169 protein-coding genes (1 of these 169 cut by a window edge) are annotated in these 198,898 nt (G+C 38.5%); 79 read left to right on the top strand and 90 right to left on the bottom strand.

Annotated elements, in window-relative coordinates; translation table 11 throughout:
* From B1C82_RS06260 to B1C82_RS06270, 3 genes are all read left to right on the top strand, one after another.
* Positions 1–927: the 3' portion of a hypothetical protein gene (locus B1C82_RS06260; protein WP_086446734.1), read on the top strand. Its footprint begins 348 nt before the window's first position; only the last 927 of its 1,275 coding nucleotides appear in the window; its start codon lies off the left edge, out of view; the stop codon is at positions 925–927.
* 96 nt (positions 928–1,023) lie between these two features.
* Positions 1,024–1,704, top strand: coding sequence for a hypothetical protein (locus B1C82_RS06265; RefSeq protein ID WP_086446735.1), 681 nt, complete (start codon positions 1,024–1,026; stop codon positions 1,702–1,704).
* Positions 1,705–1,709: 5 nt separating this feature from the next.
* Positions 1,710–3,314: a HEAT repeat domain-containing protein gene (locus tag B1C82_RS06270; protein ID WP_411550353.1), complete on the top strand. Its 1,605-nt coding sequence runs from the start codon at positions 1,710–1,712 to the stop codon at positions 3,312–3,314.
* 82 nt (positions 3,315–3,396) lie between these two features.
* Here B1C82_RS06270 and B1C82_RS06275 read toward each other — a convergent pair whose 3' ends face one another.
* Positions 3,397–3,786: a DUF1304 domain-containing protein gene (locus tag B1C82_RS06275; RefSeq protein ID WP_086446737.1), complete on the bottom strand. Its 390-nt coding sequence runs from the start codon at positions 3,784–3,786 to the stop codon at positions 3,397–3,399.
* A gap of 320 nt (positions 3,787–4,106) precedes the next feature.
* Here B1C82_RS06275 and B1C82_RS06280 point away from each other — a divergent pair, with 320 nt between their 5' ends.
* From B1C82_RS06280 to B1C82_RS06290, 3 genes are all read left to right on the top strand, one after another.
* Positions 4,107–5,375, top strand: a complete 1,269-nt coding sequence (locus B1C82_RS06280) for an ATP-binding response regulator (RefSeq protein ID WP_086446738.1) — start codon at positions 4,107–4,109, stop codon at positions 5,373–5,375.
* Positions 5,375–6,427 (top strand): helix-turn-helix domain-containing protein, encoded by a 1,053-nt coding sequence (locus B1C82_RS06285; protein WP_086446739.1) that lies wholly within the window; start codon positions 5,375–5,377, stop codon positions 6,425–6,427. Before B1C82_RS06280 ends, B1C82_RS06285 begins: the two co-directional genes overlap by 1 nt.
* Before the next feature lie 108 nt (positions 6,428–6,535).
* A complete protein-coding gene (locus tag B1C82_RS06290; protein ID WP_086446740.1) occupies positions 6,536–7,354 on the top strand; it encodes a sterol desaturase family protein in 819 nt (272 codons plus the stop codon).
* A gap of 104 nt (positions 7,355–7,458) precedes the next feature.
* Here the strand turns inward: B1C82_RS06290 and B1C82_RS06295 are convergent, their stop codons facing one another.
* From B1C82_RS06295 to B1C82_RS06315, 5 genes are all read right to left on the bottom strand, one after another.
* The gene (locus B1C82_RS06295) at positions 7,459–8,721 is read right to left on the bottom strand and encodes a circularly permuted ATPgrasp domain protein (protein ID WP_086446741.1); all 1,263 of its coding nucleotides are present in this window, start codon (positions 8,719–8,721) and stop codon (positions 7,459–7,461) included.
* 485 nt (positions 8,722–9,206) lie between these two features.
* The gene (locus B1C82_RS06300) at positions 9,207–9,659 is read right to left on the bottom strand and encodes a hypothetical protein (protein ID WP_086446742.1); all 453 of its coding nucleotides are present in this window, start codon (positions 9,657–9,659) and stop codon (positions 9,207–9,209) included.
* Complete coding sequence (locus B1C82_RS06305) at positions 9,659–10,828, bottom strand: SH3 domain-containing protein (protein WP_086446743.1); 1,170 nt, start codon at positions 10,826–10,828, stop codon at positions 9,659–9,661. Before B1C82_RS06305 ends, B1C82_RS06300 begins: the two co-directional genes overlap by 1 nt.
* A 49-nt stretch (positions 10,829–10,877) precedes the next feature.
* Positions 10,878–11,399, bottom strand: a complete 522-nt coding sequence (locus B1C82_RS06310; RefSeq protein ID WP_086446744.1) for a hypothetical protein — start codon at positions 11,397–11,399, stop codon at positions 10,878–10,880.
* Between the two features lie 74 nt (positions 11,400–11,473).
* The gene (locus B1C82_RS06315; RefSeq protein WP_234008494.1) at positions 11,474–12,760 is read right to left on the bottom strand and encodes a hypothetical protein; all 1,287 of its coding nucleotides are present in this window, start codon (positions 12,758–12,760) and stop codon (positions 11,474–11,476) included.
* Positions 12,761–12,865: 105 nt separating this feature from the next.
* Here B1C82_RS06315 and B1C82_RS20870 point away from each other — a divergent pair, with 105 nt between their 5' ends.
* Positions 12,866–12,991, top strand: coding sequence for a hypothetical protein (locus tag B1C82_RS20870; protein ID WP_267890336.1), 126 nt, complete (start codon positions 12,866–12,868; stop codon positions 12,989–12,991).
* A gap of 304 nt (positions 12,992–13,295) precedes the next feature.
* Here the strand turns inward: B1C82_RS20870 and B1C82_RS06320 are convergent, their stop codons facing one another.
* The 7 genes from B1C82_RS06320 to B1C82_RS06350 form a co-directional block, all read right to left on the bottom strand.
* Positions 13,296–13,919: a hypothetical protein gene (locus tag B1C82_RS06320; protein ID WP_086446745.1), complete on the bottom strand. Its 624-nt coding sequence runs from the start codon at positions 13,917–13,919 to the stop codon at positions 13,296–13,298.
* Complete coding sequence (locus B1C82_RS06325; protein ID WP_086446746.1) at positions 13,916–14,587, bottom strand: hypothetical protein; 672 nt, start codon at positions 14,585–14,587, stop codon at positions 13,916–13,918. The genes B1C82_RS06320 and B1C82_RS06325 overlap by 4 nt, the downstream gene beginning before the upstream one ends.
* 18 nt (positions 14,588–14,605) lie before the next feature.
* Positions 14,606–15,601, bottom strand: coding sequence for a cytochrome c peroxidase (locus B1C82_RS06330; protein ID WP_157894098.1), 996 nt, complete (start codon positions 15,599–15,601; stop codon positions 14,606–14,608).
* A gap of 10 nt (positions 15,602–15,611) precedes the next feature.
* Positions 15,612–16,283: a tetratricopeptide repeat protein gene (locus B1C82_RS06335; RefSeq protein WP_086446748.1), complete on the bottom strand. Its 672-nt coding sequence runs from the start codon at positions 16,281–16,283 to the stop codon at positions 15,612–15,614.
* A gap of 46 nt (positions 16,284–16,329) precedes the next feature.
* Positions 16,330–17,733 (bottom strand): Kelch repeat-containing protein, encoded by a 1,404-nt coding sequence (locus B1C82_RS06340; RefSeq protein WP_086446749.1) that lies wholly within the window; start codon positions 17,731–17,733, stop codon positions 16,330–16,332.
* Positions 17,730–18,602: an LA_3334 family protein gene (locus tag B1C82_RS06345; protein ID WP_086446750.1), complete on the bottom strand. Its 873-nt coding sequence runs from the start codon at positions 18,600–18,602 to the stop codon at positions 17,730–17,732. Before B1C82_RS06345 ends, B1C82_RS06340 begins: the two co-directional genes overlap by 4 nt.
* Positions 18,603–18,683: 81 nt before the next feature.
* Positions 18,684–25,733, bottom strand: a complete 7,050-nt coding sequence (locus tag B1C82_RS06350; protein ID WP_086446751.1) for an RHS repeat-associated core domain-containing protein — start codon at positions 25,731–25,733, stop codon at positions 18,684–18,686.
* A gap of 231 nt (positions 25,734–25,964) precedes the next feature.
* On the opposite strand from B1C82_RS06350, the gene B1C82_RS06355 reads away from it, so the two are divergent.
* Complete coding sequence (locus B1C82_RS06355; RefSeq protein WP_157894099.1) at positions 25,965–26,717, top strand: hypothetical protein; 753 nt, start codon at positions 25,965–25,967, stop codon at positions 26,715–26,717.
* A 31-nt stretch (positions 26,718–26,748) separates the two neighbouring features.
* Here the strand turns inward: B1C82_RS06355 and B1C82_RS06360 are convergent, their stop codons facing one another.
* The 4 genes from B1C82_RS06360 to B1C82_RS06375 all read right to left on the bottom strand — a co-directional run bounded on the left by B1C82_RS06360 (position 26,749) and on the right by B1C82_RS06375 (position 31,448).
* Positions 26,749–29,748, bottom strand: coding sequence for a tetratricopeptide repeat protein (locus B1C82_RS06360; RefSeq protein ID WP_086446753.1), 3,000 nt, complete (start codon positions 29,746–29,748; stop codon positions 26,749–26,751).
* Between the two features lie 8 nt (positions 29,749–29,756).
* Positions 29,757–30,545 carry an SIR2 family protein gene (locus B1C82_RS06365; protein ID WP_086446754.1) on the bottom strand — a complete coding sequence of 263 codons (789 nt, stop codon included), beginning with the start codon at positions 30,543–30,545 and terminating at the stop codon, positions 29,757–29,759.
* Between the two features lie 124 nt (positions 30,546–30,669).
* Positions 30,670–31,020, bottom strand: a complete 351-nt coding sequence (locus tag B1C82_RS06370; protein WP_167373749.1) for a cell division protein SepF — start codon at positions 31,018–31,020, stop codon at positions 30,670–30,672.
* Positions 31,021–31,046: 26 nt separating this feature from the next.
* On the bottom strand, positions 31,047–31,448 hold the full coding sequence (locus B1C82_RS06375) for a hypothetical protein (protein ID WP_086446755.1): 402 nt from the start codon (positions 31,446–31,448) through the stop codon (positions 31,047–31,049).
* A gap of 123 nt (positions 31,449–31,571) precedes the next feature.
* Between B1C82_RS06375 and B1C82_RS06380 the strand changes: the two genes are divergently transcribed.
* Together B1C82_RS06380 and B1C82_RS06385 are read left to right on the top strand one after the other, a co-directional pair.
* Complete coding sequence (locus B1C82_RS06380; protein WP_086446756.1) at positions 31,572–32,231, top strand: tyrosine-type recombinase/integrase; 660 nt, start codon at positions 31,572–31,574, stop codon at positions 32,229–32,231.
* 6 nt (positions 32,232–32,237) lie between these two features.
* Complete coding sequence (locus B1C82_RS06385; protein ID WP_086446757.1) at positions 32,238–32,639, top strand: DUF6573 family protein; 402 nt, start codon at positions 32,238–32,240, stop codon at positions 32,637–32,639.
* Between the two features lie 211 nt (positions 32,640–32,850).
* Here B1C82_RS06385 and B1C82_RS06390 read toward each other — a convergent pair whose 3' ends face one another.
* Positions 32,851–33,096 carry a hypothetical protein gene (locus B1C82_RS06390; RefSeq protein ID WP_086446758.1) on the bottom strand — a complete coding sequence of 82 codons (246 nt, stop codon included), beginning with the start codon at positions 33,094–33,096 and terminating at the stop codon, positions 32,851–32,853.
* A 199-nt stretch (positions 33,097–33,295) separates the two neighbouring features.
* Here B1C82_RS06390 and B1C82_RS06395 point away from each other — a divergent pair, with 199 nt between their 5' ends.
* The 4 genes from B1C82_RS06395 to B1C82_RS06410 are packed head-to-tail and all read left to right on the top strand — an operon-like array spanning position 33,296 to position 37,010.
* Positions 33,296–33,853 carry a hypothetical protein gene (locus B1C82_RS06395; RefSeq protein WP_086446759.1) on the top strand — a complete coding sequence of 186 codons (558 nt, stop codon included), beginning with the start codon at positions 33,296–33,298 and terminating at the stop codon, positions 33,851–33,853.
* The gene (locus B1C82_RS06400) at positions 33,822–34,106 is read left to right on the top strand and encodes a DUF8156 family protein (protein ID WP_086446760.1); all 285 of its coding nucleotides are present in this window, start codon (positions 33,822–33,824) and stop codon (positions 34,104–34,106) included. The genes B1C82_RS06395 and B1C82_RS06400 overlap by 32 nt, the downstream gene beginning before the upstream one ends.
* Positions 34,090–36,417, top strand: a complete 2,328-nt coding sequence (locus B1C82_RS06405; RefSeq protein WP_086446761.1) for a DNA polymerase domain-containing protein — start codon at positions 34,090–34,092, stop codon at positions 36,415–36,417. The genes B1C82_RS06400 and B1C82_RS06405 overlap by 17 nt, the downstream gene beginning before the upstream one ends.
* On the top strand, positions 36,375–37,010 hold the full coding sequence (locus B1C82_RS06410) for an SOS response-associated peptidase (RefSeq protein WP_086446762.1): 636 nt from the start codon (positions 36,375–36,377) through the stop codon (positions 37,008–37,010). The genes B1C82_RS06405 and B1C82_RS06410 overlap by 43 nt, the downstream gene beginning before the upstream one ends.
* Before the next feature lie 243 nt (positions 37,011–37,253).
* Here B1C82_RS06410 and B1C82_RS06420 read toward each other — a convergent pair whose 3' ends face one another.
* From B1C82_RS06420 to B1C82_RS06465, 10 genes are all read right to left on the bottom strand, one after another.
* Positions 37,254–37,829, bottom strand: coding sequence for a hypothetical protein (locus B1C82_RS06420; protein WP_086446764.1), 576 nt, complete (start codon positions 37,827–37,829; stop codon positions 37,254–37,256).
* Complete coding sequence (locus tag B1C82_RS06425) at positions 37,826–38,272, bottom strand: hypothetical protein (protein ID WP_086446765.1); 447 nt, start codon at positions 38,270–38,272, stop codon at positions 37,826–37,828. Before B1C82_RS06425 ends, B1C82_RS06420 begins: the two co-directional genes overlap by 4 nt.
* Positions 38,273–38,389: 117 nt before the next feature.
* A complete protein-coding gene (locus B1C82_RS06430; protein ID WP_086446766.1) occupies positions 38,390–39,385 on the bottom strand; it encodes a DnaB-like helicase C-terminal domain-containing protein in 996 nt (331 codons plus the stop codon).
* Positions 39,382–41,037: a hypothetical protein gene (locus B1C82_RS06435; RefSeq protein ID WP_086446767.1), complete on the bottom strand. Its 1,656-nt coding sequence runs from the start codon at positions 41,035–41,037 to the stop codon at positions 39,382–39,384. The genes B1C82_RS06430 and B1C82_RS06435 overlap by 4 nt, the downstream gene beginning before the upstream one ends.
* Positions 41,038–42,145: 1,108 nt before the next feature.
* Positions 42,146–42,610 (bottom strand): hypothetical protein, encoded by a 465-nt coding sequence (locus B1C82_RS06440; RefSeq protein ID WP_086446768.1) that lies wholly within the window; start codon positions 42,608–42,610, stop codon positions 42,146–42,148.
* A gap of 22 nt (positions 42,611–42,632) precedes the next feature.
* Positions 42,633–43,190 (bottom strand): hypothetical protein, encoded by a 558-nt coding sequence (locus tag B1C82_RS06445; protein ID WP_157894100.1) that lies wholly within the window; start codon positions 43,188–43,190, stop codon positions 42,633–42,635.
* 62 nt (positions 43,191–43,252) lie between these two features.
* On the bottom strand, positions 43,253–43,693 hold the full coding sequence (locus B1C82_RS06450) for a hypothetical protein (RefSeq protein ID WP_086446770.1): 441 nt from the start codon (positions 43,691–43,693) through the stop codon (positions 43,253–43,255).
* The gene (locus B1C82_RS06455) at positions 43,693–44,076 is read right to left on the bottom strand and encodes a hypothetical protein (RefSeq protein ID WP_157894101.1); all 384 of its coding nucleotides are present in this window, start codon (positions 44,074–44,076) and stop codon (positions 43,693–43,695) included. The genes B1C82_RS06450 and B1C82_RS06455 overlap by 1 nt, the downstream gene beginning before the upstream one ends.
* Positions 44,077–44,104: 28 nt before the next feature.
* The gene (locus B1C82_RS06460) at positions 44,105–44,797 is read right to left on the bottom strand and encodes a hypothetical protein (RefSeq protein WP_086446772.1); all 693 of its coding nucleotides are present in this window, start codon (positions 44,795–44,797) and stop codon (positions 44,105–44,107) included.
* A gap of 41 nt (positions 44,798–44,838) precedes the next feature.
* Positions 44,839–45,849, bottom strand: coding sequence for a hypothetical protein (locus B1C82_RS06465; RefSeq protein WP_086446773.1), 1,011 nt, complete (start codon positions 45,847–45,849; stop codon positions 44,839–44,841).
* A gap of 154 nt (positions 45,850–46,003) precedes the next feature.
* On the opposite strand from B1C82_RS06465, the gene B1C82_RS20555 reads away from it, so the two are divergent.
* Positions 46,004–46,435, top strand: a complete 432-nt coding sequence (locus B1C82_RS20555) for a helix-turn-helix domain-containing protein (protein ID WP_157894102.1) — start codon at positions 46,004–46,006, stop codon at positions 46,433–46,435.
* 3 nt (positions 46,436–46,438) lie between these two features.
* Here B1C82_RS20555 and B1C82_RS06475 read toward each other — a convergent pair whose 3' ends face one another.
* The 11 genes from B1C82_RS06475 to B1C82_RS06525 all read right to left on the bottom strand — a co-directional run bounded on the left by B1C82_RS06475 (position 46,439) and on the right by B1C82_RS06525 (position 55,973).
* Entirely contained in the window at positions 46,439–47,512 is a 1,074-nt protein-coding gene (locus B1C82_RS06475) for a hypothetical protein (protein WP_086446775.1), read from the bottom strand.
* Positions 47,513–47,672: 160 nt separating this feature from the next.
* A complete protein-coding gene (locus tag B1C82_RS06480) occupies positions 47,673–48,848 on the bottom strand; it encodes a hypothetical protein (RefSeq protein WP_086446776.1) in 1,176 nt (391 codons plus the stop codon).
* A 21-nt stretch (positions 48,849–48,869) separates the two neighbouring features.
* Positions 48,870–49,640, bottom strand: coding sequence for a hypothetical protein (locus B1C82_RS06485; protein WP_086446777.1), 771 nt, complete (start codon positions 49,638–49,640; stop codon positions 48,870–48,872).
* 204 nt (positions 49,641–49,844) lie between these two features.
* Positions 49,845–50,471, bottom strand: coding sequence for a hypothetical protein (locus B1C82_RS06490; protein ID WP_086446778.1), 627 nt, complete (start codon positions 50,469–50,471; stop codon positions 49,845–49,847).
* Positions 50,446–50,715 carry a hypothetical protein gene (locus B1C82_RS06495; RefSeq protein WP_157894103.1) on the bottom strand — a complete coding sequence of 90 codons (270 nt, stop codon included), beginning with the start codon at positions 50,713–50,715 and terminating at the stop codon, positions 50,446–50,448. The genes B1C82_RS06490 and B1C82_RS06495 overlap by 26 nt, the downstream gene beginning before the upstream one ends.
* Before the next feature lie 25 nt (positions 50,716–50,740).
* The gene (locus B1C82_RS06500) at positions 50,741–52,648 is read right to left on the bottom strand and encodes a hypothetical protein (protein ID WP_235848622.1); all 1,908 of its coding nucleotides are present in this window, start codon (positions 52,646–52,648) and stop codon (positions 50,741–50,743) included.
* Complete coding sequence (locus tag B1C82_RS06505; protein WP_086446780.1) at positions 52,632–53,093, bottom strand: hypothetical protein; 462 nt, start codon at positions 53,091–53,093, stop codon at positions 52,632–52,634. The genes B1C82_RS06500 and B1C82_RS06505 overlap by 17 nt, the downstream gene beginning before the upstream one ends.
* Positions 53,093–54,067, bottom strand: a complete 975-nt coding sequence (locus B1C82_RS06510; protein WP_086446781.1) for a PdxA family dehydrogenase — start codon at positions 54,065–54,067, stop codon at positions 53,093–53,095. Before B1C82_RS06510 ends, B1C82_RS06505 begins: the two co-directional genes overlap by 1 nt.
* Positions 54,068–54,085: 18 nt before the next feature.
* Positions 54,086–54,529 carry a bactofilin family protein gene (locus tag B1C82_RS06515; RefSeq protein ID WP_086446782.1) on the bottom strand — a complete coding sequence of 148 codons (444 nt, stop codon included), beginning with the start codon at positions 54,527–54,529 and terminating at the stop codon, positions 54,086–54,088.
* A gap of 165 nt (positions 54,530–54,694) precedes the next feature.
* Positions 54,695–55,156: a GNAT family N-acetyltransferase gene (locus tag B1C82_RS06520; RefSeq protein ID WP_086446783.1), complete on the bottom strand. Its 462-nt coding sequence runs from the start codon at positions 55,154–55,156 to the stop codon at positions 54,695–54,697.
* A 46-nt stretch (positions 55,157–55,202) separates the two neighbouring features.
* The gene (locus tag B1C82_RS06525) at positions 55,203–55,973 is read right to left on the bottom strand and encodes a hypothetical protein (protein WP_086446784.1); all 771 of its coding nucleotides are present in this window, start codon (positions 55,971–55,973) and stop codon (positions 55,203–55,205) included.
* Positions 55,974–56,256: 283 nt separating this feature from the next.
* On the opposite strand from B1C82_RS06525, the gene B1C82_RS06530 reads away from it, so the two are divergent.
* A complete protein-coding gene (locus tag B1C82_RS06530; protein WP_086446785.1) occupies positions 56,257–57,627 on the top strand; it encodes an SBBP repeat-containing protein in 1,371 nt (456 codons plus the stop codon).
* Here the strand turns inward: B1C82_RS06530 and B1C82_RS06535 are convergent.
* Positions 57,624–58,904 carry a hypothetical protein gene (locus B1C82_RS06535; RefSeq protein WP_086446786.1) on the bottom strand — a complete coding sequence of 427 codons (1,281 nt, stop codon included), beginning with the start codon at positions 58,902–58,904 and terminating at the stop codon, positions 57,624–57,626. The two genes, B1C82_RS06530 and B1C82_RS06535, sit on opposite strands and share 4 nt — an antisense overlap.
* A 58-nt stretch (positions 58,905–58,962) precedes the next feature.
* Between B1C82_RS06535 and B1C82_RS06540 the strand changes: the two genes are divergently transcribed.
* The 9 genes from B1C82_RS06540 (at position 58,963) to B1C82_RS06580 (ending at position 68,697) form a co-directional block, all read left to right on the top strand.
* The gene (locus B1C82_RS06540; protein ID WP_086446787.1) at positions 58,963–61,218 is read left to right on the top strand and encodes a lytic transglycosylase domain-containing protein; all 2,256 of its coding nucleotides are present in this window, start codon (positions 58,963–58,965) and stop codon (positions 61,216–61,218) included.
* 155 nt (positions 61,219–61,373) lie between these two features.
* On the top strand, positions 61,374–62,660 hold the full coding sequence (locus B1C82_RS06545; RefSeq protein ID WP_086446788.1) for a citrate synthase: 1,287 nt from the start codon (positions 61,374–61,376) through the stop codon (positions 62,658–62,660).
* Between the two features lie 202 nt (positions 62,661–62,862).
* Entirely contained in the window at positions 62,863–63,450 is a 588-nt protein-coding gene (locus B1C82_RS06550) for a hypothetical protein (protein WP_086446789.1), read from the top strand.
* A 106-nt stretch (positions 63,451–63,556) separates the two neighbouring features.
* Positions 63,557–64,048 (top strand): hypothetical protein, encoded by a 492-nt coding sequence (locus B1C82_RS06555; RefSeq protein WP_157894104.1) that lies wholly within the window; start codon positions 63,557–63,559, stop codon positions 64,046–64,048.
* 5 nt (positions 64,049–64,053) lie between these two features.
* A complete protein-coding gene (locus B1C82_RS06560; RefSeq protein WP_086446791.1) occupies positions 64,054–65,307 on the top strand; it encodes a class I SAM-dependent rRNA methyltransferase in 1,254 nt (417 codons plus the stop codon).
* A 4-nt stretch (positions 65,308–65,311) separates the two neighbouring features.
* Positions 65,312–66,190, top strand: a complete 879-nt coding sequence (locus B1C82_RS06565; protein ID WP_086446792.1) for a class I SAM-dependent methyltransferase — start codon at positions 65,312–65,314, stop codon at positions 66,188–66,190.
* Positions 66,187–66,987 (top strand): TrmH family RNA methyltransferase, encoded by an 801-nt coding sequence (locus B1C82_RS06570; protein ID WP_086446793.1) that lies wholly within the window; start codon positions 66,187–66,189, stop codon positions 66,985–66,987. The genes B1C82_RS06565 and B1C82_RS06570 overlap by 4 nt, the downstream gene beginning before the upstream one ends.
* Positions 66,987–68,102, top strand: coding sequence for a glycosyltransferase family protein (locus B1C82_RS06575; protein ID WP_086446794.1), 1,116 nt, complete (start codon positions 66,987–66,989; stop codon positions 68,100–68,102). The genes B1C82_RS06570 and B1C82_RS06575 overlap by 1 nt, the downstream gene beginning before the upstream one ends.
* Before the next feature lie 226 nt (positions 68,103–68,328).
* On the top strand, positions 68,329–68,697 hold the full coding sequence (locus B1C82_RS06580) for a nuclear transport factor 2-like protein (RefSeq protein ID WP_086446795.1): 369 nt from the start codon (positions 68,329–68,331) through the stop codon (positions 68,695–68,697).
* Between the two features lie 24 nt (positions 68,698–68,721).
* On the opposite strand, the gene mdoH is transcribed toward B1C82_RS06580, so the two are convergent.
* The 4 genes from mdoH to gltB all read right to left on the bottom strand — a co-directional run bounded on the left by mdoH (position 68,722) and on the right by gltB (position 77,526).
* On the bottom strand, positions 68,722–70,896 hold the full coding sequence (gene mdoH, locus B1C82_RS06585; RefSeq protein WP_086446796.1) for a glucans biosynthesis glucosyltransferase MdoH: 2,175 nt from the start codon (positions 70,894–70,896) through the stop codon (positions 68,722–68,724).
* Positions 70,893–71,303 (bottom strand): hypothetical protein, encoded by a 411-nt coding sequence (locus B1C82_RS06590; protein WP_086446797.1) that lies wholly within the window; start codon positions 71,301–71,303, stop codon positions 70,893–70,895. The genes mdoH and B1C82_RS06590 overlap by 4 nt, the downstream gene beginning before the upstream one ends.
* Positions 71,290–72,894, bottom strand: a complete 1,605-nt coding sequence (locus tag B1C82_RS06595) for an OpgD/OpgG family glucan biosynthesis protein (protein ID WP_086446798.1) — start codon at positions 72,892–72,894, stop codon at positions 71,290–71,292. Before B1C82_RS06595 ends, B1C82_RS06590 begins: the two co-directional genes overlap by 14 nt.
* Positions 72,895–73,038: 144 nt before the next feature.
* Positions 73,039–77,526, bottom strand: a complete 4,488-nt coding sequence (gltB, locus tag B1C82_RS06600) for a glutamate synthase large subunit (RefSeq protein WP_086446799.1) — start codon at positions 77,524–77,526, stop codon at positions 73,039–73,041.
* 296 nt (positions 77,527–77,822) lie between these two features.
* Between gltB and mdtD the strand changes: the two genes are divergently transcribed.
* The gene (mdtD, locus tag B1C82_RS06605) at positions 77,823–79,232 is read left to right on the top strand and encodes a multidrug transporter subunit MdtD (RefSeq protein WP_086446800.1); all 1,410 of its coding nucleotides are present in this window, start codon (positions 77,823–77,825) and stop codon (positions 79,230–79,232) included.
* Positions 79,233–79,273: 41 nt separating this feature from the next.
* Here the strand turns inward: mdtD and B1C82_RS06610 are convergent, their stop codons facing one another.
* From B1C82_RS06610 to B1C82_RS06635, 6 genes are all read right to left on the bottom strand, one after another.
* Positions 79,274–80,542 carry a hypothetical protein gene (locus tag B1C82_RS06610; RefSeq protein ID WP_086446801.1) on the bottom strand — a complete coding sequence of 423 codons (1,269 nt, stop codon included), beginning with the start codon at positions 80,540–80,542 and terminating at the stop codon, positions 79,274–79,276.
* Between the two features lie 69 nt (positions 80,543–80,611).
* Positions 80,612–80,929, bottom strand: coding sequence for a hypothetical protein (locus tag B1C82_RS06615; protein WP_008592154.1), 318 nt, complete (start codon positions 80,927–80,929; stop codon positions 80,612–80,614).
* Positions 80,930–81,202: 273 nt separating this feature from the next.
* Positions 81,203–83,284: an NHL repeat-containing protein gene (locus B1C82_RS06620; RefSeq protein ID WP_086446802.1), complete on the bottom strand. Its 2,082-nt coding sequence runs from the start codon at positions 83,282–83,284 to the stop codon at positions 81,203–81,205.
* A gap of 49 nt (positions 83,285–83,333) precedes the next feature.
* Positions 83,334–84,230, bottom strand: coding sequence for a hypothetical protein (locus B1C82_RS06625; protein ID WP_086446917.1), 897 nt, complete (start codon positions 84,228–84,230; stop codon positions 83,334–83,336).
* 349 nt (positions 84,231–84,579) lie between these two features.
* The gene (locus tag B1C82_RS06630) at positions 84,580–85,488 is read right to left on the bottom strand and encodes a hypothetical protein (protein ID WP_086446918.1); all 909 of its coding nucleotides are present in this window, start codon (positions 85,486–85,488) and stop codon (positions 84,580–84,582) included.
* A gap of 241 nt (positions 85,489–85,729) precedes the next feature.
* Positions 85,730–86,356, bottom strand: a complete 627-nt coding sequence (locus B1C82_RS06635) for a hypothetical protein (protein WP_086446803.1) — start codon at positions 86,354–86,356, stop codon at positions 85,730–85,732.
* 191 nt (positions 86,357–86,547) lie between these two features.
* On the opposite strand from B1C82_RS06635, the gene ispG reads away from it, so the two are divergent.
* Both ispG and B1C82_RS06645 read left to right on the top strand, forming a co-directional pair.
* A complete protein-coding gene (gene ispG, locus B1C82_RS06640) occupies positions 86,548–88,554 on the top strand; it encodes a (E)-4-hydroxy-3-methylbut-2-enyl-diphosphate synthase (RefSeq protein ID WP_086446804.1) in 2,007 nt (668 codons plus the stop codon).
* Positions 88,555–88,729: 175 nt separating this feature from the next.
* Entirely contained in the window at positions 88,730–89,794 is a 1,065-nt protein-coding gene (locus B1C82_RS06645) for an Lcl C-terminal domain-containing protein (protein ID WP_086446805.1), read from the top strand.
* Positions 89,795–89,950: 156 nt separating this feature from the next.
* Here the strand turns inward: B1C82_RS06645 and B1C82_RS06650 are convergent, their stop codons facing one another.
* Complete coding sequence (locus B1C82_RS06650; protein WP_199775843.1) at positions 89,951–91,705, bottom strand: C45 family autoproteolytic acyltransferase/hydrolase; 1,755 nt, start codon at positions 91,703–91,705, stop codon at positions 89,951–89,953.
* A gap of 303 nt (positions 91,706–92,008) precedes the next feature.
* Here B1C82_RS06650 and B1C82_RS06655 point away from each other — a divergent pair, with 303 nt between their 5' ends.
* The 3 genes from B1C82_RS06655 (at position 92,009) to B1C82_RS06670 (ending at position 95,467) form a co-directional block, all read left to right on the top strand.
* Positions 92,009–93,106, top strand: coding sequence for an AraC family transcriptional regulator (locus B1C82_RS06655; RefSeq protein WP_086446807.1), 1,098 nt, complete (start codon positions 92,009–92,011; stop codon positions 93,104–93,106).
* Positions 93,107–93,816: 710 nt separating this feature from the next.
* Positions 93,817–94,818, top strand: coding sequence for an SDR family NAD(P)-dependent oxidoreductase (locus B1C82_RS06665; protein ID WP_086446809.1), 1,002 nt, complete (start codon positions 93,817–93,819; stop codon positions 94,816–94,818).
* Positions 94,819–94,828: 10 nt separating this feature from the next.
* Positions 94,829–95,467 (top strand): TetR/AcrR family transcriptional regulator, encoded by a 639-nt coding sequence (locus B1C82_RS06670; protein ID WP_086446810.1) that lies wholly within the window; start codon positions 94,829–94,831, stop codon positions 95,465–95,467.
* A gap of 113 nt (positions 95,468–95,580) precedes the next feature.
* Here B1C82_RS06670 and B1C82_RS20805 read toward each other — a convergent pair whose 3' ends face one another.
* The 16 genes from B1C82_RS20805 to B1C82_RS06750 all read right to left on the bottom strand — a co-directional run bounded on the left by B1C82_RS20805 (position 95,581) and on the right by B1C82_RS06750 (position 112,778).
* On the bottom strand, positions 95,581–96,024 hold the full coding sequence (locus tag B1C82_RS20805; protein WP_234008497.1) for a hypothetical protein: 444 nt from the start codon (positions 96,022–96,024) through the stop codon (positions 95,581–95,583).
* Positions 96,025–96,156: 132 nt separating this feature from the next.
* A complete protein-coding gene (locus B1C82_RS06680; protein WP_234008498.1) occupies positions 96,157–98,028 on the bottom strand; it encodes an esterase/lipase family protein in 1,872 nt (623 codons plus the stop codon).
* A 64-nt stretch (positions 98,029–98,092) separates the two neighbouring features.
* On the bottom strand, positions 98,093–99,178 hold the full coding sequence (locus B1C82_RS06685) for a WG repeat-containing protein (protein ID WP_086446811.1): 1,086 nt from the start codon (positions 99,176–99,178) through the stop codon (positions 98,093–98,095).
* 127 nt (positions 99,179–99,305) lie between these two features.
* Positions 99,306–99,623, bottom strand: a complete 318-nt coding sequence (locus B1C82_RS06690) for a hypothetical protein (protein ID WP_086446812.1) — start codon at positions 99,621–99,623, stop codon at positions 99,306–99,308.
* A gap of 108 nt (positions 99,624–99,731) precedes the next feature.
* Positions 99,732–99,923: a hypothetical protein gene (locus B1C82_RS06695; protein ID WP_086446813.1), complete on the bottom strand. Its 192-nt coding sequence runs from the start codon at positions 99,921–99,923 to the stop codon at positions 99,732–99,734.
* A complete protein-coding gene (locus tag B1C82_RS06700) occupies positions 99,910–100,704 on the bottom strand; it encodes a pentapeptide repeat-containing protein (protein ID WP_086446814.1) in 795 nt (264 codons plus the stop codon). Before B1C82_RS06700 ends, B1C82_RS06695 begins: the two co-directional genes overlap by 14 nt.
* 199 nt (positions 100,705–100,903) lie before the next feature.
* The gene (rpmE, locus tag B1C82_RS06705) at positions 100,904–101,104 is read right to left on the bottom strand and encodes a 50S ribosomal protein L31 (RefSeq protein WP_008592280.1); all 201 of its coding nucleotides are present in this window, start codon (positions 101,102–101,104) and stop codon (positions 100,904–100,906) included.
* Positions 101,105–101,126: 22 nt separating this feature from the next.
* Positions 101,127–102,551 (bottom strand): transcription termination factor Rho, encoded by a 1,425-nt coding sequence (gene rho, locus B1C82_RS06710; protein WP_086446815.1) that lies wholly within the window; start codon positions 102,549–102,551, stop codon positions 101,127–101,129.
* 288 nt (positions 102,552–102,839) lie between these two features.
* Positions 102,840–103,961 carry a PAS domain-containing protein gene (locus B1C82_RS06715; protein ID WP_086446816.1) on the bottom strand — a complete coding sequence of 374 codons (1,122 nt, stop codon included), beginning with the start codon at positions 103,959–103,961 and terminating at the stop codon, positions 102,840–102,842.
* A gap of 84 nt (positions 103,962–104,045) precedes the next feature.
* Entirely contained in the window at positions 104,046–104,705 is a 660-nt protein-coding gene (locus tag B1C82_RS06720; protein WP_086446817.1) for a PROCN domain protein, read from the bottom strand.
* The gene (locus tag B1C82_RS06725) at positions 104,705–105,724 is read right to left on the bottom strand and encodes an adhesin OmpL37 family surface protein (protein WP_086446818.1); all 1,020 of its coding nucleotides are present in this window, start codon (positions 105,722–105,724) and stop codon (positions 104,705–104,707) included. Before B1C82_RS06725 ends, B1C82_RS06720 begins: the two co-directional genes overlap by 1 nt.
* Before the next feature lie 224 nt (positions 105,725–105,948).
* Positions 105,949–107,175 (bottom strand): LL-diaminopimelate aminotransferase, encoded by a 1,227-nt coding sequence (locus tag B1C82_RS06730; RefSeq protein WP_086446819.1) that lies wholly within the window; start codon positions 107,173–107,175, stop codon positions 105,949–105,951.
* A gap of 4 nt (positions 107,176–107,179) precedes the next feature.
* Entirely contained in the window at positions 107,180–107,539 is a 360-nt protein-coding gene (locus B1C82_RS06735) for a DUF2203 domain-containing protein (RefSeq protein ID WP_086446820.1), read from the bottom strand.
* A 10-nt stretch (positions 107,540–107,549) separates the two neighbouring features.
* Positions 107,550–108,476: an aspartate carbamoyltransferase gene (gene pyrB, locus B1C82_RS06740; RefSeq protein ID WP_086446821.1), complete on the bottom strand. Its 927-nt coding sequence runs from the start codon at positions 108,474–108,476 to the stop codon at positions 107,550–107,552.
* A 225-nt stretch (positions 108,477–108,701) separates the two neighbouring features.
* Complete coding sequence (locus B1C82_RS06745; RefSeq protein WP_086446822.1) at positions 108,702–111,827, bottom strand: efflux RND transporter permease subunit; 3,126 nt, start codon at positions 111,825–111,827, stop codon at positions 108,702–108,704.
* Between the two features lie 9 nt (positions 111,828–111,836).
* The gene (locus B1C82_RS06750) at positions 111,837–112,778 is read right to left on the bottom strand and encodes a fatty acid desaturase family protein (RefSeq protein ID WP_086446823.1); all 942 of its coding nucleotides are present in this window, start codon (positions 112,776–112,778) and stop codon (positions 111,837–111,839) included.
* 193 nt (positions 112,779–112,971) lie between these two features.
* On the opposite strand from B1C82_RS06750, the gene B1C82_RS06755 reads away from it, so the two are divergent.
* The 3 genes from B1C82_RS06755 to ruvA all read left to right on the top strand — a co-directional run bounded on the left by B1C82_RS06755 (position 112,972) and on the right by ruvA (position 115,802).
* Positions 112,972–114,078: an MBL fold metallo-hydrolase gene (locus B1C82_RS06755; protein WP_234008499.1), complete on the top strand. Its 1,107-nt coding sequence runs from the start codon at positions 112,972–112,974 to the stop codon at positions 114,076–114,078.
* 94 nt (positions 114,079–114,172) lie between these two features.
* Positions 114,173–115,156 carry a hypothetical protein gene (locus B1C82_RS06760; protein ID WP_086446824.1) on the top strand — a complete coding sequence of 328 codons (984 nt, stop codon included), beginning with the start codon at positions 114,173–114,175 and terminating at the stop codon, positions 115,154–115,156.
* Between the two features lie 10 nt (positions 115,157–115,166).
* The gene (gene ruvA, locus B1C82_RS06765; protein ID WP_162494905.1) at positions 115,167–115,802 is read left to right on the top strand and encodes a Holliday junction branch migration protein RuvA; all 636 of its coding nucleotides are present in this window, start codon (positions 115,167–115,169) and stop codon (positions 115,800–115,802) included.
* A 191-nt stretch (positions 115,803–115,993) separates the two neighbouring features.
* On the opposite strand, the gene B1C82_RS06770 is transcribed toward ruvA, so the two are convergent.
* Both B1C82_RS06770 and B1C82_RS06775 read right to left on the bottom strand, forming a co-directional pair.
* Positions 115,994–117,361 (bottom strand): adenylate/guanylate cyclase domain-containing protein, encoded by a 1,368-nt coding sequence (locus B1C82_RS06770; RefSeq protein ID WP_086446826.1) that lies wholly within the window; start codon positions 117,359–117,361, stop codon positions 115,994–115,996.
* Between the two features lie 144 nt (positions 117,362–117,505).
* The gene (locus B1C82_RS06775) at positions 117,506–118,648 is read right to left on the bottom strand and encodes a DUF819 family protein (protein WP_086446827.1); all 1,143 of its coding nucleotides are present in this window, start codon (positions 118,646–118,648) and stop codon (positions 117,506–117,508) included.
* Positions 118,649–119,005: 357 nt separating this feature from the next.
* On the opposite strand from B1C82_RS06775, the gene B1C82_RS06780 reads away from it, so the two are divergent.
* A complete protein-coding gene (locus tag B1C82_RS06780; protein WP_086446828.1) occupies positions 119,006–119,452 on the top strand; it encodes a DoxX family protein in 447 nt (148 codons plus the stop codon).
* Between the two features lie 100 nt (positions 119,453–119,552).
* Here B1C82_RS06780 and B1C82_RS06785 read toward each other — a convergent pair whose 3' ends face one another.
* The gene (locus tag B1C82_RS06785) at positions 119,553–121,037 is read right to left on the bottom strand and encodes a sulfurtransferase (RefSeq protein ID WP_086446829.1); all 1,485 of its coding nucleotides are present in this window, start codon (positions 121,035–121,037) and stop codon (positions 119,553–119,555) included.
* A gap of 454 nt (positions 121,038–121,491) precedes the next feature.
* Here B1C82_RS06785 and sucC point away from each other — a divergent pair, with 454 nt between their 5' ends.
* The 7 genes from sucC to lpxB are packed head-to-tail and all read left to right on the top strand — an operon-like array spanning position 121,492 to position 129,010.
* Positions 121,492–122,664, top strand: coding sequence for an ADP-forming succinate--CoA ligase subunit beta (gene sucC, locus B1C82_RS06795; protein WP_086446831.1), 1,173 nt, complete (start codon positions 121,492–121,494; stop codon positions 122,662–122,664).
* Between the two features lie 26 nt (positions 122,665–122,690).
* A complete protein-coding gene (gene sucD / locus B1C82_RS06800) occupies positions 122,691–123,575 on the top strand; it encodes a succinate--CoA ligase subunit alpha (protein ID WP_086446832.1) in 885 nt (294 codons plus the stop codon).
* A gap of 28 nt (positions 123,576–123,603) precedes the next feature.
* Positions 123,604–125,202 carry a TolC family protein gene (locus tag B1C82_RS06805; protein ID WP_086446833.1) on the top strand — a complete coding sequence of 533 codons (1,599 nt, stop codon included), beginning with the start codon at positions 123,604–123,606 and terminating at the stop codon, positions 125,200–125,202.
* A gap of 18 nt (positions 125,203–125,220) precedes the next feature.
* Positions 125,221–126,654 (top strand): SH3 domain-containing protein, encoded by a 1,434-nt coding sequence (locus B1C82_RS06810; protein ID WP_086446834.1) that lies wholly within the window; start codon positions 125,221–125,223, stop codon positions 126,652–126,654.
* 25 nt (positions 126,655–126,679) lie between these two features.
* Positions 126,680–126,928: an FmdB family zinc ribbon protein gene (locus B1C82_RS06815; protein ID WP_086446835.1), complete on the top strand. Its 249-nt coding sequence runs from the start codon at positions 126,680–126,682 to the stop codon at positions 126,926–126,928.
* A 2-nt stretch (positions 126,929–126,930) separates the two neighbouring features.
* Entirely contained in the window at positions 126,931–127,785 is an 855-nt protein-coding gene (locus tag B1C82_RS06820) for an LpxI family protein (RefSeq protein ID WP_086446836.1), read from the top strand.
* Positions 127,733–129,010 (top strand): lipid-A-disaccharide synthase, encoded by a 1,278-nt coding sequence (gene lpxB, locus B1C82_RS06825; protein ID WP_086446837.1) that lies wholly within the window; start codon positions 127,733–127,735, stop codon positions 129,008–129,010. Before B1C82_RS06820 ends, lpxB begins: the two co-directional genes overlap by 53 nt.
* A gap of 6 nt (positions 129,011–129,016) precedes the next feature.
* On the opposite strand, the gene B1C82_RS06830 is transcribed toward lpxB, so the two are convergent.
* The 3 genes from B1C82_RS06830 to B1C82_RS06840 are packed head-to-tail and all read right to left on the bottom strand — an operon-like array spanning position 129,017 to position 134,473.
* The gene (locus B1C82_RS06830; RefSeq protein ID WP_234008500.1) at positions 129,017–131,377 is read right to left on the bottom strand and encodes an LIC_12586 family protein; all 2,361 of its coding nucleotides are present in this window, start codon (positions 131,375–131,377) and stop codon (positions 129,017–129,019) included.
* Positions 131,281–131,925, bottom strand: a complete 645-nt coding sequence (locus tag B1C82_RS06835; protein ID WP_086446838.1) for a tetratricopeptide repeat protein — start codon at positions 131,923–131,925, stop codon at positions 131,281–131,283. Before B1C82_RS06835 ends, B1C82_RS06830 begins: the two co-directional genes overlap by 97 nt.
* A 4-nt stretch (positions 131,926–131,929) precedes the next feature.
* Positions 131,930–134,473, bottom strand: coding sequence for an ATP-dependent helicase (locus B1C82_RS06840; RefSeq protein ID WP_086446839.1), 2,544 nt, complete (start codon positions 134,471–134,473; stop codon positions 131,930–131,932).
* Between the two features lie 162 nt (positions 134,474–134,635).
* Between B1C82_RS06840 and B1C82_RS06845 the strand changes: the two genes are divergently transcribed.
* The 3 genes from B1C82_RS06845 to pepN are packed head-to-tail and all read left to right on the top strand — an operon-like array spanning position 134,636 to position 139,013.
* Positions 134,636–135,220, top strand: a complete 585-nt coding sequence (locus tag B1C82_RS06845; protein ID WP_086446840.1) for an NUDIX hydrolase — start codon at positions 134,636–134,638, stop codon at positions 135,218–135,220.
* A gap of 9 nt (positions 135,221–135,229) precedes the next feature.
* The gene (locus B1C82_RS06850) at positions 135,230–136,489 is read left to right on the top strand and encodes an MFS transporter (RefSeq protein WP_086446841.1); all 1,260 of its coding nucleotides are present in this window, start codon (positions 135,230–135,232) and stop codon (positions 136,487–136,489) included.
* Between the two features lies 1 nt (position 136,490).
* A complete protein-coding gene (gene pepN, locus B1C82_RS06855) occupies positions 136,491–139,013 on the top strand; it encodes an aminopeptidase N (RefSeq protein WP_086446842.1) in 2,523 nt (840 codons plus the stop codon).
* 86 nt (positions 139,014–139,099) lie between these two features.
* Here the strand turns inward: pepN and B1C82_RS06860 are convergent, their stop codons facing one another.
* On the bottom strand, positions 139,100–140,221 hold the full coding sequence (locus B1C82_RS06860) for an alkane 1-monooxygenase (protein ID WP_086446843.1): 1,122 nt from the start codon (positions 140,219–140,221) through the stop codon (positions 139,100–139,102).
* Positions 140,222–140,758: 537 nt separating this feature from the next.
* Here B1C82_RS06860 and B1C82_RS06865 point away from each other — a divergent pair.
* From B1C82_RS06865 to B1C82_RS06980, 24 genes are all read left to right on the top strand, one after another.
* Entirely contained in the window at positions 140,759–142,447 is a 1,689-nt protein-coding gene (locus B1C82_RS06865; protein WP_086446844.1) for a putative bifunctional diguanylate cyclase/phosphodiesterase, read from the top strand.
* Between the two features lie 169 nt (positions 142,448–142,616).
* Entirely contained in the window at positions 142,617–142,925 is a 309-nt protein-coding gene (locus tag B1C82_RS06870) for an LIMLP_04285 family protein (protein WP_086446845.1), read from the top strand.
* Positions 142,926–143,040: 115 nt separating this feature from the next.
* The gene (locus B1C82_RS06875) at positions 143,041–144,993 is read left to right on the top strand and encodes a hypothetical protein (RefSeq protein ID WP_086446846.1); all 1,953 of its coding nucleotides are present in this window, start codon (positions 143,041–143,043) and stop codon (positions 144,991–144,993) included.
* Between the two features lie 95 nt (positions 144,994–145,088).
* A complete protein-coding gene (locus tag B1C82_RS06880) occupies positions 145,089–145,667 on the top strand; it encodes a hypothetical protein (RefSeq protein WP_086446847.1) in 579 nt (192 codons plus the stop codon).
* A gap of 26 nt (positions 145,668–145,693) precedes the next feature.
* Complete coding sequence (locus B1C82_RS06885) at positions 145,694–148,645, top strand: TonB-dependent receptor domain-containing protein (RefSeq protein ID WP_086446923.1); 2,952 nt, start codon at positions 145,694–145,696, stop codon at positions 148,643–148,645.
* A 225-nt stretch (positions 148,646–148,870) separates the two neighbouring features.
* Positions 148,871–149,683 (top strand): MotA/TolQ/ExbB proton channel family protein, encoded by an 813-nt coding sequence (locus B1C82_RS06890; RefSeq protein WP_086446848.1) that lies wholly within the window; start codon positions 148,871–148,873, stop codon positions 149,681–149,683.
* 32 nt (positions 149,684–149,715) lie between these two features.
* A complete protein-coding gene (locus B1C82_RS06895; protein ID WP_086446849.1) occupies positions 149,716–150,135 on the top strand; it encodes an ExbD/TolR family protein in 420 nt (139 codons plus the stop codon).
* A 3-nt stretch (positions 150,136–150,138) separates the two neighbouring features.
* Positions 150,139–150,558 (top strand): ExbD/TolR family protein, encoded by a 420-nt coding sequence (locus tag B1C82_RS06900; RefSeq protein ID WP_086446850.1) that lies wholly within the window; start codon positions 150,139–150,141, stop codon positions 150,556–150,558.
* Positions 150,555–151,145, top strand: coding sequence for an energy transducer TonB (locus tag B1C82_RS06905; protein WP_086446851.1), 591 nt, complete (start codon positions 150,555–150,557; stop codon positions 151,143–151,145). Before B1C82_RS06900 ends, B1C82_RS06905 begins: the two co-directional genes overlap by 4 nt.
* 173 nt (positions 151,146–151,318) lie before the next feature.
* Entirely contained in the window at positions 151,319–152,644 is a 1,326-nt protein-coding gene (locus B1C82_RS06910) for a spinster family MFS transporter (protein WP_086446852.1), read from the top strand.
* A gap of 209 nt (positions 152,645–152,853) precedes the next feature.
* A complete protein-coding gene (locus B1C82_RS06915) occupies positions 152,854–154,530 on the top strand; it encodes a hypothetical protein (RefSeq protein WP_086446853.1) in 1,677 nt (558 codons plus the stop codon).
* Positions 154,531–154,549: 19 nt separating this feature from the next.
* On the top strand, positions 154,550–155,005 hold the full coding sequence (locus B1C82_RS06920) for an LA_3150 family lipoprotein (RefSeq protein WP_086446854.1): 456 nt from the start codon (positions 154,550–154,552) through the stop codon (positions 155,003–155,005).
* A gap of 174 nt (positions 155,006–155,179) precedes the next feature.
* Positions 155,180–156,019, top strand: coding sequence for a phosphate ABC transporter substrate-binding protein (locus B1C82_RS06925; protein ID WP_086446855.1), 840 nt, complete (start codon positions 155,180–155,182; stop codon positions 156,017–156,019).
* A 60-nt stretch (positions 156,020–156,079) separates the two neighbouring features.
* Positions 156,080–157,162, top strand: a complete 1,083-nt coding sequence (gene pstC, locus B1C82_RS06930; protein ID WP_086446856.1) for a phosphate ABC transporter permease subunit PstC — start codon at positions 156,080–156,082, stop codon at positions 157,160–157,162.
* Positions 157,163–157,186: 24 nt separating this feature from the next.
* A complete protein-coding gene (gene pstA, locus B1C82_RS06935) occupies positions 157,187–158,131 on the top strand; it encodes a phosphate ABC transporter permease PstA (protein WP_086446857.1) in 945 nt (314 codons plus the stop codon).
* A 34-nt stretch (positions 158,132–158,165) separates the two neighbouring features.
* Entirely contained in the window at positions 158,166–158,930 is a 765-nt protein-coding gene (pstB, locus tag B1C82_RS06940; protein ID WP_086446858.1) for a phosphate ABC transporter ATP-binding protein PstB, read from the top strand.
* Positions 158,931–159,027: 97 nt separating this feature from the next.
* On the top strand, positions 159,028–159,573 hold the full coding sequence (locus B1C82_RS06945; protein ID WP_086446924.1) for a hypothetical protein: 546 nt from the start codon (positions 159,028–159,030) through the stop codon (positions 159,571–159,573).
* Positions 159,573–160,649, top strand: coding sequence for an ATP-grasp domain-containing protein (locus B1C82_RS06950; RefSeq protein ID WP_086446859.1), 1,077 nt, complete (start codon positions 159,573–159,575; stop codon positions 160,647–160,649). The genes B1C82_RS06945 and B1C82_RS06950 overlap by 1 nt, the downstream gene beginning before the upstream one ends.
* 78 nt (positions 160,650–160,727) lie before the next feature.
* A complete protein-coding gene (locus B1C82_RS06955; protein WP_086446860.1) occupies positions 160,728–161,942 on the top strand; it encodes an adenylate/guanylate cyclase domain-containing protein in 1,215 nt (404 codons plus the stop codon).
* Between the two features lie 58 nt (positions 161,943–162,000).
* Entirely contained in the window at positions 162,001–163,410 is a 1,410-nt protein-coding gene (locus tag B1C82_RS06960) for an MBOAT family O-acyltransferase (RefSeq protein ID WP_086446861.1), read from the top strand.
* Between the two features lie 128 nt (positions 163,411–163,538).
* On the top strand, positions 163,539–164,285 hold the full coding sequence (locus tag B1C82_RS06965) for a hypothetical protein (protein ID WP_234008501.1): 747 nt from the start codon (positions 163,539–163,541) through the stop codon (positions 164,283–164,285).
* 156 nt (positions 164,286–164,441) lie between these two features.
* Entirely contained in the window at positions 164,442–165,269 is an 828-nt protein-coding gene (locus tag B1C82_RS06970) for a MetQ/NlpA family ABC transporter substrate-binding protein (RefSeq protein WP_086446863.1), read from the top strand.
* Positions 165,248–166,288 carry a methionine ABC transporter ATP-binding protein gene (locus tag B1C82_RS06975; RefSeq protein WP_086446864.1) on the top strand — a complete coding sequence of 347 codons (1,041 nt, stop codon included), beginning with the start codon at positions 165,248–165,250 and terminating at the stop codon, positions 166,286–166,288. Before B1C82_RS06970 ends, B1C82_RS06975 begins: the two co-directional genes overlap by 22 nt.
* Positions 166,285–166,959 (top strand): methionine ABC transporter permease, encoded by a 675-nt coding sequence (locus B1C82_RS06980; RefSeq protein WP_086446865.1) that lies wholly within the window; start codon positions 166,285–166,287, stop codon positions 166,957–166,959. The genes B1C82_RS06975 and B1C82_RS06980 overlap by 4 nt, the downstream gene beginning before the upstream one ends.
* A 100-nt stretch (positions 166,960–167,059) precedes the next feature.
* Here B1C82_RS06980 and B1C82_RS06985 read toward each other — a convergent pair whose 3' ends face one another.
* Positions 167,060–168,058 carry a hypothetical protein gene (locus tag B1C82_RS06985; protein ID WP_086446866.1) on the bottom strand — a complete coding sequence of 333 codons (999 nt, stop codon included), beginning with the start codon at positions 168,056–168,058 and terminating at the stop codon, positions 167,060–167,062.
* Between the two features lie 231 nt (positions 168,059–168,289).
* On the opposite strand from B1C82_RS06985, the gene B1C82_RS06990 reads away from it, so the two are divergent.
* Complete coding sequence (locus B1C82_RS06990) at positions 168,290–168,937, top strand: beta-class carbonic anhydrase (RefSeq protein WP_234008502.1); 648 nt, start codon at positions 168,290–168,292, stop codon at positions 168,935–168,937.
* A 70-nt stretch (positions 168,938–169,007) separates the two neighbouring features.
* Here B1C82_RS06990 and B1C82_RS06995 read toward each other — a convergent pair whose 3' ends face one another.
* The gene (locus B1C82_RS06995; protein ID WP_086446868.1) at positions 169,008–170,357 is read right to left on the bottom strand and encodes a hypothetical protein; all 1,350 of its coding nucleotides are present in this window, start codon (positions 170,355–170,357) and stop codon (positions 169,008–169,010) included.
* 164 nt (positions 170,358–170,521) lie between these two features.
* Here B1C82_RS06995 and B1C82_RS07000 point away from each other — a divergent pair, with 164 nt between their 5' ends.
* A complete protein-coding gene (locus B1C82_RS07000) occupies positions 170,522–170,866 on the top strand; it encodes an ArsR/SmtB family transcription factor (protein WP_086446869.1) in 345 nt (114 codons plus the stop codon).
* Positions 170,867–170,874: 8 nt separating this feature from the next.
* Here B1C82_RS07000 and B1C82_RS07005 read toward each other — a convergent pair whose 3' ends face one another.
* On the bottom strand, positions 170,875–171,831 hold the full coding sequence (locus tag B1C82_RS07005) for an NAD-dependent epimerase/dehydratase family protein (RefSeq protein WP_086446870.1): 957 nt from the start codon (positions 171,829–171,831) through the stop codon (positions 170,875–170,877).
* Positions 171,832–171,955: 124 nt separating this feature from the next.
* On the opposite strand from B1C82_RS07005, the gene B1C82_RS07010 reads away from it, so the two are divergent.
* Positions 171,956–172,897 carry an LA_2444/LA_4059 family outer membrane protein gene (locus B1C82_RS07010; protein ID WP_086446871.1) on the top strand — a complete coding sequence of 314 codons (942 nt, stop codon included), beginning with the start codon at positions 171,956–171,958 and terminating at the stop codon, positions 172,895–172,897.
* Between the two features lie 66 nt (positions 172,898–172,963).
* On the top strand, positions 172,964–174,940 hold the full coding sequence (locus tag B1C82_RS07015; RefSeq protein ID WP_086446872.1) for a sensor histidine kinase: 1,977 nt from the start codon (positions 172,964–172,966) through the stop codon (positions 174,938–174,940).
* Here the strand turns inward: B1C82_RS07015 and B1C82_RS07020 are convergent.
* Entirely contained in the window at positions 174,937–176,376 is a 1,440-nt protein-coding gene (locus B1C82_RS07020) for a RecQ family ATP-dependent DNA helicase (protein WP_086446873.1), read from the bottom strand. The genes B1C82_RS07015 and B1C82_RS07020 overlap by 4 nt on opposite strands.
* A 152-nt stretch (positions 176,377–176,528) precedes the next feature.
* Here B1C82_RS07020 and B1C82_RS07025 point away from each other — a divergent pair, with 152 nt between their 5' ends.
* From B1C82_RS07025 to B1C82_RS07035, 3 genes are all read left to right on the top strand, one after another.
* Positions 176,529–176,852 (top strand): DUF2834 domain-containing protein, encoded by a 324-nt coding sequence (locus B1C82_RS07025; RefSeq protein ID WP_086446874.1) that lies wholly within the window; start codon positions 176,529–176,531, stop codon positions 176,850–176,852.
* Between the two features lie 173 nt (positions 176,853–177,025).
* Entirely contained in the window at positions 177,026–177,961 is a 936-nt protein-coding gene (locus B1C82_RS07030) for an ABC transporter ATP-binding protein (protein ID WP_086446875.1), read from the top strand.
* Entirely contained in the window at positions 177,958–178,719 is a 762-nt protein-coding gene (locus B1C82_RS07035; RefSeq protein WP_086446876.1) for an ABC transporter permease, read from the top strand. Before B1C82_RS07030 ends, B1C82_RS07035 begins: the two co-directional genes overlap by 4 nt.
* 20 nt (positions 178,720–178,739) lie before the next feature.
* On the opposite strand, the gene B1C82_RS07040 is transcribed toward B1C82_RS07035, so the two are convergent.
* The 4 genes from B1C82_RS07040 to B1C82_RS07055 all read right to left on the bottom strand — a co-directional run bounded on the left by B1C82_RS07040 (position 178,740) and on the right by B1C82_RS07055 (position 187,024).
* Positions 178,740–181,919: a SpoIIE family protein phosphatase gene (locus tag B1C82_RS07040; RefSeq protein WP_086446877.1), complete on the bottom strand. Its 3,180-nt coding sequence runs from the start codon at positions 181,917–181,919 to the stop codon at positions 178,740–178,742.
* 152 nt (positions 181,920–182,071) lie between these two features.
* Positions 182,072–184,678, bottom strand: coding sequence for a polynucleotide kinase-phosphatase (locus B1C82_RS07045; RefSeq protein ID WP_086446878.1), 2,607 nt, complete (start codon positions 184,676–184,678; stop codon positions 182,072–182,074).
* A complete protein-coding gene (locus B1C82_RS07050; protein ID WP_086446879.1) occupies positions 184,635–186,026 on the bottom strand; it encodes a 3' terminal RNA ribose 2'-O-methyltransferase Hen1 in 1,392 nt (463 codons plus the stop codon). Before B1C82_RS07050 ends, B1C82_RS07045 begins: the two co-directional genes overlap by 44 nt.
* Before the next feature lie 92 nt (positions 186,027–186,118).
* Positions 186,119–187,024 carry an AraC family transcriptional regulator gene (locus B1C82_RS07055; RefSeq protein WP_086446880.1) on the bottom strand — a complete coding sequence of 302 codons (906 nt, stop codon included), beginning with the start codon at positions 187,022–187,024 and terminating at the stop codon, positions 186,119–186,121.
* A gap of 129 nt (positions 187,025–187,153) precedes the next feature.
* Between B1C82_RS07055 and B1C82_RS07060 the strand changes: the two genes are divergently transcribed.
* Both B1C82_RS07060 and B1C82_RS07065 read left to right on the top strand, forming a co-directional pair.
* The gene (locus B1C82_RS07060; protein WP_086446881.1) at positions 187,154–188,005 is read left to right on the top strand and encodes an NmrA family NAD(P)-binding protein; all 852 of its coding nucleotides are present in this window, start codon (positions 187,154–187,156) and stop codon (positions 188,003–188,005) included.
* A gap of 292 nt (positions 188,006–188,297) precedes the next feature.
* The gene (locus B1C82_RS07065) at positions 188,298–191,276 is read left to right on the top strand and encodes a SpoIIE family protein phosphatase (protein ID WP_086446882.1); all 2,979 of its coding nucleotides are present in this window, start codon (positions 188,298–188,300) and stop codon (positions 191,274–191,276) included.
* Positions 191,277–191,288: 12 nt separating this feature from the next.
* On the opposite strand, the gene B1C82_RS07070 is transcribed toward B1C82_RS07065, so the two are convergent.
* The 8 genes from B1C82_RS07070 to B1C82_RS07105 all read right to left on the bottom strand — a co-directional run bounded on the left by B1C82_RS07070 (position 191,289) and on the right by B1C82_RS07105 (position 197,087).
* Entirely contained in the window at positions 191,289–192,044 is a 756-nt protein-coding gene (locus B1C82_RS07070; protein ID WP_086446883.1) for a phosphatidate cytidylyltransferase, read from the bottom strand.
* Positions 192,031–192,909 carry a diacylglycerol/lipid kinase family protein gene (locus B1C82_RS07075; RefSeq protein WP_086446884.1) on the bottom strand — a complete coding sequence of 293 codons (879 nt, stop codon included), beginning with the start codon at positions 192,907–192,909 and terminating at the stop codon, positions 192,031–192,033. The genes B1C82_RS07070 and B1C82_RS07075 overlap by 14 nt, the downstream gene beginning before the upstream one ends.
* Entirely contained in the window at positions 192,910–193,485 is a 576-nt protein-coding gene (locus tag B1C82_RS07080) for a CDP-alcohol phosphatidyltransferase family protein (RefSeq protein ID WP_086446885.1), read from the bottom strand.
* Positions 193,482–194,366, bottom strand: a complete 885-nt coding sequence (locus B1C82_RS07085) for a fatty acid desaturase family protein (RefSeq protein WP_086446886.1) — start codon at positions 194,364–194,366, stop codon at positions 193,482–193,484. The genes B1C82_RS07080 and B1C82_RS07085 overlap by 4 nt, the downstream gene beginning before the upstream one ends.
* 473 nt (positions 194,367–194,839) lie before the next feature.
* Positions 194,840–195,310, bottom strand: coding sequence for an ankyrin repeat domain-containing protein (locus tag B1C82_RS07090; protein ID WP_086446887.1), 471 nt, complete (start codon positions 195,308–195,310; stop codon positions 194,840–194,842).
* Between the two features lie 60 nt (positions 195,311–195,370).
* Positions 195,371–196,261 carry an alpha/beta fold hydrolase gene (locus tag B1C82_RS07095; RefSeq protein WP_086446888.1) on the bottom strand — a complete coding sequence of 297 codons (891 nt, stop codon included), beginning with the start codon at positions 196,259–196,261 and terminating at the stop codon, positions 195,371–195,373.
* An 11-nt stretch (positions 196,262–196,272) separates the two neighbouring features.
* Positions 196,273–196,749 (bottom strand): SRPBCC domain-containing protein, encoded by a 477-nt coding sequence (locus B1C82_RS07100; RefSeq protein WP_086446889.1) that lies wholly within the window; start codon positions 196,747–196,749, stop codon positions 196,273–196,275.
* Positions 196,750–196,751: 2 nt separating this feature from the next.
* On the bottom strand, positions 196,752–197,087 hold the full coding sequence (locus B1C82_RS07105; RefSeq protein WP_086446925.1) for an ArsR/SmtB family transcription factor: 336 nt from the start codon (positions 197,085–197,087) through the stop codon (positions 196,752–196,754).
* Positions 197,088–197,322: 235 nt separating this feature from the next.
* Here B1C82_RS07105 and B1C82_RS07110 point away from each other — a divergent pair, with 235 nt between their 5' ends.
* Positions 197,323–198,744, top strand: a complete 1,422-nt coding sequence (locus tag B1C82_RS07110; RefSeq protein WP_086446926.1) for a Kelch repeat-containing protein — start codon at positions 197,323–197,325, stop codon at positions 198,742–198,744.
* The last annotated feature ends 154 nt before the right edge of the window (positions 198,745–198,898 follow it).

A 198,898-nucleotide genomic window follows, 5' to 3' on the forward strand; every position in this document is an offset into this window, starting at 1 on the left:
ACCGGAGCTGATTACACTACGGTTCTTCAAACTTCCGGCCAGTGTGAAAATATTAATGCAACTACCTGGGCTAAACAATGGTATTGGGAAACTTGGTATTGGTATACTTATCGCTGGGTGCAAGTTCCAGATTGTCAATCTCCGGATAAATTCCATCAATTCGGTTTGAGAAGCTCCGGAACCCAAATGCAAGTAATGCAAGCAGTAAAACCTAGCTTCTTATTTGGAACTGCGGCAGCAAATCATGTTCTCTGTACTGCTCTGAGTACTTCTACAGATTGTTTAGACCAAGCAAGATTTTTGAGAGATATCCGTTCTACCATGTCTAAAATGGCTGCTATCGGATCTATCAAAGGTGGAGTTCTATTCACTGTTCCTAATGTGACTTCGATCGCATTTTTGGAGAATTATAACGATCCTCAAGGAAGAGTAAATTATTCCGGTCTAAAAGCATTTTTCCGTTCTTCAGTCTCAGATCCTTCTCAAGTTCTGGATAAGAATGAAGTAGCAACAATTAGCAACTTCTTAACTTCTATAAATAATGAAGTGAAGGCTCAGGCAGTGGCTATGGGATTTGCATTAGCGGATCTTAAAGTTCTTTTCGACGACTTAAAAGAAAATGGTCGTTTGATCAAAAGCCCTTCCGGCTATAGTCCAGGTTATGCAAAAGCAAACTGGCCCCTTCCTGGCCAACCTGGTATTTTCGGATTGGACGGTGTGCATCCGAATATGTATGGTCACTCAGTTTTTGCAAACGAGCTAATCAAAGCGATCAATTCCAAATACGGGTATTCTATTCCGCAAGTGAGCGAATACACTGCTTGGTATTATGATTCTTTAAATCGTAATCCGGTTGACTTGAAAAAATTCCTGACAGACACTTTGTTCGGTCAGTTTATATCTTGGGTCATCGGAATTTTCGTTTAAGAGCTGACGGCTCGAAACCCGAAACAAAATTTCCCGCTCGTAAAGGGCGGGAAATAGTCTGTCAATTTTCCTAATTCAAATTTCCTATTTATCATAATGCAATTTTTTCGTTCTTATTGGCCCTGGATCTCTGGCGCAGTTATTTTTATCATTTGTATCTTATTTATATTTTGGCCCGAAAGAAAAACGAATTCTCCTAGTCTAGGAGAAGAAGCTTCTGAAATAGTAGATCGAAAATATGGAAACAGTAGCTTAGAATTCCCGGATGCTCCCCACCCTTTCGAAGAAGATCCTGACCTAGAAGGCCCTGCTAAAAGACTTTGGCCAGCAGCCTTTAAAGAAAAGAAATCAGAAGAAGAAAGAGAAAAAATCCGAGAAGAATGGATCGATTTTGCCGCAAGATACCCTAAAAATATTTATATCCCAAGTGAATTCCGCCCTCAGCTTACCTCTGAAGAGGAGAAAAAAGCAAGAGAGCAATTGGATAAGGTTACTTCCGCTGAATCAAAGTTTGCTTTGTCGAGAAATGAAGGTAGATATGCTCAACCAGGATCCGTTCCCACTCGGCCTAGTGATCCAAATGTAAGTCCGGAAGAACAAAAGGCTTACTTCTCCTATAAAATTTCAGAATTAGAATCAAGGATACAGTTAGTTCAATACGCGATCCAACAAGGCAGAATGGAAACATCTCAGATCCCTCAAGCAAATTCCGATATTGCGGCTTGGCAGAAGGAACTGTTACAATTAAAACAAGCTTCTGAATCGGTGCCTAGATAATGTTTATGAAACTCAAAGTATATTCTATTTTCATGATATTCCTCAGATCGCTTATGCTCGGAGCGGTAGTTTTTAGTTTGAATTTTGGATGTTTTGGTCCCCCTCGTCCGGACCTTCTCCCCGAAGTTCAGGAAGAAGAAATCCCAAGCCTAGAACAAATTGTATCTGATCTAAAAAGCCAGAATCCAAGAACGAGGGCCCAGGCAATTTTAGAATTGGCCTCCAGAAATGAGAGAAAATACATCCCTACTGCTCGAGAATGGATGAGATCTTCTGAAAAGATTACAATAGGCCCAGCAATCTTAGCATTAGGCATTTGGAAAGATAGATCCTCACTTCCTGAAATATTAAACTTTTTAGATCCTAAATCGGGTGTCGATATAGGAACAGTTTTAGAATCAATTGCAAGAATGGAAGACTCTCAGGCAGGAAACCGTGTTTCTACTCTTTTAAACCATGAAGATGCAAGCATCCGATTATTGGCAGTGGATACTTTGGTTCGAATCAATGCTAAACAATCCGGAAAAATTATCCTAGCCTCCGCTAAAGTAAATAAAGATCCGGACAAGGCCAAAACGTTTGCAATGGCTTTAGGAAAGCTGAATATTTTTGAAGCGGAAGACTATCTTATAAATCTTGCTTCTCATTCCGAACCTGGACCCACCTTAGCAGCAACCTACTTAGCTCTTGGAAAAATCAGAAGTATAAAGTCTATTCCACTTTTAGTAAAAGCAATACAATCAAACTTCGATAAGGGAAGAGAAAATTCTTCTATTGCACTTATAGAGATTAAAGATCATAAAATTCTACCTTTGGTCCTCCCTATTTTAGAAAACCAAGATAGAGAAATCCGGTATAGAGCCGCAGATGTTCTAATTGGAATTCCAGATCCTGAGTTTTCTCCCCGTATTTTAGAAGTTTTGATCAAGGGTACAAATATAGCGAAGGCGCCAGCTTCTCATACTTTAGGTCGTATTAAATTTTTAAAAGCTAGAGCTGAGATAGAAAGAACATTATTAGACCCTAATATTCCAGATAGAGAGATTATTGCTCAGTCCTTAGGATATTTGGGCGATAAAAAAAGTATTCCAGTGCTTATAAAAATCCTAAAAGAAGATCAAACAGAAGCAAAATATGGAGCAGTCTGGGCATTAGGAGCCATAGGCTCAGAAGAAGGTCTTCCATATGTGGAAGAAGCTTGCAAATCTAAGGATCAAAAATTGGCCAAAATCGCATCCGAAAGTTTAGGCATGATCGCTTCTCCTAAATCTCTGACACTCTTGGATAAGAAGACAGAAGATTTTCCTGATCTAGCCCCAATCACTCTCGCAGCGATCACCTCTATTCCTGGAGAGGATTCTCGCAAAATTTTAGAAAAATATGCAGAAAGCGAGAATATTAATCTTCACCAAGTAGCGGTTTCTCAATTAGGAGCTAAGAAAGATCCTGCAAGTGTTCCTGTCTTAATTAAATTACTTCAAGAGGATTCCACATCTCGAAATAGGAAATTGCTTATTTCTGCGTTGAAATCTGTTACGGGATTGAAGTTCATTTCAAAGAACGAATGGATCAATTGGTATACTTTAAATTTTTCTAAAAAACATCCGTAAGTTTTATAAAAGTAAGTAATTTCGTCCGAAAACTTCTTAGCTAAAAATCCAAGACTTTTCGGACGAATAGAGAAAATAAAAATTACCCGTTGCAAGAAGACATGAAATACAAGATGACCGCAATTAAAGGAGGAAGTCCTTGGATGATCGCTGCCCTTGCCATCGCTGGCCTAGAAACTAATAATACAAGTCCTGCGCCAAAAACGGAGAGGCAAGAGAATGCCAAGATAGCAGGAGCATAACCGGGATGAATTTCGAAAAAGATCGCTCCGTATAGTGCACCGGCCGCAAGAAATAAATTATAAAATCCTTGGTTTAAAAAGACACCTTTCATCGCTTCTGCTAATTTTGTGTCCGTTACTCCGAATCTTCTGTGAATACGAGGACGCATCCATAATACACTTTCCATAATGAAGATCCAAACATGTAATAAGCCGACGATGGCTGCTAAAATCCTTGCTGCTAATATCATTCCAATCTCTCCCAGGATATAAATCCTTGGGAGTTTTAATTCAGTATTCTTTTTTGTAAAGAGGAATCTTTGTTAAATCTTTCACAAGTAATCCTGATAATTTCAGAAAAACCAACCGCCTTTATTAAATAGGGAGAATAACACAATTTCAAAGATATTTCCTATTAATTATCTATAGTTTAATAGAAATTGTTTTACATTTTCATCTTTACAAAGTTATCCAAATTTAATGCAATTGGTTCGGTATAATGAAAATTTAAAGTTTTTACTTTATAATATTTCTATATGCAAAATATTTAAAACACGCTCTTTTTACACCAATGGCATTCAGACTAAACCTACATAATCCAATTTTAATCGTCGAAGATCAGGTAGAAAATAGAGATCTTATCGCAAGATTAGCCAAAAGTTTCGGCGTAGATGCAGATACTGCTCCAGACGGAAAGATAGGCTGCGAGATGGCGGAGTCAAAGGAATATTCTCTGTATTTGGTTGATCTCGAAATGCCAGTTATGAACGGATTTGATTTTATCAATAAAATAAAAGAAAAGAAACCTGACTCCCTATTTATCGTTATTTCCGGGAATGAAATTCCTGAAATTATCATCAAGGTGATGAAATTGGGCATATTCGATTATCTCATTAAACCAATCGACAGAGAAAGATTATACCAAGTGCTGGATAGGATTTCGGAATTTGTACGTTTAAAAGAAAGCGAAAGGATTCTGATACAGGAAAACGAAGAACGTCTAAAGGCTCAACTAAATTGGATCTTATACAAACAATCATGGCTTACCGATTTGGAAAAAAATATAGATCTTTCCAAGAGCACACTCAATAATCTAAAACAAAGTTTTTTTAGCGGAGGAGGTTTCGGAGCAATAGTAAGCATAGTAGAAATGCTTCAAGCAAGTGCCAAAAAAGAAGAATCATCTTATATTTTTTCTTCCGACATAGTAGAATTACTTTTTGAGAATATATATTATACCAAAAAAGGGCTTCATTCTCTCGAAAAAAGTTTAGAGATACTCAACAAAAACTTTCAAGACTCTCTCCAAAAAACAAATAGCGAGCAGATCCACGGATTATTAGAAAAATCCAGATTAAAGTTAGAAAACTCTAATCTAAAATATAAGAAAAAGAAGAATGTACTAATTCCTCAGATTTCACTTCCCACAAATGGATATTATATAGATGCGGATACGGATTCGCTCAGCAGGATATTTACAGAACTATTAATTAATGCTTTTAAATATTCTTCTAAAAATTCGGTCATAAACATATATATCTCCGCTTCAGGAGGATATTTGAATATCAGCATGAAAAACGAATTTGATCCACAATCAATTCCAGGGATTCCGAAAAATAAAGAGCTACTAGTCAAACAACCATTCTATCGACTCGCCGGTTTTGTGGATGAAAATCTGGAAGGAGAAGAATATTTTACCGGTTTAGGATTGACGATTGTGGACTTTGTAATAAAAAAACATGGCGGGATTTTCTCTATACATAATGTTATCGATCATTCTCTTGGAGAAAAACCTGTCGAAGTGGTACTTGCCACAGTTTCATTGCCTATCGTAGATTGATGTTCGAAACCACAAATCTGATCCAGTATCTAAAAGCCGCTACTATCGCTCAGCTGGGCTTTCTAATCTTAAACTTTTTGGTCCGAGTAAAGCTCAGCACTCGAAGCATTCTTGGAAGTTTATTCATTTCTTCTTTGATCGCTTATTTCATTTGTCCTTGGTTAGATCATTCTTCACACATATTCGTTCTGATACTTGTCCACACAGGGTGCTTTTCAGTTTCTATTCTATTTTATCTATTTGTATCCAGCTTATTCGAAGACGGTTTCAGGCTGAAAATTTGGCACGGAGTATTATTTCTTGCTCTGAATATATTTTGTTTTTATGTTTTTATAATTTCGAACATCAGAAACCAAGAATCCATCTTCGCTAAAGTTCTATTTAGTATGCCTCAGGTATTTTATCTTGGACTTATCTTACTTACCTTAGGAAGAGTTTTAAAGGATAAGAATATAGATTTATTAGAGTCCAGAAGAGAATTTAGGGTCGTCTTCTCCTGGGTTACGGGGCTTTACAGTATGTCTGTCGTATTGATGGAAGTAATCACCAAGGACGCTGGGTATTCCGCACAATTAGATCTGATCAATTCTTCTTTCATATTTGTTTTGGTATTTTTTATCTCATTTAGAATCTTTCAATTTAGGGAGAATGTATTTCCGAATGAAGAAATACAAAAGGAAGAAGTAGCTGAAGATCCTTTAGATGAAGGTCTTCTCGAAAAATTAGATTCTCTCTTAAAAGACCAAAAGATATTTCTAAAAGAAAATCTAACTATATTAGCTTTGGCCAAACAGTTAAACGTTCCAGAAAAAAAAGTCCGTAGGCTAATCAATAAGGGACTGGGATACAGAAACTTCAATGAATTCCTAAATCATTACCGAATACAGGAAGCAAAGTTTATACTCTCGAATCCTGACAAAAACGATTTCCAAGTGCTTAGGGTTGCAATGGATTTAGGCTATGGTTCCTTAGCACCTTTCAATCGAGCTTTCAAAGAAATAGTTGGAATGACCCCAAGCGATTTCAGAAAACAAAGTAATACTGTAAAATAGCCGATCGAATCCGGAATCGATCAGATATTGTCCGAAATCCATCGGATTCAAATCGGAAAAAATGTTTAAATGATCCATCAAATCCTACACAGGAGCAAAGGATCAAACATGTGCTTTCACAAACAATTATTTCAATACATGATGGATTTGGTTCCCCAAATCCCAATCATATTCTTAATAGATTTTCTAAGATATTTTCTATTCGCCGGATTGGCTTTTTTAGTGTTTTATATTTGGAAACATCCGTTTCAATCTAGAAAAATCCAAGAGAAGAATGCAAAACCATCTCAATTTAAAAAAGAATTTTTATATTCTGTTTCTTCCGTAATCGTTTACACATCGGTAACTCTGATCGTATTCTTATTTAGGAAATACGGTTACTTCAAATTCTACGAACGTATAGAAGACCATGGCTGGGGATATCTGATCTTAAGCACAATATTGATCTTAGGAATCCAAGATTTCTACTTCTATTGGACACATAGATTAATGCACACTCGTTTATTTTATAAAAGAGTGCATAAAGTGCATCATGATTCAGTTACTCCTTCTCCCTGGACGGCATATTCTTTCAGTCCTTGGGAGGCATTGATCCACTCTTTGATCATGCCAATTGTGGCGTTAATATTTCCAATCCATCCTCTGGCTTTGATGATCTTTATGACCTTTCAAATTATTCGAAACGTCTTAGGTCATAGCGGTTATGAAATATTTCCGAGCTGGATGGGGACGAATAAGTTACTAAAACTAGTGAACTCAAATACCAACCATGATATGCACCACCAAAGTTTCCGTTATAATTACGGACTTTATACAACTGTTTGGGACTATTTATTCGGAACAGTACATCCGGATTACGAGAAAACTTTCGCAGAATTAACTTCTAAAAAACCCGAAGAAAGGAAATTACAAGAGAGTATAAGCTAATACTAATAACCAGAAATCGATCCGCGTCCGAAGCCAGGCGCGGATCATCCAATATATGTTTACTTCTTCCCATCATGGAAATCCTAAAAATATTTTATCTGGATCTATACAATTTCAGGCAACGAATATAGAGGAGAGAATCCTCCACCAGGAGTTCTGAAATTAGTAGTCTGACCTTGGTATAAACGACTAGCTAAAAGCAAAACTTTGTCATCGTAGATATACGCCCTTATATCCATTTTCAATTCTCTTTCTTCTCCAGAAATGGAAGTAACCCTTACAGAAGGCGGCACGAATTCCTGACTTATATATTCTCCATTCAAAATCTCGGAAAATTTAGTTTTAGTAAGTTTTCCACCGTAATAGGCGGCCTTACTTCCAAAACCTTCCTTAGGCTTAAAAAATATACGTTTTCTATTTTCCCAAAGTTTATCTGCATTTTCTAAATTTACTATGTTGGTAGAAGGGATAGACTTACTTAGAATTTCCGAATCTTTTTTATCGAGTCCTGCTTTTATAAGAAAATCTTGATCCGACAAAAGAGACAAATTTGATTTTCGGGCATAAAGTTCGTAGTCAAAAGGACTTGGAGTTAGTATTACATTTCCGTTTTCCCATGATTGACGGATTTTCAAATTCGGATCTCCCGAAAGATGAAAGTCGGTTAATCTATTATAGATTAGATCAATCTTACTCCCTTCAAAGAAGAGATCATTTCCGACTAAGATGATCTGACTAGGATCCAAAATTTCTGAGCGAATCCCTTTGGACCTAAACAAATCACGAAACAACAAGAATTCAGGATATAAAAACTGTTCGGATGGATTTTCATCTACGATTGCGATAAAGTTCGGTTGCCCCTCACGATTGTTTGCCATCCACTCTTGAATAAATATAGAATAGAATTTTTCTTCAAGATCCAGTAAGGCTTTTGCATTTGGCATCGCAATATCTACTGCCTTACAACATCTGATCTGTGCTTCCAAAAGTTTTAATTGTAAATAAGCTCCACCAGCATTCGTATTTACCTCTATAAGCTTAGGGCCTTCTTTTGTCTGATGGAAATCCAAACTTAAAAATACCCCACCAGTAATGTTCCTTGTACGATTTTCGCCGTTATAATTATTCAGGATCTTTTCTCGAACATTAGGTAATTTCAATGCTTTTCGAATGGAATATAGTATTTCCTGAATTGCTTCCTTATCCTTTTCATCGATAAACGAAGGAGTTTCGGAATAGAAATGTTCGATCCCTTTGGTTTTTATTTCAGAAACCGGAAATTTATGTATTTCTTCCTCCAAATACTCTTTGTTCAAAGTAGAGCAAGAGCATTTTTCGTTCAATATTTCCGCCAGGGTAGTTTCCATCTAAAATCCGCCTTACTACATTAGACATTAGTCAGCGCAAAAGGATCGGATTAGCCTGATTTTTTACACACTTAATAAATGGAAATTCCCAATCTAAATACTTGTTTAATCATTTGAAGAATTGGAATTTGATCATTCTATGTTTATCGTGTTGAGACCTATCAGCTGATTACAAAATTTCAATTAGATCAATAGATTCTTATTCGGGGACTTTAGAATAGTTTGCTGTCCAGGTAGCCTCACGGAAATTTACTTCCTAAGAAAGACCGTGCAAACTATATATTTCAAAGATACGAATGAAAAACCCAAATGTTATTCCGAAGGCGATTCAATTAAGATAAAACAATTTAGAGATATAGGTATTCCCACTAAGTATGTAGAAAGTTGGAAGGGTGCAATTTCAATCGGGCAATAAAAATTTTAAATATAGAATTTCTTAAATAAGGAAATGATTTATAGTGCCCATCATCCTGAAGAAATCAGTCTTATTCAAGAGGTCGATACTGAAATGGCTTATTTTCCATATCTTGTGAAAACCTAGCTCCATTATCTATAATGTCTCTTACTTCAGATTTATCCTTAGAAGAAATTTTCACAACTATATCCTTTGATACTATGTTAAAGTTCATCAATATTTTTCCCGAAGAGAGAACCATTCTGCAATTGCTACCTTTAGCACATATCAAAGAAACGTCTCCCTGCTCGACTGCATAATCAGCAAAATTAAAATAAATATTATATTTTGAATCAGATCTTTTCGTAAGAATTAAGTACATTGTAGAATCACCATACTCATTCTTATCGATTCTAAAATATAAACCGGAGAGGTCTGAATTATTTACATGAGTTACCGAAGTTGGCCGCTTTGCTTGAGTCGAATTAGGAACTGATATTATTAAAAAGATCAGTATAATTATTCTCTGAATAGGTAGATTCATCAGCAACCGCCACCCGCACCTCTGAATACTGAAATCACTCTATCCTGCTCTAAACTATAGATACTGTACCACCACCATTCGTAGCCAGAAGTTACAGTAAATATTTCCAAAATTCCATTATTATCTAAATCAGTGATAGCAAAGACAGTCTCGCGATCAGGAACATCCCTCTTTCCGCCCATAGAGTCGGTATAATAAAGGTTTTCGATTCTATTCTCTATAATTTTATCTATCCGAAATATTTGTAAATGACCGCTTTTATCTGGGTACTCAACCGTTTGTGTGGATATTGCATATTCAAAACCATTATGTTTAATACTTTTATATATACATTTATCACCCGAAACGCAGACAAAATTTCTTCCTGTGAATTCGCTCGGATTCTTCTCTTTAATTTTCGAAGAAGATAGTTCCTTTATGGCTTTAATTATAGATTGATTAGTTATATCTGTTACTTCAAATGAAGGCTTTGATATATCATCTATCCCAAGGAGAATTAAATCTTTCGAAGTTGGTTTTACTCCGTCGTAAATCCCCGAGAAATAATGCCCCTCCCAACATCCTGGCTCAGGTTCTTTAGTATAATCTGTCGCGAATTTTGCCCCCTTTATTTCACCTAAGCGACTCTGATTCGAAGAGATCACTAGTCCAGAATCAACTGGCATTTTTTTGGGGACTCTACTGATAACCTTTGACTTGATATAGTCATAGGTAGACGGTTCTCTTGGTACTCCATCTTGTAAAATGGATAAGACGGTTGCATTTAACTTTCCTTTTTCCAATTGTTCTGCGATACCAATTAATCCCGACTTCTTCTGGCCAAACAATAAACTTACATACTGACGAGAAACATATCCAATATTTCCATTTTCTGTTTTTACTTTGTACCAATAAATCGGCACTAATACATCTATATTCGGATATTTTTCTCTCGTTGTCATCATAGAAGAATCAAGAATCTCGAGACCAAGTCCGTTATTCATCACTTCTATAATAGGTTGATTTATCCCAGGATTGGCTCTAAGATTTACATCCGAACCGGATACTGCGTAAACGTATTGAAAGGGTTTCTTAACCAATTTTGTCGTTTTATCACAATGTAATATGCTTATCACCGAAAAAGCGAAGAGCATTAAGAGTATCAAATGGCTATTTTTAGAAAATCTCATAATTGATGGAGTTATTTAAGTGTAAAGAAAAGAGTATTGGAAAAATGAACTAATCCATACTAAACCTAATCTCTTTACCAGTATTATTACGAATATATACGGTTTTACTTTGTATATGCAATCTTCTATTTTCTTTGATTTCATGATCAACAATTTCCTGAAAATGTTCCGGGAAGTTACTAAATCTATAAAATTCACTACCTCCAGTTTCAAACGTAGTCAAGTCTTCAAAATCATAACTATTTTTTCTTTCTTTAAAATTACCGAGTCCAAGTAATTTCATACTCCCTTTATTCAGTATGACAAGCTTCTCTTCTAATTTTAAGCCAGGAGTATTAGCTTCGCATTTATTTTTGATTTTATTCAAGTCGCCGCCCTCCAATTGAAGAAATTTATAAAAATAGATATATAAAAGATCCTCACTCCAAAGATATTCGCCAATCAGAGCTCTTTCTTTTTTTATACAAACTGCTGGATCAATAATATAAATGGCAGTGCCATTTTTAGAAAACGCAAATGTATCTCCAGATCTGAGATCATTTACTCCAATTTTTTTCCAAACTCCAACCATTTCCACTGGGTAACGGGGAGCATCGTAATTAATTTCTTTCTTTTTATAACAAAATAAAGAAAGAAACGAAAAGATTATAATGAAAAGTTTATTAAGTTCATTTGGTATCTATCCCCTACATTCCCCAATTTGGCTACCTTTTTACTAGTAAGACAATCAAAGCCATAGACTTTAATACCTTTAAGAGCAGCATATTCATTCAGATATAAAATAGAGTTTTGAGGTTGAATATAAGAGTAACTAGCTATGAAGGAATATTTCAAACTCCTTTGTACGGCTTCTGCAACTTGATTGTTTACGGAATCCTTGGACCATCTATTTCTAGCCCAAACATTTCTTTTATTATCAACAGCCCTAGCTGAGTGGTTTATACTTTTTGAATTCGGGAAATATCTTTCTAAGTAAGGAAAACCACTATCACTAAAAATCGCTGTCTCCTTAGGTAAATAATCAAAGAAAGGTAATATAGTTTTACCTTGTTGATCTGGAACAGAGTTAAAGATTACTGCACCACCCTTTAGAGCCTGTGTCAAAATCAAAGAGCCTATTTGATATTTCCCCTTAGCTTCTGCTACTGAATCAGAAAGATATATACTTGAAGTCTGCCCTGAATGCTTGAACCTTTTACGAAAACCATTAGCTCTTTGAGAAGCAGAGAATAAAGCTAAAGTATCTGTGTGTAATACTGGTTTATCTTTTATAAAAGGTCCTAAATCGCCTGTTTCTGGCAGAATTTTACCTTTCCAAGCCTTCTTAATCTCTTTAACCATTTCTCCTTTAATAGAAGGAATAAGATCACTTAAGAATATCTGTAATCTTCTCTTTAGAAGCAAACTAGTATTCTTTGATACCCCTAACCTCCTTTGTATCTCTGAAGAAGATAAACCTAATGGAGATCTATATAATGCTTCTATAAATATATAGGAAAAGGTCCATAATGGAATCTTTAAGTGTTCTAAAGGTGTATTTTTAGTTAAAGATACCTGACAGTTACATTGGGAGCATCTAAGTACATTTTCTCTAGTAGAAACACCTTTAGTTAGAGGAATTTTACAAGTAGGACATTGTTTAGGATAACATTTAGTTAGGAGGTTTCTAGTAAGTTCAGTGTAATAGGTAAGATTTAGATTAGGAAAGCGATTGTTGAAGTGGTCTTTAGCAGTAAGAGGTTTTTCTCTAGTGGGTTTACTAGTTGGTAGGTGGTGACGGCGGGGTAATTCTGTGTTTCTTGGAACACTGGGCAAAACTTCGGAACCGAGAACTTTCCATAGGAAGGGTGAGGTTTCGAATGTTTGTGAGTTTTGCCCGTTGTGGAAAGAAGACTCAGAATATGGACTTTTAGAAACCTTCATTTCAGGCATTTTAATGTACTAATCATATTTTTGCTACTTTTTTATGTGGTACATTTGATTTTTAAGATAAGGAATATCAGGAATTAAATCACATTCTTACTTATATCCGAAGTCATGTTAAACAAAGAAGAGCAAGAAGGAAAACTTGGAAATATGAAAACATTTGTGACCCCAGCTTCTGCACAAGAGGATAGCATCACTTCTGCAAGACAAGTTTTCAGTGAATCAGAATCTAAATAAGCATACCTATTGTCACAACTCCTAAGCTCTCGAAACTCATTGTAGTTACTGGAATAGAGATCATCAGATTGGCATTCGTCTCGCAAAAGGGTTGTTTGTCCCTTTAACAGGATATCATTTCTATATTTGGGACCGCAGGATATAGCCTTTACCAGAACTGCATTCTGGTATTCAGAAAGCGCACGGCTTCTTGGGATTTTATAACTAGTTAATTCATCTCTCGCTTTCCAGAGTGGATCTATAATGCAACCATACAATAGGAGAGAGATTCCGATTAAAACAAATTTCATTTATTTAAACGTGATTACTTCTTTGACGAAGAAACATTATATTTAACATCTGCCGCTTGATAATCCCCACCTATTGCGAATGGAGTTAGAGCGGTTATTATTGCTAACCCATCAATATACGAATCATCTAAGACTCGAAATGATATACGATGAATTTCCTTGCTACGAAAAACAAGTCCTCGGCAATTGTATCGAATAAAACTGACACTCCCTTCCAATGCGATGCCTTTTAGCTTACAATTTTCTTTATCTAAGGTTTTATTATATTCATTAGAAAAATACGCTACTGCCCAGGAGCTACGATCATAAGCAGGTCCTTTTGCCCAGAAAATCATTTTACCATAGGAATATCCTCCCTCTGGAAGAACCAAACGCATCGGTTCATTAGTCTTAATTGGATAATAACGAACTACGGGATCAACTTCACAATTTTCTTCTAAGTTCTGCTCATTCCTGCCTAGACAAAACTTAATTAGATTCATTTCATCGTATTCAGGCATTAACGAATTATCTAAACTAATTTCCAGAACGACTTCCCTGCCAGGTGTAATTGAAGGCATTTGTTTTATGTAGGGATCTCTATTACAGGACCAAAATATGAAAAATATCACGATAAAGGATTTCTCGAAGGTCCTCATTTCATACTCCTCTCAATAGCTTCTTTCAAAGGAACTACTGCAAACCCTACGCGGTCGTTGCCTCGATAAATCAATACTTCCATTTCTTCTGGAGAGCCGAATGCTTTATTTATAGAAGGCAGTGATACATTAGTTGTCTTAGATGCCATCGGAGAATTAACATACTCGATATCATTTATTCTAAGAATTAGCGTCAACCCATTGATATCGGTGTCTTTTAGTTTGCTCTGACTTATAACTATTTCTCGATTATAGATCTCATCAAAACTTGGGTTCCATGTCCGAAAGGGAATTGTAAATATGCATTCAAAAAATGCCCCCACGTAAAACCCTAAGCTTAACGAAGCCCTCCCATAACCACGCCCGGTGTATCGTTTAAAAATTTCAGAATATTCAACCTTATAAATCTTTTTAACAGTTTCCTTTTCTAAAACTTTGTCTAAGTTTTCTTCAACTATCCCGCCATCAAAAGACAAATGTAGCATCTTATCTTTAAATTCATACGTGATTTTATACTGCTCTGATGATCTCGTAAACTTTTCAGATTTTAAAATCTCTTTTCTTAATATTTTCTTTCCGGATTCGCTTACGGTCAAGCAACCACTCAATGCGGAAATGATAATGAAGATTCTACCAAGAGCCAAAATTAAAGAAGAAGCTCGAATCATTTTATAACCACATTTCTTTTAATTTTGGAGATCGGGAGAGTCGGAAAGAGCTTTTAGAAATGTGACCAAAGACTCCACTTCGCTTACTGAAAAGTTTTTTCCTAACTGATAATAACCCATTAGTCGGACTGCATCTTCTAAAGTTTGAACACTCCCATCATGAAAGTAGGGTCCAGTCAGTGAAATATTTCTCAAGGATGGAACTTTAAAATAATATTGGTCCTGTGGTCTTTTGGTTACATTATAACGTCCCTTATCAGAGCCTTTATTGTAAGGATGAGCAGTTCCAATTTTTCTAAATGAATTACCGCCGAGAAGGGGACCATTATGACATGTAATACATCCTTGCGAGAGAAAGAGAGATAAGCCGTCCTGCTCCTGTTCTGTCAGAACTTTTCTATTCCCACTTAAATATTCATCAAATCGGCTTCCCTTCGTGACCAATGTCCTTAGATAAGCAGACAGAGCAACTGTGACCGTTGAAATGCTTATCTTTCTTTTTTCTCTCGGAAACAGTCTTTCGAAATCCAAAGTGTATTCTTTATCATAAGAAATTCGAGACTCTAACTCTTTCTCAGAAGACAGTTTCATTTCTCCGCTATTGAATAAATGGTCCTTAATCAATTCATTGTAATTATTAAATTTTCCATCACGATAAAGAGCAAATTGGAACGCAGAATTAATGATTGAAGGAGTATTTCTTTGAGTCCGCTTGCCTTTTACGCCGATAGACAAAGCAGTATTATCTGCTCCTGCCTTATCATTTGTAACAGGGTGGCAAGAGTTGCATGATATCGAACCATCCAAAGACAGGCGATTGTCGTTATAAAGCCTCTGCCCCAACGAAATAAGCTCGGGAGTATCCGAGTTACTACCTGGAACTTTATTCGGAATTGTTCGAAATATCTTCGTAGCATCTTCCCAAATTCTATCACTCTTTTTAGAGGAGTTACATGAAAGAAGTAAAACTGAAATGATTAGAAAACTGGAAGTCAAAGAATAATTATAAAGCAAGACGATATCCTTATTTAGCTTTTTTCTCAAATTTAAAATATAGCTTAGTAATAATGAACAGAATGATGAGATTAACAAAAGTTAATAACCCCTGCAAAGAAAGCGACCAAGACAAATAGTTAGAGGTTATGCTACCAAATGAATTCTCAGTTGTTCTTTCTTTTGGAACACTTATTTCATTATTTCGAAAGGTATTTGAAACTTCTGATAATAAATTAGAAATAGAATTTGCTTCAGGAGATCCTGAAACTATAAAATAAAAGTTATTTTGACCCTTACTTGTTTCTCCCGACTTAACAGCAGATTCTACTTTCGGTGGTTTAAGAGAATTTTTTGACTGCAAATCCTTTAAATCTTTACCGCTTAATTCCGCCAATCTCTTCCTAACGATTGGATGACTAGGCCAGCTAATGGAAGCCAACGAATAGTATTCGTGAGCAGTTCTATATTTTTGATCTCCATACGCTTCGTTAGCAAGGGCAATCCAGATTTCCGTTTGGTATAAGGCTAATGTCGGATCATCTGGATGATCCTCGGAAAGATTCTTAATTTGTTCTTGAGCTTCCTTATAGTTTCCTTTTGAAATTAACGCTTTAATTTCTGGAAAATTATTTTGTTCAGAAAATAAAGAAACGCTGCATACCGTTATAAAGAACAGAAGCGTCCATTTACTAAATTTCATTTTCATATTTCCTTTTTTCCAAAGCCATTTTGGCGATGGAAGAATACTATCGACTTAGAATTACAGACCGATGACCATACCGAGCGACTGGCATTGAATTCCTAGCTGTCCAAGTCCCGGTAGTACTCCCCATCGAGATAGAGTATACTAGATCCAGTGGGACATACACAGTCTTAGATCCACCAAATACATACACACTTCTTGTATCGTAAGAAAATTCAACCGAAGGAGCATATACAGGATTTGGCATTACGCTCCCGGTAGTAATGGATTTATTTGATCCGATTGTATAGATTTCGAATTCGGTGGACGGAAGAATAGCATTTGGAGGCTCGTTCACATTGTTTAATGTGCTACCTCCGACAGTGACTACTGCTGGAAAATCCGATGGATTCAGATCTGAAGGAAGCGGTCTATAGCAGGCGGAACCTGCTCCAAACTTGCTAAGGTTAAACGCTGATTCTGCCCCAGTTGTAGTATTTGAGGAAGGAATATACGCATCTCCAGTATTCTGAACATTACCGGAATAATTCCTTCCTGTGCTATAAAAGATGATTCCATCAATCGAACAAGCATTCATATCAGATCTTGCGAGTATCGGAGATGACGAACTGATCATTTGCCAAGTACCTGAAGCCCCAATCCCCGGAGTAAATTTGTAAACTTTATTTGCCGGAGGAGCAGACATCGCCACTCCGATTGTTCCGCCCAATAAGTAGATACTTGATCCGACACTAGCTATAGAAGAACCGACCAATGCTTGTGGCATAGAGGAGAGAGTTTTCCAGCTATTAGCAAATGGATCATACTCTTCAACTGTGGTTAGAAGTGTCGTTAAGGAAGTATCCATTCCACCGATCACATATATTTTATTGTTTAGAGAAACGATATTTGCGTAGGCTCGTGGAGTCGGAATGTTCGTGATCTTTTCATACCATAAATCGGTTACCGGATCATATAAGTCGATTTGCGCTACTGCCGCTAAACTATCTCCTAACCCACCGACAACTATAATTCCTCTTTTTAATATCTGTGACAAATCCGGTTGCGATTCAAAGGATTGCATTCCAGACATAGCCATTCCGGTATCGTGCTCGCAAACTACTTGAAACTTAATATTTGTGTTTCCGGAAAGATTTTTTAATTCTACTAAATGTTTCCTTCCATCTACTAAGCTTACTGCTATATTTTCAGTTCCTGTAGAAGGACCGTAACTTACAAAGCCTTTAGCTATAGTAGAGCAGCTCCAACTTAGGGTCGCTGAATTAGAAGTCAGATTACTAATCGCCCAACCCTGAACTTTAAGCGATGACAATTCAGATCCGGATTCGAGTGGAGTTTGATCACATGAGAGGAAGGAGCAGAACAAAAACGAAAAGAAGAAGATTTCAGTAAGTTTTCTTTCAATTACTTTGATAATTGAATAGGAAGTATTTTCTTTTAAATTCATATACGGAAACCCGCCATAATCTGTAGTCCAGTCATATCAAAGGAATAATGCCGCTCTTGAATATGTGTCGTATACCATCCTACTCTTAACTGAAAATTATCATATTTTAATCCCTGCCAGCCTGCTTCAAAATTTAATGCTGGATTAACACCTGCTCTGGTAACGCCCTTTCCGGTAAACTGGTCATAAGACAAACCACCGCCGACAATCGCATAGAAATCCAAAATTTCCGATTTCTTATAATCATACTTAGCGTATAAAAAATTATTAAAGAAAGAATAATTAGAGTCTGGACGATTTGATATCAGATATTCCCCTCGATATCCTACGAGCCAGCGAGTGTTTAATTTAAACGAATGCGGCTCGGCTGCCCATGATCCTCCAAACGAATAAGGGTTTTTTCCACCGATAGACTCGCCATTAACTAAAGCTAAAGCTCCAATTCCGATGAAAGACTTATTTGCGGTAGCATCTGTCTGTAAATAATTAGCATCAAATTTTATTTCTTCACCGGCTGGCTCAGAGGATGATATTTTCGATTTTTCTAAAGTAAGAAATCCAATATCTGTTTTTACAGTGTACGTATTTGCATCTTCTTCCGCGATCAATCCGCGAATTGTGCTGTTATCCTTCATTTTGAAATTTCTATATTTGAAGGAGATATGCTTTCCAGAGATTTTGAGATTTACGGACTGGATTTCTGATTTTGGAACTACATACCTATCATTTTTCCACTGCAAAGTTAGATCCTTTTCAGTTTCAGAAATGTAATCGCAAATAAAGACCTCACCTGTTTTTAATATAAGCTCCATTGAACTAAGGAAACTTAATGGAATAAAAATTGTTACAATTATGATTAATCTTTTCATTTATTATAGACTAGCTTAAATAATATCGACCAGAAGCTAGGAAAGCTAGACTTCTGGTTCGCAACCTTCCTCAGCGTTTACCTATTCCCCCTCTTTTTCTGGAAAAAGTTCTTCTTTAAATTTATCGAATGAAACATTGTTCTCTAGAATTTTAGCAGGACCAATGCCCGAAAAAGCACTGAAGAGAATTGGCAAGGAATGTGGAATTGGCTTTTCGATCAAAGTAGTGTGAAACTCAGTTGGGTCACGTAAAGTATCATCAGTAATCCCACCATCTTCGTCCGGAGATGCTTCAAACTCGAATAATTCTCGCATATCTCTGAAAATAGAATAAGCAGTAGCTGAATATTCTCCAATTTTCTGTCCTCTTTCAGCTCCTTTCTTATCCCATTTATTCAATCCGTGATCATATCCTCCAATTAATCTTCCTGCTCCAGAAGCGAGCATTTGTAATTGGAAATTATATATAACTGCATCCCGAACTTCATCTTGAACTACATTTAGCATCCCATATTCTAAAGACTCGAAAATCCTCTCGCTAACAAACTCAAGACGTTCCATAACAGTAGCGGCTTCACTCAACTCTGTAAAAGCTGCAATTCCAATCGCATAACCTGCAACTCCAATCTGGACGGCTAAAACAATAGCTTCGATCGTTTGCATTCTTTGAAGCTCTCTTCTTGCTGCTTTTTCAGCCTGCTTCCTCTGCCATTGTAAGAACATTAAAGTTAATATCGGGTTCTCTTCATATGCCGCTTCGATGATCGCCTCTTGCATGGATTTTGATATTCTGTCCATGAGCTGGCTTCCTGATAAGTGACCACCGATATCTGTATGGCTCATCGGATTCCCATTTACATACATGTATTGGTCGCTTCCCATAGGAGCACCTGTGATCCTGTCGTCAGGTGTTATGAACCGACCTGTAAAGGAATCGTAGTATCTGAAACCGAAATAATATAAACCGGATTCGGAATCGTCTTCTTGCTCCGTATATTTGAATCGGAACATATCCGGACCAGTCGAGTTACTAGCATCTATTTTGCCGTAAGCATCATAGACAATATTCACTTTCCCGCTTAGATCGCCTCCATTAGCTGCGTTACCGTTCGAATCCGTAACCATAACTACGTTACCCAAGTGGTCAGGGTGAAACCAGTAGATCCCTTGTACAGGGCTACCACTTGCACCAGAAGGATCAGGAGGAGTATCACCTCCTCCGTGGTTTCCGAGACCCGGAGTTTGCCCGTTAATCCCGATAGCGATGTCTGCCCAAGGTGGATCACCGCTTTTATTAGGAACAAGAACTCCACATCCTCCGAAGCCAAAAACAGATAAGAAAACAAAAGAAACTATTAAGATTGGATTTATAGTATAAACCGTTAAGCCGAAGCCACTTAGACGCTTTCTTATGAAAAGCCGATTTGTTTTGTACTGATAAAGAGAAAACGATAGGATCGCTAATAGTATTACAGTAAATAGACTTACTTGAAGTCGTGTGGAAATCCTATTTCCTTCTAATAAGAACTGAAGCGATGCCCAGCTTATTCCGCTTCCCAAAAACTTTGCCTTTTCCAATACGAAGGCATTCAAGAATCGAGTTAAAAACCCAACTCCCGACTTACTAATAACTTCACTCAAAGATACCCTTTGCAAATCATTTGCGCCGGTTGTATCAGCACTCGCAACAGGTAATAAAACTGCATTTGAACGAGAAAACTGAGAGACTAATTCGTCTTTATAGCCTCTTACATAAATTGTATGTTGATCGGGCTGAGAAGGTCTTTGAAGAATTTCATATGCCTTATCAAATTCGTATACTTTACTTCCGTCAGGAAGAATCTTTTTGGCTCTGGTTCCTGAAGATCTATAAATATACTTACTAGTTGTTCCACCAACCGCATCAATCTCGGAGAGTCTTCCCAAACTATCATAAAGGAAAGTGTCCCCATTTCTATTGATCATGTTTCCGGATGCATCGTAAGAATAATTATAAGTATTCGTTACTCCATTTTCAGTAACAGTGGCACTGGTCACTGCACTATAATGCTGCCCGTCCGTATAAGAAAGAGAAACTCCGGCATTTTGAGTCATCCTTCCAGTATCATCATACTGATAGTTGTTAATCTGACCGTCTAAGAGGCGATAGGAACTTACTAACCGATCCAACCCATCGTAGGTGAACGATCGACTATATACAGGAGTAACTCCGTCAACGATGCTCGTAACATTTCCATTACCGTCGTAGCCAAGTGAAATATTCTGCTCTACTCCTGTTCCAGTACCATTAGTCGTATAGTTTGTCACTCGTTGGAAAATAGGATCAACGTATATTTGAGTTTGGACATTATTCCCAGTAGTTCGAGTAAATGCATACTGATTAGATCCTACAGCAAGTCCATAAGTTACTAACGGATAATTTGTACTTTGTTTATCAAAGCTATCCATTGTAATCTCACCAAGATAACCCGCGTTAGAGTAGAAAGCATGAGTTTGGGTTCCGTCAGGATAGGTAAGATGTTTCAAACGCTTTAAAGCATCAAAATCATATTGAAATTTGACCGCCATAGAAGCATCACCCGAATTGATTCCCGTTTGATCTGGGTAATATATTTTCTCAGAAATATTTCCTCTTTGATCATACTTAACTGCAACGGCTCCGGAGTCGTCCCAAGAACTTGTTAGCTGATTCGCAAACCCACCTTGGTCATAGTAGAATTCAATATCTTTCTCACCATCAGGTCTTGCTATTTTAATAATCCTTCCTAATGAATCTGCGAAGTATTGAACTGTTTTCCCTCGACTATCAGTTTGTGACCAAGACTGATTAACATCATCATAATTAAAAACTATTGTCCCAGAATTCTGGCTTGTTTGACTCAATTTCCGACCGAGCAAATCATAAGTATACCCGGTAGTTAAAGTACTTGCCCCACCTGCAATGGTGTTCTTTACTTTCCCACTCGGGAAATAAGTATATTGTGTCGTGTTCGTGACGGCAGCACCGTCTCCTCCATTTCCAGTTACTATGTAACTGATGGTCCTTCCACGACCATCCTTAGTCTCTATGTATGTCTTAGTTGTGCCAGAAACCGATTGACCGCTATTCGGGTCCGCACTGGTTGTACTAACTTCTTTAGTAGCAGAAGAGCCATTATAGGAAATCTGAGCTGAACTTTGTTGAGCCAAGTCATTGATAGTTGTAGTACTTCCATCAACATCATAAGAAAATAACGTTGTATCCTTATCCATGTTGGAGAAATAAGAATTAGTCCGAGAAACCAACTGGTCTAAGGCATTATATTTGCTTTCTTGCGTTAGATTTTGATTAGCGAATCCTGCCGAGACGTTTTTCCAATTTCTTCCCATCGGATCGATAAATGTCGTTGTAAATGTTGAATCACTTGAAGATCCGGATGCAGACAGAGTCTTCGTCACCGATTGTTGAGTAGGATCGCCAATATTATCATAGGAATATACTTCATTCGGATTCGTTTCACCTGGATAATAAACTTTCGAAACTCTATAGTAATAATCGTAATCTGTGATAGTATATGGGATTGCTCCATATGCAGCAGAAGAACTTCCATTCAAAGGAATACTTTTCTTTTTAATCTTCCCAATGATTGGATCAAATTCTTGGATCACATAAGACCCATTTGGTTGCTGAATTAAAATTGGGTCATTGTGTACAGCGGCATCGTAAGTTAGCTGCGTTACATTATTATTGTTATCGACTATGTTTTGTGGATTCCCGAAGGTATCGAAATTTTGATAATAGGTCGAAATAAAAGAAGAGGAGGTTGAATATACATCCTTTTGAATTAAATGTTCCGAACTATCATATTTTAGTACTGCTTTAGAAATGAGGTTTCCATTTGAATCGCTCGAAGACGCAGTTACAATTCGGTCATATACTCCATCTGCGGGAACACTTTCGTAAACAATAGCTTTCGTAATCTTATCGGTTACAGTTCCGTCCGGTGAATAGGCTGTTGCTATATCCTGAACAGTTTGATAATTTCCTTCATTAGTGTAATTGCTGTAATTTAATGTCGTCGTACTAATATGATTGGAACCATCATTATTATATAAATCTGTAACCGTAGAATCCAGACGAACCCAAGTAGTTCCGGCAATTCCTGCTGTAATCACTTCAGAAAGCGTATTTGCCGTTGTAGAAATCAAGCTTCCGTTTGCATTCTTAACTTCCAGTAAATTTACCTTTCCGGACATCTGCGGACTGCTTTGATTTAAAGTATAAGTTCGAGTTACACCATTTGGATCTGAAATATCTTTTACTTTAAAAGAGCTAGGCCCTAAAACTCCTCTTTGAGAAGCATTTCCATTGTAATAAAGGCTGATTCCGTAGTCGTATGTATAACTTCTGACGTAGTTTGGATCTGTTCCGCCTGCGTAATCTGTTATGGTACTAGCAACCATATACTCCGGTGAAGCATTTATCGTTATCGGATAAGATAGAGTATTAAAAGTCGAATAGTCTTTAGGGATATCAGACTTTAATTTATATGAAATTGTGGAACTTTGAGCGGATGACTTTCCAGTGTCCCGTGAAATCACTGTTAATAAATCTAATCCATTAGAGTTCTTGGGTATTAGGCTTACCACAAAAGTATTCGTTGCAAAATCTATCGAAATTATATCTGAAACCGAATCTCCGTCTACGTCGAAAGAGCCATAAAATCTATCATGAGGTAATGCTATCGGGGTTACTGATTCAGCAGGATATCCCGTTCCATTCGAATAAGCTACATGTAACAAACTTCCATCAAAAAATAAAAAATCTTCTAGTCCATCTCCCGAAACATCTGCAAATTGTCTTGTATTGATACCGTCGTCATCATCTGGATTCCTCCAATCGACAATAAAGTTAGCTTGGAGAGTAGAAGTTGAACAAGTATTAGTAAATGAAACACCAGTATTTAAACAGACATGAAGTTTATGATCACTAGTCAGATAGGCGAAGTCGGTTTTATTGTCTCCATTTACACTTGGAAAAAATATATTTCCTTTTGTAGTATTCAACGCAACAGTAACTTGTTTTTGAATTCCTGTTAACCCAGAATTAAAATAAGTGATGTAAATTTTAGAACTTGTCCATTCAACCAACTCGACACGAGAGTCTCCATCGATATCCAGCAATTGTTTGTCGTCAGCATAACCGGACTGAAAATCAAAATTAAACTTAAATGACGGAGTTCTAAAACTTCCTGTTTGTTTAGAATATTGCGATCTAAAAATTTCTAATGATAAGCCATCTGACGTCCTACGCATTAGGTCCGTTCTTCCATCCCCATCAAAGTCTCCGGTCCAATACATCGGCTCCAATGCAAAGCGATCAGCAGAGGTCCAAGTTGGTCCGGATGCCAACATATATTGAGCTGGACCGATATCTGAGGTAACATTTGTAGCAACAGGCGTATTCCATTTTGATCCATCGGAGAACATGATAGCCAAGTTTGGATTTTCGTTTTGATCGACCCCATATATCAGATCGTTTCGACCATCCCCATCAAAATCACCGATACCATGAAAAGAGTTTTCTTTAAATGTTGGATCGATTGAAATTTTAGCCTCTCTTGTTGGTGAATTTGAGGATAAACTGGATATTTTTTGCAAAGCAAATCCTGCACCGTGAACTCCAGAATCAAAACCACATGGAAGCGGAAGAAATATTCCATCCGTACCTACAATTGACATGAACTCCATTTTTCCATCGCCTTCAAAATCGATTGGAAAAGAAAGAGATGTCGGAACTGAAGCACCAGTCATACAAGCACCGCAAACAGAACCCCCATATACATCTGGAGCCGCAAATCCGTTTGCGATGTATTTCCAACCTTCAGCTACATACACTGTACAAGCTAAATGCTCCTCTTCATAGATTGGATTGCACCCGAGAGGGGAATAAGTCTGATAAGTTGGATCAAAACCTGTGCAAGGAACTGAAAATAATGTCTGCCAGCAAGCGGCATATCCTAACACACAAATATTCTGATCTATCAGCGCACCGTCTGCTCTCTTAACTCCTGGATAAGGAACCGCCTGCCTTATTGAAGACATTAAGTTTACATTCACAGGAGAGCTAGAAGCTAAACCAAGTGAGATACTTGTTCCGTCACTGTACGTAAAATCGACCGGATCATATCCATCTCTCTTAATACTCTCCAGTCTTGCTCTTTTAGATCCAGGGGATTTTTGATACGTAAAGGTATATGAATAAATATTATTCCCAGAAGTAATCGAAGAACCAACATAAACTTTTAAACTTTGTAAGAGTTTACTGCTTTGAGTTAAAATTCCTTCCGAATAACTTGGGAAAGAAGAAGCAGAAATTGTCGACCGAGCTACGTAATTGAACTGAACAGCCCGATTGTTCTGGCTGTTACCAGAATCATCCGGATGTATATTATATCGAATCAAAATTGGTCTGAAGTCTGTACCTCCGGTATCTACTTCATACTGAATAGAATATCCATTCCCAAATTTATCTTTTACTTCCTGCAATGCCCAGGTATTAACATGTCCTCCACTTGGACCTGGTATTCTAGAATTAGAACTTGTGTCTTCCCCATCTAAATATCCGAAAGTGTAAGTCATTCCTGTCCGATCTGTTGCCACCCATTTACATGGTCCGATACCACATGTACCGAAAGACTGAAACCGTATAAATGATTCCGACTTAGATCGAAAATTACCGCTTCCTTGGGAAACTAGACGCCCAGCAAGTGAAGTATAAAAATGATCATTTGTGTCGTAATTTATTCCAAAACTAGAATCACGTTTGATATAATGTATTGTAGGAATTGTCCAGCCGACACCAAGAAATCCATCTTCTGTATTAGAAGTATAGGTTAGGCTTAAATCCGGTGTCATCCCGCGTGTTCCAACGGGCAAAGTTATTGGGAAGGAGACGGATAACTTTCCGCTTGGATCAACCGAAACAGCAGGAAGAGGCATAGGCATTGAAGTGCTTGGAATACTTCCAATAATTCCAAACAAGCTAATTAAAACTATAAATAGAAATCGGGTGAATTCCCTACGATTGAGTGTTTCCTTTATTTTCTCTGCTGAAAAAAATTTCCTAATTCTATTAGTTGTTTTTCGCATTTCTCGGGCTTCCCTCTTTATTTCCTGTATGAACAATTCCTGCGGGAATTACCCATAACGTGAGAAAAAGGGACTTCCTGATTGATGTCAAATTATTTAATCCACAATTTTGCGCCTTTTGCCATATACCCTTTGAGATACCTTTAAAGCGACTTAATGAGACAAAAAAGGATAGATTTTTGAAAACGATTCGCAAGTATATCCTTAAGAAAATAGCATCTACACTAAATTATGCGAAAACGAATTTTTAGAAGCCTAATTACTTTAGGGACAGGGATTATTTTACATTGTGATGGTTCAAATCTTACGAAAGCACAGTGCTACGAGTCACATCATTGTGAAGCTAATTATAATTCATGTGTTTTAAAGCAGTCACTCACTGCGAATAGCAATCCTTCCAGCTCTACAAACGTGAGTGTTCCTACGACAACTTACCCACCGGAAAGTCCTTCTCCAAATAGTGAGACAGAACCTAATAATACTTTCTCCCAAAGCTTTGATTCTGGAAACCCAATCTTTAGCGGACCAGTTGATAGCTATCTACTGTCCGCTAATCTATCTTCTTCGAGCGATACGGATATTTTTGGTCTTAGCCAAGAGTATCAAGTGTCTGTTTATTTTAAAATACAAGGTCCAGCTTCCTGTTCCATTTACTGGCAAAATCATTACGGATTAGATATCCCAGATACTTCTACGCCGGATGGCTATTTCACCTTTATTTCTAATTTAAGCACAACCCCTCAAAACTTAGAAATTCCAAGCCAAGGTGGAGAATATATTTTCATTTGTTCAGGAGGTTCCGCTGGTTCTTACTCTATTCAAACAGACCCCGGACCAAATGCGAGAAACCAATACATTCAGTTCCATAGTTCAGGTTCGTCAAGTGGTTCAGAAATAAATGCTTTCGAAGTCTACGGCGTTTCTAATTGTAGCCAAGCTCATAACACTTGTTTAAAGACTTGTAATAACAAGTTTTTATATTAGATCTACTTCTCTGTTTAAATAAATTTTCTTCCTACTCATACGTGATGAAATCTAAAGTTGAAAGCTTACGAATAAGCTTCTCGGCTTTATTGTACAACAACTCCTTACCTCTCAAAAGATCAATATTCTCCTCAATAAATTTTCTCATTAACTTAGAATAAGATCCATCAACATAGATAGTCCTATATTCATCGATGAGATCAACCATACAATTGACAATAAAATCATTAAGGTCTTCATTAGAAATTCTCCTCAAATTTTCGATGGCAGAGATACCGATGCTTACATATCTCTCTCTAATGAAAGAATCATTCCATGCATACACCAAATAATCTCGATCCCCATCTATTTCCTTCTTCGCATGAGAAATCAAGCCGCTCATGAACACCATTAACCATAACTTATCCTTCTTTTCCTTCAACTGGACAAATAAAATCAACATCCTCTTATACATTCCATTTGAAGTATCAACTAAAAGGTCTCTCTCCTCTAAATATTCTCTAAATACGCGAAAGTCTTCCGCCTCCAATACATAGCCATTAAATCTTTTCACCCTTCCCCATAGCGACATCCACTCTTCATACTGTCTGGTTCTTAAATAATAAAGACCGATATCGCTTCGATAAATATCATCGATATGATCAGATATTCTATCCTTAGAGAAATCCTCTTCCATTCTTTTTACAGCGAGATTGATAACCCTCTGAATGTTATTGTCCGGATAAATTAACTTTTTAGATTTTAACATCATTCGCAACGGCTCGAATAGATTAGAGCTAAAGATTACATTAACGACCGAGTAATTTTCTTCTATCCATGTATCCAAATCGAATGGAACAATATCTGCCACTTCCTCTAATTCAAACAAATATTCATTGAATTCAATATCCAACCAGCTTCTTTTACCTTCGAAGCTTTCAATTTCGTCACGCCAGAATCGCTCGTTAGAGGCAAAATCCTTATCAACAATATTTTCTTTTAATTCAGCTATTCTTCTTGAACGGTATTGTTCCAAACCTTCAGAGATGATTTTTACAACCTCTCTAGCCTGATTTTTATCAGATTTAAATAAAGGCAAAAATCCAAAACAATAATTTGGATTAATCTCTGCATTGATTTTTATTTGGTTCATTAGATCATTCTTATATTCTTTATCTAATTCGCTCCAAAGGTCAGAATTTAAAAAGTCTTGAATTCTACCGAGTACCAATGACCCAGTTAACGTAAAGAATCTAGAAGGATCAATATACTCAATATAAACGGCACGATCTTTTATTTTTAATTTGCTCAAAACAATTGAGAGGATATCTCCAATAACCTCAAATTCCGCCGAATATTCACGATTCTCAATATTGTCCAGCTCCTTGAGAAGTTTGTTAAATATTCTCAAAAGTACGAAAAAGTTCTCCCTGGAGAACACAGATAATGAATCACGTAAAAAATTTGAAATATTTCTAAACTGTAAATTTATTAAGCTGCCTTCACGCTTGCTGTCTGTGTTTATTAATAGTAAAGGGTTCTCAACTAATTTTCGAAATCGGTTAATTAGTTCACCTTGGAGTAACAACCATTCACTTGAATACTTCCACGCAAATAACTGAATTTTTTCATTTATTTTTATACTCTTTAAATCCACAGAAGCGGGAAGGACCATTATTAAATCCAGAATGTTATAGAGATTCATAGGATTTGACAATATGTAAACTAAAGATTTCTTTACAATCTCCACATCTACATTAACAGTCGGCATCCCATTAAGCCAATATTTATTAAATTCTCTGTATATTAAAGAAATAGGATGACTCTCTCGATAATAATTTATCCCTTCCTCCTTTTCTTGGAAAGCAAAATCAAATCCCGCTCTTGCTATTGATAGCCTAAATAAATTATTCTTATTTTCGGTAAAATCATAATAGTCTAAAAGAACACCTAGTTCTCTTGCCTCTTCAATTACTTTAAACTTTAATTCTCTCCAGGATTGTTTTTGAAACAGAGTATCTTCAAGTCCTTGATCAGCTCGGAAACCGTATTCCATTCTATCCGACAAGAGATCTAATGCCTGAACGGCTAAATATCTTTCTTTAATTGGATGGTTTTCTTGTAATATTTCTCTATAAGATTGATATGCGTTTTTATAATCACCTAATTCGAAATAAAGAAACCCTGTCCACAATCGCGACCATCCTTTTAACGGATTTTCTTCTAATTCTTTGATAAACTTTCTTATTTCTTTCCATTCTCCCAAATATATCATACAAATTAAATATCGGTAATGTAAAAGAGCAGACTCTTTAGCTCCAATATCTAGTTTACTCAGCTTCTTAATTTTTAGTTTTAATTTTCTCTCATGAATTTCATTTCCGATTATATATCTTACATACAGAACTCTTAAATATTCCGGCAAAATAGAACTCGTAAGCACATCATACATCTTTTCAGATCTCTCACCTTTTAATTTCTTCTTAAGAGTCCGAATGCTTTTAATAAAATAATCCAAGTCTCTTTCTAGGAGACCGTGTTCTTTACCCATTTTTATTCTTTCGAGAAGATAATTTGTAAACTCATGATAAACCAAAACAATTTCTTCTTGAAATTCCGTTAAGCTAAAGATGTTTTCAATTCCGTAAGACAGAATAGAAACAAAGGTATTATCATTGGGATAAGGAGAATCGGAGATCCCAAATAAAACAGATGAAACTTCATTCCAGTAGATATTTAGATCTTTGTGACCTTTTAAATTAAGCAGAGATGTTAACGAATTAATCCAATTTCCAAAATACTCAATCGTGAAATATTGATTAAATTCCTTCCGCCTTGATTCTACCCGAGACTGAACTTCACTCTTTTTCCATTTTTCGATCATCGATCGATATGTATCCCATTCTACTTTCTTTTGCTTTTTAATCGCCGGAATTAAACGTGTATTATACCACAAATAATCTGACTTATCAGGAGTACGATCAAAAGGGTCGGCAGTCGAAATCGACTCCAATTTACTAAGTATAAAATCTAAAAACTGCCCAGGTTTCATAAAATGTATTATAACAATCCAAACTCGCTTGGAGTTATTAACTCAATATTTCTACTCTTCCAATAATTCTTTACCTGCGAATTAATATCTGTGGTAATAAGAAATGAATTTCTTTGATAGTGACCAACTCTTGATTTTATATAATATAAAATTCCATCCAAGTCTGGATCATTTAAACTATACCCAACGAAAATTACTGTTTTTTCCGAAAAGATAGATCTCAACTTATCTATAAATAATGGCTGAACCCGTGTATGATATTCTTCTTCAGAAAAAATCCATGTGTCTTCATCCGAAATTGTTCCATGTATTTTATATATTGGCATACCGATTGTCCTAGGCATATCTCGTTCGTAAACAATCGGGGTAAATTTAACGCCTAACTCAGCCATAGTTCTCTCTATCAATGTGTCTATATTGGTTGTAACAACCCCGCTCCAGGGGAAATATTTAATGTTAAAAAGTCTTCTGTGAATTTCTCCTGGCTCAACCTCTTCATCAGGAACCGCTCTACGAATCAAATCATTCCTTCTCCGCAAATCAAAACGATTTTCGTAAATTTGAATTAACTTAGGAATCGGAAAAGAAAGTGCCTCGCTATCGGATATTCCAAGTTCTTTATAAAACTCCCTAGCTAATTCAGACCAAAGCATCATTTGAGAAGGTCTTATAGAATCTTTGGATTGAGCATTTAAAGATAGACCGGAACCGACAAATAGATACGCTCTTCCATTTTTTATTTCCTTAATTATATAATGAAGAGTATTATCCATTTCTTGGAAATTATTATTTGTCATTTCAAGTTATTCTTCCTCGTTCTTCAGACATGTTCAATGCAGAGCTTCATTTTTTCCTTTTCTCTTATCAACTGCACGAAAGTAACAATTTTATGCAGTTGAAAAAGGATACGATTTTCCAAAATCATTCCTCAACCCATAGGTATTCTCGAATCAACCCTTCACCATCTCTTCCATCAAATTTACGAATATCCAAGTGTAGCACTTTCTTTAGCAACCAGCCGGAGTCCTTTCCCGCTTCCTTAACAGGATCATTACTCCTTTTGTTTAAATGTTTTAGATACAACTCGTATAATGGAGTTCCGTCCCAGTAGGTATTTTCGCCTCCCATTAAGTCTCTCATGGAGAACCATTCATTTTTTCTGTTCTTGCACCAGGAGTAAACAGCCCCTTGAAGAAAATCATATATTCTTTGTTTTTGTTCATCATTTAATTCAGAGACTTCTCGAATTTCAGATGGATTCAGTAATGCCATGTAAACCTCATATTCATTGACCAAAATTATAACAGTAAGATCGGTTCCTTATTCATTTCTAATGTATGTTCATCAATGTGATACAGTTCGATACTATGAGGAAATTTCCAACCCTCATATTTTCTTTTAAGGTGCTCTATCATTTCTTTGTCAGTGAGAATTAAAACTCTCCTTTCACTTCCTCTCCAAAGGGATAACCAAAGAATCTCCGAAGAAACTCGATCTTGACCGCCTGTATTATTTTTCCCGGATGAAGTTAATCTCCTACTGGTATTAATTCCACCAATGAATTTTCCTTCATTATAAATATCGAATTCATGGGTAGAGGCGGATCCACTTGGAGCTATTCTTTTCTTTTTCGAAGCGACTTTAAAAATCTTATTAAATTTTTCACGGATTCTTTTTTCCCTATCCAGTCTTTCGCTCATAACTCAATTCCGATGGCATTTTGACCCGTTAACCGCTCTTTCATCAAGGAATTTATTCCTTGACATTTCCACCGAAATACTTATTATATGTATTGTACTATATGAATATTAAGTATTTCGACAATGAACACTAACACAGCCAAAATAATCCAATTCAAATCGATTCGAAAAAAAGCAGGTAGAGACGTAGAAATTCCCCAAGAAGAAGGCTCCGCTTTCGGACGAGGTTTAAGTGATGAAACGATGCGAGAACTTTCGAAAAGGTTTTCAAAGCCTAAGACAGAAATGGATTACCGAAATCGGGCGATCTTTCTTTTGATGTCTACAACTGGTCTCAGAGCTAAAGAGGTAGTTTCCTTACGCTTTTCTAACCTCATGAGTTCTCCCAATGGTGATACTTTGATCAAGTATAGAAGGAAGGGAGGCAAGATTGGCTATTCAGTTTTATCTAAAAGTACTCTAAAGAGTGTTACCGATTATCATAGTAAATTTAATATCAAAAGCGATTTCTTTTTTTATTCTCACCCTAAAAGGAACCAAGCTATACGCTCACCCCTCTCCAAAAGAGGACTCCAGTTTATAGTTAGCGGATGGAATGTTAAAACATTAGAAAATCGTAATATATTTTGTCATAGCCTGAGGCATACGACAGGAAGAAGATTACTAGAAAAGGCTGGTTCTATCGCTACTCAAAAAGTATTGGGGCATTCATCACCTAACACAAGTAGTCGATTCTATACACAGCCATTCTTTGACGGATCACAATTTCTAACTTGGGAATAAAAGTATATGGATAATTTCTTTGAAGATTTCGAGATCATAGATTCCTATACCAGAGCAGAAGCTATCAAAGATGGTGGTTTGATAGATCTATCTAATGGAGAATTTTCTCATTTAGTTAAAAGAATCTACAAATATCCGTTAGCAGTTACTGCGGGTGTTTGGCATGAAATAAGATGGATAGTAGAGAATTCTAATGATCAAGTTTCATTCGAGAATGTTATAGAAGTAATGCTAAAAGCTACAATTTTGAATAAAACTAAGGTAATTGATGAGTCTTCTCATCTCTTTCGTTTAAATCTTTCAATACAAGATTTACCAGGTCCATCTTATAGAGATTTTAAAATCATTTGCGGTCCCGGCGACAACGCATCTCCTGTTTTAACTATTCTTCTTCCCGAAGAAGATTAACTTAAACCAATGAAAAAACCATTCATCGCTTCGAAACATCTTACAGTCCCTTACTCTTTTTGTTTTCTTTAGACTTTTCTGTGATTACCTTACTTTCGATTCCTTTTTTCTTAATTGGTTTTTTCCTAGTAACCTTTGTGAGAGCATTCTTCATATGCGGGGTTATATCGCTAATTTTAGTAAATTCGTATAGTTCCATACTTTTTAGATATTAAACAAACTCAGGACATTCTTCTCTTACTGCTTCTATTATTGCGGCTTTTAGATTTTCTTGATCTGAATAATATTCAGTTCGATACAAGGAACCTTGAATATGTTTAAAAAATCCTAACTCTATTAGAAATGCTTTTAAATCTCTTTGGTACGTTCCAGAGATTTTGGATTTATCATATCCGGCTGCTTCCATGAGCTTCGTATCAAGATCAAAAGAAACAACGAAGATTTTACTTTTTCTCATCTACTTTAATTAGTAGAGATTCATTTTCTATGTTTGTTAAAGACTCCGTTGGCTTTGATTAGATTCATTTTTTGTTCTGAAATTTCTATTTTGCTTTATCTCTTAGGAGACATAAATGCTAATCATATTTTTGCATTACTAATAAATAGTAATCATATATTTGTAGAAATTGTCCGCCCTCTGTGTACAATGATCCTTGATGGATTTTTCCCCTCCAGCACCTCTAAAAAGCCCTGTGATCGTTGGTAGGCTCTCTAATGCTACCTCTCATCGCTTTGTAGCTGAATTAAGCTCCTATGGCATTCCTCTACACATTATGGACTGTGCAATACGCCTCAGAGCCTACGATATCGCTGAGATGACGAAATCCTCGAATTTACCTATTCTTCATCAGATCCTTGTCCAGAGAGCCTTCACGCCATATCAGCTACTAGATTTTATCACCCAACTACTAGAGGAAGGAGAAGCTCCAGAGATCCGATCCCGACTGTATCTCTTCTTAGCTCCCTCAAAACAATTCTTTGATGGAGATGTGAAATTAGAGGAACGACGATTCCTTTTAAAGAGACTCGTAGAGAAGTTTGCTAGGATCCAACAATCTGGCTTCGCCTTTCTCATCTCCGAATCGATCAAGAAATCAGATCCTGAATATCAGTTCTATTTAGAAAATCTTAGCAATACTCTAAAGGTTATACCTCAAGAAATAAAACCACCGGAGGAAATAGATGGGACGTACATTACAACCTTATTCTCGTGAAATCGATTCTCTCTGGAAAGAGAGGTTTCAGGATTTCAGACGTGCATTACCAAGAGTTTATCAAGAAGCTTTCGATGAGATTTTTCGGAATGCTAAGAGACAGTTAGCAGCAGGTGTAATGGCTTCCAATCCGTACTCGATAGAAACGGTTCTCTTATCCGAAGCAGTTACTATAAAATCCGAAGTAAACTCCCTCAAGAAAGCAGTCGCAGACTTACAGCGCATCATTAAACAGTATGAGCAAAACCTTTGAAGGTTACCTTTTAGATCTCTATGACTTAGAGGGAAATATTACTCTCTGGGTAAAGGGTGAAAAAGAAATTCGCTGTTTCTATGATTCTCATTATCCAACATTCTATATCAAAACAGACAAAGCATATGAAAATAAATTCATAGAACGTCTTAGAGAATTACATGCTCTCCTAAAAGAACCAGAGAGAGTAACTAAGTTAGGTTTCTACGATAACAAACCAACTTCTGTTCTAAAAATCTGCCTTTCTCGTCCTTCGGTATTACGAACCATTTATCATAAGATCTTTGCTTTCTATGAGAAGGCAGATATCTATCATTCCGATATAGAATTACCAACATCATATCTGTATTCAAAGAATCTATTCCCTTTAGCAAAGGTAAAGGTTCTTTACGATGATCGGAATCGTGTAATCAAAATAGAACCCTTAACAGATCTCAAAGATAAGGATTATGAAGTTCCATACCTGACTACTTTAGAAATCAGTTTCAAAGAAAATCACCGGATTGGATACTCAAAATCAAATCCCTTGGTGCTTGTAGCCGGGGATTATAGAGAAGAGTTATACTATGAGAAAATCCCTGATCTCTTGCACAGATTAAATGAGGTGTTTAAACAAAGAGATCCGGACATTATTCTTTCTGCTTATGGCGATCAATCGATCCTTCCTTTTCTGTTTCATCAGAGCCAGAAGTATCGCATTAGATTAGATTTAGATAGAGATAAAGGACAGATTACTCGAAAAATCCAAAATAAAGGTACGAGCTTCGAAAGCTATGGACAGGTGATCTTTAGGGCAGCTAGCTACCCTTTGTTTGGGCGACTCCATATTGATAGTAACAATTCCTTCGTCTTCAAGGAATCTTTCCTGCTTGGAATCATTGAGTTAGCTAGACTTAGTAGAATACCTATTCAACGGATGGCTCGGGCAAGCACTGGCACGGCATTGACAAACATTGAGATGGCTGTAGCTCTAAAGCGAGACTATCTTGTTCCTTGGCAAAAAGCCGCTCTGGAACGTCCCAAAACCCTCTATGAGCTTTTCAGAAATGATAAGGGAGGTTTAGTAACCATTCCTAACCTTTCCACCGGTTCCGTATTAGAAAACGTAGCACAGTTAGACTTTGCTCAGATGTATCCGAGCATCATGTCCAAATATAATATCAGTCCAGAAACCGTGAATTGTATCTGCTGTGATAACGATGAAACTAAAACCTATATACCCGGAACCAATTATCATATTTGTTCTAAGAGAAGAGGCGTTGTTTCGGAAGCCTTAGAAGATATCTTAGAACGAAGGAAATACTACAAGGAACAGATTGAGAATGTTCCCGATGACGTCTCAATCTACGAAGCCAGACAAAATGCTCTCAAATGGATGCTAGTCACTTCCTTTGGATACCTCGGATATCGTAACGCTAAGTTTGGTAGATTAGAAAGTCATGAATCCGTTACCGCCATTGGAAGAGAGGTATTACTAATAGCAAAAGAAGAAGCCGAGGAAGCCGGTTATCTATTCCTACATGCGATCACTGATTCCCTTTTTATTTCAAAACCAAATGAGGATCAGTTCTCCAAAGAAGAGTTACTAATCCTCTGTGAAAGAATCTCCGAAAGAACAAAGATCCAACTGAAAATCGAAGGAATTTACGACTGGTTATTCTTTCCTGCATCCAAAACCGATCATGAGATTGGCGTAGTAAATAGATACTTTGGTAAATTCTCTAATGGTGAAATTAAGAAGCGAGGTGTGTTTGTTCGGCGAAAGGACATGCCTATGTATATTAAGGTTTTCCAAACTTCGATCTTTTCAATCCTCGAATCTTGTTCAACTCGGAAGGAGCTACAAGAAGCGATTCCAAGAATAGAAGAACTTTTCTATTCTTTTGTCACCGATGTAGAGAACGACTCCGTTCCTATCACTGATCTCTTCCTTCGCAGAACGATTTCTAAGGACAAAGAATCATATGTCGGTAACAATGCCTCTAATAACTCTCTACAAGCATTAGCGGATGCAGGAATTACAGTGGAGCCGGGAGAGAAAATAAAATATCTGGTTACCCGAGGATACAAAGGTAAGAGAGTCTACCTTCCAGAGGAAACCGCTCTCAAATTAAAGCAGAGACCACCTGTTCACAAAGAATATTACAGAGGACTTCTCATCCAGGCTATGGAAGAAATCATGGAACATTTACTTCCTCGGGAATACTTTAAAGCCTTAAAGGAAAATCAATTGCTTTTACCGATATTCTCTGCTACTAAAGGCGAAGAATGTGTGGAAGATACTCCATTAATGCCTCTGCTTCTCAAGTAATAGAACAATTCCTCCTTTTTCATGAAGAAAAGAAAATCAAAGAAGAATATAGACAAGAAAAAGAAGTATTCCCAACGCATGTCGAGCCTGTGATAAGACAAGGTGAAAAAGAAAGAACACTAGATTATCTTCACTGGGGTGTAAAATTCGATTGGTTAAAACAGTTAATGATAAATGCAAGGGAAGATAAACTAATCTCCTCCCCAATCTGGTCGAAGATGATCAAGGTAGATAGAATAGTAGTTCCTGCGACTTCATACTGGGAATGGAGTGAATTAGAAACTAAAGGAGAGAATAGATATGAAATGACTCCATCAAGTAACTCTTTATTTTCATTCGCTGGACTAACGTCAGAATTCTTAGATAAAAATGGAAAAACCAAAAAGGGATTTGTTTTAATAACTGTAGATGCGAATAAACATATTTCATCTATACATGACCGTCAGCCTGCGATGATCAAGGCAGAAGATATTGATACTTGGTTAGATAACTCCACTAAAGATCCAATCAAGCTACTGTATCATGCCAGTGAAAAAGAGATCGAATATAAAAAAGTGCCGAACAAATTAGATGACCTCGATCTTTTCAAATGAATTTTTCATTATTCCAATCGAGCTTTGATTGATCTAAAATTTGATATTCTGCCGTCCTTAATCCACAAACGCATTCTATCCAATAAACAAAAATTAAATTAATGGGATCTTTCCTTTTCTTAAAGGATAGTCCATACCAACCGGCAGAACATTTAGGGCATGGCTTTAAATTAATACGAGTAATGTCCCAAGGTGTACTCATTTAGAAAATAGTAGTAATGGAAATCCTTCTTTAAGCAAGCATTAATAATCCTTTAACCAAGGATAAGCATCATAGAGTAGCATAACATACTTTTTGTAATACCCCGGATCAGGCTTACTATTTTTCTTATTTTCTTCAGACTCAGAATAATTCCTATGAGATAAAACTAAATTATTCGATATATATTTCTCTAATAATACCTTCTTAGTTTTTCGGTTACTTCTTACAGAGACCCTTACCTCTGAGCCAAAAAATTCCCTTACCTTGTTATATTGATTAAAAGTTCTTCGAAATAACTCTCGAATAGGTAATTTTACAATTTCAAATTCTGTTTCCTTAATTTTCTTTATTCTAGCTTGTTTTCTTTTCTCTGTTGTCTTTTTAGTCCCTAAGATTCTTTTTTCATTCTTCTTAACGAATTCAATAAACAAATCTGAAGATTCAATTTCTTTGATTCGACGTATTGAATAATAATTAACCATTGCGTTCGAAGCATAATAAGGATTCTTCATAACCTTGTCTGGTTCTCCCAAGAATTTTTTTATAGCGGCTGTTGTCCAACCGCTACCTTTTATCCGAGATACAGGTATAAACCCATCTTCCCAATCTTTCTTCATAAACCCAAAGACTCTAATTCAAATTCAGATAACCAAGGATACACTTGGACTAACTCATAAGTAGTTCGATCAAGGAGAGTTTTGAATTCTTTATCCTTTAATTTCACCATACGCATTTCATTATAGTCTTCATGCAATTCACACAATTTATGCAACGCGAAAGTCCTAAAGATCTCTACAGTTTCTCTCGTATCCTCCAATGCATTTTGAAGAGCAAATTCTCCATAATTGAGTCGATGACATTCGATTGCTTCCTTAACGAATCGCTTATCAGATAGCTTACGAACAATAATTGGAACTTCTTCTGCATATCTTTTTGTTGTAATCTCTCGATTTCTCAATTTTTCGATATACTCCTTTCTCCTTCTTTTCTTCTTCATATTCGCTGTTCCGATGCCTCTAAGAACCTCTTTCAACTGTTCTATTCTTTTCTTACTAAACATGATTATCCTCCATAAATTTAATCACATAATAAATAATCCTAGGATAGAGTCCTCGCTAGAGGGACTCTATCAGCTAGTACCAACTAGGGTACATTTAACTCTTTAATAGATATTTCACTAGTAATCCCTAGTTACTTGAAAATCATCATAGTCGAATAGCATAGGGTCCCTATATGGGTAAATTTTAATTCCATTACCATTATCTAATACGAATCGAGCATTTCCTGTTTCACCATCATTTGACTTCTGCAAGGAAACATCGATGAAATCCAGCATCTCGTTGTAAAGTAAATCAAAGCGACTGGCTATAACATTTGGTCTATTGAGAATGAGAACATCCCTAGCTCTTTCTTTGTAAGCAGCAGAATTTTTTATATCATAAAGATTTACGTAATAATTTTCTAAATTATTCTCTTCACTATCCTTTCTACTTCTTTTCTTTGATTCGTTTGTTTGAACAATACCAACAACATGTATCGGTAGAGTTCCTATAACTCGATTTAAATTGGCTAAAGAATCTTCTATAGCAGGAGCAGTTGATCCCCAGTTATTTAATAGAGAGAGAAGATCTATAAAAACGACCATGTATTCGTCGCTTGGAAGAACCCCTAATTCCTCGAAATATCTCTTAGCTTTTTCAATGTAGAGTGGTAGGGTTTCTACAGAGACGTTCCTATCATCAACTGGGTAATATCGGTTAGTTAAATCTGTAAACCTGGAGAGATCATATTTGATTTCATTCATTCTATCTGGTTTTTCAAAAAGTTCTAAATTCAGATCTTTAGTTACAATATTAGCTAACATACTAATAAATCTATCATGGTTTCTTGTTTTACCCATCTCAGGAAAGATCTTAACTACACAAACGCCCTTCTTCAATAGTTCCAACTCCATTGCTAATCCAAATAAGGATTTACCAGTCCCAGATTCACCAGCGAGTATAGTTAACTCATGCATTGCTGCCGGAGAATAGATAAGCTTATCTAAACTCTCGAAACCTAAAGATCGTTGTGTTTTCATTCTTGTTCTCTCCTCTAATATTTGAAAATACTCCCTCTCAAATAAATTCCTTGGTTGAATATCTGAGATATCAACAGGGACTCTGTTACTCATATTTCTCCTTCTCCTTGGTTATTAAATTCCTGAATTGTTATTGGTTCAACTCGTGGGTCCATATAAGGGTTTCCATCGTTGTATTCATTTAAGTAGGTTAACTTGAACCTCTTACAGCTTGTTCCATTAGGATTTTTGAAATAACCTCCTATTTGTTTAAACAAACCGCTGTTAGTGTAAATAAGCCTCCTAAGCTCCTTAGAATCTCCTCTTAGCTTATGAAATTTCTTAAGTGAACCAACATATTCTAGGGGAAACTGAACTCCGTGCTTGAGAGCTTCTTTAGTTGTTTTTTTCAGCCGAGCATGTGGAGAAACTGATCGGGGGTTATGGCATTCAAAGTTTTGTTTACCAATAAATTCCCGAGCTATTAAATACAGCTTCCGAGCCTTGGCATGTCGCATTGGACCCATTTTACATAATGCATCGGAAATCATCCTTTCGTCTATTTCTGTAACTAAAGAGTCATTACTATAGAAACCGGAAGGATTAGATTTGAACTTTTTATATTCAGGATTGGCATGTTTTCGTTCTCTATATTTCTCAGCGGATCTCCAAACAGTTCCGCAGACTTTATCAATATCCTTTTGCGAACCACCTTGAATGCTTGTTAGATCTTTGCTGCCAGCATTACATAGAAAACTATATTTAACGAATTCATCATATCTTAATCCACGATCCATACATTGGAATGCTAAACGAAAGTGTTGTTTTCTTCCCCCAACTCGATTACCTGCTGTTATTTTAATATCTTCTAATTTTGTTTTACTGCTTCCAGATTTTGAGGTTCGTAGAAAAGTCTTTTCAGTTCCCAAGTATTTCACTAAAATTTCTTTTGTAAGTAGCTCTTTGTTTTTAGCGTATATGTTTGCTTCTAACTCTCTATAACCAAGTGTATACTCAGGGTTGTTAACATTCGATTCAATATGATCGAAGACCTGTTTAAGATTTTCCGATCTCCTTCCAGTTTCAGGAAAATATGCGAAACGATCGATAGCCATCGGGAGCCTCATGCGCTTCTCCCGAATTGTTCTGCATTCTACAAAATCATCATATTTCTCGAATACTGATTGGATTATGCGTTTGAGAATCTCAAAAGATTTAGGAACATGAGCAATTTCAGAGACTTTGTAGTATAGATGAGCACCTCTGTTGATCTTGGAAATCTCTGAATAAACAGGAAATACTCCAGAGAGATCATATATCCTCTTAATGGATTCTTTTATTAGATCTAAATTTTGAATGGATTTTCCATTCATCAGCCAATGCGTATCAATATCGATCAGTAAAATTTTTGAGACAGGATGCTGGTATAATGCTACATTCCCAAAACGATTTTGTGTAATAGCCTTATCTACTTTTTCATTTTGATATACTTTGCAATCCTGAAGATCATCTGAAGAGGTTATTCTCCCGATATTATGGTCCTTAATTCTTTGATTTAAAGACCACTGCATTGATATTCCTTTCTTTGAAATGAATGTGCGGGAATAGAAAGTTCCATCATTTCCAATGATAGAAACATCGTTTGGTATATTCTCCTTGCTTTTACCAGTTGCATCCCATACGGAACGTATTGCTCTTACATCAAATCCCAAAAGTTTAGCAATGTTTAGAAATATTTCTGGTGGATTTGTATCGTAGAACTCCATGTTAGTGGGCAACCTTTCCTCATTCAATTGTTCACTTTGCTGACTCATAGATTCGAGCTAATCCATGTAGACAAATCTTTCAAGGATTTTTTCTGAAATTGACGGGAATGAAATCGGGGGATTATTTCGCCTTAATCGCAATTTTAATTTAGGTTTTTATAATTCTTTCTGTATTATGTATTTATAATATATATACTTATTTATGATCATATATTATGGATTCTGAATACAATAGCCGGAATACGTTCCCAGTTAGAAGAATAGGAAATTGAAATTTTCAAAGAATTGCGATGTAATAAAATCTATTATTCAGATCGGAACTCAAAATTTGTAAAATGGCTCAAATTGGCGATTTGACTGCAAATTTTAAAGTCTCGTTAATAATGTTATTAAAAATGAAGAAATTAGCTAAATACTAGTGAAATTTAATAATATTATTAAAAATATAATGATTTTAGGAAGAAATCATGAATAACTGTGACAGGGAACCCACTCCAAATTAATAAACCGTATCTATCAAATTAATGATTTCAAACGCCGATTTGAAGAATATATACTTTACATATATATAGTAAATATAGGTCGAAAACGACTAAGAATCTGAGGAAAAAAAGTTACTATCCTTAGCATAAACTATCACTTAAGTAATATATATTCTACGATTTTCTTACCTATTCCAACTTGCTTTTCAGATCCGAAAACCGCTAAATCCCAAGTATCCTACTATTCGCCAGAGATATTTTGGCAGTATAGAAACTCCCAATTTCAAAATTCGAATCTGAAATATTCAAAAACCTTTAAGCTGTTATTCTAGAAAAAGTCTAGTGAATACAAGGTAGTTAAACCTACATTTGATTTTATATTGTACTACTAGCTAGTAGTACCCCCTAATAGAATCCCCCAGGGGGATTCTATCCTAGGATTATTTATTATGTGATTAATTTTGATACTGTATAGGAGCTGTTTTAAAGGCTTCAGGAGTTGGGAATAGAAAATGGTTCCAAAGCCCTACAATTTGAAATGGAAGCGAATTAGAGGCACTTCTCCAATTATTTAAGAGTCTTTAAATGGGATCTTTTCTAAGGAAAATATTGGAAGGAGGAAAAGCCTAATTTCTGTTCCCATCTTTGACTTTCGTGTTTTCCGACAAGTGTATCATGAGGCTGTCGAGTTGGAGGATCATCCGATATACTCTTTCATTGTATGCTAAAGAGTATTTGGATATTTTATTGGCATCTGCGCTGACACCGATCCTGTCATAAGTAAACTCACGAGTGAAGGATCTTAAAGGCAAAAGCAATCCTTCTGGAGCTTCTTTTCCATTTTGGTATGAAAGACCTACTCCATACCGACTTCCATCCGTAAATCTTAAACCATTAAAAGCTTCTTTCAGATGAATGTGTTCTTCATGTCGCTCGAGTGGGAGGCTTTCATAGTAATCTTTTAGAAGTTCCCCGTTTTTCAAGGAAAGCATCAGAAACGCGACTTCCTGTTCTAGCTCCGGATCTGTTCCGAGCCAACACTGGGCTTCAATAAATATTCCTTTATGGCTACGGTAGTCGAAGATTTTCATTTCGAACTCCTGGTAATTCCTACTAACGTATAATTATGAATTTTCTATATTTGTCAAAAGAATCTACTGCGATTTTTTCAAATAGACCATCTAACTCTGAATAAGTTTCCCAGAATTCTTTACCTAACATAAAAGAGACCAATTCTATTAAATCAATCTCTAAGTCTAAGTCTCTGACTCCAGTCCAGATTCTATCGGAGATAACAGATATCAATTTTTCCATTGAATTGATTTCATCGGAAATACAATAGTTAGCTATTTCTTCTGGCATTCCTAATAGTAAAAGAAATTCCTTACCAGCCTTCTCATGGCTCTTTCCTTCAAATGATAAGTCCTCTGGGTAGAAAATTTTGCCAATGTCATGCAAGTAAATTCCAGAGAACAAAATGTCTGTATATAAATTTTCTCGAATTTCAGTTGGGAGACCATTTACTATTTTAATAGAAACAGAAAGTGTAATTTCATGATGCTTTAGCAATCGCTCGGGAACTCCTAATTCTTTCTGAAAATAATATAGGTTTTCCAGAGCTTCAATAGTCCCTTCAGTTAAGGAATTGTTCTCAATCAAATCTAACATCATAATTCCTTCGAATAATTACTTACTCTCAACATACTTTAGAACATTTGTTAAAGACTTACTTTTTAATCTACCTCTTCAATATCCAACAATTCGCATCTTGCTTTAGAGAAATTGGATTTGTTTTCCATCGGTGATTCAAGGTTGAATTTAATAACTGATCCAGGCGGATATATATCTTCTGGTGCTCGGATCTTCGCTGAATCTAAGTCGTAATCATTCTTTGTCTGAATATAGACTCTAATAGAAGCGTTCTTAATTGTTTGTTTAGAGTTATTTCTTATTGAAGCCTTACAAAATATTTCGTAACCAGCTTCTGGATTATCTCTGTTTATAAATCCAGAAAAAGAAAGAGCCTTACGCCAACAGGAACAAGAAAGAATCGGAAAAAGCTTCGCATTCTCTAACGCTTTCTCGGAAGGCTTTGTATGACAGGAATCCAAACATTTCCCGATCCAGCCCGCAACGAGAATGAATAAAAGAATGAGTCCAAGCTTCTCTTTCATTACTCTTCTCTCTTAAAATACACTTCTTTTATCTTACAATCTGTCTTTCCATACCTGAGGTCATAAGGGGAGCCGTAAGTTGATTTAAGCGAGATTAATGATCCTGGTCTGTAGTTGTCTCCATTCGAAGTAATATCAGTTTCAGAAAGTTTATAGCCTGTTTTTGTTTGAATTTCTACCGTAACATCAACACCGAAGATAATTTCTTTTGAGTTATTTCTAACAGAGGCTGAACAAAACAGTTCATATGCTAATTCTGGATGACGACCAGCGATAAACCTTCCAATGAATTGAATAGGTTTCTTAGTACAGGAACAGTGAGTAACCTTTAATGCTTTCTTGATTTCCTCCTTTTTTAAGTCGGGACCACAAGAAATAAGCATTAAAAGACTCAGAACAAATCTTAAGAAATTAAGGACAAACATAGGAAGCTATTGAGTCACTTGTATAAACGGAACTTTGGTAATTCTCCTTGTTGCTTCCGTTCAACTCTACAGTGGCTGTTTCATAATATAAGTATCCAGATATTCTACTATCGCTGAATGTTGCTGAACTTAAATCTATTCCTGCATAATAACCTGACCAAAAATTAGAAGAGCGAGTGTAAGAGTAGTTTGTTCCGTCTTGAGGACCTCCAGTGATCGTAACAGAATATGTCAAATTCTTAGTAGTCGGAGACCCCGGATATAGTTCACCTTCGTCTACTAAATCCCCTTTGGAAGCGTATGTATACGTTGAAACTTTAGTGAAATCTACTTTATTACCGAAGGTATTATGATCTGCGTAATTTTGATATTCGTAGGTGTATAAATTTTTAGTAAAGATAATTGTTATATCGTCCGGCATTGACCAGAAGGAACTACCACCAAGATTGTTAAGAACATTTCCTCCTAAGTTTGTCATTCCTCCATTTATTTTACCGGAAACACCCATATTATTATAAACCGAACGACAACCATCTCCTGGTAGTTTTGTATTCGATATATTCCAGAGAACATTCACTAGATCCTGAGTGTTTCTTTTGTTAGTATCTGCGATTCCGTTACCACAGTAGGAAACCAAAAGACAAAGATTAATCAACAAAGCTAATTTACAAATATGCATACTTCCCCCTTCTCGGTTTAACATGAATGAGATAAATACAGTTACCTTTGGTATTTTTGGTTTTTGTTATCTATATAACGAACTGAAGAAACACAGCTTTTGAAATCATCTACACAATCATTAAAGGAATCTGTTCCTCTATAGTTGTAGCAGGCTCGGTTGATAATTATTTGGACTACAAGTTCGTTTTCGCGAAGATAAAGACCGCTATCTTCAAAATACTTGTAGCCGTCTCGAATATTCTCTAATGAGAACTTACGAGAACACTGTTTAAATTCTGATTGTTTTGCTTTATCAAAATCTTTAGTAGCAAGAGCTAAGAAATTCTTATCATCTCTGAATTTAGGACCGTTAAATACTTCCTTTGGAAGAATTTCAGTTCCGGAAGGATCAACGACGGAGAAGTAGTAGTGATAGTTCTTACTGACTGTTTCATCATTACTTCTCCAAAGTAAGTTTACATCGAGATTCGAGAAGGGAATTTCAACTGTGCCTTCTTTAAATGCAAAAGTCTTATCAAACTTAATACCTTCATTTTGAAGCCTTAGTTTAGCCTTAGGGTTCTGAACTTCTTTCTTTTTTGTAGGAATAACCTCTTCGATAGTTTCTTCTTTCGAGCCGGAGAAAGCGACTACGAAAGGTAACGAAATCAGATCAACTAGCATTGCTGGAATAGTAAAAGCATACCCTAACCCCATTGTCTTCAGAGGTTGAAAAAGCATACAGTTCCAATAAGACTCTTCTTCTAATTTCTCCCGAGTGAAGACGCATGAAACTTTCTTTGAAGAGGTATCTGGTGATCTGGAGATAGAATACTCTTTCTCTTTCTTTACCTTCTCATACGTAACCTGTGATTCCAAATAGGTGAATACGATCCCGTTAGTTGTAAGTCGGTAATCGACCGCATACTCTGATTTGGACTTGTCTGGGATCCTAGATAGTTCCTTTTCAGAGGTTAGGCTGGAAGATTTAATATAGGGAAGACAACCGATGAGGGCTGTCCAGAGGCAGGAGACCAGTAACAGGGCAACAATTTTATTCCAAATAGGCATTCGTTCCTCCACACTTAACTCAAAGTTCAATAGGTTTTTTCTGCTTCACAGATAAGGGGTTTGGGGCGAGGCTACGCAGACCCTTAAAGATCGAAAACCATTGTATATCCTATGTGTAATTTTGTCAATTTTTATATTATTAGTGTATTTTTAGATGACTAATCAAAAAGAGAAAAGCCTAATTGGTCAGAAGACTCTAGCTATAATTGAAGCGAGCGGAGAAAGCCAAACTAACGTGGCTCCTTTGCTAAAACTGAGTAAAGCGGGGTTAAACAATCTGATTAAAGGAAGGATAGAATCCCCCTCTAAATCATTTTTAGAAGCCATCGTCGAAGTCTTTAAAGTAGACTTAAATTGGTTCTTAGATGATTCAAAGCCGGTTCATCCTATTTCCTATATCCGAAAAAGCGGAGAAAAGGCTTCTCAAATGGACGATGAAACGATCTTACTCAACCATGTTCGGAATTCAAAAGGAATTAAAGAGATTATAAAAAACTTAATTAACCTGTCAGCGAAAGAAGTTAATACGTGGGCAGAACTTATTTCAGAATATACAAAAATGAAAGAGGAAACTAAAAAGAAATGAGTTTTAAGTATTGAACTTCTCTTCAATTGGAATTACTTCATAATTAGAAGAAAATTCTGGCTCAATCATCTTTCCAGAACGTCTTTTGAAAAGAGAGATCATATCTTCTTTTCTGCTTGGTAGATCGATTATTCTTACTACTTTCAAGCTTTTCATGCTACCCAGGATTTTCTCATCAATCTTCTCATTCATTATTGGAAAAGAGTAACCCATAATAGTTAGGTGTTCAATTCGGCCAGCATCACTAATTATTTCATCGTCAAGTCCACGAACGGTGTTGTTAGATTCGAATCCAAAGAAGAGAGTTGAACTAACTTCTTGGTGTCTAATTTTCATTGAATGATAGCCATAAACTACAGCTCTCAACTTTTCACCAAAATCCTCCTGAAGTATCACATCAGAAAAGGAAATCCAGTTCTTAAACGGAGATTTATCCTCATAGAATCCTGCCGTACCATTTAATTTATAAATTCTATGACTATTCGGACTAGATTCCGAATCGTGCAGATTTCGTCTTGGAGTTACATTTAATTGATTTTGCACATACGCAAGGAGAACAGAATCCGGAATTGAACTTTTGAAATGATTTGCTAAAGCTATTTCAAATTGAATATCATAATTCCAGGAGAAAATTATAGGATCATCAATTAATTTAATTGGTACCCTTTCTACAACGAGATCTGTTACAAATTTACGGATTCTATTATCTAAATTAGAATTATACTCATCTAACCCAAGATTTGAGTCTACACTTTGTTCAACGATCAAATATGATGAGATCACACGTTTGATCTTATTTAGAACAGGGGGATTAGTCTTATTTTCTTTAGCATAAGTATCGACAGTTACCCCTTTACTGTTTCTTCCGATCTCTTTCCATTCTTCTAACATCGATTCGAAAAGCGAATCTGTGTCTGCCTCCTTTAGTTCTTCAATGTTGCTGTCAGAGCCTGAATCACTAAATTTGTATTTAATTCTGAGAACTTCGGCTAATCTAATTATTCTCTCCGGAAGATTTTGAGCTAATGGAATTGAATTAACGCTAATACCCGCTCCAAATAAATAGCCTTTTTGCATAGTTTCTCTATAGAAAAATGTTAAAATTTTCTGTGTAGTAAATTTTAATGAATCTGAAAGCTATTCCACGAAGCTTTTAACGTATAAGTCACTAAAATATAAAAATTTTTCATTAGGAACAATGGAAATACTCCCGCAATCCCTCATGCCCTTTGTGTATTTAAAGAAGAGCTTGTAACTCTCCCAAAACATCTTTACTTTTCGATTTTACAACTGTATTATATAATGATGCATAATTAGTTGGTTTGTGATTTAACAAATGACTTAAATTATTTTCTGTAAAAAAATAATCATAATAAGGCAAGCTTGATGCTGCATGTCTAAAATCATCGAAATCATTTGCTTCGAATTTTATCTTATTATAGCCGCACCTAACATTTGCATTCAATCCTGCAAGTATTCGGTAAGCAGGTAGCTCTTCGTTAATTTTTTCATGCATAAATAAATTATAAATCATGTTCATCATATTTTTTATGCTCTCGGGTTCTTCATTATCAGGCAATCTCCCGTGAACTTCTTCAAATAGTCGAGACATTGCTTCTTTTACAAATGGCTCGCTGATAGAAACCATCCCGCCAATTTCATCCAAAAATATCTTTTGAAAATTAGATTTGCTTTGATTTAAAGATTCTTTATCAGAATTTAGTTTTGAAGCTAGATTTACTTTGTCCGAAGCATAATCGGTAGGTTCTTTATTTTCAAGGAGATCTACTAAATCAATCATCTTCAAATTTGATTGTAAATCTATTAGCGTCTTCTGGAATGCCAATGCTTGATCTTTATCTAATTGGCTTTTAGTAAGATATGTTTGTCCAATAATTTGTCCTATACTAACCCAACAAAAATTATCACGCTCGATATGAAATTCTTTATTCGAATACTTTGTAAATAGGTAAATAATTTCATTCGTATATAAGTCATAATCAAAATCGATTGCTATTCCTTCAGAAAAAGCATCCATTAATATAGCTGTTCTCTTTCTGGTGCTGAGATCTTTTTGCAAAAACAATTCAACGTAAAGGGTTGAGCTAAGGGGAATTATAATTTTTTTATTAGTTACCAATCGATTTATTAAATCAAATATTTGCTGGTCCTCAGGACTTTTTGATTCACCCATAGATACATCTCTTAAGCGAATCCAATACTTCGTATCTAGATAAATTTTCTTTCTACCTTTGACTCTTTCGGACATTTTCATTCTAAAGTTTTTCAAATATTTTCGAAGTGAAACATGGTTTTCGGTGAGGTGTTGTTGATAGGTCTCGTGAAAATTAAAACCATCCGCTTTCTGACGATTTAGAATTTCTAGTAATTTCGGATCTAATTCATTATTCATAATACTGGTCTTAATGAAAGACTATCTACCTAGAATCTTTTGAGCTTTCCGAAAAGTTATACTCTCTCGATTCATCGAGACAAAATCTATCACCTTCGTAATAGAAGAAATATAACGAGTTCCATCAGTCATATTTATAAATAGATTAATTAATATTATTTCTTCTTCACTTAGTATATTTGTAATCATTTTTGAGAAAAATCTATACTCAATTACAGGAATCGAAGTTTCCTTATCGCAAAGCCATTCACATATGCTACCAATTGCATAAAGTAGTCTTCTTAGATCATTAGGAATAATTATTTCGTTTTTTTTCCAATTACGTTCTATACAATCATGAAAAAAAGTTTTTATATTTATATCTGTCATTTCAGAGCCTGTAATTCTATTTACAACAGCTCCTTCAGTTATCCCCGCAGGAAAGCTAGTATGATCTTTTTCGAATGAATTTCGAAGATTCATGTAATAGTTGATATTTTGATTTAATATCTGATGAAAGGTTAATATTTCACGAAGATCTCGTTCCTCCTTTTCTGCTAGCTCTTTTCTTTGTCCTTCTAATCTATTCTCTTTCATTTCTTGCTGCTGAAACCACAAGGCTATTAAAAGGGCTATAAAGGAAAGGAATCCAAAAATGGGATTCAAGACGCCTCCGAAATAGTCGCCAAACTCACCCCATGTAGAATGTTCATGGGAAAGCTCACCATTAAACTGAAAGAAGTAGAAGGCAAATGGAGATATAACTAATACAAAAACTCCTATTATGATTGGGATTAAAACTTTTTTCGACATAGATACACCGCCAGAATTAACGTTAACCAATTTAACGCTTAACTAAAGTCTTTATATATGTACATATTCCGCAGCTAATTTTTAGAGGGAATAGATGTCTCAGGCTCTTTTAAAACAGGAAATTTTTCCTAATATCAGGGAATTCTAATTAAATCCTACTGGCAAAATCGAAATAGATAATGAATAGCATTCATTATCTAATGTTTAATCAATTTTTCTATGAATTCTCTTCAACTTAAGAAGAAGTGCATCTTCATTCAGTCTTCCCGAATTTCTATGCATAGATTTCATTTTATTATTCAACATTTCCAGAAAGAATCGGTAATTCCATTCTTCATCGGTTTCTAATTTCCGACTCCGATAAGCTCTTAGCTTTTTCTGCTGAATTCTAAACCAACTATCTTTAGACCTACTAGTCTCCCTACCCTCAACTCGTGAATTAAATTTCGACTTTTGCTTTGTAAGGAACATCGATAAGCCATAGCCCATTTCCTGTGGAAAATTCCGAGTATTTACTTTCTCAAGGATACGATACTCGAATTCAGCCCATCCTTTCATTTCATCGTACAATCGCTTTAATTTAGCTATCTGATAATTAGCCCAAGCATCCGATAATTCTTTAGTATTTCTTTTAGAAGGTAAGGCATATTCATTTCGATGCAAGTATCTTAATTTAACCAAGACCCTTTGGTAATAGCGATTATGCGTCATTCCATTTCGATCATTATCAGATTTAAATTTCCTTTCTCTCCTTAAATTCGCATGTTGATTTCTTATCCGAATAATAAGGAGTGTAGCTATAAAATCAGGAATTTCTCTTCTTCGGCCCATTCTTTTTTACAAGGGTATAATTCAACTCCGCCCCTCTGTGCTTAACTATTTCTATAGCTATCTTAATAATATTCTTTTCAGTAACATATCTAGCCATATAGGAAACCGATTTACTTATTAAGTAATGATTATTCGGATTTTCTCTTCCCTTCTTCTTATAAGGATCTCGCATCTCAATATCTGAATTTAAGAAATCCAAAGTCCGACCAGTTAATGCGCATTTCCAGCCTTGAATTTTCAACATTTTCTTTAAATCTTCCCTAGTGAATTTAAACTCGCTCTTTTTCTTTCTCTCTTCCTTTAAGTATGTCATTTCTCTCCTCCAGATACTTGATTCGCTCTTTCATCGTATAACCGTATTTACTTCTACCACCAGTATTCCTTTCTCTTACTAAAACTTCTATTTTATCAAGACTTCCGACTCCCTCTAAGAATTGATCCCGATTGAAGGTATAAAGAATGTCTGGCAAATCAGGAATAAGCTTCTCTACATAGTATTGAATAGCCTCGTTTTCTTTATTTTTAACCTGAGTAACTTTAGCGATACCCAACTGTGCCCAACGTCTGGTGATTCGTAATAAAGGAGCTTGAGAAGTGGTTCCTGCTAATTCATAGCTTTTCTGGTGAATAGGAGAATCTAAACTAATTCCCTTCCAGAGCATATAAGCTACTGAGTTATAGTATTTCTCCTTTCTCTTCCGAAACTTGGGACCTGATTCCATGAAATCAAGATAGTCCAAATGAGCTTGGTGTATTAAATAATTCTTATTTGCCTCAAATAGATTTTTAAACTGCTTATCTATCTTCTTCCTGGTTTTACTTTTATCTCTATGAATTCTACTTTCAGGAGAAGGAAGCTTATAAATGAGGTCTTTACGATGTTTAAGTAGATTTTTAGATCTGAGGGGGATTCTACAGGAATTTCTAGAAAATCTATATCTATCCCCTACATTCCCCAATTTGGCTACCTTTTTACTAGTAAGACAATCAAAGCCATAGACTTTAATACCTTTAAGAGCAGCATATTCATTCAGATATAAAATAGAGTTTTGAGGTTGAATATAAGAGTAACTAGCTATGAAGGAATATTTCAAACTCCTTTGTACGGCTTCTGCAACTTGATTGTTTACGGAATCCTTGGACCATCTATTTCTAGCCCAAACATTTCTTTTATTATCAACAGCCCTAGCTGAGTGGTTTATACTTTTTGAATTCGGGAAATATCTTTCTAAGTAAGGAAAACCACTATCACTAAAAATCGCTGTCTCCTTAGGTAAATAATCAAAGAAAGGTAATATAGTTTTACCTTGTTGATCTGGAACAGAGTTAAAGATTACTGCACCACCCTTTAGAGCCTGTGTCAAAATCAAAGAGCCTATTTGATATTTCCCCTTAGCTTCTGCTACTGAATCAGAAAGATATATACTTGAAGTCTGCCCTGAATGCTTGAACCTTTTACGAAAACCATTAGCTCTTTGAGAAGCAGAGAATAAAGCTAAAGTATCTGTGTGTAATACTGGTTTATCTTTTATAAAAGGTCCTAAATCGCCTGTTTCTGGCAGAATTTTACCTTTCCAAGCCTTCTTAATCTCTTTAACCATTTCTCCTTTAATAGAAGGAATAAGATCACTTAAGAATATCTGTAATCTTCTCTTTAGAAGCAAACTAGTATTCTTTGATACCCCTAACCTCCTTTGTATCTCTGAAGAAGATAAACCTAATGGAGATCTATATAATGCTTCTATAAATATATAGGAAAAGGTCCATAATGGAATCTTTAAGTGTTCTAAAGGTGTATTTTTAGTTAAAGATACCTGACAGTTACATTGGGAGCATCTAAGTACATTTTCTCTAGTAGAAACACCTTTAGTTAGAGGAATTTTACAAGTAGGACATTGTTTAGGATAACATTTAGTTAGGAGGTTTCTAGTAAGTTCAGTGTAATAGGTAAGATTTAGATTAGGAAAGCGATTGTTGAAGTGGTCTTTAGCAGTAAGAGGTTTTTCTCTAGTGGGTTTACTAGTTGGTAGGTGGTGACGGCGGGGTAATTCTGTGTTTCTTGGAACACTGGGCAAAACTTCGGAACCGAGAACTTTCCATAGGAAGGGTGAGGTTTCGAATGTTTGTGAGTTTTGCCCGTTGTGGAAAGAAGACTCAGAATCATTTGGTCGGAACAATCGTGATCCACTCAATGAACTTAGTTTTAAAAAACTCATCGATTTGCCCTGTGAACTGGTGATAAATCAAAAAGAAAATCCAGTAAGCCAAAGTCGCCGCAACTAGAGTTCTCGCAGTCATATTTGCTAAAAGTGGAGAAGCAGTATAATACATACGAATCACTGCGATTGGCCAGAGGAATAATAGGAAAAAGTAAATCGCTCTCGGAATTCCATAGAGCCAGCTTAAGATCTCGGAAGGATAAGATTTAGATAATCTTTCGTAAGCTTCTTTTAACTCGGGAAAGAATTGGAAGAAATAGAATACAAAAACGAAAAATGTAGCGATCTTCCAAATGATTTCTATGTCGTTTCGGATCAGCACCAAAGTCAAACCAACGAACCAAATCAAAAAAATTGGAAATACGATCTGCTGTAATAAGGAACCTGACTGGGCGAGAAACATCAATTAGATCTCCTAAGATCATTTTCGGCAGAAACTTGGCCTGACACCCACTCTAAACATTGCAGAAAACTCTCCGGATCTGCTTTTCCGAGACCTGCAATATCAAAAGCAGTCCCATGATCCGGAGAAACCCGGATAAAATCCAGTCCCAAAGTTACATTCACTCCAAATTTTCCCTCCCACATCTTGAATGGGATAAGCCCTTGGTCATGATAACATGCCAAAAACAGAGAATATTTTGCCCTGGAAGTTTCGCTAAACGCCCCGTCTGCGGAGATTGGATCCGTAACATCCAATCCGGCCTTTCTCATCTTAGAAATCATTGGCATTAGTATCTTCTTCTCTTCGTCCCCAACCTTTCCACCTTCTCCCGCATGAGGATTTAGGCCTAAGAATGCAATTTTTCCCTTAGAGATAGGAGCGGAACGAATGGCGGAAATGAAACTAGATAGGTGGATTTTTTTTAAATAAGAAGGTACCTTCTTTAATGGAACATGAGTGGTTAAAGGAAGAACATTCAGTTCTTTTCCCGCCATAAGCATATAAGTTTTTTTCTTATACACTTCTGCTAAATATTCCGTATGACCTGTGAATTTTTTCACTCCAGATTTGATCACCCATTCTTTACTTAATGGAAGTGTAATCAAGTTACCGCCGATTTTTTTTTGGATGCGGACCGCTTCTTCTAAACTTGCAAACGCAGCTTTTCCGGATATCGGGCCAGGTTTACCAATTACTAAAGAGTTTTGTTCAGAAGGGGAAAGTGAATTTATTCTCCAAAGATAAAGTCCGGGAGAAGTGAGTGAAAATGGATCTTTGATTTCCTGCCAACCAGGATAAGAAAGAGAAGAATTAGAACTAATAAGTAGGATTTGTCTTTGTTGGGAGAAGGTGTTTATCTTCTCCCTAGAAATTTGAAGAATTTCCGGCCCGATTCCACAAGGATCTCCCTCTGTGATAAGGATGGGAATCAAGGCCTATAACCAGGAAGATTAAGCTTCCTTAGCTGCTGTTTGTTTACCAAAAAGTCTTTCTAATGTCAAAGAGTCCTTAGCATATTCCAATTCGATATGATCTTTATTGGAATGTTTCAGGTCGCTGGAAATGATACAACGTCCTTCGAGTACCACTCCGTTTTGGATGATCAATTCAGGTGTGCGGATATCTCCCAAAATTCTGGAGGTAGGAAGAAGCATCACTCTGTTACGAGCAGTAATATTTCCAATTACGATACCTTCTACAATTACGCTGGCAGCAGTGATGTTTGTGCGAACTTTACCGGAAGCTCCGATATACAATTGTTCCGCTTGGAGAGATTTTCCTTCGAACTTTCCATCAATCTTTAAGGATCCATTGATGAAGAATTTTCCGTTAAAGTAGGAATTTTCGCCGATTGTGGAGTTTGTAACTTCGGAGGAGTTCTTAACAAGTGCCATGAATATAAAATCCTATTTGCGAAAGACCGCAGGTTTTCGGTTTATACACTAATAAACCGGACCCGCCCCTTCCGAAAAGGAATTTTTTAAGCTGGGAGCTATTTTTGCGGTTTCTCTCTCATCCCCGTCCGGACAGCAATTATCGAAGGAGAAAATTCTAATTTTTTAAAGATCCAGACTCATTCGGATCATATCCCGGCAGTGGATTCCATTCTCATAGATCGGTTCCGGATAATTTTTGGTAAAAAAATCGAAATCAATCCCAGTGATTCTAAACCCGCATTTTTGATATAAACCCAACTGGCCAATCCCGGCATTGCCCGTCCCTATTTCAAGGGTATGAAAACCGTCTTCTCTTGCCTGGGAAATCGCATGAAGCACCAATTTTTTTCCAAATCCCTTGCCCTGCTCTCCTTCTTTCACTGCTACATTAATGATCTCGGAAGTTCCAGGACGAGTCGTCAAAAGTACATAAACTCCTAAAATTTCCGAATTTCCAGACTCCAGTACATAGCAGTTAGCTCTATCCCAGTATGACCGTATTATTTTTTCATTCGGGTCCGCGAGAAGTAGAAGATCCATAGGCGGAGTTTCATTAGAAGAAAGTTTTCTGATCGTAAAGGCCATGAGTAAGGTTGATGAACTTATTTTTGCAGACTGAAAAATTCAGATCTTAATGTTTGATATTCGGAACATTAATCCGATCCAAAACTTCTGCGGTGAATTCTCTGAATTCATCCAAGGCATCTGGAATAGACTTACCTTCCAACTCAGTTGCCTTCTCGAAACGAGAATTAAAAGTGATCTTGTCTTCTATGTTCATGATCACTCCCCCGCCCGCTTTAAATTCTCCCAAAACCTTGGAGAGAAATTCATTAAACTTTTGGAACATTTCAAAAGCTTCTGCGATAAAAATACGGGTCTGTTTGTTCTTCATCCGGCTTAGCTGCTCTCTGAAATCTTGTTTTTCGGCTGCTTGGTATTCTTCAATAGTCTCCGTCAAAACCTTGATGTTTCGACGGATGTTCTCCATATGTTTGACCACACCGTCCTTCTCATTTCCATGAGAGAAGTCGAAACGAATATGAGTTTCATTTAATATAGGAAGATATTCTCGATCCAATACATTGATCCAAGTACCGATCTGATTTACCTCGGTATCGTTAGAATTTGGAGAAATTTTCATGATCGGATACTTTGCCAAGATCCTACCTGCAGCATCCGGATTTTCACGGAACATCCGTATTTGCTCTGCCGCAGTTTCGAGATTGTCCGGAATCCCCTCGGGGGAAATTTCCCTCATCCGATTTCGATATTTGTCCAAATCCCTAGTGGCGCGATACTTCTGCTCGTCGTTTTTGGAAAGTCTGATGATCTTCTCCAATTGTTGGATCATCTTTTGATGACGTTGGAGTTCTAGGATTTGCTCTTGGGTGATGGCCATAGGGTCTTAGGTCAGATTTTAAAAGGAGTACCGTTCTAAGGCAAGGAAATTCTCCCTTGGATTTTTGGGTTAATTGTAGGAATTTCCAGAATTAAAGAAGAATTTTATATGTGATAGAGTTCACCCAACTTCACTAAATGATACATTTAATTCGTATCCCGTACTGGATACGAATTTATAGAGCCAAGCTCATATCAGAGTATTCAGAAACGTTAGACTGCATTTACAAAATGAGTGGTAATCTGTCCGAATTTTAAAATCTTTGAATAAACTAAATATATCTATGAAAACTTTTAGAATTTATACCCTTTGTTTCCTATTAATCTTTTTTATGAGTTCTTGTGGGCCATCACAAGGAACAAATCCATTATCTCTTTTGGCCTTACTCTCCCTACCAGAAAACAATGGAAATGTGGACGATGGAGAACTGCATGAATCTGATTGTATGTACAATTATGATAATATAGGTCGAAAGAATACAAGTACTACTGCTATCTTCAAAGATTCTCAAGGGGCAATTTACGTAGCAGGAAACACACAAGAAAATCTAGGAGGAAAAAATCCGCAGAATACCCAAACCCCATATGTCTTAAAATATCCAAACATTAGTAGTTGTAGGGAATGGGTCCAAACTTTCGTGGACACATTGGGTTACGGTCAAATAACAAGTGCCGCAATTGATTCAAATGCGAACATTTATATATTAGGAACTTCCGCAAGCGCAACAATCGGTGCAGAAACATGTAATTCCGGATTGTGTAACTTTCTAGCAAAATTAGATAAAGACGGAAATATTCTTTGGTCAAAATTATTAACAAGTACTTTAACCGCCCCTATATCTCAAAAATTCGCTTTAGATCCTTCCGCTAATATTTATTTGATAGGCTCTACAAGCTCTGCAGTAAACGGGCAAAACCCAAGTGGTACCGCAGATGCATTTATCATAAAATTGGATACTGATGGAAATCTAACTTCTTCTTTCCTTTTGGGAGTGAGTGGTAAATATACACGTGGCGAAATGATTTCAGTAGATCCTAACGGAAATATCTACTTTATGGGAAATACTAACGGTTCCTTAGGAGGACAAACTCCATATGGGAACGGAACAACTGTGTATCTAGCCAAATATAATTCCAGTCTAGCTCAAGAATGGATACGTTATGTTGGAGTTGGGGTAAACCCTGGTAACCACAGACCCACCGGGATCACATTCGACCCAAGTGGAAATGTTTACTTCGGAGTTAATTTTAACGGTACAGGATATGTAGAGGGTAATCAGTATTTAGGTATTAATAATTCTCTTATATACAAATTTAATTCATCTGGAACCAAACAATGGTTTCATGTAGTCGGATTTTCCGGAGGAAGTACGGAAGCCATTACACTAACTTATACTTCCTTTAACAAGATCATGGTTTTCGGAACTGCCTTCGGAACAGTTAATAATATAAGTACTAACGGATATTTCACTACCTTCCGAGCTTTTTATGAACAGAATGGCACTTATGTGGGATTAGATCTTTTCGGTCCTCCAAATACAAATCGGTATGCTACGTCTGTGTATTATTCTGGAACGGATCCAGTATATTACTCTTATACAGGCTCGAATTCTCCTGCGCCTGGAACACAGGGTGGATTCATGACAAGTCTTTAATTCTTTCTCTTATATCGATCCAAAACTAATCTTAAAAAATCGGACTGTGGGAATTTATGAACCAAGGATTCCATGAGTTGGACTCCTTCCTCCACAGGTCCGGTTTCTAAAAGAGAGATCGCTTTTAGGTAAACCATCTCCGGAGAATATTGGAATCTTCCTGTCAGGACCAATCTCTCTCTGAATGCCTCGAATTTTTTGTCCTTAAATTCTTGGACGGCAATCGCTCTTTGGGTTAAATAAGAACCTGGAGTTTGAGAGCGGACCGCAATCATCTCAGAATCCAATTCTCCTGCTAAAGTAGAATTCCATAGAACCAAAAGTTCGAATGGCCTGAGTGTATAGGACATCCCCTGTTCTTTTAGTATCTTATAGCGTTCGAATAAGGAATCATCACTTCCTTCCTGAATGGAATCACGTAGAGTTTCTTTCAGCTCTTCTCTTCCGTTCTTCTTTTTCTCTTCAGAAATCCATTCGAATACAAAATCTCTTGGTTTACATTTTTTAACTAAGAAGAATCTATCCAGAATCGGATGTCTGAGAGAATATTGATCCAAGAAGAAGTCAGCTTCTGTTCTGGAAAATTCTTCTATCCTTCTAGCTATACTTGCATCTAAAACTTTTATATTCCGGATCCCTTCTTTCTTATCCTTGAAATAAAAATAAGCAAGTCCAGCCAGATCAGGTTCCTGGGAAGAGATTACTAAGTCGAATAATTCATTCTGCTCTTCTTGATTCAGTCCTTGTTGTTTATGGCGATACGCGATTTTCTCCTTTCTTTCCAAACCTTCTTTCAGAAAATTTTCAGATTCTGAAATCGCATCTATAAAATATAATAATCGTCTTCCTTCTTTTGCTTCTTTCAGATCTTCTCCGAAAGAATATACCAATTCCTGGTAGTCTCGAATTCTATCTTCACAAAGTAAAAATGCAGAGCATAAAAAGAATAACTCAGGGTCCCAAACCAGATTTCCTTTCAACTCATCCAATAACTCTTGGAAGAATAAGCGTAGGAGTTTTTCTTCTCTTTCAGTGATCCCATCTTCTCTGATCCAATCTAAGCGAGGAGAATGGAATACAAATCTTCCAAATAGGTCAGATCTGAAACAATGCGCAGGCCTCAAATGTGTAAGAATACTTCCGCTATAATGATCTAAAATTTTTGTTTTTAGCCGGATTATATCCGAATCGGGTTTTCGGTCCTGTTTTTTAACTACGAAGTCCGGATGGCTTAAAGTTATTTCAGGCCATTCTGTATTTGATACCGATATATGCATAAAGACTCCTTTTTTGGAGTTGAACCCTTTTTAAGGCAGATTAAGTGAGAAGAATCGCATGAAAAAAACGATTCTGGGGTTACTCCCGTTTCTAGTTGTCGGCAGTCTTTTTGCGGATGAAGACCTAAAATACTTGGTCAAATCCTATAGTTTAGAAAAAATACGCAGGATTTTTCGGGAAAGGTCCCCTTCCAAAGAATCCGAAGTGTACGCACTCGTCCGTTTCCATGAAACCCATCCTGATGGGGACGAGGGAAATAAATTCAGGTATCTGGTCTCTCTTTTAAAAGGGAGACTTGTAGTTGGGGTAACCAAGGACGAACTTCATAGTCTGATCAAGAACCCACTTCCTCCTATGAATGCAGTCTCCAAAATGAGTTTTTGGAAATTGTATGAGGAAATGGTAAAAAGAAAAAGTCTATCCCCTTCTGAACTTATTTCTTATCTCAAAAAACTTCCCCCTGAATATGATCCTGTCTATAAAAATGTGATCGGGGAAATTCTTCGAATTCATTATGAAAATGGAGAATTTAAAGAAGCAAAAGATTACGCAGAAAGTTTCTCTGAAAAAGATAAAAAAGAATATTTCGGCGCTATGGCATACTACAGATACGCCAAGGCATTATACAAATTGGGAGAAATACAGAAAGGAGAAAATCTTTTATACGCTCTTACAGAAGATGCGAATGTTCCTTCTTACGTTAAAAAAGATATTTATATCGATCTAAGGACCTGGAAAGGTGAATCCTTTTATAATCAGATCCCCCTAGAAAAAGGGGTGTTATTTCTTCCTTTCTTAGACGCGACCGATAGGAAATCTTTTATATCTTCCCATCAATATTTTAGCTCGATCGTTTTCGAAAGACCGGAAAGCTGGAAGGCTGCCGCAAGAGGACTCGTCCAATATTATCCGGAAAGACTTTCTTCTCTCTTCTCCAGACATAAAAGTTACGCAGAATATTTTCCTGAATTTACCGCTGCAATGTCTGTGGAACTTTCTAATCAAAATTTGGCAAAATCAGGCCTGGATCTATTACAAAAAACGAATCTATCTTCTTCCGAATCAGTAGAATATGCATATGCCAGGGCTTATAAACGATTAGGAGAAAGAGATAAATATTTTAACGGTCTTCTTTCTTCTCTCGAAAAAAATCCTTATAATCTAATCCGACAGGACGAGCTGATTGATCTTTTGATCGGGGACCATTCTCACTTTTTAGAAGAATCATATTGGAAAGAGGCTTTAAAAAAGATCCCTAATCTTCCGGTCAAAGGCAGATTAGTATATTGGTATTTAAGAAGTTTAAAATCCAAAGGTAAACAGGATGAACTTCTATCTTGGTTAAAGTCGTATTATAGATCCATTCCAGGTTCTTATTACACAAGAGTAATCCGAGAAGAATTTGCGACTGAAATTTCCTCTATCCAAAAGCCGGACTCCCCTCTAAGAAATAAGGATGCATTATTCGAATATCTGTCTTTGACTGCTGGTGATCCTAAATATTCAGATAAGATCATTGGGAGAGATCTGGAATTTGCTTATTTTCCAGATTCCTTCTCATTAGATGTTCGGATAGATTCTGCACATAGTAAAGTCAGAGGAAATACTCTATTACAAAATGCTAAAGAATATTTAGAGATCGGAGAAATGGCATATGCAAGTTCTCTGGTTGATAAATTCGTTTTGCAAACTGGAACATCTGAAGAAGAAAAAGACGAAATTTTCGCTGCCCTGGGAGAAGTTACCGGAAACCAATATCTGACTGTCTTTCATACAAGAAATCTAATGAAAAGAAGAAGGATCCCGGACGATGTGATCCTTCTTCCTTCTAAACTCGCTTCCAGGATCTATCCGAGACCACATAGGGATATAGTTTCTCATTATTCCCAGTCCTTTGGGATAGAAGAAGATATAGTGTACGCTGTGATGAGGCAGGAATCCTTTTTTAAGGAGAATGCAGTGTCTTCTTCCAATGCGAGAGGTCTCATGCAGATTATGGGACCTACTGGAAAAGGTTTAGCCCAAGGTTTAGGGCTTGGTCCTTATTCCCTTTTTGATCCTGAAATTTCTATCCAAATGGGTGCAAAATTCCTAAAATACCTTCTTTCTTCCAATGAAAACGATTTAAAATGGGCCTCCATCGCTTATAACGGAGGACCTGGAAATCTTAGAAAATGGAAACGGAATCACTATCATGGAGATTTTAATCATTTTTTAGAGGAACTTCCATTAAAGGAACCTCGTGATTATTGCAGGATCGTAACGTCGAACTATTATAATTACCAAAGTTTAAGGCAGTATAAAAACCGCTGAGCAGACAAGACGGATTCTTTTTTTTAGATTGTCTAGAATTTCAGATCCGTGAAATAGTTCTAAGGACCGGGCCTGAGTTCTTAATTTCACCTCTCTGTCCTAAGGTCTACCTTATGCCGGTTCGTCCGATATCATTCATCTAACAGGAGTAAAAAATGGCAAACACCGCAATCTTAAAAATCGACGGTAAAGAATATGAACTACCCATCATTACGGGAACAGAAAACGAAAAGGCCATAGACATCTCCAAACTCAGACAACAAACAGGATACATTACATTAGATAACGGTTATTTAAATACCGGTGCCTGCACAAGTGCCGTTACATTCCTGGATGGTGAGTTAGGAATTTTAAGATACCGTGGGATCCCGATCGAACAATTAGCCGAAAAATCAAGCTTCACTGAAGTAGCTTATCTTTTGATCTACGGCCATCTTCCTTCCGACAAAGAATTACAAGATTGGGACAAAGAGCTAACAATGCACACTTTGATCCACGAAGACTTAAAACGTCTTTATAATGGATTCCCTAAAGACGGTCACCCGATGGCGATCATGTCCACAATGATCGGTTCACTTTCTACTTATTACCAAGATTCCTATGATCCAGAAAATCCGGACCATAGACATATCTCTATGGTTCGTCTTTTAGCGAAGTTCCCTACAATCGCTTCCTTCGCTTATAAAAAATCATTGGGCCAACCTACAGTTCACCCAATGAATCATTTGGATTATTGCAGTAACTTCTTGAATATGATGTTCTCAGTTCCAAGTGAAGAGTATTATATCGACCCTGAGATTGTAAAAGCTCTGAACTTGTTATTGATACTTCATGCTGATCACGAACAAAACTGTTCTACCTCAACAGTTCGATTGGTTGGTTCTTCTCTTGCAAACTTGTATGGAGCAATTTCTGCAGGTATCTGCGCTCTTTGGGGACCTCGTCACGGTGGAGCCAACCAAGAAGTATTAGAAATGCTTTTAGAGATCAAAGCTTCTGGACTTCCTGTTAAAAAGATCGTAGAAAAAGCAAAAGATAAGAATGATGCATTCCGTCTTTCAGGATTCGGACACAGGGTTTATAAAAACTTTGATCCACGTGCTAAGATCATCAAAAAAGCATGTGACGCAGTTCTTTCCAGATTGGGAGTAAACGATCCTTTATTAGATATCGCTAAAGAATTAGAAGAAGCGGCTTTAAAAGATTCTTACTTCGTAGAAAGAAAATTGTATCCTAATGTGGACTTCTATAGCGGTATCATTTACCGTGCGCTTGGAATCCCTGTGAACATGTTCACTGTAATGTTCGCAATGGGACGTCTTCCAGGTTGGATCGCTCAATGGAAAGAAATGATAGAATCTCCTGATATGAAAATCGGTAGACCTCGTCAGATTTATACCGGAGCAACTGACACTTCTTACGATAGCGCTAAGAAAAAGTAAGCCTGCAAAATTTTCAGCTCAGTAACCGGATCGAAAATAATTAGTTCACGATCCGGTTACTTTCCCGATCCAACGCGAAAAACTTCAAATAGCCGGTATCTACACGTTAGCTGAAATTTTTATATTTACAGATTATTCCTGCAGACTAATTTCGCTTCATTATAAACTTATGAAGCATTCAAAAAGAAATAAGTATTCGTTGATGTTACTAATATGGATACTTACGATATTCTCTCAGTGTACTCCAAATATTCGACAAGTTAGAATACAAGAACAGAAATCGCTTTCGGAGGCCCAAAACATCCTTAATCCAGGGATCGCATTTTTCCGATTTAAATCTGCAACTTTAGGCGGAACCTCTCTAACTCCATCGCTCGGTCTTGCGGTAAATGAAGGAGTGTTTCCTAATTTTGCTAACCCTAGCACTATCGATCTAGAGCCAAAAATCGACAAGAAAACCAAATTTACCGTTCTTGATGAATGCGTTGTTCTCGTCGGAAATACTGCTGAATATAGGCTTATCTTTTATTCGGAACATTCCTGTACGGATCGCGGAAGAGTTCAGACTTGCTCTTATTATCTACCAAAAGTCTTCACAAAAAGGGCATTTCAATTAAATGACGGAGATGTAGTTTATCTCGGCACTTTAAATTTTAACAAATACGGCGATATTGAAAATAGATATATAGAATCGGATAAAGCTTATTGTGCGAAAAGTTTGAAATCATCAATGCAAAACATTGATGATCAAAAAATTAAAAATCGAACCCTAATTAAATACCATGAATAAGAACTTTAAATATCTTTTTCCAATTTTCTTCTTTTTCTCCTCTTGCATAACCTGGGCAACACGGGACCAAGACTCAGTGCCGATGCCTAAGAACTTGTCGGAAATAATGAAACCTATTACTTTTATTGTCCAAGCACAATTACCTCCATTAGACATGGAACCGGTCAACCGCTTCCATGTTTTGCAAAGGTATTCGAATACTATCGCTTCTTGCCGCTGCCTATCGGACTATAATTTATTCCTAAACGAGCTCCCTTCAAAAGACGAGAAATTCGAATATATTGCGTTAGTAAAATTGAACGCAGAACCTGCAGCAGATACTTTTAATAAAACCATAACCGTTATCTCGATGTTTACACTAACAGTGCTTCCATTTTGGGACAAAGAGAATTATGAATATACTGCGATCCTTTTTGATAAAAATGGTAAGGAGCTTAAAAGTTTTTCCGGATCCGGAAGTCATAAACTATTTGGACAATTACTCTTGTTCCCTACTCTCTTTACGAAGCATTCCAATCTAAATCGAAGCGGCCCACTAACATGGATTGCAGAGGATATTTTTCAATCAGGACTGGTGCCAAAAATTCCCTATGAGTAAATGAACTGAGCTACGAGCGTTTTCGAAGATACCAATTAAATAAAACGACTGAGTCAGTATTAAACTCGGGACATCCCTGGATCTTAAACGGAAAATTATCCACTGCAATCTCCGCATTCAAAGACGGAGATTGGATGAGGCTTGTTTCTGGATCAAACGAGACGTTAGGATTTGGGATATATTCGTCTTCCGGTCCGATTGGAATACGCATCATCCAAAGAGGAAATGAATTCTCAACTCCTCTTTTGCGACAGAGGATAGAAAAAGCGTTAGAACTCAGAAAACCTCTTAGAGTAAAAACAAACGCTTACAGACTTTTACATGGAGAGAATGATCTAATTCCAGGAGTCACAGTGGATCGTTACGGATCCAGTTGGGTAGTCCAAACCTATTCCCGATCTTTAAGGACATTCTCCAGATTAGTAATCCAACTTCTCTACTCTATTGTTTCCAAAACCGAAGAGCCAATCCCAAATCAAATCGTATGGATCTCCCCACAGCGTATAGGCTCCGAAAAATCTTTACCCATTCGGTTTTTGCGAGGTAAAAAAGCGATTCCGTATGAAGAGAAAATTTTTCTAAATCAGATCCAATGGAAGACTAAAATTCCCGGCCAGAAAGGTGGCTTCTTTCTTGATGTTCGGAATTTACGCCAATATATATTAGAAAAACCAGAAATAGCTCAAAACAAAGATTGTCTTCATTTATTCTCACATACCGGACTTACTTCTGTATGCTTAGAAGAAGCAGGTGCAAAATCAGTCTTCTCTGCTGATGGAGCTAAAGAAGCTCTCGAAGAATTTGTTTCACATATTTTACCGGAAGAAGAGATTTTAAATTTCGATACGAAGAATACCATTCTCACAAAAGGAAAACATCATCTTGTCAGAGCGGATCTATTTCAAGATTGGGGATTTTTAGAAGGCAGAAAATTTTCCCTAATCATCTTAGATCCTCCCAATCTAACTCCGAACCAAGCTGCGATTCCAGCGGGCAAAAAGGCATATCGTACTTTAATTTCTAAGGCGCTATTTCATTTAGAACCCGGAGGAGACCTAATATTACTTTCTTGTTCTGGAAGAATCCGAGAGTCCGAATTCGAAAAGATTGGCCGAGAAACCTTGGCAAACAAAGGATGGAAGTACAAGGATCTTTTTAAATTAAAACCGGAACCGGATCATCCTACACGAAAGGAATTTCCGGAGGGGAAATATTTTAAGGTGCATATTTATAGAAAATGCGAACCTTTAGATCCATAAGCTTATGAGTACTACTAAAAATACATACCAACTCATCGATTCCGGAAATTTTAAAAAGTTAGAACAAGTCGGCCCATATAAAGTGATCCGCCCTTCTCCTGTTGCTGCTTGGCCTCCTACTCAGGCTTCTCTCTGGAAGGACGCTGATGGAGAATATCATAGAAGTGATAAGGGTGGAGGAAATTGGAGTTGGAAAGGATCCAGCGGTTCCAGACCAGACTCAGAAGACGAATTCCTAATCCAAATCCCTCCATTAACTGTTAAGATACGTTTTACTCCATTCGGTCATCTTGGGATCTTTCCGGAACAATTGAGCAACTGGGACCGTATTCGAAAAGTTTCTTCTCAACTTGCAGGTCAGGGAGAAGTTCTAAATTTATTTGCTTATTCAGGACTTTCCACCTTATCCGTATTAGCTGGAGGGTTGGACGCTTGCCATTTGGATTCTTCGAAAGGGATGGTAGAATGGGCAAGAGAGAATGCACAAGTCTCCGGTCTGGCAGATAAAAAAGTACGCTGGATTATTGAAGACGTATTAAAATTTCTGAATAGAGAGATCAGAAGAGAAAAAAAATATCTCGGCTTTATCTTAGATCCTCCTACTTTCGGGCGAGGTGCAAGCGGAGAAGTTTTCAAAATAGAAAAAGATCTACCAGAGATGATGGATCTACTCATGAAACTTTGCGATAACAAACCAGAGTTCGTATTTTTGACCTGTCATTCTACCGGATTCAGCCCGCTCGCGCTTAGAAGAATTCTGGAAGGAAGGATCAAAAACCCAGGGAATTATCTAACAGAAGAACTTTCTATTTCTGAAACCACAGGAAGATTACATCCAGCAGGTTCCAACTGTGTATTCTATTCAAACAGAGTAAAACTTTGAAGAAGAATATTTTGGAAATTAGCAGCTTCTCGAATGAAAAGCTGAAGTATATCTCCGGGCTAAAAGAAAAGAAGAATAGAGAAAAATCCGAAACATTCTTCATCGAAGGTTTTAGAGAAATCCAAAGAGCCCAGATTTCCGGAAAAGTTAAATTCGAATACTTACTCACCTGTCCCGCATGTTACCTTGGGGAAAATGAAGAAGACCTGGTATCTTCCATAGATGCAAAAACGATCATCGTCCCAAAACAAATTTTCGAAAAGATTTCTTATAGAGATAGACCTGATGGATTGATAGCTACTGCGGAGATACCGGACTTCTCCTTATCCGCTAAAACAAAACTTTCGGATGATCCTATTCTTGTAATCGAAGGTGTGGAAAAACCTGGAAACTTAGGAACAATTTTAAGAACAGCAGAGGGTGCTGGATTTCATAAAGTGTTTGTTGCTGATCCAAGACTGGATTTGTTCAATCCAAACGTTATTCGTTCTTCTACTGGAACCTTATTTACATTGGATGTTTTTCAGTCCGATATAAAAGAACTCTACCCTATTCTTAAAAATGCAGGCTACAAAACAATTGCTGTCACTCCCGAGGCTAAATCCCTTCATTGGGATGCGGATCTAAAAGGAAAAGTTGCACTCGTTTTTGGAAGCGAACAGTACGGACTAAGTGAATACGCAAGATCTCACAGTGATCAATATATTTCCCTTCCTATGAAGGGAGTGGCGGATAGTCTAAATCTTGCAATGTCCGCCGGAATTCTAATGTACGAAGTGCTTCGACAGAATCGTTAATGAAAAAGATCCATCTTTCCGTATTCGTAAGCGGTCATGGCTTCGGGCATATCAGTCGCAGTTTAGAAGCTATCCTACAAATTTTAATTAAAAATCCAGAATGGACTGCAACAATCAATTCTCCCAGGGGTGAAGAATTTGCAAATTCTTTGGATATTACTGGGATTTGGGGAAAGGTCAGAAATCGGATCCAATTTAGAAAAATAAAATCGGATGTTGGAATAGTACAAAAAGATTCTCTTGGGATGGATCTGGAATCCACCGAGTCTGAAATTTTAGAATTTAAGAAGAATAAAAATTCTCTTATACAAGCTGAAACTGAATATCTCAAGAAAGAAAGGCCAGATCTTATTTGGTCCGATTCTTCTTCTTTTCCTTTTTTGATCTCTTACGATCTAAAGATCCCTTCTTTATTTTTGGGAAACTTTACCTGGGATTATATATACTCATATTACGAATCTGAAATATTCCAAAAATATTCGAAAGAATTAAAGAACGAATATAAACTATGCGAACTGGGACTTGTGCTCCCACTCTCCTGCCCGGTTACTTCTATCCCAAAGACCAAAAACATTGGACTATTGGGACGTAAGCCAAATTTAAATAAAGAAGAAGCCAGAAGATATTACGGCTTTGAAGAAGGTATTGAATATTATCTATTCTCTTTTGGCGCTTATGGAATTGACTCTTCTCATTTTGATTGGAAAGAATGGGACCCCTCTAAAAGAAGAATAGTCATTGGCGGAATGGAATGGAAGATCCAATCCAAAAACAATCTGGGGATTGTAACTATCCCAAACTGCCATTATCCGGATCTACTCAGAGCAAGTGACTTTGTATTAACTAAACCAGGCTATGGGATCTTAAGTGAGTCTTATTTTGCAGGAACTCCTATACTTTACACAGATAGAGGTAACTTTCCAGAATATAAGTACCTGGTAGAAACGTTACAATCTCAATATAAATCTGCTTATATCTCTCATAACGACCTATTTTCTTTCCGATGGGAAGAAGCTTCCAAGTCGGCAATATCTGCTAACTTGAATCCTGATCCAAGATTTCAAAGAGATGCAGTAAAAGAAATCGAATCATCCATTATAGAACTTCTCAAATAACTCACTTTCGGTTGACCATACGGAATATATGTTTTAAAAAAATTATAGGACCTATATTTAAATAGTTTATAAATCCTTGAAGAAAATAGGGAGGAGGTTTATCAAGCGGTGAGGTAATAAACTTTCGAAGCAACAGGTTTGAAAGCCAAACAACAATTTTTCGGATTTACATACTAATTTTAGCCAGGAAGTCTCGACTCGTTTGTTATAAAAAAAAGGTACATCAATGCCAACATTAGAAACATTAGAAAAATTCATTGCTCATGTTGAATCGAATAGACATGACGAAGCAATTGAGGCTTTTTATACGATCGATGCCTCGATGCAAGAGAATCAATCACCGCCACGAATAGGCAGAGACCTACTTGTTACAAACGAAAAATTGGTACTCAGAAAAGCAAAATCCTTAACTTCGAAGTGTATTCGGCCCGTATTCGTAAACGGAGATTACGTCGTGATTAGATGGGTATTTCATTTCGATTGGAAAGACGGCACTTCAACGGATATGGAGGAGCTTGCTTACCAGCTCTGGGAAGGCGAAAAAATCAAGGAAGAGCAATTCTTCTATGATCCCGCGCAACGAGTACCCAAGTGAAAGTAAAAAGGATTGTTCTCGGGATCAGCTAAACCAAGAAACGATTTGCTCTTTTCGGAGCCTGGTCTGGTATTCCAAGAATCTTTCCTTCCACCAAGGGTGAGTTTTAGAAAGATCTGTTTCCCAAAACCAGAAGTGAAGATCGCTTAGAATACGCTTATCCCAAAGAAGCCGGTTCATCTCTTTAGAATTTAAAGATTCAGGACCGGACTCTTTCCAATTAGAAACTAAAACGTCCATATATCTTTTACGAGCGTCTGATTCTTTTTTTCTGGATCTCAAACGAGATGTATGAAAACGAAATAAGAGAGGATCTACAACTGAAAGAAAAATCCCTCTTCCTGCCCCCATTCCTTCCAAAAACTCAGAATATTCTTTTTCCAAATCTTCTGTATCCGATAAAAGAATATTCTTCTTAGTCTCTTCAGGAGTTAAAAGAAATCCCCTTCTTCTCCAAACTTCTCCCTGTTTAGAAGAAGAAGTCCATACTCCCCAAAAATATGAAAGCAGCCAGCCACCCGTAATCGGTAAAAGCCAATAAAAAAGTACGGGATAATATACAAATAACCAGATAGAGATCCCAGTACCATAAAATGCCTGAGGAAGTAGGGCTCTTGCAGCGGCCATTCTATCAATCCCTTGAGAAGAATTCCTGTTTTGAGGTCCCCATTCTATCTTTCTATTCCAGAAAGTCATCCAAAGGAATCTAGTATATTGAACCATATACGCCGGGGCTAAGATGACCGATTGGATAAACTCTATAAAAAAGGAAATTATAAAGGAAAAAAATCCGATTCCACTTTCTTTCCGACGGAAAAACAAACCGTCCAAAAAGGAAAGTATACGAGGCATAAATAATATTAGAATAGTATAAATTTGTAATCCATAAAACACAGGGAGATACATACTCTCCTGGAACTGAGCCCATTCTTCCGGGATAGATGCCAGACGGTAATAATCGGTATCCGCCATTACTGTAAAACTAGTCGCAACAAGTAATAATGCCCAAAGAAGAGAACTTCCGTAAGAGAGGATTCCCAAAAGAATATGGATCCGACTGGAGATCCGTAATCCACCCACGAATAAAAACCAGAAATGTTGCAAATTCCCCTGGCACCAACGATTATCCCTTTTTAAACTTTCCAGAAGATTGGGAGGACATTCCTCGTAAGAACCCTCTAGATCATAAGCAAACCAAACAGTATATCCGGCTTTTCTAATTAATGCAGCTTCGACTGTGTCATGAGAAAGGATCTTCCCACCGATGGCTCCTTCTCCAGGTAAACCAGGAAGGCCGCAATGTTCCATAAAAGGTTTTAATCTTACGATTGCGTTATGACCCCAGAATGGACCTGAAAAGACCTGCCAATAATACGAGCCTGCACCGAAAATTGGATTTCCGAGCCAAGTCCCGAATTGTGCTAATCTTTGGAATAAACTTTTACCTCGAATAATTTTCGGAACTGTCTGTATGATACCTGCGTTAGGCACAGCCTCCATGAGTCGGATCAAGTTTAGCATACATTCCCCGGTTACTAAACTGTCTGCGTCTAAAACGATCATGTATCTATATCGTCTTCCCCATCTTCTGCAAAAATCTGCAATATTCCCTGATTTTTTGTTTAGATTGATCCTTCTTTTTCTGTAATATACTCTCCCCTTTGTTTCTGGCTTTCGGGAAAGTTTAGAGAATGCTTTCTCCTCTTGCAGCCAGATATCCGGATCAGTTGTATCGGATAATAAGAAGAAGTCTAGGTTTTCCCCTAAGCCTACAGTGGCCGCGGATCTCATCATCGATTCTAAACCTGCTGCAACTCTTGCCACATCTTCGCAATGGATTGGAATTACTACTGCAGTTGGTGGGAGTTCCTTCGGGTTTGCAGTTTGTCCCGCGATCAAACCTGAAATACGTGTAGGATCCCCTCCTCTAATTCTTTGAACAGTTCCGAAAATAGCAGTGGTAGCTCCGAAAGCTAATAAAGGAAATAAAAAGCAAAAGAGCAAAAGTGTCGCCCATTCTAATGGGGAAATTCCGTTTATTAGAAGAAAACGATATTCCAAATAAATTCCGAACAATGAGAGAAGTCCCAAAACCCCAACGAATCCTAATCTTCTATATGTAAATTTTCTGGAGTCGAATGCTTCCTTTAAAATACCCTCGGGTTCCGGTACACTTGTAGGAAATGTTTCCGTGTTCATGAGAAGTACCAGAATGCCAGAGAAATATAAACTGCTGCCCAGAATAATGCAGTAAGCACTAATGCAACTGGTTCAGGTTTTTCCGCAGAAGGAGAAGCAAGATCCGCTAACGGACCAAAATCGATGGGCCTCGGCACCATAGAGCCGGGTTCCAAGGGAGGCAGGCTACTTTCCCAATCGCGATGGAGCTTAACGGAAGTTTCTTCTTTGAATATTTCGAATATATTTTTGTCGGAAGATTTGGCTTTTTCAAAGACCTTGGAAAGAATATTATGGATCTCTAAATTATCCTCTATCCCCATTCCTCTTAAATAAAGTTCCAGACGTTCCCATTCTTTGGAAATTTGGAGATTTTCGAAAAGAATCGGCTCTTTCAAGTCCTCTTGTTTTTTTTTAGTTCGGCTCAAGTACAAAATTCCAGGTTTCAGAAATTATTTCTTGGTTTCTGCTCAATGCTGCCTTTAGATCCGAGGGTCTAAATTTATTTTTAGGATATACTCCGAAAGTAAGTCTCCATACTCCTGTTTCTTCTATCTTTTGAACTGAATATTCTGATAATTCTGCATTTTCTCCTGTATCAATCCTTGCTTGAATGTATGCAAATGGATCCAAAGAACTTAAATTAGAACTTTTGAAATCCACATAAAACATTTTCAGATCAGGATCTCCTTGTGCATCCCCGATCCGAGTAGCAACTACCTTTGCCATAGAATCAGGAAGAGGATCAGTATCCGGCCAACGAACAGTATAAGAAAAATCGAATGGAGTTCCAGGCGGAGGGATTGGCTCAGGCATCCAATATGCACCCATATTATCATCAGAGTCCTGGATAGTCGGATTTTCTAAAAGATGAACTGAACCTTTTCCAAAAGGAATTTCAGGTTCTACCCAAGCACTCGGCCTAAGTTGGTATTTCATCTCGCTATGTTGATAATTTTGGAATTCTCTATCTCTTTGGATTAAACCGAATCCTCTTGGATTTTCATCCGAGAAAGAATAAGTAGTGCTGCGTTTTGGATTGTCCAGAGGCCTCCAGATCCATTCTCCTTTTCCTGAATGGATCAGTAATCCGTCAGAGTCATGGGATTCAGGATAAGCTTGGCCTTTAGGAATTCCTCTCGTCTCACTATACCAATACATACTGGTCAAAGGAGCAATGCCGAGCCTATCCACCTTGGTCCTAAGTATCACTTCTGCATTTACTTTTACTGCGGAAACTTTCCCAGGTGTGATCTGGAATTCATATGCACCAGTAGCAGTTCTTCCATCCAAAAGTGCATAAACAGTGATCGTAGAGTCAGTCTTATCAGGTTTAACTATATAAAATTCCCTGAAAGAAGGAAAGTCTTCCGGATAAGGCATACCGGTATTAACTGCAATCCCTCTCGCGGAAAGGCCATACCATTGTTTTTTAGAAATGATCCTATAATAACTTGCACCTTGAAAAACAGCAAACTCATCCGTATGCTCTTGGGTATTGATTGGGAAATGGATCTTAAAGCCCGAATAACCCAAATTAGGTGGTAGTTCTCCGACACCTTTCAGTTTAGATAGATCAAAAGAAGAAGGATCATAAGCAATCTCTCTCGCGAAATCCCCTCTTACTTCGAAAACTCTTATATTCGTATTATATAAATGTCCAGGATGTAAAAACTGGAGTTGAAAAGGATTTCCTTCCTTCTTCCAAACTGATTTTTCCGGGCGAAAAAGAATGTTCTTATATTGGTTCCATGGAAGACCTTTCAAAAAGTCTGTAGTAGAATGTTTAGGTGGAATGTAACGTTGTTTAGATAATGTCCTAGCTCGTTCCTTGAGGTCCGAGAATGAGAACTTGAATGTAGGATGAGTAGTCTGGTCGGAAATTTCTCCCTCCATTACGCTCAGTAAGGGAGAAGAAGAAAAATCAGGTTCTTCTCTATCCCGCCTCTGCTGTCTATCTGCGACGGCAAAGAGCAAGGCTGTTGCAACAAACGCCAGAATTATATGCAATCGTAACAATTCGTATCTTTCCTTTCAGCAAGACGAATGCTTAAACCAGTCTATCATCCGTACACAGAGAGGGCAAGGTCTTTTAAGTTCGAATTCACTTCGAACTCACAACAACCTTGCCCCTGATATGCGGAAATATATCTGAGAATTACTTTATTTAGGAGTAACTTTCACGAAATATTTTTTAGAAGCATCCCAAGTTTTCAGGATCTCTTCTGAAAGTTCAGATCCAGTTAACTTAGTGTGTTCAGTAATCAAAGACTTTATAATATCGTAATCTTCGTTTTCAAGATCTACAATTTTAACGTATTCTTTATTGATTAAAGGCTCCAATTCCCAGTCTTTTTGGAAGAAGTAAGCGCTTCCTCCGGTCATACCAGCACCCATATTCTTACCAACTGTTCCCAAACAAACAATGGTTCCACTGGTCATGTATTCTAAGAAGTGGTCACCTGCTCCGCCTACTACAGCATCCGCTCCGGAGTTTCTAACTCCGAATCTTTCTCCAGCTCTACCGGAACTGAAAAGTTTCCCGGAAGTAGCACCGTAAAGACAGGTATTACCGATGATCACGTTCTCATATGCTTTCAGTTTAGAACGTCTATGCTTGCGAATCACGATGGTTCCACCGCAGAGTCCTTTTCCTACATAGTCGTTTGCATCCCCATGAAGAGTGATCTGCACTCCTTTCACAAGCCATGCTCCTAAGGACTGACCCGCAGTTCCTTCAAGAATGATTTCCAGTTTTCCAGGAAGACCTTTGGATCCGTATTTACGTGCGATAATTCCGGAAACTTTTGCTCCCACAGTTCTGTTCGTATTCTTCACAGAATAAGAAAGAGACATGGAAGTTTTTCCTTCTAACGCAGGTTCCGCATCTTTCAAGATACGATCGTCTAAAACTTCTCCAACAGATTCTCTTCTTACGAATCTGTCTTTTTTCTTCTTAGGATCGTAAAGAAGAGGAAGACGTACTAAGATTGGATTTAAGTCCAAAGAATCTAAACGGTCTTGCTCATAACGAGTAATTTGTTTCAGAAGGTCTGTTCTTCCGACGATCTCGTCCATAGAACGGAATCCAAGCTTCGCCAAATACTCACGAACTTCCATTGCAAGAAGTGTCATCAGAGTAGCGACTTGATCAGGAGATCCTTTATACTTCGCTCTGAACTTAGGATCCTGGGTAGCTATTCCTGTAGGACAGTTGTTCAGATGGCATTTTCTTGCCATGATACAACCCAATGCTACGAGAGAAGCAGTTCCAATTCCATACTCTTCTGCACCTAAACATGCTGCGATGATCACATCCCTTCCGGAAACAATACCACCGTCAGTACGGAGAACAACTCTATCTCTCAATCCGTTCATTACTAAAACTTGATGTGTTTCAGAAAGACCAAGTTCCCAAGGAGATCCAGCATGTTTGATAGAAGTAAGAGAAGCCGCTCCGGTTCCTCCCACATGCCCTGAGATCAAGATCACATCCGCGTTTGCTTTTGCAACGCCAGCAGCAATCGTTCCAACTCCTGCCTCAGATACCAGTTTAACTGATACTTGAGCAGTATGGTTTGCTTGTTTCAAGTCATAGATCAACTGAGACAAGTCCTCGATAGAATAAATATCGTGGTGAGGTGGAGGAGAGATCAGGTCGATTCCCTGAGGAGTGTGACGGTTAGTCGCGATCTCCTCGTTATTCTTCTTACCAGGAAGCTGTCCACCTTCTCCCGGTTTTGCTCCCTGAGCGATCTTAATCTCCAACTCTTTTGCAGAGTTCAGATATTCAGAAGTTACTCCAAATCTTCCTGAAGCTACTTGTTTGATAGAAGAGTTCGCGAGGTCCCCTTTCTCATCTACAACGTAACGAGATGGACTTTCTCCACCTTCTCCAGAAGAAGACTTGGCTCCCAAACGGTTCATTGCAATTGCAAGGTCAGTGTGAGCTTCGATAGAAAGTGCACCGTGACTCATACCCGGAGTTAAAAAACGTTTTTGGATCTCAGAAACTGTTTCTACTTCTTCAATTGGAACAGGTGCACGATCTACGAAATCGAATAGATCTCGGATATTGATCGGATCACTTTCTTCCATTAATTTAGAAGCTTCTAAGAATGCTTCGTAGTCATTATCCACCGCAGCTTTACGGATGAATTTTACAACTTTAGGAGACCATCTATGAGGTTGGTCATCCTTCTCAGAGATGAAGTCTTCTGGATTAATTTCTTTGTTAAATGCAGAGTCGTGATTTCTTAAAATATTCTGCTCGATACCGCCGATACCAATTCCAGAAATTCTGGAATAAGTTCCTGGGAAATATTTAGAGATCAGAGTTCTAGAAAGTCCGATTGCTTCGAATACCTGTCCACCTACATAGGAAGACATGATGGAAATTCCCATCTTGGACATGATTTTCAGAAGCCCGTCGTCCACACCTGCACGATAGTTAGTGCAAAGAGAAGCAAAAGAAGGACGAGTGCCGTCTTCTGCATCAAAGTCTCCCTTGGTCCATAGGTCGTGAAGAGTATCCCAGATCAGATAACTGTTTACACCGGAAGCTCCATATCCAAGTAGAACAGCCACATTATGAATTTCGAATGCAGATCCTGTTTCCACGAGAATGCTTGTAGCCGCACGTTTTTTATTACGGATCAAGTGGTTATGAACTGCCGCAACTGCAAGTTCCATAGGAATAGGAGCACGGTCCTTGTTCAGTTTTTTATCCGAAAGAATTAGGATATTCACCCCGGATTCTGCAGCTTTTACTGCGTCCGCAAGCAAGCGATCCAATGCAAGTTCCAGATAATTTCTAGCAGCACCTTCTTCATGATGAGCTTCGAAAGTTGAATCTAAGGTAACTACCTTGTATTGTTTTCCGTCCTTATCCCTGATCCTTTGAAGACCAAGATTAGTCAGATACGGATGAGAAAGTACTAAACAGTTCTGAGGTTTTTCGTCCGCGAATAGATTTGTCTTTTTTACAAGACGAGTGTAAAGAGAAGTTACTCCCTTCTCTCTCAGATAATCGATCGGAGGATTTGTTACCTGCGCAAATCTCTGACGGAAGTAGGTATACAATCCGATTCGAGAAAGCATTAAGATAGACAAAGGAGTATCATCCCCCATGGAACCGATTGCTTCTTTACCTGCGATCGCCTGAGGTTTGATCACCGCTTTTTGTTTGTATGGAGAATATGCGAAAAGGATCTGTCTTCTTCTTAGATCGTCTCCGCTATAAGTTACAGTTTTAGCGATGGATTCGTCAATGGTTTGGTCCAGATATTCTACATTCTCTTTGGACCATTCTCTATAATCGTATTTTTTCTCGAAGAGAGCATTGACGTCCTCATTGAAGTAGATCTTACCTTCTTTCAAGTTGATCGCGAGCATATCACCAGGACCTAATCTTCCTTTTTTAGTGATGATCTCTTCGTCGATATGAACTAGTCCGGTTTCGGAACCCATTACAACGAGTCCATCTTCGGTCACAACATATCTTGCAGGACGAAGTCCGTTTCTGTCTAAACTTCCACCGACCCAGTCGCCTTCTGCAAAAGCAAGAGCTGCCGGTCCATCCCATGGCTCGGTTAGAGTGTTATTATACTCGTAGAATGATTTCAGCGCCTCGGACATCTGAACGTTCTTACTCCAAGCATTTGGAATCAACATCGCTTTTGCATGAAGAACGTCCTTGCCGGAACGTACAATCGCTTCCATCGCGTTGTCCAAACTTGCAGAGTCGGATAAATGAGGTCTGATGATTGGATGGATCTCTTTTTGGAATTCTCCCCATTTTTCACAGGCAAGTTCTTCTTCTCTTGCGAGCATCCAAATCCTGTTTCCTACGATCGTATTGATCTCTCCATTGTGAGCAAGAATACGGAAAGGTTGAGCCAATGCCCAGCTAGGGAAAGTGTTAGTAGAATATCTTTGGTGGAAGATACAATAAGGAGAAACCATCTCCTCACTTTTTAGATCCTCATAAAATTGAGAGACTTGGTTCCCGTTGAATAATCCTTTGAAAGTAATTCTTTCGGAAGAGAAGGAACAAATATAGAAGTCCTCGCTCATAGAAAGTTTAAGAGCATCTCTCATCACTTTCTTTTGGATCAGGAATAATTTAGTTTCGAAATCCTCGTTAGACATCCCATCCGGTTTTCCGATCAATACTTGTTCGATCTGAGGACGAGAAGCATTCGCCTTAGGTCCTAAAACCTCAGGATTTACAGGAACATATCTCCAAGCATAAAGCTTGAAGTTAAATTGCATAAGTGCTGATTCGATGAGGCTTCGGCAAACATCTTGTTTGTCTATGTCCTCTCTTGGTAGGAACACCATCCCCACACCGATGGAATCTTCGTCAGGGCGTCTATGCCCCATCTCTTCGATGTATTTCGCAAACAGTTTCTTAGGAATACGGATCATGATCCCGGCGCCGTCTCCGGTTTGCATATCTGCATCTACGGCTCCGCGGTGAGTAAGGCATGCGACCGCCTTCAAACCCATGGATACAACTCGGTGATTGGACTCGCCCTTATAAGAAGCGACGAAGCCTACTCCGCAGTTATCGCGCTCGAAGGACTTGTCATATAGACCGTTTTCCTCCAAGTACTTTTGGATCCGCAACTGTTCGTCAAGGTTTAACATCCGCTAAGGTTCCTCTTTAGGGTTGATATAAAATCCGGGACTCTGCTTTTGCCTTAGTCCACGGACAGAGGAAACCCCCACCCACGCGATGTTTGGCTGAATTTTGTAGCAAATGTCCGATTCTTAGACCAGTAAATTTACGAGTGCCTAGTTTGAAAACGATCTTTTTAAAGGAATCCAGAGCCGAATCGCATATATACGGCTTATATCCATGTAGGAGCTCCTACTCTTCCAATAATTCGCGTGTTGGAGTTCCTACATGGTGCGCAAGGCAGATGGTCTCCGTCTAAGTTCCTATGACAGAAGAATCGAAAGGATCAAAAGCATTACTTTGGCTTGTGGCCTGCGGCTTTTTTATGCAGACTCTTGACGGAACAATCGTCAATACAGCACTGCCTGCGATTGCAAAAAATTTAGACGCGAGTCCGCTCCGAATGCAGTCTGTAGTAGTCGCCTATCTTCTTACTATGGCGATGATCATTCCTGCTTCCGGTTGGATCTCCGACAAATTTGGAATACGCCAGGTTTTTATTGGAGCCTTGTCCTTATTCGCCTTAGGCTCTCTGTTCTGCGCTCTTTCTCAGAATTTAACCGAGCTAGTTCTTTCTAGGATTTTACAGGGAGTAGGAGGAGCACTTTTACTTCCAGTCGGACGTCTTGCACTTCTTCGATCCATCCCTCAGGCAGAATTTTTACAAGCAATCAGTTTTGTTGCCATCCCAGGTTTAATCGGTCCGTTAGTGGGTCCGGTTTTAGGTGGATGGTTAGTAGAAACTGCATCCTGGCATTGGATCTTTTTAATCAATCTTCCAGTAGGTGTCGTTGGGATCATCGCATCTTCCATTTACATGAAAGGAAATCCACTTCCGAATCCATCCGTATTCGATCTGAAAGGGTATATACTTTTGGCTTTCGGTATGGTTACTTTTTCTTTAGCATTGGATGCAGGATCAAGCTTGGGTTTGCAGAAGGCAGGAGTAATTCTTCTTACAATATTCGGACTCGCAAGTATAGCGGCTTATTGGATCCACGCAGCCAGAACTTCTGCGCCTCTTTTTTCTCCTCGAATATTTTCAATACCCACGCTAAGCATCGGTCTTTTAGGAAATCTGTTTTCAAGACTTGGAAGTTCCAGTATGCCGTTTTTGGTTCCATTATTCTTACAGGTGAATATGGGCTATCCTCCTTTTAAAGCAGGTTTAATGCTTTTGCCTATGGCAATCGCAGGAATAGGGATTAAAAGATTTGCTCCATTATTAATTTATAAATTAGGTTATAAAAGAGTATTAGTTACTAATACCTTGCTAATAGGTCTAAGCATGAGCAGCTTTTTTTGGCTAAACTCGTCCGAGAATTGGTGGATATTTTCTTTTCAATTATTCTGCTTCGGAGCATTTAACTCCTTCCAGTTCACCGCGATGAACACTTTGACTTTAAAAGATCTAACTGGAGAATTTACTAGCAGCGGAAATACAATGCTCTCCATGGTGCAAATGTTGGCAATGGGAATGGGAGTCGCTTGTGCTGCAGGAGCATTAGAGGCTTTCAGAGATCTATTCGGCCAGGATCCGGATAATATGTTCTTAGCATTCAGAAGCACATTCGCTTGTATGGGAATAATAACTCTTTCTTCTAGTTTTATATTTTGGCAGATCAAAAAAGAAGATGGAAGAAGTGCGGTATTAAAAGACTCGGTTCTGGATTGAAGAAGTGAAATTTTTCTGTAAACCCGGCGGTCCGTGCGAAATTAATTTCTACGAATAGAAAGAACTGGATTTAAGAATAGATCGGTCAGTATTTTTCTCTGGCTTGCATCAGGAATACGAGAAAGAAGTTGGTCCATCTTTCCTTTAATCTGAGTGAAATCAGGATATTCATCCATGACTCTTAGAATATGAGGCCATGCTTTTTTTACAAGTTCCGCTACTGCTGGACTTGCAGTTCTTGCTTTATTCCAAGAAGCTTCTAATTGGTTTCGGATACGGAAAAAATCACGTCCTAGCTCCAATACTTTTCTAAGTCTAGATTCAGAAAGCCCAGTGCGAGAACCCAGTTGGCCTAGGGTTCCATCCCATTCTACTACTTCCCCCCTGGATTCTTTTAAGAGAGAAGTTTGTAATTGAACAAGTGCGTTTTCTTCCACAGGTAAGGAAGCAACCCAACGTTTATATTCTTCCAATTGCCCTGCTTTTTGGAAAACTCTGACCTTCCCTACCTGATCCATATATTTAGAAAATGGAATGCTTACAGGTGGTTCAGAGAAGCTAGGAGAATCTCCACCAAAGTCTCCATCGAAATGAAGATCTTCTACATCTGAAAGAATATCTTCTCCCATCGGTGCAGGAGAATCATCTTCTTCCAGCTCTTCAACCTTCATGATTAAAGGTTTGCCGGAGAATAGTTCACCATATTTTTTTAATATTTCTTCTAGGATCGGGGTTTCAGGACCCTTACGAACCGGAACTGGGATTGGCCTTGCGGCTGCGCCTGCTGCTGCAGTTTCTCTTGCGACTTCTCCCAAGGCTGCTGCTTCTCGTTTTTTACCGGTGGCAATCTCTACCAGGTAGATCATTCCTTCTTCCGATTCGAATCTATGCCCTGCCGGAAATGTAAATCCAAGTCCTTCTAATATTTCTTCCGATATCTTAGAATATTTTTTCTTACGAGGAGTTTGTTCTGCAACAGACTCTTGCTCTATAAGTTTGGTTTTTACCTTATTTAATGCTCCCAAGAAGTTTCTATTCATATAAGAAGAAAGTTCTTGGGAGCCCATTCCTAGGAATTGAGCGAACTGAGGAAGTTGATCAAAAAAATGATCCGTCTTTTGGACGTTACTGGAAATATAAGAACGAATTTTTATCTTAAGAGATTCTTGTTCTTTTGGGGAAATTTTTTTAGCCGAGATCAACGTCCCGAAAAGTTGGATATGCGTATGAAAATAACTTAAAAATTCCCCATACGCTGTTAGAACGTATTCTCCATGAGAATTTTTTTCTATGACCTTTTTGTCTGCCATAACTGGATTCGCAGTCAAGTTTTTACAACCCTAGACCGGAATTCAAGACAATTAAGTTACGAATCTTTCTTAAACAGTCTTAGGTAAGGTTTCTTCTGTAGGACTTCCGCTAATAATCCTATATCTCAAGAATGTGTTACAAGTTGCTTCTTCGGAATAACGAACCAAATCGTAATCCGGACGAGGAGAACGGAAAAAAGAAGAATGGGCCAGACGTTCTGTCACTTCTTTACGGATATGAGCCCTAGCTTCGTTCCTTCTCATATAAACCGAAGGAACTACTATATCATTCTTATAAGATAAAATATTATTTCTGTAGATGGCTACAGTTAAGCGGATCCGGTAGGATTTATTTTCCGTAAGGTCTTTTGGTTCCAGAAATTCCATGCCGAGGCCCTTTGTTCCGAAAATCTTTACAGACTTTCTATAACCAAAGTATCGGATTTCCCACCCCCAGATCTCAAATTCGGGGCTTAGAATTTTTTTACTTTTGGAAAATTTAAATTAGGCCGACAAGCGGGTTCACACAGGGAACAATTCTCACGCAGAGACACGGAGTCGCAGAGAATTTTTGGGTTTAGTACACCCTATATCCTCCGCGTCTTAGCGACTCTGCGTGCCAAAAACCATGTGCCTCTTTGACACTCTGCTCCTCTTAAATTAAGGTAACATAATTTTATGTAGAGTCCAAGGGGTTACGAGGAAAGAAGAATCTCCTGTATCGGAAACATATAATGCTCCAGTGGAGATTTGGTTTGTTGGTATAGAAGTCTGATTCAATTCGACAAAGTTCCCGTCTCTCTTAAACAACTTATATCCGTTATTCGAAGTTCCTTCTAATGTATATAAATTCCCAGACTTATCGGTTGTGATCTGTTTGAAAGGAGTTGCAGCAGACTGAACCAAATTATTCCATTCTAAGGTATTTGAATTAAATTTAGAAATAGAAGTATGGATATCAGTATCTCCCATTCCGATCAGCATATGATAGAAATTGCCTGAATAATCCGTTTCTAAATCCACAGTGCTCAGGATGAAAGATTCTCTATACGGTGTACTTAAATAATTTCCATCCCCTCCCCCATTAACGGAAGAGAAGTTTAAATATGTAAATGAGTCTTCTTCACCTAAATCCACAAAATCGCTGAACACCCTTCCGCCGGTCACAGCAAGACTTGTAAATGGAACAAATGAATTCGCAGGAAGTGTTCGAGTAGTCACTCCTGTAAAATCCGTTTTAACTTTTATCAAAACCTTCGCATCTAACGAATTGCTACCCGAGATATACAAGAAGTCTCCATCAATTTCAAGATCAGTTCCTTGAATGGGAGAACCTTGAAAAGAAGGTAAAGCAAAACTGGAAATATGAGATCCATTCGGATTCAGCTTAGTGATCTGTTTTGTAGCATGAAGAATATAGAAATTTTTCTTATCGTCCCTAACAATTCTTAAAGGAGAAATTCCAACTAAACTAGGAGCACAATTCGAAAAGATAGGTGCAGGACAGGAAAGAATAGAAGATCTCCCGATATCCACGGCTAAAATATTTCCATTACGATTATCTGTTGCAATACTTTGGATGGTAGAAGGTCCTGCAGGATTGATCTTCATAGTCACAGAACCGCCTGACATTCCACTATGAAATCTCACTAAATAAGGTCCATTATCCGGAAAAGAATTCTGCTGGATGGCAACTATGATCTGCCCACCGCTCATGGTCATATCGATAATCTGGCCAACAGTGATTTGTTTGGAAGCAAGTTGAACCGGAGTGTCTCCAGTAATATCGTATTGGAATAAATCAAAATTAGAATTATCTGCAACTAGCAAACTATTATCGGAAGGGTGAATATAAATTGCATAAGGTTTTCTGAATGTACCAGGAAGATCCCAGGTCTTGAGCAAATTCCCTGCGGAAGAATATTTAAAAATACGATCCGTTCCTGTATCGAAGTTTGCTTCGCTAACATACAAATTTCCAGATGTGTCCAATGCCAAATCTTTAGGTTCAGAATCAGCAGGCAAATCGATTAAACTTGTTTGGGAACAATCCGAATTAAGTTCGAATATTTTCATTCCAGCCAAAGCGAAAATGCGATCGTTAGAATCCACAACCATTGCTTCAGGAGAAATTCCCGTCCAAACACCGATCATATCTCCATTCACATTTAGGATATAAACATTTCCACCACTTGCAATAAGTATAGAATTTCCAAAGGAGGAAACAGAACTTGCAACTCCAGGAAAACCATTTTTAAATCTGGAATAAAGAGAAGTCCCTCCTCCAAGAGAATTCAATTTTGCAGCACAAGAAGAATTGAATCCGATTGTTCCTGTATCAAAACTGCTGATCGGAGAAACTTTACCTTCCAGATCCACAACTTGGATCGCATAATGAAATAAAGTTTGGGAATTAGAAACTGTATCTGTAAAAATAGGATCAGTCACAGAACCAATCTGTTGAAAAGAGGTTTCGAATACTGATTTTTTAAATACTCGGTATTCTTGAGCAGGAACCGGATCCCAACGGATCTCAACCTTATCACTAAATACTGCATCAGAAGCACTTACCCATGTGGGAGTTCCAGCTTCCCCCGGCAGAGGATTTTGTCCCGGATCAGAAGAACTAGGAGAAATCGTTGCAAGAAGTGCAGATACAGGATCCAAACCTCCTCCCTCGGAGGAGCATCCTGCTAAAAAAGAAAAATTAAAGATTAAACTTAGTAAAAAAAACTTTTTCATAAATCCAGACAAACATTAAAATTTTATCATTTTCGAATTTGTTCCAAGATTAAGGAACGATCACTTTCCCGCTAATAAACATATCATCAAACGGTCCGTCCACATATGAATAAGAGGATAATTCCACACACATATATCCGAATGTAGTACGGTCCAAACTGGAACTCGCTTCATATGTTCCGATCGGAATAGTATCGAATATCTCAAAGAAGCTGAAAGGAATTGCAGGTATGGAAAAAGAGATCGGCTGTGCGACAGAAATATCTACGTAAAGATAATCAAGTGTATCCAGAGATATCGTTTTCTTTGCCTTGAATTCTATATTATCGCCATTCAATGTAGCAGTTGCACAAGCGGTCCCACAATCTCCCACAGTAGCAGGAAGAGCTGCGGCTCCAGTACAAAAGTGAGTTTGTCCGACTTGTTTTACTTTAGAAGAGATCCCGAATTCATTTCTGGCAACAATCAATACTTTTAATTTTCTGTCCGTCGGTCCAATCATTGCAGGAGGACTTGCTCCAGGTTGAGCCAATTGGCCTGCAGTAACCGTCCAATGAGAGAAAGAGTTTACTACAGTATTATCAGGCATCAACTTCATACTTTGGCCTCCGATAAATGCGGAGACGGTCGTATTATCATGAACAGGCAAATTAAAATTGATAGATTGTATGGAGAATAAACCCACATAACTATTCTCACTCGGAGTCGAAATATCAAAATTAGTAATTACAGAATCCTGAAGATCAGGAGCGTTTTCAGGCTGACCGGGAGGTGCAGGTTCTCCAGGTGGAACCGGAACTGGAACCGAGACTCCATCTAAGACCGCCTTAGCAGCTGCGGTCATTTCAGCTATACTCTTTGCATCCTCGGAACAATATAAAACACATAAGATCCCAAGCACCGGTAAGATCTTTATAAAATGTTTCTTTCTATTTAATAATTCCATTAAGATTCCCATCTAATGTTTTTCTCAATCAGCTCGTCCCTGGCATTTTTTTCCGAGTTATTTAAAAAATACTCAGAATCGTTCGGAATGAACGACACAAATTGGGGAACAAACGCATGTTATACGAATTGATCAGATACTTTGATCTCAAAACTTGGGATAAATCGAAACGTTAGGTGTATGTATGGATTCCCCGACCAGTTAACATCATAACAATTCGTGATGAGCGTATTTTTAGATTTTTTAATTCTTTCAGAAAAAAAGTGAGGAAAAGCTCACATTTTCTTTAGCGCCCGCTACAACGGTCTTTTTCCAAAACGCGTTCAAAATTTACGATCAATGTTAGCTTTCAAGGAATAGACACTTTTCCATTGACGAAGCTTGTTTTCAGTACATTTGCCGAATCGATAACGAAAGACATTGAACTAATTTCCACACACATATACTCAAAATTTATAATATTCAAACTACTATTTGCTTCGTAAATACCGACTGGGATATTCGTGTCATTCATTTCCAAAACTGCTAAGGAAGTTGCTGGGAAAGAAAAGGAGATCGGTCTGGTTACTTGAATATCCGTATAAAGATCGGAAAAAATATCCTGGGAGATAGTGTACTGGGACTTAAACAACACCTTATCACTGCTTAAGCTTGCTTTTGCACATAATGTTCCACAATCTCCAACAGTTGCAGGGAGAGACGTTGCTCCTGCGCAAAAATGTGCGAGGCCTCCTTGTTTCATCTGGGAAGAAATGCCGAATTCGTTTCTTGCAACGACTAAGATCTTATATCTCCGATCAGAAGGTGCTATCAAAATGGGGGGATTCCCCGGAAATTCCGCAATGGTTCCTGCAGTAGAAGTCCAATGAGAGAGAGAATTCACGACTGTATTATCCGGTAAAAGTTCCATGTCCTGCCCTCCGATAAATCCGGAAACGGTCGTATTGTCGTGAACCGGTGAAACAAAATTGATTGGTTTGAAAGTAAACAAACCTTTATAATAATTCTCGCTCGGATTAGAGATATCAAAACTAGTTATTGTAAAGTCCTGCAACTCAGGACTATTCTCAGACTGGCCAGGCGGAGCAGGCTCTCCCGGCGGGACCGGAACAGGGGCTGCAGTTCTATCCAATACAGCCATTACTGCGGCGGAAAGTTTCGTGTCATTTTTGGGATCTTCCGAACAGTTTAAAACGAATAATATCCCAAACATCGGCAATATCTTTGTAACACATTTTTCTATATTTAACAAATTCATAATATTCTCCATCCATCGGTTTTGCATAAACAACCTTGTTTAGCTAGATTTTTCCGAGCTTTTTTAAAAAAAGCCGGAACAGAGGGAGCAAACGATACAAATAAGGGAACAAACGTATATCGATTAGTTTGACAAACCGTTTGGTTTCTAAACTTACGCAAAGTTTAGGTCTTCTGTTTGTTTACAAAACGAATTTTTCTCGACCAAAACCCTATTTATAGGGGTCCTAAGTTTTAAGAATTTATAATTTAGTTTCCATAGGAACGTACATCCTTCTTTCTTTAGCCCAAGGAAGCTGGGGAAGTAAAAGAAGAATGTAAGAGATCGGAAGCGATTCGAAAATGATCTCCCCATGAAGAGGATCCATTTTAGTGATCCCTAAAAATTTAGAGATCAGTATAAAAGAGATGAAGACAAAAGCAGAAAATACAAATGCCAAACCGATCGCGATAAGATGCCTGGTCCAAATATTTTTCCATACAAGTTTTGTATCTCTTATCTTATGGAATATAAAACTCACCTGCATGGCCCGAATCGAAATAAGAAGTAAAAGTATAGCTAGAAAGATATTATTTCCACCACCCGCAGCGATCCCGGACCAAGTCAATGTCGTGCCAACAAAAATGATCAAAGAATAAATACAAAGGAGAATAACGGAGATCCTACTTCTGGAAAATCGGATCACTATTCCGAATATAAAAAGAAGAAGAACATCCATATAGAAGTTACGAAAAGATCCCAACAGGAATGCAAAAAGAATACTCTGTAATAACCCGATCAAAATCAGAATATAAGAAGCCGTATTCAAAAAAAACTCCGCCTCTTCTGGGGACTCTATCTTTTTAAAAAAACGTTTCAATAGATTCATATCAGGTTCCGGCTATCCTTCCCATCCCAGTTTTCCAGTCAATTTATTCAATTTGACCGCCCTTTTGGCTGATATATCTCGAGGTAGGATGTACTACAAAACGCCAAAAACCTTTCAGATTCGGGCTTATTCTGGAAAAATCCTAAATGACAAGTGATTCGGGCCCTTCTTAATGGAATTAGAGAGCACTCATGAACTTCCGCTACAATCATTCTCCATTTTCTTACCAACGCCGCAGAACCAGAGAGGTAAAAGTTGGAGATGTTGGGATCGGTGGAAATAATCCAATCCGCATCCAGTCTATGATCACCGCGGATACAAGAGATACCGAAAACTCAGTCCGACAAATCCTAGAACTGGAAGCCTCTGGTTGTGAGATTGTCCGATTGACCGTGCCTTCTCAGCCGGATGCGGATAACTTGCCGAATATTCGCAAGGAACTTAAACGACTCGGAAGTAAGGTGCCTCTCGTTGCTGACATTCATTTTACTCCAAGTGTCGCAATGAAATCTGTAGAGTGGGTGGAGAAGGTCCGCATCAATCCGGGAAACTTCGCTGATAAGAAAAAATTCGCAATCAGAGATTATACTGAGATTGAATATAAAGAAGAACTAGAAAGGATCTCAGAAGTATTTAGTCCACTCGTACTTCGTTGTAAAGAGTTGGGAGTCTCCATGAGAATCGGAACCAACCATGGTTCCTTATCAGATCGTATCATGAATAAATATGGTGACACACCGCAAGGAATGGTGGAGTCGGCGATAGAATTTATTCGGATTGCAGAAAGTCTTTCTTATAAAGATATTATAGTAAGTATGAAAGCCTCGAATCCGCAAGTGATGGTCCAGGTTTATAGACTATTATGCAGCCGCTTCATGGAATTACAGATGGATTATCCATTACATCTTGGAGTGACTGAAGCAGGAGATGGAAAAGATGGAAGGATCAAATCCGCAATCGGAATCGGCTCCTTATTAGAAGATGGACTCGGAGACACGATCCGAGTTTCCTTAACAGAAGATCCAATACACGAAATTCCAGTCGCAAGATTACTTGCAGACAAATATAATAAACTCAGGTTTCCGGAAACCCAAAGCCAAGGATATTCAGAATTTAGAAACCCTTATTCTTATCAAAGATTTTATAGCAGACCTATCCAAGTAGGCAGTCTTGCTTTAGGAGAAAACCATCCTGTTCGTATCGAATCAGTATTACCTTTCGAATCAGAAAGTAGATTTTCACAGGAACTTGCCTCGCTGAAAAATTATGCAAGATCCAGATCCCTGGATTTGGAAATGGTTTCAGTGCCACTTCCTACTAACGAATTCCTAAGAGAAGAATGTATTTCCGCAAGTAAATCTTCTTCAGTTCCGATGGGAGTTATCGTAGAACAAAATGAATTACTTCTCGAAGACGTATTAGAAGATCTGATCCCTTTTCATAAGGTAACGATAGATCCGTTCCATCATTTCCAAAACAGAGATTCTTTATTAGAATTTTTGCATAAAAGAGAAGGAAAAGGAATTACAGAACTTAATGTACAAGCCTATCAAATAGAAAGTTTAAAAGGATTACCCGAAGAATTCAAGAACGCAGGAATAGAATCGGTAACATTCTCCGTTCAGACTTTCCATATCCTTCACGATTACAGAAAACTCGCCCGTATTCTCAGTGATTTTGATTATCCAATTTTCTTAAGCGCAGAATATTCGGACATGGAAACTGCATTATACGAATCCTCTATCGGCTTAGGCGGAATGTTGACAGACGGGATCGGAGACATGCTCCGCATTAAGGTAATCGACAGCGAACCAGAAGCAGTATTACAACTTGGATTTGATATACTACAAGCAACCAGATTAAGACTTACAAAAACAGAATATATCTCCTGTCCTTCTTGTGGGAGAACATTATTCGACCTACAAACCACAACTGCGCGGATCAAAGAAAAAACAGGCCATCTAAAAGGGGTCAAGATCGCGGTCATGGGCTGTATCGTAAACGGACCTGGAGAAATGGCGGATGCTGATTTTGGGTACGTTGGTGCGGGCCCAGGCAAAGTGCATTTATATAGAGGAAAAGAAATAGTACTCAAAAGCGTTCCTTCCGAAGAAGCAGACGAAAGACTCGTTCAGCTAATCAAAGACTCAGGAATGTGGATGGAAAGAGAGTCAGTTACCTCTGACTCGAGCCACTGATCTTTTCATAAAATTTCACGGTTACGTAAACCCTATTATCTAACAATAAATTACGCCTAACGTAAAAATTCCAAATTCATAGGGAAAATCTCTCAAATTTTCTCCTTCTACTGTCTGACATTTCTCGCTTAAGATATATTAGACTAGAAGATATTTTAAAATTGGAATTTCTAAAATGAAAAAACCAAAACCTCTGGGTATTTTATTCCTTATGTGCTTTACGCTTTGGAATTGTGAACCAGATCATAAAAATTATAACTCGGAAACTTCGATTCTTCTGAGTTTGACAAGTGCCGCAAGCCCTTCAGCAACTTCTTTTAAACTGCCTGATGCAAACCAAGCTACATGCTATGATACAACTGGTGCAACACGCTCTTGCGTCGGAACAGGAGAAGATGGAGAATTTACGAACTCTCCAGCTCCACTCTCCTTCCAAATCCAGGATTCGGGAGAAACAATCCTAGAAGAAAGTACAGGACTGATATGGCAAAGATGTATATTCGGTATGGTATGGAATGGCAGCACTTGTATCGGATCCAGCATCAGTTTATATTGGCAAGCTGCAAATGCATATTGTAATTCCTTATCTACTGCAGGAAGAATCTGGAGACTTCCTAGTGCCAGAGAATCGACCCTACTTTCCGATCATTCTCAAACAACTTACACTTCTAATACTTATTTTCCAAACGGACAAGGGGCGGGAGGTTGGACATCCACAGCAGCAGTGCCATTCTTCGGGAGATATTTGGTATCTTCCGGTGGAAATGCAACCCCCATGGATGAGACTACAAATTTTCCTGTTCGCTGTGTTTCCGGGCCCAGGGCTCCTAACGCGAGTTTCACAGATATGGGAGATGGAACCATACAAGAAACGAACTCTGGACTTATAATCAAAAAATGTGCGTATGGACAAACAGACGACTCTTCTTGCACCGGAAACGCAGGCTCGTTGAATTGGCAGCAAGCATTAGATTATTGTAATAATCTAAACTATGCCTCCAGAACAGATTGGAGACTCCCATCGATAAAAGAGTCCTATTTCATTTCGGAGCCTTCCATAGGATATTCAAATCTTCCAATTTCCGTTTTTCCAAATGGAGCCCAAGCAGCTATTTCTTGGACTGGAACCACATTTAATGGCACATTATCAAACGCCCACGCACAAATGATCTATCAAATGTATATATATGCAAAGACAGAATCGTCCAGCGTGAAAGCCCGCTGCGTAGCCGGCCCTTGAGCTAATATTCCATAGGAGAATCTCGCACAGAGACACAAAGAACACAGAGGTTTGATCGAGCATGTAGGAACTCCTACATGCCAACGACAATCATATCTCCGTGCCTCAGTGTCTCTGTGTGAAAAACCCAGTGACTCTTTATCCTCTGAGCCTCTCTTAAAGCTCGTTCGCCTCTACGATAATAAAGTTTGGAGAAACCTGTCTCAATTTTTTAGCGGAATATTTCCCCTTGTCTTGGAAAACTTTCTGTTTCCAAACCTGAGTAGCAAATTCCGTTTTAGAATTTTTGATCTTATCGTAGAAATGATCTGCTATCTTTTGTTTACCCAAGACTGACTGAGTTCTTGCCAGCCACAATGCACTTTGCTGTTTTCTAAAAGAAGAAGTCTCTAAACTTTCAGCTTGTTCCAATAAGAACGCAGCCTTATTCAGATTCCCTTTTTCCAGATATAATATTGCCTCTAAGAAAAGGATAGAAGGATCCTTGCCTGCAAATTCCTCGTTTGCTTTTTGCAATTCCACAAGGATATCATCGATCCCTCCCATCTTTGGATCATCATTGATAAGCATTGCTTTTTTATAATGTTGGATCGCAGAGCCTACTTTTAGATTTTTCGTAGCTGGGACCTTCTTCTTCCCTTTTCCTTTTTTCATATTAGAAAGATCCAAAAGTTTATAACCAGGTTCTCCCCAAACCATAGGGATCTCCATATAAGGACCACTACTAGTGGGAGCAGTACCAACTGAGACAAAAATTTTATGAGCTTCTGCGCTCATCACTACAGACTTTACAGAAGTTATCTGACGGATCGTAGAGCCCATTGTGCGAATTTCTCCACTGGAACAATCGACTGAATCATCCAGAAGATTCTGAAGGTCGACAACACTCGTTCCTTTCTTTTTCTTTTGAGAAGAAAGAAGTTGTTCTGCTCGATCAAAACGACTGATACAATGATGATAGAAAACGGGAGCCGCCATAATCTCTCCGTCTTGTAACTTCTCACTTTGGTAATGATTCGTATTTACTATATGATTCTTTCCTAAATTAGGATAAACCACATCCACATTGCCATAGTTGGTCTCGATGATCACAGCCTTTGGGCCCTTCTCCTTATGATTCGTAACGATCAAACCCCAAGTGGAATTGATCTTATGTTTTTTCGTGATACTCACAGCTTCTTCGATAGATCTTGCTTCTGAAATGATCTTGTGACCGAAATCAATTACACCCAAACCGTTAAAGCCTATCTTCTTATGAAAACGAGTATGGAATGCAATAGTGAGACCTGCTTCATTGAACGCAGTAATCCCTGGAACATCTGCTCCTCTACATGCAATATAACCATAACGTAAACCTTTTTCGGGAGTGCAGAAAACAACGATCGGGCGTTTGTCCCAAACTTCTACACCAGGAAAATCAAAATTGCGCGCATGATACAATTTGCCGTCCTGGCTTTGTTCTCCCCAAACTGCAACGCTTGTGCAAGCAGGGATCATCTGAGGACTTCTGCCCGGATTCATATGCGCAAGCTCAGGAAGAAGTTGGATCATACCCAAAAACCCAACAGAGTTCTGGAAAGAATCCATAGTAAACAGTTCCTTTTCCAATTTCGCAGAGCGACCTGCAGCAGTTAAAGCCGCAATCGTCCGAGCAGAAAACTCAGAAGGCCTATGCTTCATCATTCTTCTGGACATCCAATTCACTAGAAGTGAAGTCGCACCCTTTGCCAAAAAATTACGATTGCTACGAGGCAAACTTCCCAACAACAGATTGCGGGCCATCACAGGGTAAAAATCAAAGATCGGCTCAAACTGCCCGATCTCACTCATGATCTCTCCGAATTGTCTTCCCATCTCTTCTTGGGAACCCTTAAGATGTAATACTGCCAGTGGATATGTTTCCGAATTCATGAGCCAATCATAACAGATATTCTCCCGCGTATCGACCGCCTCCATAGGTTCGGATAGCCGAACTTATCGGATCGGACATTTTAAGGGAATTATTCCCCACCCTACTGGGTGGGAGCCGGGCCGGTGGTTTACGCGTTCAGGCGACTCTTGCTCTATCACAGAATTCTCGCCCGTTCAAGAACCTTTTTAGGGGCAATTTTGTAGGAGGTCCTACAGAGATTTTATATTTTTCTCAGTGTGCTCCGTGATCTATGCGCGAAACTTGTTTTTGCATTCGATTCGCACGGAGGGACAGAGTTCACTATGGAATACCTACATATATTTTTTCTGAAATTCCTGCAGTTCGGAGCAGGAGCGGCATTTTTATACGCCTATTTGGAAATCATCCGTCCTGGCTCCGGGAATCGGATTTTAGTCTTGATCATGATTCTCACGGGAACAATCCTACTTCGATACTCCTGGTATCTGCAAGATGACTTATTAGAATTTCCTTATCTATTTATATTCTTACATACCAGCGTACTTTTCGTAGGCCCTCTAATTTATACATATATCCGTTCTTTTTTAGAAACAGAAGAAGAAAGTCCAAAACAAAGATTCATCCGCTATGGACTTCATTTTTCTCCCGTTTTACTATTTACCATCTTCGAATGTATTTTTTTCTCCCAAGATAACTCAGAACTGAAAGCTCAGGTTATTCAAGGAGCCAAGGAATTCAGACTGGATTGGGCTCACTTAGGAAGTTTTATTGCAAGCATCCAGGTTTCCGTGTATTCCCTATTCTGCCTTTATCTCTACCGGAAGGTGAGTAAAAGATACGAAATGTACGAATTAAAACTAGTATGGTTAGTATTACTTCTTCCCGTATTTGCGAACAGTTTGATAGGAACTGCTTACTTTCTAAAAAACAAATACTTATTTGATCTTGGAGCCTCGCTTATCTGCGTCATGGTATTTCTGCTCTTCTTGGTCAGAGAAAGGCACCCGGGATTTTTCAGTGAAATCACCGAAGTCATCCAAAGCGCTAAATACCAAAACACTCCTCTTCTTTCCAAAGAAATAGAAGCAGCCAATTCCAAACTGAATGAACTTTTAGAAATCAAAAACTTATACAGAGATAGCGAATTGAGATTGGTAGACCTGGCTGCGGAGCTTGGGTTAAATCTACACCAAACTTCCAGATACTTAAACGAAGTTCATAAAATGAATTTTTATGAACTAATCAATCGATACAGAGTGCAAGAAGCCTGCAAACGTTTAACGGAAGAATCTGAAACCTCAGTATTAGATATTGCTTTCGCAGTTGGTTTCAACTCCAAATCTACCTTTCATTCTCAATTCGTAAAATTTATTGGGATGTCACCAGCATTATATAGGAAAGAGAATACAAAATCTAAATAAGAAACACTTACATCGGCTATTAAGCTAAATTTTCAAAATGTAAACGAACTATTTCCATTTTTCTTTAGAATTCATTTGGAACGAAAGTGCATATGTAATAAGAAAAAAAACAGTTCCGATGAGCGAAAATAAAATACAATAAAAAGTCAATGCCCGTCCTTGCAAAGTGCCATTGTGTTCGTAAACAAAAGCGAATACAGATAGAATCCCTGAAATGATGAATAACGATCGAGAGAATCTATTTAAATTAAGGACCAATATCGATCGATCAGAGCCAATAACCACAAAAGAAATTATATTCAGTAAAGAAATGAAAAGTATATAAATATGATTCGAACGAATTTCCATTCTGGCGACAAGATCGTTCATATGCTCCGGACGAAAAGAGAATCGCATATAAAGTCCAGTAGCTATAAATATTATAAATAGAATGATACCGAAATAAAGGTTCAATTTTCGCATCAGAATACCGCCGTACAAGCATTAGTATTTCATCACTCTCTGCCAAGTAATTTGAAGAATGGTGGAATAGACTTTCAAAACTTCCCCATTTCGTTCTTTCTGAGCCTAACAAAATAGCGCCAAAATGACAGTAATTTTAGCAGTTTGAAAAATCGATTTCCCATCTTTCTGTTTCCTTTTTAAAAAATAATTGACTATTAGTATATTATTTATAGTCCAATGGTATATTAATTAATGAGGTATAGCTCGTGAAAAAAGTATTGGTAACTGGTGCCAGTGGGCACTTGGGTTTTTCTTTAGTAAAACTTCTTCAAGAAAGAGGTTATGAGGTAACTGCTGCAGCTAGAGATGTAAATGACGCAAAGAAAACTTCTAACCTGAAAAAGTTAGGAGTGAAATTGGTCTCTGCGGATCTGGGCGATAGAGAATCTCTTAGAAAAGCGCTCCAAGGACAAGATGGACTATTTCAAGTGGCTGCGGCTTTCAATCTGACCGCTAAAGATCCCCAAAAAGAAGTAGTAGAACCAAATATCAACGGAACTAGAAATATTCTTGAAGAAGCACATAAGGCTGGGATCAAAAAAGTTGTATATACGTCCAGCATTGCTGCTGTAGGAACAATTGCGGAAGGAGAATCTCCTCTGAATGAATCCACATGGAACGATTCTGCAAAAGAACCTTATGCTATTTCTAAGACCCAGTCAGAAAAACTGGCTTGGGAAATTTCCCAAAAATTAGGATTGAATCTTGTAACTGTTTTGCCTGGAACTATCTTAGGACCTCAGTTCACTCAACCTACTTCTTCCTTAAAACTGATCCAAGATATCTTAAAAGGACAACTTCCATTCGCACCTAAGATGACTTTTTCTTATGTGGATGTAAGAGATGTTGCTATGGCGCATATCTTGGCTTATGAAAATCCAGCTGCCCAAGGAAGATATATTGCTACTGGAGAAACTCTTTCTGTTTCTCAAGTTTGTAAGTTAGTCAAAGAGATCCATCCAAAAGCAAAAACAACCGGTAAGGAACTTCCATCCTTTATCGTTCGTGTAATGCCCTATCTGGATGCATTCAAACATGCGGTCACAGGTTTGGATAGACAGATCAATTCTGAGATAGTGCAAGATTACCTGCAAAGAAAACAAGAGTATAACTCAGATCGATTGGCAAAAGAATTCCAATGGAAACCTATGCCGGTTAAAAAATCACTCCAAGAGACGGTTGACTGGATGTTGTCCGCTGCCGTATAGTTTCCAGAGAGTGGATAAAAAAAGAGCCAGAAGGCCAGAAGAAAAGGAAATCCGCAAGCAGTCAATTGTGGCTGCCTTGCGGGGACTTCTCGTAAAACAAAAACATCCCCTTCCTAGCACCCAAGAGATTGCGGAAGCTGCAGGAGTCACCAAGGGTGTGATCTACTTTTATTTCAAGACCAGAGAAGAAATTTTCCTTACACTTCATTTACAAGAAACCGAATCCTTTTTTAAGGAAATGGCAGATTTGCTACAAGGGCCTGAATATTCTTTGGCTAAACTGAAGGAAAAGATCATTAGTCAGTTTTCTGAAAACGAGATCTTCATGTTCGTTGGCCTAATCATTCCCGGAATTTTAGAAAGTAATGTAGATCAAAATTTTTTGTACGAATTCAAAAAGAATACTTCCGACGGAATGGATGAACTGGCGAGGATTTGGCTCTCCAGAGAAACCGGACTAACAATCGCAAACGCCAGAAAATTTATATTACGCTTTTATTTTTTAGGTCTGATGCTTTGGCAACACCATAACCCTCCCAAAGAAGTTAAGGAAGCATTCTTAAACAAAAATCTTTGGCTTTTAGAAGGAGAATTGAACCAGACACTTTCCGAATCCTTCGATTGGCTTTGGAAAGGAATGAACTATTAAACTTACTTATACTATCTTATAAATGCATCCGTAACTTAATTCCAAAAGTAAAGACCGGTAGCGCGCTGACCAAGGAATTTACATCACGCCACCGATCCGAGTTGATTCGCTTTCTATTTTGTGCAAAGCTCCACAGGAGGTTTTTCTCCGCTAGCAAATGCAATTGCACACGCTTCTGCTTTTTTAATAGGATCTAATGCATCCCATTCTGCTTTGGCTTCCTCTACACTTGAAGAAGTAGGAAACCAGGATGGAGGATTATTTGCCATTGCTTGCCCAGTTGCAACGACGATAAACCAAAGTTTAATAAAGTTATCCATAGCTTTCTGATCTACATCTTCCTGAGTATCGAATGGATTAAGGTCTTCGAGATCAGAACAAGAAGTACTAACAAAACTAACGCTAAGCACCAACAATACAGACACAAAAATTTTAAACATCAAAAAATCTCTCATATTTTTTTCGAATGAAAAACAGGCCCGTGTTTGAAGTAAATCTATTTGCACATTTTTTCTAAAAATATTTTTATCCCAAATTAAATATAAAAAATACTTCATATACCATTTTAAATACACGCCCCCAAAGGAGCGCGGAGCTAAATTTTTACATATAATATTATATATTTATAATATTATATGTAAATAAAATATTGATTTTTAAAACGGAAGGCCGGACCAGGAACGACGAAACTATCTTTTGGAAATTCCAGAATGTTCCCAGAGAATTCTTTTGATTTCAAGAATGGTAGGCATATGATCTTGGACAGAATGATCCGAATCTATCAGTAGTTCGGACTCTGCTCCATCCAAATGAGAACTATCATAAGAAACTACCGAATCATTGATCCATTCCAGATCTCTAAATCTAGAATTCCCTATGATAGAATGAAATGGAATCTCAGGTTTCAATTCTCCTGTCACTTTCATGAATAAACTATTTGGAGAAAGCCCATCTACTCCATATGTTTCCGGAAGAATAGATTCTTCTTCTGAATCAGAGGTAAGAAATTTGTATGCTTTTCCAATATTATGAAGAGCACCTTTAGGTAGTACAAATAAGATCCTTGCGATAGAAGCCAAAAATCCTTCTGCGAGATTAGAACCTTTATGTGGTGTTGCTATAAACACTACTCTCTTCACAAACGGTAAAGGTTTAAAATCGAATACTCTTTTTACTTCTTCTTTGGATTCCGAATTAAGCAGTTCGAATTTTTCAGGGGAAACATTTGCAACTTTCATCCAATCTTCTTTTTTACTTTTGGTAACCATAAGTTTGGAAATAAGCCCACCCATACTATGGCCTACAATCATCATCTTATCGAAGGAAAAATCTTCTCCTTTAGGATCATACGTTTTTCGTAAGTCTCTGAGTGTGTCCCTAAAATCCGCAGCCGAAATTGTGATCGGATTTCCTGTTGGGTACCAGTAAACCCAGAATTGGTAGTTGTCCTTGATCTTTGGATCCGCCAAAAGTTCGTTGATCATAGGAAACCAAATAAAAGGAGAAGAGGCAAGTCCATGCACAAACACAACCGGTATCTTTCCTTTTCTGTAAGGATACACCAAATAGAGCCCTTTTCTTTCTAACCCCACTTCTCCGTCAAACTTCGCAAAAAAATCATCTCTCTTCTCTGCTCCTGATAACATATATGCAAGTGGAGTGGTTGTATCACTTTCCATTGGAAGATCCAATCCGGAAAATTGGACTCTATCTCTATGCACCGGATCGTATAGATGGATAACTGATTTTAAAGTTAAATTACGATTTTCTAAATAAGATTCCTCTAAGGTGAGTAATGCTGTTCCAGGATATGCTTGGCCTACTCCAGCTACGAATTCATATTTTCTTCTTTCGACTGGTTCTTTTTCTGGATGTTTTCGGATGAGTATAAGAGGTGTACCTATGCCGAATTTGCTAATCTGGTTGGAGAAGCCTGCGTTTTTATAATCGTAAGCCACTTCCACTTCCAGAAAATTTTTCGGCGTCCAAGCTGTTTCTACCTCCGCCCTGGTCATAGAGAGTGTACCTCTTATGAGTGGAAGATTTAGATCTGTTAAATTAGCAAGTTTTCGATTTCTTTTGGCAAACCGAACCAATTGAGCGAGCGATCTATTATACGTTTCGAGAGCAAATCTGAATTCCATGGAGAATGGATCCGCAGCTGGAATTGCCTTCTTATCAAATAAATAAGTATATGAATATACTAAAGAAGAAGCAAACATTCTTGCGAACATTGGATCCTCCAGGTCCAGCTCAGAACCTACATGATAACATAACTCTGATAAATAATAGGCAAGCTCTCTTGTTTTTAAGGCCATCAATCTATTATCTAGATCGTAAATAACTACTCTCGGAGCCTCTTGGTATCTTTTGTATAGATCGTTACTTTTTAAAAACCTGGTGGTAATCAGACTTAAATTTTCGGAAGAAATCGCATTCTCGCGGACAGCACGGATCTGTTCGTATTTGGAATATGAGAACGTGGAATAAGTTGTCCCGCATTCGAGCAAGAATACGGTCGAGAATAAAAGAACCCTAATTCTTTTTTGGAAATGGATCACTTTCTCTAAAGAATCTTTTTAGGGCAAATTGCAATCTCTTATTTGGGTAAGATCCTGGATGAATTCAATCTGTTTTAAAATAAGTATAAATGATCTTGCCCGAACGATTTAAGATGCCGTGGTAAATCAGATGTTCTTTTGCAAATTCTACTTTTGCAAGATTTCCTCGAAAAGGTTGTGCGTCAGTAAATCCTACTGTTCCAAGCTTTGTTCCCTTCGTATCCCAAAATTCATAATAATAAGGTGCTTCATTTCGACGAATGAGTGCAAATCCTGATCGATACTGATGTGGAAAATGACATACCGAGTATTGCCTATCTCGATCAGTTACAGGAATATGCTCATATACAAAATAGTCATTTAGATCCGGGAAAGGTTTTTCCCAGAGAATCTCAAATTTTTCATCTAAAATTCCAAAAGAACGATCTTTGAAGAAAAATGACAATCCTTCTGAAAACGGAGATACTAGTCTTACACCCTTAGGTAGATCTTTCGATTTTCCATCTAAACTGTAATAACGAATCTCTTTGTTTGGTCCGGAAATTATTGGGAATAGTCCTTCTCCGATACCGCAGGGAGCTTCCGTACCGATTGGTAAAATAGATTTCCCTTCTTGGTCCATGATTATCGTTTGATTTTCTTTGCTAAGGACCTTAGCTGCTTTATTTTTAAAATCATCTACTTGGATAAAGTCCCCGCCAAGTTTTTTCTCCCCACTTGGGTCCAAGTACCCACATCCTTGTGATCGTTTTATACAGTAAGCAATTCTTCCCTCAGATTCGTACCCCAAAGAAAAATATATGGGTTTTATAAAGATACTTCCGTCCAAATTCAACATTCCGAAAAGCCAATCTTTTCTAATCTTGATTTTTCCGTTCTTTACTCCTATATATTCGTATCCGGAAGGTAATTTTCGAATCTCTCTTCCTTTTTGATCGATAAGAATATGCGAATAATCCCGTGCATATACAACGGCTAAGTCAGATTCGAAATCAGAACATTTGTAATAGATTTTGAATTTAAAATTTCCTTCTTCATCTATGTATCTGCAAAAATTCCCGCCAACTGGAACTGGCATGAGAGAAGGAATGATTTCTTCTGCATTTAAAACGCTTTGAATCAGAAAAAATATTAAAAATGCTCGGACCATAACTTATAAAATCCAATTAACTCCAAAAGAAGACAGCTTTCCTTCTATTTTTCACTTAGGGATTCAAAATCCCTAAGTGCCCTTCGTGGACTCTGAGTGAATCGAATTTTTTTTAGTTAATCTTAGATTATGGCTTCAAACAGTAAGTTCTAAATCCTTCAGGATCTTGAGTTTGTAGCAAAGAGCAAAATACAGCCCGTTTAGAATCAGAGAAAGAAGCCATTTTCGTTTTTACTTCATAACTTTGAACGGTCAGATTTCCATTATGACCGTTATTGGATAAGATAGCAATCAACACTAACAGATCATGGAATTGTTTTCTTTCTTCCTCGTCGTCTTCCACGAACCAAGTAAGGATTGGGACATCATCCATCCATGAACAGGATATTCCCGGCATGATTGTAACCACAGCCAATAGTAAAATAATGAATGTTCTTTGTATCATCTCTCTAATTTCCCCGCGAAGAAGCTAAAAACTTTCGCGCATATTGTAAAGAACAATTGATACTCAGTTGATTTGCATTTTTGCCGGGGAGAGTGTGAACCTTGATTATTATTCTATAGGTGAGAGGTCAGAGAGTGTGAGATCTTCGATTGTATGAGGATAACCTTCTCTATCGTTGTAGAGAACGGAGACTTTGTCCCCATTGATTTCCTGGATCTCAACCTGAGCGCCGGTGAGCACGATCACCCCTTTTAAAAGAAAACTTCTTTTGGTCAGTTTGGCTTTATCACCCGGCTTCATGTTTCTCCATATAAATATCTTTTCCTTCCTTCTTCATGGAAGAGAAAATATGAATTTGTCTTTGATCAACTCTAGTGCCGATATCATATACTGCGTCTGTAAAGTCCGCGCCTTCTATTTTGGCTCCTGCAAGTTTTGCCCAACGTAAATCTGCACCTTTTAGATTGGCACCTGTTAGGTCGGCTCCATTTAAGAATGCACCACGAAGTCTTGCACCTTCGAAATTGGCTCCTGCAAAATTACAATTGGTTAAGAATGCGTTGTTTAAATTTGCTCCGGAGAAATCCACTCCATGTAAATCTTCTTTTTCTAATATGATAGAAGAAAGGTCCTGACCTTTTAGACTTCCGGTTTCAGCAAGGATCTCTTTTGCTTTGGCTGCGGTGATCCTTCTTTCTTTTGGAACTCCTGCTCCAGTTTCATAATCATGGATCGCTTGTTGGAGAGCTGCTACTGCTGACTCAGGATAATTTTTACGACGTTCAGGAAACTCGAATTGTTTTTCTACATCGTCAGTAGTGACATTTTTGAGTTCGTCTATGGTTTTACCCTTAGCAATCTCAGTTGCCATTGCAAGTGCCACGATCCCGAACCCACAACCAGTGGTAGTATAACTTGCGTCTGTTACTTTTCTGTTCTCATCTATTTTGAGATAGATACGATACCCATCTCCACAACCCACGTTTCTATAGTTGGAAACAACGGTTGCGTCTTCCATTTCTCTATAGTTGAGCCTTTGATCGTTGATCTCTTTGTATCTGTTAAAATCCATTACTGACATGATGATTGCCTTTCTTAGATTAGACTTTGTTGATGAAGGAGGAAAGCACTTTTAGTGAGGAAGATCCGCTTTTTTGAATGCGTCAGGGATTTGGAGTGGTGCGAAGCAGTCGCGAAGCGACCGAAGCGTTAGCGCAGCCCGGAGAAGCCCGACCTTCGCATAATATGCGGAGGGGACGCCCCGAGCCTTAAAATCTCGATTAGGAAATTTTGTATTTTTTCTTGAACTTGTCTACTCGACCAGTTGTATCCAGGATTTTGGATTTTCCGGTGAAGTATGGGTGACAGTTGGAGCAAATTTCCACGTGGATATCTCCAACGGTAGTACGAGTCTCGTAAACCGCACCACAAGCGCAGCGAATTTTAGCGTCAGCGTATTTAGGATGGATGTCTGTTTTCATGTTGTCCCCTTTTCGGACCTATTTAGGCGTTCATGCTGCCCAAGAAGGTCTCGTTAGTCTTAGACTGTCTCATCTTCTCGAGTAATAATTCCATGCTTTCTGTGATGCTCATGGGAGAAAGTACTTTTCGGAGTACAAAGACCTTCTGGAGGGTTTCCTTAGGTAGAAGTAGCTCTTCCTTCCTGGTTCCGGACTTATTGATGTCAATTGCCGGGAAAATCCTCTTATCGGATAACTTCCGATCCAGGTGGATTTCCATATTACCAGTTCCCTTGAATTCCTCGAAGATCACCTCATCCATTTTGGACCCGGTATCCACAAGCGCAGTCGCGATGATGGTAAGTGACCCACCCTCTTCGATATTTCTTGCGGCCCCAAAGAATCTTTTCGGTTTGTGAAGTGCGTTTGAGTCCACACCGCCCGAGAGTATTTTTCCGGAAGTAGGAATTACTTGGTTATAAGCGCGGGCCAGACGGGTAATGGAGTCGAGTAGAATGACCACATCTCTTCCATGTTCCACGAGTCTTTTTGCCTTTTCGATCACCATCTCAGCAACTTGCACGTGGCGGGTAGCAGGTTCGTCGAATGTAGAAGATACCACTTCTCCGCGAACGTTTCTTGCCATGTCGGTTACTTCTTCCGGACGCTCATCAATAAGTAGTACGATTAGGGTAACTTCTGGGTGGTTGCTAGTAATCGCGTTTGCCACGTTCTGCATCAGGATTGTTTTACCTGTTCTAGGTGGCGCAACAATTAGTGCTCTTTGTCCTTTGCCGATAGGACACATTAGATCTACGATCCTTGTGTCTAGTTGAGAAGGATCATGTTCCATTCTCAATCTTTCGTTCGGATAAAGTGGAGTTAAGTTGTCGAATAACGCACGTTTGCTTGCTACATCCGGTGTGTATCCGTTTACGGTTTCCACACGGAGCATTGCGAAGAATCTTTCGGATTCCTTTGGAGGACGGATCTGTCCTTCGACCGTGTCTCCCGTTCTTAGACCAAATAATTTGATCTGAGAAGGAGATACATAAATATCATCCGGACCTGGAACGTAGTTATAATCAGGAGATCTTAAGAAACCATATCCATCAGGTAATCTTTCCATTACCCCTGCAGCATGGACCTGTCCTTCTCTCTCCGCTTGGGCTTGTAGAATGGCGAATATTAAGTTTTGCTTTTTTAGTCCGCCTGTATTCTCTACGCCAAGGTTCTTAGCGACTTCGATCAGTTCTGCTATGGATGTTTTTTTAAGTGCTACTAAATCAATAGGAGCAGGTGTAGGTCCCTCGTAGGAACCACGACGTCTTTTCCTGGAACGAATCTCAGCCGTTTCCGGATCATCTTCCGGTAAATTCGGTTCTTCTTCGTTATTATCGTTTTGTGCGTCGTTATTGTTGTTTTGATAGTTGTTTCGGGGCTTGGAGTCTCGTCTTGGGTTAGCCATGGAATACCGTTAATTGGATTTGGAAGGAGAACCTTCCTGTATTCATTTTTTATTCGATTAAGAGCGGGTTTTGAAGGATCCGGGTAGTCGGTTCTTTTTTTATAATCCGTTATAAAACTTAAGTTGCCTATGAGTTTTAGTTTCGGGCTTCAAGAATCTGGACCTTTGGGACAGACTCTTAAGCGACCGGGGGAATCCCTTATTTTCAAACGAGCTAGTTGCTCGGAAGAGAGGAAAGGGTCGGCTCTTAAGTGGACTATTTCCAGATTACAAACTCTGTCAAGGCTTTTATTTTTGCTTTGTCCTTTTTTTAGACGCGGATTTTTTCTTAGAACTTACGGCCTTTTTTTTAGAGGCAGTTTTCAGTTTGGCTTCTAGAACCGCAGGTTTGTTTGTTTGCTGAGCTGCCTTTTTAGGAGGACTCTGTTTGCCTGTTTTCTTTCTAGGAATCGGCTGGTCCTTATTCAATTTAAACTTACTGGTTAGATCCAAAAACTTAATTCTATTTTGCAGAGTGGTTCTTGGCACTCCCAGATCTAAGGCAGCATGGGAAACATTCTCTTGGTTTCTTTTAAGTGTATGATAAATATAACTTCCTTCCACTTCTTTTAACATTGTCTCGAGTGGAAGTTTTTGATTGAACGCTTCGGTGACAGATGGGAATTCCATTCCTTCTCCATCTTGGCTATTTAGTTTGGCAGAAGCCGGGGAGAAGTGATACAGATAGCCTAGAGGCTTTCCTTTTTGTTTTAGGATGGAAACCCTTACGATAGAGTCCAAGTCGGGAAGAAATGTCTGAACGGAAAGTCTTCCTTCCTCTAATCTGAGTTCGTGGTTTTTTAGATAATTTCCAAGTAGGTCCTTGGACATTTCTTTTAATAGTTTTTCTGCCTGAAGAATGCTATCCCTAAACCATTTTTTGACCAGTATATCTTTTTCGAATGTCTCGTTATAGAATACTGTATGTCCATCCAGATCTGTAGCAATTAATCCATCTGGAAAGTTTTGGAGAAGTACTTCCATAAACCATTGGCTTTGTTTTGCTTTTTCTTCTTCGGATTTTTGAGGAGAAACCTTTGGTTTTTCTGTCTCCTTAGCCATCCAAGAAGATCTGCTAAGTTCTGCGAGAAACCTAGGTTTGTCCCAATCTTCTAATTTTTCTCCCAAAGGACCTAATACAGGTATGGTTCTTTGTTTTTGAAAAAATGCTAGAACGGTTTCTGGAATTTCTCGGATCAAGAAATCTTCCGGAATTCTTTCGAATTCCCTTTCGGAAGCGCTTAGATCTGCGAGTTCCATTAGAACTCTTTCTTTGGGGAGTAATCCGAGTAAGCCTGTTCCTTCTTCCCAAACAGGTAAATGACTGGCAGGGCTATAGAGAAAAAATTTATATAAAACTTCGATTCTCATTGGAAGAAGGAGGATATTTTCCTCCGGAATGACTTCTTTTGAAGCCTAAGCGAGAAAATGCCTCTACTTTTTTATCCGCTGAGACTAGTTTTTTATAAGGCGGTCTGCGGCTTTTTTGTATTCTTCCGGATAAGGAAGTTTGGATACTTTTAAGCTGGATAAAGAGTATTTTAAGGATCTTTTATATAGCACTAATGCGTAAAGATGATTTCCGTCTCTGCGAAATTTGTTCCCTGAAAGCCATTCTTCTCTTGCCATTCTGAAATAATCATTTGCTCTTTCTTCTTCTTTTGCAGATAAAGGATGATGTTCCTCTGTCTCCATTTTTAAGAAGCGAGACTCTTTTGCAACATGCTGAAGTAATTTATCCGAAGAAGTTTCCGCGAATTCTGACCAACGTTTCATCGATTCAGGAAGCGCTCTTTCGAGTAACGCTAGGCTGTCAGATTTTTCTTGAACACTCCCTGCTTTTGAGGCGGAGTTTAGGTCTGCAGAATAATTTTCAATTTTTTGAAGATCTTTTCTAAGTTCCGAGGATTCGAATGAATTCCCGATCTCTCTTAGGATCCTAACTTTTGAATCTACTGATTTTTTTCTTTCTCGAAATCCTTGTGTAGACTGAGAAGAATAAATCCTTCCTGCCAGTATTGTTACCGCGATCAGCGAAAATACTAGCAACCATTTCCAAAATCGGCCTCCCTTCACTCTAAGGGACATGATTTCGGCTGGAGTAGGAAGATCCATTAGTTGGTTCCACCTTGTGTAGGAACAGGAGGTAAAGTCTCTTTCGCTTTAATATCGTCTACTCGGATCTCTTCATTACTTTTTTCTAAAAAAGAAACCCTTCCGTTCGTGATAAAACTATAATTATCATCATGAACTTCGAGTAGATCCACTGGATTATCTTTTCCTTCTCCCGGAGGAGCAATTTTTGGAGAAAGTAATTCGTTGTCTATATAATCAATGAGAGTGTTTCTGATACGATCATAGTCGGAAATATTTTCCTTCTCTGCGATGTTTCGCACTTCGTCCAAGTTCACAAATTGGAACTCACGTTTATCGTCGTTAGGAGTCTTAGCTGCAATCATCGCAAGAAGTGCAAATCTTCTGGCTCTTCTTGCCACCTTGATCCCTTCTCCAAAAAGTACAAGTTTCACTCTGAATTGATAAGGAGAAGAATTATAAGCGCTTGTAAAATTATCTTCTGAAGATTTTAGATCTCTAAATCCGAGTTTCAATAAATGTTGTGCAATTTTATCGTTAGAACGAATGATCATCGGAGATGCTGCTTCTAAAAGGATACGAGCAGTTTTGATATAATTTTCGTGAACCACTTGGAAGATATCTTTCATCTCCCCTTGCGCGGATTTCAAGTTTTTATAAGACAAACTGTAATTACTTTGGAAATACCACATATTTCCGTTGAAGTCGGCTTGGTTTGCCTTCTTGAATGATCTGTAATTGTCTATAGTATTCAGTTTTTTGAAAAGTTCCGTCTGTCCGCTTGCAGTTGTGGTTTGCCCCGACTGAGCATTTTCCGCAGCAGTCGCCACTCCTGCCTGAGACTTAGGTCCTCCACCCTCTTCCAATGGTGGTGCAAGATTACTCACGCAGATATTGATGAACTTTATATTTATCTTATTCTCATCTATCAGGATCGCGAGGTTTGTCTGGTCCGGAGAAACAGCGTAAGTCCTATCCGTGAAAAAAATCGGCGCCGCAGCGAATATAAAAAGAAGAATGCGTGTATATTTCGAACCCATAGCTTTCCCTACTAGTAGTCTATCGGCAGGGTTTCAAAATGTATATTCTCTTTTTTTTGGGGAAAAGAGACGCAAAGTTTAAGGAGACGCAGCGCTAATGATCACGCAGAGGCGCTAAGACGCAGAGAAGAGTTTAAATTTTATTAAACCCCAAACAAAACCCTCCGTGTCTCTGTGGCTCTGCGTGCCTAAAAACGCTGCGACTCACTACTCTCGGCGTCTTGTCACAAAGAACTGATACGGCGGATTGCTTCGATCACGTCGTCCTTTTTACCGAAGGCAGAAAGTCTAAAATAACCTTCTCCCGCAGGTCCGAAGCCAGAGCCTGGAGTTCCTACCACCTGAGCCTTATCCAAAAGTTGATCGAAAAAATCCCAAGAGCTAAGATTATTCGGAGTTTTGAGCCAGATATAAGGTGCGTTCACCCCTCCGAAGACGTCGTATCCTGCCTTGATCAATCCTTCTCGGATTAATTTTGCATTACTCATATAAGTATCGATACTTGCTCGGATCTCTTTTTTACCTTGAGGAGAATAGATCGCTTCTGCCGCTTTTTGGGTCACATAAGAAACACCATTGAACTTAGTGGTATGTCTTCTGCTCCAAAGTTGTCCTATCGAAACTTCCTGGCCGTCTTTTGTTTTTCCCTTTAATTCTTTAGGGATAACTATATAAGCACAACGAAGTCCTGTAAATCCTGCAGTTTTGGAGAAGGAGCGGAATTCAATCGCGACCTCTCTTGCTCCTTCTACCTCGTAAATGGATCTTGGAACTCCAGGTTCAGAGATGAATGCCTCATATGCAGAATCATAAAGAATGATACTATTATTCTTTTTAGCGTATTCTACCCAAGCCTTCAGAGATTCTTTAGAAGCAACTGTTCCGGTTGGATTATTAGGAAAACATAAATAGATTAAATCCGGTCTTTCTTTAGGAAAATCAGGCTGGAACCCGTTCTCTTTTGTAGAAGGCATATAGATCAGATTAGCATATCTTCCGTCAGGACCAGCTTCTCCGGTTCTTCCCGCCATCACGTTAGTGTCTACATACACCGGATATACAGGATCTCCGATCGCTATCTTTGCATCCTGAGAGAATATTTCTTGGATATTCCCGCAGTCACATTTGGATCCGTCGGATACGAAAATTTCGCTTTCGTCTAGTTTTACACCAAGAGGAGCATAATCATTATCTGCGATCGCTTTTAGTAAGAAAGAATATCCTTGTTCAGGTCCATATCCGTGGAAACCTTCCGGAGTTCCCATTTCTTTGGAAGAAGAAACAAGTGCATCCACGACAGCAGGAGCTAATGGAAGAGTAACGTCTCCTATTCCTAATCGGATGATCTTTGAGTTTGGATGTTTTTCCGAATAAACTTTTACTCTTCTTGCGATTTCCGGGAAAAGATATCCGGCTTTTAATTTTAGATAATTTTCGTTTATATTTGCCATTGAATTATTCGTAATCCTCGTCTATGTTTTGGATTGGTTTGCGTCCTGCAAAACCCACGTCGTATCCGTGTTCGAAAAGAAGATCCTCTTCTCCCAGATGCCAACAATAATAACCTTTTCCATTGTCAAAGTCCACAAGCCATAGCCCTTTGACTTCTATCCCAAGTTCCCGGATTTTTCCGGACCATTCCACCAGCAGTTCTTCGACCTTGGCTTCTCTGGCTTCTTGTTCATTCTCTTGGTATAAACCGTTTTTCAGTTCTTGGTGAACCTTTCCCACGGTTTCGTAAAATTCTTCCGTGATAGATCTGACATAGGGCAGAATTTTACGCGCTTCTTCGTATGTCCAGATCTTACGTTCCATTCTATTCCGTTTAAAAACGAACGCCAAGTGAAAGGCAGAGTAACGTCATTCTACTTACAACTCCGTATTTTGCCTGGCGGAAGTATGCAGCATTAGGAAGATCATCCACATCAGTAGAAAGTTCATTCACTCTTGGAAGCGGATGAAGCACTGTAGTCTCTTTTTTAGATGCGAGTATCAATTCTTTGTTTAACTTGAAGGATTCTTTTAATCTTTCATATTCTCTATGATCTGGGAATCTTTCTTCCTGGATGCGAGTCACATAGGCGATATCACATTCCCAAACTTTTTTGATATCGTCTGATTCTTCGAAAGTGATAGGGAATCCTTCAAGTCCCTTCTTATAAGACTCAGGGAGAGAAAGTTCAGGTGGAGAAATCAAGTAAAGATGTACTTTATAATGTCTAAGAAGATTAATCAAACTATGGATTGTTCTTCCATATTTTAGATCACCAATGAATGCAAGAGTGAGTCCGTCTAATTTTCCTTTTTCGGAAATGATTGTGTATAGATCGAGAAGAGCCTGCGTCGGGTGTTGTCCTGCACCGTCTCCCGCATTGATGACCGGGATCTTAACTGCACCTGCTGCAATTCTGGATGAGCCTTCTACAGGGTGGCGAATCACTGCGATGTCGGCATAAGCTTCTACCATTTTCATGGTATCGTATAAGGTCTCGCCCTTAGAGATGGAAGAAAATTGGAACCCTACTGTAGAGATTACCCTTCCCCCCAACCTTTCCATGGCAGCCTCGAATGAAAGTCTGGTCCTTGTAGAAGCTTCAAAAAAAAGAGAAGCCAGAAGTTTTCCTTCTAAAATTCCAAAGGCCTTATTTTGCTCTACCAGCCTTTCCATTTCTCGTGTTCTCTCGACTAAAAAGTCCAGATCTTCTTTAGAGAACTGGTCCGTATCCAGGATATTCTTATGCTCGTATGCCATTTTCTGGACAGATTGATCTGGCCGGGATCGGAGGCAAGAGAATTAAAAGGACGAGTTTCGCACAGAGAACACTGAGTTCACAGAGAAGTAGAACATAGCTTTTTTCTCACGCAGAGCCGCGGAGCCACAGAGTTGGGATTTACTAAAATCCAAATTCTCTCTGCGTCTTAGCGTCTCTGCGTGAAAAATCGTCTTAGGGTCTTGTAAACCTCTGCGCCTCTAATCTTAATGGTGTTTAGGTATTGGTTTTGATGTAAAACCCATCTTCTCTCTCAAATGACTGAACACAGAAAGTGTTACAGGAACATAGAGTAAACTTCCTAAAGTTCCGAACCCAAGTCCCCAACCTAATGCCAAGGTCATAGGGATCAATACTGGATCTGATCCTCCGACGCTATAGGCTGTAGGAAGAAGTCCTGCAACAGTGGTCAATGTAGTCAGTAAGATTGGACGGAACCTTCGACGACTCGCTTCAAGTAGTATCTCCTCCAAAGGCGCATCGGAAGATTTACGTATCGAATCGATACAATCCACAAGCACGATGGATGCGTTTACAAGAACTCCTGCAAGTCCTATGATCCCGATCATAGCTAAGAAGCTGAATGCTTTTCCGGACAATATAAATCCTGCTACAATTCCCACAAATCCAAGAGGAATTGTGCTCAAGATCAGAAGAGGTCTTACTGCATTCTGTAAAGTTAATGCAAGAATGATGTAAATCCCAAGTAGCGCGATCAATCCAGCTTTTCCGAGAGAAGCCATGGATCTTTGTGTGTCCTTCTCCTCTCCACCGAATACGATGGAAACTCCAGGGTATTGTCTTTCGATCAGAGGTTTGAACTCATCGATTACCTTTTGGTTCGCTTCACGAGAAGTCATACCTGTTTCCATCTTGATATCCGCATTTACTGTAACCGCTCTTTCAAAATCTCTATGAGAAAGTAGTTCAGGAGAATCCTTCAGATCCATTCTGGAAATTTTTGCTAGGTTGGTGATATTTCCCGCTTTGTTTCTAAGAGGAATACCTTTTACTTCTTCCGGATTTTTACGGAAATTCTTATCGTACATCACTCTCAGATAAATTTTAGTCTTACCTTGGCGAACATTACCTGCCCTTTCTCCATCGTACGCAGTTCTGAGCATATTCGCGGCGGAGAAGGTTGAAACTCCCGTAAAACTTTCCAATCCTTCGTCCAATTGGATGTACATCTGCTTTCGCCCGTTCCTATAATCATCACGAACGGAATGAACTCCCTTAATCCCTTTTAAGAAGGATTGTAGATCTGCGGAAACTTTTTTGAGTACCTCATAATCTTTTCCGAGTATACCAATGGTAATCGGTGCTCCGATCGGAGGAGCCATTGCCATTTCTTCTAAATACACATCGGAAAGACCTGGTGTTTTTCGAATATCATCCTCGATAGAAGCTAATATTTCAGAAGCCTTTCTCTCCCTTTGAGATTCTGGAGTGAGATACACCATTACCACACCTAGGTTCTCTCCGAATCTAGAAAGTGGATCGTCTGGATCAGTTTGTTGCACTCCAATCTTAGTGGAATAACTTACCAATTCTTTTGGAGGGATCTTTTTCAAGATTTCTTCCATATATTTCATCTTATCCCTAGTCTGGAAGATACGAGAAGAAGGTGGAAACTCTGCTTTGATTAGGAAAATTTCAATGTCTTCTTTCGGGAAAAGAATAAAGTCCATTTGAGACATTACCCCGCAGGAACCCATAACGACGAAAATGATAGCAAAGAAAGATTTGTTTCGATTTCGGATCATCAAAGCCACAAAATCGGTAAACCTTTCCTCCATTCTTGCGAAGAATGCATCCAGGGATTTTCTGAAATTGGAAGACTTCTTTAATTCGTCCGGAGTTTTCGCAAATGCAGCAATCCTCGCAGGAAGAAATAGGAAGGACTCAATCAAACTTGCAGTCAATGCTATGATCACCACAAGTGGGATCTGCCAAATGAATTTTCCCATGATCCCGGCCATGAACAACATAGGAAGGAATGCAGCCACAGTAGTCAGATAAGATCCGAAGATCGGCACTAACATCTCTGTAGTTCCTTTCAAGGCAGCGGATGTTTTATCCATCTTCTCGCCTAAATAGGTATAGATGTTTTCCGAAATTACAATGGAGTTATCCACGAGCATCCCGAGTGAGATGATAAGCCCCATCATAGAGATCATATTAAAGGAAACATCAAAGAAAGGAAGCGCTGCGAATGTCATTAGCATAGACAAAGGTAATGACATTGAAGTCAGAGTTGCAGTTCTAAAATCTAAGAATAAAAACAAGATCCCAAAAACGATCAAGAAACCGATGAGCGCATTTGAGGTGACCACGTTCAATCTATTCTTGGTCCGTTTAGCTTCATCGTTTAATTTGAATGTTTTAATTCCTGCCGGATAAACTTTTTCGAGTTCTTTCAATCTGGCTTGGACCATGTCTGCGACATCTATCGCATCCGCTCTTTCTTTTTTGATCACAGAAAGAACGAGTCCCTGTTGTCCATTTGCGATCGCAAGGAATCTTGGGTATTCGAATGTATCTTCTACCCTTGCTAAATTTCCAATGCGTACAGTGGAGAATATATCATTCGTACGAACTGGAATTTTTCCAATTTCAGAAGGATTCTTAAATTCTCCGTCGATCCTCAAATCAAATGCATTCTCAGAATCCACGGAACCAGCAGGAAGATTGATATTACGAGTGCGGATCGTTCTTGTGATGTCGGAAAGATCCAATTGGTATTGTTTCAATCTGTCTGCATTGACTAAGATATGCCATTCTCTATCACGTTTTCCGAATACGTCTACTCTTGCAATTCCTGGGATCTTTTCTAATTCCAGTTCTATAAATTCAGCAATTGTATGAAGTTCTATCTCGTCCTTACCACCATAAACAGAGAAATCCATGATTGGAAAGGAACCTGATTTTCTTTCCGTAATTTTAGGTTTTTCAGTAACCTGAGGAGGAAAATCAGAGATCGCATTGTCCACAGCTCTTCGGATCTCATCCAAAACTTTTTCTGGATTTTTCTCCTCTAAGCTTACGCGAACATCTATATCAGAAACAGAGTTACGAGAGAAGGACCGGATCTCATCAATGCCGTCTATCTCCTTGATCTTTTCCTCAATTGGATACGTTACCCGCAATTCCACGTCCGCAGGAGAAGCTCCCGGGAATTTTGTGGTGATTACGAGCTGCTTCATATCCACATTCGGAAAAGCGTCCCTGCGCAAACCGCTAAGGGACATTCCCCCTGCGGCAACAATGAATATGACTCCCAAATACATGAAGAGTCTATTGTGAATGAAAGATTGTATTATCGTTCTCATATGTTTTTTTTATTTAGAAATTTTTCCATCCAAAGGTTCTAAGAGCCCGCCCCATTGGCTCCATGCTTGTTTAATAAAACTTTTGTCCCAGGTTTCTCCGCTAACCTCCATCTGTTTCGGTAACCGATCCCAGGAACATCCCGGGAATCTATGATGAATCCTATGATAATTAAAATGTAAAAAGAACACACTTACCGGTTTCGGTAGAGTTAAATTAAAGGCCGAATTTTTATCATTAATTTCTTTCCCGTAATGATATGCATTATCGAAAAATGATATAACGAACGACCTGCTCAAAAGAAGAAATACCAACAAAGGCCAATTACTTCCAAACAACCAAAAAGAAGGAATATAGAAGACCAAGATCCATAATATATCCTTTCTTAATTCTTCCAAAATTTCAGGACGATAGATCCACTTAAAAAAACCTTCTTCGATAGGATGCTCAACAAATCGATCCGCGATCGGTTTTGTCCAACGAGAAGGTAGTGAGAGTAAAAGTCCTGTGCCTACTTCAAAAATGTAAGTTGCTACTGTAATTCTAAAATAGTAATTCAAACTCTGGAACCATCTAGGCTTTTCAGAATTTGGATCATAAAATTCTATCCTATCACCAGGTTCTCTATTGAACTTGTGATGCATCAGATGACTACATTTCAAAACCGAATAAGGAGCTCCGAACACGACACAAAGAAACCTTCCCCAAAAATGATTCTGCTTTCTTTCGTTCGAAAAATTACCATGTATACTTTCATGGATCAAATTCCAGAAAGTATAGGAAACTGGCCCCAAAGCTGCGGCAAAAACCCAAGCGATCCAATATGGAAAGTTACCAAATAATAGACCCATTGGTAACAAAAAATGGAAGCTGATAAATAAAAATAGGACGACCAGCGAAAGTATTCTATTTTTCGCAAATGGTAGGTCTCTGATCTGTATAGAAGCTTCCATTTAGGATAGAACGAATGAGAGCTGAATTTTCTGCAAGCAACCTGCTAATCTAAGCCGTGGCGACATCGGTCGGTTTGGAAAAAAATTAGCTCGATCCGATGCTGCCAAGGGAAATAGAAATAAATTGATTCGGTTCCATTCTTTTGCAAAAAATTCGGCTCCAAAAATGTTACAAGAGGTCCAAAACAACAATATGAGTTTAATATTTCATTCTGCGACTCTCTTACTCGCATTTTCATTATTCTATTGCTTTCCATTGGATCCGGACAGGGTAAAGTCCCCAAGCTATAGAGAAGGTAGATATCATAATTTAGATCCAGATGAAGAATTGCAGGGGAAGTCTCCTTTGGCTATCCTACGTTGGAAGGTCTGGGGACCTAAAGATCCGCCTGCAGTCGAAGGTCTCACTGAAGAGCTTCCCACTGTTCTGGAAAGAAAATCTGAAGACCTAGTGGCTCAGGAAGGAAAGATACGAGTTGTATGGTTCGGACATGCCACAGTTTGGATCTCTTCCACCAAAAATGGAAAAACAGTAAACGTTCTGACAGATCCTATCTTTGAGGCTCCTATTCTTGTGAGTAGACTAGTAAAACTTCCGATCCCAAAAGAGGAACTTCCCCCTGTTGACTTTGTAGTAGTAAGCCACGCCCATAGAGATCATTTGGACCGAGATACATTACGTTATTTGAGAAGTAAAAATCCGAACTTACAGATTCTTCTACCTTCCGGAATGAAATCATTTTCTGAAGAAGAAAATTTAGGATCTACAGTTTCCCAAGAGTTGGGTCAGATCACTACAAAAGAGTCCGTTAAGATCACTTTTCTTCCAGCACATCATTGGAGTAGAATGGGAATCTCAGACACCAACCAGTATTTCTGGGGAAGTTACTCTCTTGAAGCCCAGGGAAAGATCATATACTTTGCGGGAGATACTGGATATTCTTCTCATTTTAAAAATATCTCAGAACGTTTAGGTAAACCGGTGGATCTTGCACTTCTTCCGATCGGAGCTTATAAGCCTAGATGGTTTATGAAATACGCGCATATCGGACCCGTCGAAGCTTTAATGGCAACCAAGGACTTAAATGCAAAGTCGTTTGCACCTATCCATTGGGGGACTTTTCCATTAGGCGATGATCTGCCTAAGGAACCTGTGTTGGACCTCAAACAAAGGTTATCCTTTCCTTCTTCTCCAGATACAAAAGGGATCAATCCTCAGTCAGATGGAATTTCATGGGGAACCAAGGATGGGGTCAAAATTATACCTTGGACTATTGGAAGTGGAATAGATTTAGAATGATTTGGAAATTTCTATCCTAAGAAAAAACATAGCCTCCCGGAACTATTCCTGAATTCTGGCATAGAACTGTGTCCTCGGGAGGCTTTCTCAAAACATGAGATCTGAAACTAAATCCTCATTCCTCATCTATTATATTATTTTAATACTACTGACTTTCTCAACCTCTCTATTTGCAGTCGGGGGAGAAGAAAGAATTTATCCTTTCAGCATGGCTCAGGCAAAAACGGATCCTCAGCCGGAACAAGTAAAAAAAGAAGAAAGAAGAGTAGACCAAAGAAAAGGTCGCTGGTCTTTTCAATGGGGTTACAACAGAGATTCTTACACCCAAAGTGATATTAACTTCAAAGGACCTGGATATTCTTTTACATTAAAAGATGTGGTTGCAAGAGACAAACCAGAAAGATTTTCCACAGACGTTTATCTGAATCCTTCTCTCTGGGAAATACCTCAGTATAATTTTAAACTTACTTATTATTTAACGGATAATCTGTTCATTGCGTTCGGACAAGACCATATGAAATATGTAATGTCCAGAGGACAAGCTGCAAGCATCAGCGGATACATTGATCCATTAGCGATCGAATGGGCAAGACTTCATACATCATTCGAGTCAGCTCCTTATGCATTATTATTTCCGAATAATATAAATCAGTTCGCAGGATACCATGGAGGAGGAGAGACAGTCAATATCACTCCTGACTTCTTGAAATTCGAACATACTGACGGACTCAATTATCTATTCGTAGATGTTGGTTACGTGGCACCACTTTGGGTTTCGCCCAATGGAGAAAATGCATTGAGTTTAGTAGGCTCTGTAGGTGGAGGACCTGTTGTTTGTAGAAGCGATGTAAGGCTTTTCGGAGAAGGTCATAATAATCGATTCCACCTTTCTGGATACGGAGTCTCCGGATATTCAGCACTTAGGATCGACTTATTCAAATCATTCTTCTTTGAATTCGGAGCAAAAGGTGGATATATAGATCTAACAAGCATCTATACAAACGGAAAATCTAAGGATCGCGCCACACAGAATTTCGGATTTGTGGAAATGATTGCCTCTGCAGGCATCACTTTTTAAACTTCCCGACATGATCTCCGGACTACAAGGCTCCATCCGAAAACTAGAAGTAGGCTCCGTGCACTTAGATGTACACGGAGTAACTTACGAAATTGTAATATCTTTTAAAACCTATTGGGAACTGAAAGAATTCCAAACTTCTGCAAAAGAAGTCAGACTTCATATCCATCACTCCATTAACGAAAGAGGCCAAAAACTTTTTGGATTCTTACAAGAAAGAGATAAGGAATTTTTCAAAGTGATGAAGGGGCTACACGGAATTGGAGAAATGACTGCACTCAAAGTGCTCTCCTTCTTTAGTCCTTGGGAATTACATAAGATCGCTTCCTCTGGAGAAGCAAAGGACCTGGAGAAGATTCCAAAAGTCAGAGCCAAAACCTCCGAAAAAATCTTTTTCGAAGTAAAACAAAATCTCAAAAAACTGGAACTATTTTTAGAAGCAGGCCCGGAAGATCCATCTATCCCCGAGACCTCCAAAGAAAAACTTCCCTCTCCGGAAGATCGTTTCAAAGAAACCGCTGTCCAGGCTCTTGTGCAACTAGGTTTCGAAGATAAATCTGCCCTTAAGGAAGTGGAGAAGATCCTGAAAAAGCAAAGTTTTACGGATACAGGAGAACTGATCCGGGAAATATTAAAAAATCTTTAAATAATAGAAAGCAAATTCCTTTGTTGGAGTTCCTACAGGGGAATGAAGATCGCCCCCACCCAGTTCGGGTGGAGGAGGCGGGCTTGTGGGAGAAGCAATTTTTCCTATATACGAAAATCGCCCAAATTACAATCCAAATTTCTATTCGCAATACTTGTTGGAATTCCAACAAATCAGGTGAAGGTTAGTCTTTAACCGACATCTTCTACCTCAACTTTCTTCATGCCTGAGCTCAAATCCGAGTAACGCTTTTCAAATTCGGAATTTGGCACCCTAGGCTCCCCTGCTCTATGCAATTCAGGTAGGAGCCCGTGAACAAAATACATTCCGATATTTCCTTTATGCTTTGCTGCGATCTCTCCACGATATTCGCAGTCAAAAAAATCTTTGACCAGCGCATAAGTTGCACCTGAAATATTAATTTTACCTGTAGCACCGGAAGATTCACATCTACTTGCAGTATTTACGGTATCACTCCAAACATCATAGGCAAACTTCTTCTCTCCGATAACTCCTGCTACCAAGTCTCCAGAGTGAATCCCCAATCGAAGCTGCCAGTATGGAAGATTTTGCGAAGCTTTAATTTCCTTCATCTGATTCATAAATGCCTGGATCTCGAGAGCAGCGAGAACACAGTCCACGGCATGAGTAGAACTAGTATTTGGAATTCCTCCCACAAACATATAGCTATCTCCGATAGTCTTGAGTTTCTCAAGTTTGTATCGATCCATCAAACTATCGAAATAGGAAAAGCATCTATCTAACTCCGCAACCAGTTCGCCTGGTGCAAGCGATTCGGAAATTTTAGTAAAACCTTCAAAATCAGTGAAACAAACTGTTGCAGAGGGGAAATGGCGAGGTTTGCTAATTCCTTTTTCCTTCAATTCATCTGCTACTTCTCTAGGCAAAATATTAAGAAGAAGTTTCTCTGACTGAGCGTGCTCCCGAGACAGTTTGTCTTCCGCTGTGTTGACCGCCTTTACGAATTGATAAATGATGAAAATCATTGCTAAGACCAAAAGTACAAGTGGAGGCATCAGATAGTCTGCAGGCACAACCCATCTAGGAGGTCCGAATATCGCAGAACCACCGAACACTCTGTAATAATACTGGGCCGCCAGGAAAAAACATACCGGAATGATCACAAGGCTCCAAAGCGTTTTCGTTTTAGTACGCAAAATCATTAGGAACGGCAAAATAGAACTGATTAAAAATCCGAGAGGTGCTGGATCATCTGCTTGGGCAAGTGTCAAAACTGTAAATTCGTAATTCAATGCCACAAGTGTCACAACCGCAGAAGCAGTCTGCATCCTTTTATGAAGCAGATATCTTCCAATTCCTAGGGTTATCAGAAAGATAATAAGCACGGAATAGGAATATAGATGCGTTTCAGGAGGTTCAGTAAAATAAATTGGTACTGCGAGAAGAACCGGGATTACAAATATTATGAACTGAGTAGATCCAGTAGTACGAATAGCGCGCGCTTCTTGGTCACTGAGACCTTGAGTGAGTTTGTTTAATTGTACCCAATCGATGAACCTGCGGAAACGTAAAATCATCCGGCAAGAGAATCATAAAAATTATTCCGCGCAAGCTTTCTTTAGCAAGATTTCACATTCCCTCTTCACAAAAACCCTCTCTGGAACTTCGCGTCTTTGCGTGAGATTCACATTGCGTCTCTCCTATCTCTGTGACTTCTCAGCTTATCTCACCAATAACCAATACACTGCTAGGCCTAAATAATTCCCCACTGCATAGCCAACCAAGCCGGTCAAGATCCCCAGGATCAATACACCTCTATTGCCAATCGCTGCCGCAACAGAAGGAACAAACGCAGGACCATAAATACTGGAAACAGAAGTGATGATCCAAGTATCCACAGGAATCTTAAATAGGATCCCGAAAAGTAAATGAAGAAGGATCGCAATCGACATAGTTGCAAGTACGATCAAAAGTACACCTGATGCTCCCTTGACTAGACTCCCAAAATCTGCCAAAAAACCGATCGCTACTGAGAATATTAGAATAAAATAATATCCTACTGGATACGTATTCAAACTTCTCACTCTTTTGGAAAATGAGATTCCGATTCCCCAGGTCGTGATCCCTAATAGGATTAAAGGTGCGGAAGCAGTTCCTAATATCACTTGAGAAATCCCGAAAGAAGCAGCAAGTCCCAAAACCGATAAAATAATTCCAAAGAACAAACGAAACACTGGATTTTTTGGAGAAACTTGGAGTTCAAGAGAAGTGTCTTCTCCTTCTCGCTCGATCGCAGTCTCAGGCTTTAGGAAAAATGAATATACTTTTTTGGAAAAGCTTAGAAGGAATAAAAGATAAGTCCCACCAATCAAAAGATCTACCGTATTCACAAGTGCAATCGTTGCCTTTCCAGTATCCAAAGCCAGACCGATTGCGTTCGAATTGGGTGTTCCTCCCGTATACAAGCCTGCAAGCATTCCGCCTATTTTAGAAGATTCAGGATGTAAATAGCTTAAGAAAAAACCTACGGAAACAGAAGATATCGCAACAGCAATACAGGAAAGAAAGAAGGAGAACAATGCAAGTTTTGCCTCTTTGATCCCTCGTCCAAAATCGGAAGAAGCGAGTAAGAGAGGAATCGCGATAGGGATAGAAATTTCAGAGACAGTTTCTGCGATCTTTTTGGGTAATAGCTCAGTTGGGATCAAGTTCCCTAAGATAATACCAGAAGCATAACATAGAACGACGGGGCCTAAAAATCCCAACCACTTATACTTATTAGAAAGGCTTCCCGCAAGCCAAGGGAATCCGAGAATAAATCCTAAGAATAAAACAGAAATTATCCAATAGAATACTTCAGACATCTTTTCTCCTGATCTTTTCCGAATACATGGAAAGATCCAGAGGACCATCCCAAACTGGACCCTCATTAATAACAGATTAAATTCTGCTATATTGAATTTTGAATAAAATTCGGTATAATAAACTGGGCCATCGAATCATATTCTGATCATCTCTAAAAGTCGAAAATTTTCTGCTAAATCGTCGATTTCTGACAGTTTATTCAAGGGAAATCCCAAGGAAGTAGTTCCTACCTGAAAAAATTTCCGATTTTTGACCGACCTTGGTGAAAAAAACTTGTAAGAAATACTTCATATTCAAAGTAATATACTTTAATAATAAACTATTAATTCTCAAATTAATAGAAGGAAGTATCCAAAATGTTAGAAACATTATTAGCAACCAGTAACGATATCGTTCCACTGGTCTTAAGATTAACTCTCGGGATCGTAATCTTCCCACATGGAGCTCAAAAATTATTGGGCTGGTTCGGCGGTTACGGATTCAAAGGAACTTACGGTTATTTTACCCAGACTGCAGGACTTCCTGGCATAATCGCATTCTTAGTCATCATAGGTGAATCATTCGGTTCAGTTGCATTGGTCCTCGGACTACTTACTCGAGTATCCGCAATCGGGATCGGCATTATCATGTTAGGTGCTGCACTACTCGTTCACAGAGAGCATGGATTTTTCATGAACTGGTTCGGAGCTCAAAAAGGAGAAGGTTACGAATTCCAAGTATTGGCTATCGGACTTGCAATTGCACTCTCAATCGTAGGCGGAGGAGCTTATTCTCTAGACCTTGCTATTCTTTCCTCTCTATAAAGTAAAGTTATACCTTTTGTGAGCTCTGTGTTCTCCGTGCGAAATATTTTTTAAATTTTAAAGTCGCACGGAGCCCACAAAGAACACGGAGGTTTAAGAATTAAAACTTATAAGCCTTATCTTCAAATTGAGCCTTACGTGTTGTATTCGAAGAAGGATTAATATCCGCTTGAGCCACAGTTACATATGGGCTCCCTGTTCCACCGGACGCATGTGAATTATAATTAATAACTCCACTTGGAGCGTAACTTAAATCTGCAGTATCCGTTCTGAACGGAGAAGTTAAGGAAAGTTTATTATAACTAGTCCCTTCCGCAGAATCAGGATATTCTGCAACAAGTGAAGTCCATTCCACTAAGGAACCGTCATAAAAAACTGTAGGATATCCTAAGATATTCTGAGAAACAAACCCATTCACCTGAGCTTCGAAGTTTGTTCTACATTGGGAAACGACGGTAGATCCCGCAGTATAACCGGCCCCACCTGTTCCAGTATTTGCAAAAATACCTGCAAGAGTCACCTTATCCTTAAATCTATAACCTGTGGCAGAAGTATCCAGTAAAGATGCCCAAGGAAAAGTTTTTGCTCCTTTAATCCTTGTTTCAAAAAGAACATACTTCTTAGGAGTTCCACTCACGCCTGCAGCCGGAGCACCTGAGTCATTCCAAGCAGTTGTAATATGATTTGTTCCTGAATTTGTAATCCCAATAGTCTGATCATATTGTGCAGTCGGTCTTGCATCCACAATGATTTGAGTGCCGGTAAGTCCACTGATCGAAGCGTTCCCATTATTCTTAGCAATCTTAATGATATCTTCTAAGGTAAGAGTAATAATCGTATTATCTACCTTTAGTTGTTTAACACTGAAGTTTCCGTTTTCATTCGGAGCGGTATCCTTTGTCCCTGCAAGATAGGTTGCATTCGTAAAGTTGGTTCTGATATCTCCGTTTAAGATTGCGAGATGTTTGATATCCGCTCCCCAATATCTAAGCCAATAAATTCCTCTAGTAATATCTTGGGTTTGGCTTCCATTCGTATAAGCAGTGCCGTTATTATTCGCAGATCCAACTGCAAAAACCACCAAGTCTTTGTTCAAATTAATTCCGAAGACTTTCAACCATTGGTCTATAGTTTGTCCATCTGCTTGGTAGCGCACTGAGTTACGGATCAGTCCGGTATCTCTCTGCTGGTTAAAACGAAATCCAGCTTGGAAATCATCCAGATGATATACATAAACTCCGTTCGAATTGTCTGACTTAATGTAGGATCTCCCGCTTGTATCTCCCGCAAAATTATTTGCAAGACTACTCTGCAAGATCACAAGTTTGCCGCTGATATGAGATGGCTTTTGGTTTTGCCAATCGCTCACCCAAGATTCCAAACGAGAAGCAGTTACAAGCCCCCATTCATTATCATCATAAGAAGCAGCTGACTCATTCGTTAAATCCGAAGCAGAACGGACCGGAATGGAAGAACCGAACCCGGCCAAAACCGCCAAAGCAGAATTGGAGTCAGAACCTCCATCACAGGAGACAAACGTCCCCGAAACTAGGCCGAGTACCAGCCCAATATAGATCACCTTCATTTATATTTCTCCTAACGTGGCAAGCCACAGGTTAGCCCTTTCTGCTTAGAATGATCCTAAAAATCAGCCGAAATATACAATATAGCAGAAAATAATATGTGATAGCGAAAAATATATTAGACCGATTCCCAAAGTATTGTCACAGAAGTGTCTTGGCGGGGGAAGCCTCCCCCACGCTCCAGCCGCGGTCGCGTCTTTCGCTACCCCCTCTCCGGCGAATCTTTTTGCTTACGAACCCCCGGACCCAATTATCCGAAGTAATAAGTTTCGCACAGAGAACACGGTGCACGCAGAGATGCAAAGTCGCGGCGGCCCTTGGACTTAGGTTTGTATCAGCATTTCAATGCGCTTGTGGGAACTCCTACCGAAAGGGGATGGACAGGATTCTTCCAGGTAAAATCCTTAGAAAAAGCATTCCAAACTGAACTCACATCCAAAAAAACAAGGTTGATTCATGAAAATTCACGAGTACCAGGCCAAGGAAATCCTGAGACGCCATAACGCCAAAGTTCCTTTCGGCGTAGTAATTGATAAAAAAGAAGACGGTGCAAAAGCCCACGAAGAAGTTTCTTCCAAAACGGGAGCATCTGTAGTAGTCGTAAAAGCTCAAATCCACGCAGGTGGTAGAGGAAAAGGCGGCGGAGTTAAAGTTACCAAAACTAAAGAAGACGCATTAGCCGCAATCGATAAGATCTTAGGCATGCAACTCATTACTCCTCAAACAGGAGCTGAAGGTAAAAAAGTTTTAAAAGTTTATCTTGAGCAAGGAATCAATATCGCGAAAGAATTCTATCTAAGCGTATTATTAGATCGCGCGATCCGCAAAACAATCATCATGGCTTCTACTGAAGGTGGAATGGAGATTGAAGAAGTTGCGGAAACTCATCCTGAAAAAATCCTGAAAATCGCTATAGATCCAGGTATCGGATTACAACCAAACCAAGCTTCTCAACTTGCTTTTGATCTTGGACTTCCCGCTGAATCTCATAAGTCTTTCAAAGCTCTTCTTACTTCCGTTTATAATGCTTATATTAAAGAAGATGCATCTTTATTAGAGATCAACCCTCTCATCCTTACAAAAGAAAATGAGATCATTGCAGGTGACTGTAAGATCGACTTAGATGAGAACGCTCTTTATCGCCATCCCGAAAATGCTGCATTCAGAGATATTTCCGAAGAGGATCCTTTAGAAGTTCAAGCCAGCGAATACAATATCAACTATGTTAAGTTAGATGGAAACATCGGCTGTATGGTGAACGGTGCCGGCCTTGCAATGGCAACCATGGACATCGTTAAACTTGCCGGAGCTGAACCTGCAAACTTCCTAGACGTGGGCGGTGGAGCTAACGTTACTACTGTTACCAACGGATTCAAACTGATCCTGGGAGATCCGAACGTAAAAGGGATCTTTGTGAATATCTTCGGAGGGATCGTTCGTTGCGACCGAGTTGCTCTGGGGATCATCGAAGCAGCTAAAGCCGTGAACATTCACGTTCCATTAGTAGTTCGTTTAAAAGGGACCAATGCAGAAGAAGGAAAAAAGATCTTAAACGAATCCGGTCTCAACATCATCGCGGAAGAGGATCTTCGCACCGCGGCCAAAAAAGTGGCGGAAGCCATTAAATAAATAATATAAGGTTAACTTAATATAACATGGCAGTATTAGTAGATAACAATACGAAAGTCGTAGTACAGGGTATTACCGGAAAAGAAGGTTCTTTCCATGCGCAGCAGATGATCGAATACGGAACCAATGTAGTCGGTGGAGTCACTCCAGGAAAAGGAGGACAAAAAGCTGACTTAGTAGGTAAAGCGGTTCCGGTATTCAACAGCCTTAAAGACGCAATGGAAAAAGAGGGTGCAAATGCATCTATCATTTTCGTTCCGCCTCCATTTGCAGCGGATGCAATCTTAGAGGGAATTTTTAACGAGATCCCATTAGTGGTTTGTATTACTGAAGGAATTCCAACACATGATATGTTGAAAGTTTATAGCGCTTTAAGAAATTCCAAGACCAGATTAATCGGACCAAATTGCCCGGGGATCATTTCTCCTAAATACAATGTAAAGATGGGAATTATGCCTGGTTTCATTCACCAAGCAGGAAGTATCGGCATCGTTTCCCGTTCCGGAACCTTAACTTACGAATCGGTTGCTCAACTTAGCCAACACGGCTTAGGACAATCCACTGTGATCGGTATCGGTGGAGACCCGGTTCCAGGAATGAATCATACGGAAGCAGTCAAACTTCTGAATGAAGATCCTGAAACGAAAGGAATCGTAATGATCGGAGAGATTGGCGGAACTTCTGAAGAAGAAGCGGCAGCTTACATCAAAGCGAATGTTAAAAAGCCTGTAGTAGGATTTATCGCGGGTCAAACTGCACCTCCTGGAAAAAGGATGGGGCATGCTGGCGCGATCATCAGCGGAGGAATGGGAACAGCTTCTTCTAAGATGAAAGCTATGCAGGATGCAGGCATTACAGTTTGCCAGTCTATCGCCGAAGTCGGCGAAAAAATGAAAAAAGCATTAGGTTAATCTAATACTTTAATCGGGAGGAAAGGTTATGAAATTAGAAAATAGGAATTTTTGGACCAAAACAGCAAATGGGAAGACGATCTCCGTCTTTTTGGTTTCTAACCTCATCCTCCTTTCAGGATTTTCCGGGGTCTTCTCTCAGGAGAATAAGTCCGGAAAAGTCTTGAAGTTAACTACAGAAGAGACTGTCAAAAGAGCTCTTGATAGTAACTTCAAACTGCAGAACTTAAGATATGAATTGGCTAAGACCGATTCGAGCTACTTGAAAGCAGAGTCCCAATATTCGTGGAGATTAGTAGCTGATGGAAGTTTTAGACAAACAGTTCTTCCTCTGAACCAGAACAACGTATTTACTGGAACAAAAACTTCAGACGATACTATCAAAGGAGGGATTGAAAAAACAATCCGTACTACCGGAACCTACTTTAAGTTAGAAGCAGGAAACAGACGATTCGACTCGAACGCATTCGAGGATAAGAGTAACCCACTTACTGCAAGTTTCGCGGGACTCGCACTTCCTCCTCTTTATACCGGATTTATCACTGCAACAGTTTCCCAAGATTTATTAAAGAACTCATTCGGTTATAAAGGAAGAAACCAAGAGAAGATCCTGGACAACCAGAAAGAAATGGCGAAAAGCCAAGTTTCTCTTCAAATCTCAGAAGCGATCGTAGGATCACTTGTAGATTTCTGGGACTACTCTGTTAAATTACAGTCCTTAAAAACATTCCGCAGATTAAAAGAGAACGTTAGCAATATTAGAAATCTTACAGTGCGTAAACAAGGTTTAGGACTTTCAGAAGGATTTGAAGTTAACCAATGGAACGCGCTACTTGCACAAGCAGATAGCCAATTAGAAACTGCAGTTGTACAAAAGGACGAAGCAAAAAGAAAGTTAGCTCGTACTTTAAAATTAGAGAATGATTCTGATCTTTCCGAAGAAACAGACCTAATGGAAGAAATTCCAGAAAAGCCTGACTACAGCAAAGATCTAGAGATCGCTTACAAAAAGAGAGCCGATTATCTAAACGCAGTTAGAGAAAAAGAGATAGCTGAACTTATGCTAAAGAATGCAAAAAGTGATCAGTTACCTTCTCTTACACTTTCAGGTTCTGCTTCTTCTCAGGCTCAGACAATTACAAGCCCAGATAAAAACTATACTGACGCTACAGACGGTGTACAATCTGCGCGTTACAAAGACTTCAACGGAAAAGTAAGTTTCTCTTATCCATTATTCGATAAGGGAGTTGCCGCAGGAAGAAGAGACTCCGAAATCGGACTTCGCCAAGCTAGTCTAAAAGAGACTGAAGTTAAGAATGAAGTAAGAGACGATCTAAGAGGAAGGATCGATTCTTTAGAAGCTAGTTATAAAATTTATAAAAACTCAATAGTCACCGAAAAAGAGACACAAAACTATTATAATGGTGTGGTTCGAAGCTTCCAACAAGGAAGAGCGGATGCAGTCGCTGTTAAGAATGCTTTGGATACTCTGGTGAGAGACCAGCTTAGTCTAACCCAAGCAAAAGTAAATTTTAATATAGATCTAATGAGATACTATATAGCAAAGAACATGCTTTTGGAAAGATTCGATCTGGATGCAGAAAAACTTATTCCGCACTTGGATTAATAGGCTTCGTAGTTCTCATTGAAACGCGGATTTTTCCTTTCTATATTAGGGATCGTATTATTCGGGCTAATCGTTTGGCTTACCATTCGTCTCTGGCCCAAACCATCCGACACTATTTACGAATATTATAAAAAGGAAAAATGGGAGAAGGTAATCTCCCTTGTAAAAAAATCCACCGCACCGACGCCTGAGGATCTTTTTTATGGCTCCCAATCTCTTCTTAGATTAAATGCGGAATTGGTCACCAAGGACGCGGAAGAAAGGGCTAAAATTTCCGCAAGACTACAAAAAGAGAATGGGATCAGTTCAGGAAAATCTTTGGAATCCAAAGGAGAATTTCCTGTATTCGAAGATCCTTTTATTCTGCAACTCAGACCAGGCGGATACTGGAGACAAAAAGCAATTCTTTCCAGGGCGGAGATCGCAGGCGAATGGGAAGATGATATTCTATTTTTACGAGATCTAAAAGAACTGATCCGAAGTAATCCAGTCACATTAGGAATTTCTTCTTATTCATTAGTTCTAAAAAAAGTGCTAAGACGAGAGACCAAACTTTCTGACGGAGACCAGAACAAACTTTCAGAACTGTTAGGTTTTCTTTCTGTCAGAGAAGATTCTGCGTTACTAGGTTCCAGATTTAAGAACACAGGGGAAAATACAAATCTTAGAACTGGTCCTGGGACCGAGAACCCTGGAAAAGCTCGTTTAAAAAAAGGACTCTTACTTTACACATTAGATAAAGACCCTCGTTCAGAGACTGTCCAAGGAAGAAAAGGAAATTGGGTCCAAGTATATATTCCTGAATTACAGATCTCAGGTTGGATCTTCTCTCACTTCTTAGAAGAAGATCCGTATCCTTCTGCCAAAGCAGAAGAAATATTTGCAGAATTCTCCCAATCCGAAAAAAGCCAGGCCTGGGATTTTGCGTTTTGGACCGAAGATAAAATCCCTCCTGGTTTTCATGGTGAATATATCCCCACTGAAAAGTTAGCCTTAGACGGAGATTACGGTATCGTAATACACAGATCTAAAACCGGAAAATATAAAGAGATCTGCAGAATCGTAGAAGAACCATTTAGATCTTTAGAATTTTTAACTGCAAGTTTAAGCGGAGAGGAACTTGTTCCGATTTTTAAACTGTATTCAGGAAGACCAGGAGAGTGGAAGTCCGCTTACCAAATCGACCTTGACAGAGAGAGTATTTCTATCAATAGGAACAAGTATATACTTGGGAATTCAGGCGGAAAGAAACGATTCCAACTCGGAATTTTTTCTGCAAATGGAGTGATATCAGCGTCTCTATTAGTAGGAGAAAAAACCGTATTACAAGGCATCACTCCTGAAGAAGAACTAACCTCAACAGAGGGAGCTCTATTTAAACTCTGCCTGAAACAAGCGGAAAAAAAATCCGATTCGAATGCGGCAGCGTTCCAATTTAAGTTTTTATTTTGATCTTAGGATCGAGCGAGGAAAATCAGTGCCCACTTACGATTATAGATGCAAGGCTTGCGGACAAACTTTCGAACATTTTCAATCCATGAAGGACGATCCAATCACGACTTGCCTTCTTTGCGGAAAAAGCGGAGAAGTAGATAGATTGATCTCTAACGGAGGCGGGATTATTTTTAAAGGATCCGGGTTCTACGTAACAGATTATAAATCATCATCATCTTCTTCCAAAAGTTCAGAATCTTCCACCGGTTCTTCCGGCTCCTCTTCCAACTAAGATTGGGACGTTTAGGAATATTAGCGGGAGGAGGAAACCTTCCTCAGATAGGTATGAAAGAAGCTCTAGCTGCCGGAGAAGATCCGTTCTTTCTCTCGATAGCTGAGTCTGATTTTACTCCAGGAAATTATCCGGACAGAGTAATCCCAATACGGATCGTAAAGATCGGTGGTCTATTAAAAGCCTGTAAAACAAATCAGATAGATAGACTTCTTTTATTAGGAAAAGTTAAAAAAGAGATTATCTTCAAAAGTTTGAACTTCGACTTAAAGGCCCTGGCATTACTCGCAAGAATGGTAAATCGTCATGACTATTCTATCTTCAAAACAGTGGCAGAAGATTTCGAAAAACAAGGAATTCATATCATTTCCCAAAAAACCTATCTTAAGTCTTTGTTACTTCCGGAAGGACGTTATACTAAAAGAGCCTTAGACAAAAAGCAGATAGAAGACGTGATCTTCGGAATGGAATATGCAGAGAAGATCGCTCACCTAGATATAGGCCAAGCAGTAGTCGTAGTAGATAAATCAGTATTGGCAGTAGAAGCTGTAGAAGGAACCGATCAAACAATTAAACGAGGCGGAGGTTTCGCCAAAAAAAGAAAGGCGGTGGTTTGCAAAAGTTCCAAACCAAGCCAAGACCCTAGATTCGACCTACCTACAGTCGGAATTGAAACTTTAAAAATAATGAGCGAGAATAACTGCGATACACTCGCCGTTCGAGAAGGAGAGACAATAATTGTAAATCCTTCCGAATTTATTAACCTTGCAGAAAAATTGAAAATCCATATCTTGAGCATCGGCCGTGGCAACGTCTCGAAAATTAACTCTACCCAAAAAAAGCTCCCTAAAGCCTAAGAAGGCCGGAGATAAACCTAGGACGGAAAATATTTCCGGACCTTCTTCTCCCGTGTTCATGATATTAGCCGGAGAACATTCAGGTGATCTATTAGGCGCCGAAGTGTTAAAAGAACTTAAGAAACATGATCCTGACCTTACATTTTTCGGGATCGGCGGCCCAAGAATGCTGGAAGAAGGTTTCGATTCCATAGAGAATATGGAAGAACTTTCTGTAATCGGTTTCACTGCTGTTTTATTTAAATACAAATTCCTAAAAGCGCTCATGGATCGATTGGTGGAAGAAGCTGTAGCACGTTCTTGCACACATGCGATCCTAGTAGATTACCCTGGTTTCAATCTTAGGCTTGCGGCCAAACTTAAAGAATTAGGGATCAAAGTAATCTTCTATGTTTCTCCTCAACTTTGGGCCTGGAATTTCGGAAGGATTTATAAGATCAAAGAATCTATAGATCTAATGCTTGTACTATTTCCATTCGAGAAGAAGATCTACGATGATTATGGAGTTCGATCGGTATTTGTAGGACATCCAATTGCTCAAAGGATCAAGGAGAAGATCCGAAAAGAAGCTCCAATCCCTGTGGATGAAAAACACCCTGCTCATCTGCAAACAATCACTCTTATGCCTGGCTCTCGCTCCGGAGAGATCCATAGAATGTTAGATATACTGCTCCAATCTGCAGCACTAATTCACGGGGAAGCAGAGGCAGACAAAAAGCATGTTCGTTTTCTAATCCCGAATATCAACGTAAAAGAAGAAGAGTTCATTCAAACTAAAATTAAAGAAACGGAAGAATCTCATCCTGGAATCAAAATTGAATACTTATTCGATCGTTCCTTAAGATGTATTGAGGCATCGGATATAGTTCTCGTCACGTCAGGAACTGCTACTTTAGAAGTTGTATATTTCGAAAAACCAATGGTCATCTTGTACAAAGTAAGCTTACTCAGCTATTTTATCTCCGCACTTCTGATCCGTACTCCGTTTATAGGCCTCGTGAATATTCTAAGCGGAAAAGAAACAGTAAAGGAACTCATTCAGGCAGAATGTACTCCGGAAGAAACCGTAAGAGAAACAATGGCGATCCTGAAAAATAAAAAGTACAGAAACCAAATGATCGAGGAGATCCAGTCTGTAAAAGAATCCTTAGGCGAAGAACATAGTTCTAAGAATGCAAGCCGAGCAATATTACAGTTTTTAAAAGAGAAACCTGCTAACGTGTAGGACCTCTTACTCCTTCACACAACCAGCGCTATTTTCCTTTATCTTAAACGCAAATGCAGAAATTGGAACTGCAGAATTTGATTCACTGGAAAGTGAGTAAGTGTTACCAGTTACAAAGTATTTCACGGAATCAGAATCAATATAAGAATTCGCAGTCGCACTAACATTTCCGCCTTTCCAATAAACATTTCTTTTAGGAGGACTACCCGGATTCCAATAGTCAAATCCCATCTCAAACTTAGGAGGAACTGGTACAGGAAATTCTCCCTTCCCTTTCCAAACTGTATTCGAAAGTTTCACCTTATCAATGGTGATGTACATTCTATCGTGAATGTCTAAGAAATTATTTCCGTTAAATCGTATATTCCCATCTGAATCTAAACTTTCTGGGATCAAGTCCCCACCACAAAAAGAAAAACTTGGAACTCCCCATGCCAGATTGATCGTTTCAAAATCAATTCCGAAATAAGGATTATCAGTTCCGTAAGTAAAATATGAATTCAATTTAGCAGTTCCTGTTCCGGCAATATTAGCATCCAATCTTGACTGAGAAGGTGCAAATTTTAAACCCACATCTAACTTGCCCATAGTAGGAAGCCCAAGATCCCATTTCACTTCCTTGGCCGTAAGTTTAAGAGTGCCCGTAGGATTTTCCAAAAAGTATTTATAGATTGGAGTTCTAGTAAAATTAATTTCAGGGATCAACTTCTCCATTCTGGTATGAATATCTTCTCTGACCCATTGGCGAATGGAACTATACAAAGGAAAAAAGTTAGAAAGAACAAGTGAGTCTGTCTCTAACTCTAGATTATATTCTCCCTGCAAAGGAAAGTAAGCGGTTCCGTCGCCCTTTACACCTTTCCTATATCCTGTTTTGCCTTTTAGATTTGCAGACCAAGGAAGACCAAATTGTTTACCTTTCAATTTTGCTTCCAAAACTCCCGCAGGATTCCAACCCAGATCCGCATCTTTGATTTCCAGATCTAAATAAGGATCCTTCCATCTGAAATCTTGGAGAGAGAATTTTGCCTCTGACTTCATCCAGTCTCCATAACTTCCTGTTTCAGCACCTTTCCAATGCAAGTCCAGACTTCCACCAAGAGTTTCCAAATCAGAAGAAACAGGCAGAAAATTGCGGATATCGTCCAGGTCTTGGACAGTAAGACTTAAATCCCAGGTCTTCAGTCCCTTCTCATTTTTAGATTTTAGAAGAGTGAGTTTATCCTCTCCTGAGAATACCTTATGTTCTTCAGTGAAGACATCACCTTTTTGATCCCGGGTCCATTCATGTTCCAGATCTATATCTTTCCATTCCCAGACTTCGCTTTGTAATGGAAGTTCCTGTAAAACAATCCCATTTACATTAGAAAATTCTGTTTTACCCTGGACCTTTAGATTGGTTCCGTCAGATTCTAAAATTGCGCGACCTGAAATTTTTCCCTTTTTAGGATAGAATTGAGAGAATTCAGAATATAAACCCCCGGAAGATTCTGCCTTAGCATTCTTAAACAAAATTTCCAGATTCATATTTTTACTTCCGATATCCGTGCTGAACTTTCCGTTCACATATCTAAATCCAGGAATAGGAAATAAAGAATCAGAAATTTGAACATTAATCTTAGTATCCTCTTTTCGGATATTAAAATCGATTCCCTTCACATTCTCCAGAAGCACTTTACCACCTTTGTATACAGTGACAGTAGTATCTTCTAATCTGATCTCAGGAATATTGATCTTATGGATATAGGATAAAATTTCTCCAGAGATCTTATCTTCCAGATCGATACTCAATTGTGCATTACGCACTCGGATCGCTTTTACAGAAGGTTGTCCTTTCCAAAGACCTCTTAATAATAATTCAATTTTGTTCGCTTTGAAGATCATCCGCTGAGAGGCAAAGTCTTCGTCGCTGGAAATTTTGAGATCTTCTATAAATACATGGTTTGGAAATTCGTATTCTACGACTCCCAGCGTTACTGCTCTGTCCAATTCTTCATTGATGAACCCGCGAGTGAGTTCCTTCACTCCGCGCAAATCCAACACTCTTCTCACGAAGTACCATTCTGCAGTTTCTTTTGCCGCAGCGAGAAGAAGGAAGATTACAATCAGAGCAATTGAGATCTTTCTAAAGGAAGGTTTTTCAGTAATTGTCTGTATCTTTCGAAAAGAAGAAGATACAAATCGATGCAGTTTAGCAGGGACAGCGACCCTGAATGTGACGCTGTCTTTCTTAAAGAATGGATTTTTCGGGATTAAAATTTTGAGGTGAATTACCGTTGGAGAACCTGGTTGATTTTCTCCGAGGTTTCCTTCAGTACTAGGCTTTCCGGAAATTTCTGTAATCCCTCTTCCAGAACCAACTGACATCTTTTGTATTCCTTAATTCTGTAGAAGCTAACTACTACGGTTTCATAGTAGAATAGATCTTTTTCAAAGTTTTTCTCTCTGGAAGCTCTGCCTAAAATTCCAAGAGCCTGGCCATATTTCTCATCTTCAAAATATGCTTTTGCCCACATCTTTTTGCGGGTAACAGACTCAAAATCGCGATCCACATTGTCTGACTTACGGAAATGAACGATAGCATTATCGTAGTCATTAATCCCCAGGTAAGCCGAACCTAAATAATGGTCCAAATGTTGAAGATTACGACCATCTTTGGAATTTTGAACTTCTCTCAGAACGAGAGAGGCTTCTTTGAAAGATTCGATTTTTAGTAAAAGTTTGGATTTTTGGAGGAGTAGCTCGGAACGTTTTTTGTCTTCAGGGTGTAAATCAGCCAATTGCTGGTCTATTCCCTTGATTTCCGCTCGGACCTGAGTCTCTAAATTGGCGGAAACCGCCCCTTCTTTTTGTGTACTTGCACAGTAGAGGAGGAATTGAGCTCCGATAAACAATATTGTCAGATATTTACTCATTTTCTCATCCGATTTTCAATTTTTCGAGTTCTTGCAGGAAGTCACTAGTCTCCTGTTGTCTGGTTTCTTCATTAGAAAGCCAGTCCAAAGTCTCCGGATCTATCTCTTTTAGGAAACGAGAAGGCTCGGAGGCCAATTGCTCCCCAAATTTGCGGCGATTAGCAGCACCTGTCAAGCATAAATGCCTCTTCGCCCGAGTCATCGCTACATACATCAAACGGCGCTCTTCGTCCACAGATTGGTCTTCTACAGTAGCTCTTCCGGAAGGTAAAATCCCCTCTTCCAGTCCTACGACATAAACAGACTCGAATTCCAAACCTTTGGATTGGTGAATGGTGAGTAACTGTACTCGATTATCTTCCTTCTCATCATTAGGTTCATCTTCCATCAACATCGCCAAACGGTTGATAAAATCGAATAAAGTGGGCTTTTCACCTGAGTCATTATTCTCTTCGAAAAATGCCAACATGTTCACAAGCTCGGACATATTATAGATACGAGCCTTTGCGACCTTCTCCTCTTTCTCTTCTAATACGATCTCTTTTTCCAAACCAAGATCTGCGATTAACTCTCGTAATGCGAAGAATAGTCTTGGAGAAGAAGAAAACTTTTTCTTAGCCTTTTCGATCAGATTTACGAAATTATAGATCTCAGAAGAAATTTTGCGATTCAGATCCGGAATAAAATCCGGAGATTCACAGACCCTGAATAATGTCTCATAAAGAGATTCTTTGTTCTGAGCCGCTTTTTCATGCACAAGAGAGATGGAGCCTGCACCGATCCCACGTTTTGGATAATTAATAATTCTTAATAAAGATGCATCGTCCTTTTGGTTAGCGATCAAACGGATATACGAGATCAGATCCCTGACTTCCTTACGATCGAAGAAGTTATATCCACCTACTACCTTATAAGGCATTTCCCTGGCTCGGAATGCTTCTTCAAATGGTCTAGATTGAAAGTTAGTACGGAATAAGATTGCAATCTGGCTTCCCTTTCTTGCTTGTTTGATGATCTCTTCTCGGATACTATCCGCCACCCATTCCGCTTCGTCTTTCTCATCACTTCTTTCCACATACTTCACTTTCAGTGCACCAGGAACTTTCGAAAAAAGTTCTTTGGATCTTCTAGAAAGATTGTGGCGAATAAGAGAGTTTGCAGCGGAGACAATAATATCAGTGGATCTATAATTTTCTAAAAGGCGGATTACACTCGCACCTTCAAAATCGTTTTCGAATCCTAAGATCAAACTTACATCGGAACCTCTGAATGCATAGATGGATTGATCGTCATCACCTACCACACATAGATTGTCCGATTCTCCCATGAGTGCCCTTAAAAATTCATATTGGATCGGGTTTGTATCTTGGAACTCATCCACCATGAAGTATTGGAACTTTTTATGGTATTCATCTCTAACTTCTTCGAATTGTCTTAAAAGTTTGGAAGGTAGAAGGATTAGATCATCGAAGTCGATTGAGTTCTGTTCTTTTAAAGTGTCTTGGTATTGTTGAAAAAGAGAAGCAGCGAGAAGATCTCCCTCGTTCATAGAGGTTCTCATATCCGCTAAATAATCTTCTCCTGAGTTTTTGATCCTGGAAATTTTAGAAAGAACTTCCATGATCTGAGGACGTTTAGGTTCGAGCTTTTGGGCCACAAGCATCCCAGTCACAAGACCTTCTTGGTCGGCTTGGTTCAGAAGAAGGAAAGGTTGTTTATATTCCAGCTTCTCAATATGTTTTTTTAAAATTCCAAGTCCGAGCGAATGGAATGTAGAAAGAGTAATTCCTTTTAATAAATTTCTAGGAATCAGTTTACGAACCCTTTCTCCCATTTCCTTTGCACTTTTATTTGTGAAGGACAATGCAACAATCTTTCCCGCAGGAATATGATGGTCTTGGATCATATGAGCGATCCGATTCGAGATCACTCTTGTTTTCCCAGAACCTGCACCCGCAAAAATCAAAATTGGTCCATGAACTGTTTGGACTGCACGAGCCTGTTCCGGAGAAAGACTTTGAAAAATGGCTGCGGAGTCTCGAGGCTCCTTAGGTCTTTCTTCTCTTTTTCTTTTAGGAGCAGAAGGTTTTTCTGCGGGGGAAATTTCAGAATCGGGAGAAATTTCGGAAGTCGGAGATACTTCGAATACTTCTTCTGAAATCTCCTCGGATACTTCCGTGTTCCCAGATTGAATCTCAATCGAGACCGGATTCTTAGAAAGTTCAGGCTGGCCGGGAGCCACTACCATTGTCTCTTGGTCGGTAATATCCGCGATTTCGGTTGATGATGGATTAGAAACGAAGTCCGGAGTTTCATTTTCTGAAAAATCGTCTTCGTCATAAAAAGAAGAACCATAGGATTCTTCTTGTACTTCTTCTGGCGGAGAACTAGCGGTACTTCCTACTACTTGCGGACCTTCTTCTTTCGGAACTGAAATACTTTCCGAAAAGCTAAGTAATGGTAGATCTTGTGTAGGCTCTTCCGGCTTTTGTTCCGGAAATTCCAGATGGGAAAATAGATCCAGACTTTGATTTGTATCTTCTTTCATCAGATTTTATGAAGGCAAAATAATTTCAGGATCCGAAAAATTTGGTTTTTCGAACCCCAGCTATAAGCGACATAATCCTGATTTTTCTCTTCTTGTCAACCGCGTACAGGCAAAGGTTTGCGAATCTGAACGGATTTCAAAAAACTGGAAGAAACGGCAGATATGCAAGAATTCCGCCCAGAAAATTACCTCCCTGATTCCAATCTTTGGGAAGAAGGTGAAAAAACTTCCGCATTCAAAACTCCAATTTTCGAGTTAGTCTCCGTTCGGAAAGTTTCTCCGGACAAAACAATCTCAGGCAATTTTTTTGAAGTAGATTCCAAGGATTGGGTAAACGTGATCGCACTCACCTCCGACGGAAATGTAATTTTGATCGATCAATACAGACATGGTTTACATTCTTATTGCCTGGAAATTCCAGGAGGCATCGCAGAAAAAAATTCTATTTTAGAATCTGCGCAGGCTGAGTTGAGAGAAGAAACTGGATTTATCTCAGACGATTGGGAATATTTAGGAAAGGTTTCTGCAAATCCTGCCTTCATGAATAATTGGTGTCATACTTATATCGCCAGAAATGTAACCCTTCATCCGGGTGGACAGGAACTGGACGAAAGCGAACAAATAGAAGTGTATCAATATCCATTAAACAAGATTCCCGAAATTTTAGAGAAGAATATCCTACACCACGCAATGGTCGTGGCGGCATTCGGATTATTCTTTTTAAAATACGGAGATAAGAAGAAGTAGAACTATCTCATGACAAATTCCACAAACACGAGCCCATTCGTCTCTTTACAAGTTCCTGAGTTCAGGAACTTTTTGGCCGGAAAATTTTTGGTCACACTTTCGTTCGTTATGCAATCCACTGTGGTCTTCTGGCAGATAGATCATATTACTCAGGATGCATTTTTTGTAGGGTTGATCGGTTTTGCTGAGCTTGTGCCGAATGTAGCCGTTTCTCTTTTTTCAGGTTTGGTTGTGGATAGTTTTCCTAGGAAGAAAATTATCTTTCTTTCCTTAAGCGGTCTTACTTTTAGTTCCTTCTTACTTTTATTATTCACTCTTCCCGGTTTCGAATGGGTGATCGAAAAATATTGGGTCTATCCGATCTATTCTGTGATCTTCTTCTCCGGAATTTGCAGAGGATTTTTATCTCCAAGCATTGCAGCCTTCCAAACTCAATTAGTCTCTAAGGAAATTTTTCCGAATGCTGCTACTTGGAGCGGTGTTGCTTGGCAAGGTTCCGCAGTTTTAGGTCCTATGCTCGGAGGACTTCTCACCGGATTTAACGGAGTGCAAACTGCTTATCTTGCTGACTTCTGCATTATGATATTCTCCCTATTTCTTTTGTTACTTGTTCCTTCAAAACCTGTTCCAGAAAAGCAAGGAGAGAAGGAATCTATCTGGAAAAGTTTGGGGACCGGTTGGAAGTTTGTGTTTGGTCATCAATTGATCTTAGGTGCGATCAGTTTGGATCTATTCGCTGTATTATTCGGTGGAGCAGTCGCACTTATCCCTACATTCTCCAGAGAAGTTTTAGGCATGGGTCCTGAATATTACGGAATTTTAAGATCTGCTCCTGCTATCGGTGCTGTTCTTTGCGCATTATTTATTGCGGTCAAACCTCCTAAAACAAATTCAGGAGTCATATTACTCAGTAGTGTATTTGGTTTTGGGATTTGTATGATCGTATTCGCACTTTCCAGGAACTTCTACTTATCTTGCGCGGCATTGATCGTAAGCGGTTCCTTCGATATGGTAAGCGTTGTGATCCGCCATACAATCGTCCAAATGTATACTCCGGAACATATGAGAGGAAGAGTTTCCGCAGTGAATAATATATTCATTGGTTCCTCTAACGAACTCGGAGCATTTGAATCGGGAGCGACCGCAAAAGCGTTTGGACTAGTTCCTTCCGTGGTTATAGGAGGAACACTCACTCTCCTAACCGTAGGGATTGTTACCGCAATCGCACCTCGTCTCAGAAAAATGGATCTAAAGGATATAACGGTTTAATATGGACAATATTCTTACTCAACAAGAAGCAATGCTCCGCTCCGGGCAGATCTCCGAGGTGGACTACTCCTTAAAATTAAAACTGGAAAAAGGATCCCAAGAATATGAGGGAGAGACCACAGTTCGATTCGTATACAACGGTGGCAAAAAAGGGAAACTCAAAGTAGATTTTGTATCTAAGAAGATTGAGATACTTTGGCTAAACGGAAAAGAAGAAACAAATTACGAAAAGAAAGAATCTGCACTCTTCCTTACTGGAGAATTATTAGCAGAAGGTAAAAACGAACTTAAGATCAAATACAAAAATGCATTTGATCATAGTGGTTCCGGTTTTCATAAATTTACAGACCCTTCTGACAAAGCGGAATATATGCATACCGACTTCGAACCATTCGAAGCTCATAGACTATTTCCTTCTTTCGACCAACCGGATCTAAAAGCTAGTTATGAATTGGAGATTACAGGGCCTTCTGAATGGACATATATCCATAACACAGTTCCGAAATCGGAAGAAACCCAGGGAAATTATAAAAACATAAAATTCAATAAAACCAAAAAATTCTCCACTTATCTATTTTCTCTGATTGTAGGACCTTATGCAGTTTGGGAAGATAAGGCGGGAGAAATTCCTCTTAGAATATTCTGCAGAAAATCTCTTTCCAAGTATATGGATGCTGAAAATTTATTTGCGATCACCAAAGAAGCATTCGGCTTCTTGCAGGAATATTTCGGAGTTCCTTATCCATACGGAAAATACGACCAGATATTCGTTCCAGAATTCAATATGGGAGCCATGGAGAACGTGGGAGCTGTTACATTCTCCGAAAGTTATATTTTCCGTGGACCACGAATCTATTCTGAATATTTAAATAGAGCAAACACAGTGTATCACGAAATGGTCCATATGTGGTTCGGAAACCTGGTCACAATGAAATGGTGGAACGATCTCTGGCTGAATGAAAGTTTTGCGGATTATCTTTCCTACTACTCTATGTCTAATGGAAAAATTTTCCCCGATGCATTAGAACATTTTTATGTAAGAGAAGAATGGGCTTATAGAGAAGACCAACTTTCCACCACCCACCCTATTGCGGGAAAAGCAGAGAATACACTCGAAGCGATCAGCAATTTTGATGGGATCTCTTATTCCAAAGGTGCCTCAGTTCTTCGCCAATTAATGTATTACGTCGGAGAAGAAAAATTCAGAGATGCGATGAGGCTTTATTTCAAAAGACATGCGGAGAAGAATACAGTTCTAAATGATTTTCTTTCCTGTATGTCTGAAACAAGCGGGATCGATATCCGAGGTTGGAGTAAAGAATGGTTAGAAACAACTGGAGTCAATACTCTTAGTCCAGTCAGACAAGATGGTAGATTATTTTTACACCAAGGACCCTCTGCGACAAATGGACTTCTGCGTACTCATGCACTCCAAGCTTCCTTATTCAGAGAGAAAAACGGATTTCTGGAAGAAGTTTGGAAAAAAAGAGTACTCGTAAAAGGAAAAGAAACTCTCTTAGAAGAGAACTATACGGGAGAAGCTGACCTTCTACTTTTAAACACAGAAGACTTTGCTTATGCTAAAACCTACCTAAGCAAAGAGTCGCTCCCAATCTTAAAAAGAAGTCTTCACACTTTAAAAGATCGTTTTTCCAGAAGAGTTGTATGGGGAAGTTTATGGCAAATGGTAAGAGATGCGGAACTTTCTCCTAAAGAATTCCTGGAACTTGCCTTGGACCAAGGATTGAAAGAACCGGATCTATCCGTTCGAAACAGCCATATACTTACCAAAGCACTTACTGTAATCGATAATTATATTCCGGAAGCTGAGAAAAGAATCTGGTCCGATAAACTAAACGCTATCGCCAAAGAAAAATCTCTTCTAGCTCAAAATCCTGAGCAGGAACAAATATTATGGTTTAGAATATTAGAAAATACTTCTAAATCACCCGAACAGCTCTCCTACCTGAAAGAATTACTGGACCAGAAAAAAAGTATTCCTGGGATCGCTATGGACCAAGAAAGACGTTGGGTCATTCTTTCCAGACTCAGTGCTTATGGAGATCCTGAATCTTCCAAACGGATCGAAGAAGAAACCACAAAAGACAATACTGACTTAGGAGCTAAAAAAGCATTCTTAGCAAAAGTATCTTTCCCAGATCCTAAAGCCAAAAAAGAATCCTGGGAAAGGTTCCTAAAACCTAAAGAAGGAGATTCTACTGACTTCTTAAGATACGGAATGAGAGGGTTCCAATGGAATCACCAGAAGCAACTTTTAGTTTCTTATACTGATTCTTATTTTAATTCGGTAATCTCAGTATATGAAACAAGAGATCCTCATTTTGCATCTGCATTCGGTCATATGATGTTCCCTTCATTCGAACCGGATCCAAACCTTCTAAAAAGAACACAGGAGTTTTTGGATCAAAATAAAAAACTTCCTGAACTATTGAAGAAGGATCTCCAACAGCAAAGAGACGACATACAAAGAACCCTGAAAGTTTTAGAAAAATACAAAAACTAAAAGGGAACTTTCTCATTCCCAGAAAAAAGAAGAGTTAGAGGGCAGCCTCTAACTCTTTACCAAAAAGATCTATTTTTTAGACAGGATTATGCAGTAGCAGGTTCCCGTTTTCCGGAAGGCTTTGCGGATAATCCTCCATGTTGGCTCTTCCATTCTTCCAATTTTTTATCCATCACCTTGAACCAAAGCGGAGGAAATAAAGCCAGAAGTATCATCAGCTCATACCCATAAGGAAGTTGCGGACTTTCTTCGAAATGTCGTAACGATTGATATCTCCTTCCTGCGTTCGCATGATGATCCGAATGTCTTTGCAATTGGAATAAGAACGCGTTAGACAGACTGAAGTTTTGGTTCCAAGAATGGATTGGAAGGACCTTCTCGAATTTTCCAGGAGACAATTCCTTACGAGCCAAACCATAATGTTCTATATAATTCACAAGTTCCAATAAAGAGAAAGCAATCCAACTTTGAACAAAGAAGAATGCAGGTACTTGCCAGTTCAAGTTTCCAGTGATCGCATAAAAAACCCCTGTCACTGCAGAGATAAACAAAACGGGAATGATCATTGACGTGATCATTTCATTATCAAATGTCCAAGCGGACTTGCCAAGTTTGCTTAATCTTTTTTTCTCTAAATTCCAAGCGCTAGTCAAACTACCTACAACAGTTCTTGGATAAAACGCAAAGAAAGACTCACCTTTTCTACTGGAAGCTGGGTCTTCATGAGTTGAAACATTCACATGATGTCCACGGTTATGCTCTATAAAGAAGTGCATATAACATACGGTCATCAGAATAAACTTAGAATACCATTGTTCAATTTTAGTGTTTTTGTGTCCGAGTTCGTGAGCGACAGTGATCCCGATCCCTCCGGTATTTACACCGATTGCTACAACGAAAGCTCCCCATTCCAATGAAGAAAGAGTTTGAGTTTGGATCTCCCACAAAGCCCAAATCACTAAAACAAATTGGATCCACGCCCATCCATAGGTTAGAAATCTAAAATAAAATTCCTTTTGAAGTTCCGGAACTTCTTCTTCCTTTGGATTGCTCGCATCCGGGCCTATCCAAAGATCCATGATCGGAAGAATTCCGAATACTACCGCCAAAGTTAAAAAATTGAAACTGCCTCCCAAATAATAACCCACCACGGCCAAGACCGGAATCAGGTACGCGATCAAGAAGGATAATCTTTTCCCTACACTCATCTCTCTCTCCTATCCCGCAATTCTCCGGGAAAATCAATCGATTTAATTTATTTCGAACGTTTGGTATTATAACATAAATCCGATTCTGGGCAAGAAAAAAATCTCTGAGCTTGCGCTTTTTCTAACAATTGTTTTAAATTAGGCTAAACCAGCGATCCAAGCAAGAGGATGGTCTGGGCGGACGCGAAGAATACTAAGGATTTATTTTTTCCCTGTGTGCTCCCGTGTTCTCTATGCGAAACTTTTTTTTTAATTCTATTAGCACGGAAAGCACAGAGTTCACGTAGATTCCGCGCCAGAAGTGCAGGCGGAGTATAACAATGAGAGGCCAGATCTATTTTCATTAAGGTGTTGGAACTCCACCATTCGGAAAATAAATTATCAACTAAATACTTCTACCTAGCCCTTTTGTTTTTTGTCCTTGTTTAGGAAGACCTCTTCAAAAGCATGGTTATAAGTAGAAAACATTCCCTCCTAAGACGAAAATCACAACATCCAAGCTAAAACGTATAACGTTCCAATCAGAAGGAAACTTTGATGAGTCTTAACGGATTAAATTTCTATTCCTATCTTAGCAAGATCCGAATTCTTAAAACCTATTCCAGTAAAATTATGCTGGTCGCATTCCTCGGGACCCATGTTCCACTAATCACACTTCTGTTATTTTTCGTAATTTCCACAGTACAAGATATACAAACTGCCCTGAAAATTCTAGGAATCGCACTTGTGGCGACTCTTGTAGGAACTGCGGCTACACTTCTTGCATTACATAAACTTTTAACTCCGGTTGTACTCACTTCCAAATCCCTAAACAGATATCTGAGCGAAAGAGAGATCCCAAATCTACCTACGGTATTCCAAGACGAAGCCGGTTCATTGATGGCGGATACCGTTACAACAGTGCGAAAGTTGGATGATCTCATCCATTATATGGCAAACTATGATGGGCTTTCCGGATTACCGAACAGAGATCTATTCTTAGAAAGATTAAGTAACTCTTTACATGAACTTTCTATGAGAGAAGAAATATTAAGCTTTCCGATTCTTTCTTTAGAAGCGACCCATTTAAAACAAATACGATCCAATTTTGGTGTGCATATGGGAGATCTTTATCTAAGATCATTGGTGCAAAAATTGGAAACAATGCTTGGGCCTGAAACAGTTCTAGCAAGAACTGGAGATGGGGAATTCTCCTTTTTCCCCTTACCTTCTTCTTCCCAAATTTTAGAAACTGATTCTGAGATTTGGGCAGGAAAGATCCAAGACAGCACATCTTCTCCGTTAAACGTTGTAGACCAACAGATCTCTTCAGAGATCCGAATCGGAATATCAGTTTTTCCTTATGATGGAAAATCTTCCGACCAACTTTTATGGAAATCTGAGACTGCATTAAGCCAAGCGAAACTTTCTGGAACTTCTAAGATCCAAACCTATTCTTCCGAATGGAAAGAAAGAATGAAGGAGAAATATCTTCTCGAAAAGGATCTAAAACTTGCGATCTCTAAAAATCAATTGTTCATTCAATATCAGCCCAGGATTGAAGTTCAAACAGGCAAAAAGATCTCGGCAGAAGCTTTACTGAGATGGAATCATCCTGAATACGGAGTCATCTCCCCCACTATATTCATCCCTATTGCAGAAGAAAGTGGTATTATTGGAGAAATGGGAGAATGGGTTCTTTCTAAATCCATGGAAGACCTGGGAAATTGGAAGAAGAGAGGACTTCCTCCCATCCGTATTTCCGTAAATTTATCCGCTAAACAATTGGAAGATAAGAATATAACTAAGAAAGTTTTGGATATATTGGAGAAGAATAGTTTAAGCGTGGAAGACCTGGAGCTTGAAATAACTGAATCCAGCTTAATTACCAATATACAATCCGCTTTGGAAATTTTAGGAGAATTGCATTCCTGGGGAATTTCTCTTGCTTTGGACGATTTCGGAACAGGATACTCCAGTCTTTCTTATTTAAGTAAAATACCACTCAAAACTTTGAAGGTGGATCAATCCTTTGTCCGCAAAATCCTAACAGATGCGAATTCGTTAGCGATTTCTAAAACAATCGTCGCATTAGGAAAAAGTTTAGGACTCCGCATCACAGCAGAAGGTGTAGAAACAGAAATGCAAATGCGCAAGATTAAAGACCTAGGCTGCGACGAAGCGCAGGGATATTTTTTAAGTAAACCTATCCTCTTAGAAGAATTAGAGAAATTCGTTCAAACCTAACTACACTTCTCCGCAACTTTACGACTAATCAGATTCGATTAGTTCCTTCTCTTCTCATTCTTTTACATTATTACATTTAATCTGTTTGTAACAGTTCTCGTCTTAATCGAATTGCACGAGTATCCATACTTTCCATAAGGAGGATACAGTGAATCGGAAGTATTACATTATGATTACGAGAACTATTATTACAATTTCAATTTTTCTAATATGTTTGGGAAACCTTTCTGCAGATACAGTGACCAATACTAAAACCAAAGAAGTGATTGAGAACGTAAAAACTACTCAGACAGAACAGGGTGTGATCGTTGAGTTCGAAGACGGCTCCCGTAGAGGTTTTGACAGAACGTCCGTTACTGTTGAAGCAAAACCCGTAGAGTGGAAACAAAAGGATCAGGAAAACTATCCTGATAAGGAAAGATACACTGATTATGCAATTTTCGGTGGGATTTTCTTAGTAATACTACTTTTACCCTAAAGAACCAAAACCTTAACAAGTACGTAATCAAGTCGTAAAGTATTTTATCTAACATAATCCTCGAGGTCGATCGGATTTCGGCCTCTTTTCAGAATGAATAGGAGAAATTCGATCCATGAAATCTTTAAATAAAAAAGTCTCGAAAGCAGTTAGCGCTCTTGCAGTTGCTATTGCTCTTGTAGGCTGTGATTCCGGCGGAGGCGGTGACCTTACTGGTTTAGCTTTAGCTGGACTAAGTGGAAATACCACTTACGCTAAGGCGTCTATAGCCGCAAAAGTTAGAAAAGGAAATTCGGGTTCCGATGTTGCTCTTTCCACAGGAACTGCAGCAACGGCTACAACTCCTGAAACACGGAGAGAAGTTGTTTTTGTTAGAGCGAGTACCTCTAAAGACTTTACCACTACAGCATCAGGTGCTGGAGCTTCCGCTCCCGCTGATAACGGAGACTTTGGTTTTGTTTTAAGTGTGCCTTCTGCAACAGCCACGGTATCTGCAACAGTATATACCTTACGCGAACTTACTTGCGAAGAACTAGACAAATCCAGAACAGGAACCTCAGCAGCTGCTTGGACATCTGATCCAACTGGTGGTCGTTGTGGTTTCTTTGACAGTGGAGTTGCGGCTTCTCCGAGTAGAATTGCTGAATATAATGCAATTTTAGACAACCCGGCAAATTACACTCTTCCGCTTGGAACCTTTGATTTTGTATTTAATATCGATCCTTCAGATCCAAATATAGCAGGAACAGTTACTATCGCTAATGAGTCAGGAGTACATATAGTTGCAGCAAACGGACAAACTGCTGTTCCGTTCGCTCTAGTAACTGTTACCGGTGTATATTCTAATCCTAATGCAACCGTTGGAGAGAACGTTTGCGATTCGATCGGAAATCCTACAATCATCCAAGGAAACATTAACAGCCCAATTACTTTAGGTAAATATACTCTATTAAGAGGAACTGTTTTTGTTAATAATGTAAAAGTCACCGTTCCAAAAGGTTCCGTAATCTACGGAGAAAGAGGATCTTCACTTTTCTTTAAAGGTGGAGAATTAGAGACTAAAGGAACTGCTGCTGAGCCAGTATGTTTCACTTCTGCTCAGAGACATGGTTCCAGATTCCCTGGAGACTGGGGTGGAATCGTATTCATCGGAAACGGAAACGCAACACGTACTTCGACTACCGAAGGAACTACTCCTCAAACATATCCTGGCGCCAACTCTATGTCTGTAAAACTTAGATACACCATCGTAGAGTTTGCAGGAAACGAGGTAGCTCCTGGAGACGAGTTAAACTCACTTTCTCAATACGCAGTCAACACAATCGATTACAAGTTCGTTCAAGCTCATAGAGGATTGGATGACTCCTTCGAATGGTGGGGCGGTGGTAAAGCTCCAAGCACACACGATATGAAATTCATGATCGGTTCAGGCTCTATGGACGATGACTTCGACATGGATGAAGGTTTCTCTGGAAACTTGAAGTATCTTGTTTCCATCAAGTATCCTAAAGCTTGTGGGGGCTCTGCTTCTACAGATCCACATGGATTCGAAATGGACGGAAGACATTCCGGCACTTGTACGAATTCTCAAAATCCTGCAACTACCGATTGTTCTAACCCAACAGTAGCTAACTTCACTACTTTAGGTTTAGGAATCAGCGGCGGCGCAGGTATGCGTGCAAGAGAAGGATTATTAGGAACATTCACTGAAGGTTTGATCTACGGTTTTGCAACTAGAATTAATGCAGGAGAAGCTTCCGGTTTCTCAAACACTATTTCTAACATTACAGTGGTTTCCGACAGTGCAACTGATACTTTAGCAGCAAGTGCGAATGGTTTTATTACCATCAATGGAACTTCATCACTTACTTCTATCCCAGTAACTGATATCGGCTCCGTTCAAGATCCAGTAGGATGCGGTTTTGGAACTAAACCAGATCTAAAAACATCAGCTTCCGTATCAAGCGGTAACACAGGCGGTGTTCCTCTGAATCTGAGTGAAACAGTAGATTCAGTAAATGTGCCTGTAAACTGGCCAGCTGGATGGACCGTTTGGAGATCTCGCTAAGCTAAGCTTAATACCAATGTGAATGAAAGACCTCCCGCTATCGGGAGGTCTTTTTATACAAATTATATAAAAATAAATTTCCGGAAAAAGTCTGAATGAACCGTATACTCAATCTTTTGTTTATAACGTTTTTATTAATCATAATATCCTATAATTGCAAAAAAGAACAAGCAGAGGGCGATCCAGAATATCAGAAAAAAGTGGAAGAAGCTCGAAAGTATCTAAAAGCTCATATTCACGAAAGCTACGATATAAGTGAAACAAGTGCAACAAGGGACTCCGCTGTCGCAAATTATTTGGACGCCGTAAATCGTGGACAAACAGATAAATATATCTGCACCAAACAAGAGTATTTAGATATATTCTTACCTAATACTTTAGAAGAAAACACTCTCACATCCAATATGCCTTTAGATCAAGCTTGGGAAATTACTGAGCTTCGAAGAAAGGTGGCACTTGAACAACTTCAAGCTGTTTTAAAAAAGGAAAAAAATAAACCGATCAAGATCGAGACCTTAACCTGGAGAGATCAGGTACGTCAACTTAACGTTCTCAAAGGTCATCGAGTGGGAAACCTGATTATACGAGTCGGAAATAGATCAATCATGTTAGAACAAATACGATTAGTAATCGAACACAAAGGAAAGTTCAAACTGTGCGTTATTGGAGCTTAATTTATAAAAAAATGAAAGATAAACGTATGAAAATTAAAAAGATTATCATATTCTTTCTACTACTATCCCTTTCAGCACCTGCTTGGGGACAAAGAGTAGGAAAAATCCGAGGAAAAATCGTGGATGGAGACAATGGTGAAGCCGTTTTCGGTGCAACTATTGTAGTTCGATCCATCAAAAAATTCGCCAAATCAGATTTCGACGGTGCCTATGATCTAGAACTTCCTTTAGGAACTCATGAAGTTGAGTTTCAAATGTTAGGATATTCTCCTCAGAAACGTTCCGTAACAGTAACCGCAGGTAAACCGCAAGTTGTGAATATAACTTTCGGTTTGCAAACTCTTGAAACAGTGGATGTGAAAGGTAGAGCTTTAAACGATGCAGAAGCTGCTCTTTTATCATTACAAAAAAAGTCTTCGGCGGTTTCAGATGGAATCTCTAAAGAAGCTATTAAGAAAAGCCCTGATTCATCCGCCGGAGAAGTAGTACGAAGAGTCACCGGTATAACTTTAGTTGGTGGTAAGTTCGTATTCGTTCGCGGTCTTGGAGAACGTTATTCAAACACAGAATTAAACGATACATTAGTACCTTCTACGGAACCGGATAAACGAGTTGTCGCTCTGGATATCTTTCCCTCTGGAGTTCTTAAAAATGTTAGGATCATTAAAACGTTTATTCCAGAACTTCCTGCAGAGTTTTCAGGAGGCCTTGTTAAAATTGAAACCCAGGAATATCCGGAAGAAAAACAACTGAGCGTATCAGTTGGGGCCGGCGGAAATTACAATACAACTGGTCATAAATTCATGAGTATGAACCAAGGGAATATGTTGGGCGGTGTTAATTCTAACCAACATAATCCTCTTGCTGATTCAGGAAATAAAGGTCTAGTTTTTGAGCCAGGAAGTATGTTTGGAGGAATTCAGCCTGAAATCACACAAACAGGGCCGACGTTATATAATCAAAAATGGACTCCAAATTCAGGCCCAGCTTCTTTTGATAAGAACTTCTCTATAAATTATGGAGATACGTTTAAAATAGGAAGCACTTCTAGGTTAGGAATTTTAGTAGGATCTACCTATAATAGAAACTATAGGTTCAGAGAAGAAAGTTCAAGAACGTATCAAGCAAGCCAAATCTCAGAACTCACTCCTGCCGGAACTAGATTGATCCAGCAACAAAAGCAGGATGCAGACCTTTATATTGAAGAAAGGAACTGGGGAAATAACTTAAACTTGGCTTATGAAATAACGAAGGGACAGCAAATCTTTATGAAAACTTTGTTTTCTCAACAAGGAGAAAGCGTAGTACGAGATTCTGTTGGTCAAGACAATATCAACGCAGCTGACTTTAAATCTTTAACTACCCAATACACAAGCAGTCGCGTCTTCCATAATACATTTGGAGGAGATCATGCTTTAAATTGGTTTGGAGACAGAGCCCATAAATTCGATTGGAGAATAAATTTTGCGCAAGCGGTTAGAGAGCAACCGGACTTACAACAGCAAGTTTGGAAAAAATCTTTCTCGGATCCTAATCCTCTAAATTACACTCGTTTAGGAAATAACCCCGATGCTTCCAGATTCTTCTCTGATTCAGTTGATAATAGCCGTACTGCTAAATTTAACTATGAAATTCCATTCGACCAATGGAGTGGCTTAAAGTCCACCTTCAAGCTTGGAAGTTATACGTTGGAAAGAGATAAAAACTTTCGATTCCATGAATATGGACAAAAAACTAATTTTCCTATCTCTTCTTTAGAATTCTATCCGATCCCTGGAGAAATATATTCTAACCCGCTTCTTTTTCAGCAAAATACATATACGTTCTCGGAAAGACAGGTTGAATCAAACGCATACGACGCATTCCAAAGATTACAGGCTTACTATTCTCAGGTAGAACTACCAATACTTCCGAAATTAAAAGTTCTTTTTGGAGCTCGTTACGAAGATAGCTATCAAAAAGTAAGAACTTTCGTAACAAGAGACGTCAACAATCCTTCGTTTCTTGCTGATTATGGTTGTGGGGTTCGCAATGAAGATGTTCGTTTAGCATTAGTAAAAAATAATACCTGCGATCCGACAAATAACGGTATTGGTGAATTAAGAACAAAAGATACGCTCCCATCATTCAATCTTAACTGGGAGTTTAAAGATAATCAAATTTTACGTGTTGCCGCTACCCAGACGCTAACTCGTCCAGATTTAAGGGAATTATCTCCTTTTGGATTTACTCCTTATTTCGGAGCGAACCGTATTTTTGGTAACTCTGATTTAAGAAGATCTTATATCCATAACTATGATGTTCGATATGAATATTATCTAACTTCTTCGGATTATATTGGAGTTGGAGCCTTCTTCAAACAAATATCTAGCCCGATCGAGATGATCGGTCAACCGGTAGCAGGAAGTATCAGCCAACGTTTCACTTATCTTAATGCGGAACAAGGTACTATCCGAGGAGTAGAGTTCGACTTTAGAAAAGAGATCACTGACCGTATTCGTTTCGAGACAAATATGTTCTTTATCCAGTCGAGAGTCGATGTTATTTCTTGGGAGCAATATATCGCTGCTAAGACCGGAATATTGGATCCTTTATCTAAAGCCGCAGCTTATAACCCGACCAATCTTTCTCGTCCTTTGCAAGGACAATCTCCATTCGTATTTAACGTGAAATTAGATTTCCATTTAGATGAAAAAAAGAGGCATAATCTAGGTTTCTATTACAACTACTTCGGAGATCGACTCTATTCAGTGGGCGCAAACGGACTTCCTGATGCATATGAAAGAGCGGTCGGTTTGACAGACGTTGTTTTCACTACCAAAAGAGGAGATCACTTAGAATTTAAAGTTTCCGCTCAGAATATTTTTGACACTCGATATAGAGTATATCAGAAGAATGAGCTAACCGGTGAAAAAGAACTATTCCTTTCCTATAGAACTGGTGTAAGTTACTCTTTCCAAGCTACTTATAAACTTTAATCTCAGGTTCTCTAACGTTATGCAAAACTCCCTTTGGCCAAAAGCCTTAGGGAGTTTTTTTATTCCTCCCCTCACTATTACAATCCCGCATCAAACCCTTCGTCCCTACTCCACTTGCCCATCTCCCTCTCCCCAAACTAACCAACCCGTAACTGCTTCGTAATATATATGTAACTCAAATCACGTAAAAATGTCTCATTACTTCTTATGGAGCTTTCGAAAGCTATGCATAATCGATATACTAATCTCTCTCTACGCCAATGGATCGCCATTGCACTTGTAGGAGGATTTGTCCTAACTGCAACTTTACCTACTTTTTCTCAAGACGCTGCGCCAACTGACGCAAACAAAACCGAACAAACTACTGCACCTGCAGAACAACCTGCTCCAGCTCCTGCTGAAAAAAGTGGGACTTGGGGATTTGTAGACCTATTCAATAAAGGCGGATGGACAATGTATCCATTGGCTCTTTCTTCTATCATCGCACTTGGAATTATTTTTGAAAGGATCTACTTCCTTACTACTTCCAAACTTCTTCCTAAAGGTTTTAATATCGATTTAGGGGAGAAGGTTGATGAAAAAGGTTTCGATGGAGCGAAAGAATTCATCGACGCAAACCCTTCTTACAAAATTTCTGATATCTTGAAAAACGGTATCGATGTATCCGCTGGTAACGCAGAAATTTTTGCAAAAGGTATCGAGAGAGAAGCTGCAGAAGTGATCGTGGTTCTCGAAAGAGGACTTGTGATCTTAGCCGCTGTTTCGACTATCGCACCTCTTATCGGGTTTTTAGGAACAGTTTCTGGTATGATCAACGCATTCGATGCGATTGCAAATGCGGATCAAGTAAATGCAAAAGTAGTTGCGGGCGGTATTAAAGAAGCTCTTATCACCACTGCGGCTGGTTTGATCATCGCAATTCCTGCAATGACTTTCCACCAATATCTGACTTCCAGAATTGACGGATTCACTTCCGAAGTGGAAGAAGCTGCCAATAGAATTTATAAAGAATTCCTAAAACGTAACGCAAGAGCTTAAGCTTAGTTCTTCCCATTAATTAGGACAGAAATATGATTCAGCTTAAGAAAAAAAGAGGTTTGGAAGAGATTTCAGCCTCTTCCATGTCGGATATCGCGTTTCTTCTTCTCGTATTTTTTATGGTGACCGCGGTGTTTTTTGTGAAGGAAGGTTTGAATATCCAACTTCCCCGTAAAAACTCCAACCCCACCCTAGTTTTAAGAGAGAATATCTACGAGATATTGGTGGCAGGCGAAACGATCAAGATGAGGAATAAAATCCTCGGAACTCGTGATTACAAGGATCTAGCAGAATTCAGAAAGGATCTGAACGACCTGGAAATCCCTAATCTCGATGAAAAAGTCGCTCTGATCAAAACGACCGGCGAAACAAAATACGGAAATATGTTAGATGCTCTTTCTGCAGTGCAGTTGAGAGGATTTAAACAAGTCTCCGTAAAAAGATTAAAATAAGATATGGCACTTAAAAAGAAAAAAGCTCCACCTTCTATTCCGGTCAGCTCAATGGCCGATATCGCCTTTCTTCTTTTGGTATTCTTTATGGTGACCTCGGTCCTTGATACGGATCCGGATCTTCCAATCGCTCTTCCAGATGTTCCTGGAGGAGAGCAGCTTAATAAGAAAATCGCAAATTTATATTTAAGCGCAGATAACGAGAAGTCGATTTACTTTAACCAAGTAAAGATGCCTTTGAATGAAGCGATCAATAACGTTCGCGCCAAACTTGCAACTACTCCAGATCTAAAAGTTCTAATCCATGCAGATAAAGAGCTGAGTTATGCAGATCTGGACAACGTGTTCGAACTTTTGAAAGAAGCCGGAGCATTAAAAGTTTCTCTGGTAACTAAAACAACACAAGGGGGAGGACTGAAATGAACCAAGTATCATCTCCTTCTTCTTCCAAAAAACGTTCTGGTCTTCGTAGGTTTGTAGATCGGTACAGGATGGAGACCTTCTTAGGTTCGTCTGCCATTTTACAGATCGCAGCTCTTCTCTTTTGGTATACTCCTCCGACCACTTATGACCATCTGGACAAGCTGATCGATGAAGTTGCTTTCGTGGAGAATCTTGTGATCCAAGATCCAAACGTGGGAGAAGCTCCTGACGACGGAGAATTCGAAGTAACTGATACTCTTAAGAAAAAAGAAGACTCCCGGATCTCAGGCGCTCAAGATGCAATCGTTTCTGGTGCTACTGCCCCAGTGGATCTTTCTCCCAACCTTCAACCTGAATATACCAAAGATGCTCAGTCCGCAGGTGTAGGCGGAACTCTTACCTTAGAAGTGATCATCGCTGACTCAGGTGAAGTTTTAAGAGTACGTAATATTGGAAAAACCTTAGGGTATGGATTAGAAGAATCTGCAATCCAAGCATTTTACAAAAAACGTTACTCTCCTTCCATGTTAGAAGGAAAAGCGATAACCGTAAAAGTTTACGTTCCAGTTCGCTTCTCTCTTTATTGATACAATCTTCTTCTTCCATTCGGGAGAAGAAGATGTTCTACTCTCTCTCCTAACATACGTTCATTAATTATACTTTATATATTTATCTCAGAACAATCGTTCGAATTATAATTTTATGATTTGCTTTTTATACCCAGCCGGAGGTAATTACGGCCCTTGGGAGATACAACGTAATGGAATCGAACTCGAATCAGTCCAAACATGCATGGAGAATTTTGATCCTTCTATTCTTGGCAAACCTCCTCAACTTCTTTGATAGAACGATCCCTGCTATCATCATTGAACCCATTCGACATGAATGGGATTTAAGCGACCTTCAATTAGGTATCGTAGGTTCTGCATTTACTGTAATTTATGCCATCGCCGGTTTGCCATTAGGAAGACTCGCAGATTCTTGGAGTCGTAAAAAGATCATTGGTTGGGGACTGGCAATCTGGAGCGCATTCACTGCTTTGAATGGATATGCTTGGAATTATTTAACTTTTGTTTCAGTTCGTATGGGTGTTGGAATAGGAGAAGCAAGTTATGCACCTGCTGCAAATTCTCTTATAGGAGATCTTTTTCCTTCTCATAAAAGAGCAAGGGCAGTTGGTATTTTTATGTTAGGCCTCCCCCTTGGTTTGGTCCTTGCTTTCTTCACTGTAGGAGCAATCGTAAAAGCATTTGGAACATGGAGGGCACCATTTTTCATCGCAGCACTACCCGGTATTCTTCTGTCTATATTCTTCTTTTTTATCAGAGAACCTGAAAGAGGAGCTGCAGAATCTATCCAAGTATCGAAAGTCCCACCTGCACAACCAATCAAGAAAGTATTAAGAATTCCTACTATGTGGTGGATCATTCTTTCAGGTCTTACATTCAATTTTGCAGCTTATGCGGTGAATAGTTTCTTAGTTTCGCTACTACAAAGATATTATCATTTCACTTTGGTAAAAGCAGCAATTACTACAGGATTTATAGTAGGAATTACAGGTTTAATCGGGCTAACAGTAGGAGGTTGGATCGCAGATAAGATCCACCAAAGATCAGAAAGAGGCCGGCTTCTTTTTGGAGCATTCAATTTACTTGTGTCCGGGATTCTAATCCTTCTAGCATTGCTACAGTCGGAAGAAATGGTTTTATTCTTCTCTCTCCTACTCGGATTAGGATGGTTACTTTCTTATAATTATTATACCTGCGTTTACCCCGCAATACAGGACGTAATTGAACCAAGACTTAGAGCGACCGCAATGGCGATCTATTTTGCAGCAATGTATCTGTTAGGTGGTGCGGCAGGTCCAGCTGTTGTAGGATGGTTTTCAGATCACTTGACCAAATCTGCGATGCTCCGCTCAGGTGCTTCTGAAATGACGGAACAATTTAAGGCAATTGGCCTCCATGATTCTCTCTTTCTTATTCCTGTAACAGTGCTGCTAACTTCCCTATTTGTATTCTTGGCTTCCAGAAGTTTCGCAAAGGATGCATCCGATATGAAGAGAAGTTTGGAAGGAAAAGCCTAAAAGATAAACATATGATTAGCTTATTTAGTTTTATTTCTGTAACTTAAATGATACCTGTTCTGCATAAAACTTAGCTAAAGGAGGCTTGTAACCAAATCCTCGCCATACTGTAATCATTTTGTAACGTAAAAAGATCATTCTGTTACCTAAACGTAAAACAGAATTCGCTCGGCGGAAACCCGGAAAGCGAATCGAAAAGGTAACTCTGAATGAAGCAGAAATCTAAAAAGAGAAAGAACTTAGAGGGGATTAAATCTCATTTTCTTATTCTTGGACTAGTCATCTATTCCCAGGCAATTTTCTCCCAGGGAACTTCACCAGGAGCGGAACTTGCACAAGCGAGCGAACCTCCAAAAGTGGAAAAACCTAAACCGGAAGAATTTACTATTTATGAGGATCAGGACGGGCAGTTATTTACCAAACCAGGTCCGGGTCGTTTCAAAAGTAAAATGGACAAAGCCATTAACAAGAACGATCCTAAATTCAATCCTTATCCGAACCATTTAGTCAGCCGACCAGAAGAGGTTCAAAAGGAACGACTCACCATTACAGGTAGGGTACAGTTTCGGGGAATTTCTGCCCAAACAGGATCGAACTTTAATAACGGTAATGAAGATTTTAATTCCGTGGATTGGAACTTCAGACGACTTCGTCTGGGGGCTCAATACCAAGGCGGTTCCTGGTGGGGAATGATGGTGAATTTAAGGGGAGAAAACATGCTAAATGCTCCTTTTATTACCCAAACCAAGAATTCAACCGGAGAAGTAACTAACGTTTCCCTAAAAGAAAGTAGAGGTTACATCCAAGAAGCATTCCTTTATCTGAATATTCCAATCTTAGGAGCAAGATTGAGTTTTGGTCAATTGCCTACTCAATTCCATCGAGAGTATCTGATGTCTTCTGCGAACTTCATCGCATTAGAACGTTCTTATATGACAAATGCTTATCCTCAGTTCGATATGGGTGTAAACCTGAGACTTTCTCCTTTGAAAGATTTCTTCGAAGGGAAATATGAAAAATATCTGACTGTTGACCTTATGGCAGGTAACGGACACGGTGGTGGTGGTGACTACGGAACAGGTAGACGCCAAGATCTAACAGTCGCAGGTAGACCGAACCAACCTGTTCTGAACTCTCCTTTATATTTTGCGAGGGTTCAATGGAACGTTCTTGGTGGTCTAGTAAAAGAAAACGGTAGCAATGTAGGTTGGCAAGAAGGAGAAGAGATCTTCCAAAAAGATCTTAAAATTTCCTTGGGTGCGGCTACTATGCAAACTAAGAACGTAAGCTTTAGCTCTGGTCCTGCTTCCTCTCTTGCTGTCGACGGTGCGATCCCAAGAGGAGCTCCAACTCAGTATCTTCTTACCACTCAAACTACTGCTGATAATAGTACAGGAGATTGTACTGTTCCGAGCTACCAAACCAGTTATTGCCAAAAAAATCTGGATCTAAGAGGTTATACCTACGACGGAACCATGACTTGGAACGGTATTTATCTGAGCGGAGCTTATACAACTTATACAGGCGCAGCTTCCAATAATCTTTCGGGATGGCAGGCAACTGTGGGATATAATATTCAAATATTTGATAAATATTATATTATGCCGGTTTTCAGATATGATTTCCTAAAGGGAGATTTCAATCGTAACGGTAAGATCGAAGATAACGATCTGAAAAAATACTACTGGGTCGGTCTGAATCTTTTCGGGGACAAACACTTGTTCAAGGCACAATTATTCTATCAAATTCCAGTTCTAAAATTGGGGATAGATCCAATAACAAGAGAACCTGAAACTATTAATAATCAAACCGTATATTTCCAACTTCAGGCAACTTTCTGGACTGGAATGGTTACACCTGACCAACTGAACACCAGGTTAGATTAAGAAGAGGAGAAAGCAAATTATGAAATCTAAACTTAAATTCATACTTCCACTATTGGGACTTTTAGCAATTTCTTGCTCTTCCGACCAAAAGGACGACGCGGCTCTATTGCAAGCATTAGTAGGAACTCCTGATGACGGGAACAATTCTATCGTAGTGGTAGAGGTTGCAGGAAATTTCACAGATTATACGGGAGAATGTTACGATCATTTCACCGTCTTGGGAACTTCGAATTCAACGATCTCTCCAACCAACTATTATCTTTATGTAATGTTTGGACATTCTTTGGATACTGAACTTAGGAAATCAGCTCTTTCTAAATCAACTTGCGGTAGTTTGGGATTTTTGGGTTCAGGAATTCCTACAAATGCAAGTCCTCTGAATTTCAAATATTATACCTGTGATCCTAACCTGGGACAAGCCGGGGGAGATTGTGGGACTAAGATCAAAGCAGCTGTAGGATTTCCTACCGACTGACCATAGGATGCCTCTGCGTTTTCTTAAAAGGCAGGGGCTTATTTTCGTAGAATGCGCTAAAATGCCAAATCTATGCAACAGAACAGAGTGTATCAGGATTGTAATATTTGAGAAATCCGTTCGTAACGGTTCTTGTTTATGATTCAAAAATATTTCAGGAGAAATATCAAACAGATGAAAAAGATAAGTTTAAGACTTATTGTCTTATTAGCATTCGCTCTTTCTTCATTTTCCGTATCCGGGGAAGAGAAAAAGACAATCACCATTAAAGGATCCGATACGATGGTTATCCTGGTTCAAAAATGGACTGAAACCTTCCCGGATAAATCCGTCCAGTTCCAAGTAACTGGAGGAGGATCTGGAACAGGGATCGCGGCTCTAATCAACGGAACTACAGATATTTGTTCTGCTTCTCGCCCTCTCAAACCTCAAGAGATCCAACAATTAAAGGAAAAATACAATTCTAACGGTGTGGAAATCAAAGTTGCGATTGACGGTATTTCTCTTTATGTAAACAAAAAGAATCCAGTTGCAAAACTTACTCTCGAAGAAATTCGTAAAATTTTCACTGGAAAGATCACCAATTGGAAAGAAGTTGGCGGAGAAGATCATAAAATTGTACTTTATAGCCGTGAGAACAACTCCGGAACTTACGAGTATTTCAAAGAACACGCTTTGGAAAAACAAGACTTTGATCCTTCTGCACAACATATGGTAGGAACTGCAGCTCTAGTGAACGCAATCTCCAAAGATAAATGGGGAATCGGTTACGGTGGAGCTGCCTACGCTTCTGGAGTTAAAGACGTTGCTGTTGCAGCTGATGCAAACTCTAAAGCGGAACTTCCAACTGAAGCGAACATTTTGACCAATAAATATCCAATTTCCAGATATCTATATTTTTATCTGAGAGAAGCACCTAAAGACCAAACCAAAAAGTTTATCGATTGGGTGATTGGAAAAGACGGACAAAAAGTTGTGAAGGACGTAGGTTACTTCCCTCTTAAGAAAAAGTAATATTGTGTGATCGGCCCTCATAATGGGGGCCGTTCTTAAATCCAGAATTCGGAATATTCAATGAGCAAACTCGATCCTCTGCTGAGATATCTATTACATCCGAGCAGAAGAAAAGTAGACGTTTTCGCGGAAACTTTAGTAAAAGGAACCGCTGCAACTTCCATCCTTATCATTCTTCTTATTTTTTTCTTTGTCTTTAGAGAAGCTTCTGCCCTATTCTTCTCAAATTCTCCGCAAGCCACCTCTACTGTTCAAAGTTCCGGATCCCCAACGGAATACAATCCTGACTCCAGCTCGGATGCTCCTGCAGAGTATAATCCTGATGGAGATACTTTAGAATTAAATAAACCTGTTGCGGTTTCTACCCCGGAGCCTGAAAAACTTTCTCTATTCGAAAATCTTTTCAGCAAGATTTGGCAGCCTGTATCTTCTGTTCCTAAGTTTGGTATTCTACCTTTGATTGTAGGAACTGCAAAAACTACAATTGTAGCGATATTACTTGGAGCGCCTTTGGCTATTTTGGCCGCGTTGAACATTACGTTTTTTGTATCTGCAAGAGTACGAGAGATAGTAAAGCCGGCAATCGAGATGCTTGCAAACTTTCCTTCCGTTGTGATTGGATTTTTCTGTCTGATGGATGTTGCTACATTAGTAAAGGCTACATTTGATATAGATTTCAGATTGAATGCTCTGACCGGAGGGATCGGTCTTGCGATCGCAGTCACTCCAATCATATTTACGGTTGCAGAAGATGCACTAAGCACAGTCCCTCAATCTTATAGACAAGCATCTTTAGCATTAGGTGCTACTGAATGGCAAACCGCTTATAGAGTTATGCTTCCTGCTGCATTGCCTGGTGTATTTGCTGCGGTACTTTTGGGGATCGGAAGAGCCTTTGGAGAGACTATGATTGCTCTTATGGCTACCGGTAATGCCCCTATGATGAGTTTCGGAATTTTTGATCCGAGTAGGACATTTGCCGCTACGATCGGTGCGGAAATGGGAGAGGTTATCTGGGGATCAGAACATTATAATATTTTGTTCTTCCTGGGAGTTCTTCTGTTCCTATTCACTTTTTCCTTGAACGCAATCACTGAGCTGTATGTAAAAAAGCGGCTTATGAAAAAGTTCCAAGGCTCCTAAACAAACAAGATTTGGTAAACCTCTTTGAAATGGAAAAAAGTCAGACTTAAAAAAAGAAGAGTCGTCCAAGATAAAATTTATTCTATATTAGCCTTAGGAGCTCCTATGCTCGCTACAGGACTGATTTTATCAGCAGTTCTTCTCATGTTGGGAAATATATTCTATAAAGGAATTTCAGGCGTTAACTGGGAATTTCTGACAGAAGCCCCTAAAAATAATAACTTAGAAGGTGGAATATTTCCTGCAATCTACGGAACAGTATATTTAGTTTTTATAATGATCCTATTCAGTATTCCGATCGGTACTGCTACAGGCATCTTTCTTTCTGAATACACAGCAAGAGATTCTAAGTTCGCAATGACCGTAAGATTCGCGATCAATACCTTGGCAGGAGTTCCTTCCATCGTATTCGGTCTATTCGGTGTAGGATTTTTCATCCAATTTCTAGGGAAAGGAATGGATTATGTTGCAAATAACACCACTCCGGTTTGGGGAAAACCGGCTTTGATCTGGGCTGCAGCTACTCTTGCAATTCTAACCTTACCGGTAGTCATTATCTCTGTAGAAGAAACAATGAGAAGTATCCCAAGAGAAATGAGAGAAGCCAGTTTAGCGTTAGGCGCTACCAAATGGCAGACCATCTGGAAATTGGTCCTACCGAATTCCTTAACAGGAATTTTGACAGGAGCAATTCTTGCCATCGGAAGAGGAGCAGGAGAAGTGGCTCCGATCTTATTCGTAGGAGTTGTATATTCCTTACCGGAATTACCTTCTCATCTTTCGGATCAGTTCATGCAATTAGGTTACCATTTATTCGTGCTGGCAACCCAATCACCCGATGTGGACGCAGCAATGCCGAAACAATATGCAACCACTGTAGTGTTACTAACTCTTACTTTCGGAATGAGCTTTTTCGCCACATTCTTACGATACAGAATCAGGAAATCAAGAGGCAAAGCCCATGTATAACGTTTTTATTGGAGATGCGAGGAGTTAATCGCAGATGAAAGATACAAAAGTAAAAATAAAATCCCGCCATTTCAATTTTTTCTACGGTGAGAACCAGGCATTACATGATATCTCCTTAGAGATCCATGCGAAGAAGGTCACTGCATTCATAGGACCTTCCGGCTGTGGTAAATCCACTTTTTTAAGATCTATCAATCGTATGAATGATGTGATAGATAGTTCTAAAGTGAATGGCAAACTGGAAATAGATGGGATCAATATTTATGATCCTCTAATGAATGTTGTGGAACTTAGAAAAAGAGTCGGAATGGTTTTCCAAAAATCATTCCCTTTTCCTAAATCTATTTATGAAAATATCGCCTACGGACTCAAACTGAATGGTAAGGTTTCTAAAGATGAGATGGACCATATTGTTGAAGAAAGTTTGAGAAAGTCCGCACTCTGGAAAGAAGTTAAAGACAGATTGAATGATAGTGCCCTCGGACTTTCCGGCGGCCAACAACAAAGGTTATGTATTGCTAGAGCTATCGCAATGAATCCTGAAGTTATCCTAATGGATGAACCTTGCTCTGCATTAGATCCGATCTCTACTAAAAAAGTAGAAGAGTTCATTTCAGAATTTAAGGATTCTTATACAATAGTGATCGTTACCCATAATATGCAACAGGCTGCTAGGGTAAGTGATTATACCGGTTTCTTCTATATGGGTCGTTTGGTGGAATTCGACACTACCAAAAAGATGTTCCATGATCCTTCTAAAAAGGAAACAGAGGATTATATCTCCGGAAAATTCGGTTGATATCAAATCGAATATTCCTCTGAAAATGCCTGCTTTCTGCAGGCATTTTTTTATGCTATTCTGTAACCAAAACTATAAATCTTCGAAGTTTCCCTCAATGAGGCAGACGAAATCAGACTTAACCGATTCACTCGAGATTATTTTTTCGAGATTCGCGGACCTACTCCTTAGGATCTCAGAAAAAAGTTATACTCGTCCATTACATCTATTATCAGGTGTAAGCATTGGCAAACAGGTTCGCCATTGTTTGGAATTTGCAGAAGCAGTAATAAATGGATATGATACGGGGCTTGTTTCTTATGATCAAAGGGAAAGAAATCCTCTTTATGAAAATTCTCCTAAAGCAGCTGCAGATCGCCTTCTTGAATTAATAAAAGAATACGATCTAAGAGATTGGGAAGGAGAAGTCCAAGTTTCTTACTTAGTCCATTCTTCTTCCGGGATAGAGAATATAGTAAGGTCCTCTTGGGAAAGAGAATTACTTTATGTGCAAGAACATACAATTCATCATGAAGCGATTATTAGAGTAGCTCTCGAACATGATCTCGGGTTTGAAGATATTCCGGAAAGTTTTGGGTTTGCAATTTCCACTCTGCAATATAATTCAAATCAGCTAATTCTATCCTGGGATCCAGTTATCTAATGTTAGAAACTCAGACAGAACAAGATCTTCTCAAGAAATCAGATCCTATGGAATTCTGGCCCACTTGGAAATTGTATCTACCTCTGATCCCGTATATTGCATTTGAATCAATTCGTTCTATTCGACCAGGTTCACTTTCTTCTTTAGGCTTTGGAACAATTGCTGCCGCAAATCCCGATATCCCTTTAGGAGGGCTTGTAGGAGAATCAAAATATCAAATTTTACAAAAACTAAATTCTAAGCATGTACTAAAATTCTTTTCAGTCTCCAAAGGTTCTAAAGATATAAATACTATTTTAGAAAAAATGAATTCTCTAGGACTCGATTTTCCCATCATACTCAAACCTGATTCGGGGCAAAGAGGACAAGGAGTCAGAAAAGTCCAAAGTCCTGAACATTTGGAAGAATGTTTACAAGAATCAAATGTAGATCTTCTGATCCAAGAATATCATCCTGGTCCGTTCGAAGTCGGAGTTTTTTATTATAGATATCCGAATGAATCCAAAGGCAGAATATTCTCTATCACCAGAAAAGTATTTCCGAAATTGACTGGAAATGGAATATCAACTCTTTCTCAATTGGTAGAAAACCATCCCAGATTCAAAATACAGAAAAAAACATTTCAAAAAAGATTTTCCGAAACTTGGGAGAAGGTCCCTACTTTAGGAGAGATCATTTGCCTCTCGGAAGCAGGGAATCATTGCCAAGGAACCTTATTTCTGGACGGATCGGAATGGATCACTCCTGAGTTAGAAGATAAGATCCACGAGATTTCATCAACCTTTAAAGGTTTCTATTTTGGCAGATACGATATTCGATTTTCTTCTCTAAAAGATTTTTTGGAGGGAAAGGATCTCAATATAGTAGAATTAAACGGAGTCACCTCTGAATCCACAAACATATACGACCCCAGATTTTCGTTTAAAGAAAGATACTCCATACTATTCTCCCAGTGGAAGATACTCTTCCAAATTTCCAGACAATCAAAAGCAAAAGGTTCTGGCCTTTTCTCTATCCTGAAAGCTTTGTATATTTTTTATTTCGGGGATAGGATCGTGTCCGATCTTTCCAGTTGAAGCTTGCATTTTTTTCCGAAATATGAAAGGTTTATCCCTGCTCTAAAAATTTAAACTTCTCAAATCACGGAAAATTTTATGAAACAAAGGCTCTTACAGCTTATCTATTTGATCTTCGGAGATCCCAAAAGGAACTCTTTAGAGCACAGATTATTTAATGCAATTTCCCTGGTAAATGGAAGCCTAAATATCCTTGGATCTATCTTCGAAGAGACAACTGAATATTCTCACCGTGTAATTTTTCTGAATTTAATCTCCGGTTCGATTCTGCTCCTAATGTATTATTTTTCCAGATTTAGAAATATCTACTATGTTCTATTCTGGCCTCTAAATCTAACAATACTTGTTTATTTATCTTCTCTTTGGTTCTTACACGGAGGCTCAAACGGAGGAAATCATTATTACTTTATTCCTGCACTCGTAATCGCGACTATCCTTTTAAAAAATCATAATATCTTTTTCATTTACGCGTTCTATGCTTTCGTAACAGGTTTCTTATATATATTCGAATATCTTTATCCTAATTTTATTGTACCTCAAAAAGATAGAGATTCTGAATATATGGACCTGGGAGGAAATTACATCTTCGTCCAAATCCTGACGGGTATACTGATCTTTATACTCAGCAGGAACCTGAATATAGAAAGAAAAAAATCGGACAATCTTCTTCGAAACATCCTTCCCGAATCGATCGCTGACGAATTAAAAATGAATGATACGGTTCAGCCGAAACGTTATGATAGTGTAACTGTATTATTTACGGATATGGCAGGCTTCACTCAGATTGCAGAAAAGATGAGCCCAGAAGAATTAGTGAAGGAACTCCATTTTTTCTTCGCGGAATTTGATAAGATCGCGAAAAAATACGGTTTAGAGAAGATCAAAACGATCGGTGACGCCTATATGGCCGTTGCAGGACTTCCTACTCCAAATCATACTCACGCAAGAGATGCAGTTTTCTGTGGGTTGGAATTCCAACAATTCATGAAAAATCAAAAAATAGAAAGGCAGAACCAAGGTCTCCCAACCTGGGAATTACGCTTGGGCATCCATACAGGTAGCGTAGTTGCGGGAGTGATCGGCACTGAAAAATTTGCTTATGATATCTGGGGAGATACAGTCAACACAGCAAGTCGAATGGAAAGTTCAGGAGTCGCTGGAGAAGTGAATATCTCCTTAGATACATTCCATTATATAAGGGAAGATTTTATCTGCGAGTCCAGAGGATTGATAAAAGCTAAGAACAAGGGAGAGATCGAGATGTTTTTAGTAAAAGGGCCAAGGGAAGCATAATAGGTTCTTGACCTAAAGGTTCCAGGAAAGAATTTGAACCAGTCAGATTTTCTTTCCTATGAATTTTAATAGTTTTGGATTTTTCGTTTTCCTATTAATTACCTTTACTCTTTACTACCTTCCATTTCTAAAAAGATTTCAACTTTTAACAGTTGTGGGCGCCAGCTTTTATTTTTATGCCTACACCGATCCTTGGCTGCTCATTCTCTTATTATTCTCCATCTTTTGGAACGCAAGTATTGTATATCTGATCCAGACCCCGGACTTTAAATCTAAAAAAGCAGTTCTCTCCTTAGGAATAGTTTTAAACCTAAGTGTATTATTTTTCTTTAAATATAGTGGTTTATTCGCCAAAACATTTATAGGAAGCTCTGGTCCTTCTGGCCTACATTGGATTTTTCTAATACCTCTTCCGATTGGTATTTCTTTTTACACTTTCCATGGGATAAGCATGGTGGTGGATTTTTACAGGATCGGCCCAGAAATTTTTAAAGAGAAGGTCCCCTACCCTAAGCTGATTTTACAATCTTCTCTCTATATTAATTTTTTTCCTCAATTGGTTGCAGGTCCTATCGTTAAGGCAAAGGAATTTTTTCCGCAGATTAAGACCAAGGATTTCAAGGGGATTCCTTGGATCCAAGCTGCGAAGATCCTAATACTTGGGTATTTTTTAAAAACTGTGATCGCAGACAATCTGAATGACCTTACATTCGTAATCGATTTTCCTTATAATGCACATCACTCTACCTTAACCTTAGTACTTTTGATTTTTGGTTATTCAGCTCAGATCTTTGCTGATTTTGCAGGATATTCTTTGATCGCGATCGGAACTGCATTCTTATTCGGCTATAGACTTCCAACCAATTTCAATTTTCCTTATATATCTTCTAACTTTTCCGAATTCTGGAGAAGATGGCATATCTCTCTTTCTACCTGGCTCAGAGATTATTTGTATATTCCTTTGGGCGGAAATAGAAAAGGAAACTTCAGAACTTATATAAATCTATTTTTGGTTATGGCCTTAGGCGGTCTTTGGCATGGAGCAGAATGGAGATATATGGTCTGGGGAATAGGCCACGGACTTTTATTATTAATAGAAAGATTTTTGGATCAAAATATCCCTTTTAAACTTCCAGAGAATCGATTTTTCTCCTTTGTAAAAGCCGGATTCGTATTCTTGAGTGTGTCGCTTCTTTGGTTATTATTCCGATTACCTGATTTTGAAACAGTAGTGAAATATTTAAAATTATTAGGTACAAATTTGAGTTTGGGGACAGACTGGGAACTTTGTATATTTTTAATATTCTTTTCAATTCCTGTATTCTTCTATCATTTTTATGGATGGTATAAGGAGAAGTATTCTGAAGAAACTATGGAGAAAGTTTCTATTATCGGTTATGCATTCTTGCTATTTATGATCGTTCTGAACAAAGGGCCTTCCGCCGCATTTATCTATTTTCAGTTTTAATTATGAAATTTTTTATCAGACTTATTATTTTCTTCCTTAGCTTCTTAGGACTGTATTCGGGATTCATACACTTTTTTTCTCCTCAGAAAATCCCAAAACAGAGTTGGTGGCAGCACAACAGAGTCCGTGTGGAAACTTTTTTAACAGAAGGCAAGGATTCTAAATTTGTGATCGTTGGATCTTCCATGTCGGATAGAATGTTGCCAAAAGCAAACTCAGGATGGTTTAATCTTTCCTTAGTGGGAGAAGGAGCTCTAACTGGACTATCTATATTAAAACATTCGGATACTTCTCCGAAATTTGTGCTGATTGAAATTAACCAACTTTCAGTTAAAGAAAATGAAAAATTCTCTCAGGAAAATACTGATCCATTTTTTGTCTTTACTAGAAGAAATTTCCCTGTTCTTAGATCCGAAAAACAGCCATTGAACTATGCTGTAGGATACGTGATCCAATTTACGGATCGGTTTTTTGCCCCAGAAACAAAACCTGAACCAAAGAAAGAAAAAGAAGCTCTCGAAATTTCTAAAAGATTAAAAGAAGAACATCTACAAGAAGTAAAACGTTGGTACAGTGCTGCTGTAGAGCAGAAAAAGTTAAATGATAGAATGACGTATCTATCTTCTATGCTAATAGAATTGGAAGCGAAAGGCATACGACCGATATTTTTCGAAATGCCAATGCATCCTGAAATTTTAGTCTCCGCAAAAGAGACCAGAACCCGAGAGACCGTTCAGAAAAACTTTCCTCCTTCTCAATACCTCTGGTTTATTGATAACAAAGATATCTACGAAGACAGCGACGCACTTCACCTGGTATATCCTGAAGCAGACAGATTCTTATCTAAATTGAAAGAATACGCAGAATCCTTATAGTAGGGAGTTCCTACCTCTAAATTTAAGCTTTATGACGCATATCCAGGGCCTTGGGTTATATTAAACACTTTATTCAATATAGCAGATTTTTCTACTTTCCAGGAAGAGTAGATTTGAAAATCCTTGGACTAGTCAATTCCGACAAAAGGTGAATTCATGAGTCGAAAGTTATTTATCCTATTACTGGCCCTTCTTCCTTTCTTTGTAAGCTGCGGAAAAAAAGAAGCCCCCAATCTCCCAGGTGATAGAAAAAATCTGAAGATCGGGATTTGCCCCGGGCCTTACGGTGACCTTTTGAAAAAAGGTGTCTTTCCTGATTTAGAGAAGAAGGGATACAAGATCGAGATTGTTCAGTTCAGCGATTATATCCAACCTAATTTAGCACTGGCTTCCGGTGATATAGATGCAAATTTATTCCAACATCTTCCTTATCTGAAAAAATTTACTGCGGATAAAAATCTAAAGTTAAGTGCCATTATCAATATTCCCACAGCTCCCATGTCTGTGTTTGCAGGAAAAACTAAAAACCCCAAAGATATAAAAGAGAAGGCATCAATTGCTCTTCCAAACGATCCTACGAACTTGCTAAGAGCTTTGAAACTTTTCCAAGAATTAGGTTTTATTAAAGTAAATCCGGATGCACTTCCGACTAAAGCCTCTTTGAGTGATATCACAGAGAATAAAAAACAGATCCAATTTTTACCTTTAGAAGCGGCTCAACTTCCTAGATCATTAGAAAGTACAGACTTCTCTGCAATCAACGGAAATTTCGCACTCGCTTCCGGTTTGGATCTGACAAAAGCAGTGATCTTAGAAAAACTGGCAGAAGAGCATAAAAACATAATCGTGGTTCGCGAAGCAGAAAAAGATAGTATATTCGCTAAAGACATTATTGAAGCAGTAAAGTCTGAAAACTTTGAAACGGTTGTAGACAAAGATTTTAAGGGATTCCAAAAGCCGGAATGGTTCGGGAAACGGAAATAAAAGAGAACTCACAAACTATATTAGAATTTCGGAACGTTTTCAAAACGTTCCCGAAATCTATTCATCCTTCCATTGAGGATATCTCCTTAAAAATAGATAAGGGAGAAATTTTCGGCATCATAGGAACCACTGGAGCCGGAAAAAGCACCTTACTTAGATTTGCAAATCTACTGGAAACTCCTGACTCAGGTCAGGTATTCTTTGAATCTAAGGACATTTCTCATTTAAATGGAGAAGCACTCAGATATCATAGATCCAAAGTGGGGATGGTATTCCAACAATCCCATCTTGTATTAAATCGAAAAGTTTTCGATAATATAGCGCTTCCATTAAAAGCATCTGGTTGGAAGAAAGAAGAGATTCGCACCAGAGTAATTGAACTTCTTTCCTTGATCGGACTCGAAGACAAAATAGATTCATATCCGAATCAACTTAGTGGTGGGCAAAAACAAAGGGTCGGTATTGCAAGAGCTATCGCAAATCACCCTACTTTACTCTTATGCGACGAACCAACTTCTGCATTGGACCCAGAAACCACTCGTTCTATTTTAGGATTATTAAAAGATATTCATAAAAAATTTTCGATCACTATCCTAATCGTTACCCATGAAATGAATGTTGTTAGAGAGATCTGCAATTCTGTAGCAGTATTAGAAAAAGGCAAATTAATAGAAACAGGTTCCGTATATTCTTTATTCGCTGATCCTTCTCAAGAAATCACAAAAAAGCTCACAGGTCATACATTCACGAATTCAATTCCGGAAGAGACCTTGGCAAGAACAGAAGGCAGAATACTAAGAATAGTTTTAAAGAATGAGATTGCTACAGAGCCTGTTCTGGGAAAAGTAATCCGTGCCACAAATCAGGTCCCGAATATCATTTATAGTAAAATTGAATACATTTCAGGTAAACCAATCGGAATTTTCTATTTAGAGACAGATCCTTTGGATGAAAGCACAGATACTCTCAGAGCCGCATTCGTCAGATACGGCGCCACAGTGGAGGAAGTTTTCCGATGAATTTTTCTAAATGGATAGAATTATACCCGGAACTAATCAATGCATTCGGACAAACATTCCTAATGCTTGGAATTTCCTTATCTTCCGCGTTGTTATTTGGAATACCATTAGGTTTTCTGATCTATCTCACTGATAAAAAACTTTTTATACCAAATAGATTCTTTCACGTAATACTCGGAGTATTGGCTAACTTAGTACGTTCGATCCCATTCGTTATATTACTAGTAGCATTGATCCCACTTACTCAGGCATTAATAGGAACCACTATCGGCCCACTCGCTGCCTCTGTTCCCCTTTCAGTTGCGGCAATTCCATTCTTAGCTAGATTAGTAGAAACATCTCTTAGAGAAATTCCGGAGGGAGTTTTAGAAGCAGCAGTTTCCACTGGCGCAAAACTCTCTCTAATCATCAAAGAAGTTTTGATACCGGAAGCATTGCCAGGGATCCACTCAGCAATTACAGTTACAACCATTAGCTTATTAGGATATTCTGCAATGGCGGGTATTGTGGGAGGTGGAGGGATAGGAGATCTTGCGATCCGATTCGGATATTACAGATATGAAGACGATATCATGTTTGCGACAGTTTTTGTTCTGATCGGCTTAGTCCAAACATTCCAATGGATTGGAGATAAGGCCCGCAAAAGTAGTGATAAAAGAGTCTCTCATTAATCTTTAACTTGAGAGTAAGTTTCAAAATTTATAAATAAGCGAGAACATTCGTTTTATTTAAAGTATGTTTTAGTCTGAAAGGCTAAAGATACTTGAAGTATTATTTATTTTCTAGTTCGTCAGGTTTTATCTCTTTTAGAAGTTTCACCAATTGTTTTGTTGTATGAGAAGTCCACTCGGGAGTTAAATTGTCTTCTTCGCCGATCACAATATCTTTTTTCCAATAAAGCCATCTAGTCTCTCCTGACCTTTTCCAGCCAACTACAGTCGCTTTCTTTCCTGTAGGCATATTCGGAAAATATAAAACTCTTTTGCTCGATTCTGTATATATACCCATAATCGAACGAATATCTTTAAATATTAGTAAAAACGATGGCCTATCATCGAATTTCTTTTTTAATATTTCCTCTTCAAAAACATTCAGATAAAGTGAAACGATCGGAGAAAACCGTAAGAATCGATCACAATTGATCCAACCAAAATTATAAATAAAAAGTCCCGTCCATTGCGTTACAGAAATTGGTCCTTCACTTTCTCTAGATGCGTTAGTTGCTTGCGCTTTTGTCTTATCCGGTACAAAGGAAAGATCAGAATTCCAACTAAGACTATCGTTCGTCCAATCTAAACTTCCGTCCTCTTTCTTCTTCCCATAAAAAATCTCATAGCCTGGTTCTAAAGGATTCTTAAATTCTACACTTACAGGACTTCTATTATTAATCCGAGCTTTTTGGCCTTCGGACGAATATACTTCTAAGCGGATCATTCCTTTAGTCTCTATAGATTTTTCTCCGCTCGTAGTGCTTAATCCGGATAACAAAATATCTGAATTGGAATAATATTCAGAAAGTTCTACTCGAACTTCCCCCGCCAATGGTTTTCCATTTTCTCCCAGAAGGGAACCGGAAGGAAAATGTAAAATCGTTCCTTCTTCTCCTTTTACATTAGAATCTTTACCCGCGTCGATAAAGAAGACCTGAGTTTCTTTATACCGGGATGAAAATAGAAATTCATCTCGATCTTTCTTAAAAATTTTTTGAAGGCTTGAACAATTTAGCACTAGTATGGATAAATAAGTTAATAGAAATATTTTTTTGATCATGGATTCAAAACTTCTGTCTTGCCATTTATACCTAACCCGCTGATCATTCGGACAAGCTTATCTGAATTTTTTTCGGGAAGCTAATTTCTGCTTCGCAGACCTCCTTTCTACCCAACCTAAAAATTCTAATACGCGATAAGCGCTATCGACTACTCCTACTGCACAAAATACTGGCCTTCTTCTTAATCATTTATACAGTCTTGCTGTGTTTTTCGCCTTTCTGAGGTAAAATTGGAAGAAATATCCGCTATTACAGATATTATTTCCAGCATGTCAAACTCAACATTACAAAAAGAAACTAGTAAAGTGCATGAAGAAGTCCTAGAAGCGAACCGGAAATACGTTTCTGAGTTCGGTAAAAAGGGAGAATTAGCTCTTCCCCCTGCCAGAAGTTTTACGATCCTTACCTGCATGGATGCTCGTTTGGATCCGGCTAAGTATGCTGGTCTTTCGGAAGGAGATGCTCACGTTATACGAAACGCTGGAGGAAGAGCCAGTGACGATGCGATCCGATCTCTTATTATCTCCCATAAACTTTTAGGCACGAAAGAATTTTTCGTGATCCATCACTCGGACTGCGGAATGGCTTTAATTACAGACCAAATCATTCGCAACCTTTTGGAAAAAAGTTTAAAAACCGCAACTGTGGATTCCAGCGGATGGAAGAATAAAGAAGAATCCGGAGGATCGGATGAAGCAAGGTTTATCTCTTTTCTAACATTTGAAAGTCTTGAAAAAAGTGTGATAGATGATGTAAAAAGAATTAGAAACCACCCTTTAATCCCTAAGGATATTCCTGTTTATGGATACTTCTATGATGTGAAAACTGGAAAACTTGTGGAAGTGGAAGAAGCAACCAAAATTGGAAGAGCTTCTTGATCTTAGAAAAAAGATAACCGGAAGAAAATTAGATTCTCAATTTCTAATATTCTCTTCCGGTTTTTATTTTTTAGATCCTTATAGAATATCCGAAGGACCAGATAATACTATGAAGAGGGATCTTTTGCTCCAAGTGTTTATTCACGAGCGCTTGTTTTACATTAGGGTCCAATCCTGAATTTTGGATGGAACTTAAGATAAAATCATTCACCAGTCCATAACCTTTGGATGGATCAATAGTCAATCCATCATTAGAATTTCCTGTCAAAGGGCCTACCCAGTTCATCCCTGGAACAGTTCCGACCGTTTGACCTCCTACATTGTTTGCATAATAATAATTATTATCGATCATATAAGTATTCGGTCTATAAACATCAGTGAGCGAAAAGGAGAATCCCAAATACTTTACTGTTAGCTTATAATCAATATTCTTAAATCCGGACCTTCTATCTATATTATCATTATAGTATTGGTATCCGAAATCGATTCCGGGCTGGATCTTAAAATTTTCAGTGATCTCATATTCATGAAATACTGAAAATCTATGAAAAGTTGTACCATTAAATGCGTTGGTAGGATATCCAGATTCCAGGTCTTTCTCCCCCGCGATACTGGAACCACCAATTCTTTCGGAAGTCACTCTCACATTATAAGTATAAGTAGGATGGATATAGTTTAGCACAGGCAATGCCCAGCCGAAAGTAAAAAGCCCTAGAGCAAAACTCGGTTGATTGTTTGCATAATAGATCCAACCTGCATTCCAGTCTCCTAAACGATTGGTGGACCATTTATAATTGAGAAGAGTAGCAAGACCTTCTCTCAACCCGTTAGGCTCCTTTCTCAATCTGTTTGTATTCGGATCTTCTGCAACTTTGTCCATCTCAACACCTGATCCGTACGGATGTGATTGAAAAACTCCGTCCACATCTCTGTTTGTTCTCCCAGTTAAAGGGGAATAGTCTCTAATGATCAGTTGTAAACCTTCCACAGGAGTCGGAATGTTTACCATTGTATCCAGGATCAAAGACTTAGGCACTTCTGAATAATGAAGACCTCCTCTTCTATCAAAAGCGTTTCCAAATAAACTGTTACCATTGATGAACACGTCATTGGTTAAGGCTTGTGTCCAAATCAGATCATAATTTCTTTTTGGAGGGATCTGTTTTTGTTCCTTCAATTCTTGGAGAATGTTTTCAGCTTGGATACTTGCGACTTCGGACTTAGAAATCCTCACCGGGATAGAATCTTCCAAACTAAAAATATAATATTCTTCCGCTTCCTTCTCCAATTTCAGATTTTTAAGGACTTTTCCGGATTTCAGCCTCACCTCATCTCCCCAAATAGGAGTGATCAAAAAGAAGGAAAACAGCAAAATTGGCAAACTTTGGTAGGTTTTCTGAATCGACCTAAGTATTTTCATAGGAGTCTCCTTAGTCCCGTTTGCGCAATCTTTAGGTTTTAAGGCAAAACGGGGCATTTCCCATTAGTTCAATAATATTTGAACTTTAAAACTTAGAAAGTGCTTGTCAATCTTTTGTTCAAATATTATTGAACTTAATAAGGAGTATTGGAAAAAAAGTTCCGATGTCTAAACAGCCAACTCATCCCAATTTAGATCAGATAGAATTGAACTCTATATTCGAGGCGGTAAGTGATCCAATCCGCAGGAAGATATTATTGGATCTTTCAGAAAAGGGCGAATCGAATTGTTCTACCTTTCTAGTCTATGCCCCGAAAACAAATCTTTCATACCATATGGGGAAATTAAGGGACGCAGGGATGATCTTCACTCGATATGAAGGAACTCAGAGATTTTCTATCATCCGTAAGGACGATCTGGAAAAAAAATTCCCAGGTCTACTCGACACAATTCTAAAAAGTGCAAAGATAGAAAGTGATAAAGAAGAAGTCTCCGAGATCAAAGTCTAACACCAGACTTAACCTTTCATTAATTGTAAACCTTGCGCTACGTTAACCACAGGTTTATATCCTAATTCTTTTTTAGCCTTATCGATACGGATCGTACATTCTTTTCCCATAATATCCACCGGGAATCTCATCATTGGAGGTTCTTTACGAATTCCGAATATTCTCCAGATGCCTTCCACAATCATTGCTAAAAATCCAGCAAGTGCAGAAGGAATTGATGCTTGGGGAAGTTCAATCCCTTGAGTTTGCATCATCTCCGTTAGAAATGTTTTAACCGTTTTATCTTCATCATCGGTGATGAAGTATATTTGACCTGGTACACCCTTGGTTAAAGCGAGTTCGGTTGCATGAACTAAATTTGGAATGCAGGTCACCGAAGTTTTTGCTCTTCCTCCATCTAACCACATAAATTTTCCTTCTGACACCATCTTTTTGAGTACAGGAAGAACGGAAGTATCTCCCGGGCCCCAAACTAGTCTTGGTCTCAATGCAATTGTTTCAAAACCAGGACGATTAGCGGAAACCACCCTTCTCTCTGCTTCTCCTTTGCTGCGGCTATAATAGTAAGGAGTTTGTTTAGGATAAGGATAAGTCTCATCTATTTGGACCATATCCTGTCCGTGAAATAGAGCTGCCTCTGTTCCCATATGTATAAATCGTTTAACTCCAGCTTTTTGAGAAGCTTCCAATAGCCGAGTTGTTCCTTCTACGTTTCCTTTCCAAAAATCTTGGTAACTGCCCCATGGACCAACAAACGCAGCACAATGTATTACGATATCTATTCCGGCTAAGTCTTGTGCGTTAATGGACTCTAAACTTCCACTCACTATTTCAAAACCTTGCTTCGCTAAGGCAGAGTCCGTCTTAGCAGATCTGGACAATACTTTTACCTTATGTTTCTCTTTTAGATGACGAGCGATCGCTCCGCCTACAAATCCGGAAGCCCCAGTGATGAATAAATTCATATATTCTCCAGGAACCTATTCTTAAATGGAAAGTTTTGGAAGTATACTAGAAAAACTGAAAGTCGTTGACCTTTTATAGTTTTAAAAAGAGAATTCTACTTATTCTTTTTAGGTGCAGAAGAATATGGATCTTTTTCAAAAATATAATATTTTTATTCTATTAAATCTATTCTTAATTTCGAATTTGCAGGCTTCAGAAGAAATTCAAAAAAACGGAACTTCTGAAAAGAAAAAACAAAAATTCGAATTATTATTAAAAAGACAAACTTATAGTTTTGTTCCCTATAATTTTACTTCTTACTCCGAAAAAACGACTCCTAATGAATCCATAGAAACAAGCCATCTGCAACAAAACCAAAAAGTATTAGTCCCTGCAGTATTCAGTTATGAAAATTACGAAAAAAATTATAGAGCTGAGATCTCTTATTATGAGGTGGAATTGGTAAATCCGAATTCAAACGTGATCCGGTCCAACCCAAGCGGCATATCAGCGGAAAGATTTTATTATTCCCCTTTGGCAAGATCAGAGTTTGAAGCAAATTTTTATAAGATCATTTCCCCGACACAAAACTGGAATTTATATTTAGGTGGAGGACTTCGTAATATCAATAAGTACACCTACGGCAAATACATGTTAGACGGTGCTTTCCAGGAATATTTTTATACCTATGGACCTCAGGTTTCTATCCAATCTTCCTACCAATTTATGGAGAATTTTTCCGCCAATCTAAGTCTGGATGTTTTTTATACAGAAGGAACCAGATTTTTTAAGACCCCAATTCTTTCTCCGGATACTCTGGTTTTTACAAATGGAAGCGCTGGAACCAAAGGGATTTTTAGAGGTTACGAGTCCGAAATTTCTCTCCAATATAAATTTCATGAGAACATGAAATTTCATTTGGGGTACAACCAAATATATTCTTACTTTAGTTATCTACACTTTGATCAATTGAACCTGAGCTATAATATATCTTCGCCTTCTTCGATCTCGATCAGCAACGGATCAAAATCAGGAAACTATGAGATTTTAAGAGGATTCTTCTTAGGGTTTTCAGTCTTTTTTTAAAATCATCATTCTGCAAATTTCTATACAGGTTTTTGGCGAGGAATAAACTGGAGACCAGATATTAGAATGAGGCCATTTGTCTTTCATTTACTAGTTCTCTTGGTTTTTATGGGATGTTCTCAGAAAACCGAGGTTTATTCTCCACAAGCAAAAGACGGAATTTTAGATCTTAGAAATTGGGATAGAGATCGGTTCTCTACAGTTTCTTTAGACGGAGATTGGGAATTTGCAGATGGAGTTATAGCTCCTGAATCCTTTGCAAAAGATGGATTCATCCCTGTTCCTGGTTCCTGGAACTCATTTACAAAAAACGGCAAAATACATGAGGGAGAAGGTGTAGGCACTTACAAACTCAAAGTTTTACTGGATAAGCCAGTAAAAGATCTATCTTTCCAAATTGGAGATATATCAACAGCATTCAAACTTTTCCTAAATGGAAAGCTGCTCATCGAAAATGGAAAAGTTGGAAATTCGAGATCAGAAATGATCCCCTCTTATAAACATCCAATAGTTCTAATAAATGAAGAAACAAAAGAGTTAGAACTCACGTTACAAATATCAAATTTTTATCATATAACCGGCGGGCTTCGCAAATCCATTAAACTTGGAAATACATTAGCAGTATTCGAAGAGAAGAAGAGACAGATCGCGCTTGGATGGGTAGTCTTTGGCGCAACATTTTTCATGGGCCTTTATCATTTAATCTTATTTTTAATGAGAAGAGTGGATAAATCTGCACTTTGGTTCGGATTGTTCTGTATTGATCTAAGTGTCAGAGGATTTTTCACTGGATCAGTTTTTATATACGAAGTTACACCAGATTCTTTCTGGGTCTTTATCCACAAACTGGATATTTTGACTTTCGTTTTAGCTCTCCCCCTATTTTCCGTTTTTCTAAAAGCAGTATTTCCTGATGAAAAGTTCCACTATTATTTTAATAATATATTCATAATTGTTAGCCTGGCATTTTTTATCTTAGTTCTTGCACTTCCTTCCACGGAATACATGAACTATATTAGGATATTCCAAGGTTTCGTAGGAGTAAGCATAATTTATTTTTTTATAATGATTGCACTCTGTATTTTTAGAAGGAGAGAAGGTGCCATTTTATTCGCAGTTGGTTCCTTGATCTTGTTCCTAACCACATTAAACGATATTTTAAACCAAAGTTTGATCATAAAGGCTGAATATTTAGCAAGCTGGGGGCTTCTCGCATTCTTATTTTCTCAAACAGTAATGTTATCCATCAGATTTTCAAATGCATTCGTAAGATTAGAAGAACTACAAAAATCTCTGGAACAAAAAGTAACAGAAAGAACTAAACAATTAGCTGAAGCAAAACATCTCGCAGAAGAAGCAAACTCACTTAAGGACACATTCTTATCCTTAGTGACACACGATCTAAGATCACCTATCACAACAGTGATAGGTATCCTGCATTTGATTCGAAACGACTACAAACAATTGGATGATGAATCCCTATTAGAATGGATCGATAGAGCAGAATATACTTCTTCTCAGTCTTTAGAAATGATCGCGACACTTTTAGATCTTAACAGACTTAAATCCGGTTCTTTTCCCTTAGATAATAGTTTGATTTATGTATATCCAGAAGTAGAAGGAGTATTAGCAAAACTTCTTCCTCAAGCAGAAGCAAAAAAGATCCAGATCATAAATCAGATCCCAGACGATGTAAAATTAAACGTAGATCGAACCCTATTTTCCGAAATCTTTATAAACTTAATTTCGAATTCCATAAAGTTCTGCAAAGAGAATGATAAGATTAGTATAGGATTTTCTAATGAGAAGAATGATCCGGAATTTTTCGTTGAAGACACTGGGGTCGGTATGCCAAAAGATATGATCCCAAATCTATTCTTAACAGAAATCAAATCCACTCGATTAGGAACTAAAAACGAATCGGGAACAGGTTTAGGCCTGCCTTTAGTTTATAGCATCATAAAAGCATATAATGGAAAAATTTCGGTCGAATCTGAAGAGAAAAAAGGAAGCAAATTTACTTTTAGCATTCCTAGAGTTTAGGAATTTCTGGAACAAATATCACAATTTTCGCAAGTATGGAATGTGGCACCAAAATATTCGTATAAGAACTCTCTTCTGCATTTTTCTGACTTTAAATACATCAGCATCTGATATAACCGATTCAAACTCGCCTTTTTTCGTTCTTCCAAAACTTTAGGATCTGTTAAAATTTGCGGTAACTCCCCGCGCAAAACAAGAGACTTTCTCTCCAAATCTCCGGAAGTCACTCCATGTCTTTCAAAAAGATTGAGAACTGTTTGTAAACGGTGGTCTCCGCGATTTTTATGCACCACCATCGCCTGCAATTCTTCATGCTCAAGAGAGGACAATTTTTCGCCTACAGACTTAAAGACACGATGAACTCGGATCATAAAATTCTCATCCGGATTCTGCCATTCAATAAAATCCATAAGAACAGATAAGTCGTCTTGGTTATAAAATAGAAGACAATCAGAAGGATTGCCATCTCGTCCTGCTCTTCCTATCTCCTGGTAATAAGATTCCAAAGAAGAAGGTAGTTCTGCATGAATGATGGTACGAATATTCGCCTTATCAACGCCCATCCCGAATGCATTCGTTGCTAAAAGCAAAGTATCTTTAGAATTTAGAAAATCATTTTGTATTTTTCTTCTCTTATCTGAGGGCAATAATCCATGATACACTCGATACCGGATCTTCTCTATATCCAAAAGTTCTGAAAAAGTTTCTATATTTTTGATTAGGTTAAAATATACGATAGTATTCCCTTTCAGATTTTTCAGATAAGAGATCAATTCTTTAGTTTTAGAGGAAGAATCTACAAAAGTCCTAACTTCCAAATAAAGATTTGGTCTCGAAATACCTTCATTATAAACCTCGACTTGCGACTCGGATAAACCGATCTGCTTTATTATATCTTTTTGGATCTCTTTCGTTGCCGTAGCTGTTAAAGCAATGACCCTGGGATATTTTAAGATCTTTCTAAATTCTGAAATTTTAGTATAGTCGGGTCTAAAATCATGCCCCCATTGACTGATACAATGTGCCTCATCTACGACTAATAAAGAAACTTTTCGAGTTTTGAATATTTCCAAAAAATGAAATTTACGGAATCTTTCCGGAGAAACATAAAGAATTTTGTATTTTCCATTCTTTAAGTTTTCATAACGAAGATTACGCTCCTTTTTAGATATAGAAGAATTTACGAATTCTGCATCTATTCCTAAAGATTTTAGTTTATCCACTTGATCCTGCATAAGTGCAATCAATGGAGAAATTACAACAGTCAATTCTTCCAAGGCTAATGCGGGTAATTGGTAACATAAAGATTTACCCATCCCAGTGGGCATGATCACTAGGCAATTCTTGCCTTTTAAAACATCTCTGATAATTTTTTCTTGAGAGGATCTGAATTCAGAGACTCCGAACTTTTCTTTTAATTCATTTAGATCGAACATTCGGACAGTTCCTTTTTGGATCTGATCCAGTTTTTGCCAATCCGGTTTTTAATTTTCTTTTGGAGACTTTTTCGTCCCACAGCTAAATTTCACTGGCCTTCTTTATAAAAATCCTTACTCTTTGCCATTAAACTTTTAACTAAGAGAACAAAATGAATCTTTTAACATTTCGAAATCTTCTGATTTTCCTAGGATCTGTGTTTACCGCAGGCTTTCTTTATTTAGTGCTACCTCCTTTATCACAAAACTTTGATGTGATCGGCGCGTTTTTAGGAGGATTCGTTAATCCATTTTCAAGTGCGTATGCATTAGATATTATTTTTACTTGGCTTGTTCTAGCCGCTTGGATCATATACGATGCAAAAACAAAAGGAATCAAAAATGGATGGATTGCACTTTTACTTGGAGTGGTTCCCGGTGTAGCCGTAGGAGCAGCCTATTATATTTATCTTAGAGAGAAACAGGGCCGTAATTGATTTTTTCTCAGCATTTGTAGGAGTTCCAACATTCGGTTTCCTTTTGCTGGAAACCGACCTACTTCCATCGGTCTAGAAAACAATTCTATCTTCTAAAATTGGTGTGGGCCAATCCAATCTTGTTTTGTATTTTGGATAATCTCACAATTTATTGAACGGTTTGAAGGAATCGTATGAACTCCAACTCTCCCATTGTTTCCATCCAAAACCTCTCCAAATCCTATTCAAATGGATTCCAGGCTTTAAAAAATATAAACTTGGATATTGAAAAAGGAGAGATCATTGCTCTTTTAGGTCCGAATGGCGCCGGAAAAACTACTTTGATTTCCATTATCTGCGGGATAGTAAATCCAAGTTCTGGTTCCGTTTCCGTAGGTGGTTATGATATTATCAAGGATTATAGAAAGACCAGATCTATGATCGGTCTTGTTCCGCAAGAGCTTACTGTTCATGCATTTGAATCCGTTTTGACAACTACGAATTTTAGTAGAGGTTTATTCGGAAAATCACCTAACAAAGAATATATCGAAGAACTTTTAAAGTCCCTTTCTCTTATAGAGAAAAAGGACCAGATGATCATGACCTTATCTGGCGGAATGAAAAGAAGGGTCTTAATCGCAAAAGCATTATCTCATGAACCCTTGGTTCTATTTTTAGATGAGCCTACCGCTGGTGTCGATGTAGAACTTAGAAAAGATATGTGGAATGTAGTGAGAGCACTTAGAGACAAAGGAGTGACAATTATTCTCACAACACATTATATAGAAGAAGCAGAAGAGATCGCTGACAGAGTCGGCATCATGAACAAGGGAGAATTGGTCCTAGTAGAAAAGAAAACCGAGCTAATGCATAAGCTCGGGAAAAAACAGATCTTGTTAGATCTAGTTTCGCCCATCCAAAGTTTGCCTAATAATTTTAACGGCTATGAACTTGAATTAAAGAACGAAGGGAGACAATTATTGTATACCTACGATGGTCAGGAAAAACAAACCGGGATAGCAAGCTTTTTGGAACAATTGAAAAAATCCGGAATAGAATTCAGAGACCTGAATACGACCCAAAGCAGTTTGGAAGAAATTTTCGTACAATTAGTGAAGGAATCCAAATGAATCTGAACGCAATCAAAGCCATCTATTTTTTCGAAATGGCAAGAACAAGAAGAACCTTGATGCAAAGTATTGCGTCACCCGTTCTTTCTACTTCTTTGTATTTTATCGTTTTCGGTTCTGCGATCGGCTCCAGGATCCAAGAGGTAAATGGAGTGTCCTATGGTTCTTTTATAGTACCTGGGCTTGTTATGCTTTCCTTATTAACTGAAAGTATCTCCAATGCTTCCTTCGGGATCTATTTCCCTAAATTTACCGGAACCATTTACGAAATTTTATCCGCCCCTGTTTCCAGCATGGAAGCAGTAATCGGTTTCGTTGGAGCTGCAGCAACCAAGTCTTTGATCTTAGGATCCATCATGCTTGCAACAGCTTCTTTATTTGTGGAAATAAAGATCGCCCACCCACTCTTAATGGTGTTCTTCCTAATACTCACCTGCATTTCTTTTAGTCTATTTGGATTTATTATAGGTATTTGGGCTGATAATTTCGAAAAACTGCAAGTAATCCCAATGCTTGTGATCACTCCTTTAGTCTTTCTGGGGGGAAGTTTCTATTCAGCAAATATGCTCCCTCCTTTCTGGCAAACTGTAACTTTATTCAATCCAATCCTTTATCTGGTAAGTGGATTTAGATGGAGCTTTTACGAAATCGGAGATGTAAGTCTTGAAATAAGCTTAGCGATGATCTCTCTCTTCCTAGTTTCTTGCCTATGCGTTGTAGCTTGGATGTTTAAGACTGGGTATCATATTAAAAAATAATAATATTTTGACCACGTAGCCTAAGATTCCTTAGGCTGCTCATTTCCATCAGAAAGCTTACTCAAATGCTTTTTCAAAAGTCCTAGCACCTTCAAAACAAATTCATTGGATGGATCCAATTGGAGAGCATCCTTTAAGATTGAATCCGCTCTATCAAAATTTTTAACTGCTATATAAATTTCAGCAAGATTAGTCAGATTTTTAATATGAGAAGGTTCTCTCAAACGAAGACGTTCGCTGAAATCTAAAGCCTTTCTAATCTGACCGGCTTTCCTCGCCGCAAAGGAAGCTACATATAATATCTCGCTATCGATTGGATTCAGTTTAAAATAATCTTCCGCATATCTGGCTGCCTTTTGATAATCTTTTAATTTCAGAAAAAGTTTTATAAAATTCTTCTTCACCTCAGGAACTCTACTATCCAAAGATTCTGCTTCCTCTAAATAGCTAAGTGCTTCTTGGGTGTCTTTATTTAAGAAGGTTTCTTTTGCATTCCTAAGTAATTCTTTGATCCTTTGTCTTTTTTCATCATGAGGAATTGTATGTTTGCCATTTCCAGTGAAAGACAATCGAATAAGAGAAAGATCATCACTCAATTTACCATTATTCAAAATAACGTTATAAATTTCCTGGAGGTCTCCCTTTCCTTTCTCCACAGAATTTAAGAATAATTTCTCGTCATCGTTGATGATCCTATCACCATCCGAATCTATTCCTACGATAATATCATCCCTACCGTCAGACCCTACGAAGATACAATCTCCAGGCTCCAATTGGAAGGTTTTGATAAAAATTGTTCCCTCCACACCGGTAGTTCCCAATTTCCTGAACATGAACTCATTCTCTATAAAACTTGCTATTCCATCTCGATACAAAACTGTCCAAGGATGTTCTGCATTAATATAGTATAATATTCCAAGCTCATCATCCACAAGACCGATTACGGAAGAAACAAGCATGGACCCGTCAAAACTTTCGAATACCTTATGTAACTCTATAAATGCATTTTTTAGCCATCTTTCCGGAGATTGTTTCTTAATCGTGTCCACTACTCTCGTTCGTTCAATGATAGATTCAAAGACAGATCCAAGAACCAATGCACCACCGGCACCCTGCATCGATTTCCCCATAGCATCTCCGTTCAAGAACACCGTGTAGGATCTCCCCTGCAAATCAATATGATTGGAAATATTTAGGTCCCCACCGATCTCATCTTCATGTTTTCTAAAAGTGAATCTTTTCTTTTGTTTCAGGAGAAATTCTACCTTTACATTTTCTTGATTTGCCTTATTGGAACCCAAAGGTTTAATCAAAAGAGAAGTTAAAAAATAATCTGCATCCTGTTGTTGTTTTAACTCTTGGACTTCGTTTAAGGTTTGTTCTAATTCTTTGGTTCTATCTTTTACTTTTTCTTCCAGTTCGTTAGCATATTGCTCCAATCTTTTTCTAGCAGCTTGGATAGACCTTGCCATCCTATTAAAGGATCTTGCAATAAAGCCGATCTCGTCCTCAACCCTTGGAACCAATCTATATTCTAAATTTCCAGAATTTACTTCCGTCAATCCGACAACTACTTCTTCCATCGGTCTTACAATTGCGTTATGGAAGAAGAGCCTAAATCCGAAACTAATTGTAACGATCATAACTAAAAGACAGATCACCATTACTAAAGAAGGAGAATGTAAATATTCCCTGAAAGATTTATAAGTGAATCCTACTTCGTAAATTTTTTCATTTTGAGGATGGACCACTAAATAAGCCAAATAGAACTCTGGAGTTTTTTCATTGGCTTTATTAAATTTTGCTCCTCTATACATCCTTTCTCCCACTTCTCTCAAAGAAGTTAAAGGAAGAATAAAAGACGATCTCACTTCCAATTCTGACTTTCCGGAGGAAATATCCTTTTCTACTTTTTTACGAACCTGTTCGAGGACCGATTTTAAGCCAATCTCTTCGGAGTTCAGAAGTTTAGCTACTGCAGCCGGATCATTTTTAGAAGGGAGATTAGAAAATTTATTTTTTATAATATTCAGTTTCTTATTTAGAAATCGAAAAAAATCAATAAGCTCAGCATCCGAAACTATATCTTCCCCTTTTGATTCATAAAAACTTTTTATTCCTTCCGAGTATGCATAAAATTCCTTTGGTGAATCTGCAAGGATCGCTTTGGATCTTTCCCATCTTTCTTTCGAGTTCAACGTTCCCAAATTGGTAAGTTTTCGAGTTACGTTGAAAAATTTAATCTCTAGACGATCTTCCGATTCGAACCTTGAGTCCTTCTCCCCTTTTTCCAAAACGAACTCTTTAGAGTCCGGATCAAAAGAGAGAAGATAGGCAAAACCCTCTGGTTTCTTCCCTTGAAACGCAGCAAGCTCTGAAGCCTGTCCCTTTAATGTATCAAAAGAAGTTTCATAACCATTTAATATAGCATAACCTACAAGCTGAAATGCCAAAAGAAAAGTAGCCATAGTCACGGCTACGATCTTACTCAAAATTGTAGTTCTTTCTTTGGTAGCATTCGCATAAATGATCAGCACAAGAAAAAGACCGGCTACAAGTGCAATATCTGTAGTATGTTGGAATACTTTTCGGGAGATCGAACCGTCCCTACTCATTACATTCAGAATACCGGGAATAATCGTAATCGTAGAATAAGCGATCGCTATGTAAATGATCCATCTTCTTTCCTTTCCCTTTTCGACGATAGCTCTCCATGTGGCTGAGGCTAAAAAGGAAAAGTTATATATCAAAATTATAATGGAGAATATTTTATAGAACTTGTGAGACTCAAAATCCCAATAATTACTCCCTATATTAAAACGATGGTCCGACTGTAATGTCACAGCAATAAATGTAGCTTCGACAATAGCAAGTCCAGCATACAAAATAGAATAAACAGTTAAACCAAACTTAACGTTTCTAGGATTTGGGAAATAAAAGAAAAAGATAAAACATTGCACAAACCCCATCATTGGAGAAGGGATCGCTAACCAACGATGTATAATAGTCCATTGATCAAAAGAGATGAATGCAATAATATAAGCTAAATGAAATAAGGTCATCGCTAGGGTTGAAAGACCCAAGTGAAATGCAGCCTTACTGCCATCTTTAATACTTAAAAAGAAGAAGGTAACGTAGATGGAAAAAAGGCAGGCAAGTAGAGAACCAAAAAAGTAAAAATTGAAATAGAACTGATCCATATAGGCAGCATAAAAAGAATCTCGAAACCGGTTTCCGTCAAGAAGATTGTTTTTAGATTAGAACCGGTTATAGGAGAAAACTCTAACGGAAATACCTATCTATAAAGCGATAGATATCATAATGCAATAATCGTATAAAACCCAAGACTAAATTATAATCTTGGGTCTACATCTTCACTTTCTAACGCCAAAACTCCAAATACGGATTCGTGAATCCTACGTAATGGTTCCTTTTTAACGAAACGTTCTAATGCCTCAATACCTAAAGCGAATTCACGTAACGCCAAGGACCTTTTCCTAGCCAGTCCTCTTTTCCTTAACCTTTCAAGATTTTCAGGACGATCATATTCAGGACCGTATATTATTCGAAGATATTCAGGGCCTCTACATTTAATAGCAGGTTGCAATAAACCTTCCTTCCCAAAAGCAAGAAAGTCATAAGGTTTAACGACCATACCTTCTCCTCCTTTTGAAACAAGATTCAACCACCAGCTAATCGCATCTTCGGTCTCCTTTTCTGATTCCAAATTTACCGATCTATATTCGGTTGCCCTTAGTAAGTTAGAGTCGAATCTACAAATCTCCGAAATATTTTCCATGTGCCAAGCATGGGACTTGTCTGTATAAGTTTTTCCTTCTGTTGCAAGGATATGAAAAGGAGCCAACTTCAGGTCCGCAATCGATTTCACCTCCCAGCAGTATCCAGAATATGCACTTTCATATTTCGAAACAGAGGTTTGTTTATTTTCAAAGTCTCCGATTAATTTGGAAGCCTCTTCAGATCCAAGATTTGCTGCTTGCTTTAATAAATGGATTGCATCCGAAAAAGAAGCGAACGCCGCGGAGTAAACTGCTGCATATTGATCTCGTATAAGAGCTTGGGCCTTCAACGACCACGGCATCAATTCTGAATCCATACATACCCAATCCGTCTGGAACTTCTCCCAGAAACCGCTAACGGTTAAAGCCCGATTCAGATGATCTAGAAATTCCTTTTCAAGGCTTGGATCGTTAAAAAAGTTCCGACCCGTTCTAGTGTAACAAATCCCGAATCCCTCCTCTTCAATACCGAATCTAAGTTTTGCAATCTCTTCATTTTTACAAATCGTTATGATTGCACGAGAACCCATATGTTTCTCTTCACATACGATCTTCGTAATTCCCCTTTTCTGATAATATTCGAACGCCTGTTGCGGATGTTCTAAAAATCCTGAAAGTTCGCTTGTAGAACATGGAGACATTGTAGGAGGAAGATAAATCAACCATTTAGGATTTACCGCAAATCGGCTCATCACCTCTAAGGTACTTATGGAATTTTCTTCCCTAATCGTGATATTATTTTTTAAACTAGTTTGAACAATTCGTTTACCAATCACATCTCCGATATCGAGTAAATCATCCTCCTCTTGTTGAGAAGAAAATCCGCCTTTCTGATCAAAATTTAATGGTTTAGCTGATTCATAATAGGTTTTCTTTGCATCTACTTGTACAATTTCTTCTTCAGGATAACGTAATGCAGTTAGTTTACCACCAAACACGCAACCGGTATCTATATTGATTGTATTATTCAACCACTCCGCGTATTTTACAGGAGTGTGGCCGTAGACAACCTTTGCATGGCCGCGATATTCTCTTGCCCAAGGATATCTTACCGGCAATCCAAACTCATCAATTTCGCCGGTAGTTTCTCCATACATACAAAAACTTCGAACTGCACCAGATCCTCGCCCCTGCATCTCTTCTTTCAAGCCCGCATGAGCTACCACTAACTTTCCTCTGTCAAATACATAGTGACTGATCAAATTATCTAAAAAAGTTTGTATAGATTTTACAAAACCATCGGGAACTTTTTCCAATTGTTCTACTGTTTTCTCTAACCCGTGTTTTAAAGTGACCTTTTTGCCATTTAAATATTTTTGCAATTTCCAATCATGATTTCCGGCTACGCAGAAAGCAGCTCCTGAATTGACCATGGACATCACAAGTCGAAGTACAGAAGGGGAATCTGGACCTCTGTCCACCAAATCTCCCACAAACACAACTTTTCTATTTTGAGGAGGAAGAATCTCAAAACCAAAATTTAATCCGTCATCCTCCACTTCATGGATTATATAACCTAGTTTTTCTAAAAGCTCCTTGGTTTCTTCATAACAACCGTGGATATCTCCGATAATATCGAATGGCCCCGATTCTTCTTTTTTATTGTTATATAATTTTTCTCGAATTATAGAAAGAACTGAATCCACTTCTTCTGGCGATTTCAGAACATAAATTTTGCGAAAACCTTCATCCCGTAGATTACGAATAGATCTTCTCAATTGGCTCCTCTGGTTTCGTATAACGTGAGGTCCAAAACTTCTATCTATCCTATGTTTATTTCTTTCTATACATATATTTTCCGGGATGTCCAGAACGATTGCGACAGGTAAACAATGGTATGCGCGAGAAATCTCAATAATGGGGCGACGTGATTCTTTCTGTACGTTTGTGGCATCCACTACGGTCAAAAGTCCCTTTTTTAGTCTTTTGCCTAATATGTAGTGCAGAAGTTCAAACGCATCTTCAGTCGCGCTTTGATCATTTTCGTCGTTGGAAACAATTCCTCTACACTCGTCGGAGGAAAGAATTTCCGTTTTTAAAAAATGTTTTTTGGCGAAACTTGATTTGCCGGAACCCGAAGTGCCAATTAGTACCACTACAGATAACTCAGGTACATTAATATCCAAGCGTGAATACCGCCATTTGAGTCGAAGCTCCAATGTTTTCCGCAACTTCTCCGACAGGAAAAAATTCTACAGAATAGCCGAATTTATCGCAAATATTTCTAGACCAATCCTGAAATTCGGATCTAGTCCACTCAAAACGATGATCATGATGTCTGAATTTCTTTAGTTTTTCGTAAAGTACATTATATTCTTTATTCGGAGTAGTTAAGACAACCGTTTTAGGACGTGAGAATTCAAAGAGTACCCTCTCAAAAGATTTTAAGCGGTTCAAATCCATATGCTCGATTACTTCCACTACTGCAGCCGCATCAAAACCTTGTAACCTCGGATCTTTGTAAATAAGAGATCCTTGTATAAATTTTAATCTTGCTCTTTGTCTTTCAGGGAGCTGCTCGTAATTTAATCTTTCTTTTGCCACTAAAAGTTCCGAATAAGAAACATCCATCGCCAAAATTTCGGAGAATTGTTTATTCTCTAAAAGGATTTTGGCGAGCTTTCCCTCTCCACACCCTAAATCTAAAACTTTTTCTGCTCCAGATTCTAATATTTTTTTCACGACCTCTTTGAGCCTAATCTTGTTTAAAGATTCTTTCTTTACTCTATCCTCAGTTTCTTGAACTTCATTTTTTTCTTCTGCGATCTCATCATCAGTAAGCTTTTGTAATGCACTTTTTGCAAAATGTTTAATATTCAATAAATAACGTCCGACAATAGCCTGCTTTTGAGGATGAGAAGTAAGCCAACCTTCTCCCTTTTTGACTAACTTGTCTATTTCTCCCTTGTCTATAAAATAATGTTTATCCAAGTCTAAGGCTGGGATTAAAACATATAAATGAGAGAGAAGCTCCTTGATTGTGATATTATTATTTAGCACCAGGGAGTAATATCTACTATCTCCCCAATCCGGAAACTTTGGATCCAAAGGAATTCTTTTTATTTCGCATTCGTATCCTAAAGGTTCAAAAAATGAACGAATTAAATTTTCTCCTCCCTTTGGAGCAGGAAGTACTGGAATTCGAACTTCTAGCGGGAACTGTTCGTGAACTAATTCAGGCCTTGTCTTACAGGTTCCGTTCAAGGCAGATGAAAGAGTTTGGGCAATCGCGACAGACAAGAAAGAAGACACTACATATGGTCTATCATTTACATATTGTTCTAGTGCAAATTGAGATTCTCCATTTTTCCGTTTTCCTCGAACCAAAGCAATTGGATCGATTTCCAACATCAAACAGAAGGTGGTTTTGTTTGGATTTCTTTCCGGGTAAAAATGAAGAACTCTCCCAAAAGAAAAATCAGAAGTCTGGAATTTTTCAGGATGTTTATGAAGCAAAAAACCTATATCGGTAGCCGGCTCCCTAGTCGTAGAAATTGTAAGTAACATAGAACAATAAAATTATCGTTTTCCCTCTAAAGACGGACAAATTAAAATAGAAAAGAAAGCTGAAAATCAAAAAGAAGGAATATCTTAAATTTTCATGCTCCCAACCTCTCCTGCTCCGAATTTCTAGGAGAAAGACCATGGATCCTTTTGTAAGCTTTTGAAAAAGCAAAGGCAGATGAGTAACCTACTGTTCTTGCAATCTCTTCCAAGGTAAAATTCTCTTCTGCCATCAAAGTTTTTCCCTTATCCATTCTTAATTTCGCCAAATAATCCATAGGAGTACATCCCAAAACATCTCTGAATCGATTTGCAATGGAAGCTCTTGAAACGCCAACCGATCTAGATAATTTTTCCAAGGTCCAAGGATAAGAAAGTTTTCTATGCAATGCCTCTAACGCTCTTAGAACCTTTTCATCTTTAAAGGCGCTTCTCCATCCTGGAGAAGAAGAAGGATGAATCTCCAACCAGTGTCGGATTACGTAGTAAAGAAGAATGTCGGTTAACCTTTGTAATATTAGATCAGAGCCGATACCCGAATCCAATTCCTGAGAGATCAATACTTGAGTGGTGTTTAACGGATGATGAGCTAAAACATCGGATGACTTTACTAAAATAAAATCCGGAAGTTCTAAGAAGAATGGATGTTGAGCCGAATCCGGAACCTCGTAACGAACGGAAACGAATGTAGTCAGAGGTAGTTTCTCAGATTTTTTTTGTTTTTCGGACATATCCAAGAATTTGGAGATATGTACGACCTTATCATCGGGGGAATATACAAGTTCATGATCCAAACTTTTTGCAACGAATAGAATATCCCCTTTCTCCAAACGGATCAGCTCTCCCTTGATCCTTGCGTAACAAGAGCCTTGGGAAATAATATGGAATCCCCCGCTTCTTTCACATGGAAAACGAAATCCCCATGGTTTATATAGAGAAGTTCTTGCAAGCAGATCCGCCTTCCAGCCCGCATTAGTCAATATTTCTGAGAGAATGTCCATATCTTAAGAGTAGACTAAAATATCCAAAAGTCGATCTCTTTATACTATTGGATATGTTTTTTAGATCCTTAGACATAGCCTAATTTAGGAACATCTTGTATCATTCAAAGTTACAGGAGAACAAATCAAATGAAAATATTCGTTTATGGTGGAGCAGGACAGATCTCCAGTTCCGTAATTTCTAAACTATTGGAACTAGGGCATGAAGTGTATGCAGGCACCAGAAATCCAGATGCAGGCAAAAAACTTTCAGGACTACATTGGGTATTTGCAGATGCAACCCAACCAACAAAAGGAACTGAAATTTTGGAGAAAGTGGAGAGAGCCTTCTTCATTTCTCCCCCAGGATACACCGACCAATATTCGGTATTAAGCCCTTGGTTTGAAAAAGCAAAAGTTTCTTCCTTGAAAAAGGTAGTCTTGATGAGCGCGATGGGTGTAGACTTCGCCCCTCCTGAGGCCCCATTCAGAAAATTAGAGATCAGTTTAGAAAACTCTGGAGTTCCTTATACGATCTTAAGACCAAATTGGTTTATGCAGAATTTTCAAACTTATTGGCTTTCCGGGATTTTGAAAGATAAGAAGATATTCTTCCCCGCAGGAAATGCAAAAACTAGCTTCATTCATACGGATGATATATCTTCATCTGTGGTTTCTGCTCTTCTGAATGATCAGTTCAACGGAAAAGGTATTACCTTAACCGGGAAAGAAGCTCTAACTCATGAAGAAGTAGCCGAAAAGATTTCTAAACATACCGGTCTAAAGGTAAGTTACTCTGACATCAGTCCTGAGACATTCAAAACAAATCTTTTACAAGCCGGTGTACCAGAAGATTATGCAAGTTTTATGGTATTCATCGCTGGAGCGCTGAAAGAAGGTCATTCTTCTCCTATACTAAATACCGTTCGGGAGATTACAGGAAAAGATCCTATCTCTTTTGATGAGTATGCAGAGCAAAACAAAAAGGTTTGGTTGAATTAAAATCTTCTCTTGTTCGACCTTAACCGAGACATCTTTAGATCGATTAAGGTTGAACAAATGTTACAAAGTCCAAAATCACCTAATTACAAAAAGTCGGAGTAAAAAATAGCACGAAAGCCTTAGTGCATATAGCAATTTAGAATAAATTTTGAAACAGATTTGAAATGTTTTTCTTTTGTCGATCAAACGCTCGATAAAAATCTAAAATAGCGGCCTCTGGTGTTGCTATTTATCACGTATTCAGTAATCCTCTTGACATTTAGTCGATTATGCAAAATCTAACAAGTCCGATATGGAAGCCTCCATTCTTTTCTCCCATCATGCAAGCGGAGTTTTCTCCTTATTCCTTTTAACCTTCGTTCTGAGCGGATTCTTGATATTCAAGAAGAACAGGACATTACCAACATATTATTTAATCATAATGTATATGGGATATGGGATCATGTTCTTAGGTTACTTTCTCTCTTATTCCATATTTAATCCGTTAGCCGCTTACCATAGATACCTTACAGTTTTTGTGATCTTCGGGATCGTAGGATTTATAGGCTTCTGTTACAATTTTCCACGAAATATTTATCCAAAGGAATCCAAGATCGTCATTCCTTTAAGTTTGGTAATCGCTTTAGCGGCTTGGATTCATTTTATTATCAAAACTACCGGAATGGAAAAGATTTATCTATTCTCGGCCCACCATTATAGTTTTGACTTTGGAAGAGAGGCGAGTTTTGCAATTCTTTTGTGTTTCATAATCAGCACTGTTATTCTTATCCGGAAAACTATACACTTTTCTCGTTATACAGGTATATTCCAAAGATGGAATACTGCGGTTAGCTCTTCAGCTCTCCCCATTCGTGTTCTAGTAAAGACTCTTTTATTTCTTCCTCTAAATTTCATGAGGATCCTCCTTCCAGCCAGAAAAGAAGGGATTGCATTAAGAGCATTTTTAGGGACTGTTATCTTAAACATTTTAAATGCTTACAATAACGTATTGAACAAGTCCGGAGTTCTATCTTACGACACTTATGCAATCACATATTTCATACTATCAGTAATTACGATATTTTTTATACAAAGCGCCTACTTGAATCACTCACCAGAACCCACAAGTTTTATGGGAAAAATTCTCTCGAGTGCAGTCGTTACTGTCGTACTAGCTTTAGGAGCAATTAGTTATATTACGTTATTCTCAACAGATAGATCTATCGAAAAAGAAGATTTAGTTGAGATGAATTCGGTAAAAACCGAGATCCGAAATGGAGACACAAATTTTCCCCCAAATGTAAGATACGTTTTATCTCGCCCAGTTGGGCCGGGAATATTTGACCATAAATATGAGATCCTTTTTTCAAAAGACGGTTTAAATCAAACCATCCTAAAAGAAGGAGAGAAGTATTACAAAAGTCAGCAGCTTAAAGAAGCGATTGAAAAGAATAAAAAGATCCATAAAGGAAAATCTGAATCCGAATTAGAAACAATCACTCTCAAGGAAATGAAAGAAACAAATCTTCCTTTAAACTCTAGACTTTATAGAGTCGCAGGAGACTTTTATATCCATTATGATTTCGTAATTGGTCAAACAAGATATGAAGTCGGGTTTGCTTATGCAGAATTTAGACAAGTGATCCATGATGTTGCTCGCTGGTTAATTCTGATAATCCTTGGGACTACTCTCTTTATATTGATCGCCTTCCCGATCTTACTCCGAATGAGTTTGATCCATCCTCTTAATAATCTATTAGCAGGTGTAGAGAAGGTGAATCATGGAGATCTAAATGTAAACGTCCCGATCAAGGCAATGGACGAGATTGGCTTTCTGTCATTGTCATTCAACTCGATGGTGGATTCTATCCGAGGCGCAAGAGAACAATTGCAGGAACATGCAGATCATTTGGAAGAAAAAGTAGAAGAGCGCACAAAAGAAGTCCAAGAAAAAATGGAAGAAGTCCAAAGACTGAAAATCCAACAAGATGGGGACTATTTCTTAACTTCTCTTCTCGCAAAACCTCTTTTTTATAATGCAAACAAGTCTTCTAAAATCAATACCAGCTTTCTTATTAGACAAAAGAAATATTTCGAATTTCGCAATAAGCAAGGAGAACTTGGAGGAGATATCTGCTTAACCGGAAATTTAAGATTAGGAACTCCTGATAATTACAAAAAATTCACCATGGCAATGAATGGCGACGCTATGGGAAAATCAATGCAAGGAGCTGGAGGCTCCTTAGTCATGGGAGTTGTAATGAACTCGATCATGGCAAGATCTGCCGCCAATAAAAGAGTTCTTTCTAAAACCCCTGAAGAATGGCTAACCGAGACCTATCTGGAAATCCATTCTGTTTTCAAAAGTTTCGACGGAACTATGGTCATCTCGGCTACAGTTGCATTGATCGACGACGAAACAGGCGAAATGTTCTACTGGAACGCAGAACATCCATTCTCCGTTTTATATAGAGACGGGAAGGCTTCATTTATAGAAAATACATTAGAACTTCGTAAATTAGGATTAGATTCAGAATTCGAGTTCAAGGTGAAAAAATTCCAGCTTCATCCTGGAGATCTAATTATATTAGCTTCCGATGGGAGAGACGATCTTCTATTATCCATACAGAACGGAAAAAGGATTATCAACGAAGACGAAAACGTTTTCTTAGATGTGGTAGAAAAATCTCACGGTGATATCAAATCCATCGAAAAGAATATCCGAAGCATTGGAGAAGTCATCGATGACCTCTCTATCCTAAGGATCGGCTTCCAAGAAGTAAATGTACCTTCAATAGAACAGGGAGAAGATCGAAATGATTTTGCAGATAAGGTAGTTCTGCAAAGTCTTTATAAAGAAGGAAAAGAATTATATCGAAATGGTGAGGCTCAAAAAGCGATCTCCATTCTTTTGGATGCATATGCAACAGATAATAATAACCAGAAATTGAACAAACTACTCGGTTTGATCAGCTTTAAGGAAAAAGATTATCCGTTAGCAGTAAAAGTTCTAAGTAAATATCTAACTCAGGACCCAGATACAGCAGAACTTTGGTATTATCTTTCTATTGCAGAAAAACGTATCGGCAACTTAGCACAATCCTTAGAAGCGGCAATGATGGTAAATCAAATGCAGCCTATGAATGTGCAAAATCTGGTACATCTTTCAGATCTAAATCGACTTTTAGGAAACAGGGAAGAAGCCATCGGCTTCACAAAATCCGCAGAAGAGATAGATCCTGAGAATAAGAATATTCGAAAACTCAAAAGATTATTAGAGATGGAACCTTAAACTTATCCTCTTTTAATTCCAAGGATCTCTGAAAACCTCGAAATAGATCGAAATGAAAGTCCAGAGACTTAGAGTAAAAAGGAAAGAATCGAATCGATCAAGAAAACCTCCATGCCCGGGAAGTACGGAAGAAAAATCTTTTATCGAAACTTTTCTCTTGATCCAGCTTGCAGCCAAATCTCCGGTTAAAGCTAAAAATCCGAAAAGAGGAAGAATCCAAATACATTTCCAAGAAAAATTTCCCCAAAAGGAAAACACGAATCCGGAAAATAGAAAAAGATAAGATAACCCTCCCATAAATCCTTCCCAAGTTTTATTTGGGCTAATCCTAGGAGCAATTTTTGTATTTCCAAAACTTTGACCTACGATCTGACTAAAGGCATCAAATCCAGCGATTCCTAAATACAACCATAAACACAATTTAGGTGAGAGGATCGAATACGAAAAACATGCTAATATCCCTAATAGTAGAAACATTCCTAAAACGGAAAAAAATTGGACAGGTCTTCCAATAGAAAGAGTTTGAATAAGTTCAATACCTCCAAGCAACAAAAGAAGCAGAATAAATCCGAGCCAGAAATACCCGCCACATATGGCAAATAAGGAGGACAAGGAAACAATGAAAGCATAAGACCAATACTTTCGAAATCTCAAAGCCCTTTCTTCTTTCGAACGCCCTTTGGATGAATGAAAAAACCAAACCCCTCCTACCAAAAAGCCGAAAATTACAAAACCTAAAACAGGTAAAGATTCCTTATCTAGGGCCATACAACCTCAAAGACTCGCGGAGAACTTTTACAGAAAAAGAAATTACGTTTTTATAAATTTCGCCATCTACCATAAGGATCTCAGGAGATTCGAAATTTACTACTACTGAATTTACTTGAAAAGGAGCCTTTGGTTCATAAAAGTATTTTCGAGAAAGAACGGAAAGATTATGTATAGTCTGTCCGAAAATTCCAGAGTTCAGTTCCAAAACTTCTAATTTTCCATCATTTGCTTTTGCATTTGGAAATGCCAAAAAATTCGCGACATGTCTGGTGTTATTCAGAATACATCCTGTTAAAGGAATTCTGTTTGTAGGCTCGCTGTCATAAGATACTTCATATATTTTTCTTTTCTGAAAAAATACTCCAATACCGGCCGCCACAGGATAACAATATTTCTTTAATTTTTTGAATCTGGAGTTTGCGATTTCAGTAACTGCAGCGGGAAAGCCAAAGGAAATCGTACTTGCGGAATAACATAGAAAAGTTTCTTCCTTTGTCCTAACGTCTATTTGCAATAGATCTAATATAGCGTCCTTTGTTAGGCTCAAGTTCTCTTCTTTACGGTTCCATTTTTCCCAACCGAAATCTCTCGCTAAAGAATTCCCTGTTCCAGCTGGGATCAAGCGTATCTTAGGAAAGGGAGGTTTTAAAGAAGAGAGCACTTCATGTAAAGTTCCATCCCCTCCGACAACGATGATCTCAGAATTGTTTCTTTCCTTTTGGGCTAGATTTTTTGCATGCCCCGGAAATTGAGTCTCCAAAAGCCGTATTCCCTCATTCTCTAGTCTTGACCGGACTAATGAATCAATCGCCGATTTTTCCTTGCGAAGTTTTCCATTTACAATCGCAACCGAATTTCCCATTTAAATTTTCCTCTTTTCTTTTTGTATCCAATATAATCCACGCACATTAGAGCGAAGTTCGTCCAGTATTCTTAAGATGAGAATCTCTTCCGCATAAGCAAAACAACTCACGAAGAAAGAAATGTATACAATGGGAGAAAAGGTACCGAACCAAAATAGAGTCATAAATAATATCCCGATACAATAAGCGGCAACTCTACTCGCATAGGTATGAAAGCTAGAAATGGTTCGGAACTTCCATAAGGAATAAATCATCTCGCCAAAGTATAAGATTAAAACGATTGAGATCCAAATCCTATACTCGTAAAAAAATACTGGTTCGAAAGTTAATATACCCGCAATCCCAACGAAAAAAAGAAGAAGGTCTGCCCAAGAGTCCAATTTTGCTCCGAACTCAGATTGAAAACGAAAAATTCTCGCGATCAGTCCGTCTGCGATATCGCTTAATAAAGCGACAAAAAAAAGCCAAGAGAAAGAAAAGCGATCATTCTTATAAATCAAATAAGCAAGGAAGGGAAGAGTTAAAAAACGTAAAATCGTAATACAGTTTGGAATGTATTTGGTATAAGAAGTCATTTAAGCTCCGAAGAAGATAATAAAGAAGCACCGTTTTCTTTTGTCGCCGCGTAGTGAATGTATTTTTTAGAAAAACAAATTCCCGCAAAACATTCAAAAATTGAAATATTCTTTTTCCTCTTTAGCAGTCCACGCGAAAGACTAAGCCAGGAAAGATTCGGATTTTCATGATGGATCTCATGATTCCCTATCCCAAACCCTAAGGGAAAATAGAATGTATTACTTTCTCTCTTCTCCGAATATCCTGTATGCTCGCACCAATGACGAAAACAACCCCAGAGGTTTGCAAAAAAGAATGTTCCGAAAATAAACCATAGATTAGGCCGAAGCCAATTGAACAGAATTCCCGAAATGATAAAGGATAGAAGTAAGAAGAAAAAAGCCTCACGGGAAAAGCCAGGTCTATTATCTTTCCGGACAGCCACAGAAGAAGATTTCCAAAGCAAAGAAAAAATACTAGAGACCAATGGTAGGAATTCCAACAAAACATAAAGAATACGATTCTTTCTAAACAATTCCAATTTCCACTTTGGCCATAACGGATCATCGGGAAGGTTTGTCTTTGCATGATGTTTTAGGTGAGAAAGCCTAAAAGGTTCTCCATAAAAAGGAAGAAAAACGAAAGCGCTTGCAAGATTCAAAATCAATCGATCGTATTTTGAACCGGTTAAATTTCTGTGAGTTCCTTCGTGAACAAGAAGTATCATCCAAGAGTGTAAGAATAAACCACTGATTGGAAGGATCCAAATCCCTCCGGAAATAAACATTTCGTGAAAGTATAAAAGAAATAGATACAGACAAGAAGCCAAGATCCCAGTATAAACCGGAATTCGCCAAAAAGATTTTCGTAATCGGCGATCTAATACTTCTTCGTAACTCATAAAAAATTCCAGCTATTTCAATTATTTTTCAAGAATGCAGAAAGAGTGAAATACTTCATTCACATCTCACAATTAATCATTCTTCCTCTGGTAGAGCCAGAAAAAAGTTATATCTGACTAAGAATTTTCCTTTTTTTGAAGTTATTCGCCTTCGTTAGGCATCTTAAAGAATTTTTAAATAAAGAAAATGAGTAAGAATAACTTTACTTTAGATTATTTATGGTATTGTGACTATTATATTTTCTGGAGGAAATAGATATTTAAAGGAGCCAACTGCATTCACTGCCTTTCCCGATTTGGTCTTTTTTTTTCAATGTCGACAAAGCCTTTCCACCATTCAATAATGCTTGGATCGCATTTTGAAATACAGTGACAGTAAAAGACAATCGTAAAAGAAAGATTCTAAATTTTATTAATAAGGATATATGCAAATATATCCCATTAGAGGTAAAGTCTAACGTAATATTAGTGAATTACATTAAATATCTCTTGCCTAAATTATCTCTCTTCTCTGTATCTGCGCCGTTTGAGATAAGAAGCTCAGAAATATCAGAGAGGCCATCGTAACTATAAGAAATATGTAATGGAGTCACACCTCTTGGATCGGAAACGTTTGGATCAGCTCCATGTTCCAATAAGATCTGTACAGGTTTAATTTTCCCGTTTTCCACAGCTTTATGAATAGGAAAAATCCCATTTCCGTCCGGGAGATTCGGATCCAACCCAGCGTTCAGCAAAGTTTCCAAATAAAACGGATCTTGGATCTCAGATGCACAAAAGCCGAGAAGGCCTTTAGTACATTCTTTTAGTTCTCCTTTATTGGGAATCAGGTCCAAAATTTTTCTGAAACCTTGTCTGTCTCCGTTTTCGATCTTAGAAAATAATTCCTTTCCTCTTTGTATCGTCTTACGATTTTCAACCCAGTTTGTAATCCAATCTAGCATTTAATTCCCCGATCTATATTTAGAAAATAGACTGCCTCCATTCGGATTTTGATCTTACCTTTAGGGAGAATCTAAAAAATCTTGGACCAAAGCAGAGGTCAATTCGGGGTATCGATCCTTTCCTTGAGACATGATCGCCTCTCCTAAATAATCACCATGCCCTCCTGGCAAAATCAAAAGTCTTGCTTTGGGGATCATTCGAACCATTTCAACTGCGTGCTCCAATTTAGGGACATCTTTATCCCCAAGTAAGATTAAAGTTGGAATTCCAACAGTTCTAATATCTTTATCGTTAAGATCTTTGAAATTACGCATTCTCGCAGCATCTTTCTCATACATAGTGTGCAATTTTTGAGGATCAGGATTTACTTTTAGAAAAGCTTCTTTAAGCGCCTGTGGCATATTTTCGAAAGTAGCATTCTTCATAAAATTCCAGAACAGAGGATATGCTCCTTCTCTCTTGGTAATTGAAGAGGCGAATATAAGTTTACGGACTAATTTCGGATATCGGATCGCGACATTCATGGCAACACTTGCGCCATTGCTAAAGCCGAAAATATCTGCTTGTTCTACTTTTAAGAACTTAAGAAGAGCAATCACATCTTCCGCAGAAGTTTCGAAACTTACAGGCGCATTTCTATCTGTAGTTCTTCCATGTCCTTGTTCATCTAGAGCGATCACTTTACGATTTTGAGCGAGAAGAGGCAGAATCCGACTGTAAGTTACTTCTATCGTGGAACCTCCACCATTTAGTAGAACGAGCGGGATCCCGTCCTTCTTGCCATGGATCTCATAATACATCTGGATATCTCTGATAGGAGCAAGACCCTTTTCGACTGCTTCAGATGTAATCGTGGGCGGTGTTTCGCGGAGTTGAAAAGGTTTTCCAGAGGAACAATCAACAACTAAAAATAGTATAAAAATATAATATGTAATCTTTGAAATTTTCATTACGGTTCTCCTTATTTAACCTTTACGAGATAGTCGGTTAATCTTATTAAATGTGCCAAAGTACCTTCTCTTCTGGAGGCTACACCTTCTCTCCCGATAGTTTGGTCCAAAAATGCGACCTGCTCTGTGAATGTAAGTTTCGTATTAGAAGAATCAATTTTCTCTATTTCAACAGACGCAATGGAGACTGAATGAATCTTTCCACTTAAGATCATATCATAAACGAAAACGATCCGTTGATTTTCGATCAGATCGGAAAACCTGGCTTTGTATAAGGTTTCTTTTCCGTTTGGAAAACGACCGTGTAAAATTTCTTCTCCACCAATTCGAAAATCCAATTTTCTCTCCACGACGGACCAATCTCCAGGACCAATAAACCAATTTGATTTTGCTTCTACATTGCTCCATGCAGAATACACGGATTCCGGGTCTGATTGATACACTCTTTCTATGCTAAAAATTTCATGAGCAACTTTCAATGTTTCCATATTTACTTCTTACCTTTCTCCGTTTTCTCTAAAAATTCTCCCAATCGATCAAAATTCCTTTCCCAGAATTTTCTGCGCTGATTCAACCAGTTCTCGATCAGGTCCAATGAATTCATTTCTACCATGCATGAACGCACACGACCTATCTTTTGGGTCTTGATTAAACCGCTTTCTTCCAAAATTTGCACATGTTGGACAACAGCAGCCATGCTCATTGCCAGAGGACTGGCAAGCTCACTCACAGATGCCGGTCTCTTACTAAGTCTCTCTACAATATCACGGCGAGTTGGATCGGATAAGGCATAGAAGATCCTATCCAAGGAAGAATTGTTAAGCATTTGCTTAAGTATAGCGCCAGTTGAAAAATAGTCAAGCATTTGCTTAAGTATTTTTCCGCGAATTCGGACTCCTCTCGAAAAGCAACGGGGGATATTCTGAAGAATTGATCCGGTGTACCACAGAGCGTAAATTACCGTATAACTACTTATTTACGTAAAAGTATTCGTATTAGTACGAATACCACTCTTCAGGAAGATCTGATATTATTGTCTCATCTCTTTTGGGAACATGCGTATGATTTCTTCGATTCGAAAAACAAAAATTCTATATTCTATTTTCGTTATATCCCTTCTCTCCTGCTCGGAAGGAGGAGGAAATAATTCTCTCGGCTTACTCGCATTATTAGGTGGGACTCAGAGTATTTCTCAAGCCACATGGACTTGGATCAGCGGAAGATCTTCCGATACAGTAGGCGGCGGTTATGGTATAGGTGTCTATGGCACAAAAGGAATCACAGACCCAGCAAATTTTCCCGGCGGACGCCAGGACGCAATGCAATGGACAGATTCCTCTAATCAATTGTGGTTATTCGGTGGTACGGGAAGGGATCCGGGGACAGGTTTCGGACGATTGAACGATCTTTGGAAATTCGATGGGACTAATTGGACTTGGGTAAAAGGATCCAACACAGTCAATGCAAATGGTATCTATGGAACGAAAGGTGTTACCGATCCTACAAATACTCCAGGAGCCAGAATGGGCGGCACTACTTGGGTAGACTCATCTGGAAATCTTTGGCTTTTCGGAGGTTGCGGTAATATAAATAGTTCAGAATGTTTCAGCGATCTTTGGAAGTTCGACGGAACAAATTGGACCTGGGTGGCCGGGCCTAATACTAAAAATACTAACGGAATTTATGGCACAAAGGGTGTTGCAAATTCTGCCAATTTTCCGGGAGGAAGGCAGGGGGCAACAGGATGGATAGACTCATCCGGTACGATATGGATATTCGGAGCAAATGCCGGCCTTGAAGAATCCTTTGGCACTCCATCAACCCTAAACGATCTATGGAAATTTGATGGGACCAATTGGACCTGGGTGGCAGGGCTCAAAACGATAGGTGGTCCCGGAGATGGAAATTGGGGAGCGATAAATGTTCCATCTGCTAGCAATATTCCTTCCTCTAGAGGAGATTCAATATCTTGGGTCGATTCTTCTGGCAATCTTTGGTTATTCGGAGGATCTAGCTACGATGGCAATTGGAATGATGTTTGGAAATTCGACGGAACAAATTGGACTTGGGTAGGCGGTTCCAATACGCCAGATCAAACGGGAGTTTACGGTAAGAAGAACATCACTAGTTCGAATAATATTATAGGCTCAAGAAGTAACGGAACCGGAGGAAAACTGCCGAACGGTAAGATCTGGATTTTTGGAGGCTTCGGAGTAGATTCAACCGGCAATTTCGGTCAATTGAATGATCTTTGGATCTTCGACGGAAAGAAATGGACCTGGAAAGGAGGAACGAATCTCGCAGTGCAAGCAGGCAATTTCGGACCAAAAGGAGAAGCAGGAACTGACTATTATCCAGGAGGTCGCGTCGGGCTAAATGGATGGACGGATTCAAAAGGAAATATTTGGCTCTTCGGAGGACAGGGTATTGACTCAAACGGGAATAATGAATTTCAGAACGATCTCTGGAAAGTGCGTCCTTAAGATTTCCGAACATTCTAAGATCCTAATACTCCTTTTCCTCCCCTTATAAAACAAAAAAGCCAGAGCTATTAACTCTGGCTTTTTAAATAAACTTCAACAATAGAATATAACTGTGAATTGAGCTGTTGCTGATCATCATATGGATGTTCATGCG

This window comes from Leptospira venezuelensis, from assembly GCF_002150035.1.
GTDB lineage: Bacteria > Spirochaetota > Leptospiria > Leptospirales > Leptospiraceae > Leptospira_B > Leptospira_B venezuelensis.

What these genes read in the sequence shown, in the direction of transcription:
- B1C82_RS06265 (WP_086446735.1), top strand. Translation starts at nt 1,024, where the DNA reads ATGCAATTTTTTCGTTCTTATTGGCCCTGGATCTCTGGCGCAGTTATT.
- B1C82_RS06270 (WP_411550353.1), top strand. Translation starts at nt 1,710, where the DNA reads ATGAAACTCAAAGTATATTCTATTTTCATGATATTCCTCAGATCGCTT.
- B1C82_RS06275 (WP_086446737.1), bottom strand. Translation starts at nt 3,786, where the DNA reads ATGATATTAGCAGCAAGGATTTTAGCAGCCATCGTCGGCTTATTACAT.
- B1C82_RS06280 (WP_086446738.1), top strand. Translation starts at nt 4,107, where the DNA reads ATGGCATTCAGACTAAACCTACATAATCCAATTTTAATCGTCGAAGAT.
- B1C82_RS06285 (WP_086446739.1), top strand. Translation starts at nt 5,375, where the DNA reads ATGTTCGAAACCACAAATCTGATCCAGTATCTAAAAGCCGCTACTATC.
- B1C82_RS06290 (WP_086446740.1), top strand. Translation starts at nt 6,536, where the DNA reads ATGTGCTTTCACAAACAATTATTTCAATACATGATGGATTTGGTTCCC.
- B1C82_RS06295 (WP_086446741.1), bottom strand. Translation starts at nt 8,721, where the DNA reads ATGGAAACTACCCTGGCGGAAATATTGAACGAAAAATGCTCTTGCTCT.
- B1C82_RS06300 (WP_086446742.1), bottom strand. Translation starts at nt 9,659, where the DNA reads ATGAATCTACCTATTCAGAGAATAATTATACTGATCTTTTTAATAATA.
- B1C82_RS06305 (WP_086446743.1), bottom strand. Translation starts at nt 10,828, where the DNA reads ATGAGATTTTCTAAAAATAGCCATTTGATACTCTTAATGCTCTTCGCT.
- B1C82_RS06310 (WP_086446744.1), bottom strand. Translation starts at nt 11,399, where the DNA reads ATGGTTGGAGTTTGGAAAAAAATTGGAGTAAATGATCTCAGATCTGGA.
- B1C82_RS06315 (WP_234008494.1), bottom strand. Translation starts at nt 12,760, where the DNA reads ATGCCTGAAATGAAGGTTTCTAAAAGTCCATATTCTGAGTCTTCTTTC.
- B1C82_RS20870 (WP_267890336.1), top strand. Translation starts at nt 12,866, where the DNA reads ATGTTAAACAAAGAAGAGCAAGAAGGAAAACTTGGAAATATGAAAACA.
- B1C82_RS06320 (WP_086446745.1), bottom strand. Translation starts at nt 13,919, where the DNA reads ATGAGGACCTTCGAGAAATCCTTTATCGTGATATTTTTCATATTTTGG.
- B1C82_RS06325 (WP_086446746.1), bottom strand. Translation starts at nt 14,587, where the DNA reads ATGATTCGAGCTTCTTCTTTAATTTTGGCTCTTGGTAGAATCTTCATT.
- B1C82_RS06335 (WP_086446748.1), bottom strand. Translation starts at nt 16,283, where the DNA reads ATGAAATTTAGTAAATGGACGCTTCTGTTCTTTATAACGGTATGCAGC.
- B1C82_RS06340 (WP_086446749.1), bottom strand. Translation starts at nt 17,733, where the DNA reads ATGAATTTAAAAGAAAATACTTCCTATTCAATTATCAAAGTAATTGAA.
- B1C82_RS06345 (WP_086446750.1), bottom strand. Translation starts at nt 18,602, where the DNA reads ATGAAAAGATTAATCATAATTGTAACAATTTTTATTCCATTAAGTTTC.
- B1C82_RS06350 (WP_086446751.1), bottom strand. Translation starts at nt 25,733, where the DNA reads ATGCGAAAAACAACTAATAGAATTAGGAAATTTTTTTCAGCAGAGAAA.
- B1C82_RS06355 (WP_157894099.1), top strand. Translation starts at nt 25,965, where the DNA reads ATGCGAAAACGAATTTTTAGAAGCCTAATTACTTTAGGGACAGGGATT.
- B1C82_RS06360 (WP_086446753.1), bottom strand. Translation starts at nt 29,748, where the DNA reads ATGAAACCTGGGCAGTTTTTAGATTTTATACTTAGTAAATTGGAGTCG.
- B1C82_RS06365 (WP_086446754.1), bottom strand. Translation starts at nt 30,545, where the DNA reads ATGACAAATAATAATTTCCAAGAAATGGATAATACTCTTCATTATATA.
- B1C82_RS06370 (WP_167373749.1), bottom strand. Translation starts at nt 31,020, where the DNA reads ATGGCATTACTGAATCCATCTGAAATTCGAGAAGTCTCTGAATTAAAT.
- B1C82_RS06375 (WP_086446755.1), bottom strand. Translation starts at nt 31,448, where the DNA reads ATGAGCGAAAGACTGGATAGGGAAAAAAGAATCCGTGAAAAATTTAAT.
- B1C82_RS06380 (WP_086446756.1), top strand. Translation starts at nt 31,572, where the DNA reads ATGAACACTAACACAGCCAAAATAATCCAATTCAAATCGATTCGAAAA.
- B1C82_RS06385 (WP_086446757.1), top strand. Translation starts at nt 32,238, where the DNA reads ATGGATAATTTCTTTGAAGATTTCGAGATCATAGATTCCTATACCAGA.
- B1C82_RS06390 (WP_086446758.1), bottom strand. Translation starts at nt 33,096, where the DNA reads ATGAGAAAAAGTAAAATCTTCGTTGTTTCTTTTGATCTTGATACGAAG.
- B1C82_RS06395 (WP_086446759.1), top strand. Translation starts at nt 33,296, where the DNA reads ATGGATTTTTCCCCTCCAGCACCTCTAAAAAGCCCTGTGATCGTTGGT.
- B1C82_RS06400 (WP_086446760.1), top strand. Translation starts at nt 33,822, where the DNA reads ATGGGACGTACATTACAACCTTATTCTCGTGAAATCGATTCTCTCTGG.
- B1C82_RS06405 (WP_086446761.1), top strand. Translation starts at nt 34,090, where the DNA reads ATGAGCAAAACCTTTGAAGGTTACCTTTTAGATCTCTATGACTTAGAG.
- B1C82_RS06410 (WP_086446762.1), top strand. Translation starts at nt 36,375, where the DNA reads ATGTGTGGAAGATACTCCATTAATGCCTCTGCTTCTCAAGTAATAGAA.
- B1C82_RS06420 (WP_086446764.1), bottom strand. Translation starts at nt 37,829, where the DNA reads ATGAAGAAAGATTGGGAAGATGGGTTTATACCTGTATCTCGGATAAAA.
- B1C82_RS06425 (WP_086446765.1), bottom strand. Translation starts at nt 38,272, where the DNA reads ATGTTTAGTAAGAAAAGAATAGAACAGTTGAAAGAGGTTCTTAGAGGC.
- B1C82_RS06430 (WP_086446766.1), bottom strand. Translation starts at nt 39,385, where the DNA reads ATGAGTAACAGAGTCCCTGTTGATATCTCAGATATTCAACCAAGGAAT.
- B1C82_RS06435 (WP_086446767.1), bottom strand. Translation starts at nt 41,037, where the DNA reads ATGGAGTTCTACGATACAAATCCACCAGAAATATTTCTAAACATTGCT.
- B1C82_RS06440 (WP_086446768.1), bottom strand. Translation starts at nt 42,610, where the DNA reads ATGAAAATCTTCGACTACCGTAGCCATAAAGGAATATTTATTGAAGCC.
- B1C82_RS06445 (WP_157894100.1), bottom strand. Translation starts at nt 43,190, where the DNA reads ATGATGTTAGATTTGATTGAGAACAATTCCTTAACTGAAGGGACTATT.
- B1C82_RS06450 (WP_086446770.1), bottom strand. Translation starts at nt 43,693, where the DNA reads ATGAAAGAGAAGCTTGGACTCATTCTTTTATTCATTCTCGTTGCGGGC.
- B1C82_RS06455 (WP_157894101.1), bottom strand. Translation starts at nt 44,076, where the DNA reads ATGCTTATTTCTTGTGGTCCCGACTTAAAAAAGGAGGAAATCAAGAAA.
- B1C82_RS06460 (WP_086446772.1), bottom strand. Translation starts at nt 44,797, where the DNA reads ATGCATATTTGTAAATTAGCTTTGTTGATTAATCTTTGTCTTTTGGTT.
- B1C82_RS06465 (WP_086446773.1), bottom strand. Translation starts at nt 45,849, where the DNA reads ATGCCTATTTGGAATAAAATTGTTGCCCTGTTACTGGTCTCCTGCCTC.
- B1C82_RS20555 (WP_157894102.1), top strand. Translation starts at nt 46,004, where the DNA reads ATGACTAATCAAAAAGAGAAAAGCCTAATTGGTCAGAAGACTCTAGCT.
- B1C82_RS06475 (WP_086446775.1), bottom strand. Translation starts at nt 47,512, where the DNA reads ATGCAAAAAGGCTATTTATTTGGAGCGGGTATTAGCGTTAATTCAATT.
- B1C82_RS06480 (WP_086446776.1), bottom strand. Translation starts at nt 48,848, where the DNA reads ATGAATAATGAATTAGATCCGAAATTACTAGAAATTCTAAATCGTCAG.
- B1C82_RS06485 (WP_086446777.1), bottom strand. Translation starts at nt 49,640, where the DNA reads ATGTCGAAAAAAGTTTTAATCCCAATCATAATAGGAGTTTTTGTATTA.
- B1C82_RS06490 (WP_086446778.1), bottom strand. Translation starts at nt 50,471, where the DNA reads ATGGGCCGAAGAAGAGAAATTCCTGATTTTATAGCTACACTCCTTATT.
- B1C82_RS06495 (WP_157894103.1), bottom strand. Translation starts at nt 50,715, where the DNA reads ATGTTGAAAATTCAAGGCTGGAAATGCGCATTAACTGGTCGGACTTTG.
- B1C82_RS06505 (WP_086446780.1), bottom strand. Translation starts at nt 53,093, where the DNA reads ATGTTTCTCGCCCAGTCAGGTTCCTTATTACAGCAGATCGTATTTCCA.
- B1C82_RS06515 (WP_086446782.1), bottom strand. Translation starts at nt 54,529, where the DNA reads ATGGCACTTGTTAAGAACTCCTCCGAAGTTACAAACTCCACAATCGGC.
- B1C82_RS06520 (WP_086446783.1), bottom strand. Translation starts at nt 55,156, where the DNA reads ATGGCCTTTACGATCAGAAAACTTTCTTCTAATGAAACTCCGCCTATG.
- B1C82_RS06525 (WP_086446784.1), bottom strand. Translation starts at nt 55,973, where the DNA reads ATGGCCATCACCCAAGAGCAAATCCTAGAACTCCAACGTCATCAAAAG.
- B1C82_RS06530 (WP_086446785.1), top strand. Translation starts at nt 56,257, where the DNA reads ATGAAAACTTTTAGAATTTATACCCTTTGTTTCCTATTAATCTTTTTT.
- B1C82_RS06535 (WP_086446786.1), bottom strand. Translation starts at nt 58,904, where the DNA reads ATGCATATATCGGTATCAAATACAGAATGGCCTGAAATAACTTTAAGC.
- B1C82_RS06540 (WP_086446787.1), top strand. Translation starts at nt 58,963, where the DNA reads ATGAAAAAAACGATTCTGGGGTTACTCCCGTTTCTAGTTGTCGGCAGT.
- B1C82_RS06545 (WP_086446788.1), top strand. Translation starts at nt 61,374, where the DNA reads ATGGCAAACACCGCAATCTTAAAAATCGACGGTAAAGAATATGAACTA.
- B1C82_RS06550 (WP_086446789.1), top strand. Translation starts at nt 62,863, where the DNA reads ATGTTACTAATATGGATACTTACGATATTCTCTCAGTGTACTCCAAAT.
- B1C82_RS06555 (WP_157894104.1), top strand. Translation starts at nt 63,557, where the DNA reads ATGAAACCTATTACTTTTATTGTCCAAGCACAATTACCTCCATTAGAC.
- B1C82_RS06565 (WP_086446792.1), top strand. Translation starts at nt 65,312, where the DNA reads ATGAGTACTACTAAAAATACATACCAACTCATCGATTCCGGAAATTTT.
- B1C82_RS06575 (WP_086446794.1), top strand. Translation starts at nt 66,987, where the DNA reads ATGAAAAAGATCCATCTTTCCGTATTCGTAAGCGGTCATGGCTTCGGG.
- B1C82_RS06580 (WP_086446795.1), top strand. Translation starts at nt 68,329, where the DNA reads ATGCCAACATTAGAAACATTAGAAAAATTCATTGCTCATGTTGAATCG.
- mdoH (WP_086446796.1), bottom strand. Translation starts at nt 70,896, where the DNA reads ATGAACACGGAAACATTTCCTACAAGTGTACCGGAACCCGAGGGTATT.
- gltB (WP_086446799.1), bottom strand. Translation starts at nt 77,526, where the DNA reads ATGTTAAACCTTGACGAACAGTTGCGGATCCAAAAGTACTTGGAGGAA.
- mdtD (WP_086446800.1), top strand. Translation starts at nt 77,823, where the DNA reads ATGACAGAAGAATCGAAAGGATCAAAAGCATTACTTTGGCTTGTGGCC.
- B1C82_RS06610 (WP_086446801.1), bottom strand. Translation starts at nt 80,542, where the DNA reads ATGGCAGACAAAAAGGTCATAGAAAAAAATTCTCATGGAGAATACGTT.
- B1C82_RS06615 (WP_008592154.1), bottom strand. Translation starts at nt 80,929, where the DNA reads ATGGAATTTCTGGAACCAAAAGACCTTACGGAAAATAAATCCTACCGG.
- B1C82_RS06620 (WP_086446802.1), bottom strand. Translation starts at nt 83,284, where the DNA reads ATGAAAAAGTTTTTTTTACTAAGTTTAATCTTTAATTTTTCTTTTTTA.
- B1C82_RS06625 (WP_086446917.1), bottom strand. Translation starts at nt 84,230, where the DNA reads ATGGAATTATTAAATAGAAAGAAACATTTTATAAAGATCTTACCGGTG.
- B1C82_RS06630 (WP_086446918.1), bottom strand. Translation starts at nt 85,488, where the DNA reads ATGAATTTGTTAAATATAGAAAAATGTGTTACAAAGATATTGCCGATG.
- B1C82_RS06635 (WP_086446803.1), bottom strand. Translation starts at nt 86,356, where the DNA reads ATGAATCTATTGAAACGTTTTTTTAAAAAGATAGAGTCCCCAGAAGAG.
- ispG (WP_086446804.1), top strand. Translation starts at nt 86,548, where the DNA reads ATGAACTTCCGCTACAATCATTCTCCATTTTCTTACCAACGCCGCAGA.
- B1C82_RS06645 (WP_086446805.1), top strand. Translation starts at nt 88,730, where the DNA reads ATGAAAAAACCAAAACCTCTGGGTATTTTATTCCTTATGTGCTTTACG.
- B1C82_RS06650 (WP_199775843.1), bottom strand. Translation starts at nt 91,705, where the DNA reads ATGAATTCGGAAACATATCCACTGGCAGTATTACATCTTAAGGGTTCC.
- B1C82_RS06655 (WP_086446807.1), top strand. Translation starts at nt 92,009, where the DNA reads ATGGAATACCTACATATATTTTTTCTGAAATTCCTGCAGTTCGGAGCA.
- B1C82_RS20805 (WP_234008497.1), bottom strand. Translation starts at nt 96,024, where the DNA reads ATGAAGTATTTTTTATATTTAATTTGGGATAAAAATATTTTTAGAAAA.
- B1C82_RS06685 (WP_086446811.1), bottom strand. Translation starts at nt 99,178, where the DNA reads ATGGTCCGAGCATTTTTAATATTTTTTCTGATTCAAAGCGTTTTAAAT.
- B1C82_RS06690 (WP_086446812.1), bottom strand. Translation starts at nt 99,623, where the DNA reads ATGATACAAAGAACATTCATTATTTTACTATTGGCTGTGGTTACAATC.
- B1C82_RS06695 (WP_086446813.1), bottom strand. Translation starts at nt 99,923, where the DNA reads ATGAAGCCGGGTGATAAAGCCAAACTGACCAAAAGAAGTTTTCTTTTA.
- B1C82_RS06700 (WP_086446814.1), bottom strand. Translation starts at nt 100,704, where the DNA reads ATGTCAGTAATGGATTTTAACAGATACAAAGAGATCAACGATCAAAGG.
- rpmE (WP_008592280.1), bottom strand. Translation starts at nt 101,104, where the DNA reads ATGAAAACAGACATCCATCCTAAATACGCTGACGCTAAAATTCGCTGC.
- rho (WP_086446815.1), bottom strand. Translation starts at nt 102,551, where the DNA reads ATGGCTAACCCAAGACGAGACTCCAAGCCCCGAAACAACTATCAAAAC.
- B1C82_RS06715 (WP_086446816.1), bottom strand. Translation starts at nt 103,961, where the DNA reads ATGAGAATCGAAGTTTTATATAAATTTTTTCTCTATAGCCCTGCCAGT.
- B1C82_RS06720 (WP_086446817.1), bottom strand. Translation starts at nt 104,705, where the DNA reads ATGGATCTTCCTACTCCAGCCGAAATCATGTCCCTTAGAGTGAAGGGA.
- B1C82_RS06725 (WP_086446818.1), bottom strand. Translation starts at nt 105,724, where the DNA reads ATGGGTTCGAAATATACACGCATTCTTCTTTTTATATTCGCTGCGGCG.
- B1C82_RS06730 (WP_086446819.1), bottom strand. Translation starts at nt 107,175, where the DNA reads ATGGCAAATATAAACGAAAATTATCTAAAATTAAAAGCCGGATATCTT.
- B1C82_RS06735 (WP_086446820.1), bottom strand. Translation starts at nt 107,539, where the DNA reads ATGGAACGTAAGATCTGGACATACGAAGAAGCGCGTAAAATTCTGCCC.
- pyrB (WP_086446821.1), bottom strand. Translation starts at nt 108,476, where the DNA reads ATGGCATACGAGCATAAGAATATCCTGGATACGGACCAGTTCTCTAAA.
- B1C82_RS06745 (WP_086446822.1), bottom strand. Translation starts at nt 111,827, where the DNA reads ATGAGAACGATAATACAATCTTTCATTCACAATAGACTCTTCATGTAT.
- B1C82_RS06750 (WP_086446823.1), bottom strand. Translation starts at nt 112,778, where the DNA reads ATGGAAGCTTCTATACAGATCAGAGACCTACCATTTGCGAAAAATAGA.
- B1C82_RS06755 (WP_234008499.1), top strand. Translation starts at nt 112,972, where the DNA reads ATGAGTTTAATATTTCATTCTGCGACTCTCTTACTCGCATTTTCATTA.
- B1C82_RS06760 (WP_086446824.1), top strand. Translation starts at nt 114,173, where the DNA reads ATGAGATCTGAAACTAAATCCTCATTCCTCATCTATTATATTATTTTA.
- ruvA (WP_162494905.1), top strand. Translation starts at nt 115,167, where the DNA reads ATGATCTCCGGACTACAAGGCTCCATCCGAAAACTAGAAGTAGGCTCC.
- B1C82_RS06770 (WP_086446826.1), bottom strand. Translation starts at nt 117,361, where the DNA reads ATGATTTTACGTTTCCGCAGGTTCATCGATTGGGTACAATTAAACAAA.
- B1C82_RS06775 (WP_086446827.1), bottom strand. Translation starts at nt 118,648, where the DNA reads ATGTCTGAAGTATTCTATTGGATAATTTCTGTTTTATTCTTAGGATTT.
- B1C82_RS06780 (WP_086446828.1), top strand. Translation starts at nt 119,006, where the DNA reads ATGTTAGAAACATTATTAGCAACCAGTAACGATATCGTTCCACTGGTC.
- B1C82_RS06785 (WP_086446829.1), bottom strand. Translation starts at nt 121,037, where the DNA reads ATGAAGGTGATCTATATTGGGCTGGTACTCGGCCTAGTTTCGGGGACG.
- sucC (WP_086446831.1), top strand. Translation starts at nt 121,492, where the DNA reads ATGAAAATTCACGAGTACCAGGCCAAGGAAATCCTGAGACGCCATAAC.
- sucD (WP_086446832.1), top strand. Translation starts at nt 122,691, where the DNA reads ATGGCAGTATTAGTAGATAACAATACGAAAGTCGTAGTACAGGGTATT.
- B1C82_RS06805 (WP_086446833.1), top strand. Translation starts at nt 123,604, where the DNA reads ATGAAATTAGAAAATAGGAATTTTTGGACCAAAACAGCAAATGGGAAG.
- B1C82_RS06830 (WP_234008500.1), bottom strand. Translation starts at nt 131,377, where the DNA reads ATGTCAGTTGGTTCTGGAAGAGGGATTACAGAAATTTCCGGAAAGCCT.
- B1C82_RS06835 (WP_086446838.1), bottom strand. Translation starts at nt 131,925, where the DNA reads ATGAGTAAATATCTGACAATATTGTTTATCGGAGCTCAATTCCTCCTC.
- B1C82_RS06840 (WP_086446839.1), bottom strand. Translation starts at nt 134,473, where the DNA reads ATGAAAGAAGATACAAATCAAAGTCTGGATCTATTTTCCCATCTGGAA.
- B1C82_RS06845 (WP_086446840.1), top strand. Translation starts at nt 134,636, where the DNA reads ATGCAAGAATTCCGCCCAGAAAATTACCTCCCTGATTCCAATCTTTGG.
- B1C82_RS06850 (WP_086446841.1), top strand. Translation starts at nt 135,230, where the DNA reads ATGACAAATTCCACAAACACGAGCCCATTCGTCTCTTTACAAGTTCCT.
- pepN (WP_086446842.1), top strand. Translation starts at nt 136,491, where the DNA reads ATGGACAATATTCTTACTCAACAAGAAGCAATGCTCCGCTCCGGGCAG.
- B1C82_RS06860 (WP_086446843.1), bottom strand. Translation starts at nt 140,221, where the DNA reads ATGAGTGTAGGGAAAAGATTATCCTTCTTGATCGCGTACCTGATTCCG.
- B1C82_RS06865 (WP_086446844.1), top strand. Translation starts at nt 140,759, where the DNA reads ATGAGTCTTAACGGATTAAATTTCTATTCCTATCTTAGCAAGATCCGA.
- B1C82_RS06870 (WP_086446845.1), top strand. Translation starts at nt 142,617, where the DNA reads ATGATTACGAGAACTATTATTACAATTTCAATTTTTCTAATATGTTTG.
- B1C82_RS06875 (WP_086446846.1), top strand. Translation starts at nt 143,041, where the DNA reads ATGAAATCTTTAAATAAAAAAGTCTCGAAAGCAGTTAGCGCTCTTGCA.
- B1C82_RS06880 (WP_086446847.1), top strand. Translation starts at nt 145,089, where the DNA reads ATGAACCGTATACTCAATCTTTTGTTTATAACGTTTTTATTAATCATA.
- B1C82_RS06885 (WP_086446923.1), top strand. Translation starts at nt 145,694, where the DNA reads ATGAAAATTAAAAAGATTATCATATTCTTTCTACTACTATCCCTTTCA.
- B1C82_RS06890 (WP_086446848.1), top strand. Translation starts at nt 148,871, where the DNA reads ATGCATAATCGATATACTAATCTCTCTCTACGCCAATGGATCGCCATT.
- B1C82_RS06895 (WP_086446849.1), top strand. Translation starts at nt 149,716, where the DNA reads ATGATTCAGCTTAAGAAAAAAAGAGGTTTGGAAGAGATTTCAGCCTCT.
- B1C82_RS06900 (WP_086446850.1), top strand. Translation starts at nt 150,139, where the DNA reads ATGGCACTTAAAAAGAAAAAAGCTCCACCTTCTATTCCGGTCAGCTCA.
- B1C82_RS06905 (WP_086446851.1), top strand. Translation starts at nt 150,555, where the DNA reads ATGAACCAAGTATCATCTCCTTCTTCTTCCAAAAAACGTTCTGGTCTT.
- B1C82_RS06910 (WP_086446852.1), top strand. Translation starts at nt 151,319, where the DNA reads ATGGAATCGAACTCGAATCAGTCCAAACATGCATGGAGAATTTTGATC.
- B1C82_RS06915 (WP_086446853.1), top strand. Translation starts at nt 152,854, where the DNA reads ATGAAGCAGAAATCTAAAAAGAGAAAGAACTTAGAGGGGATTAAATCT.
- B1C82_RS06920 (WP_086446854.1), top strand. Translation starts at nt 154,550, where the DNA reads ATGAAATCTAAACTTAAATTCATACTTCCACTATTGGGACTTTTAGCA.
- B1C82_RS06925 (WP_086446855.1), top strand. Translation starts at nt 155,180, where the DNA reads ATGAAAAAGATAAGTTTAAGACTTATTGTCTTATTAGCATTCGCTCTT.
- pstC (WP_086446856.1), top strand. Translation starts at nt 156,080, where the DNA reads ATGAGCAAACTCGATCCTCTGCTGAGATATCTATTACATCCGAGCAGA.
- pstB (WP_086446858.1), top strand. Translation starts at nt 158,166, where the DNA reads ATGAAAGATACAAAAGTAAAAATAAAATCCCGCCATTTCAATTTTTTC.
- B1C82_RS06945 (WP_086446924.1), top strand. Translation starts at nt 159,028, where the DNA reads ATGAGGCAGACGAAATCAGACTTAACCGATTCACTCGAGATTATTTTT.
- B1C82_RS06950 (WP_086446859.1), top strand. Translation starts at nt 159,573, where the DNA reads ATGTTAGAAACTCAGACAGAACAAGATCTTCTCAAGAAATCAGATCCT.
- B1C82_RS06955 (WP_086446860.1), top strand. Translation starts at nt 160,728, where the DNA reads ATGAAACAAAGGCTCTTACAGCTTATCTATTTGATCTTCGGAGATCCC.
- B1C82_RS06960 (WP_086446861.1), top strand. Translation starts at nt 162,001, where the DNA reads ATGAATTTTAATAGTTTTGGATTTTTCGTTTTCCTATTAATTACCTTT.
- B1C82_RS06970 (WP_086446863.1), top strand. Translation starts at nt 164,442, where the DNA reads ATGAGTCGAAAGTTATTTATCCTATTACTGGCCCTTCTTCCTTTCTTT.
- B1C82_RS06975 (WP_086446864.1), top strand. Translation starts at nt 165,248, where the DNA reads ATGGTTCGGGAAACGGAAATAAAAGAGAACTCACAAACTATATTAGAA.
- B1C82_RS06980 (WP_086446865.1), top strand. Translation starts at nt 166,285, where the DNA reads ATGAATTTTTCTAAATGGATAGAATTATACCCGGAACTAATCAATGCA.
- B1C82_RS06985 (WP_086446866.1), bottom strand. Translation starts at nt 168,058, where the DNA reads ATGATCAAAAAAATATTTCTATTAACTTATTTATCCATACTAGTGCTA.
- B1C82_RS06995 (WP_086446868.1), bottom strand. Translation starts at nt 170,357, where the DNA reads ATGAAAATACTTAGGTCGATTCAGAAAACCTACCAAAGTTTGCCAATT.
- B1C82_RS07000 (WP_086446869.1), top strand. Translation starts at nt 170,522, where the DNA reads ATGTCTAAACAGCCAACTCATCCCAATTTAGATCAGATAGAATTGAAC.
- B1C82_RS07005 (WP_086446870.1), bottom strand. Translation starts at nt 171,831, where the DNA reads ATGAATTTATTCATCACTGGGGCTTCCGGATTTGTAGGCGGAGCGATC.
- B1C82_RS07010 (WP_086446871.1), top strand. Translation starts at nt 171,956, where the DNA reads ATGGATCTTTTTCAAAAATATAATATTTTTATTCTATTAAATCTATTC.
- B1C82_RS07015 (WP_086446872.1), top strand. Translation starts at nt 172,964, where the DNA reads ATGAGGCCATTTGTCTTTCATTTACTAGTTCTCTTGGTTTTTATGGGA.
- B1C82_RS07020 (WP_086446873.1), bottom strand. Translation starts at nt 176,376, where the DNA reads ATGTTCGATCTAAATGAATTAAAAGAAAAGTTCGGAGTCTCTGAATTC.
- B1C82_RS07025 (WP_086446874.1), top strand. Translation starts at nt 176,529, where the DNA reads ATGAATCTTTTAACATTTCGAAATCTTCTGATTTTCCTAGGATCTGTG.
- B1C82_RS07030 (WP_086446875.1), top strand. Translation starts at nt 177,026, where the DNA reads ATGAACTCCAACTCTCCCATTGTTTCCATCCAAAACCTCTCCAAATCC.
- B1C82_RS07035 (WP_086446876.1), top strand. Translation starts at nt 177,958, where the DNA reads ATGAATCTGAACGCAATCAAAGCCATCTATTTTTTCGAAATGGCAAGA.
- B1C82_RS07040 (WP_086446877.1), bottom strand. Translation starts at nt 181,919, where the DNA reads ATGGATCAGTTCTATTTCAATTTTTACTTTTTTGGTTCTCTACTTGCC.
- B1C82_RS07050 (WP_086446879.1), bottom strand. Translation starts at nt 186,026, where the DNA reads ATGTTACTTACAATTTCTACGACTAGGGAGCCGGCTACCGATATAGGT.
- B1C82_RS07055 (WP_086446880.1), bottom strand. Translation starts at nt 187,024, where the DNA reads ATGGACATTCTCTCAGAAATATTGACTAATGCGGGCTGGAAGGCGGAT.
- B1C82_RS07060 (WP_086446881.1), top strand. Translation starts at nt 187,154, where the DNA reads ATGAAAATATTCGTTTATGGTGGAGCAGGACAGATCTCCAGTTCCGTA.
- B1C82_RS07065 (WP_086446882.1), top strand. Translation starts at nt 188,298, where the DNA reads ATGGAAGCCTCCATTCTTTTCTCCCATCATGCAAGCGGAGTTTTCTCC.
- B1C82_RS07070 (WP_086446883.1), bottom strand. Translation starts at nt 192,044, where the DNA reads ATGGCCCTAGATAAGGAATCTTTACCTGTTTTAGGTTTTGTAATTTTC.
- B1C82_RS07075 (WP_086446884.1), bottom strand. Translation starts at nt 192,909, where the DNA reads ATGGGAAATTCGGTTGCGATTGTAAATGGAAAACTTCGCAAGGAAAAA.
- B1C82_RS07080 (WP_086446885.1), bottom strand. Translation starts at nt 193,485, where the DNA reads ATGACTTCTTATACCAAATACATTCCAAACTGTATTACGATTTTACGT.
- B1C82_RS07085 (WP_086446886.1), bottom strand. Translation starts at nt 194,366, where the DNA reads ATGAGTTACGAAGAAGTATTAGATCGCCGATTACGAAAATCTTTTTGG.
- B1C82_RS07090 (WP_086446887.1), bottom strand. Translation starts at nt 195,310, where the DNA reads ATGCTAGATTGGATTACAAACTGGGTTGAAAATCGTAAGACGATACAA.
- B1C82_RS07095 (WP_086446888.1), bottom strand. Translation starts at nt 196,261, where the DNA reads ATGAAAATTTCAAAGATTACATATTATATTTTTATACTATTTTTAGTT.
- B1C82_RS07100 (WP_086446889.1), bottom strand. Translation starts at nt 196,749, where the DNA reads ATGGAAACATTGAAAGTTGCTCATGAAATTTTTAGCATAGAAAGAGTG.
- B1C82_RS07105 (WP_086446925.1), bottom strand. Translation starts at nt 197,087, where the DNA reads ATGCTTAACAATTCTTCCTTGGATAGGATCTTCTATGCCTTATCCGAT.
- B1C82_RS07110 (WP_086446926.1), top strand. Translation starts at nt 197,323, where the DNA reads ATGATTTCTTCGATTCGAAAAACAAAAATTCTATATTCTATTTTCGTT.